We start from the raw sequence: 221,610 nt of genomic DNA on the forward strand, positions 1-221,610 counted from the left end.
TCCTCTAAAGAGCCGTTCGAGACTAGGACGTTGATAGGCAAGGTGTGTAAGCGTTGTGAGGCGTTGAGCTAACTTGTACTAATGACTCGTGAGGCTTAACCATACAACCCTGATGGGTTTTGTATGAGAGACTAATGTTTCTAAAGACAAAATTAGAATGAAGCACTTAATGTAGTGTGAACTCAAAACTTAATTTCGATTACTTGCGATAGCGAGTAACAGCTTTCTAAATTTACCGAATTTGTCTGGAAACCATAGAGTTGTGGCACCACCTGAATCCATTCCGAACTCAGAAGTGAAACGCAATATCGCCGATGGTAGTGTGGGGTCTCCCCATGTGAGAGTAGGTCATTTCCAGGCTTTAAATTAAGTGAAGAAGCCACCTTATTAAGGTGGCTTTTTTGCGTTTGGGCGTTTGTAAAATATTGAACGCTATCTTATCTGAATACAGCTACCCGTTAAGGTGGCAGCTTCACTTAAAGTAGGCATAAATGCCTACCCTCTACGTCAACCCGCCGCTGAGCGGGGCCCCCGGCTTCGAAGACAAGCTTCTCCCCGTTCAAGTCAGGCTGAATACTGTGTATTCAAAGCGCCCAACTTTCACCCCTATGTGTCCCCTTTGGGGATAATAAAGAGTAGGTCATTTCCAAGCGCCACTTTTATTTCACTTTTGTAAAAGTGAAGACAAAACAGGATTCTGGAAAGAGAAGCAAGAAAGCCCGCTACCTTGTAGCGGGCTTTCTTACGGCTGCAATTTATTGAGTGCCTCAACTATTTCGACCTGTTTCAGCTTTTTCCATGTTCAAACAAGAGCCAATATTTCTATTTTAAGGGCTTAATGTTCCTCTAATCTCGACACTTCGCGGTCGAGCCGCTGCTGAACTTGGCCAGAAAGTGCATCCCTGTGCCTTGCCCCCTGCTTGTAACAAGTTAATCCGCGTTCAAGGCTTCGTATTCAAAGCACCTCACTTCGCCCCAGGTGTTTGCTGCACGAACCTATAGTCATTTTCAGGCGTTAAATAGGAGACATGTTGTACAGCTATAGCTGAGTATCTATCCCGAACGAAACTAGAGCTTGAGTGCGCGCTATCATTACCAATGGTTCTTGTCACTTGTTATGCAGCTCAAGAGACAGTATTGGTAATGGGGTATGATTCGAGAGGAGAATGTTCTAACCCATAGATGCTTATGGCTTTTAGGGGGAAAAGGAATAAAACAAAATAGAAAGTTACTTATGTTGAGAACAAGAGTGCCTTACAGCTCACTTTTATACGCTTTATATCTTAGCGTTAGGATGTTTGAAGTGTTGTGAATTGCTTTGCTACAGAGCTTTCTATCGCTCCTAGTTAGTCCTTAGAGTTTAATATTGACGACTAGATATAAAAAAGCCAGAGAAGTTCTCCGGCTATTTCGTGTCTATATGGTGCAAGAAAAACTTATTTGTCTTCTTTTAGCCATTGAGCAGCACGTTTAGCAAAGTAAGTTAAAATACCATCTGCGCCTGCACGCTTAAAGCAAAGCAATGACTCCATAACGATAGCTTTTTCTGCTAACCAACCATTTTGAATCGCTGCCATATGCATTGCGTATTCGCCACTTACTTGGTATGCAAAAGTTGGTACTGCAAGTTCAGTTTTAACGCGATGAACGATATCTAGGTAAGGCATGCCAGGTTTAACCATGACCATGTCAGCGCCCTCTTGGATATCTAAAGCAACTTCATGTAGTGCTTCATCGCTATTTGCTGGATCCATTTGGTAGCTATGCTTGTTGCCACCTTTTAGATTGCCTGCAGAGCCAACAGCATCACGGAATGGGCCGTAGTAGTTTGAAGAGTATTTAGCTGAATAAGCCATGATCTGTGTATTCACATGACCTGCTTCTTCAAGTGCCTTACGAATAGCACCAATACGACCATCCATCATATCTGATGGAGCAACAATATCAGCTCCAGCTTCAGCGTGTGAAAGAGCCTGCTTAACAAGGATCTCTGTCGTGATGTCATTCATGATGTAGCCAGTTTCATCGATGATACCGTCTTGGCCATGAGTCGTGAATGGGTCAAGTGCTACGTCCGTCATGACGCCTAGCTGAGGGAATGCTTCTTTCAATGCGCGAACAGCACGTTGTGCTAATGCATCCGCATTGTATGCTTCCTCGGCCATCAAGGTTTTCTTCTCAGCTGGAGTTACTGGGAATAGTGCAATTAAAGGAATACCAAGCTCAACTAGCTCTTCTGCTTCTTTTAGTAGAAGATCGATTGATAAACGTTCTACACCAGGCATTGATGCCACTTGCTCTGTACGGTTATTGCCTTCAAGAACAAACATTGGGTAGATCAAGTCGTTTACGGTTAGCTGGTTTTCAGCCATTAGACGACGACTAAATTCATGTTTACGCATGCGGCGCATTCTACGTTGTGGGTAGGCACTAGTAATAATATTCACATTTGGCTCCAGACGATGGTGATATTAATTTTATATTGGGCTGTATAGTTTAGTACGATTACGCCCTTCATTTTTGGCTTGATAAAGTGCTTTATCAGCTTGTTCTAAAAGCAAGGTTGTATGCTCTTCTGAAGTGATAATCTCGCTATTCACACCGATACTTACTGTTAGCGGAAAGCTTTCTTCACCCCAGACTATAGGTTGTTCACTAATTGCTTTTCTTATAGTCTCTGCGACTTGCTGAGCACCAACTTGATCAGTGTTGGGTAATATAATAGCAAACTCCTCACCACCAAAACGTGATACTAGATCAGTTGGCCGCTTTAAGTTTTGCTTTAACATTTTAGCTACAATACGTAATGCTTGGTCGCCGGCAAGGTGCCCAAATGAATCGTTGATCGATTTAAAATGGTCCAAGTCTAGCATTAGTACTGCCATTGGAGTTTGCTGTCTACGACTTATTCTTCCTTCTGCAATTATGCGCTTATCGAATGAGCTTCTATTTTTAACTCCGGTTAAGCTATCTATTTTTGCTTGTTCGGTTAGCTTTTGGTTTGCATCATTAAGTTCGCGTAATGCAACCTCGAGCTCTAAAGTTCGCTCTTGAACCTTTTGGCTAAGTTGTTCGCTGCTACGAGCTTCAAGACGTAGCGCTTTATCTTTATGCTCTTTTGCCTTTTTCGCTTGTTCCAAAGCTTCCTGCTGTATTTTTAGTTTAGCCAAACGTTCATCGTTATAGCGTATCGCTAATAGTGCAGCCATAAATAGTACTTCAACACTAAGGCCTAACAGGAAAGGAGTTTTTGCATGCATATCCCACTCTATTAAGTCTAAGTAAAGTGCTCCAGATAACAGCGCACCTAGCATCATGCCTACCCAGCCTAAAGCAAATAGTTTTGCTAGCTTAAAACCTTTTAAAGCTTGAGTTGCAGACATATACATCAGCATGATACTCGCTATCATCACTGCATAAATTGTGATTCTTAGCGCTGCTGTGTAGCTTAGGAATAGGCCGATGATAAGAATTAGTGCTGATAATGCTGCACAAATACGACACAGCCGAAGCATCATCTGATTATGATATTTAAATAGCATCACTTTTTCTGAGAATAAAAAAGCGAACATCATTGATAAACTTAATAGTGCGGGTAAAGCGTACTGCTGAACAATAGGAAAACTTGGCCAGATAAACCTAAATGCGAGTCCGTGAAGTGTAGCGACAAAAAGCGTGATAGATAATACATAGGCAGAAAAGTAACTGTAACTATAAGAGTGCGAAGTTATCGCAATAAAGAGGCTAAAAAGGCCAATAGCAGCTAAGATCCCTAATTGAAAACCATAAAAAACTGATTGTTGCTCTGCGTTTTGATAATAGGCATCACTTGACCATAAGCTAAGAGGAATATTAGCTGCACCTGAGTTCTCTATTTTTAAATAAAAGTGATGCTCATCACCTTGGTTACTTGTAAAAGAGTATAGAAAATTAGCACTGACAATAGCCCTTTCCGTAAAAGGTAGTAGATCCCCCAAGCGTAAAGACTCGACTTTTTCGGCGTTTTTTACGTGATATAACTCTATAAAATCTAGGTGAGGGTTAGCTAGTGATAAAATTTGCTGTCTAGGCTGTTTTGCCGTTTGCGCTATGTTGAACTTAATCCAATATGTCCTTTTACTTATACTGCTACTTTGCGTTTCAATATAAGGTTGCCAGTCAATATTTGCGGTTGCTATGGTGACTAAGTCGGCGTCAATGGGCTGTTTTGTACTATAAAGTATAGATGTTAGTTGGACTTCACCAGACATTTCTTCGGTGATGATAAACTGCTCATTTGCACTAGTAAAACTAGAAAAAATAAAAGTAAATACCAGCAATAAGCGATGAAAGCTAAAGGCCATTAATTATCTAAACCAAAAAAAGTGCGACTATTAAAATAGGTTTGACCAGCAAAAAGCTCCAGTGGCTGCTGTTTAAGATCTGCAATGTATTGTGCAATGTAGGGTAGATATTTAGGTTCATTTTTACTGGATTTTGGTTTAGGTCGCATACTTCTTGGGATGAGATAAGGGCTGTCGGTTTCTATTAAAATACGCTCATTTGGAATAAGAGGTACTATTGATGCCAGCTCTTGGCCACGACGTTCATCACATACCCAACCTGTTACCCCAAGATATAGATCTTGTTCAATATATGCTTCTAAAGAAGCCTTATTGCCGGTAAAACAATGTAATAGTGCTGCAGGTAATTGTGGACGGTACTCTTTTAAAATTGCTAAAAAGTCTGCATGAGCATCACGTTCATGCATTAGTACTGGCATATTGAGCTCAACAGCTAACGCTAATTGATCTGCAAATACTTGGCGTTGAATGTCTCGTGGTGAGAAATCTCGGTTATAGTCTAATCCACATTCACCAATGGCCACAACGCAAGGTGCAGTGGCAAGTTGTCTAATAGCGTTTACGCTATCTAAGTTCCACTCGCTGGCATGGTGTGGGTGAACACCAGCGGTGCTAAACAGCTGTTCAGGGAATTGCTGGCAAAGGGTCATTGCGTGCTGGCTTTCTTCTAAGTGGCTTCCAATAACAACCATAGAAGTAACGTCATGTTGTTTGGCATCGTCAACAACACGCTGTATATCTTTTTCTAGAGAGCTGCCAATAAGATTGACAGCTATATCCATATATTGCGGCATTACTTTAAACGCTTCACTCTTATCGTGCTATTACGCCCATCGGTACCAAGGATAAAAGAACCAAGAGCAGCTTTTTCGATATAGACGATTTGATCGTCTTTTAGCTTAAACCTTGTAGTATCTGTTTGTTTCCAGACCTGTCCGTTAGTAAAAGATATTTTAAGTATCCCTCTAGGATCTTTAGTTACAGATTTTACTTGTAGCTGAACCTTTTCAATTGTCTCTTCTGTTTTATAAACACGGCCAAAATCTTCACTAGGATCGATTTTCGTTGCTGTGACTGTTGCTGAAGCAGCGGGAACAGTAAGCGTACTAGTCTGCGGTTTACTGGTTGTTTGGGGCCCGATAGACGAGGCCAGGTTGTCAAAACAAACTAGACGTTCAAGCTTATCTTGTATTGCTGCACACTGTGAAATTTGGTTTTCTAAAGAGGCATTTGCTGTAGCAGATACGAGTAGTGACGCTGTAGCGAGTAATAGAAAATGTGGCTTGATCATCAGTAACTTCCTTTTATTCTTATAAAGCAGGCTTGAGGCTGATTTTACATTGTATTGGGTCAATTGAAACCGCAAAGTTATCTAGTGTTAAATCTTATGAAAACAAAAAAGGTACTACCTATGCCAATGAAGGAGCAGGTAATACCTTTTTATAAGATGACGATTAGACTTTATTGAGACTCAGACTCTTTCTGTTCTTCTCCATCTTCACTTTCATCATCTTCGTTGTCTTTACTGTAGAAACGCGCTGCAATCAAACCGCCTTCAAACAAAATAAGCATTGGGATTGCTAACATCGTTTGAGAAATAATATCCGGTGGAGTTAGTAGCATACCGATAACGAATGCACCAACCACGATATAAGGACGCTTTGCTTTTAGGTCAGCAGGTGTTGTTACACCAGCCCAGCATAACAGTACAACTGCTACAGGGATTTCAAAAGCTAAACCAAAAGCGAAAAACAGTTTTAGAATAAAGCTTAGGTAACTACTAATGTCGGTAGCAACTTCTACTCCTTCTGGAGCAACGCTAGTAAAGAACCCAAAAACAACTGGGAACACAACATAGTAGGCAAAAGCGATACCTAGATAGAACAACAATGTACTACTGGCAAGCAGAGGCACAACCAAACGTTTTTCGTGCTTATATAGACCTGGCGCAACAAATGACCACACTTGATAAAGCACGTAAGGTACTGCAACGAAAAATGACAGCACTAACGTCAATTTAAATGGAGCAAAAAATGGCGCTGCAACATCGGTTGCAATCATACTGCTTGATTCAGGTAGGGCCTGCATCAAGGGCGTGGCCATGTAATGGTAGATATCGTTGGCCCAATACACCAAACAAATAAACACCAAAAGCACGCTACCAATTGCTCGTAATAACTTAGTACGTAACTCGAGCAAATGGCTGATTAATGGCTGCTGTTGTGACATGGACTACCCGTTAGGTTTGTCTGAATTAGCACTCGTTGTCGAGCTTTTCTCTGTAGTCGAGGTTTCTTGGGCTGGAGTTTCTTTCGCCGTAGGAACGTCTTCTACTTGATAAGGACGATTAACAGATTGAGCCGCTTCTTTTAGTTGATCGATTGAATCCTGTAACTCTGGAGAAAGGTTCTTTAAACCCTGACTCTCTGCATTTTTCAAATCAGAGTGCAGTTGCTCAATCTTAAGCTCCTGCTCTAATTCGTCTTTTACCGAGTTAGCCATTTTTTTCATGGCGCGGATCCAGCTAGAAATTGAGCGCACCGCGGTTGGGAGTCTTTCAGGGCCTAGTACGACAAGGCCCAAGATCCCAATCAGCAGCAACTCCATAAAGCCGATACCGTCGAACATAGTCGATTACGCCTGTTCTTTGCCCTTAGACTCAGCCTTTTTCTCGGCTGTCTCTGCAACTTTTGCAGTTTCTGTCACTTTTGCAGTGTCAGCAGCTGGTTTATCAGTTGCGTTATCTTCTAGTGCTTTCTTCTCTTCTTCAGAAGACATTGCGTTCTTGAAGCCTTTAACTGCACCACCTAAATCGCCGCCTAGTGAACGTAACTTCTTAGTTCCAAACAATAATACGACAATTAAAGCAATAATAAGAAGTTGCCAAATACTAATGCCACCCATGGATGAATCCTCTTAATTAGATACTGGTTCTATTATGAACCTTTGGTTATTTAGGTCTAGCTAAATTTTGCGATTCTTTGGTCTTGATCGCCATCCCAGCACCCACAGAGCGATGCCTATGCCAATACTGCCATAAGAGGGCCATAGTGTAGCGTCTTGGTTTAACAAAATAGTGCCGCAGATCACTAAAACAGCCGATGTAATCAAAAGATAGTTACTTTTATGAGCTTTTTGTTGATGTTTGAGATACCGATCTAACAAATTATTTTGATTTTTAGATAGGTTGCGGCCCATTTTAAGGTTGTCATAAATAAGTTCTGGTAGTTCAGGTAAGTGCTCCGCCCAATATGGTAACTGTTGCTTAACTTTTGCTGCCATTGCTTTAGGCCCAACTTGCTCGGCCATCCATTTTTCTAGGAATGGCTTTGCTGTTTGCCATAAATCGAGTTGTGGATATAACTGTCGGCCGAGGCCTTCGATATAGAGCAAGGTTTTCTCCAGTAGCACCAGTTGCGGCTGCACTACCATGTCAAATCGTCGAGCGGTTCTAAATAGTTCCAGTAAAACATGGCCAAAAGATATTTCGTCCAGTGGCTTATTGAACATTGGTTCGCATACAACCTTTACTGCTTGCTCAAAAGCAGCAACATCGGTATCGGGTGATACCCAACCCGACTCAATATACAACTGTGCAATACGTCGATAATCGCGATTAAAGAAAGCAAGAAAGTTCTCTGCTAAATAACGTTTATCTTCATCGGTTAACGTACCCATGATGCCGCAGTCTAACCCGATATAGAAAGGATCATTAGGGTGCTCGCGGCTAACAAAAATATTACCTGGATGCATATCTGCATGGAAAAAATTGTCACGGAAAACTTGAGTGAAAAACAGTTCTACACCGCGCTCTGCTAGCAACTTGAGGTTAGTGCCTTGGGCTTCAAGCGCAACTTTATCCGAAACCGGCACGCCGTCGATACGCTCCATTACAATTAAACGTGTGAAGCAAAGATCTTCATACATGTAAGGAATATAAAGAGAATTAGAATCGATAAAGTTATTCCGTAGCTTAATCGCGTTTAACGCTTCAAGTTTGAGATTTAACTCACCTTCAATAGTTGTTCGGTAATCTTCAATCACTTCGGCTGGACGTAGGCGATTATTAGCACCTAGTAAGCTTTCTAAAAAGTCAGCTGCCTGCGACATAAGTAAGATATCAGCATGTACTTTTTGCTCAACGTCAGGACGCAGCACTTTTAGTACAACTGCAGCACCATTAGATTTTAATGTCGCTGTGTGCACCTGGGAAATAGATGCTGAGGCTAATGGGATATCGTCAAAGTCATTAAAATAATCTTCAATAGGTGCGCCAAGCTCAGCTTCAATTGATGCTCGGGCGATGGCTGAGTCAAACGGGGGGACTCTGTCTTGAAGCATTGCCAGCTCTTCAGCCCACTCATCAGAGAGAAGATCCCGACGCGTCGATAGCATTTGACCAAACTTGATATAAACGGGGCCAAGTTCTTGCATTGCCAGCTTTAAACGCTCACCACCGACCTTATCTTTATGCTTATTACGTAGCCAGAAAAAGCAACCCCTTAACAATTTGAAGTACCAAGGCGTTAACTTAGAAGGAATTAAGTCATCCAAGCCGTAATGTAATGCAGTACGAATGACGTGATAAGCGCGCCTGATACTTTTTACTGTCATGGTTTCATTTTTACCCTGTTAATAAGCTGTTCTACTTGAGCTGTTATCACATTGACGTCTTTGACTAAGTCGTCAATATTATCGCTTAAGTGTATGTATTCGAGTTTATGGGGAGCGAGTCGATACTCTTCAGTCGTTAGCTGGCCGATATGCGAACGTGTTTTGCTAAACACTGCACTTAAATCGGTTTTGGCTTGCTTTAAGCCTTGGCTAATAAAGTGCGTAGGCACATCGCCAATATAACGTGAGAGAGGCTCAGAGAAGTCGACATCAATTTGTTGCATATAGTGGCTAAAAGTCTGTAATAGACCTAGATCACCTTCCAAGCTCAGTTTATCTTGTTTGATCAGCTCGGTTAGGTTTGCACCTTCTGTTAATTGATAAAGCGTTGTTATATCAGCGTTAATCTTAGTGGTCACTTCGCCTTCATAACGAGAGAATACTTGGATCTCATTGGCAAATAAAAAGTAAAAAGGCCAATTGAGTTGGGAAAGCTGAATGCATAACACTTTGCCATGCAGACTACGCTGTTTGGCGTAGTCTTCTGGAGATTGTGAGATCAGTTTGTTTAAACTGATCTCTATCGCGGCGCAGGCTATTAATGGCAGGTCACGAGACATAGTCAGTCCAATCAGAATTTGTAACCTTTATGAAGGGCTACGATGCCGTCAGTCATATTGGTGTAGTTGACTTGTTCAAAGCCTGCATCTTCCATCATCTGCTTTAGAGTGTCTTGATCTGGGTGCATGCGAATCGATTCAGCTAGGTATTCATAGCTGTCAGCATCTTTGGTAATTAAAGAGCCCATTTTTGGTAACACTTTAAAACTGTATAAATCGTACACTTTACGCATGATTTCATGCTGAGGCTTAGAAAACTCAAGCACAAGTAACTTTCCGCCAGGCTTTAACACTCTCAGCATTGAAGCTATTGCAGCATCTTTATTAGTTACATTTCGTAGACCAAAAGCGATGGTGATAATATCAAAGTGGTTGTCAGGAAAAGGCAGTGCTTCAGCGTTAGCCTGCACGTAATCTACATTGCCAACAATGCCTTTGTCTCTTAGCTTTTCACGGCCAACTTTAAGCATTGAATCGTTAATGTCGGCTAAGATCACTTGACCAGTGTCGCCAACAATACGAGAAAATTTTGCGGTTAAATCGCCAGTGCCGCCAGCTAAATCGAGTACTTTCATTCCTGGACGTGCACCCGCACTTTCGATAGTGAAGCGCTTCCACATGCGGTGGATACCGAAAGACATAACGTCATTCATAATGTCGTACTTAGCTGCGACAGAATGGAATACGCCAGCAACCATGTCGGCTTTCTTCTCTGCTTCAATTGTTTTGTAACCGAAGTGAGTGCTCTTTGGATTGTCGTCTGACATCTATGTGTTCCTATAACGTTAACGATTAAATTGTTGCGATTGTAAGCCATCAAAGACAATTGCTGAATCTTTCATCTATCAGTCTGTGATGAAGGTTAACTATCCGTATGAGGATAATAAAAAAATGCGTGATGGCGCAGTCTATCGCAAAATTGACAGCGCATTACACCACACTATTTACCAATGTTGAATAGTTATTACATGCTATAGAGCATTAATACGTCCGTTGATATATGAGTAGATCAATTCGCTGATACTTTGCCCTGTTTCACGGTGTCCGGCTGCGGCTCCAGCCACGTGACAGCTCGGTGCTGCTTCGGCCAAATGTAAGTATATGCTTGGGCAATGTTTCGCTATATAACTCACGTAGTGTAGGGCATCGAGCAGTGGAACTCCTGCAGCGGTTGAAGCGCTGCTAGGCATATTAGTAATGGCATCGAGATCAAGCTCTACAGCAACGGGTAATTGGGTATTATTAAGCTGTTTGCTTATCTGCTGAAGTGCGTCTTCAAGGCTGAGTTCACGGCGAGCCCAGATTTGTTGCAAGCTATGCCAATTACCACCAAAGGTTTCAAGCTGTTGCAGCGTAGTTTCACTATTCTTGAGTTCATGCAGCCCTAAGACGTGATAATAACCTAACGCACCAGACGAGGCGGCATAGCTAAAACCATTACCGCTGTGACGACCCTCTTTAGGTCTAAAGTCAGAGTGTGGATCTAGGTTGACAGCGGCAATAGGGTGCTTGAACGTAGCTTTAGCAGCCATCAGCAAACCGTACGCGTTATTGTGGCCACCGCCGATCACAATCGGTTCGAGTCCTGCGCTAAATACTGCTGATAGTACTTGGATGACGCGCTCATCGAGTTGATCAACATGGTTTCTTAATTGTGCTGTTTCGCTGTTTTCTGGCAATGCCAGATCTTCAGTTTTAATTTGGCCTAATACTAGGCACTCATTGCCGCTAAGAAAGCGATTCGATTGTAAATTCAAAAATTGAGCCATAGCACTGTCAAATGCATCCGTCGCACCGCCGCGCCCTAAATTAGCTCGTGGCCCAATATCTTCACCTATCCCTAAAATGACAAAGCGTACACCGCTTGCTTTGGCATGATTTAAGTTGCTGTCTAGCGCTAGGTTGACTTCCGGAAGCACCACGCGTTGACCAAGTTTGGTTTCGCCGTTACGGGTGTTGAGTAAGCTTTGGAGTTTATCTTGGGTGAAAGCAGTGAGATTCAGCATGATGTTATTCTTATTGTTAGCTTTGATGCGATCTAGTTTAAGCTGATAAATTTTGTCTGCAAGTCATACTAATTTTATCCAGTAAACAGATACAAAAAAGCCAGTCACTAGGACTGGCTTTAAAAGCATAATAGCAAAGGCTATATAACGAGATTTTCACTTAATCAATATCTAACGGCTCTGGCGATAGAATGATACCTGTGTTGTCAGCATATACATGGTCACCTGGTAAGAAAGTTACACCACCAAAGTTTACAGGGATCTCTAACTCACCTACCGCATTGCTGTCGGCACCTACAGGGATAGAAGCTAGCGCTTGAATACCGATGTCTAGATCTTCTAGTGCATCAACGTCGCGTACCGTACCGTATACGATAATACCTTCCCAGTTATTCTCTACTGCTTTTGCTGCAATCGTTGCATCAAGTAGCGCGCGGCGAAGTGAGCCACCGCCATCAATTAGTAGAACTTTACCTTCCCCATCTTCTTGAACAGCATCAATGATAAGACCATTGTCTTCGAAACACTTAATGGTGCTAATCGAGCCACCAAAAGAGTTACAACCACCATAATTACTGAACATGGGTTCGACAACATCAACAACATCGATATAAGTGTCACAAAGTTCTGAGGTGTTGTATTCCATAAGAACACTCCTGATAGATAGAGATGCTCAGTATTCCGAGCAAACAAGTAATTGCACTCAGTATATAAGGGATTCTTAAAAAGAAAAGCGTTATCAATCACGCAATTGTCCAATATCAAGCCGTTCGGTTGTGTTGTAGTAATATTTCTTCTTGTTGGCGAATAAGTAAGCTTAAATATGACCAAGGTCATTATATGACGTTTTTTTATTACTTTTTGTGAGTGATTTTGTTAGCATGTTGTCAGTTATTTTGATAAATACTTTAATTTGACCCGCTTTAGGGGCACGGAACCCCCAACTAGCTTAGGGAAGGCATAGGGCCTAAAAAAAGGTGCCTTATGGAAGCTGTAAACACGATTGAAATTATTGGCTATGCTGCATCAGTGATGGTTGCGATATCACTCATGATGAAAGACATTATTTGGTTGAGATGCCTTAACTTTACAGGATGTAGTCTGTTTGTTATTTATGGCGCGTCAATCGAAGCTTGGCCTGTAGCAGGTATGAATGCGTTTGTTGCGTGTATTAATATCTATCACTTATTAAAGCTGTATAGAAACCGCAATAACTCAGAGCTCGCCGCTGAATAACTAGCACAAGCTGAGGCAGCCTAGGATCTCTTGACTGGGCTGCTCAACTCTTCTATGTACATCATAACTTTACCCTACCAGTCTGTTAATGTTATCGCCTCTTAAATTTAAGTCTGTCATAAAAGTTTAGATAAGCTGTCACTTTGACGTCATGGAGTTTTCATAGCTTGCCAAGTATACCAAGCGTTGGAGAACATGATGGCTTCAATAACAGTATTAGACCAAAGGCTATACCACTACATAGTACAAACTGGCCAACAGCATGGGCTAAAACCGTTGGCGTTTACTTTGTCAGCTTCTGGAAATGGCCCTGCTTATTTATATCTGGCGGTAGCTTGTTTGTTGGTTGATAGGCAAGTTGATTCATTATTTAATGCTATGCTCGCTGCCTATTTGGTCGAGCTTCCTTTGTATTTCATCCTTAAGAATTTGATCCGTCGACCTCGCCCTTGTCATGCACTTGTTGGTGGTAGCGCAAGTTTAGAGCCTGCAGACAAGTTCAGTTTACCTTCAGGCCACACTGCAGCGGCATTTGTTATGGCAACAAGTATCTACTTTATTTATCCAGAGTTTATTTATTTTGCAGCTTTATGGGCGATTTCGGTTGGTTGTTCCCGCGTTATATTAGGCGTGCACTATCCTCTAGATATCCTAGCAGGCGCATTGCTTGGGATTGTCTCAGTCATACTCAGTCAGCCATTTCTTTAGGAGAATAACTTGCGAATTCTTTATGGAGTACAAGGTACCGGTAATGGTCATTTAAGCCGAGCTAGAGTGATGGCAAAGGCGCTACAAAAACAAGGTGCAAATGTCGATTTCTTTTTTTCCGGCCGCTCAGCAGAACAGTTTTTTGATATGCAATGTTTTGGTCACTATCAAGTTCAATCAGGTTTAACTTTTTCTACTGAAAATGGCCGAGTAAGCGTTGCTAAAACTGCAAAGCAAAATGCATGGCTAGGATTCATCAAGGATGTTAAAAGTTTAGATTTAAGCGGCTATGATTTAGTGCTTAATGACTTTGAGCCTGTTTCAGCGTGGGCTGCGAAAAATCAAGGGATCCCGTCAATTGGGATCAGTCATCAAGCTGCATTAAACTTTCCTGTACCTAAGATGGGTGATAGTTGGTTTAACGATATGATGTTGAGCTATTTTGCCCCTGTTGATATTGCGTTAGGTTGTCATTGGCACCATTTTGGTTTTCCAATTTTACCACCCTTTGTAGAAGTTGATGTTGTTGAGCAACAGCTTGCACATCAAATCTTAGTTTATCTGCCATTTGAGTCGCCAGATGAAATCGTTAAATTTCTAGCGCCTTTTAGTGATTATACTTTTTTGGTGTATCACGCAGCCAAACCAACTACCAAGCCTTCGGATCACATACGGTGGCACGGTTTTGATCGCGATGGTTTTAAAGCGGCGATGGCCAGTTGTGGTGGTGTGGTTGGCAATGCCGGATTTGAGTTGGCGAGTGAAGCTCTCACTTTAGGCAAAAAGTTGTTAATAAAGCCACTTCTAGGCCAATTTGAACAATTATCTAATGTGGCAGCATTGGAGTTACTTGGTGCTGCAGAGTGCATGAAAACTTGTCTTGACTCCAATGCTTTACGACGTTGGTTGAAAGCGCCGATGCCTGAGGCTATTGCTTACCCTGAGGTTGGCGATGCACTAGTAAACTGGCTACTAAAAGGTGACTGGAGTCAGCCAGAGCTATTATGCCAGTCGCTCTGGCAAGAGGTGAGTTTACCATTGAGCTGGCAGAAAAAAAGCCCTTAAGCCGATTGTACATAAATTGATATTCTTACCGAGTCTGCCGACTAAACAGGCTGTGGTATTAAAAGCTAGCTTTAAGGGCGTATAATTACATTATCTATCGCCTGGATCTTTATTAGATAAAACGATTATGCAGCTAAAACCACTGGCAAAGGGACGCTTTCATTCTTTATGGGAGCAAGAACATGATGCAATTGAGCTGATAATGCGCGAGTGCATAACTGAAACCAAAACCGTTGATGCGAACTACAAGTTAATGCAGCAAGGGCAGCAGGTTAATGCATTAATTTTAGTGCCTTATGGCCGGATCTCTATGGGGTATACCGCTAGAAACGGTCGTAGTTTTCAACTTGGTACCATGACTTGTGATTCGCAATTATTTGGCGAGATGGAGTTTTTCACCGACTATTTATGCCAGCTCGATATTATTGCTGAAGAGCCTATTGAGATATCCATTATTAATGGTGATAAGTTACAGCTTGCGTTAGCACGTACTCCAAAATTCGCATTGTTCTTCGCTAGTGCTATCGCCATTGATTACCAAGATACCGTCGATATTTTTACTCGTAGAATGCTGTATCCCATTGCTTACAATATTGCTTATGATCTTTATCACCAGTATCTCAAAGATCAACCTGTTGAAGGGTTTACTAAGTGTTACCTAGAAGCTGAACGCTTTGCTACAACAGATAGAGTGTACCGCAGAGCAGTGAAAAAGCTTGAAGAAATGGGGCTCATTAAGCGGGATAAAGAAGGCTTAATTATTGAAGACTTAGAAGGGCTTAAGGCGTTTATTGAATAGCTCCAAGCCTACGTGGGCTTGGAGCTATTTAGCACTTAAGCGACTTTTTGGGTTAATGAGATTTGCTGACGGCTAGAAAGAACTAGCATTGCCAGAATTAACGCGTAGATAACCGGAATGGCGTACATCACGGTCTGTAGACCTATAATGCTTTCAAATAGCGAGCTAATAGCAGGGCTAAACATAGCGCCAGCACTTCCACTAATTAAGATGTATGACACATTACGGCTGCTAGCGGTTTTCACAAACGATACACCGTAAGCGATAAAGGCGTTATACAGTGCTGCGCAGGCAAAGCCATAGCCATAAGTTAGGTAACCTATCCAGCTTAAGTTTTCAGTGGTTACGATAAGGCTAGTGATCACAAATGCTAGAGATATCACACCCACTAAAAAATGTTGGATCTTAACGCGAGTCACAATCATTGTAGAGACGAGCGCCCCCACAAGTGCCGCTGACCAATACTGAGTAATGATATTACCCGCGTCTTCGAATGGGATATCAAACTTGATTTTAACGAACATCGGTGCCCATGTTAGAAAGGTATACAAGGCAAGCATCCCAAGGAATAGACCTATACCGCCGCTAATGATACCAAAGTTCCACTCGGAGTTATCTTTACCTGAATCTTGCTGATCTTGAGCCTCACACAATTCAAAATTGGTCGCTAGCGCAATAGCCGCTGTCGCTAGTGCCACGATACCAACCGCAAGATAGCTGTAACTCCAAGATAATGCATTGCTAAGTGCATAAGTTGTGATTAGTGGAAACACCACGCCAGCGACATTAAATGTCGCATCCTGTACCACTAGCATGGTGCTTTGAATCTTGTCTTTCCAAACCGATACTACAATTGTACCTGCTATACAAAGGCCTACACCGCCACAAAGACCAATAATGGTCATTGCAATCATAACCACGCTAAGTGAACTGGTAAAATGCAAAGCTGCCGCACTAAGGGCAATACTAATATAGCTGAGTAATGTAATGCGTTTGACACCGATTTTTTCAATTAGAAAGAAGGCTGCAATCGTCCCTGCTAATGCACCACCATTTAGTAGTGAAAAGATAGAGGCGACTTCGTTAACGTTAGCCGAAAACTTTTGCGCTATAGGTTCAATCAGCATTCCGAATTGGGTTGCAAAGCCTGCCATCACGAAGTTGGCTAGAAAGCTTAGCAAGGTTAAAGAGATTTTGTTTTGCATCATTTGTTCCTATTCTTGCTATATCACAAGCTTAAATAAAAGCAAAACCGCTGGAAGCAGGGCTTGCAGCGGCTGAGTTGTCTTTACTGACAGGCTGTTTCTAATGCCAGCTCAATCATTTGGTTAAAGGTGAGTTGACGAGCCTCTGCACTGGTTTCTTCGCCCGTTAAGCAGTGGTCAGATACAGTGAGAATCGCTAAAGATTCAAAACCTTTGTGGTGGGCAAGCCCGTATAGGCCGGCGACCTCCATATCTACGCCAAGCACGCCAAAACGTTCAAGTGCTGGGATCATGTCTTCATCTGGGTCGTAGTACATATCACCGCTGAAAACGTTACCCACTTTGACGTTTATCTGTTTTTGTTGGGCAATCATGTATGCTTTGTGCAACAAGTCGAAGGTAGCTGATGTTGCCATTTGGTAGCCACTGCTGCGCTTAGTATTTGTAGGCGAATCTGTGCCGGCTGCTTGGGCTAAAATTACATCGTTTATTTTTACATTGTGCTGAGTTGCCCCAAGGCTACCGACACGAATGATGCGTTTAACACCAAAGTCTGCCACAAGTTCATGGGCATAAAGCACCATAGATGGGATCCCCATACCGTGACCCATAACCGAAATGCGCTGACCTTTATAAAAGCCGGTGTATCCAAGCATATTGCGAATATTCGTTACTTCTACCGCATCTTCTAAAAAGTTATCTGCTATGTATTTTGCGCGTAGTGGGTCACCAGGCATGATGATTGTTTCAGCGAAATCGCCAAGCTTACCGTTGATATGTGCAGTCATGAGCTATCCTCTTTTTGATTGCCGCTGATAGTAAGTCTCATTGTCACAAGGGGAGAGGACATAAGTCCGCATTGTTAGAAATTGGGGGAATTTTTTGTATTAGTTCACACTAATTGCTTAAGCGTTGTTCAGTTTGATGATAAAGGAGGTGTGCTAGGTAGCGAGATGAGATCACCTCAATAAACTTGATGATCTCATATTGAGCGGTATTGAGTATCGTTAATACTCTAGATGCGCCTATTTGTGATATTTAACTGCCATATCGATTAATGGCTCGCGGCTAGCCTTGGCTGCCCGCAGACGAGCAAGGTATTTTTCCCATAAATCGAGTTGGTGAGTGGCAAGATCGTGCAGCACCTTCCAAGAAAACAAACCTGTATTATGGCCATCATCAAAGGTGATTTTAACGGCGTAATTACCAACCGGGTCAATGGCACTGATATTGACGTTTTTCTTGTGGGTGACCAGTACTGGATTACCGTGACCATGCACTTCTGCTGATGGCGAGTATACGCGCAACATTTCACAGCTTAGCTGGTGGGTCTCACCATTATCGAAAGTCATCTCAAGTTGGCGAGATTTACGTTTTAGCTTAAGCGCTACCACATTAGGTGTGCTGTTATCTTGAGTCATCTATTAACCGACATGATTTTAACGAGTATTAGAAACAGAATAGCGGTTAAGGAGCATATTGTCCTTAACCGCTATCACTAATTTAGCCATTATTTGGCAAAGAGCTTAAGCTGAGCTTATAGGATAAAGCGGCTTAGATCTTCGTCTTGTACTAAGTTATCTAGGTGCGCTTTAACATAGTCTGCATCGATAACTGAAACAGAACCAGACTTGTCAGACGCTTCGTAAGAAAGCTCTTCCATCAAGCGTTCCATTACTGTGTGCAGGCGACGGGCACCGATGTTTTCAGTTCGCTCGTTGACCTGCCAAGCTGCTTCAGCAATGCTATCGATACCATCTTCAGTAAACTCGATGGTCACGCCTTCAGTGCCCATTAAAGCAATATATTGCTCAGTTAGTGATGCGTGTGGTTCAGTTAAGATACGCTTAAAGTCACCGGCTGTGAGTGCATCTAGCTCAACACGGATAGGCAGACGACCTTGAAGTTCAGGGATCAAGTCAGATGGCTTAGACATCTGGAACGCGCCCGATGCGATAAACAAGATATGGTCAGTTTTTACCATGCCGTGTTTAGTGTTAACCGTACAGCCTTCAACAAGAGGAAGTAGGTCACGCTGCACACCTTCACGAGATACATCAGGGCCTGACGATTCGCCACGCTTACAGATTTTATCGATCTCATCTAGGAATACGATACCGTGCTGCTCAACAAGCTCAATTGCTTGTTCTTTTAAGTCTTCTTGATTAACTAGCTTAGACGCTTCTTCTTCAATCAATAGCTTATAAGCTTCTTTGATTGGCATCTTGCGGCGCTTACTCGCACCCGGTCCCATATTTTGGAACATACTTTGTAGCTGGTTAGTCATCTCTTCCATACCAGGAGGAGACATAATCTCAATGCCGGCTTGTGGCGCGGCAATATCGATCTCAATTTCTTTGTCATCTAGCTGACCTTCGCGTAATTTCTTACGGAAGATTTGACGGGTTGCGTTGTCATCAGCTTTTTCGCTATCCCAATCTTCTTTCGGTTTAGGTAGCAATGCATCTAAAATACGCTCTTCTGCAGCTTCTTCTGCGCGGAATTTACACTTCTTAATTTGCTCTTCACGAGTCAATTTAATTGCCGAGTCGGTTAGATCGCGAATGATCTGCTCAACTTCTTTACCCACGTAGCCCACTTCAGTGAACTTGGTGGCTTCAACTTTAATGAAAGGGGCTTTTGCAAGACGTGCTAAGCGGCGAGCGATCTCAGTTTTACCTACACCAGTAGGACCAATCATAAGAATGTTCTTTGGCGTCACTTCTTGACGAAGATCTGCAGCAAGCTGCATACGGCGCCAGCGGTTACGCAGTGCAATGGCAACTGAACGCTTGGCTTTTTGTTGGCCGATAATGTGGCTATCTAGCTCGTGAACAATTTCACGTGGTGTCATTTCAGACATATTCTTTCCTCATGCTTTACAGCATTTTTTACTTAGCGCGTAGGCTTAGTACTTTAATTCTTCAATTGTCTTAAATTGGTTGGTGAATACACAGATGTCACCAGCAATTGTTAGCGATTTTTCAGCAATTTCGAGTGCACTCAAGTCAGTGTTTTCAAGTAGTGCAGTCGCAGCTGATTGGGCAAAGTTGCCACCAGAACCAATCGCGATAAGATCATTTTCAGGCTGAACCACATCACCATTACCGGTAATGATTAATGAAGATTCAGCATCGGCCACAGCAAGCAAAGCTTCAAGCTTGCGTAGCACTTTATCTGAGCGCCAGTCTTTAGCCATTTCAACGGCTGCGCGCATTAGGTGACCTTGGTGCATTTCAAGCTTAGCTTCGAAACGCTCAAATAGGGTGAATGCATCGGCTGTACCGCCAGCAAAGCCCGCAAGTACCTTGTTGTGGTACAGACGACGAACTTTTCTAGCATTGCCTTTCATAACGGTGTTACCGAGAGAAACTTGGCCATCACCGGCGATAACGACTTGGTTATTTCGGCGTACTGATACGATTGTGGTCACAATAAATCCTCTTCTCTAGCCAGCGGCATTATGCCTGCTGGTTGACGATAATAAAGATATGGGGGTGGTGAATTGAATATCAAGGGGAGCAAAGGTTTGTTGGCATAAAAAAACGCTGCACAGGGCAGCGTTTTTTCTAACAGGAATAGGCTTAACCTTCCCAGAACCAGATTTGGCAACCGTTAGTGCCAGCGTTTTGCAGCACATGGCGTTGTCTTTCAGCATCGCGCTTTTTGTCATAAGGACCTAATACGACCTTATACCAAACACCGCTACTACCTGTAGCCTTACGCACCTGCGCCTCTAAACCTTGAAAAGCGATAATCGCTTTTAGCTCATTGGCCTGTGACTCTTTTCTAAACGAACCACATTGCATTTGATAAGGACGTTTTGGCTTATTTGATACTTCAGGAAGATCGACTTCGACCTTCTTGTTTTCTAGCTCTTCAAGGTAAGTCCATTCCTCTTTAGGTACAGGAGGAAGTGCATCTGGATCTTTCTTAGCTGGCTTTTTCTTTGGTTGTTCAACCACTGCTGGAGCAGCAGTCGGTTTGTCATTGCTGCTTAATATCCACAGTAAATAACCAAAGCTAGCAATACCTACAAGCGTGATAAGCCCCAGCAAAATTGGAAAGCGTTTAGGTGCTTTTCCTTTTGAGCCCTTTTTGCGAGCGCTGTTCTTACCTTTTCGAGCAGGCTTACGGTTTGCATAATCACGATTTGTCATGAGCTGAAGGTTACATCCGTTCTAATGTTTCTAGACCAAGAAGGTTTAAGCCTTGTTTTAGTGTCTTAGCAGTAAGCTGTGACAATAATAGACGGCTCTTCTTTTGCTCTTCAGATTCAGCGGCTAACACTGGGCAAGCTTCGTAGAAACTTGAGAACGCACCGGCTAGCTCAAATAGGTAACCACAAAGGGCATGTGGTTGGCCTTTGCTAACCATACGTGCCATCACTTCGCCAAACTGAGCAAGCTTAGTGCCTAGGTCTTTCTCTTTTTCATGCTCTAGAATGATTTTCGCATCGCTTAAATCAACGTCTTGAGCACGTTTGAAGATCCCAGCAACACGCGTGTAAGCGTATAGTAGGTATGGCGCTGTGTTACCTTCAAAGCTAAGCATTTGCTCGAAGCTGAAGATGTAGTCACTTGCACGGTTTTTAGATAGATCAGCGTATTTAACTGATGCGATACCGACAACGCGAGCAATCTCAGCTAATTCAGCTTCATCCATATCTGGATTTTTGCTACGAACAAGCTCAAGAGCACGAGTATCGGCTTCCTTCAGTAGGTCAATAAGCTTAACTACGCCACCAGAACGAGTCTTAAATGGACGACCATCTTCGCCATTCATGGTGCCAAAGCCCATGTGTTCGAAGCTCATTTCTTCACGTACAAACTTAGCGGTTTTAGCTAGTTTGAATACTTGTTGAAAGTGCAGCGCCTGACGTAAATCGACAAAGTACAATGCACGGTCAGCATTAAGTACGTTTGAGCGGTAACGCATTGCCGCTAAATCGCTAGTTGCATATAGGTAACCGCCATCGGCTTTTTGGATAATAACCGGTAGTGGCTCGCCTTCTTTGTTTTTGAATTCGTCTTGGAAAACAACTTTTGCGCCGTTGCTTTCAGACAACAGACCTTGTGCATCAAGGTCGGCAACTACTTGAGCAAGATCGCTGTTGTAAGCACTTTCACCACGTACATCAGCGCGGGTTAGGCTTACACCTAAACGCTCATATAACTCATGGCAGTGACTTAGCGAGATATCGTTAAATTCACGCCATAGTTTGTTACAGTACTCGTCACCTGATTGCAGCTCAACAACCAATTTACGTGCACGAGTGGCAAATTCTTCTGACTCGTCAAAACGGACTTTAGCGGCGCGGTAGAATGTCTCTAGATCAGACAGTTCCATTTTAGCTTGCTCGCCGTTGGCAGCTTGCAGCTCTTCCATATAAGCAAGCAGCATACCGAACTGGGTACCCCAGTCGCCCACGTGGTTTTGACGAATAACTTTGTGGCCCATAAATTCTAGGGCGCGTACTACGCTGTCACCAATAATGGTTGAACGTAAGTGACCTACGTGCATCTCTTTAGCCAAGTTTGGCGAAGAGTAATCGACAACCACAGTTTGTGGCGCTGGTAGCTCAATACCAAAGGTGTCGCTGTTTAGCGCAGTCATTAACTGGTTTGCTAGCGCATTATCATCGATAAAGAAGTTAATGAAACCAGGGCCTGCAATCTCTACTTTTTCAACATGAGCTGATTCAGGCAGGTTATCGATAAGCAGTTGAGCGAGTTCACGTGGATTTTTGCCCGCAGCTTTAGTTAGCATCATTGCCAAGTTAGTTGCAAAATCACCGTGGCTTTTATCTTTCGTTCGGTCAACTTGAATACGAGCTTCGAAGTCAGCAGGAACAACCCCTTGTTGTTTAAGGGCATTTAAAGATTCAGCGAGTAAAGATTGAGTATGTGATTTCATTGGCGTTTAATCGACACTTACATAAAGAAAAATAATAGGGGGTAACCGACTATTTTAGCCGCTAGTGGCGGTGAATTACTATCCTCTAGCGAACTTTTTCTGCTTTGAAGTGAATAAAGTCGATTTAAAGCAAATCTTGTGGGTCTCTATCTATACTCCAGCGACACTTTTTAGCCAGAGGTAATTGCTCTATTTGCGGCAATGCACGTTCAAACTCTGCCTGTAATCGATTCCGGTTTTTTGTTTGAAATAATAACTGACGGCGATATTTACCGGCCTTTCTATCAAGCGGTGCTGGCATTGGGCCAATCACTTCGCACTCATCGTCTTGTGGTAGCAAAGCACCAATCTGATTTAATAGATTGTCGGCATCAATAGCTTGGTGCGCTTCGGCGCGGATTAATATCATGTGCCAAGCTGGTGGCAATAACGCTTGAGTGCGCTCAAATAGCTGATTACGAGCAAACTCACCATAACCTTTATGCATCAGCTCACGCAGCATGGCGTTATCGCTTTGATGAGTTTGCAGTAATACTGTGCCCGGTTTTGTGGCGCGGCCGGCGCGACCTGAAACTTGAGTATAAAGTTGGCCGAACCTTTCAGGCGCTCTAAAGTCTGCACTAAATAGTGCGCCATCAACATCAAGCAGGCCGACAAGCGTCACATCAGGAAAGTGGTGTCCTTTAGCCAACATTTGGGTGCCGACCAAAATCTTATACTCGCCTTTGTGAATGGCGTTGAGGTGCCCCTCAAGTGAACCTTTATTGCGAGTGGTATCTCTGTCGATACGCACCACCGGATGATTTGGAAACTCTTTCTCTAAAAATGAGGCTAATTGCTCGGTGCCGACGCCTTGACCGGCAAGCATGGTACTGCCGCAGCTGTGGCATTGTCTTGGAATGGCATATTGATTACTACAGTGGTGACAGCGAATCTCGCCCAAAGCTTGATGCACAGTAAAAAAAGCATCGCAGCGGTCACATTCATGCAGATGACCGCACTCATGGCAAATAAGCGCAGGGGCAAAGCCGCGGCGGTTCAAAAACAAAATTACCTGATTACCGGCATCAAGATGAATACGCATCTCGTTTAATAATGCGTGCGACATACCTGAGCGCAATGGCTGATTACGAATATCGACAATGCCCTGACGCACTTTTTCAGCCGCACCGGCGCGCTTGCCTAAATGTAGGTGCTGGTAACGACCATTTAGTGCATTTTGTAAGGTTTCTAGTGATGGTGTTGCGGTACCTAAAAGCACGGGGATATCTTCTAAGTGACCACGCATAACGGCTAAATCACGGGCATGATAGCCAACACCTTCTTGTTGCTTAAAGCTTGAGTCATGCTCTTCATCTAAGATGATAACGCCGGGATAAAGCATCGGGGTAAACAATGCCGAGCGGGTACCGATAATAATCGCAGCTTCGCCAGATTTTGCTTGGCGCCAAGCGTCTAATCTTTGATTGTCGGTTAGTCCTGAATGGATCACCGCCACCTTAACGTTGAACCTGCGACGAAAACGGTTAATGGTTTGCGGCGTTAGGCCAATTTCAGGCACCAATACTAAAGCTTGCTTGCCTTGCTTGAGTATTGTTTCAAGCATAGCGAGATAGACTTCGGTCTTGCCCGAACCCGTTACACCTTCTAGTAAAGTGCAGTGATAACCTGTTTGCTGGGTGAGTGTTGCAACAGCAATGGCTTGTTCAGGGTTGAGTCTATGAGGCTCTTCGGTCATCTCAAGCTCGCTACGCCAGCTTAAGTCGATATCGAGCGTACGGTTCTTCTTTTCAATCCAACCTTTATCATCTAAGGCTTTTACGGCGGCTTTACTTAACTCTAAGCTGGTTATTTCGCTCAGCTCTAGATCACGCTCTCGTAAACTATGCAGCAATTTACGCTGCGCTGGTGCGCGGTTTAACTGATTAATATCTACTTCTTTGCCCGCATCGGTTAGTGTCCAATAAGTAACGCTAGACGCTTTGACTTCGGCGCCTTTACGCAGCGCGACCGGAATAGCTTGCGACAACATTTGTCCCAAGCTGCAGAAGTAATATCGTGCGGCCCATGCGGTCAGCTTATACAGTGATTCAGGTAGCAATGGCTCATTATCTAAAATCGCCACTATCGGTTTTATTTGTTTAGGTGTGAGCGAGCAGCTGTCTGTTACAGCAGTAATTAGGCCTATGAGTTGTTGGCGACCAAAGGGCACTTGAACACGCATGCCTTTTTGAGGCGTAATAGTGATGTGTTCAGGGACTTGATAGCTAAAGTTTTGTCGCATTGGAACGGGAAGGGCGACTTCAACAAACAAAGGCATAGAGTTACAGGCTCGAAAGGATACTGTCTTTAAGTGTACCGAGGCTATTTAGTCAGAGCCAGCGACAATTGATTTAATTGCTGCTAAGCCAAGAGGTTGTTGTAAGTAAGTGAGCACTTTAACCTTAGATGTTGAAGGTTTATTTTTGCGGTATGCTCGCAAGACAACAATGGTTCATAACTTGAAATCATTAATAAAAATCTGCAGCGATAGTCTTTATATAAATGGTCTAAGATGAATAGGCAGCAGGTAAGTATCTGGTTATGTGGTTACTTGATAAAAGCTGATTTAATTGAATCAAGCCATTAAGCTGAACAAGTAAAAATAGCTTTGAATGACAAATAATAAACATCAAAAAACCGTACACAAAAATAACGATAATCTAGAAGTGAGCAAATCGGGATATATGAGATGAAGAAAACAATATTAACGCTAATTGGCTTATTAATGCTGACACCAGCTTATGCGCAGGTGTCTCATGTGAGTATTAATCAAAGTTTGTTTGAGCTTGGCGAAAATCCAAATTTGAAGCTGAATATCGTTTCATCTCATAACAATTTAAAAAAGGTCCAGTTTTCAGTTCGGCAAGCTGATGGGGAAGAGCGTCTAAGTACTCATCCGCTAAATAGCTTTAAAGTGCAAGTTGCTGGGGTGAGTAAGGTAACAGATAAAAATGCGGTACTAATTATTAAAGAGTACCGAGTCAGCCGCTGGTATCAGGTAAAGATCATTAACTTATTTAACCAAGGTTTGCCAGAGTCCGCTATGGATAGCTATTACACTGCCGACCGTTCAAAGGCGTCCGAGCAAGGTACCCAAGTATCTGAAGCTGTACTTGCTGACAATAAACTTGCTGTAGCATTAGGTTTTGGTGAAGAGCCAAGCATCCAAAAACCTCAGGTGATGGTTCCTGATAATTGTTCGATTACTTTTAATGGTAAAGAAAGCCTTTGGAGAGTTGCAAATCGTCAGGCTAAGTTGTGGGGGCTTAGCGCCTATGGCGCAATGTTAGCTATTTATGAAAGTAACCCTAATGCGTTTAACAAGCAAAGTATTCATGGGCTTAAAGCTGATGCTAAACTGAACTGCCCTTCTAAGGATATTCTAGAAAAACATCAGAATGCTAAGACCGCAGAACAAGAGTTTAGTGCCATGGAATAATGACTAAAGCTGTTTGCGCAAAAGGCGATGAGGCGGCCTTTTTAGCAAGGTTTTGGATTATTAATCTAAGGTGTATTTTGTTGCTTGAATCTAGCATTTAGATGCTGTAGTATTCGCCGCCTAAATAATTTTATTTTAACAGCATGTGGTGTCCGACTTCGGGTTGGAAGAGCGACATGGCCTTTTACTGAGGTAATTCCAATGAAACCAGGCATTCATCCTGATTATGCAGAAATCACTGCAACTTGTACTTGTGGTAACGTTATCAAGATTAACTCTACTGTAGGTAAAGATTTACACCTAGACGTATGTGGTGCATGTCACCCATTCTACACTGGTACCCAGAAAGTTATGGATACTGGCGGACGTATCGACAAGTTCAACAAGCGCTTTGGTGCACTTGGCAAGAAGTAATTATTACTTTTGCAATGAATTTAAAAAAGGCGCCTTTATGGCGCCTTTTTGCTGCCTGAAATAAAGCAAACTGGTTATTTCTTATTTATTATTCATTGTGTTAGTGTCGACATGTTCGTTTAGCCACAAGGGGCGAATAGTGAGTATTGGCTATCGACATTGAGCGGTATGAGGCGAAGCAAGGGGCGGGAAATGAAGTTAATAAAAGTATTAATGTTATTGACTGCTTTGCAGGCTTTTTCATTACAAGCTAGTCAATGTATGCCAACTCAATTTGATGAAACTGTTACCTTAGCGCACATTAATGATGGCGACACGATTACCTTAACCGATGGTCGTTTAGTTCGACTTATTGGTATAGATGCACCCGAAATCGATTTTCAATTCCCCAATCTTTCCCAACCTTATGCGAATAATGCTAAAGCGTTTTTGGCTACCACAGTAAAACCTGGTCAATTATTACAACTCGTATTTGATAAAAGACGCCTCGACCCTTATGGCCGTACTTTAGCTTACGTTTATACCGAGCAACAACAGCATCTACAAGAACTGATGCTAGCCAATGGTTATGCTAAAGCTCGGGTCTATAAAAATGATTACTTTTGGCAATGTTTGAGCACTATTGAGCAGGATGCTCGAGATAATAAAATAGGCTTATGGAGCTTAAAAGCATATCAACCGCTAGCAACTGAGCAGCTGAGCCGAAATGACATTAATCAATGGCTAGAGATCAGAGGAGTGGTCACTGGTTATGAAAGAAAAGGTCAAAATTTTGAGCTTAATATCGATAATAACTTGGTTTTGATGATATCTCAGCAAGATATTGGTAATTTTAGTAACATTCTGACGTTAAAGTTACTTGAAAGTCCGGTAATTGTGCGTGGTAGATTGTATTATTCTTACAGTAAATATCGGCTAAATGCCTCGCATCCATCGCAGATAACCTTAGAAAATCTACCTTAGGAATAATATATAGCGATAAAGTTAAAAAATGAGAGGAACTTATTTGAAATGATCTGAGATTCAAGTATCTTAGCGGCTATCAGCTAACTGTTTTTTGCTCAATTTAGAATTCTACTTAAAGGATCAGTATTGGGTATTAAGTAAACTTTTAGTTGCAGACCTTTCGCTTAGGATATTATTAGTCGCACTCAGGATTAGAAAAAATGGCAGATTTTCGTCAACAAGCCCTCGATTACCACGAATTCCCAGTACCAGGCAAAACAGCTGTTTGCCTAACTAAACCCGCTGAAACTAGCATGGATCTAGCATTAGCATACAGCCCAGGTGTTGCTGAGCCTGTGCGTGAAATTGCGGCTAATCCAGATAATGCTTATCGTTACACAGGTAAAGGTAACACTGTTGCGGTGATCTCTAACGGTACTGCCATCTTAGGCTTAGGTAACTTGGGCCCGCTGGCTTCTAAACCTGTCATGGAAGGTAAAGCTTTACTTTTCAAGCATTTTGCAAACATTGATGCAACAGATATCGAAGTCAAGCACAGAACATCAGAAGAGTTCATCAACACTGTAGAAGCGATTGCCGACACATTTGGTGGTATTAACCTTGAAGATATTAAAGCACCTGAGTGCTTTGAAATTGAAAAAGCTTTGATTGAACTTTGTAATGTTCCTGTATTCCATGACGACCAGCATGGTACTGCAATTGTTACTGCTGCCGGTATGATTAACGCCTTGGAAATTCAAGGCAAGTCTATCGAAGATGCTGTGTTTGTATGTATGGGCGCTGGTGCGGCGGCAATCGCATGTATGACAATGATTGTTAACTGTGGTGCGCAACGTGAAAACGTTTACATGCTCGACAGAAAAGGCGTTATTCATACTCGCCGTGATGATATCAATGAATACAAGGCACTCTTCGCTAACAATACTGACAAGCGTACTTTGCAAGATGTCATTAAAGGTGCAGACGTATTCCTAGGTCTTTCAGGCCCAGACGTATTAGCGGCTGAAGACGTTGCACTAATGGCTGATAAGCCTGTTATTTTTGCATGTTCAAATCCAGATCCAGAGATCAAGCCTGAGCTTGCTCACGATGTGCGCAAAGATCTGATTATGGGTACAGGACGCAGTGACTACCCGAACCAAGTTAACAACGTACTTTGCTTCCCGTTTATTTTCCGTGGCGCACTAGATGTTCGCGCTTCACAAATTAATGATGCAATGAAGATTGCCGCTGTACACGCAATTGCTGCTTTAGCAAAAGAGCCGGTACCAGCAGAAGTATTAGCAGCGTATCCAAATGTCGATTCATTAGAGTTTGGTGCAAACTACGTATTGCCAAAGCCAATTGACTCTCGTTTGCTGCCAAAAGTGGCGAAAGCGGTTGCATTAGCTGCAATTGAATCTGGCGTAGCGACAATAACTGAATTACCTGAAGGCTATATGGAGTCTTAAGGCTTATTTAGTCATAAAAAGGGGCCTAAGGCCCCTTTTTTGTTGCCGACAGTTTTTTGATTACGTATAAATGATATTAATTGAAAATCGCTTTATTGAGCTGCACTTCGCTAAAAACTAAGCAGTGCTAGCCGAATATTAATAAGATCTCGCGGGAAGCGGACAAATGAAATTGACTCGAATGCTAACTAAAAAACTTACTAGCTTTTGGCTTATGTCACTTGCTGGTGTTGCCTTTATCTGTTTTTTGACCGCTATGGTTAGCTTTGTCCAGCTCACGTATACCTTTCAACAGCAAAAAGTGACTGAATTAGAAACTTTAATAGAGCAGCAGTCGAGCCGTCCCGAACGTTGGGGGTACCAAGAATGGCTGCCACCATTATTAAATTCATATAGGGCCCATGCCTTTACGTTGTCTAAAGGTGGCCAGTTGCTCTTTGAATATAAGCCTGCGCAGCATCATAAAGGTGGCGTGAATTACAAAAGCGAATTGGCAAACGGCCAATTGGTGATGAGCCTAACCTTGCCACAGCCATTTAATAAAAGTGATATTGGCTGGTATGGCATATTGGTTATTTTTATTGGTTGCTTAGCCGTTTGTTTGTTTGTCCGTTTTGGCTTTCGCTGGTTTTCTGCAGAGTTAAATGGCATTGAACATTTAGCTCAACGTTCGAGTTTGATCTTATCTGGTCAACATGACAAAGCGCTGGCGGAAAAAGGTCAAGGCAAGCCGCGCTTGATCAACCGGGCATTAACACATTTACTATTAGAGTTAGATGATGCTCATAAAGAGCGAGCGCGCTTTGATCAGTTTATTCGCTCTAACACGTTTCTTGATGCAGAAACTGGGATCGGTAATAGCCTATTTTTAAAGAACCGTCTCGATGCGTTGAGCAGCAGTTCAGGCATGATTACCCCTGGGGTGTTATATCTGTTTGAAATGGAAGATTTTGACTTATTGGCTAAAGAACTCGCAGAGCACGAAGTTGATGAACTCTTGTTACAGCTGATTGGTGTCGTTAATCAAATCTTAGCAGATAAAGCTAACAGCATTTTTTCACGTCGCTCATACAATCAATTTGCGGTGGTAGTACCGCAAATATCCCAAGTTGAAGCAGATCAATTAGCGGCTAAGTTATTACGTCTTAGTTTAAGCCAGCTTAATTCTTTGGTGACTTTACCTGAGGACTTTCTACATTTAGGTGGCGCTTACTTTAAAGTGGGGGATGACAAAGACGCTTTGGTCGAGGAGGCTGAATTAGCGCTGCGTTCGGCGCAATTTCAGGGAGATAGCAGCTGGTTTATGTATGACAAAGGGGCAGTCGATGGTGATTTGTCAAAAGGTTCGGTGCGATGGCGCAGTTTTATCGAAAACGTATTGGTCAGCAAGCGAGTGTTTTTATTTTCTCAACCGGTTGTCGACAGTGACTTTAATGCGCATCATCAAGAAGTGACCAGTCGTCTGCGTGATACTCATGGAAACTTAGTACGTGCGACTCTATTTTTACCTATGGCGATAAAGTGCGGATTAACGCCGCAGATAGAGCGTCAAGTTGTTGAAATGGTAATGTTCGATGTACTGCCTAAGCATAAAGATAATAGCCTAAAGTTCAGCATTAATTTGAGCTTGGATACCTTAACCAGTCGTGCATTTGTTCGCTGGTTGAAAACCACATTGTTAGAATATCGTCATTTAGCGCCGAGACTAATCTTTGAGGTTAACGAAGATATTTTAGTGAATCATCAGCAGGAACTGAAAGAACCGCTTGATATGCTGACCAAAATGGGCGCAAAAATCTGTGTTGATCGGGTCGGGCAGCAGGTAGTTAGTACTGAATATATGCATCACTACCCAATCTCACTGATAAAGTTGCATCGTTCGATTGTGAATCAGATCCATCTACGCACAGAGAACCAATTATTTGTTCGCAGCTTGATAGCCGGCTTGTTTAGGACTGATGTACAGGTATGTGCTGAAGGTGTTGAACTGCTACAAGAGTGGCAAACATTGCAGATTTTAGGGGTAAGTGCAGGTCAAGGAAGCTTCTTTAGTGAGCCTATAGAAGAGGTATAGTCTGTTTCATATTTGAGTGAGTTTGTTAATTAGGATCTGTAAATTGGCATTTTATCTATAATAATCAGGGATAACTCGCTACACTAGTGGCATAATACGAGTGTTGCGCTATTTAGATAAGAACTCTTAGTGTTTTATAGATAACTTAACCGGTTCACCCTAGGGGAACGTGGGTAATTAGATTAGTTTTTGATAAATTTTAAGGCATGGATTAATGGAAGAGAGCCTACTCGGTAAACTTCAGTTTTGGCGTAAAGCTGCACCGACGCAAAACTTAGGTGTTTATATTTGCGCAGAAAAAATATCTGTCTTTCAAGCGGCTACCGGTGAGGTTGCGGCTAAATCTATGACGTTCTCTTTTAATCCCCATGACTGGGAGAATGCTTTCTCTCAGGTTTTAAAAGAGTTCGGTGTTGCCAAGCTTCAGCTAGTGTTAGCAGCTGATTTCTACCAATTGCTATTAGTCGACAAGCCTAATGTCCAAGACGAAGAACTTAACGCCGCTTTGCTTTGGTCTGTCAAAGATATTGTCACCCAGCCTGTTACTGATATCCATTTAGATTATTTCGAATCATCAAAACAAACCACTAATAAAGTGAATGTAGTTGTCACCGAGAAGCCTGTTTTACTGGCAATATTACTCGCGGCGAAAACCGCAGGTTTTGTGACGCAAGGTGTCTCTATTGAAGAGATGGCAATGAGTAATTTATTTGATGATAATCAAGCGCGATTAGTACTAAGTCATCGTGAAGGCCAAGAATTACTGTTAACCGTAGTTAGAAGCGGTGAAGTATTTATGCAGCGTCGAGTTCGTGGTTTCTTGCAAATTGATAAAGTATCAGCTGAAGATTTAGCTTATGGGGTTGCCGACAACTTAAGTTTAGAGCTGCAGCGTTCAATGGATTACTTTGAGAGCCAATTACGTGAAGCCCCGGTTTCTTCCATTGAGCTTGTAATGGATGGTGAGCGAACTCAACTAGCTAATCTGATTAGTGCGAACTTCAATCAAAAAGTTACGGCTTACAATGGGTCATCTGTTGAGGTTGCTTTTGCTCAACTGGCGCTAGCTGAAATCGCGCGAGGTGATGTGTAATGAAATTAAGAGTTAATCTCTATTCAGAGACGCTATTTCCGCCAGAGCTACGTTTATCATTTTCTAGACTCACTAAGGCTTCTGCAGCTCTAGTGGTGGGTTTATTGCTGGCGACCATGCTTGTATTTGCCCTAAACAGCAGTCTAGAGTCAGACAAAAAACAATTAATGGCTGAAAAGCAGCGCCTTGATTTACAAAAGCAAAATCTAGAGGCGGCTTTGGCGGCACGTGGCCCTAATAAAACTCTAGTTGCCGAAGTTGAATTAAAAGCGCAGCAATTGGAGCTAAAGCAGCAACTTTTTGGCAAATTGAGCCAGCAAGAAGTGCTTACAAGCTATGGCTACTCACCGTTAATGACTGATTTAGCGAGTGTAGCCAATAGTCAAATTTGGCTAAACCGAATACAAGTTAATGAAAACCGCTACATCTTTGAGGGCTTTACGGCTTCTCCTGAAAGTGTGCCACTTTGGGTGGAAAGACTTAAAACGACGACAACACTTAAAGGCCATGCGTTTGCCTCTATGACAATGAGTTTAGGTGAAGGTCAACCGTTAGGATTTAAGTTAACCAGCGATGCCAATAGCAGCGATGAGGGGCAAGCTAAATGAAGCAAAAATGGGCCCAATTAGCTGAAAAATTTGACGACTTAAGCCAACGCGAACGTGTATTGGTTGCATTTGTTGTACTGGTTATTGCAGGACTGTTGTTTTATCTACCGTTAGAGTCTGCGTTAAAAGAACACAATAAATTTACCCAGCAAAACCAAAGTATTGAAAGTGAAAATAAAATTTCGGTACAGCAAATAGATTTGTATGAGCAAAGCCTGAAACAGGATCCTGATACTGAATACAGGGAGCGGCTAGCTAATATTAATCATCAAAATGCTGAAATCGATAAGCAGTTATCTTTCCAAATGGTAGATATGGTACCGGCGGATCACATGCCAACGCTATTGGCTGGTTTGCTATCAAAAATTAAAGGCATTGAGCTCAAGTCTTTTAAATCTATAGCTCCGACTCCACTGTTAGAGGTAGGAGAAGAGAAAAAGATGAATCTTTATAGCCATGGTATTCGTTTTGAGTTTGTTGGTGACTATTTTGCTGTGTTGAGATTTGTTGAGGCGGTAGAAAATATGCCGAACAAGCTTTATTGGCGCAGTATGGATTATCGGGTTGATAGTTATCCTAAAGCGGCGGTTTCTTTAGAACTTTATACCTTGAGTATTAATAAGGACTTTATCAGTGTTGCCAAACAAGATTAGTGCGCTATTGATTGCTTTCCTCGCGAGTACTTTAGGTTTTAACCTTAATGCTGCGACGTTGCGAGATCCAACTTTGCCCGGTAACTGGTCGGCTAAAGCTGATGTTGATACAAATTCAGTCGATAACTCATTAGTGCTAAACAGTGTTGTCAAGAAAGACACTACAGCTTTTGCTGTGATAAATAATCAAATTTTCACCGTTGGTGAAAGAGTCAAAGGTGTCAAAATCGTCAAGATAGATGAAGACACTGTGTCGTTAGCTGACGGCCGTAAATTGACGATGTTTCAAGCCATTACAGATTTTAAGGGACAATAATTAAAATGCGCTCAATTACCTATATCACCCCTTTACTGTCATTGATGTTGGTGGCTTGTCAAACCGTTGACCGCCCAGATCCGGTAGAGTCAAAGCAAGCCTTGGCACAATCGCTTTCAGCGAAAGAAACAGCCTCAGCGACTCCGCCGCCAGCAGTGATGCCTGATGAAGTGCAACGTGAATTGTCATCAGATAACCTGTTAGCAGGCTACACTCCAGCACGTCCAACAGAGCGCCGCTTTGACGTATCGGCAAATGATGTTGACGCAAAAGTATTTTTCCCAAGTCTAGCTCAAGGCACGCCTTTAAGTGTTGCGGTACACCCAGATGTGACCGGTAAAATCTCATTATCACTAAAAAGCGTAACCTTGAAAGAAGCATTGCAGGTTGTAGAAGATATTTACGGGTATGAAGTCAGTCGTGAAGGCAGAATTTTAAGGATTTTCCCCGCGGGCATGCGTACTGAAACTTTCTCGCTAAATTATCTATATATGGAACGCCAAGGTTTATCGTTAACTTCGGTTAATTCAGGCCGAATTTCTGACAACAACGATTCCAATTCAAATAGTAGCAGTAACAATAATAATAGTAGCTCTAACAACTCATCTAGCAGCGACTCGAGTTCGAGTAACGGTGATAGCAATGAGCAAACTAACGGTACCTTTATTCGCTCGAAAACCAAGTCTGACTTTTGGGGCGAGCTAAAAGAAACCTTAGTATCAATTGTTGGTGATACAGGTGGTGGACGCCAAGTTGTTGTGACTCCGCAAGCAGGTTTAGTGACAATTCGCGCATACCCGAATGAAATTCGCCAAGTTCGTAATTTTATTAAGACCGCCGAAACTCATTTGCAGCGTCAAGTTATTTTAGAAGCAAAAGTGCTTGAAGTAACCTTGTCTGATGGTTATCAGCAAGGGATCCATTGGGAAAGTGTACTGGGCCACGCGGGGAGTACCGATATCTCGTTTGGTACTAGTCCGTCAGCAGGCTTAAGCGATAACATTACTAGCGTGTTAGGTGGTGTGACTTCGATTAAGTTAGCGGGTTCTGATTTTAGTACCATGATTAGTTTGCTCGACACCCAAGGTGATGTCGATGTGTTATCTAGCCCACGTGTAACGGCTTCTAATAACCAAAAAGCTGTGATTAAAGTGGGTACCGATGAATACTTTGTTACCGATGTATCTTCAACAACGGTTGCTGGTAATACGCCGGTAACGACTCCTGAAGTTGAGTTAACGCCTTTCTTCTCGGGTATTGCCTTGGATGTAACGCCACAGATTGATGAGAAAGGGGATGTTTTACTGCATATCCACCCGTCAGTTATCAATATTAAAGAGCAGACCAAGACGATTAAGATCTCTGATAGCACCCTTGAGCTGCCTCTAGCTCAAAGCGAGATCCGTGAATCTGATACTGTCATTAAAGCGGCTAGCGGTGATGTGGTTGTGATTGGTGGCTTGATGAAGAGTGAAAACATTGAGCTAGTGTCAAAAGTGCCGTTACTTGGTGATATCCCTTATCTAGGTGAAGCTTTTACCAACCGTGCAAATTCAACTGTGAAAACTGAACTAGTTATTTTGCTGAAGCCAGTCGTTGTTGGTGCAAACACTTGGGAAAGCGAATTAAAACGCTCTCAAGAGCTGCTTGAACGTTGGTACCCTGAGGAGCAATAAGCTTGTATCTGCAGCATTTTGGGTTAACAGAAACCCCGTTTTCTCTTACGCCGAATACGGGTTTTTTCTTTGGACTTGCACCACATGTCGAGGCCTTACAAGTACTGCAAACTGCGCTGCAAACAGGTGAAGGTTTTATCAAGGTAACAGGAGAGGTTGGAACAGGGAAAACGCTCATTTGCCGCAAACTAATGAACGAATTACCACAACGCTTCCATTGTGCTTACTTGCCTAACCCATACTTAACGCCAGATGAATTGCGTTGGGCTGTTGCATTGGAGCTTGGGTTAAAGCATTCAAGTAAGATTGACCAACAGCAGTTAACCAGCTTAATACAGCAACAACTACTAGCGCTTAGTGCTCATGGGCACTCTATTATTTTAGTCCTCGATGAAGCGCAGGCTCTGCCCGATGAAAGTTTGGAAGCACTGCGTTTATTTACTAACTTAGAGACTGAAAGCCGCAAGTTATTGCAAGTTGTACTATTTGCTCAGCCAGAGTTAGATGAGCGTTTGGCGCAAAATAAATTTAGACAACTAAGGCAAAGGATTACTTTTAGCTACTGCTTACGGGCACTTACCGAGAATGAGTCTGCTGCATATATCCAACATAGACTCAGTGTTGCAGGCAGTGAGAGTGGCCGGCTATTTAGCGAGGCAAATGCTAAACGCATCGCTAAAGCGGCAAGAGGTATTCCTAGATTGATTAATGTGTTGTCTCATAAAGCCTTAATGGTTAGTTTTGGTGAAGGCGCCCAGCAAGTTGAAAAACATCATATAGCTGCTTCGATTGCTGACACCAGTGATGCGCGAAGGCATCAATACGACACCGTTAAATGGCTCGTCGCTGCAGCAGTTATTGCAGTCTTTTTTAGTGGGCTTTATTGGTTTAAAGGAGGCGTTGCATGAGTGTCATCAATAAAATGCTCAAAGATTTAGACAAACGCCAGCAGCCACATGGTATTGAAAGTATGGCTGCACCACAAATGGCTGCGTCGGTTAAAACCTTCTCTAAAAAGTCTCTGTTTCTAGCGTGTTCACTGTCATTAATATTCGGTGGAGTTGCGGTCTTTTTTGTATCAAATCTAACGCAATCTAAAGATGCGGCAGGCGCTTTAGTCGCAAGCAATATTGTATCTGAATCACCAGTTGGTCCGCAGCCTGTTACCAAAGTTGATGTGCAATCAAAACCTGCAGGCGCAGAAAATCAAGCAAGTGTAGCGGCAGAAGATAAGCCCATAAAGAGTTCAAATACTGCTGAAAGAGCAGCTGAAGTTACTGTAGAACCTCAGTTAATAGCGACGAGTAACTCACTAGCGACAGAGTCAGTAAATACAGCTGATGTAGATATAGATAGTACTGCAATTGAGCAACTTGATACAAAACCTGAATCAGTGCCGCAGAAACCGGTTGTTGTAACTAATCAGGCACCAAAAGCAGAACGCACTCTAGTGGCTGAGCTGGCAGATAAAGCGCCTAGTATTAGCCGCCGTGAGTCAGAGTCTACGCTGAATATTTCTCATACGACTAAGCGTAGTAATGAATTGCATAGCAGTAGCAATATGGCTGTTACAGAAGTAAAGCTATCACCAGAACAGCTAGCGCAAAAGCAGATGCAAATGGCTATGGATGCACAGCAACAAGGATTGCATAGCGAAGCCTTGAACTACTATGAAGCGGCGCTAGCGTATTATCCTGCACAGCATAAAGCCAGAAGGCAGGCCGCTGCTTTATATTACGGACAGAACAAGTTAGCCAAAGCGGCAGATTTATTGGAACAAGGTCGATTATTGTTTCCACAGCAATATGAATTTTCGCTATTGTTAGCACGTGTTTTACAAGCAAGCGGCCAAAATGACCAAGCTTTACTTAGTTTAGATGCGATACCCGATACGAGTGATTTTGCTATTAAAAAGTGGCATCAACAAAGTGATTTAGCGCAAAAGCAAAAAGACTACCCTGTGGCAGAAAAGAGCTTTCGCCAACTAGCGCAACAAGAACCAAACCAAGGCCGTTGGTGGATGGGGTTAGGTTACGCCTTGGATGCACAGCAAAAATATGGCGATGCAAAGCTTGCTTATCATCAAGCATTGTTACAAGACAATTTATCCGCACAGGCAAAAGTATACGTCGATAATCGTTTGCTGCAGTTAGGAGCTTATTAGTGAAACCCAAGTTAAAAATGCGATTAGGTGATCTGCTAGTACAAGAGCACATCATTACTGAAGAGCAACTGCAGCAGGCATTAAGTGAGCAGCGTAACAGCGGTAAAAAGCTGGGACGCACCTTAATCGACTTATCTTGTATTACTGAGCAGCAATTACTGCAGTTTTTATCACAGCAGCTGAATATTCCGTTTCTTAATATTAGTAAGCGAGCCATCGACGCCAAAGTGGTAGGTTTGCTGCCTGAAGTTCAAGCTAGGCGTTATCGAGCCCTAGTTGTTGAAGACAATGGTGACAGCGTTCTTGTTGCTATGAGTGATCCAGCCGATCTGCAGGCGATGGATAACATCGAAATGCAGTTAGCGCCAAAGACGATTTCGATCGCTGTAGTGACCGAAGATCAGTTATTGGATGCTTTTGATAACCTTTATCGCCGTACCGACGAGATCGCACAGATCGCAGGTAAGCTTGAAGAGGAATATGCTGCTGATGAGATATTTGACCTAGGTAGCCTGACTGGCGGCGATAGCGATAACGAAACAACAGTTGTACGCCTGCTACAGTCGATTTTTGAAGACGCAGTGCAAATGCGTGCGTCGGATATTCATATTGAGCCTGGGGAAAAGTCACTACGTATTCGTCAGCGTATCGATGGCCAGCTGCATGAAAATATATTACCTGAGGTGAGTATTGCTGCGGCGCTAGTATTGCGCCTTAAGTTGATGGCAGGCCTAGATATATCAGAGAAGCGCTTACCGCAAGATGGCCGTTTCCATATGGAAATCAAAGGTCACAAGATCGACGTTCGTATGTCAACGATGCCGATTTATCACGGTGAGTCAGTGGTCATGCGTTTGCTCGATCAATCTGCAGGTCTATTAACGCTTAACGAAACCGGTATGCCTGCAGATATGTTGGCGCGGATCCGACGTCAGATCAAACGCCCTCACGGTATGCTATTGGTTACAGGTCCTACAGGTAGTGGTAAAACGACCACTCTTTACGGTGTGTTGAGCGAGCTTAATACTGCAGATCGTAAGATCATTACGGTAGAAGATCCTGTCGAATACCAGTTACCTCGTATTAACCAAGTTCAAGTTAACCATAAGATCGGTTTAGACTTTTCTCATGTTCTTCGTACTACGTTACGACAAGATCCCGACATTATCATGGTCGGTGAGATGCGTGACCAAGAAACTGTTGAAATTGGTCTTCGTGGTGCATTAACCGGTCACTTTGTATTATCGACGTTGCACACCAATGATGCCGTAACCAGTGCGCTACGTTTATTAGATATGGGCGCAGCGAGCTACCTGGTTGCTAGTGCGTTAAGAGTGATTATTGCTCAGCGACTCGTGCGTCGAGTTTGTCAAAACTGCGCTACGGATTATCACCTTAGTGCGCAAGACAAAGCTTGGTTGTCGAACGTAAGTCAACTTGATTATTCCAACGCTAGATTTAGAGTTGGCAGTGGTTGCCAAAGCTGTAATGGCAGTGGTTATCGTGGCCGTATTGGTGTTTTTGAAATCTTAGAGCTCGATGAACCAATGATTGAAGCAATGCGAACGGGGAATCCACAGGACTTTACTCGCGCAGCTTATCAAAGCCCTAATTTTACGCCATTAGCAGAATCTGCACTCAAGTATATGGCGCAGGGCATGACGACTATCGAAGAAGTAGCAAAATTAGTTGAAGATGTCAGTGAGATTACTTTAGAGAGTGAGGCTTAACCATGCCAGCTTATCAGTATCGTGGGCGTAGTGCTCAGGGTGAACAGATAAAAGGGGTACTTGATGCGAGCTCCGAGAGTGCTGCTGCGGATCAATTGATGTCTCGAGGCGTGATCCCGTTAGAGCTGACGCTGGCAAAAGAGGTTAAAGAATTTAGTTTAAAGACACTTTTTAAAGGCAAAGTAGCTTTAGATGAGTTGCAGATCTTCACTAGGCAAATGTATTCACTGACACGCTCTGGGATCCCAATATTAAGAGCGATCGCAGGGCTTTCTGAGACAACTCATTCACAGCGCATGAAAGAAGCGTTAGATGATATTTCAGAGCAGTTAACTTCCGGTCGCCCTTTGTCATCAGCGATGAACCAACATCCGGATGTGTTTGATGCCTTGTTTGTTTCTATGGTTCACGTTGGTGAGAACACGGGTAAGCTTGAAGATGCCTTTATTCAGTTATCTGGATACATAGAGCGCGAGCAGGAAACACGACGTCGTATTAAAGCTGCAATGCGTTACCCAATATTTGTATTGATCGCGATTGCTATCGCCATGGTGATCCTTAACATCATGGTGATCCCTAAATTTGCAGAAATGTTTTCAAGATTTGGTGCAGATCTACCATGGGCGACTAAGCTTTTGATTAATACATCAAATGTCTTTGTAAATTATTGGCCTGCGATGATTGTAGTATTAGTCGCGAGCTTCGTGGGTATTCGCTATTGGCACAGTACTGAAAAAGGTGAAAAACAGTGGGATAAATGGAAGTTAAATATCCCAGCTGTTGGCAGTATTATCGAGCGTTCAACGCTATCGCGCTATTGCCGCAGTTTTTCAATGATGCTCAGCGCTGGTGTCCCCATGACACAAGCATTAAGCCTCGTAGCTGATGCAGTTGATAACGCCTATATGCATGACAGTATTGTTGGTATGCGCCGCGGTATCGAGGCTGGCGAATCAATGCTAAGAGTATCGAATAACAGTAAGTTGTTTACGCCTCTGGTATTACAAATGGTGGCAGTAGGTGAAGAAACGGGTCAAATAGACCAGCTGTTAAATGACGCTGCTGACTTTTATGAGGGGGAGGTCGATTATGATCTTAAAAACCTTACAGCTAAGTTAGAGCCCATTTTAATCGGTTTTGTCGCCTGTATCGTGTTGGTTTTAGCGCTAGGTATCTATCTACCTATGTGGGACATGCTCAATGTGGTCAAAGGCGGTAGCTAATGCTTGCTGAGACTATTGATACGGCAGGTAAGTGAGATTGCTTAGTCAACAAAAGGCCGAGTCAGAGTTACTCGGTATATATGGCAAGTTGATTGCGTTGATTATTCTATTACTTGTAATGGCTTATATCAGTTTTCATTATTTCGGTAAAATTAATCAAACGGCGCAGCCAAGCATTCAAGTTGAGCATAGCCGTTTATTAAATGTACTAGGTGTAGTTCGCTCACAATGGTTGATGCGCAGTAAGCCAGATATTTTGCAATTAGATTGGTATTCAGACGATATCCATAGTGTTGCATCAACTGGTCAAGTCCGAATGTCTGCAGGCGGTTGGCCTATATTGAATGAGACAAGTGTTGCTGGCTGTCGGCAGTTATTGACTGAATTGTTGGGCCAAGGTTATATGCAACAAATTGAAACGCGATTCAACTCTGATACAGAAATTTGCCGATATATTGACGAGTCGGGCGAAAGTATTAGCTATCAGAACAGCTCTGGCCGGGTCATTTTTTTGACAGCGACGAACTGAGATAAGCTAAAGAGTGAAATTATCTGTTTTCTAATTTTAACAAACTGATAGAATAGCCACATACAACACTGGGGGTAAAATGAAACAACAGTATCAAAAGGGCTTCTCCCTTATCGAATTAGTCATCGTAATCGTTATTTTAGGCTTATTAGCTGCGACTGCTATTCCACGTTTTTTGAACGTAACAGATGATGCTGAAGACGCCAGTGTTGACGGTGTGGCTGGTGGCCTAAGCACTGCTGTGAGTTTTGTTCGCTCACAATGGGAAGTTGATGGTCGTCGTAACGATACCGTTTTACTTGATGGTACAACAGTCAGCTTAGATACCCGTTTTGGTTACCCAACTGGTGCAACTAATACTGATGCAACTTCGATGACCCAAGACTCTTGTCAGGAAGTATTTGATCTTGTTTTACAAAATCCGCCAAGAAGTGTGCTTCCTGGTGTCGATGCGCGTAAAGCGAGATATGTTGTAAGCCTTGCCGATGGTGCAGGTGGTAGCTCTAACACTATTGATGGTGTGCAAGTAGGTGGTCTAGATGTTTGTCTATATTACTTGGCGTCATCACTTAAGTTAGACGCCCAAACAGGTTTCCCTACAGAAACCTTAAATGATTTGAATAATCTTGCTGGTAAAGGGGTGACATACAACCCAGGCTCAGGCCAAGTAGCGAGCTTTATTGAATAAGCTTTATTGAAAAGTTTAGTTTAAATGTTTGGTTAAAAAATTTATTAAATTAATTGATAGCGTTTAGCTAACAACAAAGTTGTAAGTTGCCGCTGAATTCTATATGTGATCGAGGAAATTTCTATGCAAAAGCAAAATGGTTTTACCCTAATTGAATTAGTGGTTGTGATTATTATTTTGGGTATTCTTGCTGTTACTGCAGCTCCTAAGTTTATCAACCTACAAAGTGATGCTCGTGCATCTGCATTACAAGGTGTTAAAGGTGCTATTCAAGGCGCAAACGGTTTAGTTTTTGCTAAATCTGCTGTTGGTGGCGATGAGAAAAAAGCTAAAGGTTCTTGGACTAATGCGGACCCAACAAAGCCTACTGATGGCGTTGATATTGGTGCTGAATATCCAGCAGTTACAAACTTCGGTTATCTTCAAGCCACCGAAACTGAATTTAACAATGCAATCGATGCTGATTTTGGTACTACAGATACAAATGATTGGAAAGTTGATGCTTCAACAGGCCAATTAGTTATCACTCAAATTGGGGCACCAGTATCTGACTGTAAGCTAACCTATGTGGAAGCTACTGCAACTAAAGTTCCTGAATACACTATTGTTGATACTGGATGTTAATAGTACTTACTTAAGAGACATAGAAAATGCAAAAGCAAAATGGTTTTACGCTAATCGAATTAGTGGTTGTGATTATCATTCTAGGTATTTTGGCGGTAACTGCTGCACCTAAGTTTATTAACCTACAAAGTGATGCTCGTGGATCGACTCTTCAAGGTCTGAAAGGTTCTGTGCAAGGTGCTAACTCACTAGTATTCTCTAAAGCTGCTATAGCTGGTAAAGAAAAATTAGCTGATACAACTGTTCAAATTGGTGCCAATGCTGCTGATACTGTAAAAACTGCATATGGTTATCTGCAGAATGACAAGCAATCACTATTAGATGCTTTAGATATTAGTGAAGACGATTGGACTTTCGTTCCAGGCACTTTGAGTACCGCAACAGTGATTTATCAGGTTGGCTCTCCATATGATGCTTCAGCAAATTCACCTGTTGAGTGTCATTTTGAGTACACTCCTGCTCAAAGTTCTAGTGAAGCTCCAGTTTATGAAGTAAAGGATGGAGGCTGTTAATTCAGCCTAAGTTCAAAAGGCCTGCCTCGCAGGCCTTTTTTGTATCTAATGGATTAATAGCGGCTTTATTTGCCATACTTATTAAATTGTTAGACACTAACTCCAATGAGTTAGCGCTCCATCCCTTTTGTTTGATTAGCCATAGCGGCTAGTCTTAACACCGCAGTACTGTTCAGGACTGACAATGCACAGAACGCAGCGACACACAGGTTTTACCTTAGTAGAGCTTGTCACCACGATTATTCTTATCGCTATTCTAGCGGTGGTTGTCATTCCTCGGCTATTAACGACCTCAAGCTACAGCGCATTTACCTTACGTTCTGAGTTTATTAGTGAGTTACGTAAAGTGCAGATCATGGCTATGAATAACCAAGACCGCTGTTATCGTCTATCAGTGAGCGATACCGACTATCAAATCATTCGCCTTAGTGGTCGCTTCAATGGCGGTTGCTCTGGCAACATTTTACGCACGGATGCGCCGCAAGCATTTCAAGGTGGTGCAAGCTTAGCGCTAGTCAGCAATGGTAGTAATCGTTTTAATATTGAGTTTAATTTGCAGGGAGTGCCAATCGTTGCAGGCGTAAGCTGTAATGGGAATTGTATTAGCGTCATTGCTGACGAAACGTTATTTTTAGCGATAGAGTCGGAGGGGTATATCCATGAGGGCTAATCCGCTTGCTATCATGCAAATTAAAACCCAAAAAGCTTTCACCTTAGTCGAGCTAATAGTGGGAATGGTGGTTATTAGTATCGCCTTTGTACTATTAAGTACCATGTTATTTCCTCAAGCTGAACGCTCAGCTGATACCTTGCACCGAGTTCGTTCTGCAGAGCTAGCACATTCGATCTTGAATGAGATCTGGGGTAAACGATACGATCAAAATACCAATGCCAATGGTGGAGTACCGGCTTGTGGTGCTGCAGCCAAGCCTGCTTTTGGCCTACCAGCAGGAGCTAATTGCACTCCGTTGGCAGGTTTAGGCCCTGATACGATTAATGGCGTAACAGAAACGCGAAATGACTATAACGATGTTGATGACTATACCGGCTTAAATATCAATAGCGTGATGCTCAACAGTACGATGACTTACGCAGAACGCTATCGTAATTACCTATTATCAGTTTCAGTTGAATATAATAATCCCGCTAACTTAAATACTAAGCTAGTGACGATTAACGTCACCACACCTAACGGCGAAGTCATGACGTTTAACGCGATCAGGAGTAACTATTAATGCCTGCATCGGTATCTTCAACTGCTAAGTTGCAGTTAAGCACAATAAAGCAATTAAAAGGCAAGGGCTTTACCTTGGTTGAGTTGGTGACGGTTATCATTGTGCTTGGCGTGCTAGTGTTAGGTGTCAGTAGCTTTCTTATATTCGGCACTCGAATTTTTATCGATGCCACATCAGTCGATCAAGTGATGAGCCAAAGCCGTTTTGCAATAGAGCGAATGACCCGTGATATTCGCAATGCAGTGCCGAACAGTATTCGAATTAGTAATGGTGTACGCACTAACGGTACGGCCTGGCAGTGCATTGAAATGATGCCTATTCAGGCGAGTGCATCTTATATTGAATTACCAATAGTGCCAGCTGATAAATCAAGAGAGGCTAGAGTTATGCCTTCGCGTGCGACGGCTGCTTCATTAACCGCAGGGCAATTTTTACTGGTTTACCCATTGAGCCCTGCTGATGTTTATACCTCCATTGCTAACTCTAAGACAGATGGTAAGTTATTCCGTATTGATGTTGTCACCGAAAATGCAACTAATGATTTAACGGTTAACTTTGGCCGCCAAGTGCGTTTTGATGCCGCTTCACCGAGGCAGCGTTATTTTGCTGTTCAACAAGCGGTGAGTTACTGCTTTGAGCAGGTTACTGTAGAGCTGAGTTTGCTCAATCGTTATAGCGGATACAGCTTTAATAACCCTGTGAACCAACCATCACCAGATAATATGGGTGATGGGGTGTTAATGGCTGAGAATATTGTTAATACAATCGGTATTAATAGCCCGATGGCTTATACCCCCGGTACCTTACAAAATAATGCTATGGTGCATTTGAACCCATTGTTTGATGTGCAAGGTCAGAGCTTTCAATACCATCATCAAGTGCAGGTGATAAATGTTCCCTAGATTGCAAATTACCCATAATACTCGCAAGCAAGTTAGACCTGTAATGCTCAGTGGAAATTATAGGGCTAAGCAGCGCGGTAGCGCGTTGGTTATTGGCGTATTCATTATCACGGTAATGTTTTTATTAGCGGCAGCGCTGATAAATGTACTCAATGATGCTGACCAACAAATTAGTGTAGAAGTATGGGGCACAAGAGCTTTTGCTGCAGCGAATAGCGGCGCAGACCGCAGTTTGGCAACGCTATTTCCTCTAGATGGTAGTAATGGTAGCTGTGATGCTTCTGTGACTTGGGATATCGGTACAGACACTGGCTTGGTTGGTTTTCACGGCTGTACGGTTAGAATGGCATGCTCAACAGTTACCGTTAACTTGCTACCCAATAATATGACCCAATATTTGATAACTAGTACTGCGACTTGTAGTAGCGGCGAATGTAACGCTGGCGTTGAGAGTGATGCGAGTTGTATTCGGGTAAGCCGTCAGGTGGAGGTCGAAGCTCGTGATTAAATGTCGTTTATTTTTGCTTGGTTTATTCCTAAGTTTAAGTGTTCCGTTATGGCTACAGCCAGCTTTTGCTTCCGATTGGAACTCTGTCTTTCAAGAGGGAGTTAATGTTCATCATAAAAATGGCAAAATCGAATTTAAGCATGGCGCATACCTAGATAACGCACCTGTAGATGGTGTGTTACCAGCTAAAAGCGTGGATGATGCACAGGGACGGTCGTGTTATCCACGCTCGCCTAATTCGCGAGTGGAGTGTACAGCATCAGGTCAATCAGCTGATTTTCCCTCTGGCAGAGTTGGCTTTGAGCAATGTAAATCACATAGCAAAGTTGATATCAGTACTGAATACAACAATAGAGAGATAGATGTTGTAAGTGGTGAATATGGACATATTCATTTAGATGGCGGAAGTAACCGAAAAATTAGGTTTGTTACCAGCAATGGTATTTATAAAATGAAGCATTTGAAAGCAAGTAGCGGTACATTGCAATTTGCTCCAGGCCAATATTGGATAGAAGAGTTAGAAATTGAAAATGGCGTTAATGTCGTTTTTCCGCCTCTAGGGACAGGAACGGTTAGTCTATTTGTAAAGAAAGCTTATGAGCATGAAAACCAAAGCTTATCGCAAAGTGCTGAACAGTTGCTGCTATACAACTACGGCGACTTTACGTTAAATGGTTCGACTTACTTCCGCGGTTTTGTTTTTTCAGAAAAAGATATTGAACTCGAAGGCTCATCTTCTGTAGAGGGCGCTGTTTCGGGGAAAAATGAAGTTGAACTAGAAGGTACTAGTCGTGTGATTTTCACTGACACTGCAGGCTACCTAAATGTTACGCCTAATTGTGAAGTGGGTCCGCTTCCTAACCCGCCAGTGCCAACTCAATGCCCTAGTGGGCAAGATAATGTTGAAGGTCTCACATACCGTACCTACGATACTCGGACTTGGTATCCAGATAGTTATAGCCCTGCTAATTCGGCTGAATTTAGAGAGTTAGTTGAAGACTTTAGAAAAACTCGGTTTCAAATTGGTGAGTCTATTGAAAGCAACTTAGATCAAAAGGGGGACGGCATTAACCCGCACTCCAATTTGAATTCGGACCAAGACTTATATTTAGGTATTTTTGAGGGCTATATTGATGCCCCAGAAACGGGTGAGTATACATTTGCAATCGATGGTGATGATGCCATTGAATTACTGATTGATGGCGAGGTAATTACAGGATTTTATGGTACTCACTCAACCTGTGACTGTACGCGTTACCAAGGTACTGTTTCACTCGAAAAAGGTCCCCATCAAATAGAACTTAGGTTTCATGAAGCTTTTGGTTATGAGGCTTTTAGGCTCTACTGGAAGGCTCCATCAGCAAATAGTTTTACAATCGTACCAGCCGAAAAACTATTGACTTGTCCCGCGCCACAATTTGAGTTTGGTCGTGCTGAACTTGCTAATGACGGCACTGCAAATATTAAATTTAATAATAACTACTTAGCGCCTCCAGTGGTTGTAGTGATGCCAACTATTGATGGTAATGATGCCAATGCTGATCGTCCTTCAACACTACGAATTGATACTAGAACGTCTAGTGACGTAGAAGTAAAACAAATGAACTCTGGCAATAACTCTGCTTTGAACAAAAAAATGTCTGAAGTAGATTATTTTGTAATGGAGCCTGGTTATCGCTTTTTAGCAAGAGGAAAAGCTTTACAAGCAGGAACGGTTTCCACTGCTCTATATCAAGGAAAACGATTGCCTAGCGCTGGTCGAGGCTACGAAACGGTTGAGTTTGAGCATGACTTTGGTACACCTCCCGCAATTATCGGCCAAACGTTAACAAATAAAAATAGACGTTTCATTACGACTGCTATCAATAATGTCGATTCAGATGGTGAGGATTTTGATATTGCGATTGAGGCTTCAGAGATTTCAGGGGCAATTTTATTAGAGGAAACGCTTGGATATGTTGCCGGTTTAGGTAAAGGCTTTATGAATATTGGCGGTGAAAGCATTGCCTATGAATTCGCGAATGCTCTTAACCATGGTGCAGGTAACAGTACTCGGACATTAAGTCAGCAGTGTGGATTTAATAACACTTATAAACAAACATATAGCGCGCAACCGATAACCATTGCCACTAAAAACCAACGTAGAGGTGGTGATGGTGGCTGGGTTAGGCGCTGTACTAAAGATAACTTTACTAATCAAGTGAGCTTTGCTTTAGACGAAGATCGGGAACTTGATAATGACAGAAGTCACTTAGCAGAAAGCATCGGTTACTTTGCTTTTGAATATACAGCCGAGCCGCCAGCAGTGAATCATTATCGGATCCGCTTTGATTCTGGTGCGTTAAGTTGCGCAGCCAAATCCGTAACGGTACAAGCATGTGCTGATGACAATTGTAACTCGTTGCTGAGTGACCCAGCTTCTGTAACGCTAACTAAAAATAGTAGCGACTATACTAGTGCGAACTTTAATGGCAGCACAGCTCTTGAAGTGTGGCACCCACAGGGGGGCGTAGTAACCTTAGGCTTAGGTAATACAGTGCCAAGTGCTAGCTATCGTTGTTATATCGATGGTAATTTGGTGGCCAATAGTCAGTGTCAGCTTAATTTTGAAAATAGTGGCATTTACTTTGATATTGATGATTCAACCTCCTGTAAAAATACCAGTGACTTTGAGTTGTTTGCAGTTAAGAAAGATGAAACCACCCAACAGTGCGTGCCGTTATTTGCTAATCAGACTAAGCCCATTTCATTGGCATTTAATTACATCACGCCAGATGCTAGCGGGATAAATGCAGCGGCTAAACTCACTATTAATAGCCTCAACTCACCAACGGCAAGTAAAGAGATTGCTGGTGGAGCGACCCAAGAGTTGCAAGTGCACTTTGATGCTAATGGTAAGGCACTGCTCAATGTTAACTACCCAGAAGCGGGTAAAGTTGAGCTTGCTGCAACACTAACTGAAACGATTAAGTCTCCAGATGGCTCAACAAGTGAAACGTTAGTGCTTACTCATAGTGAGCAATTTGTGGCAAAGCCTGATGGCTTTCACTTCTTTAACCCATCGGGTAATAATGGCTGTACAGGAGCAAGTTGTACTAAGTTCGCTATGGCGGGTGATGATTTTGCTATGAGCGTAAAAGCGGTTTGTGGTGTTGATGATTCAACGCCTTATAAAGATCGCCAAGCGCTTAATAACTTTCAATTTACTGACTTAACAATCAAACCTGTATTGCAAGCTCCGTTAGTGAGTAATGGCGATCCCGAAGACGGCGGTCTTGGAGGCATAGGCCAGAACAAAATTAATTTTACTAAGACCAATAGTGCGCCTTTTGCAATAACTGACCAAACTTATTCAGAGGTGGGAGCGATTAGTTTTGCGCTAGATGGCGACATTAATTATCTTGGCGCAACCATTGCTGAGGCAAACTCGACCAGTGACCTATTTGGCCGGTTTACTCCTTATTTCTTAACGGTTGAAGCTAATACTCCACAGCTTCAAGCTCAGTGCTATAGCTTTACCTACATGGATCAGCCTTTTAGTTTCCAGTCAGGCTCTGAGCCTACTATCGCCGTAAAAGGCATGAACAAAGCTGGCGCTGAAACGGGTAATTATCAAATTGGTGAGTGGTGGCGTTACCGCGGTAATCAATGGACTAATCGCAGCTATAACGATACTTCCGGTGCGACCTCGGTGAATGGTGCTGCGCTTGCTGTACAAGATGTGTCGCCACTTTCAGAGCAAGTCGATTACTATCCAACTGACCCTGCGAACAGCATTCAGCGAGCTTATTTGAGTGGCACTCAACTTAGTTATCCGCGCACACAATCTTTGGCTGTTCCTTTTAACGGTAAGTTTGATTTAGAGCTGAATAAAGCAGATGTCACTGATAGCGATGGTATTTGTTACCGAGATCCTGCTACTGTTGGTAATGGTTGCAGCAATTTTTCGTTTAGTGATATCGGTGAAGCAGATATCAATAGTGGAACGAATGCGTTTGCATTACGTTATGGCCGAATGGTGTTGGCCAATGCCTATGGCCCATCGTCTGAAGAGCTGCGCCTTACGGTGAATACGCAATTTGTGAATAGCAGCGCAGAGTGGGAAAACAATAGCGCTGATAATTGCTCGGTATTTGATACCACTAGTGCGGCTGAGTCTGCAGATATTGGTTTGTACCTTAAACCAGATACAGGGCTTGAAGCGGTAGAAGGGTTTACCCAAACAGGTGGCACAAATAAGTCTGGTGCAATTGGACTTGGTAATAGCTTTATCTATTTTCCTGCGCCTAATGCTGACGGTGAAGTAGGCTTGCAGCACCATGTCGATAAATGGCTGCAATGGTATTGGCAATATGACTCTAGTAGCGTATTGCAAGACCCAAGAGCAACCGCTTATTTTGGCACCTACCGAGGCCATGACCGTATTATTTACTGGCGAGAAGTTAATTAAATGTCAGTATTTAGGGGCGAGACAAGTTATTGACTCGCTCTTTAGCGGTTATATCGCAAAAAATACAGTTTCATTAGCAATTGTTAACCTCTGCGGTCTTGTGGATTTTAAGAAGCGTGATAAAGTTACCTGATTTCTTTTTTCTACGATTCCACATAGACAGGCTGGTTACATGTTCAAGAAGCTACGCGGCATTTTTTCTAATGATCTTTCGATCGATTTGGGTACAGCAAATACGCTAATTTACGTCCGTGAAGAAGGCATTGTACTAAACGAACCATCAGTGGTTGCTATTCGTGGAGAGCGAAGCGGTTCTGGTCAGAAGTCGGTTGCGGCCGTCGGCACAGAAGCTAAGCAAATGCTTGGTCGTACACCAGGCAACATTCAAGCTATTCGTCCAATGAAAGACGGCGTTATTGCTGACTTTTATGTTACAGAAAAAATGCTACAGCATTTTATCAAGCAAGTTCACAACAACAGCGTATTCCGTCCAAGCCCACGCGTATTAGTTTGTGTGCCAGTAGGCGCAACACAAGTTGAGCGTCGTGCAATTCGCGAATCAGCAATGGGCGCAGGTGCACGTGAAGTGTACTTAATTGAAGAGCCTATGGCGGCAGCAATTGGTGCTGGCTTACCAGTATCTGAAGCAACAGGTTCTATGGTTGTTGATATCGGTGGTGGTACTACTGAAGTTGCTATCATCTCATTAAACGGTGTGGTTTATTCATCGTCAGTTCGTATCGGTGGTGACAAGTTTGATGATGCTATCATCAACTATGTGCGTCGTAACTACGGTAGCTTAATCGGTGAAGCAACAGCTGAACGTATCAAGCACACAATCGGTACAGCCTACCCAGGTGATGAAGTACTTGAAATTGAAGTACGCGGTCGTAACCTTGCAGAAGGTGTACCACGTAGCTTTACCCTAAACAGCAATGAAATTTTAGAAGCATTACAAGAGCCTCTTTCAGGTATTGTTAGTGCGGTTATGGTTGCGTTAGAGCAATCGCCTCCAGAGTTAGCGTCAGATATTTCTGAGCGCGGTATGGTACTTACTGGTGGTGGTGCATTAATTCGTGATCTAGATAGACTGTTAATGCAAGAAACTGGTATTCCAGTCATGATCGCTGAAGACCCACTAACGTGTGTGGCTCGCGGTGGTGGTAGAGCTTTAGAGATGATCGACATGCATGGCGGCGACCTGTTCTCAGAAGAAAACTAACCACGGTTAAAAAGGGCGGTTTATACCGCCCTAGTTTGTTATGAAGCCTATTTTTGCTCGCGGAATATCCAACCAATTTAGACTAACACTGGCAGTTATCATGTCAGTGATTTTGCTTGTCGCCAATGACAGGCTTGAGCCTGTGCGTAATTCCCTTTCTTCACTGTTAAGCCCGCTACAGTACGTTGCTAATATTCCCGGTGCGTTGTTGGATCTTTCTGCTGAAAGTTTAGCGACTCGCAATATGTTAGCTAAGCAAAATAAAGAGTTACTGCGTCACCAACTGTTGATGAGCGAACGTTTACAACGTTTCGAGCACCTGCGCCAAGAAAACGATCGTTTACGTGGCTTACTTGGATCGCCAGTCCATATGGACGCTAAGAAAGTCGTTGCTGAAGTCATGGAAGTGGCTAGCGATCCGTTTCGTCAATATGTTGTGCTCAACCATGGCACTCGCAGCGGTGTGTTTGTCGGCCAGCCGGTAGTTGATGCACAAGGTGTTGTAGGTCAAGTCGTGCAGGTTAGTGAGCTAACTAGCCGAGTATTGCTACTGTCAGATACGACTCATGGCATTCCGGTGAGGATTACCCGTAACGACGTGCGCTTATTAGCTGTCGGTACTGGAGTGTTGGACGAGCTAGAACTTAAACATGTGGCTAAGAGTACTGACGTACGTGTTGGTGATTTACTCGTATCATCAGGTTTAGGTAAGCGTTTTCCTGAAGGCTACCCAGTTGCACGTGTAATGAGTGTCGAGAAAGACGACGGTAAGAGTTACGCAACCGTAGTCGCTCAGCCTCTAGCGGCACTAGATAGAATTCGTTATTTATTGTTACTTTGGCCAGATATTGAGTCAGACGATGCAGAGCTCACGCCACCAGAAGGTGTTGAAGAAGCAGTGAAAGCGAGTCAAGAGGTCGCATCATGAGTTTACATGTGGCAAATGGTCGCTGGGTGGTTTGGCTAAGCCTATTAGCGGCAATGTTATTTCAAATCATGCCACTGCCAGATTTGGTAGAAGCTTGGCGTCCAGATTGGTTGTTGCTGGTTATTATTTATTGGGCGATGGCATTGCCCCATAGATACAATATTTTAACCGCCTGGGTGCTCGGGGTAATGCTCGATATATTGCTGGGAGCGACCTTAGGTATTCGTGCGTTTGCTATGTCAGTGGTGGTTTACGTTGTTGTGCTGCATTTTCAACGCCTACGTAACTTCCCTATGTGGCAACAAGCATTAGTTGTCGCCATGCAGGTTGCACTTTATAACTTGGTGGTTTTCTGGGTGCAGTTTGTTACCGACAGCGCTGTATTTGATATTAGTTTGTTCTATCCAGCGATTTCGAGCTTAGTGATGTGGCCATGGATCTTCTGGATTTTACGCAGAGTTAGACGCCTTTATAAAGTGCGATAACCAGTAATCTCAACATTTGTACAAACTTGTTTGGCTCGATGAATCAAGCCGTCAGTTAGTTTAGTTAAAATCGAAAGGTACTTATTATGAAGTTAGTCCTTGCCTCGGCTTCACCGCGCCGTAAAGAGTTATTAGGCCAGTTAGGTTTTTTAAATACCAATAGCCCTGCGCCGTTCGAGTTTGAGATTTTAGCGGCAGATATCGATGAAAGTCATCGGGCAGGTGAGTCTGCACAAGCCTTTGTAGAGCGATTAGCGCAAGAAAAGGCACTCGCTGGTTTAGCGTTATACGGCAATGATAAAAATGCTGTGGTGCTAGGTTCTGACACCATAGTCGTTCAAGGTGAGACGATTTTAGGCAAGCCAACAGATGAAGCTAATGCCGCTGAAATATTGGCAAGCTTATCAGGTAAACGTCATCAAGTGATGACAGCAGTCGCGCTAACTGATGGAACCAAAACGGTTAGTCGTTTAGTGACCACTCAAGTGCAGTTTTGCCGCTTGACTGAAGCTGATATTTTAGCCTATATCGCAACGGGCGAGCCAATGGATAAAGCCGGTGCATACGGGATCCAAGGTTTGGGTGGAAATTTTGTTGAAGCTATCGATGGCAGTTATTCCGCGGTAGTAGGGTTACCTTTGGTAGAAACCCGAGCGTTGTTGTGTGAGATGCAAGTTTTATAGCAATAAATAGAGTCATAAATAGGCCTTACCCGCCCAGCTATATAACACATTGAAAGCAGACTATTACTGATAAACGAATCAATATTGGCTCATTTATCAGATCACAATCTACGCCAAATCCTTTTTTAATTTAGTTTCCCTAAGTGGGGTGTGTTGTGAGTAGAAGTCGATTCGCGCAAAGCAGAGTGCAGAAAAAAATAGGCTCTGAACTCTTAATCAATGTAACACCTACAGAAGCTCGAGTGGCATTAGTGGAGCATGGTGTTTTACAAGAAGTCCATATTGAACGACGCATGAAGCGTGGTTTAGTGGGCAATATTTATAAAGGTAAAGTTAGCCGTGTACTGCCTGGTATGCAGGCTGCGTTTGTTGATATCGGTTTAGATAAAGCTGCATTTTTGCATGCTTCAGATATTGTGCCGCACACAGAGTGCGTTGCCGACGTAGAAAAAGGCAACTTTGTAGTGCGTGATATCGCTGAACTTGTTAGACAAGGCCAAGATATTATGGTGCAGGTGGTTAAAGACCCGCTTGGCACTAAAGGTGCGCGTTTAACCACTGACATCACTCTTCCATCTCGTTATTTAGTGTTTATGCCCGGCTCTAGCCATGTAGGTGTATCACAGCGTATTGAGTCTGAATCAGTGCGTGCTCGCTTGAAAAAAATTACCCAGCCATTTGTTGATGATGACGGCGGATTTATTATTCGCACCGCGGCAGAAAGTGCCGGTGAAGATGAACTGATCCAAGATGCTGGATTTTTAAGACGTGTATGGGCAAAAGTCAGTGAGCGCCGTAAGCGCCGTGGTGTATCTTTGTTATACCAAGACTTAGCGTTACCAGTACGAATTGTGCGTGATTTTGTTGGCACTGAGCTGGATCAAATTCAAGTTGATTCAGCGCAGACCTATGAAGAGTTGCAGCAATTTGCGCAAGAGTTTATGCCTGAGATCGCTGAAAAGCTTGAGCACTACAATGGTCCGATCCCTATTTTTGACCTATATGATGTTGAAAACGAAGTGCAACGCGCGCTTGGTCGTAAAGTTGAGCTTAAATCTGGCGGCTATTTGATCATAGATCAAACTGAAGCCATGACCACTGTTGATATCAATACTGGCGCTTTTGTTGGCCATCGTAATCTCGAAGAAACTATTTTTAACACCAACCTAGAAGCAACGCATGCGATTGCTCGTCAATTACGTTTGCGTAATTTGGGTGGCATTATCATTATCGACTTTATCGATATGCTCAATAATGATCATAAGAAACGTGTGCTTGCCAGCTTAGAAAGCGCTTTAGCTCACGATCGTGTTAAAACCAATATCAGTGGTTTCTCAGGTTTAGGTTTAGTCGAAATGACACGTAAGCGTACTCGAGAAAGCCTAGAGCATGTGCTTTGTGGCGAATGCCCTGCATGCCAAGGCACTGGCAATTTAAAGACTGTTGAAACCGTATCTTATGAGATTTTTAGAGAGATCATTCGATTAAATCGTGGCTACGATGCTGATGAGTTTCTAGTGTATTGCTCGCCAGCTGTTTACCAAAGCTTGAAAGGCGACGAAAGCCATCTATTGGGTGAGCTTGAAGTTTATATTGGTAAGCGAGTTAGGCTACAGAGTGAACCTATGTATGCGCAGAATAAATTTGATGTGGTGATAATGTAGTGCCATCGGATACCTGTGCGCCGAAAAAGCGCTCTTTTAGTTTCATACGTTTTAGCTGGCAATTTCTCGCCATTATTTTAGTGCTGTTTGCATTAATGGTGAGTTTATTCAGAGGCTTGTTGCCGCAGCTTGATCAGGTTCGTATGGAGCTGATTCATTTCGTAAAATCAGAATATAACGTAAAGGTCGAAGTCGGTCAGCTTGCGGCTGAGTGGCAGGCATATGGTCCTGCGTTAACGGTTAAACATTTTGTGTTGCCAGCGCAAGATAACCTCCCCGTGACTTTGCTGTTTAATCAAGTGCATGTGAAATTTGATTTTTGGCAGAGCATAGTCACTGCTTCACCACAAATTGAAAATGTGATTTTTGATGGTGTGAATGTGGCATTGGATTTAGATCATTTAAAAGTGATTGAGCCCTCTGCATCAAATACCGCAATGCAAACCGACTGGCTCTACAAATTGTTATTGGAGCAGCTCGATCGTTTTTCTATCACTGACGCTCGTTTTCAGTTGCTCAGTAGACAGCATGATTACCGTCCCATCTATATTAAAGATTTAAAGTGGCGAAATACTTCAGGGCTCCACCGAGCTGAAGGTAAAGTGTATCTGGATGAAGAAGCTTCAGAGGTCGAACAGCTAACTTTAAGTGTGGATATTAAGGGGAATGGTTACCGACCGGAGTCATTAAAAGGACAGTTCTATTTAGCTGCCAGTTCTCTGGATATTGGCGAATGGGCTTCAAGACAACCTAATCCTTTTGATAATAGTAAGCGACTACCACTCGAAGGGGTCGTTAATCTGCAAGCTTGGGCAGGTTTCTCAAATCGAGCTATTGATGGCGTAACGGTGCAGTTTCAGCCAAGCTGGTTAGAGTGGAGTTTAAATAAACAGCCACAGCGTTTTACGATTGAATCAGGGGCTATGGTTTGGCGTCCAAATCAACAAGGCTGGCTGCTTAATAGTCAAAACCTTGATTTTTCAACTAATGGCGAGTCTTGGCCTGCACTGCAGTTAATTGCACAAAAAAGTGATAGTGGCGTAGATGCTAATTTAAATCAATTGGCATTCGATAAACTGTTACCGTTATTGCCGTTGATCCCTGGCGTCGAACTGGCGGGATTGAAGACGTGGCAGTCATTAAATCCTAGTGGAGAAATCAGCGATGTGCGTGCGCATTGGGATAAATTATTAGCCCAACCAGAAGTGTCTTTTCACCTAGAACAAGTCGGTTGGAAACCTAACGATTCCATACTGGGAATTGCTGCGATTGATGCGCAGATTAGCCTTGTAGGCGATTCGCTAGTATTTGCTTTGCCTAAGCAAGATTACAATTTAGATTTTAATGGGGCATTTGCAGCACCTATAGCATTGCAAGCCGATGCCTTTAACGGTGAGTTCAACTTAGCCGATCAGGCTTTATCACTACCAAAAGTACATTTTAGTAATGCGGATTTAGATGTAAAAGCTGGGGTAAGGCTAGAATTTTCAGATGCGGTACACATGGCATTGCTGGCCAATGTGGAGCTGCATGATGTCGCCAATATACACGAGTATTTTCCATTAAATGGCATGAGTAGCTCTTTAGTTAGCTACTTAACTGAAGCGCTTCAAGCGGGTAACACCGATGATGCGGTAGTGTTGTGGCATGGTGCATTTACTGATTACCCCTATGCCAATCATGATGGCCTTTTTCAGGCGGGCTTCACCTTAGCGAATGCAACCTTTGAGTTTGAACCAAGTTGGCCTGCAGTTGATCAACTAAACCTTTCTGCACTATTTGAAAACGATGCAATGGATCTTTGGATCAATCAAGGTCAGCTGTTGGGGGTAAACGCTAGCGGCGCTTATATCGGCATTCCAGCTCTGGGAGAAAAGAGCTTATTGCAGGTTAAGCTAGATCTTGCAACTCAAGCTGAGGCGGCGAATGAAGTCATTCAAAAATCACCGCTAGTCGATTCCGTTGGTGCGACGTTAGATGTAGTACAGGTTTCTGGTGATATCACTGGCCAAATTGATCTGAGCATTCCACTCTATGATGGTGAGAGCGAAGTGATTAAAGGCACGGTTAATTTTAAAGATACACCTGTGTATATTACTGAACCGGGGATCCAGCTAGACAGGGTTAATGGGCAACTGCAATTTGTGAACGACGTAGTGAGTGGTTCAGGTTTTACTGCGGCAATGTACCAGCAACCGCTGCAATTTAGTTTTCACACCGAAAGTATGAATAAAAACTACGGTGTCACTGTTGAGCTAGATGGACAATGGCAATTAACAGATCTACCTGAAGAGCTGCAAAACCCCTTAAGCGATTATTATACCGGCCAAGCAGATTGGAGCGGTGATTTAAGGTTGATTTTTGATCCTATAGGCTATCGTATTCAAGCCAGAGTTGAGTCAGATCTATTAGGGGCAAACCTGCTGTTACCAGAGCCTTTTACCAAAGGCAAAGATGAGCCAAGAAAGTTAGTCGCAGAGCTTATTGGCGACAACAAACAGGCGTCGCTGGGTATAAAATTAGCTAATCAAATGGAGTTTTGGGGAGGCTTTGATGCTGACTCAGGTAACGCATTAGCCCATTATGATATTTTACTTGGGCGACTATTTAAGCCTGGTGATCAGTTACGTAAAAGCAAGGGGCACTTGCAAATCGATATTGATAATACCGAGTTTTCCCCTTGGTTACCGATAATCGAAGGCTTTGTGGCTCAGGGGAAGTCTGAGTTATCGGTATCAGATAGTGAACAGGCCAAGCCTGCGAGTTTTTTCCCAGCTCTAGCATCTATTGATGCTGACTTTAATGATCTTAATCTGATGGGGCAGCCTTTGGCTGATCTGCATTTTAGTGCTCAGCCAACAGAACATGCTTGGCGCTTTGATATTGCATCGAAAGAGTTTGATGGCCGTATTGATTTTTACCCTGACTGGGTCAATCAAGGTCTGAAAATTGTTGCATCTAAGTTCCATATGTCACCTGAGACGCGCACTGAAGAAACAGCGCATTATAAGTCTGATACGATTATGGCAAACCTGCCACCTCTGGCTGTCGACGTTGATGATTTTTCACTTTATGGTAAATCCTTAGGTCATTTAGTACTGCAAGGTACGCCGCAAGCAAGTTCGTATCAGATCCAAACGGTATCGATTACCACACCAAATGTGGTGCTAAAAGGTAAAGGCGATTGGGATATGACAGAAGGAAAGAATATGACTTCTTTCCAATTGAATCTCGACGCGACTAAGTTTGATTATCTATCACAGCAGTTAGGCATAGATCCCGGCCTAAAGGATGCGCCGACAGCAGTAAAAGCAGATATTTCATGGACGGGAGCGCCATATTCCTTCTCACTTGAGACATTAAATGGCGACGTTAGCTTTGATTTAGGTAAAGGGCATTTGTCGGAAGTGAGTGATAAAGGGGCACGAATCTTCTCATTGTTTAGTCTTGATTCTTTGTTACGTAAACTTTCGTTGGACTTCTCTGACGTATTTGGTAAAGGGCTATATTTTGACTCTTTCGGTGGTACGCTAAAGATTGATAACGGGGTAGTAAAAACCACTGATACTGAGATGAACGCGGTAGCGGGTAATATGAAAGTACGTGGTTATACTGACTTAATGAGCGAAAGCTTAAATTATGATATTCGTTTTGTACCGCAGTTGGCCTCAAGTGTACCGACAGTAGTATTACTCAGCACCGGTGGTTGGACATTTGGCTTAGGTGCGTTTGCGTTAACTAAGGTTTTGGAGCCTGTGATAGAAGTTATCTCAGAGATCCGCTTTAGATTAACTGGCACCATGTCAGAACCTAAACTCGAAGAGCTTGAGCGTAAGAGTAAAGAGATTGAAATCCCTGAATCTATCCTACCTAAAAAAGAGTTACCGCCAAACGGCCAGCCTCTGCAGACTCCAAGTGTGAAGGCGGACGATAGTGCTGGAGTTGAAGTGCAGGCCGTAACTCCGCAGTCTTCATTGCCAAAAGAGAGCCAAAAAGCCAGTATTAACGCTGATAATAAAGGTCTAAGTACTCATACCACAGACACTCAGACTGAAGATACTCGAGCATTAGCAGTTGAAATACTGGATACTCAAGTCAAAGATGTAAAAGCGGATGTAAAAACATTAGCTACGCCTGCAGCTTTGCCAAGCGTCTCGGTAGAAGATAATCATCAACAGGGAGAGTCTAATGCAAGTCAGCCTACTGCAATGTCAAAGCAGTCGCAGCGTACCCGACAATCTAGCGTTTATCGAGTCGCAGCTTAAACTGCTAACCAAAAAGGATTCAGCGCAACTTGTGGTACTGCCTGAATGCTGCCTGTTATTTGGTGGTCAAGAAAGCCAGCAGTTACAGTATGCAACTCGCGAACAAGACAGTAGCCTAAAACAAGACTTATCGCAGTTAGCGATTGAGTATCAAGTGGTTTTAGTTGCAGGCAGCATCCCTATATTGGCTGAAGATGGCCGCGTTTATAATCGCTGCTATGTTTTTGCTGCTGATGGTCGTGTTTTAGGTCAATACGATAAATTGCATCTGTTTGATGTGGAAGTGAGTGACGGCACTAAGCAGTATCGCGAAAGTGATGCATTTTGCCCAGGCGATCGTATTGTAGTTGTTGATACGCCAATGGGTAAACTGGGTCTGGCGATTTGTTATGACATTCGCTTTGCTGATCTCTTTCGCGCATTGCGCGAAGCTGGCGCTGAGATGATAGCGCTGCCGGCTGCATTTACTAAAGTCACTGGTGAAGCACACTGGCAAGTACTCTTGCAAGCGCGGGCGATTGAAAGCCAATGCTTTGTGTTTGGTGCTGCGCAATGGGGGCTGCACAATGGGGGGAGCCGTGAAACTTGGGGGCAAAGTATGGTCGTTAGTCCTTGGGGAGAAGTTGTTGCACAAAAGCGCGAAGGTACTGGCTGGCTTCAGGCTGATATTGATTTGCAAAGTGTACAAGATATTCGTGCAAGAATGCCGGTGATGACCCACAATCGATTTGTATCACCACAGCTTAAATAGACTAATAAATTTAAGGTAAATGTAAGCTCGCCCTGAGTGGGTTTAGATTTTCCAAAGTATTTTATCGAAATAATATTAAGAGAGAATAGATGTCACTTTTAACTCAAGTTGGACAAAGCCTATTACAAGATGGGCTAGCATTAGATGATCTACAGAGCTATTTAAAGCGTATCCATGAGCATCAAATTGACTTCTCTGATCTCTATTTTCAAGGCAGTCGCCATGAGTCTTGGGTATTGGAAGATGGCATTGTTAAAGACGGCAGCTTTCATATTGAACGCGGTGTTGGTGTTCGCGCTATCACTGGCGAGAAAACTGGCTTTGCTTACGCTGACGAAATTACACCAGTAGCATTAGAGGCAGCGGCGACAGCTGCACGTGGTATCGCAACTGCAGGTGGTAATGCGCAGGTTAATGCTTGGAAAAAGCAGGATAACAAGGCGCTTTACATCAGCTCGGATCCAATCGCTGCGATGGAAGAAGTGAAAAAGATTGAGCTATTGAAGCAGGCGGATGTTTATATTCGTAGCTTAGACAGCCGTATTATTCAGGTGGTTGTGAGCTTATCTGGCGTACATGAAGAAATTCTAGTAGCGGCAAGTGACGGCACATTAGCTGCCGATATTCGTCCGTTAGTGCGTTTTAACTGTAGCGTTATTCTAGAAGAAGACGGTAAGCGTGAACGTGGTGCATCAGGTGGCGGTGGTCGTCATGACTACAGTGTATTGCTTGAGGATGCCGATGATGGTCTCCCCTATTGCTTTGCCTTTGCTCGCGAAGCGGTGCGCCAAGCGCAAGTGAACTTACATGCGATTGATGCGCCAGCAGGTGAAATGCCGGTAGTACTTGGTGCGGGTTGGCCGGGCGTACTGCTACATGAAGCTGTGGGTCACGGTCTTGAGGGTGACTTTAACCGTAAGGGCAGCAGTGCATTTAGCGGTAAAGTGGGTCAAAAAGTGGCGTCAGAGTTAGTTACCGTTGTTGATGACGGCACCATGGCGAACCGCCGTGGCTCATTAACGATTGATGACGAAGGTGTACCAACGCAAAAGACGGTACTGATTGAAAACGGCATCTTAAAAGGCTACATGCAAGACAAGCTTAATGCTGGCTTGATGGGCGAGCAATCAACCGGTAATGGTCGCCGTGAGTCATATGCTCACCTGCCTATGCCGCGTATGACCAATACTTATATGGAAGCCGGTGAGTCAGATCCTGCCGAGATCATCAAGTCGGTTAAGAAAGGGATTTACGCGCCTAACTTCGGTGGTGGTCAAGTGGACATTACTTCTGGTAAGTTCGTGTTCTCTGCTTCTGAAGCTTATTTGATTGAAGATGGTGAAATTACCCAAGCGATTAAAGGTGCAACCTTAATCGGTAATGGTCCTGAGTCAATGAGTCAGATCTCAATGGTAGGTAATGATCTCGCCTTGGATAAAGGTGTTGGGGTTTGTGGTAAAGACGGTCAAAGCGTACCAGTAGGTGTCGGTCAGCCAACATTGAAGCTAGATAAGTTAACCGTTGGCGGTACCGCTTAATTTAGAGTGCTTTTTAGCAAACCCGTTCAAGTTTTATATTGAGCGGCGTAAAGCAAAAAATTCAGTGTAGTCTAGGATTTAGCGATAGGAGTTTCGCCTAAATCCTAGCTTGCTATATTTAGCAATGATAGTATTCACCAACGGAATTAGAGTAAAAACTCTAGAGGTGCTAATGAAACGTTTGCTGTGTGCGATTTTACTTACTTTGCCGTTAACTGCCCAAGCTAAGACTATGGCATTTGATGAGGCGTGGCAGCAGCTGATGAAAGTCAGCGATAAACTGCAGGCGGGGGCGCAAGAAGTTAACCGCGCAGAAGCTGAACGCGAAGCCGGTGAAGATATGAATCTACCGTCGATTAACTTGACTGGTAGCTACACTCGCTTAGAAAAACCGATTGAGTTGGATCTACGCGATCTCAATCCTTTAGCCTCACTTGATCCTGCTACATTGCCACCTGCACTTGGCGGAGCATTGGCCGGGATCCCAGGCTCCTTATTTGTTACCCCTTTCACTGAGCAAGATATTTTCCGCTCTAGCTTACAAGCTATGTGGCCGATTTATACCGGCGGCAAAATCTCTGCAGCTCAGGGGATCCATGAAGCTCACGTTGCCGAAAAAGAGCAGCAACTAAAACTCACTAGTCGTGAACTGTTTTTACAGCTTGTCGATCGCTACTACGCAGTTGCTGTAACTCAAGCACTCGCAAACACTCAAGCTGAGTTGGTTGATTCACTGACCTTACACGCATCGCATGCTCAAAAGCTGGAACAACAAGGGCAAATCGCTAAAGTTGAGCGCCTCAACGCCCAAGTCGCATTAGAAAATGCTCGCGTCAGTTACGGTAGTGCGAAACGTCAATCTGAAATGGCAATGATCGCATTATCACGCATGCTGCATGAAAGAGAAATCGACACTACATCGCCACTGTTTATGCTAAATAGCTCACCTTCGTTACCGCAGTTAGCCCAGCTAACGATGAAGCAACACCCTGCACTAAAGCTGCTTGAAGCAAAAGAAGCTCAAGCTCAAGGTCTAGTAGATGTTGAAAAGGGCAGTTATCTGCCAACAGTATTCCTCTACGGTAACTACACCTTGTATGAAGATGACAGCCTGTTTGCCCAAATTGAACCTGATTGGATGTTAGGGGTTGGCTTCACTATGCCGTTACTTAGCCGAGATGGCCGCAGTGGCAAAGTAGAAGCGGCGCAAAGTGCACTCCTACAAGCCAGATATACCAAAGCGCAGACTCAACAAGATCTGAACTTACTGCTTGATCAAAGTTATAGGCAGATGTTGCAAGCTCAAGAGGAAGTATTGTCGCTCAATACGTCTATGAGCTTAGCGGAAGAGAATAAACGTCTTAGAGATATCGCCTTTAAGCAGGGATTATCGACGTCAATTGAAAAGGTCGATGCTGAACTTAAATTGAATGCGGTAGCGACGCAGCAATTAGGCGCGCAGTATCGATATGTACAGGCATATGCAAGACTGATGGCGATTAGCGGTCAGCTAGATGAATTTATAGGTAGAAGTATCATGCAAGGGGAAGCGAATGCGTTCTAACCGTATTTTAGCCGCAGCGGCATTAATCATATTAGTTGGTGCCTTGGTATATGGATTAATCCTAGCTTACACGCCTAAGCCGCAGCTACTGCAAGGCCAAATTGAAGCGCGTGAATATAACGTCTCTTCTAAAGTACCAGGACGTGTAGAAGAAGTGCTGGTTAGACGTGGTGACAAGGTTAATGAGGGCGACCTACTTTATGCTATTTACAGCCCAGAGCTAAAAGCTAAGCTAATGCAAGCTGAAGGCGGCCGAGATGCGGCACTAGCAATGCAGCAAGAGGCAGACAACGGCGCGCGTAAGCAACAAATTGCAGCGTCTAAAGAGCAATGGCTCAAGGCGCAAGCGGCAGCAAAATTAGCGCGTACTACCTTTGACCGGGTAGAAGTCTTGTTTAACGAAGGCGTGCTAGCAAGACAGAAGCGTGATGAAGCCTTTACTCAGTGGCAAGCGGCTAAATACACCGAGCAAGCAGCACTGGCTATGTATCAAATGGCCGATGAAGGTGCACGAGTGGAAACCAAAGCCGCTGCTGCAGGTAATGCTCGCATGGCAGAAGGTGCAGTTAACGAAGTCACAGCGATTTTGGCTGATAGCCAAATGCGTTCACCTAAAACCGGTGAGATCAGCGAAGTATTGTTACAAGCTGGTGAGCTAGCACCAAGTGGTTTCCCTGTGGTGAGCTTAATTGATATGAGCGATGCTTGGGCGGTGTTCCAAGTACGTGAAGATCAATTAAAGCAGTTTAAGCAAGGTGATGTCCTCAAGCTGAATATTCCTGCACTTGAGCAGCAAGTCGAATTTACCGTAAGCCATATTTCGGTGATGGGTGATTTTGCGACTTGGCGTGCAACTGAAAGTGGTCATGACTTTGATATGCGTACTTTCCAGGTTGAGTTACGTCCTAATAAGCCTATTGCAGATTTACGTGTAGGCATGTCGGTGTTATTCACGCTTTAAGAGCTGAGAGGGCAAGGCTTTGATAAAGGCGCTCAAACGAGAGTTCACCGCCCTGCAAGACGATCCTTGGCAGCTGGCGTTAATAAGCTATATTCCGCTAATCAGCATTATTGCTCTTTGGTTACTTTTTAGTGCGGGGCTGCCGAGGCAGTTACCCGTGGCAGTGGTTGATTTAGATAACAGTCAAACCAGCCGCGCATTAGCGCGGCAGCTGCAAGCTAATCCGGTCACTAAACCAATTAGTTATACAGGGATCCCGAGCGCCGAGGCGGCAATGCAGCAAGGTGAAGTTTATGCTTTGCTAGTGCTGCCTTATGGTCTCAAACGTGATTTATTAACCTCAAAAACACCTACCATAGATATTCGATATAACAGCCAATTCTTGCTGGTGGGTAAGTTATTATCAAGCCAGTTACAGGCCAGTATGGCTGATGGCTTAAAGCCCTTAGGCGAACTTAAATTGCTTGCGGCAGGGGTGCCAATGCAAAGAGTGGCGGTTAATTTAAACCCGGTGAGCAGCCAAACCACCGCACTGTTTAACCGCAACAATAACTATGTGGGCTTTTTAGTGCCGCCGGTTCTCATTGCGCTGTTGCAGCTGGTGGCTATGATGGTGTTTGCCAATAGCCTAAACCGCGAACTTCGCTGGAACACCACTGCGCAGTGGTATGAATTAGGCGTATGGAAAGTGGTTGGCGCTAAAATATTATTTTACACGCCATTAGTCTTGCTCCATGGCGGCTTTATTCTCGCGCTTATTTACTTGTATCTTGGATTACCCATTGCTGGCAGTATCGCGGTACTTTTGATTGCTCAAACCGTCATGTTACTTGCGGTATGGTTAATGGTATTAGCCATCTTCTTTGCCCTTAAAGATAGCGCGCGAGTGATAAGTTTTTGTACTGCGATGTTTGCACCAGCCTTTGCGTTTATGGGTGTGACGTTTCCAACCCATGAAATGCCACAACTCGCCCAATGGTGGCGCGTGATTATGCCAACGAGTCATTATATTGAAACCCATATTGCGGTAGTCAGTTACGGCCAAAGCCTGATTGCTAGCCTGCCACACCTACTCAGTTATTGGGGCTTCCTGTTGTTACTAATACCTATCAGTATTTTTGCTAAAAAAGGTTTTCCAGCCGTTAATGAACAGGCTGAAATTAGCCCCATGATTAAGGGGCAATAACAATGAGCTTCTTACAACTTATTTGGGCTGAACTTAAAGCCGTATTAGCAGATAAAACAATCGTCATCACTGTATTTGGTGGCGTGTTATTTTATTCAATCTTGTATCCATTACCGTATTTGCATCAAGTTCCTACCGAGCAACAGTTAGTGGTGATTGATCATGATCACTCATCCCTTAGTCGCCAGCTGATCCGCCATGCAGATGCCAGCCCTAAGATTAAGGTGATTGCAGAGCTGGGTTCAATAGATGAAGCGAAGCGCTGGATTGAGACGGGTCGTGCTCACGGTTTGTTAGTGATCCCTGCAGACTTTAGACGCGATTTACTATTAGGTAGTGGCGTGACCTTAAGTTATGGCGGAGATGCCAGTTACTTTTTGATTTACTCGGCGGTGGCTGAAGGGCTTATTTCTGCAGGTATAGATGCGGGTAAGAATATCCAGCGGTTAGGCATGTTAGCTAAAGGCGAAAATGCAACTGCGGTAAAGCAAAGCCTTAATGTGGTTAAGCTCAATAGTATTCCAGCGTTTAACCCAAGCTTAGGCTATACACCGTATATTGTACCGGGGCTGTTTTTACTTATCCTGCACCAAACCTTGTTGATTGGTACTAGCATTCTTGGCGCAAGCCAGTGGCAGCATAAAGGCTATTGGCGTGAGGTAAGCCCGTTTAAACTAGTTTGTGGGCGTATGGCGGCGTTTATGGTGATTTATAGCCTGCTCAGCAGTTACTACGTGGGGTATTGTTACTATTGGTATGATGTTAGCTTGCAAGCAAGCATTGGCCAAGTTGCGCTATTGATGTTGCCATTCCTCTTGGCGACTACGGCAGCAGGGATCGCCTTTAGCAGCCTGTTTACCCGCCGTGATCTGCCCACCCAAGTATTACTGCTGGTATCTATGCCGATATTGTTTGTGTCGGGTTTTGTGTGGCCAACAGCGCTGATTCCTGAGGCTGTGGTGGCTGTTTCGCAAATTGTACCGGCAGTACCGGGGATTATGGCCATGTTAGAGCTAAATCAAATGGGCGCATCGTGGCAGAGCATTATGCCGCAATGGCTGCAATTGTGGGCGATGGTTATAGTGTTCTTTAGCTTGGCTTATTGGGGCACATCTAAGCGTTTAAAACCTGCAAGTTAACACTCCATTTAGCTAGCTGATACTGATGCGAATAGACAGGTATACGCTGAAGCTTGAGCTAAGGGTTTATCTGAGAATAATACTTTGATAAATCGGCAAGCTAAACCTGGTTAAATCTCGGTAGATAAACATTAAAAAGCCCGTGTTCATTATGTTGAACACGGGCTTTTTATTTTTTAGCGACTCAATCGCTTTAGCAATAGCAATTAAGGTTGTGGGGCTGATAGCTCCACGCTAAATGAAATGCCTGATTTTATCGCTTTCGGTGTTTCAACTTTTAGTGAGACTAAGCTAGTTTTAGTTGGTTCATCAGTACTGGTCGGGTCAATATCATTGGTCAATACAAAGCTTGTACTACTGCCACCATGGCTATTGCGGTTTTGCACTTCATAAGGGTCAGCATCAAGCTCACCTTTACTTGCTGTGGTGGTCAAGTTTGTGCCAGCAGGCATGATTTGGTTGGCGCTATCGAAGAAGCGCACATCAAAAATTGAAAAGCCTCCTGCTGGGATAGCTACTGTGGTGATTTCTTGCTGGCCATCGGTATAGATAAGTTTGCCATCTTGATGGATTTCAAAATGCGCAGTAGAGCCTGACATTGTCATGATAAGCGCTTTACGGATGTAGGTTTTATTGGCTTGCTCTTCCACTTTGCCACATAAACCATTTTCATAATCAGATGTTTGGCATTGAGGACCATTAAATTTGTTATCGCCACAGGTAGCATCAGTTGATTCATCTAAACAGATAAACTCAGAGCTGGAAGCTGTATTAAAGTAAGGCTCACCTTTGTCATATGTGCCACTTTCGTTGTCATCACGATAGGCATCGCTTAGATCGATAAAGCCTTCCGAATGATAAGTATCGATATCCATACCGTTACCTGAGCAGACTTTTGCTTTACCATCAGCGTCTAAACACGCTTCGACAATCTTACCTCCGTCATCAAGCTTAACTGGATCGGTGACCTTGTTATCAAAGATGTTATTACCGTTAGTATCGAAGAAGGTCTCATGGCCTAAAGCGTAAGCTAAAACAGTGATGCGGTGATCGGGTACGCGCGGATTCGCAGCTGTCCACTCAACGCTGCAAGTGCCTGCAACCGTTACACAACTAGGCTGAATTTGACCACCTTCTGAGGTGAAGTTTATGGTGGTGTCATCTGGCGCCGGGTTACCAAAACTGTCTGAAGCATAAGCCGTAATAGAGACTTTTTCACCATTGTGGTTGCCTGCTTCAGGATTAAATAAGCTGCTCGATAAGCTAAAACCTAGTTGTTGTGGTAAACCTGTATTGATTGTTAGCTGTTCAGACTGGGTGGTTACTGACTCGCCATCGCTGTTTGTCGCAGTTGCTAATACGCGCACCGGCGTTGGCATCGTGCCTGACAGTACGGTCGCGCTAACAAGACCTGCCGAGTTACTAGTATTGCTGCTAGTAATGCTGTCATTGGCGAATGTGATGCCGCCCACGGTAGTATCAAGCGAAAAATCAACCGTTTGCTGAGCAATCGGTTGACCATTGGCATCGGCCACTTTAAAGGTGATTAGAGATGACTCACTTGAACCTGTACCGCCAGCACCTTTAATGCGGATTGAAGTTGGCTCCGCTGACACAAAGCTTAAATTCGCTAAAGTTTGGCTTGCGAGTGAAAAATCTAAGGTCGCTGAAACGGTTTGGTTACCAGCAACCACAGACGCTGTAATTTGGTCATCGCGTTGACTATTACCACTGCAGCTAGTGTTTTGGAATGTCGAGCTTGCTGTACCTGAAAGGGTAGTGACTGGTGAGTCGATGCTCGCATCGTTGCTAAGCACGCAGCTAGAGCTGAAGCTCACGCTGGTTGGTGTTTGCAAGCGAGTATAGGTGCCATCATCATTCTTGGTGGCTAAGTCCGCAGTGACGCCAAATGTACCGCCTGCGCTAACGGTTTTGTCATCAGGTAAGGTGGTTGCAAGTAGGTTTTCAGTAAAGCTACCATCTGTTGAAAAGTGACCGATAACAATCACGCCATCGTCGCTAACTGCATCTTTAGCTAGTACTTCATATAAGCCAGAGCTTTGGTAGGTTTTACCATCACTTTCTAGGGTCACGGAAAAGTTTGCTGCGCCAAGTTCGGTTTCGCTAGCGGTATAGCTAACTTGAGCAATACCATTGTCTTTGGTTAGTGCTGAACTTGGATTTAAACTGGCGTTACCGGCTGTAAAGGTCGCCATTTTACCCGCGACGCCTTGGCCTTGTTCATCTAAAAAGGTTGCCTGTAGCTGTACGGTTTCTTCTGCTTTAAACTGGGTAACGACAGTTGTGCCGTTGATAATAGCGCTATTTAAAGTGAATTTAGGCTCTGACGGAGAAGTGGTCGCAGTGAATTCAAAATTGCGAGTCGCACTAGCGTTGTTTTCGCCTTCAGAAAAACTTGCGGTTAAGGTTCCTGCGCCTTCTGCACCAGAAGAGTTACTCACAATAACTTCAGCTTGGCCATTTGAATTCGTTAGTTTATCGGTGACTGATAGCTCACCAAACGTTGTTGCAAAGTTGATTATCTTGCCACTGCGATTGCTGTTGTCTTGCTTAAGGTGAGCAACAGCACAAAAAGTACCATTGGCGTCAAAGCTGAGTGAGTTAGTTGGCTCTGCACATTTTCCATCAACAACAGTTTTATAGCTTAACGACAGGCTATAAGTGCCGCCGTTGTCGGTATCACTGTTGTCATCTGATGCGCCATTACAGCCACCTAATATTGATAGACAAAATAAAAATAAAAATAAAGATAAAGGCAGGCTAGCCAATTTTGAGGGCAGGCGCATGTGCATATTCCTTGTGCTACAAATTTGTACAGGATTTGAGAAAAGAACCATAGAATGGCTGATTAATAGCCATAAAAAAGCTCCCTAAGCCTGTTAAAGACTTAGGGAGCTATTGTGTAGTTATATAGCGTTGATGTCTATATATGTAACGATTAATCTTTGATCTCGTTACGTAAATATTTACTTAATTCTTTAGCTGTCTTAGACGCTTCAATATCAGCATTTTTAGAAAGCTCTTTTTTAGTTTGACGGACTAACTGACGTAGCTTTTGTCTGTCAAATTCAGGGTGCTGCTCAATAAGCGCTTGTACAGCAGAGTCGCCTTCAGCAATTAACTGATCGCGAGTCTTATCTGCAACGTTAGTTTTAGCACTTTCATTACTGTTTTGGTTCAGTACGTTCTTAATCGCGACCTCAAGTTCTTCGAGATCTACGTAACGCATTAGCTTGCCAATGTACTGAATATGACGACGGTGCGCTTCGGTATTAATCTTGATTGTTTTAGCTTTCAAGACATTATCGTAAAGCGTTTCGTCAAGATTTAGCTTTTCTACTTGGCTCTTACTAAGTGCTACTAATCTATTGCCATATTCTTGATAGATGGCGATTTCGCGTTTAGCGTCCGCTCTACTTTCGTAGTTGTCATCTTTGTCATAAGGCTGGTGGAAGTGTTCTGAGTCACCGACAATCTTCATATCTACAATCTCTTACAAATTCTGTGCTAATAATAACATCTAAACTTGGTTATTTCCTTTCCTATTTTTGACCCTAGCACGCTTTCTTATGAGTTTTAGCGCTTGTTTAGCGGTTATTTTTCTAGCAATTGCTAAAGTCCTTATGCTTGCTATAGCGGGATTATTTAATGTGATTGGCATTTGGGTTTGTTATGCTAACGCCATTGCCGACAATTAAAGAGTAGAGCTGTGTCTTCACCTAGCATTGATATTGAATTGGATTCCTTGAAAGACGCTGTGTCAATGGCGCTGGAATACGCAAAAACATTGGGCACTTCTGGTGCCGAAGTAGCCATTAGCAAGCAGCAAGGCTTGTCAGTTTCAACTCGAATGAAAGAAGTTGAAACTGTTGAATTTAACAAAGATGGTGCCTTAGGTATTACCGTTTTCAGGGATGGCTGCAAAGGTAGTTCATCGACTTCTGATTTAAGCAAGGCCGCTATTGAACTCGCAGTTAAAGCGGCTGATGATATTGCGCGCTTTACCTCTGCCGATGAATTTAATGGTCTGGCAGACAAATCATTGATGGCGACTCAGTTTCCTGATCTTGACCTGTATCACCCACAAGACATCTCGCCAGAAGAGTTAACTCGCCTTGCTATATTAGCTGAAGAAGCGGCGCTAGATACTGACAAACGTGTACAAACCTCTGATGGTGCCAGTGCGAATGCCCACACTAGTGTTAAGGTTTATGGTAATAGCCATGGTTTCTTAAATGGTTTTTGTAGTTCTCGTTACAGCCTTAGTTGCGTCGCAATTGGTGAGCACGAAGGCGGTATGCAACGTGACTATGACTATACCGTTGCGCGTAAATTTAATGAGATGTGTGCACCAGAGTTAATTGGTCGTAAAGCGGCAGAGAAAACAGCGGGTCGACTCGGTGGACGTAAGATCGCCACAACTCAGCTACCTGTGCTGTTTTCGCCTGAAATTGCTACCGGTTTAATGGGTCATTTAGTCGGTGCGATCAGTGGTGGTAGCCTGTATCGTAAGTCGAGCTTCCTACTGGATGCGATTGACACTCAGGTTTTCCCAGACTGGTTCAGCATCCATGAAGATCCATTACTTGTAGGTGCATTGGCAAGTGCGGCTTACGACAGTGAAGGTGTCGCGACTCAAGCGCGTGACATTATCGATAATGGTCGTTTGGCGACGTATTTAACAACCAGCTATTCTGCACGTAAACTTGGCATCGCTAATACTGGTCATGCGGGCGGAATTTATAACTGGACGCTATCTACAACAGGGCAAACCTTTGATCAGTTAGTTAAAGAGATGGGCACTGGCTTGATTGTGACTGAAGTAATGGGCCAAGGCGTTAACACTGTAACTGGTGATTACTCTCGTGGTGCAGCGGGTTTCTATGTTGAAAATGGTGTGATTTTGTACCCAGTAGAAGAGATCACCATCGCCGGTAATCTTAAAGATATGTACAAGAATATCGTTGCTGTGGCTAAAGATAGAGATCTGCGTTCATCAATTCGTACTGGTGGGATCTTAATGGATAAGATGAAGATCGCTGGTAACTAAGTAGCTTCATGCTGATAGTTAAATGCAGATAAAGGCTTCCTTCGGGAAGCCTTTTTTATTGGCTAAAATTTAGGTTTGATAATTTTATTCTGATTGGCATTAAAGGCCATAAGTAATTGGATCTTAAATGTTTGGCTAGGATCCTTGTTATGAGCAATGGGATCTTTTACTTAGAAAATTAAATTAACACTTGAACATACGAAAAATCATATATATTATTTTTCGTATATACGATATTTCGTACATTTAATATATCGAGAAATTGAGATGACACCTTTAACGTTTTTTAAGGCGCTGGCCGATGACACACGACTACGCAGTTTATTGCTGATCCAGGCTGAGTCAGAACTGTGTGTTTGTGAGCTAATGACGGCCCTTGACGAGATCCAACCAAAGATCTCACGCCATTTAGCGCAATTGCGCAAACTAGGTTTGCTGGTTGATAGACGCCAGGGTCAGTGGATTTTTTACTGCATTAATCCACAGTTGCCTAGTTGGGCTAGTGAGATTATGCAAACTTTGGCTAAGGAGCAGGCCAATCTTATTAGCGAAAATTTAACTAACTTACAGCAGATGGGTGACCGTCCTGAAAGAGTTAAAAACTGCTGCTAACTGCTAAGCACTCATGTTGTAACTGAGTGCCACCATCATTGTAATAGGCCAAAGATTATGGGTATTTTCGAACGTTATTTAAGTGTGTGGGTGGGCTTAGCCATCCTCGCTGGTGTGTTTCTGGGTAATTTATCTCCAGATACGTTTGCGGTGGTTGCTGGGCTCGAATACGCCCACGTTAACCTAGTGATAGCTGTACTGATCTGGGTAATGATCTATCCAATGATGGTGCAAATTGACTTTTCAGCAGTCAAAGATGTGGGTAAAAGCCCCAAAGGCTTAGTGCTGACTTTAGTGCTTAATTGGTTAATTAAGCCTTTTACAATGGCGGCATTAGGTTGGTTATTCTTCAGGGTTTTCTTTGTTGATTTAGTTGACCCTGCCACGGCCAGTGAATATATCGCCGGTATGATCTTGCTTGGCGTTGCACCTTGTACTGCAATGGTCTTTGTCTGGAGCCAACTTACCAAGGGCGATCCGAATTACACCTTAGTGCAAGTGTCGGTCAACGACTTAATTATGGTCGTCGCTTTTGCGCCAATTACCGCTTTACTGCTAGGTGTTAGCGACATTCAGGTACCTTGGGCCACCTTGTTATCTTCTGTGGGCTTATACGTTGTTCTGCCACTGGTTGCAGGTGCGGTTACTCGCCACTTATTACAGAAAAAGGGCGATGAGACTCAGATAAATGTATTTGTTGCTAAGCTAAAGCCTTGGTCTATGGTGGGCTTATTGGCCACTGTGGTGCTGTTATTTGGCTTTCAAGCAGAAACCATTATTGCTCAGCCGCAAAATATCGCTTTGATAGCGATCCCGTTACTAATCCAGACCTACGGTATTTTCTTCATTGCATTTTATGCTGCTAAGAAAATGAAACTGACTCATAAAGTGGCTGCACCAGCTTGCATGATTGCCACATCTAACTTTTTTGAACTAGCGGTAGCAGTAGCTATTTCATTGTTTGGTCTGCACTCAGGTGCGGCGCTTGCCACTGTAGTCGGTGTGTTAGTTGAAGTACCGGTAATGTTGTCATTGGTGGCGATCGCTAACCGCAGTCGTCATCTGTTTGCCGAAGACGAAGCAAGCAGTTAATTAAGAGCTAAGCAATCAGCTCGGGTCATAACGCTGCGAGCTGGTTGAATAACAGAGTTTATTTACATCCTTTAAAATTAGGTTGAGAGATAATTATGACAATCAAAATTGGTATCAATGGCTTCGGTAGAATGGGGCGTTTAGCATTAAGATCGGCTTGGCATAATAGCGATGTTGAATTTGTACAGATCAACGATCCAGCCGGTGATGCAAATACATTAGCACACCTATTAACCTTTGACTCAGTACATGGTCGTTGGTCAGAAGAAGCAACGGCAGACGGCTCTGATATCGTAATTGGAAGTCAGCGTATTACCACTACGCGCAATAAAGCGATCGCAGAGACTGATTGGTCTAGCTGCGATGTGGTGATTGAAGCTTCTGGCGTGATGAAAACCAAAGCCTTACTGCAAGCTTACTTAGATCAAGGTGTTAAAAGAGTCGTTGTTACCGCGCCAGTAAAAGAAGACGGGGTGCTTAATGTCGTGATGGGCGTGAATCACGATCTTTATGATAAGGCGATTCACCCGATCGTGACGGCAGCTTCTTGCACCACTAACTGTTTGGCACCTGTGGTAAAAGTGATCCACGAGAAGATCGGTATCAAGCACGGTTCAATGACCACTATCCATGACATCACCAATACCCAGACGATCCTTGATGCGCCGCATAAAGATCTACGTCGTGCCCGTGCCTGTGGCTTAAGTTTGATCCCAACAACGACTGGTAGCGCAACGGCGATTACCCATATTTTTCCTGAGCTAAAAGGCAAGCTAAATGGCCATGCAGTGCGTGTGCCGCTGGCGAATGCCTCGATTACCGACTGCGTGTTTGAGCTACATCGTGATACTACGGAAGCAGAGGTGAATCAATTGCTACGTGAAGCTGCTGAGGGCGAGTTAAAAGGCATTTTAGGTTATGAAGAGCGCCCATTGGTGTCGGTTGATTATAAAACCGATCCGCGCTCCAGTATTATCGATGCACCTTCGACTATGGTTGTTAACGGCACACAAGTGAAGTTGTATGTTTGGTACGACAACGAGTGGGGCTATGCTAACCGTACTGCCGAGCTTGCCATTATGGTAGGTAAGATGGATCAGGCTTAAATAGAAGGTCCTAGGAAGAGCAGGTTCTAGATCCTAGAAAAAATAACAAAAGCCAATACGGTGCAAGCTGGGAGATAGCGTTCTAGTCGTGACTAAGCTATCTCCTCTTATCCTGTATAGCAAAATCGTAAGTAATTGGTTTAGTTGGTTTGATCGTGCTAACAAAACTTCGTTTATTGCCTGAGAGTATTAAGCAGTAGTTGATTGTTACGGGGGCCCTATTTGAGGGGGCATTGCTCTAAATGCTCTAATTTTAAAATCGTAAGTAATTGGTTTAGGTGGTTTGATCGTGCTAACAAAACTTCGTTCATTGCCTCAGAGTATTAAGCAGTAGTTGATTGTTACGGGGAGCTATTTGAGAGGGCATTGCTCTAAACGCTCTAATTTTAAAATCGTAAGTAATTGGTTTAGTTGGTTTGATCGTGCTAACAAAACTTCGTTCATTGCCGGATAGCATTAAGTAGTAGTTGATTGTTACGGGGGCCCTATTTGAGGGGGCATTGCATCCGTTATTTTAATATTTTTATATAGAGAATAAGCCGTGCTAACAAAACTTCGTTCATTGCCTGATAGTATTAAGCAGTATTTAATCGTTACAGGGAACTACTGGGCATTCACTCTTACTGACGGCGCGCTGCGCATGTTGGTAGTGCTGCACTTTTACGACTTAGGTTATCAACCGTTAGCCATTGCCATGTTGTTTTTGTTCTATGAGATCTTTGGCGTGATCACTAATTTAGTCGGCGGCTGGCTTGGAGCACGACTAGGCCTTAACCGAACCATGAACATAGGCCTAGGATTACAGATCCTTGCGCTTTCGATGCTGTTGCTACCAAGCGCGATACTTACCGTCCCTTGGGTGATGGCGGCGCAGGCACTATCAGGGATCGCTAAAGATCTTAATAAAATGAGTGCCAAAAGTGCGATTAAAACCTTAGTACCTAAAGATGCTGAAGATAAGCTTTATCGCTGGGTGGCCATGCTTACCGGCTCTAAAAATGCCTTAAAAGGTGCGGGCTTTTTCTTAGGAGGGCTATTACTATCAATTGCAGGTTTTACTGGTGCGGTTGCGATTATGGCCGCGGCTTTGTTGTTGGTGTGGATCTGCAGTATTTTTAGTTTAAAAGCCGATTTAGGCAAAGCTAAATCTAAGCCAAAATTCACTGAGATATTTTCTAAAAGCCAGAAAGTGAATATCCTTTCGGCGGCGCGATTATTCTTATTTGCAGCCAGAGATGTTTGGTTTGTGATTGCTTTGCCAGTATTTTTAGCTAGCCAGCTTGGCTGGGAGCATAGCAGTGTTGGCGCATTTTTAGCGCTATGGGTTATCGCTTACGGCATAGTGCAATCAGTGGCGCCAAAGATAACCTCGCGTAAAAGTGCTCCAGACGGCAAGGTTGCGACACTCTGGGTTGGTGTGCTTACCGCTGTTACTGCGGCGTTAGCGTTAGTCATGTTTACGGGGTGGGTTGCACCAGAGGTTGCCTTGATTGTCGGGCTAATGGTATTTGGCGCGGTGTTTGCCATTAACTCCTCGCTGCATAGCTACTTAATCGTGAGCTACGCTGGTGATGATGGTGTGTCATTAGATATTGGCTTTTACTATATGGCGAATGCCATGGGCCGATTAATTGGTACCATACTGTCAGGTTGGGTATATCAACAAGCGGGACTCGCGGCTTGTTTGTTTATATCGGCGGGCATGTTATTTCTGACCTTTATCATTTCTTTTAAACTTCCGCGCCACCCTGTTAGCTAAGTTGCGCACGCAGCAAAATTAACTTTGCTGAAAGCCTGCTGTCATAATTGTCATGGCGCTACAAACGCCATGACAACTTTTCATCTGCCTACTTTAGTTTGTTTTCTAGCCTTTCCAAAGGTTAACAATTCGTTGTACTCTGTTTGCTAAGTTTGAGTGTTTTTAGCTCGATGAGCTAACCGCTGACTTAGATAGGACCTTTTGATCTTGCAAGCCAATGACAGATCAAAAAGCCCTAAATACATGATTATAAATATAAGTATAAATATAAATAATAACGAAAAATTATCTGTATCGACGAGGTTTGAATGGAAGCTATTACGAATTTTGTAAGCATGATCAATGGGGTGGTTTGGGGAACACCTATGTTGGTTATGATCTTGGGAGTGGGCTTATTTCTCACTGTCGGATTACGTTTAATGCCAATTGTGAAATTGGGCACCGGCTTTAAATTACTATGGTCTGGCAGGATCCCTGATAAAGATAAAAACATGAAAGGGGAAATTAGCCCTTTTAATGCCTTAATGACATCACTGTCTGCCACTATTGGTACCGGTAATATTGCTGGTGTTGCTACGGCGATTTTTATTGGTGGTCCTGGTGCACTGTTTTGGATGTGGTGTACTGCGTTGGTGGGCATGGCGACTAAGTTCGCCGAGGCAGTACTTGCAGTTAAGTACCGTGAAGTTGATGACAATGGTAACCACGTTGGTGGACCAATGTATTACATTAAAAATGGTCTTGGTTCTAAGTGGGCTTGGCTCGGGACCGCATTTGCGCTATTTGGCTCTTTGGCAGGTTTTGGTATTGGTAATACCGTGCAGGCTAACTCTGTTGCTGATGCGCTTAGCAGTAATTTTGGCGTGCCCAACTGGGTTACAGGTGTAGTGTTAATGGTGCTGGTTGGTGCTGTGCTTATGGGCGGTATTAAGCGTATTGCTGATGTGGCCGGTAAGCTAGTCCCTATGATGACGGTATTTTATATTGCTGCGGGTATTGCAGTATTAGTGGTTTACGCAGCAGAAATTCCAGCAGCAATTGAGTTGATTTTGCATAGCGCATTTAACCCTGTTGCGGCGCAAGGCGGTTTTGCTGGCGCAGCGGTTTGGGCGGCAATTCGTTTTGGTGTTGCACGTGGTGTGTTCTCTAACGAAGCAGGTCTTGGTAGTGCGCCAATTGCACATGCTGCAGCGCAGACCAATAACCCTGTGGCTCAAGGTCTAGTGGCGATGCTAGGTACTTTTATCGATACCTTAATCGTTTGTAGCATTACAGGCCTAGCGATTATCGTCTCTGGTGCATGGACTTCGGGAGAAAATGGTGCGGCATTAACTTCGTTTGCTTTTTCACATGCCTTCCCGTTAGGTAATTATGTAGTGGCAATAGCGCTGACGGTATTTGCGTTTACGACGATTCTGGGCTGGAGCTTTTACTGTGAAAAGTGTGTGCAGTTCTTGTTTGGGGTTAAGGCGATTAAGCCTTTTAGAGTGATTTGGACCTTAGTGGTGCCACTCGGTGCGGTGAGCTCACTTGAGTTTATTTGGTTACTGGCTGATACGCTGAATGCCATGATGGCTATTCCAAACTTAATTGCCTTAGCACTATTAAGCCCAGTGGTGTTTGCGTTGACCCGAGAATACTTCTTAAACAAGCGTGAGGCCGATGCGAAGACGCAAAAGAGTTAAGTTCGCTTGCTGTTTATAAAACTAAAAAAGCTCCTGCATATGATGTCAGGAGCTTTTTTTATTTATCTGAGTAAGCTGATGCTTGTCAAATATTTGCTAGCACGTACTTTGGGTTATGCCCAGAAGTCATCTTCGCTTAAATCACGCTTCAATTGCGCTTGTTCAAGGTATGCTTCAAGACGTTTTTTAACGGCTTTCTTGTGTGCTAACTCGTCAGCAGCTTGCTGAGTTTTAGGCGCTGTATACGCCTCCATTTCTACATCGTTGGGCACCAAATCAAAAGTCTGAGCCATCACGAATTCCTCTTAGCTAGGTATCCATGTTCCGAATCGCTTACTTAGCGTTAAAAGGAAATACTTTGATACCATCGGTTAATAACTAAACAATGTCTGCGCCCGGTGACTTACTTAATTAAGCCTATTAGGGAGCGCTTAATTTGGAATTTAGCAGGAAGTGATTTAAAAATATGCGATCTATGTAACAAAATTACATTTATCGTTCATTTTTTATTGTTTATGATGTTTTTTAGTAATTTAGTGAAACTATGCAACAAAAAAACGTGTGGGAAGGGTTTGGCTATTTATCCTGATTCATAGGACAAATAGCCAATTTTTTAGGAACTTATAATGAAAAACTATAGCTGTAGCCGAGTAAAATCTTGGCATCATCATTTTTCAGATCTGTGTCACTGACGGTGAAAGATACGCTGCCCAAATCGGTATCTTTACTGAGTGACAAGGAGTAATCAGCATAATCATCACGACCATACCAAGCTGTCACTACATCACCGCTAGAATAGCCATAATGGGCACTAACAGAAAGCGTATCAGAGATAGGGTAAGTTAGTGTGGTTTGCAAATAACTCATATCTTTATTATCGAGTGGCTCGCTGGCGACATCACTCCCGGCATTGACTAAGTGTGAGTAACTGACTGCAATCCACTTCCAGCTGAGAGCTGCTGTGACTTCGCCTAAATCGATACTGTCGTCAGCATCTGGATAGGCGTAGTAAAGATAATAGAGATCATACTCAAAGCTATCGCCAAAGCTGCCAGCAAAACCCGCGTAGACATCAAGCTCGTAACTCGTATTGTCACCAAAATCGACATTAGAAGCCCAAGTACCCGCATAAAAGCCTGACTCGTGACTGTAGTCGATACCACCTTGTACTGCGGCCGCATCATCCGTTTGGGTCACGCCGCGCCATAGGTAGTTTGAGGTCACGCCTATATTGGCTTCAACTGCAGCATGGGCGGTACCTGCTAACATTGATGTAAGTAAAATAGCTGTGGTTTTGATTAGTTGCTTGTTCATCTCATTCCCCTTATTGCAATATTTACTGCTTTTTATAGTGACTAATTAAGTAGCAAACTCTGAGCCAAAAATAACTTTTAATTAAAACAGTTGCTTACAATGTTATTGAGCTTGAGGGGAAAGTGAATTGATTCAAACTAGGGCAATGAGCACCGAGATAGGGCAGAATTAACAGATATAAAAAAACCTCCGTATGGGAGGTTTAGTTATCAACTGTAGAAACAGTGATTTAGTTAACGCTATCTTTAAGCGTCTTACCTGCTTTAAACTTAGGTACTGTAGCCGCAGGGATCTGGATTTCTTTACCAGTCTGTGGGTTACGACCTGTACGGGCTGCGCGTTGTGTAGTTTCAAAAGAACCAAAACCAACGATAGAGATCTTGTCTCCATTCTTCATTGCTTCTGCAACAGTTTCTTCAAAAGATTTTAATGCACGCGCGGCTTCAGCTTTAGTCAGTTCTGCAGATTCAGCCATTTTTGCAACAAGTTCAGTCTTATTCATTTGAATAGTCTCTTCTTTCCGTAGATTTAATTGTTAGTAGCGTTATGTAACATGCCACAAGCTTTTGCATTTGAAAAGCGCTTTAACCCTATGAAATGGGCATTAAAGTCAAAAATAGGGGCGATTTCTCAATTTTTTACTCTTCTAACAGCTGATAAAGGATCTGTTTCACCACATTTGGCTCAAACGGCTTGTCGCATAGCGCATTGACGCCCGCTTGTGAGACATTGCTCAAATGAGTTTCATTGGCTTCTGATGACACCATTAAAATCGGAATATGCGATTGTTGACTATCGTTACGGATAAACTGAGTCAGGGCTAAGCCATCAACACTGGGCATGTTGTAGTCTGTGATCACTAAGTCGAACATCTGTTGCTGCATGAGCTCAATCGCTTGCTGGCCGTCCTGTGCCTCGGTGATCATGCGCAGTCCCAAATTAGTAATGGTGCGCTTAATAATATTACGCGCCATCTTGCTGTCATCAACCACTAAGACTCGTAGATCTTGCACATCAAAGTGGGTTAGATCCAACTCATCGTGGGTTAGCAGATCAATGGTGGCATTGAGCGCTTTCCCCAAATGTTCTGCGCTAAAAGGCTTCGGTAAAATAGCTACTACACCCGATTGTCTAAATTGTTCCAGCTGCTCACGGCGGCATTCGCTTGAAACTAGCATAAATTGGATATCGCTGAAGTGAGCTGATGACTTGATTTGCTGTAGCAACTCTAAAGCAGTGCCGTCGGCATAATGCATGGCGCTAGCAACTAAGTCTGGTTGGTGGCGATTAATTATTTGCATGGCTTCTGCAAGATTTGTCGCTGTCTGAATAAGCTTTACACCTTCTTGCTCTAGGCGTTGGCAAATAATCTTTCGTTGCGTATCTGAGGGCTCTACCAATAGGATGGACAATTCGCTGGGCTGTAAATGGCTCATAAATATATTACCGTTTTATAAGTATTGTTATGGCGCTACGGTACGTTAAGCCGTGCTGCTTATCAAGTTAGCGGCACGGACTTTAGTGGTGAGATAAATAGAGGCTATCTAGTTAATGTTACTAGTGGTTTTGCTGTTTAAGTATTCTCGAGTCTTGTGACTAAAGGCGATCCAATATTGAAAGCTCATTACAATAACCGCGGTAACGACAATGCCACTAATAGGGATATTTCGGCCTTGATAAATCACTTTTACATCTTCAGGAGTGATTTGATAGGCGATAACGGCAGCCGTTGCTAGTGCTAACAGTGCCACCGTTTGGATTGCTAAGTAGATTTTTAGTACCACTGCAGCCCAAAATTGACGAGTGATTAACCCATAAAGAACCGGAAAGACACCTAAGGTGAGTAGATCGAAGGTCTGCATGGTAAATGTGCGCCAAAGCGCGGCAACTGCTAGTAAAGCATAAATAAACATAAAGATAGCTAACAGTGGATGTGGTTTGCTCATGAGGTACTTAACGCCGCTTTATATAAAAGTGTGATGTGGAGTGTAAAAAAAACCAGTAGTTACGTCTACATCAGTATTAAGTGCTTAAACTGACTAATTGATATTGTTTAGCTATAGAGCTGACTAATACGTTAGAATAGCGCCAATAAAACCGTACGATTAGAGGATCCGATGACAGAGTCTGAGTTTTGGGAATTAGTAACCCGAACATCCCCACAACAAGATCAAACTGAACTTGCTGAAGCTTTAAAGCAAAAGCTAAGTCCGTTAAGCAATGAAGAGTTGCGCGATTTTGATAAAATATTTGGGCAGCAGATGCGTCGAACATACTCTTGGTCTGTTTGGGGCGCGGCTTATATAGTCACTGGTTGTGATTCAGAATATGCCTTTGCAGAGTTTCGCTGTTTCTTAATTTCATTAGGTCAAGACTGGTACGATAAAGTCGTCGAATCACCTGATGAGCTAGGCAAGCTTGAGCTTTGGCCTGAAAAAGATGGTTATGCGTATCCGTTTCTTGATGAGTACGATTTAATCGCTGGCCAGCTATATGAAGAGCGTGGAGACGATGAGTTACCTTATGTGCCTTCTGGTCAGGCTACACCTGCAGGCAAAAAGTTTTCTCATAAGAAGAAGCAGCTAAAAGCGACATATCCGCTACTCAGTGCAGCTTTCCCTTTCTAAAATAAAGCGTTAGACAAGAGCGAATAAAAACGAGGCATTAGCCTCGTTTTTTGTATCTTTACGGTTGTTGATATTGGCTTTATTCAAAGCACACCTCGGTAGTTTCATCAAACTCTAAGCCGTGTGCTGTACACGCAAGTTGCATAAATTCTTGCTCAGATTCTTCTATTTGTTGATCAAACTCTGACTGCAGGTCTGACTCAATAGATTGTTCAGATTTAGTAAGCTGCCTATCTATAATTTCGTGGTGTTCCGCAATCGCCGCTTTTTCTTTAGCTGTAAATTCTTCAGCATTGGCTTGGCCGATAAAAACAAAAGTACTTACAAGTAGCGCCACAATAGCCATTCGACCTGAAAATGGAATGCGGGTAATAGTTGAATTGTGCATAGTAAACTCCAAACAATTAAATCAATGACATTTTTGATGTGTTGGCTATTAGCGGACTCTTTAACGCTTGTTGAGTAGGCTAATGCACACTTCAATCAGGTGCTTGTTAACTTGGAGGCTATATTAACGGATACAACTTGTATCAAAGCTGAACAAAAAATCGACAGGGCGGGGTGGGGTTAGAGGTTAGCTTGAATCTAGCTTGTGAAGCATTAGATTAACGCTAGCGGTTAACTTATGTGATCAACCAGAATAGTTTGGCATGAGCGTTTGATATCTATGGGCTTACAGAGGCTTTAGTCATTGGCTGTAATGAACTATCAATCGTTGACCATGGTTTCGCAATGAAAACCTTGGCGCATAGAGTCGAATCGACAGTTCAGGCCACATTCCCAGGTTACACCATCAAACTTAGCTGACTCTTGTTGTGCGTACGTTTTGCAACTGGGGTAATCAGTAAAGTCATGCTTCATCTCATACTTGCCAGAGTTATAACCATTTTTATAGATAAATGCTGACCAAGTCTCTGGCCCTGAAGAGGTCTCTGACTGTTGAATACTATAAATTGCAGCGGCGAGACCGACAAAGAGTAGGCTGACAAACAGAACAGGAATGAACTTTTGCATGATAGGTAACTTTAACGACAATAGGACTATTGTTTTAGCTTAAAGCCTGAGTTTGAGAAAGCAAATCTAAAGGTGAGTACGAGATCTAGATAGAATATTGATGCAATTTGATGCAACTAGTTCGGCTATTGTATGGTCTACTTATATTAGGATTTATTGATTATTTAACGGTATAACTTGTCGAAACAAACTTTAAATTAAGCAATGATACAGGTTTAGTATTGTACAGTTTAATGAGTTAATGAGTTAATGAGTTAATGAGTTAATGAGTTAATGAGTTAATGAGTTAATGAGTTAATGACGGTGATGTTAAGCGGTGGAGGCACTGATGAAAAGAAAACATATTTTAGTTGCGAGCATATTCGCATCTAGCGCTGTTTGGGCAGCTGATGACGTAGTTGAAAACCCTGTTACCGAAAGCGGTGTTGTTAAAGTTGAGTGGCAAGATCCCAGTAGTTTTCGTGATATTCGAGCCGCCAGTGATATCCAGTCTCGCTTTGAAAAGCGCACTTTTGACCAAATAACTAAAAACTTAAATAAAGAAGCCAGTCGTATTCTTGAACCTGAGCAGAAACTTGAGTTGGTGGTGACAGACTTAGATTTGGCTGGCGATGTTAGGCCTACATTTGGTGCTACGCCAAATGATTTACGAGTAGTAAAAGATATTTATCCGCCACGTATTACCTTCAGCTATAAAGTGCTTGAAGGCGATAAGGTGATAATGGCAGGAGATGAAAAGCTGACTGATATGGGCTTTATGTATTCAATTAATAAAATGAATGATAAACCATATCGCTATGAAAACGCATTGCTGACATCTTGGCTTAAAAAGACGGTTGCACCAAAGCTATAAGTGCTGCGATTTAGGCCACATGACTAGTCTCTAGCTGAAACAGGCTAAGTGAGTTTGACGCTTGCTTAGCCTGTTTTTTTGCTTTGGCACTGTAGAGTGATAATTGGTGCTCATTACAATTTATGGTGATTTCTGGCGGCAATATGCCGGCGCTGAGAGAGATAAGCTCATGATAACAATGCACTCCCTTCCTATCTTCCGCTAGCATTTGTTTCTCTTGCCAATGTTTTTTCGAATAGAACAGTGATTTATTGGTTTCAAAATCGGCAATCACTTGCTCTGCTTGCTGGGTTATTTCCGTGCTGGTACTGATGATGACAAAATCATCTCCGCCAACATGACCAATAAAGTTGTCACTACTTTGCTGACGTTGCAGTAAACGAGAAACTTCCATTATCACTTCATCGCCACGGCAGAACCCGTAAATATCGTTATAAGGTTTAAAGTGCGACAAATCGAAATAGGCGAGGTAAAAGGGCTTTTTTTGTAGCCGTAATCGTTGTAGTTCTTCTTGAATCGGAATATTTCCTGCTAGCCCAGTTAAGGGATTTGCGTGGCGTGCGACCGCAATCTTTTGTTCGGTAATTTTTGCCAATAGATCTTTGGTGTGGCCAATGCCTAATAGTTGACCATGTTTTAAGATAATAAATTGCTGCACGACAAGGTCGGTTGAATCATCGGTGAGTCGCAGGCTCACTTGTGAAATAGGCATATCGGCTTCAATGCGAATAAGTTCAGCAGTGATGACTTCATTTACCGCTCTGTGCTCATGAAGAGCGCGGCCATAGGGTGTGCTAAATAATTCAATTACTTGGCTTCTTAATACCATACCTATCACTGCATCATTACGCATCACTACAATGGCCTGTAGATTAGGATGCTGATTAAATATGTCTCCTATCAACTTAAGCTTGCTATCAAATTGGCAAGTTATGGCTTTAGTGCATAGGCTTTCTGCTGACTCGGCAAAGCGAACTCTAGGGCTAACGGGGTCAAGGATAGGGCTAAAAGGAATATGTCGGTCAGGAGAGGTTTTTGGTCGACCCAGTAAAAAACCTTGGCAATAGATAATGCCTAATTGCTTAAGAACCGCCAATTCAGCCTGTGTTTCTATCCCTTCAGCAATGACTTTGCAGCTTAGGTTTTGGCATAGAGCAATGATTGAGCGAACAAATTCCTGCTTTACCGATGAAGTATCAATTGATTCTATAAAATGGCGGTCGATTTTTACATAATCTGGAGCGAGCTCAGACCATAAACGTAAGCCTGAATATCCTGCACCCAAGTCATCAATAGCCGTTAAGAAGCCTTGGCTTCGGTAGTGATTTAAACATGATTTTAATAGGTCAATGTCATCAGCTGGATATTGTTCAGATAGTTCAATGACCACTTGAGATGGTTGTAATCCCAGTTCTTGCACTAAGCTTAGGGTCAGCCCCTTGGCATGATTAGGTTCTAGTAATGCTTTAGGTGAAATATTTAAGAATAATTTGCCGGGTAATTGGGTATTTTTGAACTGTTGAATCGAGATCCGTCGACACAAGTTTTCTAGTTCAGATAAACGTCCTTCATAAGCGGCTGTCTTAAATAATGGAACAGGTGAAAACAGTGGACTATGCTCAGGGCCACGGCTGAGTGCTTCAAAGCCATGAATTTGATGAGTTGAGATATTACAAATGGGCTGGAAAACCGCTTTAATTCTTTCCTTATCGATGATTTTGTCGAGTTCAAGAGCAAGATTGATAGCGGGCATTATTTCCAACCAAATATGAGTGAGGCCGAAAATTCTATGACACAGGTGTGACAGTTAGATGACAGATATCAATCCGTTACACATATAACGGATTGATATATAGAATATAATATCGTTCATTACAAAACGTTGGTTTGCTCAGAGGGATTTTTACAAACTAAATTCAAGCGGAATAGCTGAAAGAATGGTTATCCCTTTGAAAAGCGTCTTCAACGATTGAAGTCGGTAGCTAAAAACACGCCGACTGGCGAGTTTTAGCGACTATGACGCCGTGTTAACGAGCTTAACCTTAGTTCAGTTATGCTCTTTGCCTTGTTTCAAAGCTGCTAAACTCTCGCTGAGGACTATATCTTTGTACTGAATTGGTATTACTTAGCGTTAGATTTAAATGCCTGCATGGTTTGCAGTAATAAACCAAGCTTAGGAATATAACTTTCTAATGCAGCAGCAAGTGACTCTGGATCTTGAGTAAAGCTTTCCATATCAATAGCAAGCTCTTGCACGTATGGCGTGAAGCGATTGCTCTTCGTGGTAAAGCCTTCAGACTCTTGAAAAATAGTATCAAATTTCACGTGACCAGCTTTTTTAAGCTCGTCGAGTCTAGTGTCTGCATCAATAGCTTGGCGGTAGGCGGTTTGCAAACTGGCTTTTAGTTGCTCAATAACCTGTGTGTGTGGCATAACAGCCTCTCAAATAGAAATTTTGCTGAATTATAAGGGGCGAGGATGATAGCAACAAGTGCCGTTAGGCGTTTATTCAGTTTAGTTTGGTTAAGCTTAATTTCAATTTCTATGGCGGTGAGTGCTGCGCCAAACGATAAACCTCCTTTTTATCAAATAGATTACCTAGGACAAACCGCATATTTGCTAGGTTCAATTCATGTTGGGGATGCCAGCTTTTATCCATTGCCTAAACCTATTGAGCGTGCTTTTACGCAATCGGCAGGTTTGGTTGTTGAAGCTGACGTAAGAGGTGCTAACGTGGCTGAGTTACTTGCCAAGTATGGTACGGGCAAACTCGCAATGGATCAGCAAACTAAAAATGTCATGACAGCTTATTGCCAAGATAAACAACGACAGTGCGCTGCATTAGAGAATTATGCGCCTTGGTTGCAGTCGATGCAGCTCAGTGTTGGGCGGTACGCTGCTCTAGGCTACAGCGGAGAATATGGTATTGACGCTGTACTGGTTAGCCAAGCAGGCTCTAAGCCAGTGTACGAACTAGAAAGCACCGAGTTTCAATTTAAACTATTGGCGTCTTTTGATACTAAGACTCAATGGCAAATGGTAACTGAAGCTATTGAAGCACCAGATTCAGATATGCTGAAGTTAATAACTGCGTGGCGCAGCGGCAATGAAGCAGAGCTTGCCGATTTAATGGAAGGTGAGATGTTGCGTAATGGCGAAACGCAAATGGTTGAGAAGATGCTGTGGGGGCGTAATGAAACCATGGCTCAAGGGATTATCGATTTAATGCAATCATCCTCTACGGCTAAGCCTCTATTTGTGGTCGTTGGCGCAGGCCATTTAGTGGGACAAAAGAGTGTGCAATATTATTTGCAACCTTTTGGAATAAAAGCTAAAAATTGCTGGAAGCAGTCTTGCCTATAGAGGTTAAAAGGTCATCTTGTGATAGTGCGATTATCGGGTTTGCGGGTTTTGATGTATAATACGCCGCTTAATTTTTGTTTCCCGTGTTATTTTGAAGGGTCTTATTGGTTTGAATAAAGAATACAGTATCGATTTAAAGGCGTTGCCGTCACTATTTACGCTTTATCGCAAAATATTTTTTGGGCGTAAGCCTGGCTGGGATGAACTGCCGCTGCCAATGATTAAGATCACCAGCCCGAATGTGACGCTAACGGCTGATAAAGTGACTCAGTACGCTAAAGTGTGTGGCTTTGAGTTTGATGGCAAAACTCTTCCGCCAACTTACTTATATGTAATGGCGTTTAGGTTGCACGCGGTGATTTTTACCCATGAGGCAATAACATTCCCATTGCTAGGAATGATCCATTTAAAGAACAGCATCACCATGTACCGTAGTTGCCAAGTGGATGAGAAGTTCGATATTCAATGTGCGTTAACCACTAGCCGTATGACAGACTCTGGCTTGGAATTTGAACTTGTTTCTAAAGCTTATGTTGAAGGTGAGTTAGTGTGGGAGTCGTTATCGACTTATCTTTACCGTATCGAAGGGAAAACTAAGCGAGTGCGCCCACCTAAAGGCACTGATATGGCATGGGAAGAGCCTGTAAGTTGGAGCTTAGCTGAAGATTTGGGGCGCCGTTATGCTAAGGCTTCTGGTGACTATAACCTGATCCATTTACATCCAGTGATGTCGAAGCGCTTTGGCTTTGATCGTGTACTTGCTCATGGCATGTGGTCGAAAGGACGCTGTATTGCACAGCTAATGCCGAGCATTAGCGACAAACCATGTAAAATTGATGTTGCTTTTAAACTGCCATTATTTATGCCAAGCAATGTGACCTTTGCTGCTGACCAACTTGAAGATAAAACCGTGTTTGAGCTGAGAGATCAAAAAGGTCGACGACCACATTTGAGTGGCGAGATCACTTATCTTTAAAGTGGCTTAGGGTCAAATGAGTTAAGGAAAGGCGCTATTAGCGCCTTTTTTGATCTAAATTTAGCAGTAAGTGTTAACTGTAATTTTAAGGGACACCGTGACCTGTCGATGCTTGCCAAATACTAAACCACTGTTGACGAGTTAAGCTAAGCTCACGTGCTTTCACCGCTGAGATGATGCGTTCAATATTACCACTCCCAATAATAGGGTGAGGCTTACTTGGTAAGGCACGAACCCAAGCATAAATGACTTGGCTTATATTCTCGGCGCCAATTTCATCGGCTATTGTAGCTAAGGTTGCGCGCAGTCTAAGTGATTGTGGATCCTTGGCTGTAAATATATTACCACCACCTAAACATGACCAAGCCATTGGTGCTAGTTGATGTTGCTGGCAATGATCGAGCGTACCGTCATGCAGTGCACTCATATTACTCGGCGATATTTCCACTTGGTTACAAACTAATTTTTGATCGACTCGTGACTGCAGCAGATCAAATTGCTGTGGTGTAAAGTTAGATACACCAAAGTGTCGTACCTTGCCATCTTGTTGCAACTGGTTAAAAGCGGCAGCAACGGCATCAGCATCCATAAGAGGATCAGGTCGGTGAATAAGCAATAAGTCTAGGTAATCAGTCTTTAGCCTTTTAAGCGATGTTTCAGCGCTCGCGACAATATGTTCTGTAGTGGTGTTGTAGTGATTAAGGTAAACATTGGGATTGTTATCTGTGGCTAAACAGATGCCACACTTACTGACTATCTGTATTTTATCGCGCAGCGCAGGAGCTAATGCCAAGGCTTCACCGAATAAGCTTTCACATTGGTAGCCACCATAAATATCGGCATGATCCATAGTGTAAACCCCAAGCTCTAAATAACCTTGGATCAATGCTAAGCGTTGCTGGGGATTCATGTCCCAATCGGCGGTTCGCCAAAAGCCCGCGATAAAATCCGATAGCGGCATTATGCTTTGTTGCATGGTGTTTCCTTACTGACTTTGTTGACGTAGATTCCAAAACGCTAAAATAGCGTTAGCTGACTATTTAACCTATGAGGGAGATCAACTATATTGCCCCCGAAAAGCCTACCCTACATAAAAACAGAACGTGGAACCATTCGAATGCTGTCAGATATTGAAATTTCGCGCCAACATGCTTGTTTACCCATAGTCCAAATTGCTACCGAGTTAGGCTTAAAGCCAGACGAACTCTCTTTACATGGCGCTAATAAAGCCAAAGTATCGTTAAATGTGGCTAAGCGGCTTGCCGATAAAAAAAATGCCAAGCTAGTGATTGTTACGGCGGTAACACCAACTCCTTTTGGTGAGGGTAAAACAGTAACCACTATCGGTTTAACACAGGCGTTAAATTATAACGGTGTTAAAGCATGTGCTTGTATTCGTCAGCCGAGTCTTGGTCCGGTTTTTGGTACTAAAGGGGGCGCTGCTGGTGGCGGTTTTGCTCAAGTAGTACCAATGGAAGAACTTAATTTACACCTCACTGGTGACATTCATGCTGTGAGCAGTGCTCATAACTTGGCAGCAGCAGCAATTGATGCTCGTTTGTTCCATGAGCATCGTTTAGGTGCCGAGACTTTCACCCAAGAGTCTGGCTTAGCAGCGTTAAATATCGACGCTAATAATATTCTTTGGCGTCGTGTAGTTGATCATAATGAGCGCAGTCTTAGAGAAATTAAAGTCGGCTATGGCGCATTTAATGGGCCGGTTCATGATTCCGGTTTTGATATTACTGCAGCATCAGAATTGATGGCGATCTTGGCGTTAAGTCGAGATCTTCACGATCTACGATTACGTATCGGCCGTTTAGTATTGGCACTTAATACACAAGGTGAGCCGATCACCGCTGAAGATCTAGGTGTCGCAGGCGCGATGACTGTGATTATGGCTGATGCGATCGAACCGACGCTAATGCAAACTCTCTCTGGTGACCCGTGCTTTATTCATGCAGGGCCTTTTGCCAACATTGCTCATGGTAACTCGTCAATAATTGCCGATACCATCGCTGCCAAATTGGCTGATGTTGTAGTTACAGAAGCTGGGTTTGGCTCTGATATGGGCTTTGAGAAGTTCAGTAATATCAAAGTTAGAGAATCGGGTTATTCCCCTAGTGCGGCAGTTGTGGTTGTAACGTTAAAGGCGCTAAAAGCCAATAGCGGCATTGAGTCTACAAATGACATTAACCAAGCAGATAGTGCAAGACTAGAGGCTGGTTTTGCGAATTTAGAGTGGCATATTAACAATGTCAGCCAGTATGGCGCACCTGTTGTTGTGGCGATTAACCGCTTCCCAACAGATACCGATGCCGAACTTGAGTGGCTAACTCAGCGTATAGGGCAAACAAAGGCGTTTGGCTGTGAAGTCAGTGAAGCGTTTGCTAAAGGTGCTGAAGGTGCTGCTAAGCTGGCTGATTTGGTTTACCGAGCTACCGAAACCGCATCTGACTTTAAATTGCTTTATAACAATGAGTCGAGCTTAGAAGCTAAGCTTATGACATTAGCCGAAGTCGGTTATGGTGCATCAGGTGTGACATTGTCTGATAAAGCTAAGTCACAGCTAGCTTGGTTAACTGAGCATAACTATAGTGCTCTACCAATTTGTGTTGCTAAAACCCCGATGTCGATTAGTCATGATCCTGATATTAAAGGGATCCCTACAGACTTTGAATTACCGATCACCGAGCTAAGATTAAACGCTGGTGCGGGTTTTGTTACTGCTTTAGTCGGGCAGGTGATGACTATGCCGGGATTGGGAATCAAGCCTGGTTATTTAAACATTGATATTAACGATAACGGCGATATTGTTGGCCTAGCTTAGCTGGGATAGACACTGATACAAAAAAGCCCCGACAACCTAAGTTTTCGGGGCTTTTTTGTTAGCCTAGAATTACTTTTCTAGTGCTGTTTGGTAAATATGTACATCGCGCTGTGGGAACGGAATACTAATACCTTCAGCGTCAAAGCGCATTTTAACGGTACGAGTAATATCCCAGTAAACATCCCAATAATCTTCAGGCTTAGTCCAAGGGCGAACGATAAAGTCGACAGAAGATTCACCAAGCGTGTGAAGCTTGATAGTTGGCTCCGGATCTTTTAGCACTAATGGATGCGCCATTACGATATCACGTAACACTTTTTCAGCGTGCTCGATATCATCGCCATAACCAATACCAAAAGTCAGATCCACACGACGTTGATGCTCAACAGTGATGTTGTTGATTGTATCGCCCCAAATCTTGTTGTTTGGCACAATCAGTCTTTGGTTATCCAGAGTCTTAATTGTGGTTGAAACTAAGCTCATGTGGCTTACACGCCCTGTAACACCACCTGCATTGATCAGATCGCCAACGTCGAATGGACGGTAGACTAAAATCATCATGCCAGATGCGAAGTTAGATAGTGTATCTTGCAATGCAAAACCAATGATCACACCGGCAATACCGAAACCGGCTAGTAACGGTGCAAGTTCAAAACCAAGCTGCGATAAGGCAATCAACAGACCAAGTGCGAATACCACTTTGCCAGATAGCGAGATAAAGAAGTCTTGTAACAGCATGCTAAATTTAAGCTTAGAGTTACTTACAGCCTTTTGAACTACGCGCTTGGCGACTTTACCAATCAAGCTTGAAAGGAATAAGATCAAGCAGAAAATGATCAGCTTGAACATAATACCTGCGCCATTTTCCATAGCCTGCGTTTTAGCAATCGTCATCCATTCAGTCAGCAAGTTACTTGCAACGTCAAAGTTTAATACGTCTTGGGTGATATCACCTGACACACTAAACAATGTTTGCTTGTAAAGGGCTGTGTTTTGACCGTAAGCGTCTAAGATCTCAATAGTTGAGTTTAGGCTGCTTGAGCTTTGATCTAAACGCTCTTTAAGTTCAACAACTAAAGACTTTTGATCTGCGCTAACATCAGCGCCAGCAATTTGCACATCGGCCACAGCTTGGCTTAGACGTTCTTGGTTATAGTAAACAAAGCTATTTAAGTCATCTGCACGAGAAGTTAGTGCCGCAATAAAAGCTTGGGTTTCAGCGTCTACATTGATCCCAGCAGTTTTTGCCCAGGTTAGTAGTTCGTGTTCTGAAGTGAATAATTTGTCTTGCTCACGCTGGATCTGCATTAAACCAAGCATGATCTTGCGATCGCTACCTGGTCCCGCTTCACCCATTAACTCTGCTTTTTGCTTGGCAAAATAAGCTTCTACAGCATTAGTAAAGGCAAGTTGTTTAACAATGTATGGCTTTAAAAAAGCAATATCTGGATTTGTTGTATCCATTTGCTCTTTTAGGGTTTCTTGCAGCAAGCTCGCATTGCGACCAATACGGTACTCAAGAAAGTTCTTAATTTCGCCTTTTGTGCTAGGCAGCGCTTTAACGTCATTATCAATTAATGACTGTATTTTATTCAGGTTATTCGCTAACTCAGTATTCTCTGCTGATGATGCAAAAGAGCAAAAGCACAAAATAATAAGTAAAAGTTTGGGGAGCAAATTTTGCATTTGGTGTTTCCGTTAGTTCCCAGGATCTAGTAATAATATTACGGCTTTTGAAAACTGTCGATTTGTTATTGCTAAACCGAGAAACAAAAGCGTGAATAGCCTGCTAAATCTGCTAAACTTTTGCGCCCCGCTATTGGGTCCCAACATTTTTATAAAGCTGAAAAGAGAGATCTCTAGTGATATGTGCCCATTGTTCTAAATCATTTGCGATAGATAAAATTGAAAACCAAAGAGGCAAAGGCTTGAGTACTGAGATTGAATGTCCTTTTTGTCAGGCGTGGTTAGGCAAAAGTGTCATGTTATCTTGGGTTAAAATTATCAGCTTTTATGCCGCGGTGATTTTATTTGCGTGGAGCTACTTTGATGAGGGTGCTAGAACTGTTGGTGTGCCAGTCGCTATCTTCTCTTCTATGTTGATGCTGGTTGTTCACTTAGTGGATAACTTGAAAGTGACCCAAGCACCAGAAGTTGAAATTGTCGATAATAGCGAGCATTTAAAAAAATACCGCGACTAAAGCTTATTGGTTAGTGTTTTTGGCTGGTAGTTCTGGTGAGTTAAGTTTTGAAATGCAGTAAAGCCTGCAAGTTAGCGTTTAGCATGGCTTAGATTTATGTAAGCAAGCTTAGTCTGTGAGTGGTACTCAGATAACTTTCAGGTAATACAATCTCTGATGGCATAGGGCCATCAGAGAATTAAACTATTAGCTTAATCAATAACTTGAACTTGGGCTTCAAGTGCTGCTTCTACGTAATAAATTCCACCCAGTATTGCAACAAAAAACAGCGTAGTCATGATGATAAGCTTTAGGTTTGAGCGAATAAATTCAAGCATGATAATTGCGCCTTTTAATAGATAAACTCTTGTCAAATATCGCTATGATACCTGTTCATGCTAGCAATATTAGTGTTTAGAGCTTAAGTCAGTATTAAATGCCATTCAAGTTTCAGTGATCCTAATCACAAACACTTTGTAACGCTTTGAGTCGATGCTTTAACACGATCAGGACTTGACTTCATTTGTCAGCCCAATACACTTGTCGACGTTTTAACACATAAGGTTAACACTGTGATTCGAATGAGTAGCGTAAAGCAGAAACTGGTAATGGGGCTTCTAGCCGTATTCCTGTGCCTGTCATTTGCAGCGTCCGCTCATAGTCTGAGTCATTTGGACGATGGCGCTAAAAACCATTGTACTCTGTGTTATCACCAACACCAGGTCAATAACCTGTTGCCTAGTTGTGATTTAACCATTGCTATTGAGCGTCAGGAAGTTGAGAGACAAGAGTACATCCTCCCAACGTCTTACTCACGTCATGTGAGTTTTTTCAATAGCCGCGCCCCTCCAGCATCAGCGTAACTCTTCATACCAAACAATAATTAAGAATTTTTTAAAGTATTCCCATGGGGAAGGCTTAGCTGTATTTCGGAGAAAAAAATGACTATTTCAACTATGCGTCTTTCTGGCGTAGCAGCGGCGTGCGCACTTATTTCAACTCAGGCGTTAGCGAGTGATCCTACATTAACTAACCCGGCAATTAGTGCGGTGTTAGATGGCTACTATCAAAGTGGTGAACGACCGATGTCAGAACGAGTTGAAGGATTTGGTCTAGGCCATACTGAACTTGCGTTAAGTGCCAATATTGATGACATGTTTTACGGTAAGTTAACTGCTGTTGTGGAGATGCATGATGGTGAAACTGAGATTGGATTAGAAGAAGCCTTTATTCAAACTTTAGCCATGCCTGGTGGGTTGTCTATACGTGCCGGTCGTTTCTTGTCAGATATTGGTTACCTAAATAACCAACATGTACATACAGACTCATTTTCAGACCGCCCTGCAGCATACCGTGCCTTTTTAGGTAGCCATTACTTTGATGATGGTGTGCGTTTTAGCTATGTCGCACCAACGGATCTATATTGGACCATGGGTGTAGAAGCCTTTAAAGGTGACAACATGCGTGCAGCAGATGAGCACGGTGAGCGCGATTATGAAAATATTGGCGTGTATACCGCATTTACTAAGCTAGGTGGTGATGTAGGTGATAATGGTTCATGGCAGGCAGGCTTAAGTTACTTGCGTAACGAAAATGGCCGAATGACTGCAGATGAGCACGATCATTCTGAGCCAGAAGGCCATGAAGATCATGGTCACGACCATAGTCACAGTGCACAGTACACAGGTGAAAATACCTATGTAGCTGACTTTGTTTATAAGTGGGCACCTAATGGTAATTACAAATACCAACACCTAACCTTAAGCGGTGAATATTTTCGTGTGACAGACTTTCAGCCACTGGAAGAGCACCATGATGAACATGAAGAACATGGCCATGATGAAGAGGGTAAAGATTACCAAGACGGTTGGTACTTAAGCAGTGTTTATCAGTTCTCACCACATTGGTCTGCAGGTGTTCGCTATGGTCAAGTTGATACCCAAATGATGCATGGCGATCATTTTGATCCACAAAAGTTGAAAGAGACTGAAGTGAGTCTTGCTTGGCACCACAGTCACTTTTCTACTGTGCGTCTGCAATACACCAATCAGCAGGGTACGAACTTTGATGGCTTCGAAGATGACAACATCATCACTCTACAATATGTCATGACTCTGGGGGCTCACGGTGCGCATCAATTCTAAGCAGTTTTTATCAAAAGGCGTTAAGGCGTTAACATTAGCGTTAACCATGGGCGTGGCTAATAACGCCGCAGCCGAGTTAAACATTTTTGCTTGTGAACCGGAATATGCGGCATTGGCAAAAGAGTTGGCTCCTGATGCGAAGATCTATTCGGCTACTACTGCGATGCAAGATCCGCATCAAGTCCAGGCTCGTCCGAGTCTTATTGCTAAGATGCGCCAAGCGGATCTAGCTATTTGTGCGGGTGCAGACTTAGAGGTGGGTTGGTTGCCAATGTTACAGATGAAGTCTGCTAACGCTAAAGTGCGCTCAACCGACCAAGGTTTATTTTTTGCAGCAGAGCAAATTGAAACGTTAGATCAATTAACTTCAGTTGACCGCTCTATGGGTGATGTACACGCAAAGGGTAACCCGCATCTACACTTCGATCCGGTTCGCATGTTAGATGTTGCTAAGGCGCTAACAAATAAGATGATCCAGTTAGATCCACAAGCTGAATCTGAATATGAAGCGGCTTTGGTAAGCTTTAGTCAGCGTTGGCAAGCAGCGATCCCTAACTGGGAAGCGAAAGCTAAGCCGCTACAAGGTAGCAAGGTGATTGCGTATCATTCTAGCTTTAAATATCTCTTTAATTGGATAGGCATAGAGCAAGTTGCTGATCTAGAGCCAAAGCCTGGGATCCCACCAAGCAGCTCACATTTAGCCAGCTTATTGAGCCGGACTAAGCAAGGAGATATTTTAGCGATTGTCATCGCCTCGTATCAAAGTGAACGTGGTGCAGAGTGGCTAGCTGAGCGCTCAGATCTACCTGTGTTGGTATTGCCAATGTCTGTAGGAGGAAACGATCAGAGCGTTGATCTATTTAGCCTATATGATAGTGCAATCGATATGCTGTTGAGCGCTAAAAACTAGCTTTTGCTACTCATGTAATCTGGCCTTAAATGTCAGATTACATGCCCCTAGGACGGAGCCAATGGACGGGCTTCGTCCTGGTTTTCTTCATTTTGATAAGAGTCTAGTTATGTTTGATCTCGATCTGCTGTCTATCTTGTTTCCTGCTTTTGTAGCGGGCGTCCTAGTGCTATCGACTCATGTGGTTCTTGGGCAACAGGTATTAAAGCGCGGTATTATTTTTATCGATTTAGCCATTGCGCAAGTTGCTGCATTGGGCGCCATCGTTGGTCATTTGAATCATGATATTGAAGCTTTGCCATTTTCAAATGTGTGGATGCCTGCAATATTTGCTATAGCAGGTGCTGGTTTTATTGCTTGGTTATCCAAACGTATGGCTGATGAGTTAGAGGCGATCATTGGTTGCTTCTATGTACTTGCTGCTGTGGCCGCTATGTTATTACTGTCTAATGATCCCCATGGCGCAGAAATGCTCAAAGAGCTGATGTCTGGGCAAATCTTATGGGTGAGTTGGAGCCAGTTAATTTTACCTGCTTGTCTTTATATCGCGATTTTGGCGGCATTGATTTATAAGCCTGAGCTACTTAGCGGTCGCGCTTTTTATCTGATCTTTGCCATTGTCATTACCTTATCGGTAGAGCTCGTAGGTGTGTATTTAGTATTTAGTAGCTTGATTCTCCCAGCATTGGCCGTAAATCATTTTTATGGACGCTATAAATTGTTTTGGGCCTATGCAGTTGGTTTGGTTGGTTATATTGCAGGTTTGGTGTTGTCGGCGAGTTTAGATTTGCCAAGCGGAGCCGCAATTGTGTCGACTTTAGCTTTAAGTGCCATCGGCTTTAGGTTTATTTTGAGTCTAAATAAGCAATCAGTGAAGACTCATGGCGCTATAAGTAAGCAAAGTCCGCCGCAGGTCTGACCTTGCGTCGATAGGAACTACGCTAAAATCTCCCAAAATTTGTAAGTGTTTAAAGTTCATTTAAGTCACTTGGGCTAAAGTTGCGCGGAATTAGGTTTGTTTGGCTTATATTCAGGCTACACGTGTAAACTAATGTTCATTGACATAAGTCGTATTTATATTGAGTCGCACTTACTTGGTGGCTATACTGGCGCCAATTAAATCGCGGGAGATTATTGTGCTGTTAATCCTTAGATGTTTGATCCTGTCAGTTATGCTGATATTAGCCTTTTTTATTGGTGGCTTAGCTTGTATTTTACGTCCTCGTCATCGCGATAACGTACATATGTTCGCCAAAGTATTTTCTTGGGCGGCGCCAGTGTTAGGCATAAAAGTTATTGTGCGTAACTCGGAAAAGCAAACGGGTAAACCTTGTGTGTTTTTGGCTAATCACCAAAACAACTTTGATATGTTTACTCATACTGCTGCAGTGCCAAAAGGAACCGTTAGTTTAGGTAAAAAGAGCCTAGCGTGGATGCCTTTATTTGGGCAGATTTATTGGTTGTCGGGTAACATCCTGATTGATCGTAAAAATCGTAGCAAAGCTTTTGATACCATGGCCGCTACGGCGCGCAAGATTAAAGATAAATGCCTGTCAGTGTGGATTTTCCCAGAGGGAACGCGTTCACGCGGTAAAGGTTTATTACCGTTTAAAGCGGGTGCCTTCTATACTGCGATAGCAGCTGGAGTTCCTATGGTGCCAGTGCTTGCTTCAAATCAAGGTCATATTAAGCTAAACCGTTGGAACAACGGAGTAGTGATTATTGAAATGATGGAGCCAATTGACACAACGGGTATCGATAAAACGCAGGTGAAAGAGCTTTCTAAGCGAATTCATAGCATGATGTCGGAAAAATTATCTCAGTTGAACCAAGAAGCTTCTGCATTAATGACTAAAGCGGTATAATCGGTCGCGAAATTTTTGAGGAGTCATCGATGTCTATTGAACGTCAGTTAAACGAACAGAAACAAGAAAACAGTGAAATCGTTGAAGCGATTCTTGCGGATGGTTCATTACCAGATGCCGAGTATACGATTGAGCATCACTTTTCATCGACCAACTTTGATCGTTTAGAAAAGGCGGCTGTAGATGCATTTAAGCTTGGCTATGAAGTCAATGATGCAGAAGAGATGGAGCTAGAAGATGGCTCAGTGATCTACTGTTTTGATGCTGTTGCAAGCCATCAGCTAGATACAGCTTTGCTAGATGAAGCGTGTGAAAAAATGATCACACTTGCTGCTAAGCAAAAGATTGATTACGACGGTTGGGGCACATATTTCATCGACGAAAATGGCGAAGAAGTCAGAGATGACGATGAATATGATGACGAAGAGCCGCTACACTAATACTAATTGCTAGTGTCTGATATTCATAAAAATGCCCATCAATAGATGGGCATTTTTATATGGATTATACTGTTGGCTACTGTTGAGTCACACTGCAGTTACGGCCAGATTCTTTAGCTTGGTATAGCGCCTGGTCGGCTTGAGCTAACCAAATATCACTATCTGTCATATCAGGTTTTATATCGCAGATCCCCAAACTGATAGTCACTTTAATCAACTGCTCTTCATACATAATCTCAGATTGTTCAATCTTCTTACGTAAGCGCTCAGCAAAGAACAAGGCATTAGCTGCAGGCGTATTCGCGAGTATCACTCCAAACTCTTCACCGCCATAACGTCCAGCACAATCGGTTTCACGCAGTGACTTTTTAATAATGTGTGATACATTTTGAATGACCCTGTCACCAGCCTGATGACCATAGGTGTCGTTTATTGCTTTAAAGTGATCGATATCGAGCATAACTAAGCTGGTTTCACTGCCATAGCGGGCATAGCGGTCAAACTCTTTTTGTAAGCAGTGTTCCCAGTGGCGGCGATTATAGAGCTGACTTAATCCATCGACTTGGCTCAGGTATTCTAAGCGTTCGTTTGCTGATTTTAGTTGGAGCTTATTGATAGCTACATCAGTTACATCATACACAATCATGCTGATATGAGTGATCTCACCCGTTAGCGATGATAACGGCAATAAGGTGACATTTTGGTACATGAAGTCCGCTCTACCGGTTATTGGACGGTAGTTTTTAAACTGGAAAATAAAAGGTCGTTGTTCCCAGCTAATAAAAGCACGGTTTTCCAGTAGGTAGACCGACTCCATTTTTTGTTTTAGCCATTTAGCAGGTAGATAATCAAACTGTTCAAACAGATTTTTACCCTTAATTGAATTTGGGCTTACACCACTGTGGTTTTCCATAAAACCATTCCACAGCTGAATGTTAAAGTCACGATCGAGTACCACTAAACCTACTTCTATGGTCTGTACCATATCGATTAGCCAGTGGAGTTCGTTCATCGCACTGTTGTCTGCTGCTTTCTGATCTGTTGCCATCCTAATATCCATTTTAATCTAGCAAGTAGCCGAGTTTGTTGTTGAGTGTAGGCAAAGAATCTTCTGTAAATAGCAGCAAAAGATCGCACTGAATATCGTGATCCTCAATGCTGTAGTTGATCTCCATCGCCAGTGTACGACTCCATTTATCAGAGTTCTCGCTGATCAGGTGATTGACACTGCAGTGCCTACCTAAAATCACTGGATGGCTCTGGCTAAACTTCATATGAAGTTGTTCAGAGATCCCATTGAGAAAGGCGCCAATAAGCACATTGGCTGTATCGATCATCACTTCTAGTTCAGTTTCTTCATCTTCAGGGTTTTCAAGCTTCATCAGCTTAGCCATATCCTGAAATGATGAGTCATGGAACAAGAGTAGCGCTTCACCAGCAACGCCTGCACCAATAAAGCCTTGGCAAAGTGCCGATACGGTACCGTAATCCTCGGTGGCTTTAAGGGTCATCGTTAGCTCGCTGACTTCGAGCACATTGACGTTAGGAATAGGAAGTTTAACAAAAACGTTTAAGAGTTTAGCTAGCAGGTCTGCAGCGCGACCCATGGCAACGTTAGCCACTTCTTGGCAAGCATCACGTAGGTCGACTTCAATCATAGGTGCTTGTTGCTCTAAGCCACCAAGCGCTAATTCTAAGATGCCGTATTCTTGTAAAATGTGACTAATGGCGTCGGCACTGACAGGCTTTTGAATAAAGTCGAGTGCACCTAGGCCTTTTACTCGCTCATGAGCTTTAATTTGAATATCGCCAGACACCACAATAACCAGAGCGGGAAGATCTTCTCTTTGAATGGCTTCAAGAACTTGGTAACCGTCCATAACTGGCATATTTAGGTCCAGAAACACCACTTCGCCTTTACCTTCGCGAATTGCTTCTATTCCTTCGAGGCCATTGGTAGCGTATGTGATCTCAACATCCCAATCTTTAGGGAGCGTGCGCGCCATCTGTTTTCTGGCTAGCGCCGAATCATCACAAATTAATATCGGGAGCGGCATTATTGTTGTTCTTTCCTATTATCCATCAATTTCTTTATTTTCAGGACCATATAATTAGCGCTTAATTACATGGTCATTGAAGTCCTTATCACCATTTTTAACCAGCAGCTCGCCGCTGCAATACATTAAGATGAATTGCAGTCGAGAATCCTTGGCTAATGCCTTCGAAAAGAGATCGTTCTAGGTAGCTTCCATGACGTCATCCTTATGAGAAGGTGACGCGCTACGGCCCGATTATTAATTATCATCTAACTAATAGAAAGGCATATTTTGTGACAGTAAAATGACGATCGTCATTAATCCCGCACATGTTATAGGTATTAACCAAATATTCCAAATGTGTTAACTTGCAATCTGGACAGACCACTTGGCAAGAAAGGATGCGAAAATGACTGATGATTTAGTTGCTGTAACCCAAAAAAATGGTATTGCTTATGTAAGTCTAAATCGACCTAAAAAGTATAATGCACTGAATTATAAACTTTTTAAGAAGATCGACCTTTGCATAAAAAACTTGGCCAAAGATAAATCTTTGACTGCAGTGGTGCTTTTCGGTGCAGGCGGTAATTTTAGCTCAGGTTTAGACGTAAAAAGTGTGATGAGTTCGCCATTAGACGCAGTCAATCTATTATTTAAGTGGCTGCCGGGCAACGCAAATCTTGCACAGCGTGTGTCTATTGGTTGGCGACGATTACCTGTTCCAGTTATCGCTGTAATGGAAGGGATTTGTTATGGCGGTGGCATGCAGATTGTTTTGGGAGCCGACTTTAGAATCGCCTCCCCAGATTGCAAAATGTCGATTATGGAAGCCAAATGGGGGCTGGTACCTGATATGGCAGGTTTAGCCGGATTAAGGGAGTTAATGCCAAAGGATCAGGCGCTTATGCTAACTATGTCTGCAGATATTTTATCTGCAGATCAAGCTTTAAGACTTAATTTAATCACGGCTATCGAGCAAGATCCGATGGCAGCAGCAACGGCTCTCGCGACTAAGTTATCGCAAACATCCCCAGATGCTAATGCAGCAATTAAAGCGAGCATTAACAAAAACTGGTCCGCATCTATTAGGCAGTTACTCAGGCGTGAGTCTTGGTATCAAGTGCGTTTATTACTTGGAAAAAATCGTGTTATCGCGGCTATACGCCAAGCTAAAAATGCTGAAAAATCTTATAAAAAAAGACAATCTGGTTGGTAATTTAAGCGAAACGGTTAAAGTGTGAGCTGCGTCACAAAGGCTTGTTATTTATATGTGGTTGGGCAGCGCTTCTTTTACACTCCGCTCCATTCTAAAAAATCGGTAGCAGCACTCTGATCTTGCTAGCGATTATTACTATATCAACTAAAACTTAATTAATGGGACCCCTGATACTCATGCGTGAACTTTTTGAACGTTTTCTCTGGAGCAGCCGTTTATCGGTAATGTTTGGTGTGTTGTCTTGCATCGTTGCCGCTTTTGTTGTCTTTGCTATGGGGCTCAGAGATGTCGTGCATATGATTGAGTTGATCATGGGCTATATATTCAGCGGCAGCCATGCTGTACGTAATGATCTGGTTATGGTAGTGGTTGAGATCTTAGATACCTTTTTATTAGGTGCTGTATTACTTATTTTTGCATTTGGTTTATATGAACTGTTTATTAATAATCTGAAAGGCGCGAGTAAGAGCGATGCTGGCGGTAAGATTTTGATTATTAGTAGTATTGACTCGCTAAAGAGTAAGCTTGGTAAAGTGATTCTAATGATGCTGATCATCAAGGTGTTTTCTTTCTTCACTGAAATGAAGCCTACTTCGATGTTAGAGCTGCTTTATATGGGGATTACTGTTGTGCTCATTGCTGGTGCGTTGAAGCTTAGTAAAGATTAGTCTGTAGTTGCTGAACTGACTTAGCTGCATGCTCGTAATATGAAGCCTATCCATTCGGATAGGCTTTATTGATCCTAGCGGCAAAGCCTTTAATTAGATAAAGCGTGTTATCCCAAGACATCGGCTGTGATAGGTCTAGTGCTAAAATCTGCTGGCTATAGCGGTTAGGAGCATTTTTAGGCGCTAAGTTCAACCTTTGAGGTTGAGTTGCAAGTGACTCACTGCTGCCATCACTTGATTGTAGATCCAGCACTGGCATGGTTAAGCTGGTTAGTTTCTTAGCCAGTTGTTTATTGATTGTGTCGATATCACTGTAAGGATTGATGACCACAAATACGTTAGGCGAGGGAAGGCGGTTTTCCTTAAGTAATCCGGCAACTAAATTAGCGCTCTCCCCAAAGGCGATAATCATTCGTTTACCACTATAGTCTTTGCCCAAACTGTCTAGTTGCATCATGGAGTTGAGCATAAAATCGTGCTGCTTTTGCTGGATTTTAGCCAGTTCTTCATCACTATAATCTGGTGTTTCTTGGTCAGCCAACAGAGTGTGCTCTTGCTCACCGGCTTTAGTTATTTCATCAGCTTTAGTCGCAAAATAAGCGGGCTGACTTAAACTCGCAGGAGTTAATGCTAGCGTTGCCCAACCGGAATGGTTGAGTTGATGGCGTAGATAGTTTGCTGCGCCTGGCGCATCGGCGCGCTGAGAGAAGTCAGGAACGATGATCGCTAACCCATGTTTGGCTTTGCCTAGCCATGGTCTGAGTAAAGCAGGGATCTCTTGGCCATTAACTTGTAGTTGTTTGATTTCGTTTGCTGGTAAATAGTGGTAATTATCCGTGGTCAGCTCTGCAGTGAAAGCGCTCGTGGAGTAGAAGATAGCCCCTGCAAATGCACTCATACTTAATGTCATTAAAGCAAAGCGCTGGAATAAAAAAATAGAAAACTTCATCTTGGCAAACAACCTTTTATACCTACGACATAGATGACGGTAAGCGCAACAGTATATACGTTTAGCAGGTATAAAAAAGCCCTGACAAGTCAGGGCTTTTCGATTTGTATCAGCTTAATTAAGCGTGGCTAACTAATACCAATCTAATTGCATCAAGCTGTAGCTTGCTGCTGTCTAAATAACGGTTTAGCTCACCCATCTGCTCGCTTAAGTGACTAAGTTCTTCCTCACGAATGTTAGGGTTAACCGCTTTAAGTGCTTTTAAGCGCTCAAGCTCGCCTGACAGCTGGCTAGTCATCTTTTCACGTGCGCATTCAGTAAGCGTATGTAGCTCTGCATTGGCAAAGGCTTCAGCTTTAGAGAATAACGGATGCAAGATTGCTTGCGAGGCATTAACTAGCTTACTCGCGATATGACGGTTCACCGCACTCAACTGCTTGTTAAAGCTCTCGTAAGTCACGTTGTCAGATAGGTTATTACCGTTCTTATCTAGCAACACACGAATAGGTGTTGGTGGTAAGTAGCGGTATAGCTGACTTGACTTAGGTGCAGATGCATCGGCTAGGTAAATAAGCTCTAAGAACACAGTACCAGCAGGTAATGCCTTATTCTTCAGTACCGCAACGCTTGTCGTACCGGTTTCAGATGAGGTGATTAAGTCTAGACCCGTTTGTACCAATGGATGCTCTTGGGTGATCAACGCGATATCATCACGAGACAATGCCATGTCACGGTCAAATGTTACGGTAATACCGTCTTCTGGTAACCCTGGGTATGTTGGGAACATCATGTGTTCGCTTGGATGCAAGACAATCGCGTTTTCGCCGCTATCTTCTTGCTCAACACCAATAATGTCCCATAGGCGAATCACCGAGCCAATTAGCTGAGTATCTTCATCTTTTTCCGCCAGGCTTTGTACTAGCTTGTTAGCACGCTCACCACCGTGAGAATTGATCTCAAGCAGTTTGTCACGGCCTTGCTCCATCGCCAGTTTAAGCTCTTGATAACGGGTCTTAGTATTATCAAGTAAGCTCGCTAGGGTCTCTTCATCATTATTCAACAAGGTTTCTAGTAATTCACCAGAAAACTCGTTAAATAGAATGTGACCACTTGGGCAAGTACATTCAAAGGCGTTTAAGCCTTGGTGATACCACTCAGTTAATCTTTCTTGTGCGGTATTAGCCAAGTAAGGCAGGTGGATCTCAACATCGTTCTTCTGACCGATACGATCCAAACGACCAATACGTTGCTCTAGAAGATCTGGGTTTAACGGTAGATCGAACAATACTAGGTTACTAGCAAACTGGAAGTTACGACCTTCTGAGCCGATTTCACTACAGATCAGCGCCTGTGCTCCACCGGTTTCTTGAGCAAAGTAAGCGCCAGCTTTATCGCGCTCGATAATCGACATGCCTTCGTGGAAAACAGTCGCTTGAATACCTTCACGGGTGCGTAGTGCTTCTTCTAGGCTTAGAGCCGTTTCAGCTTGGCTCGCAATAATCAGCACTTTCTTGCTGCGGTTGTTCTTTAGGAAATCAATTAGCCAGTCAACACGTGGATCGAACTTCCACCATGCAGCACTGCCGCTATCGAAATCTTGGTAGATCTTCTCTGGGCTAAGCACTTGGCGAACTTTAGCATTAGTATCTAAATGCTTGTTCATCATCGAGCTAACGCGGTAAGCAGTCACATACTGCTCAGGCATTTTTTGCGGATGTGTGTGCAAAATACGCTGCGGGAAGCCTTTTACAGATGCACGACTATTACGGTATAGCACGCGGCCAGTACCATGGCGATCAAGCAAGTCTTGCAATAAGCCATCGCGGGCTTGGAAGCGGCTGTCGGCATCCGCAGACTCATCTTGAATTAATTCAATGTTAGCGCTGATGTCTTTTTCAGATAAAAGACCCGTTAAGCTAGCAATTGCTTCAGCAGATAACTGCTCACCTGAGGCTAGGGCGTCCGCAGCAGTTGCAACGTCTTTGTAGCTGTCTTCTTCTTTTAAGAAAGCTTCATAGTCGTAGAAACGATCTGGATCCAGTAGTCGCAGACGCGCAAAGTGGCTCTGGTGACCTAATTGATCTGGGGTTGCAGTAAGCAATAGTACGCCAGGGATCTCTTCACTCAATGCTTCAACAATTTGGTAAGCACGGCTTGGCGCTTCTTCAGACCATTCTAAGTGGTGCGCTTCATCAACAACCATTAGATCCCAATCAGCATCTAAGGCTTGATCTAAACGGCGTTTTTTACGCAGTAGATCTAATGAACAAATCACTAGCTGCTCAGTATAGAATGGGTTGTCATGATCAGCATAAGCTTCAACACAACGGTCTTCATCGAATACTGAGAAGCGCAGGTTAAAGCGGCGTAGCATTTCGACTAACCACTGGTGGCGAAGTGTGTCTGGCACGATAACCAAAATACGCTCAGCACGGCCCGTTAGTAGCTGCTGGTGGATAATCAAACCGGCTTCGATAGTTTTACCTAAACCCACTTCATCGGCTAGCAATACGCGCGGTGCAAAACGCTGACCTACTTCGTGAGCAATCCACTGCTGATGCGGGATCAGTCCTACTCGTGGCCCTTGCAGTCCTAACAAGTCTGATGTGGCTAGCTTATTGCGAAGCTGCTGACATTGGTAACGCACATTAAATCTATCTAGACGATCGATTTGACCGGCAAATAAACGGTCTTGTGGTTTATTGAAACGAATGTTGTGATTAAGCAAAGTTTCGCGCAGGCTAACTTGCTCACCGGTTTCGTTATGAGTGCCGTGGTAAATAATCAGTGAATCTTTTTCTTCAACTTCAGTGACTGTAAGACTCCACTCTTCGTGGCTCTCGATACTGTCGCCTGGATTGTAGATAACACGTGTAAGCGGGGCTTCGGTGCGAGAAAACAATCTATTTTCGCCAGTGGCTGGGAAAAGTACGGTCACCATGCGACCTTCAACTCCAACAACGGTACCTAAACCTAATTCTGATTCAGTGTCACTGATCCAACGTTGACCTAAGGAAAACGGCATTTAAAACTCTCATATACTGGGTGAATCACAAGGGGCGCGTATGTTATACCAATCGCGAGCATATTGAAAATTGAACCCGCTAATATTCGCCTTAATCTGAAATAATAGTGTACTAAATAATCAGTTGCTCTGAAGTATTTTTTTGTGTCATGCCTTTGTCATATCGCCGCTATATCAATGGTTGTCTGTTGAAGATACAAAAACAGGTTTAAAAAATTACATAGAACATTGAAGCGTACGGTTATTGGTGGCAGTATAAAGTTAACGTTAACAAATTTATAACCAATAAAAGGAGCTGGGCATATCTTGTAATTGACTACTAATGCACAATTGGAGGCGCCATGGAACAAAACGACAGAAAGTTGTTTGTACTGGATACCAACGTATTACTGCATGAACCTTTAGCGATTTATTCCTTTAAGGAACATGACGTAGTCGTACCAATGACAGTTCTTGAAGAACTGGACCTGATTAAAGATAGAAAACGAGACGTCAGCCGTGATGCTCGAGTCGCGATTAGAGCATTAGAAGATATATTGGGTGGCCAAACTACCCCTGAGCAAATTGTCCAAGGCGTGCCACTACCGAGTCGAGAAGGTCAAGGCGAGGTATCGGGTTCACTCTCTATTTTCCCCGACCATCAAATCGAATTCACCATCGGCAGCATGCCTGGTGACAATAACGATAACCGCATTATTAACACCGCGTTACACCTGCAGCAATTGCACCAACCTCGTAGAGTCGTACTTGTTACTAAAGATATTAATATGCGCCTAAAAGCTAAAGGTGCGGGTATCGAGCAAGTTGAAGACTATCGAACCGATCAGTTAATCGATGATATTCGCTTTCTGACCAAAGGTTTTCATCGTATCGAAGGTGACTTTTGGGCACATACCGATGACGTAACGACTGAAAGTGATGGTCGTCATACAGTGCATAGTGTGCCACTCGAAAAGCTTGGCGATGATATGTTCTACACCAATCAATACCTGTTGGATGAAGGTAGTGAGTTCTGTGGTCGTATTATTGAAAAAACGCCGACAGAGCTTAAGTTTCTAGATTTAGGCCAAGAACGATTGCTCAATCTTGAGGCTTGGGGGATTAGGCCAAAGAATATTTATCAGGGTATGGCAATGCAAGCGCTGTTGGATCCAGACATTGATCTGGTTATTTTAACTGGCCCCGCAGGTTGTGGTAAAACTTTGCTCGCGATGGCCGCGGCGCTTGAATTGGTGGTTGAGCAAGGTAAGTATGAAAAAGTCATCGTTACCCGTAATACCCCTGAGATTGCCGAGTCGATTGGTTTCTTGCCGGGTACCGAAGAGGAGAAGATGGCACCTTGGTTAGCAGCGATTACCGATACCCTTGAAGTGCTGCATAAGAATGACGTCAATCCTAGTGGTAGCATGAACTACATTATGGATAAGGCTAACATTCAGTTTAAGTCGATTAACTTTATGCGTGGTCGTTCGATTCAAAACTCAGTTGTATTGCTCGATGAGTGCCAAAACTTAACCGCGTCACAGATCAAAACCATGATCACGCGTATGGGTGAGGGCACTAAGTTGATTTGTAGTGGTAACTTGGCGCAAATTGACTCCAACTACCTCACCGCAGTGACCTCTGGATTGACCTATATTGTCGAACGTTTTAAAGATTTTGATGGCAGTGCAAATGTCTATTTAAATGGAGTTGTACGTTCACGTTTAGCTGAGTTTGCAGAAGAAAACCTTTAAGCCATTCTGTTTAAATTAACAAAATATTTAGGCCTCACTTAGTATGAGGCCTTTTTTAACTTTTAAGTTACATTTTTAAGCTATTATTGAAAGCTATCTTACTGATATTATTAACTCCAAAGGCCTGCTTTAAGGCGTTGCGCATTTGAATAATCTCAAAAGAGTATTACCAAGGGTTGTAAATGAAACGGATTGAACCGACGCTTCAGTTAAAGTCAACGATTCAAAAAAACTATAATCGAGCCGTTTTTTACACCTACATTGGCGTAATCATCATGGCGTCGCTTACCGCATGGATGTCATTTGACCGACAAAAAGCGCAGCTGATCCAGCAAACTGAAGAGTTAGTTGAACGTCATGTGCTGCAGGTCGATTTACTACTTGAGTCGAGTATTCGCGCGGTTAAAAGTCTGCGTAACGTGGCGGTTGATCATCTGCGTTTAGGTGAATTAGTCCGTAAAGAACGTTTACCCCAGTATGAAAAGTTTAACGAAAGCGGCCAGTTTTTTACCTTAGAGCCGAGCTATGCGAAAAGTGGCGAGCCATTTACCAATATGGGACGTATCACGGGTGCGGGCTCACTTAATGGCCGTAGCGACAAGTTTTATCAAGAACTAGAGATGCTATTTGAGCTGTCTCTATCTTTTCCTGTCGCCAATGAAGCGGCGCCTAAAGCCTCGTCTATCTACTACATCTCTAAACGCCGCATCATGTCGTATTATCCGTGGCCGTCTGATGAGCAACGATTTCGTGATGAACTGCTTAATAAGAAGCAGTTTCAACTAGTAACACCATCAAATAATCCGCAGCGCAGTATTGCCTGGAGCCCTGCATACGTAGAAGCCACAGGTAAAGGTTTGCTGACTACCTTAGGTGTGCCTATCTATTTAGAAGATGAGTTTATTGGCTCGATCAATTTAGATATGACACTTGCATCGCTGCGTAAGCAAATCCGCTTGTATTTTAAAATGCCGGGTACGGTTATTTTGCTGGATCAAAATAACAATATTTTGACCCACAGCGATATCGACACTTCTGATGTAAACCGGGTTTATCACATCAGCCAGAAGATCCCGTCTGAGCTGCACTCAATTCCTGAATCAGAGTTGTTTGATGCCCATGAAGGCATTATTCGTAATGGTTACTACATTCACTCGGTGGCTCTGCACAATGCACCGTGGCGTCTATTGTATCTACAAGATGTTGACGACCTATTTAAAGATTCGTGGGAAAAACTTGAGCTTACATTCCTATTAGTGGTGTTGGCGCTATCGATTTTGGTGACAATTGTTCACTGGCAAACACGTCGCTCGTTCGTTAATCCAGCATCGCGTTTATTGACTCATTTAGAAGAGTGTTCGGCTGAGCCAATCAAGCCTCCAGAAAAGATCACCGTAGGCTGGGCTCCATGGTTCCAGCTAGTGAGCCGAATTTTTGAAGAAAACAAACAGTACACACGGCATTTGGCTGAGCAAAACCGCCGGCTCGATAAGCTGGTGGCACAACGTACTGAAAGGCTAAAAGACACCACAGAGCGTCGCGAGCAAGAGTATGCACTATTGCGATCGCTACTCGACTCAATCCCTGAAGCGATTGTGTTTAAAGACAAAGAAGGCCGTTATTTAGGTTGTAATAAGTCGGCAGAGCGCATGTTAGGTTTCAGTGAGAGCGAAATGATCGGCCAGTTCTCAGATGCCTTAACGCCAGATGAGCAGGCGATACGTATTCGCGCTGAAGATGAACGCGTTTTAACGGATAGAACACCACTGCGTTATCAAGAAAAAGTCGATATTGCCGGTAAACCAGTATTGCTCGATGCACTTAAAATCCCATTTTATAACCGCCGTGGTGAACTACTCGGTTTGATTGCCGTATGGCGTGACGTAACCCGAGAATATGAATCAGCTGAGCAGCTACGTCTGTCTGAAGAACGTTATCACTTAGCCATGGATGCGGTAGAAGATGGTCTTTGGGATTGGTATTTAGATTCAGAGCAGATTATCTGTAACCCTGCGTATTACTCAATGTTGGGGTATAAGGTTAACGAATTCCCGGCACTCGTTTCGACTATAGACGAGCTTATTCACCCAGACGATCTGATTCGAGTACAAGAGTACCGCGAGCAATACCTAAGCGATCCTATTGGTGCTTACGACATCGAGTTTAGAATGTTAGGTAAGAGCGGTGAGTATCATTGGTTGCTATCTCGTGGGCGTATGGTGGAGTTTACTCCGAGCAATCAGCCAAAGCGTATGGTGGGTACCCATAAAGATATTACTCGTCATAAGCGTAACGAAGTGGCTATGCTGGAAGCCAAGCAAGATGCGGAAATGGCTAACCTGTACAAGAGTGAGTTCTTGGCCAATATGAGTCATGAAATCCGTACACCAATGAATGCCATTATCGGCATGTTACAGCTGGCGCAGCGCACCTCACTCACAGCACAGCAAAAAGATTACCTTGAAAAAGCTGGATTCTCGGCGCATTCATTACTACGAATTATCAACGATATTCTTGATTTTTCTAAAATTGAAGCCGGTAAACTGGAGCTTGAACGCGTGGGATTCCCACTGGATAAAGTACTAGAACATGCGCTAGATCTAAACGCACTTAAAGCACAAGAAAAAGGCGTTGAGTTACTGTTGTATGCACCGGTTACTGCTGGTTTGATCTTAGAAGGCGATCCGCTGCGTTTAGGTCAAGTACTGATTAACTTACTATCAAATGCCGTTAAATTTACTCAGTCGGGTGAAATCGAGCTCGGTTGTGAAGATGTTGGTGAGCGCGATCATCGCATCACGCTTAAGTTCTGGATCCGCGACACCGGTATCGGTATCACTAAAGAGCAGCAGGCGACTTTGTTTGATGCCTTTGCTCAAGCTGATGGTTCTACTACCCGTAAATATGGCGGCACCGGCTTAGGTTTGTCTATCAGTAAGCACTTAGTGTCAATGATGGGCGGCAAAATGCAGGTTGAAAGTGAAGTTGGTGAGGGAAGTACCTTTAGCTTCACCATTAGCTTTGAGATTGCCGAAGAAGCTGAGGTATTGCCATTAATCGTACCTGAAACCTTAGGTAACCTGAGAACGCTGGTTATTGACGACAATCCTACGGCATTACAGATCTATTCGAGTGTGATGCGAGACTTCCATTTCCATGTTGATACAGCGGCAAGTGGCCCTGAAGGCCTTTATAAGCTTGAGAATAATCCGGTCGATCTGATCTTGTTGGACTGGATGATGCCTGAAATGGATGGTATTGAAGTCATTAATAAGATCGATGAAATGGTTGCAGACGGTCGTTTAGCAAAAAGACCCGTTATTATGATGATGACGGCATATGCCGCTGAGCCGATGCAAAAAGATGTTGCTGAAGCTAATGTCTATGCTTTGCTGCAAAAGCCGTTTAAGGCTTCATCTTTGTTTGATGAGATTATTTCAGCCTTTGCCGACGAGCCAAGTTTGAACCCTCTGCCAGAGGTGATGGAAGAAGTCGAAGATAAAGATGCGGGTTATATCTTGCTTGTAGAAGATAACTTTATTAACCAGCAAGTGGCGACCGAGCTTCTTAAGAGCGCGGGTTACACCGTCGACGTGGCTGAAAATGGTCAAATTGCTCTTGATATGATTGATAAAGCAACTTATGACGCCGTATTAATGGATATTCAAATGCCAGTAATGGATGGTCTTACGGCTGCTAAAGAGCTACGTAAGCGCTATTCAACTGAACAACTTCCAGTTATTGCGATGACGGCTCATGCTATGTCAGGCGATAGAGAAAAGAGTTTAGCTGCAGGCATGAACGCGCATATCACTAAGCCGATTGTACTGACTGAGCTGTTTGACACCTTAAGTCACTGGATCACTAAATGCGGTAGAAAGTCTTAAGTAAACATTTGATCGCGATAGTTGTTCAAATAGACCAAGATAGGCTTGCTAAAGTGCAAGCCTATTTATTAAGCTGATCCAATGACTGATTAATAATAAAGACAATCGAGCTAAATACGATTGCGACCAACAAGATCAAGGAGATTGAATGAGACCCTACAAGCTCGCGCTGGCAATAGCACTTGCGGTTGTGCCCATGACCAGCGCCGTGGCTGCCACCACAAACACAGCAACGATTATAAAGAAAAGTCAGGCAGCAACAGGTTTCATTAATCTGTTTTATGAACAAGCTTCTGGTGAGTTATATCTTGAAGCCAATAAGCTTAACCAACCTTTTTTAATGCTCACCAGCCTGCCTCATGGCGTGGGATCCAATGATATTGGCTTAGACCGTGGCCAACTTGGCCGTACTCGAATGGTGCAATTTGAACGTCACGGTCCTTACCTTATTTTAAAACAGCTCAATACCGACTATCGCGCTAATACTGAAAATGCAGCAGAGCAGCGTGCAGTTAAAGAGGCGTTTGCTGAATCAGTATTATGGCGTGGCAAGTTGGTCACAGGTAAGCGCAACCTTGTAGCGATCAACGATCTAGTGGTGAATGATTTTCACGGGATCAGCGATGCTCTAGAGCGAAGTAAGCAAGGGAGTTATCACCTCGATAAGAGCAAGTCACTGATTTTGCCTGAAGGAGTAAAATCGTTTGAGCGCAATAGCGATATCGATGTGTTATTGACCTTTGACGCAGCTAAAGCCGGTAACTATGTGGCTCAGGTCACGCCAGATGCTAAACACTTGTCGGTTCGTTTACGCTATTCATTTATTGCCTTACCAGAAGAGGGCTATCAAGCTCGTGCTTATCACCCATTAAGCGGCTACCTGTCGGATGAATATCTAGATTATGGTACTCGCGTTGATGAAGATATTCGTCAGCGTTTTTTATTGCGCCACCGTTTAGAAAAAGTTACTCCGGGTAGCGCATCTAGCCAAGTGGTTAAACCTATTACTTACTATCTCGATCCGGGTGTACCAGAGCCTATCCGCAGTGCACTCCTAGAAGGTGCTAGCTGGTGGGAAGATGCCTTTACTGATGCGGGTTTTATTAACGGTTTTAAAGTTGAGTTATTACCAGAAGATGCCGATCCTCAGGATGTACGCTACAACGTGATCCAATGGGTACATCGCGCCACTCGTGGTTGGTCATATGGTGCAGCGGTTACCGATCCACGTACCGGTGAGATTATTAAAGGCCATGTGACGCTCGGTAGTCAGCGAGTGCGCCAAGATCATTTGATCGCCCGTGGCTTAACCGCAGGTTGGCAAGATCGCGCTGCTGCCGATGAAGCTTCTATGCAGTTAGCGTTAGCACGTATTCGTCAGTTATCTGCCCATGAGATTGGCCACACCTTAGGCCTAGATCATAATTTTGCCGCATCGAGCAATAACAATGCTTCAGTGATGGATTACCCACACCCAATGGTAAGTATTAATGGCGATAAAATTGATATCAGTAAGCCCTACGATGAAGGCATTGGTGCTTGGGACAAATACACTGTGGCTTATGGTTACGGTGAATACGCTGATCCACAGGCTGAGGCTGCAGGTTTAGCTCAATTGCGTGATGATGTAGCAAAGCAAGGGCTGCGCTATATCGGTGAGGCTGATTCTCGTTCGGCAGCAGCGAGTAATGCCTATGCTAGCCTTTGGGATAATGGCAATGATCCCGTTGCAGAGCTGACTCGCTTAGCTGAAGTTAGAGCTAAGGCAATCAATGACTTTTCTGCAGACGCTTTATTGGCAGAGCAACCTCAAGGTGAGCTACAAGACGCTTTTGTGCCAATTTACCTGCTCACACGTTTTCAAATAGCAGCTGCGGCCAAAATGATAGGTGGCACTACTTATAGCTACAGTGATGGTGTTGACGGTAAAACTTGGCACTATGTAGCGCCAGCGATTCAACAACAAGCGCTTGAAACGTTACTCACTACACTATCGGCAGAGCAGTTAGTTGTGCCAGAAAAGCTACAAGAGATCTTAGTGCCCAAAGCGGGGAATTATTACAAAACACGTGAAAGCTTTGATTCGGCACTTGGCGTCGTAACAGATCCTTTAGCAATGGCAGAAGGGTTAAGTCGTCTCACCTTGTCACAAATCTATGCACCAGCGCGGATCAATCGTGTCAATCAAGCATACCTAAGTGATAAAGAGCAGTTATCTGTGGCAAAGCTGACCGATAAGGTGTTTGCCCATACCGTATTTAGCGATATTCCTACTGGACATGAGTTGGGCGTGTGGATGCGAGTTAATGCGGTAACCCTTGATAGCATATTAGCGAGTTTCCATAACGAGCAAACACGTCCTGAAGTTAAAGCGCAGTTAGCGGAGCGTCTACATTATTTGGTTAAACAGCTAAAACGCAAAGTGAAGCGCGTCAGTGCATATGAAGCTGCGCACTTTGCTTGGTTGCAGCAGGGGGTCGAAAAAGGCCTAAAGGACGCAGACGCTAAGTTAATCGCTAAGCCTTTGGCATTGCCACCAGGTTCACCGATTTAACCTTTAGCTAATGAGCTGCTCACTAAAAGGCATGATGTATTCATGCCTTTTTTATTGCACAAAATCTCCCTACATGACGAGAAGTACTTCGACAATAGTTAATAATATTCACATAATTTGTGACCTTATGAGGTGATTTTTACCACTTGTCACTTGCAACAAACGTGGCAGTTGCAGTGATAATTTGGATTCATTTGTTATTTTGTTGCTACAAACAGACATTATTTCTTATGTTATAAAACAACTTTCAATTAACAATAAAAGCACCTTAACTCAGTTGCTTACAGCATCTCTCTAGCACGTAAATTACAAATTGCACTTAGTTTTTTGTGTTTTAAATTGTATCAAAATGCAATATTTGCCTCTTTTTTATTCTCTAAAACGAACAAATAACTTATGCTGTTTGTTAAGCGAATGTAGGCAAATAAGATTGGAGTTGTATATGAATAAGTTAACCAGCGTAGCCTTAACACTAGCGATTGGCTGTATCTCTACTTCAGCAATGGCAGAACGACCTGATTTTTCGAAGACTGCTGCAGCACATGCAGATTATGATTTTTCTAAAAATGTCTCGGCTGCTGACCAGCCAAATCAAATTCAGCGCGTGTCGACACGCCATGATTTTTCAAAAACATTAGCAGCAACTAGCGACTATGATTTTGTAAAAAATCCACAGGCGCAAATGAGCGTCTATAATAAGCCAGCTAGCCAACATGATTTCTCTAAGACAGAGGCGTTGCGTAATAGCGGTATGTAAAGTTCGAGCGAGTTTAATAAAAAGGGCTACTGACGAGTAGCCCTTTTTTATGGCTGGTTATTTAATTCGCTCATCGACTCGCTTGCCTAGACGGTAGGCATCGATAGCTGCAATTGCCCAAGATAACACAAACCCTGCAGTGGCAAGATTGACATAAAGCGCCTCGTTGCCAACAGGCGCTTGGGTCACTGCGCTGTAGATCGCATTGAGCTCTAACGGGATCTGACCATTCAATATTTGCTGTGAAATAAGCTGCGCACGCTCATAAGCATGCCACAGCAGATAAGAGAGTCCGCCCAATGAGCTGATTAAAAATACAGTCCCCATAAGTGGTTTTTTTAGATAAAAATGACCAGCGCCCGGACAAGCAAGGGCTGATAACAGTAAAGCTTTCATTGATGTTTTCATGGATTGTGGCTTTTAATAAAGGCTGTGATCATTCGAGATCGATACGGCGGATCGCTTGTGTGAGAAAGTCACTCTTAGCTTGAAGGCGAGCTTTTATCTCATCATCACTTCGGTAGGTATTTAGTTGGCTGTTTACGCCTTGGAGCTCTTGTACTAACCAGCCACGGATCATCACGTAGTAGCGCGAATCCGTGCCATAATGGCTAATCAATTCTAGCGAATTTTTAGAGGGTTTCTTTATGGCGTTATCAAGCGCTTTCACCATCACGCCAATAGTATATTCTTCAGATTGCTCAGCTGTATTAGCTTGAGCAGGCAGGGTAAACATCGCGCTTAGTAGTCCCGCGCTTAAAAGCACTGTACTTAAAAGAAGTGCGCTAGTGGTCAGTTTGTTGCGGTAGTTAAACTTCATTTACGCCCCCAATCTACAAATTGATTAGGCTAGATTAGCAGCCATACAGGGCAAATACTCTTTAATTTTTGTTTATCTAATATCAAGCTGTAAACAAAAGTTCGCTACTGAAAGTAGAACCTAGAAATGAAAAACCCTGATTAAGCGAACTTAATCAGGGGCGCCGGGAAGCAAATTTTCGGGGTTGACGATTACTTGGCTGAAGACCTCCTTAATGACAATTCATTATGCAAATACCTTATCGACAGTAGGTTGCGATCCGCTTAAGCGCTCTGCTTATGTGGATAAGCAATTCTGAACGCTAAGGTGTAGGTCACCGGCAAAACAATTAATGTAAGTACTGACGCAAAGCCCAGACCAAAAATGATGGTGATAGCCATTGAGCCAAAGAAAGCGTCTGACAATAACGGGATCATACCTAGCATAGTGGTGATCGCCGCCATCAATACCGGTCTAACGCGACTCACCGCCGAGTCAACCACGGCTTGATAAGCTTCTTTTCCTTGAGATAACTCAAGGTTGATCTGATCCACTAATACAATGCCATTCTTGATGATCATACCGGTCAAGCTGAGTAAGCCTAACAGCGCCATAAAGCTAAAGGGGGCATCAAATAACAGTAAGCCCGATACCACACCAATTAACGATAAAGGCACGGTGAACCAAATCACCAATGGCTGCCTGACGGAGTTAAACAGCAGCACAGTGATTAAAAACATTGCTAGATAACCCAGTGGAATAGAACTAAATACCGATTCCTGTGCCTCCATTGAGGTTTCATACTCGCCGCCCCATTCAAGCTCGTAACCAGCAGGTAGTGAGATCGCTTCAATATCGGTTTTGATCTTTCTAAATACCGAGTCAGCGGTTTCACCTGTGCCGTTAACGGGATCGGCGAGTACTGAGATCACTCGTTTACGATCGCGGCGCATGATCAAAGGATCTTCCCACTCAGTGGTAAAGTCTGAGACCACTTGGGTTACCGGTACAAAGGTATTGTTCTCACTGCTCCAGATTTGCAGTTTCCAAATACTTTCAGCATCGAGTCGCTCTTGCGCTGGTGCACGAGCAATAATCGGCAGTAGATGACTGTTCTCGCGATAGGTACCCACTTGCTGGCCACTAAAGTTCGTCAGCAGGGCATTGTCGAGATCTTGCTTGCTGATCCCGGTTTCTCTTGCCTGTGCCAGTGCCAATTGTGGGCGCACTAAAGTCACTTGGTTACGCCAGTTATGACGCACGCCTACCGCAGTTGGTTCGTCTTTTAATATGGTTTCGGCCTGGGCCGCGAGTTGGCGCAGTACTTGTGGATCTTCACCATAAAAACGCGCTTCGATTTTTGCCGCAGGGCTAGGGCCATTTTCCATATACTTAAAACGGTACTGGGCTTCTGGATACTTAAGGCTTAGCTCGCGTTCCAGTACGCGCATATATTTATTTAGCGTCTCAAGATCGGTCATTTCCAATAAGATCTGACCATAGGCCTTGTAGCCTTTTTCTGGCACATAAGACAACACAAAACGCTGGGCACCTTGGCCGATCACTGTGGTTAAGTTAACCAAACCGGTATCTTGGATCTTTTGCTGCTCAAGCAGATCGGTTTCGATACGGCTAATCAAACGTTCGGTGGCTTTAATATCTGAGCCTTCAGGCATCCACACATCGACAAAGAACATTGGTGTGTTAGAAGCAGGGAAGAACACGTTCTTCACATGGCCAAAACCCACTACCGATGAGATCAATGCGGCAATCACCAGCAGTAAAGTCACCGCCCTAAAGCGCATTGCGAGGTTTAGCGTTTGACGGTAAAGCTGGAATAACCAACCCTTGTACGGATCGTCATTTTCATCTTCAGAGATCACCCCATCTTTAAACATTAAGTTGCAGAAGAAAGGCGTAAGTGTCATGGCGGTGATCCAGCTGATAAACAGTGAGATCAACAACACTTGGAACAAGGAAATACAGAACTCACCAGTGGCATTGTCTGACAGTCCAATAGGCGCAAAGGCGATAATCGCAATAATGGTTGCGCCTAGCAGCGGCCACTGGGTTTGCGAGATCACTTGTTTGGCAGTTTCTAAGCGGCTTTGCCCGCGCTTAATGCCAATCAAAATGCCTTCGGTAACCACAATGGCGTTATCAACCAACATACCGAGTGCGATGATCAGTGCGCCCAAAGAGATGATCTGCAACTCAATGTTGAGTATGTTCATCACCACAAAGGTGCCCAAAATCGTCAGCAGCAGTACTAAGCCCATTAGTAGGCCAGAACGAACACCCATAAAGATAAGTAGTACGCCAATAACGATCGCAATTGACTCGGCCAAGTTAACCAGAAAGCCATTGACCGTCTGGTCCACCATCTTACTTTGATCGTAAACCGTATCGAGTGACATGCCGATAGGCAGTTCACTGTTAAGCTCAAGCATGCGCTCATTCACGGCTTCGCCGACTTTAACTACGTTGACGCCACTTGAAAACGAGATCCCGATAGACAAGGCCTTGTTGCCATCTGCATGGTAAATACTATCTGGGGTCTCTTCGGTATCTTTATAGATCTTAGCAATGTCACCTAAGTAAATTAATTTGGCGCTGCCCGGTGTGCTAATCACCAGGCGTTCCATCTGGCTGACATTATTAAACTCGCCCGTAGGGTGGATACGAATACGGTTATCACCCACCAAAATACTGCCGGCGTTAGATACTACGTTTTGGCTGTTAACCAATGAATAGATGTAGTTCTGATCTAAGCCTAACCCGTTAAGCTTTTGCTGTGAGATCTCAACCACCACTTGTTCGTTAACAATACCGGCAATAGTGACTTTCTTAATACCGTCAACCAGCACCAATTCACGGCGTAAAAAGTCGGCATAGTTTTGTAATTCACGATCGGTATAACCTTCACCGGAGACATTTAATAAAATGCCGTACACATCACCAAAGTCATCGATTACCGATGGCGTCATCACCCCTGGTGGTAGCTCTACCGCTTTATCATTTATTTTGCGGCGTACTTCGTCCCACATTTGGGGTAATTCACTGGCGTCATAGTTTTCTTTAACTTCAATTTCAATCTGCGACAGGCCTGCACTGTTTACTGAAATGATATGTTTAATACCATCAAGTTGCTGCAAGGCATCTTCGAGCGGCAGGGTCACTTCTTCTTCAACCTGCTCAGGTGACGCGCCGGGGTAGGCGGTAACCACTAAGGCTTGCTTGATAGTAAACTCAGGAAACTCCAACTGGCCTAAGCTTAGGAATGAAATACTACCGCCAACCAGTAGCAGTAAAGCAAACATCCAGCTTATGACTTTATGGGTTATGGAATATTCAGCAAAATTCATGTGCTAATCTCTTGTAAAGCGTGCTCGAAATCGTCCCAGCTTTGATAACTGAGAAAGCTTAGATAACTAAAATTGTCGAGAACTAAAAATTGTCGATAAGTGAAAGTATCTATATTAGAGGGGGGCGTTTACACGCCACGTTGCCAGCGTAGTGGCTTAACTTGTAGATCTTCAGACAGATACTGTACGCCCGCCACCACGATTTGGTCGCCTACGCTAATACCATCAACAATCTCAATGCCATCAGTGGTGACTTTACCTAAAGTCACAATATGTTGGTTCACTTTGCCAAGCTCTGAGTTGTAGGCCCAAACGACATGTTGACCGTCCAGATCGCGTTTGCTGATAGCCGCAGCTGGTAAAACAGCATTGACGCTTTTAGCGCTATGGTTAGCAATATCAACAGTGAGTTCAGCGCTCATGCCCGGCAGTACCGTCATGTTGCTAGGGCGAGGCAGAGTAAATACCACCTCATAACTCTGAGTACCTGGGGTGACTTGGGTCGCGTGCTCTTTCAATGACGCGTTAAAAGTAAGGCTCGGATTATTAGCAAAGCGCACCACAGGTTGAGTCACGGCATTAGGGTTAAATTGCGTCACGCTGCTGGTTAGCGATTCAGGTACTTGAATAACAACATCAATATTGCTGTCCTTTTGCAATACCAATACTGACTGATTAGCTTGGATCATCTGGTAGTTATCAATCGCAATCTTAGCAACAGTGCCATTGTAAGGAGCGGTAAGCTCGGTGTAACTTAGCTGATCTTGCGCGCTAGCAAGATTGGCTTTAGATGACTTTAACTGCGCCGAGGCCAAGTCATAGTCTGCTTGAGAGATAAGCTCACGGCGCAGTAGTTCGCCCTTACGCTTAAAGTCCGCTTTAGCCAGTTCATAGTCAGCTTCACGGTTAAGCAAGGTGTTACGGGCATCACGGCTATCGAGACGCGCAAGAACATCGCCTTTTTCAACCTGTTGACCTTCAACCAAGTCAAAATCGACTAAGTGGCCAGACAGTCTAAACGACAGTTCTGCTTGCTTAGTGGCGGCCACTTTAGCCGGAAAAGCACGCATTGAGCCTGCATTAACATCGGTAACCTCAAAAAGTTTTACTGGTCGAATGCTGCTAGGCACGACTTCAGTCGATTCTGCACTGCAGCCAGAAATAACGGCAGCCAAAATGAGGAGAGAAAGAGAAGTCGTTAACTTATTCATAACGCGAATTCCATTGATTGTGACAAAATGTAATTTAGAGGTTGGTAAAGATAACAGGGCTTATCGTTGAGTAAAATGGAATTATATGGAATCATGGGTTCCGAAAAATGAAACCGTTAAAGCTTGATTTGACGTGGCGACTGTGAACAAAGTAATAGTGAAAAACGATGTGTAGTTAGCATTTAGTTTGCAACTCGATACCAATATGGCGATTGGTGCAGAGCTTTTAGCCGTGATTAACCTCGTAAGCAGAGTAGAACCTTGTTATGAAAACCGAAGATATTGCCTTATTCCACCGGATCGTTGAAACCGGTAGCTTAGTTGAGGCCGCAGATATATTAAACCTGCCTAAATCAACCTTAAGCCGCCGCTTACATGCGCTTGAAGAGGAGCTGAATGTAAAACTGTTTCATCGCCAGAGTAGGGCGATGACACTGACGGCGTCGGGCAGCCATTTCTACGATAAAACCACAGGCATGCTAGCCACGCTTGAGCAAACCTTATCTGAGCTTAATGGCCAAGATGCTGAGGTGTCTGGTCATCTGCGTATTTTGATCTTCCCGATCCCTGAGCTGATGCATATTACCCATGCCATTTTTGAGTTTATGGATCTGCATCCAGAGCTAACGGTAGAAATTATTGTTAGCACTGAGCCGCAAGATATGATTCGCAATAACATTGACTTAGCGTTTATGCTCGAAGATGCCTTTAACGAAAATGAGATGGTCGCGCGGCATATCATTAGCGAAACCGTGCACTTTTTTGCAAGCCCTGACTACTTAGCTAAAGCTGGTCATCCACGAAGCCCAGAAGAGCTACCCCAGCATAATTCAATTTTATTCCGTTACCCTAATGGGCGTATTTTTAACGATGTGCCTTTTGGTAAAGACCGTACTCTGTCGGTAAAAGGTAACTTGTGTGTCAACAGTTTAGCGACCTGCTTAGAAGCCACCTTAATGGGGCGGGGGATCTCTATGATGCCACTGCCTTTTGCTAAAGAGCACATTGAAAGTGGCGAGTTAGTGATGCTGTTTGAAGATGTCGAACCTTATGAGGGCAAGTGCTTTTTGGTGTATCCATCGAGACGCTTTATTAGCTTGGCGAGTCAACGTTTTATCGATTTTATGATGTTAGCTATGGAAGAGTGTATGCAAAATGGCAGCGGCCGCTGTGACCGCGAGATCAGACTCAGAGGTGCAATCAAGTCGATGATCTAATTTGCTCTAAAGTCGTTTTAACTTGTTTAGGCAGCTTGTTAATACAGATTAATCTGGCGTGACGATTAGCCCGAGCGGCGCCAGCAGTTGCTCTTGCTGCCACTGGTTAATCATTACTCCTTCAAGACTGACCACTCTCGGATCGAGCCCATCAAGCTCAATTCGAGTGATATTGGCTCCTTGTAACTCAAAGGTGCCCCATTGCTCTGCTGAAAACTCACCACCACTTAAATCGCTGCCTTTGAGAGAGCTAGCGGTTAAGTTGGCGCCGCGCCAACGGTTGTCGAACAGCTCGCATTCTTCAAGCAACAGACCACCTAAATCGGCATAAGCTAAGTTACAAGCCGTGATATAAGCTGAGCAAAAGTAGCTTTTAGCGGTAATGTAATTAGCAAAGCTAGCGCGGCTAAAGTCGCTGCCTTGCAAGTTGCTATCTCGCAGTTCAAGGCCATAACAGCGTGCGCCTTTAAATAGCGCCATGCTCAAGTTACAGTGCTTAAAACTAGCGCTGGTGAGTGTGGTGTAGCTGAAGTCACAGCCTTCATCTTCGCCAGGCACAATAAATTTGCAGCGAATAAACTGGGCATCGGTTAAATCACTGTGGTTAAAGCGGCAATGGTAAAAACTGCAGTTTTCAAAGCGGGCATCTTGCAAGTCTTGATCGCTAAAATCTTCATCATTAAAGATCTGGTCAATTGCGTGCATAGTGCCGCTCCTTGGAGAAATGTTTGGCAAGGGGATTATGTTTGGCTGACAACAATGGCGGTTTTATCAGGTTCAGAGATCCGTGTCGCCAAAATATAACAAGCAATACCCATAATGGCGTTAGTGATTGGCAGCGCAAGCAGTAAGCCCTTAACTCCACCAAGATATGAACCTAACGCAGCCAGTGGCAGCATGATTAAAAACAAGCGGCACACATTCAAGATGAGTGAGCTCATTGGTCTGTGATAGGCATTGAGTGACGTCGCTACTAAGATCACAATCCCCAGCGGGCCGTAGGCTGCAGGCAGCACTAGAATGTAAAAGGTCAGCCACTCAATCACTTGTGGATCGCTACTAAATAGCTCAGCCAGAGGCTGGGCTAAAAACAGCAGTGGCAAATACAATAAGGTTTGAAACACCAGTACAAACTTAAGTGACAGCATGAGTGCGCCGCGAGCACGAGCTTTTTGACCCGCACCTAAATTTTGCGCCACAAACGGCACTAAGCTCGATGACAATGCCATGACCGCAATCAACATCACCGACTCCAGTCGAGTGCCCGCACCAAAGGCCGCCACTGCGCTGTGATCAATTCGCGCCAGCATCGCCATAATAATCGCGTTAGCCAACGGGTTAAGTAGATTCATTACTGCGGCAGGCTGAGCAATATGCGCCAGTTGCTTCCAATTACACTTTAAGCGCTCAATATTAGGCTCAACAAACTCAACCAGATGACGCTTAAATATCAAAAGATGAGTCGATAAAGAGAGTGCTACCACCCAAGAGATAACGGTCGCAATAGCAGCGCCTTCAATTTCTAAGCGCGGGAATGGCCCGATACCAAAGATAAGCAGTGGGTCGAGAATAAGGTTAATCAATGCGGCCAGCATCATGATTTTAGCCGGTGATTTAGTATCGCCAGTCGCGCGTAGACCTTGGTTACCCACCATTAATAACACCAATAACGGTGCACCTAAGTACCAGATAAACATGTACTCATGGATCAGCGGTAAGCTTGAATCGTTGGCCCCAAGTAGGCTAAATAACGGGTCGATGCACAAGCTGCCGAGCAGGGCTATTGCCGCAATAAGCAAGAAGGTCAGCATTAAGGCGTCGTGTAAAAACACTTTGGCTTTATCGGCATGACCGCCGCCAATTAAACGCCCAAGATTGGTCGATACTCCAGCGCCAATGCCGATGGCAATGCTAGAGATAATCAGGGTCACCGGAAAGGTAAAGCTAATCGCAGCTAAGGCTTCAGTGCCTAACTGGCTGATAAAAAAAGTGTCAACGAGGCTGAACCCGAGAATGGTTAGAATACCAATCAGGTTTGGAAGGCTCATATTTAGCAGTACACGACCAATTGGCTGAGTAAGCAGCCCGTGTCTGTCTCGCATAGGGAAGTCTTGCCTCGTCTTTACTCGGAGGGCGATTCTATCAGGATTGCCGCAAATTTTATCCGCGTGAGTTAAAAAAAACGGATTTATTTTGTAAATAGGCCTTGGATCTAACGACATTAACCCCCATGTATCGAACATCAAGCGACAGTTTTGATTTTACTTAAGTGAAATCGAGTAAAGTCGTTACTAACTTTAAAAGCCTGCAGATAAGTTTAGGCATAAATACAATTGGAGCATCCATCGATGAATATTCGTCCATTACATGATCGTGTCATTGTTAAGCGTTCAGAAGTTGAATCAAAGTCAGCGGGTGGCATCGTGCTAACAGGTAGTGCTGCTGAGCAGTCTAGCCGCGGTGAAGTTCTTGCTGTAGGCAACGGACGTATTCTTGAAAACGGTACTGTACAGCCACTAGACGTTAAAGTTGGCGACATCGTTATTTTCAACGAAGGTTACGGCGTAAAGAAAGAAAAAATCGATGGTGAAGAAGTACTAATCCTGTCTGAATCAGATCTAATGGCTGTAGTGAGCTAATTCACTCCATTTAGAACATTTTCCAATACTGACGAGCGAGCCCAAACGGCAGCTCGTCAGGCATTTCAAAAGAATTTAAAGGACATAAAAATGGCAGCTAAAGAAGTATTATTCGGCAATGACGCTCGCGTAAAAATGCTAGCAGGCGTAAACGTTCTAGCTAACGCAGTTAAAGTAACGCTAGGCCCTAAAGGTCGTAACGTAGTACTAGACAAGAGCTTCGGTGCTCCACTAATCACTAAAGATGGTGTGTCGGTAGCGAAAGAGATCGAACTAGAAGACAAGTTCGAAAACATGGGCGCACAAATGGTGAAAGAAGTTGCTTCTAAAGCCAACGATGCAGCCGGTGACGGTACTACTACAGCAACAGTTCTTGCACAAGCAATCGTAACTGAAGGCCTAAAAGCCGTTGCTGCTGGCATGAACCCAATGGATCTTAAGCGCGGTATCGACAAAGCCGTTGTTGCTGCAGTTGCTGAACTTAAAAACCTTTCTCAAGAATGTGCTGACACTAAAGCTATTGCTCAAGTAGGTACCATCTCTGCTAACTCTGACGAGTCAATTGGTGAAATCATCGCGACTGCGATGGAGCGCGTGGGTAAAGAAGGCGTTATCACAGTTGAAGAAGGTCAAGCACTAGAAAACGAGCTAGACGTAGTTGAAGGTATGCAGTTCGACCGCGGTTACCTATCTCCATACTTCATCAACAAGCCAGAAACTGGCAGCGTTGAACTAGAAAGCCCATTCATCCTTCTAGTAGACAAGAAAGTATCAAACATCCGTGAATTGCTACCAATCCTTGAAGGTCTAGCTAAAACCGGTAAGCCATTGCTTATCGTTGCAGAAGACGTTGAAGGTGAAGCACTAGCAACACTAGTCGTGAACAACATGCGCGGTATCGTTAAAGTTGCTGCTGTTAAGGCGCCAGGCTTTGGTGACCGTCGTAAGGCAATGCTACAAGATATCGCTATCCTAACTGGCGGTACTGTTATTGCTGAAGAGATTGGTCTAGAGCTAGAAAAAGCGACCCTAGAAGATCTAGGTACTGCTAAGCGCGTTGTTATCACTAAAGATGACACGACTATCATCGACGGTACTGGTGAAGAGACTCAGATCAAAGCACGCGTTGCCCAGATCAAGATCCAAGCTGAAGAATCAACTTCAGACTACGACAAAGAGAAGCTTCAAGAGCGTATGGCTAAACTTGCCGGCGGCGTAGCCGTAATCAAGGTTGGCGCAGCGACTGAAATCGAAATGAAAGAGAAAAAGTTACGCGTAGAAGACGCACTACACGCAACTCGCGCAGCGGTTGAAGAAGGTGTGGTTGCTGGTGGTGGTGTTGCACTAGTACGCGTAGCAAGCAAAATTGGCGAAGTTGAAGTGATCAACGAAGATCAAAAGCACGGTGTTGTAATTGCACTACGTGCAATGGAAGCGCCACTACGTCAAATCGCGACTAACGCCGGTGAAGAAGGTTCAGTTGTTGCTAACAACGTTAAGAACGGCACTGGTAACTACGGTTACAACGCTGGTAACGATACATACGGCGACATGCTAGAGATGGGTATCCTAGACCCAACTAAAGTAACGCGTAGCGCACTACAGTTCGCAGCATCAGTAGCAGGTCTAATGATCACTACAGAATGTATGGTTGGCGAAGTGAAGGAAGATGCTCCTGATATGGGTGGCATGGGCGGTATGGGTGGTATGGGCGGTATGGGCGGTATGATGTAATTTTTACTTTTTTGCTGGTCTAAATCGGTGATTACGGCGTTGCGGCTCGCTCGTGTAGGTGAACTACACGTCGCTCACAGCGCCTTGTACTAACCCGATTTATCCGGCGCAAAAATAGCAAAAATACTCTGCTGGTCTATAGCTCAAAAGCTTAAAACCACTTCTTGTAGAAGAATAGAAAAACCCGAGACTGGAAACAGTGTCGGGTTTTTTAATGAGAAAAATTAGTAAAAATATTCTGTAGGTTTAAAGCTGAGCTTCTTGTACAAAGAGGAAAAAGTCTCAGTATCTGATGATGTAGGGGGCTTCTTCATTTGAGTGGAGCAAGTTACCTTAGTTAAACTTACTCCGAAACAATTATTGATTACGCAGCAGCATTTTGTTCTTCTGTCATTTTAACTTGAGTTTCTTCTATACCCATCATCATATTGTAATGAGCAATATGACCTGAATGTTTAAATACATCTTTAAAAACATTACGATAAATATCAACAGTATCATTTTGGCTTTGAATGAATAGATCATCAGGTAGGCAATGTGAACCATCATTGATCCAGTACAATAATGAACGGCAAACTTGTTGTTCTTGTTGATTTTGAAACTTTGCCTCAAAGTCATCATCACTAAACTTGCCTAAAATCTTAAAGTAGTTCTCTAGGATTCTTCGCATGGTATTTTGAATAGTGATACACGAGTTATTGCCTTGCTCTTTGATCTCACGCCAAAGTAATTCGTAGGATGATTCAATAGGATTATTCTGATTATAAGGCTGTATGGTGGTGATATTATTTGCCTTACGTAAAATCCAAAAGTGGGTCTGATTACAGCCGTTGGATCTACCACCTTGGAATGAGGCTTCTTTATGGAAGTAAACATTATGTGTGAACAATAATAGTTGTTTTATAGAAGAGCCATCTTTAACTTCTTTAATCAATTGTTTAACAATAGCACTGACGATATAAAGCACATTGCTATCTAAGCTTGAAATTGGATCATCGATTACAACTACACGGTTTTCTGTTACAGCGTCCTGAGTTAATGCACCATTAGCCAGTTGTACAAAATATAAAAAGGTAATAAATGTAACTTCGCCTTCACTCAAGGTATCTAAGGCAAGTGTTCCATCTTGTCGTTGTATAACATAGTGGTTTGCTAACTGCTTAGAAGGCACTATTTCAAAATTTAAGAAACCGTATGCCTTTAATAAGCGGTTAATTTCATCTACCGCTGGTTGAACACTGGTATTATTTTTACTTAACACTGCTAATTCGGCTTTTAAACTTGTAGCTTTTTCAGTTCGTTCTACTACAGTTTTACCAAGCCCCGAAACTGCTTTTTCTAAACCCCTAGCTTTTTTGAAGTATCGCTTGAAATCATCGTTTATTTCATCAGCCAAAAACTGCCACACTTGAGCTTTAAACTTCGAAGTTTCATTATCAAAGTCTGTCGCTAGTTGATTGTGTTTCTGAATTTCACTGTTGGCCTTATCTATTAAAGATTTCAATTCGCTTAAGGCATCAATCGTATAGGATACCTCAAGCTGTAAACTGGCCTTTTCAGCTTTATCAGCAAACCCAAGGTTATTTGACTTAATTGCACTTTCTAATGAGTAAAAATAAGGAATAAAAGCTTCGAGATCCAATTTGCTATTTGGATTATGCTTTTCATTTTCTATTAGTTTAGAGAGTGAACTTATAACTTCTTTAGAGTTAAAACTATAAGTTTGCTTCAAAGACGACACTCTTTCTGTTTGTACTAAAAAGTCGTCGTCAAAATAACCTTCTAGCTGCGCTTTGAAAGCATCATTAATTGTGTCTTGTTGGCAGAAAGGGCAAGAATCATTACTAATATACTTTCTCCCTTGGTTAACCCAATCATGTGAGCCCAAAGCGTCCATCATAGCAGCTATATTTACATCACTTTTACCAACAATAACCTTTTGCCATATCTCATCTTGCTCGATAATTGACAGTGAATGGGTAATATTAAATGATATTTCAGGATAAACTTCTGGTCGCTCGCCAAGTAAAGTTTTCCCCTTTTCGATTAATAGTTCATATTCTAGTACTTGTTCTTTGTCAGTCGCAGATACTGAGAATTGGAGAATTTTGTCCTTAAATAGCTTTTTCTTCAATGAGCCTTGTAAAGCCTCTTTAAAGTCACTTTCATACTTTTTATACTGAGACCAGCACTGCTCAGTAAACTCATTTTCAGCTGTATTTAACTCACCATTTTTTTGCGTTAGAATTTTCTGATAGCTCTTAAGCTGAGATTCTTCGTTATCATACTCTGCTTTTTTTAAACGAATCTGCTCGACTTGTTCGGTAGTTGCTTCTCCAATTGTAAAGACTCCAGCAATATCACTACCACCAAAGTTCTTTTCCCGAAACGCTTTGTTATACACTAAGGTTTTTAATGGTTGTCCGCCTTGCCATTGAACTGCACATTCATTGAATTTTTCAATACTCGTGTCAGTTAAATAGTTTGTAGCTGTAGTTTTTCCGCAGCCGTTTGCGCCGTAGAAGAAGTTAATTTTTTTAAGGTCATTAACTTCTATGCCATCAGGTTTGTAGGTTGCAACACCTTTAAGCTTAAATGATTCGATCATTTAGTATTCCTTGTTTTTATTCTTACGGAATAAGTGGGGTCTTACGGAATAAGTGGGATCAGAGTAAACTTTCTCTCCTCACTCAAACCACTCGCTGTCCACAACCACAGTCTTGGCAGTTCAAGCTGTAGGTTTCTTGTCGTTTTTGAATTCTTGTATTCTTGCTGCTGCACTGAGGGCAGGCTTGTTTCATTGGCGTGTTTTTAGTGCACTTTTGGCAGTTAATGTAATAGCCAAATTTGCCATACATTGGGCTGTAATTTGTTGATTCTCCGCAATGTTTGCAGCGTAAAACTATCTGAATTATTTGGCTTTTCTCTGTTTCTGTTTCTGTAAGTGGTGCGGATTCTGTTGCTATTGCTTGAGCGGGTATGCGTTGTACCGGCACTGTGCTAGCTGCTGGTATTGGTGTGTTTGTTAGTGGTGCAGTGCTTTGCTCTGTTACTGCTTGGCTTGCACCTGTTGCTGTGTCTGCTGTCGTATTCGGTGCGATATGTTGCTTGATAAGAAATGAAGCGACAGATTCAAGCTCTTGTTGGTTGAAGTCTGGGCGTGTATCGCTTGCATGCATAAATCTGGCAAACTTAGTTTTTAGGTTCATCACCTTGTCTAGCTTTTCTACCAGAAATTCAGATTTTATCAGCTTGTCTGATACGACCTTGGGCATCGACTTTCTATCAATAATGGCGTCACTGGATACTGCACACAAAATAAGTGGGGTAAATAAGTGGGGTCAGAGTAAACTTTTCTCTCCTCACTCAAACCACTCGCTGTCCACAAGCACACTCTTGGCAGTTTAGTGTGTAAGTCTCTTTGCTTTTCTTAACTCTTGTATTCTTGCTGCTGCACTGAGGGCAGGCTTGTTTCATTGGCGTGTTTTTAGTGCACTTTTGGCAGTTAATGTAATAGCCGAATTTGCCATATATTGGGGTGTAATTCGTTGATTCTCCACAATGTTTGCAGCGTAAAACTATCTGAATTGTTTGGGTCTTCTCTATTTCTGTATGTAATGCGGGTTCTGCTGGTATTGGTTGAGCTGGCATTTGTTGAACAGGTGCTGTGCTAGCGGCTGCAGTTACTGGTGTTGCTAGCGGCACGCTGTTTTGCTCGGTCGCTATTTGGCTTGTTTCTGCTGCCGCCGTCTTCGGTGCGATATGTTGTTTGATAAGAAATGAGCCGATTGATTCGAGTTCTTCTTGGTTGAAGAAAGGGCGAGTGTCAGTAATGTAGGCTAGGCGTAAATATTTGCCTCTTAAGTTCATAATTTTATCGAGCTTTTCTACCAGAAACTCAGACTTTATTAACTTGTCTGATACGGTTTGAGGCATAGAGTCTCTGTCGATTATTGCGTCACTGGATACTGCACATAGATGATCCCAGCATCGACCGCCAAAGGCTTGTTTGATTCCAAACATCTTATCTAAAATATCAGCGCGATTATGGTCTAGCACCCCGTGTAACAAGTCCTGTTGTAGCTCTACTTGCTTGATGGGCGAGGGCATACCTTGCCATTTTGCACCAACACTGCGCGTCCATTCCTGTTGCTGGTTGACCTTTATCTGACCTCTGATGCTCTTCGATTCAATGAGAATAAAACCGTAGCTATACACGATGAGGTGGTCTATTTGCGCGACTTCGTCGTTAAAGCGGAATTTGAAGTCGTTGATCACCAGCACTTGTGGGTGGTCTTTGTAAGCGCGGCGCAGAAAAAATGCCACGTTTTGCTCTTGTTGCTGGCCTGCAATCGCTTGCGCTGATTGCACATTTTGCGGGGATTTTGTTTTCAGAATCATTTATCAATAGCGTCCGTTCTACTACCTAGCTATAAACGATTAGCTAGCTGTTTGATAATAAAAGTTGTGCAGTTTGCTGTTAGTTACTCATCACTACCAGTTGCAATGTTGTCTCTCACAAGGAATGCCATCTCCATCACCGTCCATTTTTGTGCCGGGGCAGTTTTTAATATAAAACTTAGCTTCATCGCATGAGCTCATTTGGCTGCAATGGGTTTTGCCGGTTTCACATTGAAACTCTGGCTGGCTGACACTCGTTGTTGATGATTTTGGCGGTAAGTCAAAGCGCATGTTTGCAATATCGTCGTTAGCTAGCACTATGGTTTTATTGATTTGTTGGTACTTGCCGTAACCAACGACAGCCATAACGATAATTAATGGGATAGCGAGCTTAGCCAAAAAGCTGGATTTAACTGGGCGTTGATTGTGGTGTGTCGAATGATTTTTGCGTGGCTTATTGATTCGTTTAGTTGTTGATTGAATAGCTACAACTGCCACACCTTCAATACTGGCTTTGCTGGCTCTGAGTTTGCCATCGGTTTGGCGCTCGGTAACAAACAGAATTTGGTCGCCAACAATGGGCTTTCGAGCCATCTGTTTAAGTGTCGAGATATGAATAAACACATCTTGAGTATTGGCGGCCTCAGGCTTAATAAAACCGAAGCCTTTGTCTGCGTTCCAACGAACAAGGGTGCCTCTTTCCATGAGCATCTTGTGTGACTTCCTGTTTACATCAAGTTAATAGCTACCAAGATACTACCAGTTATTCTATTTGTCAGCTCTGATCATGTTCAAATTAATAGGTTAATTTTCAAGCTAATCAATTGCTAAGCTTTATTTTACGCTTTACTTAGCTTTAGCTAAATGCAATATACATATCAGCCTGCCCACGACTCGTTAAAAGTTTCAATTGGCACGAATTCTATGCCTGTTGGTGAGTGGCGCATGATCTGATCGACAATATCTTTATGAAAAAACGTATGAAAGCCCCATGAGCTATCGCGAAACACCTGTCTTTTGTATAGCGGGATCTGCGCCAGTTTATCGGAGTCGATAACCAGTGTTTTCATGCCACTAATGTAGCCACGTTTAAAGCGTTTAAATTCGCTTTTTTCATGGCAAATGACATCGATTTCATGGGCGAGTTGCAGCATCATGAAATCATGTTCGCCTTGATCAAGTAACTTGAGTGGGATCCAGTTACTGCCATATAGCGACTCGATTTTTAGTGAATCGAATAGATGTTGAGATAACGCGAATTCTGGCTCAAGCAGAATATCGGCAATTGCATACTCTTGTTCTGGTTTATGGGTGGCGATAACTGGCACTGGCGCACTTGGGTTGGTAAATGGAGTGCGCAGCGCTGCCTCTTCAAACTCTTCTGCGACTTCATAGATTGGCGTCGGCTGGTTCTCTCTTATAAAAAAATAGTCACTCATGTTGTTGCCTTTAACCTCCAAAATCCGAATAGCCTTCAGCTGGGATAAACTCCACGCCAGTTAACTTGAGCTTAGTTAGTTGCTCGACCACTGATTTGTGGAAAAACACCTGTTTGTACCAAGCTGGATCAATAAATATCAGTCGTTGTGCTAATTCGACTTCTGCCAATACTTTAGGGTCAATGCGTAACTGGCGGATACCGCTCATCATCTCATCGCCATCGTCGTCCTTTCGGTAGCGCTTTATATTACTATTCACTCTATCGATCGCTTTGATTTGATTGGTAACTTGCAGCATGACAAACTCATGATGGCCGTTATGGACTAAATCAATATCAACCCAGTTAGTGCCTGCGATAGCTTGCAGGTCGATCGTGTTAAAAATGCTTTTTCGTATTGAAAATGCAGGCATCTCAAATATGTCGGGCACGCTACAGCCTACTTCAGAATCATATTGGATGACTAAAGGGACTGGTGCGGTAGGATAAGTAAACGAGTAGCCTGGTACGGTATCGATGTGCTCATCAGGAAAAACATAACAGGCAATGTCGACGTTCTCTCTGGCAAAGAAGTATTCGCTCAAGGTTAACTCCATGTTTTAAATATTTAAGCGGTTATGGATCTTTGGAAGAATATCTTACTACGGCTAATAAGCTCACTCTAAATAAATCTCTCAACTCTGCTGTTTGAGGTTGTTTGGCAGCTAATGCAAAAAATCCCTACTTATTGCTAAGTAGGGATTTTTGTTTGCGCTGTAACTGACTTAGTTTAAGCGCTTTAACTCATTTAGTTTGAGTTACTTAGCTTTAGCCGCACAGTTGAACTCACCGTCGTAGTCAAAGTTAAAGTGGAACTTTGTAAAGCCTTCAGTTCCAGCTTTAGTTTCTTCTTCTTGAGTCGTAGAAAGACCTGTGATGCCACTATCAACACAGCGGAATGCTTCATCAAGCGTTGCTGATGCAAACCAAACGCTATCTGTGTTTGGCGCTACAAGCTGGAACACTTCAGCATTCGGGAATGCCAATGATGCCTCACCTTCGTTCTCTGCTAGCGAGTCTTCTAGGTAGTATTGTACTAATTCGCGGTTGTTAAATGCGGCTTCTTCTTTAACAAGCACGGCTTTATCAACACCAGGCATTTTCACGTTAGATGCGCGGTAGTTGTTAGTAATAACATAGATTTCTGCGTCATTAGCAATTTCAACGCCGTTATAAGTTAGGCTGTCGATCTGCTTATTTTCAGTCTCTGTGTATTCAAAACCGTTAATGTCGATGTACTTTGACTCATTCTCAACGTTCACAGTGTACTTAAGTAAGCCTTCACCAGCTTGGTTGAAACCACCAAAGAATACATCGAAGTTGTAACCTGGGAATGATTCATTTAGGAAGCGCTCACCAGCCGCTAAAGGTAGGCTGTTGTATGCATTTGAGTTAACCCACTCAATCCAGTTCTTCATATCTGAACCAGTCATCTTCAATACTGCTGGTGTATTGTTATCAAATACATAGATATCAGCAACAGAAGCGTTAGTTAGCTCGCCTTCTTGGATGTTGGTAAAGTCTTGTGGACCGTTACGGCCAGACTTGAATGGTGCTGAAACTGACAAGAAGATTGCGTCGTCAGCAGCATCTTTAAATTCACCGGCTTCTTTCCACTTCATTAACTGGTGCAGTTGCGCTTCGTTAACCACCTGAATAGATAAATCAGGTACTACTTGTGGGAAGAAACTGTTCATGTTCACATCGATTGCTGCAATAGTTGTAGACATGTAATCAATCGTGCCTTGATGCTCATCTGCAACTAAGTCTTCGATGATTGGGTCTGAGCTATTTGGCACTAATGAACGTAGCTCTGAAGTTGACTGAGTATGGTCAACACTCCAGCTTTCGCCGTTATCTTTAGTTGTTAGGGTTAAGTCAATAACACCTAGCTTAGCGCCCCAGAAACCAGGCATAACAGCTGGTACACCATTAATTAGACCCAGTTCTGCATCAACACCTTCGATTTCGCCGTACTCACCCGTAGTATTTGGGAATTCACGATGATCGTGACCAAACATGATGGCATCGATGTCATCAACATAAGCAAGGTGCAATGTTGCGTTCTCTGCAAACTCATTATCGTTGTCATTTAGACCTGAGTGAGGAATAGCAACAATAATGTCTGCGCCTTCTGCTTTCATCTTCGGAACATAATGTTCAGCAGTTTTCTTGATGTCAGACACCATCACATTACATTTTAGTAATGATGCATCCCAGCCCATAATATTTGGTGGGGTAAAGCCGATTACACCGACTTTAACTAAGTAAGACTCACCTGTGCTGCTCTTAAATTCACGATCTAAGATCACGTATGGCTGATATTGATGTTCAGCTGTCTCATAGAACTCTTCAGTAATGCGAACTTCACACTCTTCAGCGGCGTTGCTTACTTTTTCTAGTGAGTTATCAAACTTCCAAACGTTAGCGCTTACGTATGGGAACTTAGAGCCTTTAAGAGACTCTTCTAGGTAATCTAAACCGTAGTTAAACTCATGGTTACCTAAGTTAGCCGCATCGTACTGCAATTCGTTCATTGCTTTATAAACAGGGTGAGTATTGTCTTTAACGTGGTCAGTACCCAGTGACGCCATATAGTCGCCCATTGGGCTGCCTTGGATTAAGTCACCGTTATCAAACAGCATGCTGTTTTGGACTTCGTCACGTGTTGCAGCGATAACCAAAGAGGTACGTGCTAAGCCCCATTCAGGTAACTTAGTTTCGTTTACTTCTTGGCTAACAAAGTAGTTGTATGGCATTACGTTGGTGTGGATGTCTGTGGTTTCCATCAGGCGAACGCTGATGGTGCTATCGTTCACGTTTTTATTGTCGTCATCTGAACTGTTACAACCCACTAATGCTGCTGCAATGCTTGAAACAAGCAGAAGCTTTTTAGTACTTAATTTCATGTTCACTCCAAAAACTATTATATTATTTTTAATTAAACTAATAACCACCACTCAATAATTGCTTTATGAATTATAAAATGGGGTAGAAACATCAACCGATAACACTAAATTCGGAGTGAAATTAAATAAAAAATGTGGCTAAGTAAAGTAAATAATAGAGTTGTTAAATCAAGATCTTATAATTAATAAGAACAAGTGTTCATCCTGGTTCTTAAATTGAGTAATAAAATTAAAAATGTAAAAAATAGAACAATACAGTAAATAATAAAGCGCGCTATTTAGGTATTTAAATCAGTGTTTGATTGATTACAAATTGATTCGTTTTTCGCTGTGCAGTTGCGCTGTTGTTTGAAATTTGTTGGTTGCAGACTATTGGTGTACAAATTATTGTTCAAATATAATCCTTAAAATAAAACAGTGGATTTTAACTGGCATTTAAGTTTTTTATAAACAACACTCTAGCTTGTAACGATATTTTGGCTTTGGTGAGGAAAGACTCTTTGGTCCAATTAACAAGTTTGGCCAGTCATTTTTTTGTGCGACTTTGCTTAGTGAGAAAATAATCATTTTCTCTGTCGATGTGTAATGATCAAAAAAGAACAGCTTTGATTAATATCTAAAATTTTATTGATATTTTATACCTAAAAAAAATTTGCACTAAAAAGGGTTAAAACACTAAAAGTTAATGTGATTAAAACAAATAAAATAAAAATAAATCATCTGTAACTGCTAGTGATACATTGCTTGTAATAAGTCAATTTAATCAGGCGCTTAACCCTTGGTGTTGTTGCTTTCATCTTGTTTTCGATATTCTGAATTTCTTCGCTTTGGTCATATTTTATAATTGCTATGCTTTGGCAGATTAAATGCTTGAAATTACTTTTAAATTGAAATGATTCACTAGTTTCTAATATAGACTGCAACTTTCCTGTTAATTGCGTTGATTTTATTCCTACTTTCGTATGTGTTAAAATATCGCCCCTTTTACAGCCTCAACCTTTACAAAGTCGTTATAAGTCTTTGCAATAGCCGAGGAAAATTCACCGAATCAGCTTAAAATTAGTCGCTCTAAACTGACTTATTTAATGGCTGACGATGACAAAAGCGAATATTTAATGTCGAATTTGACACAATCTGTTGAGCGTAAATCAACTGATGAAAATTACCTTGCGGCGCATCCGCCAGAGCGAAGTAATACCTCAACCACTAACGCCTTTGCCAGTCCTGTACTCTGGTTAAGTGGCGGTTTTCTCGTTCTCTTTGTACTGCTTGCTGTTTTCGATACTTCCGCTTTATCCAACGTTATTCAGGTTGGATTCTCTAAAGTGACCCTATGGTTTGGCCCTTTTTGGCAGGTTTTGCTGCTGGCTAACTTTATTATTGGTCTCTACTTAGCCTTTGCCAGAACGGGTGACGTTATCTTGGGTAACCTTAAAGCACCGGAAATGGATACCTTTAAATGGTTGGCTATCATTCTCTGTACCTTATTAGCAGGTGGTGGCGTATTTTGGGCCGCTGCTGAACCGATTGCTCACTTTGTTTCTTCGCCACCATTTTATGGTGAAGCCGAAGGTCGCCGCTTGGCAATTAATGCATTATCGCAGTCATTCCTGCATTGGGGCTTTTTAGCTTGGGCGATACTCGGTACCTTAGCTGCTATCGTATTGATGCACTTACACTATGACAAAGGCTTGCCATTACAGCCACGCACTTTGTTATATCCTGTGTTTGGCGATAAAGCACTAACTGGCTGGATTGGTACCTTAACGGATACTTTTTGTATTATTGCTGTTGCCGCCGGTACCATTGGGCCTATTGGCTTCCTTGGTCTGCAGATTAGCTACGCGCTCAATGCTTTATTTGGTGTGCAAGATACCTTGATGACCCAGAGTTTAGTGGTGCTGTTTGCTATTGCTATGTATACCTTGTCGGCACTAAGTGGTTTGAGTCGCGGCATTCAGTTGGTGAGCCGTTACAACATTATTTTAGCGGCAGCGTTAATTATCTTTATTCTACTGTTTGGCCCAACAAGTTTTATTGTTGATGGCTATTTGCAGGGGATGGCGAGAATGGTGAATAACTTTGTGCCTATGTCGTTATACCGTGGCGATGCTGACTGGTTAAGTTGGTGGACAGTATTCTTCTGGGGCTGGTTCCTCGGTTATGGCCCGATGATGGCTATCTTCATTGCGCGTATTTCGCGTGGCCGTAGTATTCGTCAATTGATCTTGTCGATTTCAATCATTGCTCCGTTGATCACCTGCTTCTGGTTTAGTGTTGTTGGTGGTTCTGGCCTTGCGTTTGAACTTGCTAACCCTGGTGTTATGGCTAATGCATTTGAAGGCTTTAACTTACCAGGCGTATTGCTAGCGATTACTTCACAGCTGCCAATGCCGACACTGATTGCGATACTGTTTTTGATCTTAACCACCACCTTTATTGTCACTACGGGTGATTCGATGACCTATACCATTAGTGTGGTGGTGTCGGGGTCTACTGAGCCGAGTGGTGCGATGCGTGCGTTTTGGGGGGTATTAATGGGCTTAGTTGCTATCGCGTTGATAGCAATGGGGTCTGGTGGTATTTCAGCTTTGCAGTCGTTTATTGTGATCACCGCTGTGCCAGTATCATTTGTGTTGCTGCCGTCACTTTGGCAAGCGCCGAAAATCGCTAAGGCGATGGCTGATAAACAGTTTGGTAAAGCTTCGCTGCAACAGGTTAAGCAACAAAAAGATAGTTTATAAATAGCATAGCCCTATCGGCTCTCTATTTAGCTTGTATTTAAGCCTCGTTACTGCAAAGTCGCGGGGCTTTTTATTGTCTACGGTTATTAAATGCTTGGCTGTATTTGAACAGGCAACACTTGCAGCCATCTTGCGTGGCTTTTTAAGTGCGCGAGTAGAGCTAATTAAGCTGCTAGGGCCGAGATGTAACAGTTTGCACGGTTTACATCTCTTCGGTGACAGTGCACATGCCGGTAAATGCCGGCTGGTCGGCAACTTGTACAGTAGCAAGTAACTCGTGATCAGCTAGTGGGTATTGGGTGTAAGCAATGTAAGTCGGGGTTTCACTAATATCTTGGCCATCAACGCCGTCGATTCTGTAAATGTTTCCCATTACTGGCGATCTATAGCTACCGTCGATGCTGACGATTGACTGATTAGAGCGCAAAATTTCGATGTTCTTCATAATGACATCGTCACTGCCTTTGACCTTACAAATAAGATCGCTAGCTTGTGCCGCGCCGCCTAGTGCTGCGATGCTGATGGTTGAGCTGATTAATAGTTTACTCATTGTATTCATTCAATCTTGCCTCATTAGTTTGTTCATTGTCTGCACTCACACTTTTTGGGAATCGATATTGCTAAGTTGAGCGCCTAGATTGTTTTGGTTAATAACTGCATTTAAAATACTTCTTTAGGCAGGGTAACTAATATGAGCGCCCTATGGCAATAATAGTTCGCACTTATGTGCTGTCAATTTGGCTTGTTCACGAGCAAAGTTAAAAAATGAGACTTGAGTGCGTTTTTTGTCAGTAAACAAAGAGGGTCAATGAGCATTCGCTATTTATTATGAGTTGTTTTGCCTTGCCATTATCGGTTGTGTCGAACATTCAGTTGAGTTTCTTTGTTGCGAAATGAATTGAGTTTTTTTATTTGTTGGTTTTTGAATAGGTTAGAAGGTGCTACTATTTTCAGCGCTCAAAATGAGTAGAGCATGGATGTAAAGGGACTGGATCACTATGGCTGTAATTTCAAATATCAAATCAATGGTAATCAATCCGGATGCGCATATTCAGGTATTACACTTGCCTGACTCTGAGCATTTAATTTGGGTTATTGATGACTTTATTGCAGATTTTGAATCTTTAGTTGATTACAGCAATACCAAAGCTTATTTCAATCCGCAGGGCTCTGACGGCACGCTGTTTCCTGGTGTTCGTGATGAAATGCCCGATAGCTATTATCAAACCTTATCTGCTTTGATTGAGCTATTAGGATTACAGCCGCAAGGCAAATGCTTTAAGCATCACAGGATTGCTAAATGCTGGTTATCTAAAGTGACTTTAGCCCCTGGAGACTTATCGCCAAAGCAAAAGATGCCGCATTTTGATTCGTTGGCAGACCACTCTATGGCGGCGGTTCACTACCTTAATGGTGAGCGCTTAGGTGGCACTAGCTTTTATCGCTATAAGCATGCCGAAAAGTTAGCCCTCTCATTTGATGATAAAGAGATGATTTTAGATATGGTTGATAAGGTGGAGCAATCGGCGACTTCACGTTCGGGTTATATCAATGATAGTGATGAACTGTTTGAAAAGGTTTTTTCAGTTGAAGCAAAACCGAACCGAGTAGTGATCTACTCTGGCAATATCCTTCATAGCGCCAACATTACCTCTCAAGTTGATTTTGATAAAAACTCGTGCAATAGCCGTACTTCTGTTAATTCATTTTTTAGTGTGCAATAGCATAGTTCTTGGTTATTGCTGGCTTTAATTGAGGTTAGCAATATAGACATTGGGCTAGTGTTTTTGGTTATCTTATAAAAACGCTATACGTTATTAGCTGAGTATATTTATGCGTACATTGTTACCTATTTTTATTCCCATTATCACTTTATTAGGCTGCAGTAGCCAACTACTTGAGAATGAGGTTTCCTCTCAGATATTTGACTCATGGTGTGACTATGCGGTGGCTGGGCAAGCCGACAATGTGACTCAAGATTGTATCGACAACGCTAACCAGGGCGACGAGGATGCAGCCACTAATTTGGCTTACTTGTACGCCAAAGGCATGCTGGTTGAGCAAGATATTCACCGTGCCATGGATTTGTACCGAGTCGCGGCTGAAAAAGGTATGCCGGAAGCGCAATACTCATTAGCTGAGATGTATCGCAGCGGCAAAGTGGGTAAGGCTAACCCGAAATTAGCTCGCTATTGGTATCAACAGTTGGCGAGTCAGCCTATTGATATGCAATTCTCAAGGTATCAAGTTGATGCGCAGTTTATGTTGGGGCTGATGTATTTCGAGGGGCAAGGTGGTGCTGTGGACTTGAACAGTGCTGAGCATTGGTTAAAGCAAAGCAGTGATAACGGCCACAAAGAGGCACCGTACATATTAGGTCAGCTCTATTTAGAGCAGTACCATAATCCACAGCAAGCCCTTGATTGGTACAAAGTGAGTGCCGACCGCAAGTTTGCTCCAGCAATGCATCAAATTGGCATGATCTATGTGAATGGACAGCTTGGTGAAGTTGAGGTTGTAAAAGCTGACTTTTGGCTTCAACAAGCGGCAGCACTTGGTTTGGCTGAAGCCCAAGTTGATCTAGCAACCCTTGAATATAATCATCGAGATGACGAAGCTGATTTGATCAAAATCTATATTTGGCTCGCCGCAGCTAAACATCAGGGTAATGAGATCGCTGCGAATCGACTCCAAATGATTAGCCAAAAACTCAGTCAACCACAGCTAAACCAAGCGCAAGCGTTAAGTTTGCATTGTATTCAAAGCCTGTTTCAACAGTGCCAAGCTGCTACTTTGTTACCATAGCGGCCAATTTTAACTTTTAAATTTTAATCTAGGCCTCAGGTTCACTAAGTAGTATGGGGCGATTTGCTATCTATTTTTGTTATTTAAGAGGGTATGACACCTTGGATACACATAATTCAAACTCATCTCGCCGTAAGCCGTTGATTGCTCTTGGAGTCGTGGCAGCTATTGTGGCGTTATTCGCAGCTTTAGTGATGGTAATGCCTAAAGGTTTTAAGGCGACTCATGAAGAGATTGGTACGGGTAAGCCCGCGATTGTTTTTGTCTATGATAATGGCTTAGCTATGAGTAATAGCCAGACTGAGCAGATGAATGAAGCGCGCGATTATCTTGGTGATGCAGTCCATTTTCTTATTGCCACAACGGGCACGCCAGAGGGTGATAAGCTGATCCGCCAACATCGTGCAGATTCTGCTGAGCTATTGTTGTTTGATGCGTCAGGTACATTGACTAAAAGACAATATGGCTTAAAAACAGCGGGTGAGTTAGTGATGTGGGTTGATCAGTAAGTAATCACTAGCCAAAAAGCTAATCATTGAAAACCATCCACTTAGAGTCTACTTTCGGCTGTTAGTGGATGGTTCACTTGTTTTACATCTAAGGCATCTAAGTGCTTATTAGCCGTAAATGCAAAGGTAAGCGGTTTGAGTCGCTACTTTTACTTGAAACTTTGCATCGCCGATAACGTTAAACTGTTCACCTGCGTTAAAGGTTTGCCACTCAGTTTGGCCTGGTAATAGTACCGTAAGTGCGCCAGAGATCACTTGCATCACTTCTGGTGCTGCTGTACCAAACTCATAATCACCTGCTTCCATTACGCCTACTGATGCTGGTTTGTCTGCACCCTCAAAAGAAATAGACTTAACCTGACCTTCAAAATATTCATTAACAGCTAACATTATAATTCCTCGTGATAAGAGTGTTGAGCATGGCAAAACAGACTTAGTTTAGGGCTCATGAATCAACGCCGCGATATTATCACTAAACAATAAAATACGCTGGCTCTATTCATCTCAATAGTCGTGATTAATTGCACAAAAAAGACGTTATCTAGAGCGTTATAACCTTAGTCTTATTCTACAAATATAAAGATATAAATAATTAAAAAATGGCTGTGGATAAGGGGAAGGTAAGCCGCAACTACTTATAGCGCTAACAAACGATTTTATTTGAGGTTAAAACGCTTATTTTACTGGAAAATTCAACGACTAATGCTATTGGGTTTGGTTGACATGTTATGACCTTGTTATAAGATGAGTCTTTCAAGGATGGAATGATCAATTAGGGGTTTTATGAGTGGCCTAGTCAGGTTGAGCAACAAGCGGTATACCATTCGGGTAACTGTTGTCGGGATCTTTATTCTAGCTACCGTATTAACCGCGGCAATCGCAATTGGCTTGCAATACTATTTCAGTAAAGCCATGGCAACAGATGCAGCGGTAACGCTCTACAGCCATACGGCAAAAAATACCAGTAATTATCTGACTCAAGTCGATAGTCAAGCTGTGAATGCTGTTCAGCTACTTTCGCACTTTGACGAGTTGATGATTGGTGGAACGGTGAATGTTGAAACTCGGCAAGCCTTTGCTGAAATCATGCGCAATAATTCGCTGTTTTATGCTATTTATATTGGCATGCCTAACGGCGACTTTTATGAGCTTATCAACCTCGATGCTCACCCTATTGTACGAGAACAACTTAATGCTTCTCATCTAGATCGATGGGTGATTATTGCTATTACAGGGAACGGCTCGTTACGCCAACGGCAACAATCTTATCTAGATGATCAATTTAACCTACGTGTTAGCCAGTCAGAACCAAGCGAATACGATGCTCGTATTAGGCCTTGGTTTGTCAACGCAGATTATAAAAACGTATCAAAAACTGAACCATATTTATTTCAACATTTGCAGTCACCAGGGCAAACTTATTCGATAAAACTGCCTGATTCTGGTGCCGTACTAGCCTTAGATATCGCACTTTCTACCTTATCTGATTACCTTGTGATGCAAGACGAAGAAGATGCGAGCAGTGACAAGAAAATTTACCTTTATAAGAAAAGTGGTGAATTGATTGCGTCGAATCAAGATAAACAAGTGGGCGTGCAAATCCCCCTGTCTAACCCGCTTACCCTGACAGCTAAACAGCGCAACCTAGTGGCTGCAACTGAGCCATTGAAAGTCTCTAACGAGACTGATTGGGCGCCGATTGATTTTGCCATATCGGGTATGCCCCAAGGCTATAGTGTCGATTTGCTTAACCTAATTGCGGATATGACAGGCTTACAACTGAGGTACATCAATGGTTTTAGCTGGTTTGAACTAACCGAAAAGTTTAAAAAACAAGAGCTTGCAATGTTGCATTCAGTGATTAAAACTGATGAAACACAACTGCTTGGTGAGTTTAGCGAGCCTTTTCTGGAGCTGCCTTATGCCTTGGTAACTCAGCAAGGTATTGACCCTATTACCCATATCAAGCAGTTGTTTGGTAAACAGTTAGCCATTCCTACTGGCTGGTCAATAGTCGATGTGGTTAAACGAAATTACCCCGAGATTGAGATTATTGAAATGCCTTCTACTCACGCTATATTGCATGCCGTAGAGGAAGGAGAGGTGTTTGCCGCACTCGATAGCAGCATCATATTGCATTACACGGCGAATCAGTTTTTTGTAGATAAAATTCAGTACCATGAGCAATTGGATTTCTCACCATTAAAGGTCGATACCGGCCTGCACATTATACTTTCTAAGAAAAATGCCGACTTAATTGAGATTATCAATTTAGCTTTAGCTAATATCACGCCAGAGCAAAAGCAGGCTTTGCAAGCCAAATGGTTTGGTGAAGGAGAAAAGCAGAACTTAACGACGAAAGGCACCGTTCCTTTCGCTGAGCTTATCGATTTAGCTAAAAACCCCAGTGACCAACAGCGCCTAGTACAGCGTGAATTTAATGGTGTTACAGAGTTTATTTACGTCACGCCTTTTGGCGATACTTCCGCTGGTGATGAAGAATATTTTGCCATTGTGGTACCAGCTAAAGAGTTGTTGGCGAGTAGCGTTGAAAGAGTGCAGCAGTCTATCTTACTGACGTGTATGTGCTTATTGTTAATCTTGCCTGTGTCGTGGATCTTCTCTTCACCGATTATTAGGCCGATTAAGTTATTAGCTAAAGAAAACGAAAAGATAAAAAATCGCCAATATGATGATGTTATAAAAGTTGAGACCAATATTACTGAACTAGATGAACTGGCACACTCGATGATGGATATGTCTTGCTCAATTAAAGAGTATGAAGAAAACCAAAAAGAGTTAATGGAGTCGTTTATCAAGCTTATTGCACAAGCAATTGATGATAAGTCGCCGTATACCGCTGGGCATTGTAATCGTGTACCTGAGCTTGGCTTGATGTTGGCAGAGGCGGCTGAAAAGTCACAGCTTGCTCCCTTTAAAGACTTTAAGTTTGAATCACTAGATGCACACCGAGAGTTTAGGATCGCCGCTTGGCTGCATGATTGCGGAAAAATCACCACTCCAGAATATATTGTCGATAAAGGCACAAAACTCGAAGCGGTTTATAACCGGATCCATGAGATTAGAATGCGCTTTGAGGTGCTGTGGCGTGATGCAGAGATCCATTATCTGAAGCAGGTTGCGTTAGACGAAAGCGCTAAAGAGCTTTACCTTAAAGAATTGACTCAACAACAAAAGCAGCTATCAGAGGATTTTAGCTTTATCGCGACGGCTAATATTGGTGGCGAGTTTATGGGGCAAGAATCTAAAGATCGTTTAGCACAGCTAGCGAATACTACTTGGCAGCGCCACTTTGACGATCGAATTGGTTTATCGCCTATTGAGGAACTCAATCTAAGCCAAAGAGACACTAAAGAAAGTTACCCCGTAACAGAGCCATTGCTGCGTGATAAACCTGAGCATATTATCAAGCGGATCAATAAGGTGGAGTTTGATCCTAAGTTTGGCATTAAAATGGCGATCCCAGAAGATCAATATAACCTTGGCGAGCTATATAACTTATCGATCTCACGAGGCACGTTAACCACCGAGGACAGGTTTAAAATTAATGAGCACGTGACGAGTACGATTAAGATGTTGGAGAATCTGCCGTTCCCACCAGAACTTGCTCGGGTACCGCGTTATGCATCAACTCACCATGAAACTCTAAAAGGCACCGGTTACCCGCGAAAACTTAGCGCTGAAGACTTATCGATCCCCGAGCGGATCTTAGTGGTAGCCGATATTTTTGAAGCGTTAACCGCAGCCGATAGACCCTATAAAAAGGCTAAGCCATTAAGCGTTGCGATTGATATCTTGTATAAGATGGCGCTTGATGAACACTTGGATATGGATATCTTTAAGCTATTTTTATCGAGCGGTATTTACTTGGAGTATGCCAACAAATTCCTCGATAAAGAGCAGATAAATGAAGTAGATACTGCTAAGTATTTGGACGATGCACAGCAAAGTAAAAACACATAATCACTTCATAGCAGCTATTATGACTATTTGCTAAATAACCTAATGACTGCTTGCTCTTGAGTTTGGATGACGGCGACTGCTTTTTTGGTACAAACAAAGGCCGAATGTGGCGGCTAACAAATAGAACTGTTGTAAGCGCTCTACAATGGGGAACTGTGCAAACTCGGTGGTACTAGTGATGCTTAATATGGCTAAAAGTACTAGCAGGGTGGTTAGGATAATCAGTTGTAGCTGTTTGTCTAACAACGATGGCTTGCAAAGTATTGATGCGAGATAAATACTGCCCCACCCAATTATTGCGCCTAGGGCGATATCAATAGGCCAGTGTGCGCCAACGGCAATACGTGAGAGGCCGACAATGACTGCGAGTGAGACAAGAACAATACGACTCAACAGTCGTGTCGACGATAAAAAAGCTGTTCCTGCTAGCAAGAAGATTGTTGCAGTATGTCCTGAGGGGAAGCTTTTGCTATAGCGTGCATCACCAATAATATTGATCTGCTCTAAAATGGCTGCAGGGCGTAGCTCTGCAAAATAGCTTTTTAATAAATGGGTTGAGATTAAGCAAATTACTGCAGCTAAAAGGACTCGTAATATCCAAGTCGGTTTAAAACATAAAATCAGTACCATAATACTGCCAGTTACTATGCCATTTCCCATATCTGTAATACTGGCTAAAAGCTCTGGGTTAAAATAGTCGCTAGTTTGGTTGATATACCAAAAATAAGCGTTATTGACGCTGGGTTTCATCATTAGTAAAAAGACACTAATTAATACAAATAGTACCCATAGAAATGCTGTGTTATGGCTTAAGGGTGAGCTAACAGGCTTAACTTTATGGAACGGTTGTAGAGTAAAATCTTGGTTTAGCTTATTCATCGTTTGTCACGCATCAGCAAATTTTTAGCAAGTCTATTAATGCTGAAGTGAAAGAAATGTCATCGACATTGCCACAGTCAAATGTGATTAATTCTTAATCGAAAAAAGTCATTGTTGAATATTTTTGTGATGGTAGAATGCGCGCTCGGCGAAATTTATTGCTGTGTTTATTTTGAGCTAAATGATTGCTGTTATTTTTATAATCTGTATTTCAATAGCGATAAATTAGCAATTTAGCACTAAAAATCAGGCATGGCATTTCTTCACTATTAATTCGAGTACTTATGAAACGGATTTTGTTGTTAACTCTATTGGCTTTATCCAACCAAGCTGCGGCTGTTGAACCACTTTTTGAAACTCCTAAAGATATGCAGCCGACATGGGTTGATGACATCTTGTCTGTATTTGGTGCTGATGGTGAGTTTGATGAAACTAAGCCTATCGATATGAGCTACCTGCCAACGGCGTATTACACACCGGAAAAAAAATTTGGTGTGGGGCTACTTATGGTTGGTCTATATAAAACCGATGGTTCATCGAGTGATGAACAGCCATCATCGCTGGTATTAAATTCGTTTGTATCAATGAACAACTCTTACGGTGTTGAAGTCGAAAACATGACTTTCTTCAACGGCGGTAAGCAGCGCTTACAGCTTGGTCTCGAGCTACATAACGAAGCGGCCGTTTATTATGGGCAAGGTATAGAACAAGGCAATATTGACGCTAATCATCATGAGTTTGAAGAGCAGGTTTATAGCTTTAAGCCACGCTTTATGACTGAAGTTGCCGATAACTATTTTCTAGGTATCGGTGCTGATTTTACTTATGCTAGTGCCGATAAGTTAGAGCTAGTTGAAACCGGTGTGCCAGTGGATACTGATACAGTATTGCCAAACAACTTTAGCTCTGGTTTGGTAGTGACTAGTATCTATGATTCTCGTGATTACCGCTTAAATGCCACCAAAGGTTGGTTATTTCAAATTGATGCTGGCTTGTATCAAAATGACGAGTACTCATCGTTCTCGACTTATGATCTTGAGTTAGCAAATTATATCGACCTGAGCTCAACGTCTTTATTAAGTCATGCGCCGGGCCTTATTGCTTGGCAAGTTCAAGGCCATTTTACCGATGGCGATGTGCCATGGAATATGTTGCCTGATCTAGGCGGTTCAGGTGCAATGCGTGGTTACATTAAAGGTCGCTACCGTGACAAGCAGATGATGATGGGCCAAGTGGAGTATCGACTACCTATCTTCCAGCGTTACGGCATGGTTTTTTGGGGCGGAGTGGGCAGTGTAGCCTCTAAAGTGAGCGATCTTAACGAAGAGCTGTTAACCTCTTACGGTACTGGGTTCCGCTTTAAAATCAAAGATAACATTAACTTACGTCTAGATATCGGTGTGGGTGAAAATGAGACTAACTTCTACCTTAACGTGAACGAAGTCTTCTAATCATGACTGCTATGTACGTTGTTAATGTGAGCCTAATGGGGCTGGCGCTAGCCTTTAGTTTTACTAGTTTGGCATCGACGGATCCAGTAATGTCACAGGCTGTGGTGTCTAAATCTATAACGTCTAAAACTTTAACGTCTAAATCTGTAACGTCTAAGCATATAACATCAAAGCCAAGCGTCGATCAGTGTCGTCGTAATGGCAAATACGATATTTATTTAAGTGGGATCCATACCGGCACTATGGATCGCACCGAGATCTGGCAAGGCCAATCTGCAGTTGTGACCACCAAGAGCGAAGCCAGCATTTTGGGGATTGGCACTCAATATCATCAAACAGCTACGCTTGCTTGGTCAGATGATAGCAATCAGTGGCTAACTAACCACTTTCACCAAGAAGTAACTGGGTTTCGAGCGCGCGATATGCATGCTAGTTTTAGTGCTAATGGCCTTGAGTCTGAGGTCGAGATTGATGGTGATCTCGAGCACTATCGCTCTGATGATATCCCGCTGCGTGATGTGGATACCTTGGCGATTCAAATGCGTGAGTTTTTAATGCAAGGGCGGCAGCAATTTCGCTTAATTAGGCAAGCGTCAGATGCTATTGAACCTTACCAGTATTATGTAAAACAACCGATTAGCAAGAACATTGCCCCTTGGGGAGAGTTAACTCTTATTCCTGTTGAGCAAAGCGGCGCTGAAGAGGTGACCTATTATTTTGCTGCTGAAATGGATTACCAGCTGATCCAAGCACGTTATCACGGCATTATTATACGCGGACTCATAGAGTTAAATGACTACAGTTCATCTTGTGGTTAAAAGCTGAGTTATTTCTGTAAAAAATAATGCTGCTTAATCCATAGCAGTAAGTCGCAACTTCGTAGAGTTAGTGCTTATCTAATATTTTGTTAGTGATCACTTACTCTGTGTGTCATTGTTTATTTGATTATTCCTGTTAAATTCTAGATTACCTTCACTTATACCACTCAACCGTTATTGCTCTCTTTCTCTATTAAACGATGGATTAAAATAGCGGTAAATTCATCGCTTTGGCGTAATTTTTTCAAAGTTAAAATTTAATTAATTATGGCTTTTATGAATTCTCCAATATAAATGCGTTTAACTTTTATTAATGCGTTATATTTTGGAGCTATTGACCAAGCTGATATTAACAATATCGGTATTTGGAAAATGAAAAAATACGATGGAATTTCTGCTTGAACCCCAAATATGGATTGGTTTAATTACCTTAATTATTATTGAGATCGTACTGGGTATCGATAATTTAGTCTTTATTGCAATTTTAGTTAAAAAACTCCCACCAGAGCAGCGAGACAAAGCTAGAACCATCGGATTGTCGCTCGCACTTATTATGCGATTAGGCTTGCTGAGTATTGTGTCTTGGTTAGTCACCTTGACTCAGCCTTTATTCAGTATTTATGACCTTAGTTTCTCTACTCGCGACCTGATTCTAATTACTGGCGGTTTATTCTTACTATTTAAAGCGACTCATGAATTGCATGAGCGATTTGAAGGCGATCTGAATCAACAGCAAGGCACTAACGTTTATGCCAGTTTTGGCGTGATCATCGCGCAGATCTTAGCGCTTGATGCAGTATTCTCACTCGATTCAATTATTACCGCTGTGGGTATGGTCGATAGTTTAACTGTGATGATGATTGCGGTTATCGTGTCTATGATTGTGATGCTATTAGCGTCGAAGGCGATCACTAACTTCGTTAACGCGCACCCAACGGTTATCGTATTGTGCTTAAGCTTCTTGTTGATGATCGGCTTTATTTTGGTGGCAGAAGGCTTTGGTGTACATATCCCTAAAGGCTACTTGTACGCTGCTATTGGTTTCTCTATTTTGATTGAAATGTTTAACCAAATGATTAGCTCAAGCCATGCTAAGCATGCAGAGCGAGTGCCACTGCGTCAGCGCACGACAGAAGCCATCTTCCGCTTGATGGGCAATAAACATTACAACGTCCATGATGACGAAGACACTGAGCCAGCGCCAGTCAGTTTTGGTGATGTTGAGCGTGAGATGGTCACTGGTGTTCTATCATTGTCAGAACGTAATGTGCGCACAGTAATGACCCAAAGAAGTGAAACCGTTTGGCTTAATACTGAAGACAGTAACGACAAGGTTAAGCAGACAATTAAAAATAGCTGTCACCAGCTGTTCCCTGTGTGTAGTGGCTCACTTGATAATTTAGTCGGCATTGTTCGCAGTAAAGATTTGTTGTTAGGTATCGAAATGGGCGAAAAGTTAGCGGATATCGCTGCGGCTTTCCCTGCCTACATAGTACCAGATAGCATTAATGTGATTCGTTTGCTTGATGGTTTTAGAGAGTCGAGAGCCGGCATGGCAGTACTTGCCGATGAGTTTGGTAGCATTCAAGGTATCGTGACCTTACACGACTTGCTTGAGTCTATTGTCGGTGAGTTCCCTGATATTGGTGAAGTACCTGAGATCAGCATATGTAACGACGGCTGGTTAGTAAAAGGTTCCACTTCACTGCATGATCTGGAATCGCGTTTAGAAACGATAGGTTTGATTGATAAGCAACAAGAATACATTACCGTAGCGGGTCTATTGTTAGCGGTGAACTCTACCATTCCTAAGGTGAGTGATGTGGTTGAATTTGCCAAGCTTAAATTTGAAATTGTCGAAGCAGATGATTTTAAAGTGTCGCTAGTTAAGGTAAGCCACATAGCAAGCTAAGTGGTTTTATCGACAGAAAGGGTCTGCATTGCAGACCCTTTTTATTAATACTTTAAGTCGTAATTACAGCATCAGTAAGTAAGCGATAAAAATCAGTGATAACGCGTAGATAATCGGGTGCACTTCACGCCCTTTACCGGCAACAACCATAGCAAACGCGTAGCTAATAAAGCCCATTGCCATACCGTTAGCAGGTGAGAAGCTTAAAATGGTGAACATCACGGTAAAGAAGGCGGCAATACATGAAGGCTTATGATCCCAGTTGATATGACCTAAGCGGCCAACCATATAAATGCCGACAACTATCATTGCAGGTGCAACGATGGCGGTAGAGAACATCGAAAATACGGGATAGCAAAACAGTGCCAGCAGGAATAAACACGCTGTTGCTACTGCTGCAAGACCAGTTTTAGCGCCTTGGGCTGACGCAATACCTGATTCAGAAAAAGCGGTAATCGAGGTGGTGCCCAATACGCTACCAATAACCGTACCGCCTGCATCAGCGACTAACGCTGAGCGTGCGTTTGGTACCTTGCCATCTTTATCGATGATCCCAGCATCTTTACCTACACCAACAATAGTTGATAAGCCGTCGAAGAAGTCGACGATAAAGAAAATGATCACGATAAACAGCAGGTCAAATAGCTTATCGACGGTGAGAAACTCAAAGTTAAATACCTTACCAAAACTTGGCTCAATACTTGGTGGCACACTAAACCAATTTTCAGGGATAGGTGCGTATTGAGTTCCCAGTACTGCATCGCTTATTAACGTTAAGGTAATCGAAGTCATAAAGGCGATAAAAGTGGCCAGCTTAATATTACGCACCATGCAACCTACCGCGACAAATAGACTGATAAAGGCAATGGCAACTTGCGGTTGGCTAATATCGCCCATGCTAACCAGCACCACTGGGTTAGCCACAATAATCCCTGCATTTTTTAAACCTAGAAAGGCGATAAACAAGCCTAAAGACACTGTGATAGCGAGTTTAAGATCTTCTGGGATCGACTCAATCATCTGCTTGCGAATTTTGGTCATTGAAAAAATTAAATACACGATACCCGACAAGAAGATGCCGAATAGTGCCTCGTGCCAAATCAGCGCCACAGAGCTTGATGCTAGCATGCCTTTAAAAAAGCCATTCATGCTCATGCCTGGGGCTAACATCACTGGGTAGTTGCCAAAAAAGCCCATAATCAAGGTGGCGAGTGCGGCGGCTAATGCTGTGGCGGTAAAGATAGCGCCTTTATCCATGCCATCAATGCTACCTAAAATCGCCGGGTTCACGGCCAAAATATAACTCATGGCTAAAAAAGTAATAAAGCCTGCGTAAAGCTCGGTGCCAACATTGGCATTGCGCTTAGAAAGTTGGAAAGTGTTTTCCATAAAGCGGGACTGTCCCGCACGTCGAAGTAAGCTAGAGATTGCCACAGTGATGCCTTATTAATGTTTATTGATGCGCTTATTTTAAGCGCAGAGAATTCAATAAATTTATTGGCAGATACCACTGGGAGGCCAAGTGCTGTAGACGTTTGGCGACGGACGGTGATTGGGCTGTAGTCACAAGATTAGGTCTTGTGGTAGAGACTTCTGGACCAAATTTCCAGCGATATACAGCACAATAAATTGTTGGCGCGGATTGTACGCAAGCAGAGACGTTGCGCAAACAATTACAAGCAAAGTGTGCGATTGATCAATTTTTTCAGCATATAGAAAGTCGCTAAAAATTAGCTCAGTATTAGGTTTTAGTACTCACTGGTTTTGCCAGCTTTTGCCTTAGCATTTGAATTAACGCAGGTGACACTGAGGCTAGGATCATACTGACCATTAAGATGTATTGCGCTGGAGTATAAGATTCTCCCACCAGTAACATACCGCTAAGGATCCCCGCTATAGGGTTAGCAATACTTCCGAAAGTAAAATCAACTACGCTCATTCTTTGCAGCAGCCATACATACAAACCATAGCCTAGCACTGTATTGAGGATCACTATCCAGCCTATGCCGAATGTGTTCATTAGGCTAAGTTCTGTCGCAAGATGGATATACTTTTCTGGCGCATATAAGGCTTGCCCTAGCGCAATAAACAGCAAAATACTGCCGCCAATAATTAATTGCCAAGTGAGCACCGTCCACCAATGTATACGCGAACCTAGCTCTTTAGTTATTGTGCTACCGACAATAATACAGCTAATGGCAGCCAGCATAGCGATCAAACCCACAGGATTTAAACTGATAGAGCTGGGATCAAATAACTGCCAAGCGAGTATGACTATGATTGCGCCGGATATCGCTTGGATTGGATTAGGTAATTTGCGGTTCATTAGCCAATGGAAAAGCATGGCAAAGACTGGAACCGATACCATCCCCACACCCGATATGGCAGAGGGTAACGTCAGCGCCATGACAAAGATAAGACTGAAGAAGATCGCGATGTTGATTGCACCGAGTTTAATTAAAATTGGCCAGTCGGCTTTATTCGGTAAGCTAGGCTTGATCGCCAGTAAGATTAACCCTGCAGGTAAAGCCCTAATCGCACCCAATAATAACGGTGGCCAGTCAGGTAAACTGAACTGAGTCATGGCATAGGTGGTGCCCCAAAAAAAGGCTGGGATCATAGCAAGGAAAATATTCATCAACTACCTTTGTGTTAAGTATCTTTACGTGAAGATATTATTTATTGTGTGCCGATAACTTAGTTTTGTAAAGTATCTTTTTATAAAGTATCTTTGCGTGAAGATTTAAATGTGCCGTATGAAGTGCTGAGTTAAAGGTGATAAATGGAAGATATCGATAAGGTCCGCGCGCAGTGGGAGCAAGAAAAGCCTCATTTAGATACGCTGCCAATGGCTATTTTTGGACGCATTATGCGTTTGCAGAAACATATCGAGGCTGAAGTTGCCGCTTGTCATAAGCAATATGGGCTGACGATGGGTGAGTTTGATGTTCTCGCTACGCTTAGGCGGTCAGGTGAGCCATTTAACCTGACACCATCTGCTTTGTTGTCATCTATGATGCTAACTTCTGGTGCCATGACTAATCGCTTAGACAAACTTGAATCTAAAGGTTTGATTGAGCGCGTGCACAGTAAAGAAGACCGCCGTAGTGTATCGGTAGGTCTAACTGCAAAAGGTTTCGACACCATAGACAAGGCGATTGAAGATCATGTTGCTGTTCAGCATCAGTTAGTCGAGCGGTTATCTGATGCACAAAAGCCTGAGCTCAACCAGTTACTCAAGACTTGGTTAACGGGTTTTGAAGGCACTAACGATAGTAACGTCTAACCGTATAAAGTGAATTGAACCAAAGCCAGCATAACTGCTGGCTTTTTTATTGGTTTAACTAAGTGGTTCTAATTAGCGGATTGGGCCTAACGCGAGCTAATTAACTGTTGCAGTCAATATCACTACTGATTTTGCGATAAGCTAGTTCAGTAATCTTAAATGTGTCACATTTTTAGCGTCTTAGTGGTTCTTTCTCCTGCCTTCAGCTGTTTCTGTGCTAAGTCAATCACGGTTTGGAATGTATTCCAGGTGTATAACCGTCGCCATAAACTCATCCTCATTGAATTGATACAGAATGTTCGCAGAGGATCGCTGCACCATTAAAATAAGGATATTCCCAAGCCATGAAAGCTATTGGATTTAAACAAACCATGACATTTGCCATTATGTTACTGGTTTCTTGCTGTTTATTAGTGGCTAATTGGATTTCATACCAAGCCTTAAAACAAGACACTATCCAATATGTAGAAAATAGTTCGCAAGCGATGACCCATTATGAAGCTGATGCGATCTCTCAATGGTTTAAGCGTAAAGCTACCGCCATTATAGCCATGGCAGATCAATATAAACGGGGAGATATACAGCAATATGTCGACTTTGCCCGTCTTGGTAAAACGTCAAATAGCCTATATTCGGTTTTTTGGGGTTTTGATGATGGTAGCTCTTACGCCAGTGTTGCGGATAATGCTATTTGGCGTGATGGCGTTGCCGATCCCAGTCAATATGATCCGCGCCCTCGTGGTTGGTATCAGCTAGCAAAAGCTAATCAGGCACCTGTGTTGACCGATATCTATACCGATATGGTAACTAAACAACCTGTTATCTCTATTGTCACGAATCTAGGCGATGGTGTGCTTTCTGGGGATATTGGTTTAGAAATTTTAGCTAACACCGTAAAAGATATTGATTTTCCTGGTGCGCAAACCACGATTATTGATAGTAATGGTAAGGTATTAGCTACGTCATCGGACGATCTGAAGGTAGGTCAATCTTTGGCTGATGCAGGGCTTGGTCTGTTAAGCCGTGCGATTACATCTCAAGACTCTTATAGCGGCGATTACATTCAGAATAAGGATCTGAAATTAGTTTTTAGTGAGTCAATCAGTCTACTAGCAGATCAAAATTGGTATCTATTCATTAGCGTTGATGAATCAGTTGCCTATGTGGGCTTAAACCAAAGCTTACGCAACTCTATGTTTATGTCCGCGATTATGTTGCTGATCAGTATTGGCTTAGTGCTGGCTATTTTAAACTGGTTGTATCGGCCAATTTTAAATTTGAAAGAGATGGTGATTGCCCTGTCTCATGGTCATGCTGATTTGACTCGCCGTTTACCTGTGACACGTGAAGATGATCTAGGAGAGATCGCTTCGGGAATTAATCGTTTCGTTGCTAACCTACAAAGTTTGCTTAAAGAGGTGGCGTCAGGCTCAAAAGAGATAGGTTCTAGTATTAGTAAGCTCAATCAGCAAACAAATGAAAATACTCAGGTGCTACAAAAGCATGTATTGGAAACTGAGCAAGTGGTTACCGCAGTAGAAGAAATGAGCGCGACTGCTATGGATGTGGCTAACAATACTTCTCAGGCGTCTAATGCTGCAGTAGTCACTAGCGATCAAGTTAGTAATACCAATCGTATCGTGGCAAATACAAAGCAAACTGTCGATCGCCTAATTCAAGATGTCGAAGATAGTGAAACGAATATTGCTCATGTGGCACAAGATGCCGTCAGCATTACAAAGGTGTTGCAAGTGATAGGTGATATCGCAGAGCAGACAAATTTGTTGGCGTTAAATGCTGCTATTGAAGCCGCAAGAGCCGGCGAGCAAGGCCGAGGTTTTGCCGTGGTTGCCGATGAGGTTAGGGCGCTCGCAGCGAGAACCCAAGTAAGTACCACTGAGATTGAGCAAACTTTAGATAAGCTACAACAAGGGATTAATAATGCCGTTGGTGCAATGAAGCAGACAAAGCTAACTTGCGAGCAGGCTAGTGAAGCAACCTTAGATGTCAGCGACAATCTTGAGAAAGTGGTGCGTTCAATTGCCGATGTAAATGACTTAAACACCCAAATTGCCACAGCAGCTGAAGAGCAAAGTGCTGTGTCTGATGAGATAAGCCGCAACATGAATGCGATCCGCGATATGGTGGTAGTACTTGATGATAATGGTCAGTCTACAGATCTTGAAACCAACAAGCTTACTGCAGCTAATGACAAGCTAATTGCAGTAGTGGACAAGTTTACCATCGAATAATAGGTGAATAACGGACCTCGACTAATCTGCTTTATAATCGAGGTCATTTGCTTTAGCATGCCTAACACTTAGCCAGCCATCTTGCTTAATCTAATGAAAAAAATACTAATTGCCGCCAGTGTAATAGCTGCTTTCACTCTATCTGCTTGCAGCAAAAAAACGGCTCAGATTGAATGTGAGACGTTCGAGCGTTGCTATGTATTGAGTTTGATAGCAGGGCAAAAAGCGCTGCAAAGCCATACTGAATTTAGCCAATTAAAAGTCGTTATTGGCATAGACTATGACGCTAAAAAAAGTACTGAAGTGCAAACTAAGGTTAAAGAGTCGAGCGGCTCTGCAGAGTTTGATGTACTTGCTAAGCAGGCATTACAAGATTCAATGGAAGCATTACTACCTGTTTTGGCGACATTGTCAGAAGAGGAGCAAGACAAAGGCGAGTCATTCAGTACAGACTTGATTATGAAAACGGCTGATTTCCCCATTGAGCCAAAAGTCGAACGAGAGCCTGAGTTAGTTGAACAATTTCATGATAATGGTCAATTGAAAGTTCGCGGCTACGAGCTAGGATTTGATAGAGTAGGTCATTGGCAGACCTTTTATGCGGACGGCACGCTGCGTTATGACGAGCACTATCCTGCAGGAATAAGAAAGCGTTTCTATGAAAATGGTCAACTCGCACAAGAGGGCTATTTTGACGAAGGTATAGAGCAGGGCGAGTTTACAGATTATCACGACAACGGCAGTCTAAGAGCAAAGCGTCACTTTCAAGATGGCCAGATAGTTGGTTTCGCTGAATCCTATTCAGAAGATGGCACGCTGGAGCAGCAGGCCAATTTCGATGCTGAAGGTAACGGCACATTGCGAGAGTTTTGGCCTAACGGACAATTGAAGTGGGACACTGCAGTTATTAGCGGCCAGCCAACTGGTCAGCAGGAATATTACGACCAGCAAGGTCAGCGGCTCGTTGAAAAGGCGCTTGCAGCCGCCAAGGTGTTTCAGCAAAGTATTGCTGATAATGATATTGATACCTTTATGCACTTTATTGTTGATGAAGAAATCCTGTTTGAAGGCACTAGAGTTAGTTATCAACGCATCATTTGGCAGTTCACCGAAAAGATGAAAGCGGGCGTTTTTAGTCAAGACTCGGTGGCATTTACCGAGGCCACACAAATGTTTATTGATGCTGATGAGTTTTATGCTTACTTGCCAATGACAATTAGCACTCCAAGCAAACAAGGTATGCAGACTCGAGATTCAGCCTTAGTCGGTTACTCTACCGATATTGGTAAAACATGGAAGTTTGTCGATGCTAGCGATGGATACAATGTGGTTGATGCTGTGTTACTGAGTTTACCTAATGAGCTGAAGATCCCTAAGTTTGCAGAGCCTAAGATAATGGCGCGTGACTAAAGCTAGGGGGTTAAAAGCTTTGGGAAAACAGAGGATTACAATTGGTTTGATATAAGCATTTTCATCTGTATCTGATTGTAGAAACGCCTATATACCGTTGCTATAAAGAGGCCTTATAGTTATCTGTAAGACCTTGTTACTTATACTAGGTTTAGCACCCAGCCCATAATGGTGAATGACACCAGCAGTAAGCTAAATAGAATCGCCAGTAAGCGCCATTGCATCACTTGTTTTAGCATCACAAACTCAGGAAAGCTTGCGGCTACTGTACTCATACAAAATGCTAGCGTGGTGCCGAGTGGTACACCTTGCAAGAGTAAGCTTTCCATTACAGGGATCACGCCTGTTGCGTTAGCATATAAAGGGATCCCCATTAACACGGCTAGCGGCACAGACCACCACTGACCGTCACCTAGGTTAGCTTCGAGCCAGCCAGCAGGCACAAAGCCATGTAACGAGGCGCCTAAACCCACACCAATAATGACCCACTTCCACACTCTGCCAAAAATCTCAGTGGTTTCAGATTTGGCAAACTGGTGGCGTTGCAGCCAACTAATCGCTGTGGCTTCTGGCATTGCTTGGTTGGCTTGTTGTGATGATTCACGCCCCATCGCATAAGCTTTAGCTGCTAACGGTTGCAGCCAGCGTTCGGCTTTTAGAAGATCCAGTAAAGCGCCGCCAATGATGCCAATACCAATACCGGTAACGACATAAAGCAAGGTGATCTCAAAGCCCAATAAGCTAAACAGCAGCAAGATGGCTACTTCATTGATAAGCGGCGAAGTGAGTAAAAATGCCATTGTGATGCCGATCGGGATCCCAGCTGAAGTAAAGCCCAAAAACACCGGAATACTCGAGCATGAGCAAAACGGTGTGATCGCACCAAAGCCCGATCCTAGGCCGTAGCCAACCAGTTTTGGTTTGCCGGCCAAATAGCCGCGAACTCGCTCAATATTAAGTGACGCTCTAAGCCAGGCAATGCTGTAGATCATCACGATCAGTAGTGCAAAGATCTTACTGACGTCTTCAACAAAAAAGTGAATTGCTTGTCCAACTTGGGTTTGACTAGACAAGCCGAAGCAATCGTAAACTAGCCAATCAGCCAATTGCGTAAACCATGCAAACATTGACCTACTCCAGAAGTGGAATTAAATAAAACCAGCAATAATAAATACCTGCGGCAATAAAGATCACGCCAGAGAGTATTCGTGCAAATCGTTCGATCGCTGTGATCTTGTTGAACACATTGCCGATTTGCACAGTGCCGACAGCTAATAGCAGACTTAAGATCAATACTGGCATTGCGGTGCCGATCCCATAAGCCGCTGGGATCCAAAAGCTAGATTGCTGCGCGACCGCCAGTGGCAGCAATGAAGCGAAAAACAGCGCCGCGGAGGTTGGGCAAAACGACAGGGCAAACAAAGCACCTAACGAAAATGCACCTAGCTGGCCTTTTTTAGCTAACTTTTGTTGCAGCTGGTTTGAGATAGACCATTTGCTGCTAGGCAAGCGGATCCAGCCCAGCAAACAAGCACCAACGAACAATAAAACAGGCCCAAGAAACATATTCATTTGGGTCTGCAAAAAGTTTGATAACTTAGGTGCAGACATGGCGCTATGTAGTAAAATTGCCGCCAGTAAAATGTAACTCAGCATACGACCAACGCTGTATGCAGCGCCCATCATCATCGACTTCGATGGCCTATCGACTTGTTTACTAAGAAAAGATACTGCCGCCACATTGGTTGCCAAGGGGCAGGGTGAAATGGAGGTGAGTACCCCAAACCATAACGCGCTAGAGAGAATAAGCAGCCATTCAACCATGGTAAACAGGCTCGCGCGCTGCTTGCATTGCGACTTTGTTGTTAGTGATTAAGCCAATTTCACGATAGATGTAATTAGTGAATTTTTGCTCGTCAGTAAACAGTTGCCAAACACCGTCTAAGCGGCGGTACTCAATGACTTTGCCATTTTGCTCTACCGCCAATACTACTGAGCGTGTAATTAGTTGAAAATCATCAATATAGTGATCGTTACCTTTAGACTCTAAGTTGACCATTTGTAGGTCGACTAAGCCTTGTTGCAGTGGTTGCTGGTAACCTTGCTCAATGGCGGCCTTAGTGTACTTTTCTATCAGCTTGCAAGAAGTGCAGCGAGCATTACCATGGAAGTAGTACACTTTTAGCACTTGGTTATCGCTGAGCTTTACCGCTGGTGGCGGCACAGCAAGTTCGCTTTTGGCCTGTGATGGAGCTGACGCTAAACAGAGTAATATGGCAAGTGGCATCAACCACTTAGAAACACTATTAACGATATTCACTGGAAATTCCTTCTCTTGAGTACGCTTAATTAAGTTTGGACTTTTAGGTCATGATTACTTGTCGCTTAGTAGCTGTTGGATCTCGGTTTTAGAAGGCACGTTACCTGCTGTGATCACAGCGCCATTAATTACGATCGCAGGAGTCGACATCACGCCATAGTCTAAGATTGCCGCCATATCGGTGACTTTCTCAACGCTAAATTCAAGTGCCATTTCAGTTGCCACTTGTTCTACCTCTGCGGCTAGATTGGTGCATTTTTTACAGCCGCTACCTAGAATTTCAATTTTCATCTTGTTACCTCATTAATTGCTCTATTGTTTAACACGTTTTGTGGATCATACTAGCGCTGCATGTTTGGCGGCGTTTTTTTCAATGACGCTTTCAAGGCAGCTTAATGTTTTTAATAAACAAGGGGTTTCTAAGCGATAGAAGATCTGTTTTCCGTCACGGCGGCTGCTCACGATGCCAGCTTGGCGTAGCAGTGATAAGTGCTTAGAAACAGTGGAAATGTCGGCATTGACGCCATCGGTGAGTTCGCAAACACAACGTTCTTGTTGCTGTAATTGCTCAACTAGCCACAAACGAGTTGGGTGGGCTAGTGCTTTGAGTATGGCGGCGCGAGCATTGAATTTTTGTTGTTCTTGTTCAGTCATGGCAGTGTCGTTTTCCGTGCGTATATATGAAATATCATATTTGTATATTTGGCAAAGTAACCAAATGTTTTTTGTGGAACAAGAAATTTGCTCAAATGCTGTTCAGAATCGTGATCTATGAGTCATTTCGGTTGGCTTTGTGAACAAGGGGCGAGTTGTAGCGTAGGGTTGAGTGTTAGCAACAAAAAACGCCTTGTAGCAAGACAGCACAAGGCGTTTAGAGTGATTTTGGTTGCCGCTGTTTAGCTATGAGCTAGAAGGCTATTTACAACCAGAGCGATTACTTTTGCAGCTGGGCTTTTGCCGCTTCAACTTTTGCAAAGTCTAAACCTAGCTCTTCAACCGCTTCTTTAATCAAAGCCGGGTTTTGCATAACAAGACCCATAAGTTGCTGTAGCTTTTCTGGTGGAATACCTAGCTGACCAATCACTGCCATGGCCATCATTGGGTTTTCAGTTAGTGTTTGGAACAGCTCTTTAGCTTGCTCATCACTGACGTTATGTTCTTTTAAGATCGCAAGAATCGGGTTCATTGCCTTACCTTTATGTTGGCTAAAATCAATAGGCCTAGATTTTAACACTCATCGGGGTTTTTATACCAAGCTAAATCGACAGTATGCCAAGTTTTACCTATTTCGATTTTGGTAAAGCGCCCTGTAGCAGCGCTGAAGCATTAACAGCGCTGGTGATAATCATGCTTATAAAGCCTGAAATTGCGCCTTGGTGATGCCGTAATGCACGCGATCGTCAAAGCCATTCGCTAGCTTGTAGTAATCTTTTTGGCGGCCTTCATGGACAAAGCCGCACTTTTGCATGGTTTTATATGAGCCGGTGTTACTAATGTGGCAATCGGCAGTCACTTTATGGGCATCGAGCTCACTAAAGGCAAGATGAGTTAAAAACTGACACGCCGCAGTGGCAATACCTTGACCCCAAGCGTGCACTGGCAGCTGGTAGCCAACTTCAAAGTTACCCAGCATAAACATCACCGCAGGCAAGCCAGCCATTCCCATATATTGACCATTAAGATCGCGAATAACGACAGTGATGTTTTCTGGCCATTGGCCTTTGCTAATCGCTTCGGCGGTGTTTGCAATAATCGGGTTAAAGAAGCCCTGGTAAACCTCAACTGGCGATGGCGCGAAAAACAAATACTCTGCGACCTCAGGATCGTCCAGCATGGTGATGATCTCACTCAGATCTCTCGCCTTAATTAACTCAATCGTTAGTGAGTCTGTTAATGGGATTGCTTGGCCTAATTTAAACTGTGTAATCGACAATGTTGCTTACCTAAATAATGAATATGCGCCCATCATAGCGTGGCCAATAAGCTAGCGATTGAACATTTGCGACAAGTTTCAGCTAACGTTTGCTCAAACCAATTGCTGCAAACAGCTTTAGCGGAACAGCCTTATTATTCAAAGTCGCCATAAATATCGATAACGAGATCCCGTGCGCTGATGTATCCGGCTGGGGTTACGCCTAAGATCTTTTTCATCTGGCGGATCAAATGTGGCTGATCGCTAAAGCCATACTGATCGGCTAGAGCAGCCCAGTCAGGATTTAACGGATGCTGGTATAGATGGGTAAACAATGCCTCAAACTTCACTATGGTTTGATATTGCTTAATGCTCAAGCCAACCACTTTGCTAAAGGCACGCTCTAAGGTGCGTTTGGTACAAAAACACTGCTTGGCTAAATGCTCGCTGCTGAGCATGCCATTGCTTTGCTCGATAAGCAGTAAGGATTTTTCAACCAAGGCCACTGTTAGATCTGGCTTAACCAGTGTTAGAAGCGGCGTAAGATCATGCTCGACTTGCTCAAGCAGACTCGCCCTATCAGCTTGCACTATTAAGGATTGATAACGCTCAGGCTGCAATAAGTCATCTAACCAATCAATTTTAATGCATTGATCAATAACTCCAGCTTGCTGCTGTTTGAGTTGATACAGCGCCGTTGGGGTAAAGCGAAAACCTAAACGGGTCAGTGGCGGTTTATCATCAAGGATCAAAGTCTGAGTATTGGCGGTGAGTAAGTAACTGCCATGGCCTGAAAACTGAGCTTTAGCACTGGTGTATTGATAGGGCTGTTGGCTAGGGGAGATTATATAGTGGGCATTTACATTAGGCACCAACTGCGGCATGGCATCGATGTTGTCGTCTGCAGAAACATCGAGGTACCACACCCAATCAATTAGGTGCTTTAGTGAGTCAATTTGATGTTTCCAAGTGATCATAGCGAGCTCGATAAAAGGCCGTATATGAATAATAACAGGCTTTAGAGATTAGCCTAGGAGGATTCGAGGTGAAGAATGATGATTTTTGTATATGTCTTATACAGTTAAGGTTTTGTTTGTTGATATATTCTGCAAAAGTTACTCGCCGCTATATAGCTATGCTGCCGCCTTGGTTAAGCTACGCCAAATTTATAAGGTTCTCTTGGTGTTAGTTAAAAGGTAGTCGGCATGCAAAGGTCAGAAGTCAATATGAATCGGTATTTATCAGGCGTTTTTTTAGAAGATAGGCCTGTCAGCAAGCGAGTATTTAACTTAGTGATTGGCTTAGTGCTAATTTGGGGTTTTAGCATTAACTATCTTGCTGTTGCGTATTTTCCGGTTGAAATACTGCAATGGATAAATCCTTGGGTGTTACTGGTAGTTGTGTTTGTTTCATTAATGGCAGGCTGCTTGATTATGCTCAAGTATCCGGTGCCCTTGGTTAGTTTTTTAGGCTACAACCTGATGACTTTGAGTATCAGTATTACCTTGAGCCTATTTTTACAAGGATTTACTGCTGCAGAGGTCGCGTTAGCTGTCGAGTATACTGCAGGTATTACCTTGCTAATGATCATTACCGCAACGATTGCACCTAAGCTCTTTGTTAGTTTTGGTAAAGTATTGTGCGTGGTAGGTGGTTGGATAGTGTCAGTCGAGCTGACTTGGTTGCTTTTCTTTGGTCACAGTCACGATATGATCCATTTGATCGCTGCACTGAGCATGTGTGGTTACATTGGCTACACTTGGGCTGTAGCTTGCGAGTGTGGTGAAACCTTAGATGAAGCGATAGATTTTGGTGGCATGCTGTATGTGCACATTATTAATTTATTTATGCGTATTTTGCATCTGATTTCCTCGTTGCGACCTTAATCTATACGCTAAATAAGTTGTACAAAGAAACACAGCCTAGGCTGTGTTTCTTTCGTTTAAGTATTCGCACTTAGTTATTAGGACTCAGTTATTAGCATTTAGCTGTTAACTAAAACGCTACCCCTAAAAAGTTATAGCGGATTAAGGTAGGCTTTCACTGCGGTCAATCGTACTGTTGCGCCGCCAATAATGTCGAGAAAGCCTAATATCGACAGTGGTTTATCGGCACTTATCCAAGCAGAACCTGTTGCACCAATAGGTAACATAGCCATAGTGGCCTCATCAATCTCTAACACGACAGTGCGCCCAACAGGCATAGAACCTAAGTTGATATGACGCGACACCATTTGCTCGCGGGGTAAGATATCGCCCTGAGCTTCACCTGTAGCTTCGACTTTACTGTGCACTCTGGCTCTAAAAATCTGCCCGGGGTAAGCATCAATATAAAACTCGGCAAATTGACCCGGTTGAATATAGGCAAATGACTGATCAGGAATACGCATCTCGACAAATTTGCGCTTGATATCCCATAGGTGCATGGCACCGACACGTGAGCCATCGGCGATATAAACATGGGTTACCATGCCGTCAAACGGGGCACGCACTTCAAGGCGCTTGAGTTCAAATTGTTGCTTACGTAGTTGGGCATATTGCACCTCAAGTTGTGCATGTTGCACCTTGAGTTCGGCTTTGATTATCTCAACATTGTCCTCGGCATTTTCTAAGTCACGTTCACTGACGTGTTGGCCAAGCTCGGCTTTACGTTTATGGGTGCGCTTAGCTTGGGCGAGCTTAACTTCAGTTGCCTCGATGCTGCGCTCAACCTCGTTGATCCGCGCGTTGATTTCATCAATGGCACTACTGACCTTGTCATCTACTAAGGTGTAGATCAATTCCCCTTTTTTGACTCGTTGATTGTGATCGACTTCGATCGATTCTATCTGCTGACCAATGGCAGGGGACAAAATCGCATGGGGAGCTCTAACTGTCGTTGAGTTGGTTAAATCGGCTGGTGAATAAAAGCGGTGAGCCAAAAATAGCGCACTAGCAATTAAACAACCGACAAATACGCTAATAAAATAATTGCGCGGTCTGGTTTTTATCACTTTGAATTTAAACAGTAACCAAACGATAAAAATGTACGGCAGCATGATCTCTTTCATTAGCGTGTCCCCCTAATCCATTCTTGTGCTCTGTCCCAGTCGGTGACGATGGCGATAACGGCCAGCACCCATAAAGGTTTCCATAATAGGCCTAGCATACATAGCCAAAACACCAGTTTTGCTTGCTGCATGCCTTGTTCTTTAGCGAGGTACTTAGGCAAAGAGTGCAGGTGCCAAAGTTTTAGAGCGACCCAACTGAAGATGCCGATAGTGATTAAGGTGACGACCCACATAAAGGCCACGGAATCGAGCAGTACCATCACACTAGGTAAGTGTTCATAAACTAGGTCTGTATTGTGGATTTTCATTCAACTCTCTTAATCAATGTTTGATCGGTTAAGGCTTAATACGCATGCAATATTAGCGTTTGCTAGCTGAACCAAAGTTGAACTCCTTATCCAGTTATTTGTTAGATAGCGTCAATAAACTGAGTTTTGAGACAAGCACTGCAAAAAGTCGACGAATTTGATTTTATGTAAGTTTTTTGGCATTTCTTTTTAAAAATATATTTTGTTGGTTATTTTTATTGGTTAGAACAGGGTTTTATTGGTCTTGGTGCTAGTTAGATTTTAATTTTGTTTATTTTTATCTGTTTTTTATCAATATGTTGGTTGTCAATATTTTGTCTTTGATGGTTTTATGGTTTTTATAGTTATAAGTTGGTGATTAATCGATATATTTCGATTTACAATATTAGGGTTAAAGATAATAATCCGCCAGATCTTACAAGTTGCACTATGTGCACTTGATGATAAAGGCAAAGCCTGTGAAAGCAGGTGACGCAAAGCATCCAGTCTAAGGGGCAACCTATGGCAGTGGCGCTACCACAAGTGACACAGGCGGCATTGGATGCCTGTTTGTTGCTTTTCTATATCTAATGAAAAGGGATAAATACATGAAATCACTAAAAATCAACCTATTAGGTGCTAGTGTTGCGTTAGCTATGGGGGCGTTATCTACTCCAGCTATGGCTAACGGTAGCGATATGGTTAATCCACAAGCGGGTGTTGTTGTGGGCTATTGGCATAACTGGTGTGCTGGTGGTGGTTACAAAGGTGGCATAGCGCCATGTGTGACATTAGAAGAAGTTGATCCGCAATATAACGTTGTTGATGTGTCATTTATGAAGGTTTATGGCGCTGTAGGCACAATTCCTACCTTTAAATTAGATCCTGCAGTGGGCTTGTCGGAAGCACAGTTTATTGAGCAAATCAGTGAGCTAAACCGTCAAGGACGTTCTGTATTAATCGCATTGGGCGGCGCAGATGCGCACATTGAGCTGCGTAATGGTCAAGAGCAAGCATTGGCTGATGAAATCATTCGTTTAGTCGAAATATATGGCTTTGATGGTTTGGATATCGACCTTGAGCAAGCGGCTGTTACCGCTGCAGACAACCAAACCGTTATTCCTGCTGCGCTGCGTATTGTTAAAGATTACTACCGTGAGCAAGGTAAAAACTTCTTGATCACTATGGCGCCTGAATTCCCATACCTAACAACCGGTGGCAAGTACGTGCCTTATATCACGGCACTAGAAGGCTACTACGATTGGATTAACCCACAGTTTTATAACCAAGGCGGTGACGGTATTTATATCGAAGGCCTAGGTTGGATTGCCCAAAACAACGATAACTTAAAGCAAGAGTTTATTTATCATATCGCTGACGCACTAGCGAACGGCAACAATGGTTTTACTAAGATCCCCCACGATAAACTTGTGTTTGGTATTCCTACTAACATCGATGCCGCAGCAACGGGCTATGTTAAAGACCCACAAAAACTGTACGCTGCTTTTGAACAATTAAAAGCACAAGGTCAGCCACTACGTGGTGTGATGACTTGGTCAGTTAACTGGGATATGGGGAAAAACTCAGCGGGTCAGGCGTACAATGAGTCATTCATTAAGGCATATGGTCCGTTTATTCATGGCCAAGATATTTTGCCGCCAGAGCCTGATAACGGTAAACCTATTTTTAGTGGGATCAGTAATACTCGCGTTAAGTTAGGCGGCGACTTTAACTCACTAGCTGGCGTAACCGCCAACGATATGGAAGATGGTGACTTAACATCGTCAATTGAAGTCGAAGGTAACGTAAACACTGACGCACTAGGTTTGTATGCACTAACCTACCGCGTGTCTGATAGCGATGATAATCTGACTGAACAAGTGCGTAGTGTTGAAGTGTATAACACTAAACCAGAAATCAAAGGCGTAACTAATGCCAGTGTATTCGTTGGTAGTGAGTTTTACCCTATGGCAGGTGTTAGCGCACTTGATGCCGAAGACGGTGACTTAACTGACCATATCGTTATTGAAGGTGATGTTGATACGGATACATTAGGTCAGTATTCACTCACTTACCGCGTAACAGACAGTGCGGGACAACAAACTGTTGTATTGCGTACTGTTACAGTGAAAGAGCAAGGCGCTGTGTGTGAAAACGCATGGGATAAAGCCAAGGTTTACCTTGGCGGTGACACAGTTAGCCATTCTAGTAAGAGCTGGTTAGCTGGCTGGTGGACTCAAGGTGATGAGCCGGGTACTACTGGCGAGTGGGGCGTTTGGAAAGCACAAGGCGATAGCGACTGTGACGGTGGCTTGCCACCAGTGGTTAAACCTACTCTTGATGTAACAGGTATTGCACCACGTTATGTGCTTGATCAAGGTAGTGTCACTATCGAATTTAGCGCTAGCGTTAACCAAACTATGGTGATTAAAGCTAGCTTAGTGCAAGGCAATAACGTATTTGCTAGCACTGAAGTTAATAGCGCAAGCACTGCAGCTCTGACTCTGTCTGCGACAGATTTAGCCGCGGGTAGCTATGAAGTTGTGGTTAGCGCTCCAGAGCAAGAGCTAACTCGCCGTACTAGCGTGAGCTTAGTTGAAGAAGACGAAGGTGGTGACTACCCAGCGTACGCTGCAGGCACTCAGTACCAAGCTGGTGATGTTGTGACTAACGCCGGCGGTGTTTATGAGTGTCTACCATGGCCAAACAGCGGCTGGTGTAGCGGTTCAGCAAGTCATTATGCTCCAGGTGTGGGCAGCGCTTGGGCTGATGCTTGGTTCGCTCGTTAATGTTCTCGATACAGTAAGCTAATCGGCTAACCTTATATCGACAAGCTTTAAAGCCCTATCAATTTGATAGGGCTTTTTTGTATCTGTTGTCTGGTGTTTGAGCTCAATTGCCTCTAGGCTAATTTATACTTTATTTATATACGCTTACGGCTAGATTTAAATGTGATCTAGCTAGCAAATTACTCTTGAATCACTAGCGGGAATGAGTAATTAATATGAATATCGCTATATATATTAATTCAATAATAATAACTAACTATGCACGCATCTACTTTCAAGTTAAGCCGTCGTCAGTTTCTATATGCAGGCGCAGCCGCATCGAGTTTAGCCACTCTAGGTTGTAGCTCAAGCTCTGTTTCTACGCAAACTCCTTCTACTGCAACAGTGAATACTGCTGAAGCGATACCGCTTAACTTTAACGAAAATCCATTAGGGCTAGCGCCTAAGGCACAGCAAGCGGTACTTGAAGCATTGCCTAATGCATGGCGTTATCCAGATGCTGCGCGCAGTGATTTGATGGCAACGATTGCCAGCAATTTGTCACTTGAAACCTCGCAGCTTATCTACGGCAATGGTTCATCTGAAGTGTTGAAGATGGCATTGGATGCACTGGTGCAAACTAATACCCAGTTAGTGATGCCAGATCCAAGCTACGGTGTGATTATTGATTACGCTATGGCGCGTGGTGTACCCGTGGTGAAGGTAAAGCTTGATGGCGATTGGCAAACTGATCTTGGCGCGATGAAAGCCAAAGTGGCAGCGCATAATGGTCCGTCGATTGTGTATTTATGCAATCCCAATAACCCAACAGGCTTGTTATTACCCCAAAGCGAACTTAATCAATGGTTAGATCAAGCATCGAGCCAATTAAGCTTTATTGTTGATGAGGCGTACGTGGAATATGTAGCACAGCCGGGATTTGTCTCTGCTATTGAGCGAGTTAAACAAGGGCAAAAGCATATTGTTGTGTGCCGTACTTTCTCAAAGATCTATGCCCTAGCGGGTTTACGTGTCGGCTATGGTGTTGCTCATGGCGAGTTGATTAAAGCGATGCAAGCTCAGGCGAGTATTGATAACGCCAACTTAATTGGTTGTGTTGCGGCAAAAGCTAGTCTTAGAAGTCAGCAATGGCTGGAGCTGAGTCTTAAATCAAACAGCCAAGCTAAAGAGTTAGTCTATAAACAGCTCGAAGCGCTAGGTTTAGATTATCTACCAAGTGAAACCAACTTTATCTTCCATAAAGTGAATGGCGATAGTGAGCTGTATATGCAACGTATGAGCAAGGCTGGGATTTTGGTTGGTCGTCCGTTCAATCACGGCGAAGGTTGGAACCGTCTTTCAATCGGCACGCCAGCACAGATGCAATACTTCTGCAAGACTTTGGCAAAGTTCCGCGAGCTAGGCTGGGTGTAATCTTAGTTTATATGGCCAAGTTCAGCAGTTTGATGAACTTGGCTTTAGGCATTTCTATGGCTAGTATGGTAATAACTCATATTGTAAAAATTAAGACCATAAAGAGTCCTTCTTATGCCTACTGCATCTAAATCCGATTCAAGCGTTTCAACAACCCCTCCGGTTATTTCTAACAATATCACCGATCTTATTGGTAACACGGATCTACTTAGGATCAATAGCCTAAGTGAGCTCACAGGCTGTGAGATTTTGCTTAAGTGCGAGCAACAAAATCCAGGTGGTTCAATTAAAGATCGTGCAGCGCTGCAGATGGTGAAAGATGCGATCGCCAGCGGAAAATTAAAGGCAGGCATGACGATCGTTGAGGGGACTGCAGGTAATACCGGCATAGGTTTAGCCTTAGTGGCTAAAGCATTAGGTTTTAAGATGCTGGTGGTGATGCCTAAAGGCCAAGCGCCAGAGAAAGAGCAGATGATCAGCTTGTTTGATGCCGAGCTTAAGTTGGTCGATGCCTGCCCGTTTGCTAACCCAGATCATTTCTATCACACCGCTAAACGATTAGGTGAGGCCAACAGCGATTATTGGTGGGCCGATCAATTTGAAAATACCAGTAATTTTAGGGCCCATTATCTCAATACCGCTCCTGAGATCTGGCAGCAAACTAAAGGAATGATCGATGCGCTAGTCTCTGTCGCTGGTACTGGCGGCACTATTGCCGGTAACTCGCGTTATTTATCTGAGCAAAATCCACAGTTACAAACTTGGTTGGTGGATCCGGATGGCTCTGGGATCTATTCATATTTGAAAGACGGTGAATATCAATCAACTGGCAGTTCATTCACTGAAGGTATTGGAATCATGCGCTTAGTTGAGAACTTCCGCCAAGCTAACATCAACAAAGCCATTACTTTGTCGGATGTTGATTTGATTGCCATTGCACGTCATGTCAGAGAGTATGACGGTATTACACTTGGCAGTAGCGCGGCACTCAATGTTGCTGGGGCGCTTTATGCCGCAGCTAAAATGGGCCAGGGTAAAACCATAGTGACCTTTTGGTGTGATATTGCCGAGCGCTCTTCATCAAAGCTTTATAATGAACAATTTCTTAGCGATAAAGGTTTTAGTGGCAGCAGTGAGGCCGTCGCAGATATGTTTGCTCGTTATCAAGCTGAAGCTGATAGCGCTGTGGTTACTCTAGAGTAGATTGGGAGCTGGGTTTAGTTTTTACTGCACATTTATTGATAATTAGTTTTTGGTGTTAGATAGTCCGCTAAAGTAGTTATCCGTATAGCCCTAAGCCTAAATTTTATTGGGTTTAGGGAATGTGGCAGGGTAGGAATTAAGTTGATGCACAGTGTTCCCAATGTTGAATTTAGAGCGCCTCATATTAATAAATCTGGCGTCGAAATATTAGATTTAGACCTTTTTTATAGCAAATTGGCTAAGTGTAAATTTTGCCCATCTCAACCTCATCGGATTAATTACTTCTGTTTTATTTATATCACTGATGGACAAGGTGGTCATTTTGTTGATTTTAAATATCATCCATTTAAAAGCGGCAGTTTTATATTTATCAATAAACATCAAGTGCATGCTTTTGATTTAGAGAGTCGGCCTAAAGGTAAGATGATTAATATTACCGAAGACTTTTTAAATACGATTTTAACCAATATCCGTATTCCATTTTTTACTCCTACTCATCTGGTGAGCTCACAGCAACCGCTTTTAAGTTTAAGCCAATCTTTGATAGAAACTTGTGAACATTTATTGTACGAAATTAATAAGGTTCAAGAAGGCACTGCAGACTCTAAATTGCTGGTGCAACTTTTATTCTCGTCATTACTCGTAGCTTTAGCGGCGGAGAGGAAGACTGAAGCCTTGCATTTAAATGAGGCGCAAGCATATCGTTTTCAGCAATTTTTACTGCTAATAGAGAGCAAGGCTGCAAGCACCCGTGAGGCATCGGAGTATGCGCAGATGCTGCATGTATCCTATAAGTCACTTAATTTACTGTGTAAGCAAGCTTGTGGCCAAACAGCAAAGCAGTTGATTGATGCGCATGCGATTCTTGAAATCAAACGCAGACTCATTATTGGTAGCGCCAAAATACAAGAAATTGCTTATCAGCTAGGCTTTGACGATGTGACTTATTTTGTGAAGTTCTTTAAACGCCATACTCAGCTTACACCATCCCAATTCAAAGATACTCACCCAATATCTTAACCACTAAATAAGCAGATGGTTTTATGCCATCATTTTGCTTATTAAATACCTGCGAAGTTCACATAGTTGCTACTAGGTACGAAAAACACCATTTTCGGGATGATAAGTCCATTACTGATTATCGCTTAATTGACTATTTTCATATTTGTAGAATATAGAAGATTAAGTAAATCTTTAGCCTATTAATTACTCGAGAACTTAAATTTTTATGCAGTATTGATCCTAATTAAATTAAACATGCTTAAGAGCTTGTTAATTTAATCTAGTCATATTTTCTCATCTTTATTCTATATAAAAGTCATTTCTGTTTCGTTAAGCGGTGATGGTTTTTAACCGTAGCTAGATAAAAATCAAATAAAAATAGTGATACTTTTGCAGGGAATATCATGATGAACAATGTAAATGCTTCATATAGAAAAGTGTTGATAGCAAGTATGGCAACATTACTCGTTGCTTGTGGCTCTGACAGCGATGATGTTATGCCGCCTCCACCTCCAAGTGATAATAACCCACCTATAGCCATGGCAACTACAGCGACGGCGATTATTGGTACGCCAGTGATGATTGATGCGTTAGCTAATGATAGCGATCCTGATGGTGATGAACTCACACTTAGCCAGATTGCTCTTATTGAAGGAAGTGGCGAAGGTCTGATTAAGGATAATCAACTATTATTTACCCCGACTCACGTTGGTACAGTAGTGTTTAGTTACACGATTGCTGATCCTGAAGGGGCTACCGATAGTGCTACAGTGACAATTATAGTGAGCGAAAGTCTTGAAACTCGGAGCTATGTGGGCAGCCAAACTTGCTTAAGCTGCCATACCGATAAGGATAGTTTCCTAGAAACAGGTCATAACTTTAAGTTGAGCAAAATTGAAAGTGGCGCAGCACCGCAGTTTCCATTTAGTTCGTTAGAAGGCTCGGTTGAATTACTATACGGAGCAGATAATACAGCGGGTACACCAAATAGTTGGGAAGAAGTGAGCTACGTAATTGGTGGATACTACCGTACTGCAATGTACCTAGATAAAAATGGCTATATCCTTTCAGGTACTGGTGTCCGTGCCATTCTGCCTGAAAATGGCGAAGACTTTACGATTGATCATATTTCAGCTTATGCCCCGGGCGGTGAAGCTGATTCCCATTCATTTGATTGTGGTCATTGTCACACTACTGGCTGGAAAGATCATACTCCTGGTTCTGACTTAAATCCAAATCATCAAGATGGCCTTGTTGGTATAGAAGGGACTTTTGAGATGACGGGAATTCAATGTGAAGCGTGTCATGGTGCCGGTGATAAGCATGTTAAAACCCAGTCAGCAGACGATATTGATCGTATTGCAAAGGGGCGTTATACCTCTGATCTAATGCAAGAGGATATGGGCTTTGGTAAGGCTGTAACTTGTTCTGAATGTCATAGTAAAAAGACTAATCGTAAGTTTCCAAGTTTTGTCAGTGAACATAACCAAGATTTTGGCGGCGATAGCATAGGCGGCCGTACTATTCCTTACGACTTAGGTGGTCGAGTGGCTGGTGATGCGCTACTGGGAATGGACGCTAATACTGGTAAAATTACCGGTAAGAAAGCGGATATGGCTTGTCATACATGTCATAACCCGCATCAGTCTAAGGTGAATGAGGACCAGCCTGGTCATGAAAATGCAATGCTGAAACAGTGTATCGATTGTCATTACGACAAGCCGTTTACTCCAGAACTTGAGGTACATAGTTTTGTCGCTAAATGTGAAAGCTGCCATATGCCTAACGAAAAGCATTTCTTCAGAATTAACTTAGATTACCCTGCGGATAGCACCGAGAACTTTTCTAAAGACGGCAAGTATGTACAGCCTTGGAATACGTCAAAAGACAGTTGTTCAAGCTGCCATAAAGACGATTACGATGTACGTGCAGCTTTGATTAAAAATATGCACCTGTAAACTTGCTCTAGCTGAATAAGTTCAACGAGTTCCACCTTTGATTAGACTTAGCCTTAAGTATTTTACTTGAGGCTTTTTTATGGGTTAACGATTGTCGCTGTCGTAGCTACAAGCTGTGGGATCTTGGCTGAAAAGGCTGTGGTAAGTCGCTATGGATTTATTTTCTCGGTTATGGCTTAGGCTACATATATTGCAGCCTGAAATTTTGCAGCATTAAGTTTGTAGATCTTAACTATAAGAGTTCAATGCAATATGTTATCGGTGGTGTCATATCGACAATTAATTATCATTTTGACACTTAATCATGATATCAAAAAGACACTCTTAAATTGAGTTTATCCCTGTTAAATCTTTAAAATCAATGAAATAAAATGTTGGCACGTTCGCTGCTATTACAGCTTCAGGTTTAGTGTTAATGCACTATTTGAATTTTAGTAATAGGTGGCAATATGACAATCCATGTCAAAAACAACATTCATTGGGTAGGACAACGCGACTGGGAAGTACAGGACTTCCATGGTACCGAGTATAAAATGACTAAAGGGACGAGCTACAACAGTTACCTTATTCGTGAGCAAAAGACGGTATTGATCGATACCGTTGATCATCGTTTTAGTCAGCAGTTTATCCAAAATCTTGAGATGGAGATCGACCTTAATGAGATCGACTACATCGTTATAAATCATGCCGAAGAAGATCATTCTGGCGCCTTAGTTGCGCTAATGGCCAAGATCCCCAATACCCCAATCTACTGCACTGAAAATGCAGTTGATTCGATCGTTGGTCACCACCATCACCCTGAATGGAACTTCAATGTGGTAAAAACCGGTGACACGCTAGACATTGGTAACGGCAAGCAATTGATCTTTATCGAAGCGCCTATGCTGCATTGGCCAGATAGCATGATGACTTATCAGACTGGTGACGCTGTACTGTATAGCAACGACGCCTTTGGTCAGCATTATTGCGATGAACGCCTATTTAACGATGAAGTCGATCAAACTGAATTGATGGATCAATGCCTGCGCTACTACTCGAATATTTTAACGCCTTTTAGTGCTTTGGTGACCGCTAAGATCCATGAAGTACTTAGCTTTAATGTTCCGGTTGATATGATCGCAACGTCACACGGTATTGTATGGCGCGATAATCCCACGCAGATCATCCACCAATATCTTGAGTGGGCTAATGATTACCAAGAAGATCGCATTACTCTATTTTATGATTCGATGTCGAATAACACCCGTATGATGGCCGATGCGATTGCTCAGGGGATCCATGATGTCGATCCAGCCGTTGCAGTGAAAGTCTTTAACGTATCGCGCCAGGATAAGAATGACATTCTTGCCAGTATCTTTAGATCGAAAGGGATCTTAGTCGGTTCATCAACCATGAACAATGTGATGATGCCTAAAGTGGCTGGTATGCTAGAAGAGATCACCGGTCTGCGCTTTAAGAATAAGAAAGCGGCAGCTTTTGGTAGCTTTGGCTGGAATGGCGGCGCGGTCGATCGCATTCATACTCGCTTAACCGATGCTGGCTTTGAAACAACTTATGGGATGAAAACTAAGTGGCGCCCAGACGGTAAAGCCATGCGTGAATGCCGTGAGTATGGCCAACATGTAGCTAAGCAGTGGGCGCTTAAGGACTTGTCTGAACCATTAAAGCAAAACATAGTTAACCGTGAGCCAGCTACAACAGATAGCAGTGTTGAGTCGTTTACGCCTGTGGCTCAAAGTGATGCAAGCGTTGCTATGGTTGATAGCCAAAAGATGCTATGCACCGTATGTAATTGGGTTTATGACCCCGCTATTGGTGAGCCGAATCAAGATGTCGCCCCAGGTACTACTTGGTCTGATGTGGCTGAAGATTTTCTTTGCCCTGAATGCGGTATTGGTAAAGAAGTGTTTCAACCAATAGCTGGAGCATAACTTGATGAGCGAACAACTTGATGCGCCAATCGTCATTATTGGTAGTGGCTTTGCCGCCTATCAGCTTATTAAGGCTATTCGCCGCAGCGATCAAACGGTAACGATCCAGGTTTTTACTGCTGATAATGGCGATGATTACAATAAGCCAGATCTAAGCCATGTGATGTCTAAGCAGCAGTTAGCAAGCGATCTTGTGCGTGCATCTGGGATGGAGATCGCGCGCGAGCTTAACTTTGAACTGCACGCTAATAGTTATGTGGACTCGATTGATCCGGAGCAACATAAGATCAAAGTTGTAGGTAAGGCGTACCCATACGCAAAGTTAGTTGTTGCCACCGGATCTAAGGCCTTTGTGCCGCCGATGTCAGGTAAGGCCATAGATCGCATTGTGACGCTCAATAGTTTGCAAGAGTACCAAGCTGCTGAACAAGAGTTGGCGTTGGCCAAACGTGTGTTAGTGATAGGTGGCGGTTTGATCGGCACCGAGTTATCTATGGATCTCGCAACAGCGGGTAAGCAAGTAATTACAGTTGATCCTTGTGATCAACTGATGGCCAATTTATTACCCGAATACATAGCGACTCAGCTACGTAAGCAGATGCAGCAATTAGGCGTGCAATTTGCGATGAGTAATAAAGTGAGTAGCATTAACTCCAGTGAAGATTGCCGCGCTTTGCAGGTAGAGTTAGCAAATGGTGAGTCGCTTATTGTTGATACTGTTATTTCTGCTGCAGGACTTCTGGCTAATACGCAGTTAGCGCAGCAAGCGGGTTTAGCGGTCAATCGAGGCATAGTGGTGGATAACCAGCTGCAAACCTCGGTAACGGATGTATATGCCTTGGGCGACTGCGCCGAGATTGGTGGCAAGGTGTCAGCGTATTTGCAGCCAGCTTTAGTTTGCGCCAATGCATTAGCTAAAACCTTATTAGGCCATGAGACGGCCGTAGTATTGCCCGCCATGTTGGTGAAGGTTAAAACGCCGCATTATCCCATTCAGTTGGCAGGGCAAGCAGTGCATCAGGTTAATCGTTGGCAATTAGATATCGATGCTGATGGGATGAGTGTGCAAGCTTTTGATAGTCGTGATGATCTACAAGGTTTTGTGGTGGCTGAGCAGCATATGAATAAGGCTTTTGGCTTGCTTAAGCGTTTAGGCAAAGCGGCAGTCTAGGAGTAAAAGAGACAATCGGTACAGTAGTTTAGTTTTGCTATAAATAGTGGTGAGATAGCGACAAGTATTTTACTCGATAGCGTAAAAATGGTCGAATTAGGCAAGTGTTAATCTGTCATTATAGAACAATAAAAAAGCCAGCTCTGCTGGTTTTTTTATTGTCTTTTTTAGCCGATATTTTTTACTGACACTAGCCATTTATTTGACAGTAATTTACGCTATTTAGTTGTAATTAATTAGTTGTTAAATAGTATTTATGTGCTTGTTTTAATGTGCTAATTTTATACTTTGTCGTGATAAGTAAATAAATGCCATCGCGATTGCTAAAATTGCTGCCTATGTCGCGAATTTTACATCGACTATAGGTATACTCCGTGAACTCAAATTTTACCTAAACGATCCTTAAGTGGTCAGGCTTTTATGAAGGTGTTTCAAATGCAATCAAGATTCATCATTCAGTTAGTCGTAATGTTAGTTTTAGGCTTATCTAGCCTGCAAGTTTTAGCAAGAGATTTAGCCGAGATTAAAGCTGAAGGCGTACTTCGTCATTTAGGCGTACCCTATGCAAACTTTGTTTCTCAATTTGAAGAGGGTAATAAAGTAAACCATAGCGGTCTTGATATTGAATTGATGCAAAACTTTGCCAAGCATCTAGGTGTGGAATATCAATTTGTTCCTGCTCAGTGGGCGACTGTATTTGGCAAGTTAACCGGTCGCAATGGCCAGTTTGTTAATAATAAAGTGGTCTATAGCCCAGAACAACCTATCGTTGGCGACGTTATTGCTAATGGCTTAACTGTACTCGATTGGCGCCGAGAGATAGTCGACTTTTCAGATGATTATTTTCCATCGGCTGTGTGGCTAGTGGCACGCACGACTTCAGAACTTAACCCTATAAAACCTAGCGGTTCAATTTTTGACGACATTACCATGGTGAGAAGTTTGCTCAAGGAGCGCGATATTCTGGCGATGAAACAATCTTGCTTGGATCCCGATCTTTATAACTTATACGCCACTGAAGCCAATGTTATTTTGCCGACTAAAGAATTACAACTTAATGAAATGGTGCCTTTTCTATTGAGTATCGATGCGGAAGCGACATTGCTGGATGTAGCCGACTCGCTCATTGCCATCGATAAGTGGCCTAATTCTATTAAGATTATTGGCCCAATTTCTGAAGAGCAAAGAATGGCGATGGGTTTCCGTAAAGACTCTCCTGAGCTCAGAGAAGCATTTAATCAATATCTTAAACAGATCCGTGCTGATGGTAGTTACCGAAAATTGGTTAAAAAGTACTACCCAACAGTATTCCATTATTACCAAGATTATTTTGATCAAGCGGTAGCTGATACTCATAAGTAACATGAAACACTTTAAATGGTTTAATAGCAAAACGACGATTATCATCGCCGGTATTTTATTGAGTGGCTATCTGATCCTCATTCTAACGGTAACCAATTTGGGACAAAGCCGTTTAAAGGAGTCACAAAATAGTGCACTTAATTTAAGAGTGAGTAATTACGTTGAAAACCTTAGTTTTTTCTTCGATGCTAGTGAAAAAAACATCGCTAACTTAAGTGAAAAGCGCGACGTTAATACTTACTTCTCCAACTTAGCTGCTGGCATGTCGATGCAGTATGGTTTGAGTTCAAGCTTGTTCAGCCTTAGTAGAACCATAGAGCATTTTACTCAATCAAATAAAATGGATAGCCAGTTTATTTACTCTAGGGTCACGATTGTAGGGCTTGGCGGTACTGTTATTGCGGACTCTGAATCTGAATCGGAATTTGATATTAGCAAATTGCCATTCAAGCTTATGGAGCAAGTTAGCCATAAGGTGCATTTGGTTGATACGGCAGACGGCTTACAGATCTTGTTACTGCAGACGATTTACCATCAGAATAAACCTGTGGCGATTTTGGTTGCGAGCCTAAATACTGAGTTGATTATCGGCATGTTATCGACTCAGGAGCATGTTGATAGTGGCAGTTGTTTAACCTTGGTCTCTCCAGCAGGAAATGTCTTGGTATGGAACTCTTTGACCGACTGTGGAACCAACATTCAGCAGCAAGGATCTAAATACTCGGCCAATAGTCCTGGGATTATCTATTTCAACAAGGACGTAAAGTCCACGCCGTTTATACTTGAAAGCTGGTTTGAGCCGGTGAGTGAAGAAGACATTTTTACGTCAGGTTGGTTTATTGCTGCCATTTCACTCTTAGCTTTACCTGTCTTTTTAGGTCTGATCTATTTAATGCGAGTGAATAACACTAATTTAGTGCTGCAGACTCAAGTTGAATTGTCATCGGAGCAACAGCAAAAGTTAGCCAAACAAAACACGTTACTGCATGAAGAGATCTCTAAACGGAAAAACTCAGAGAGCAAGCTTGCTTACCAAGCGAGCCACGATGAGCTGACCAATCTTGCTAACCGAAACTATGGTATGACAAGTTTAGAGCGAGCTATTTGCACCGCTCATGCTCGAAAGACTCAAATATTATTGCTATTTATCGATCTCGATAACTTTAAGCAGATTAACGACACTATTGGCCATCACGCTGGCGATGAGTTATTGAAGCAAACCAGTGCGCGTTTGCTTCAATCGGTACGCAGCACTGACACTGTCGCGCGTTTAGGTGGTGATGAGTTTTTAGTGATTGTGCCGGATATTAAACACCAAGATGCGGCAAAGTTGGTTGCGAGCAGTATTTTATCGATATTTGAAAAGCCGTTTCATATTGAGCAACAAGAGTTTTTTGTTTCGACTAGCATTGGTATGTCGACTTACCCGAAAGATGGCAATACTGCAGCGACACTGCTGAAAAGAGCTGATACGGCACTGTATCGAGTTAAAGATATGGGGCGTAATGGCTTTAGTTTTTATGATGCCAGCATGAACTTAGATGTGCAACGAAATCTAATGCTTAACATGCGCTTACATCAAGCGATTCAGCAAGGCGATATTGAGATTTACTATCAACCCATTTTGGATTTAAGCACTCGTAAGATTGTTGCTGCAGAGGCGTTAATGCGTTGGAATGACAGTGAACTCGGCTTTGTATCACCTGAAGACTTTATTCCGTTGGCTGAGAAAAATGGCTTGATCCACAAGCTTGGCGGGATGGTATTGTCTGAAGCATGTAGTAAAGCTGCCGGCTGGCAAGCTATTTGCCCGATCACGATTGCGATTAACTTCTCGAGTGTACAGTTCCGTTATTGTGAGCAGCTACAAGCAAAGATTGTAGATGTATTACAAGAAACGGGCTTACCCGCGAATAAGCTCGATATGGAAGTGACTGAAAGCTTGCTTATTGATCAAGGCCATAGTTTGATGAAGATGTTGTCGTACCTTAAACAGCTTGGGGTTGGGCTTTCAATTGATGATTTTGGTACTGGGTATTCAGCATTAAGTTATTTGCAAAAATTTCCATTTACCAAGCTTAAAATCGATCGGGCTTTTATTAATAAAATGACCACTAGTTCGTCTGATGAATCATTGGTATCGGCAATTTTAGCAATGGCAAAATCGTTAAAACTAGCTGTAGTGGCTGAAGGTATTGAAGATGAGCAGCAAGCAAATTTCTTGCAGCAACATAACTGTGAATATGGCCAAGGATACCTATTCAGTAGACCTATTCCCGCAGCAGAGTTTACTCGGTTATTACTTGATGAACAGGGCAAACTATCCGCTAACGTTCAGCAGCAAGCGTGACGTATTTTAAAGACTAATAAAAAGGCCGCTCACTTGTTTTAAAGGAGCGGCTTTTTTGTGAGTTAGCGCTATATCTAGCGGTAACTCACCTATTAAGTCAGGTAGTATTTAGCTTGTGTGCTTACTTCATCTCGCGATAAAGCTGTTTCATTGCCTTCACTAAGCCCTTTACGTCATCATGGTCATGGAATAAGTGAGTTGAGATACGTAGCGTGTAGGTCTTAAACATATCATTTGGGTCAATCTTGAAAGAGGTGGTTCTTACAATATAACCGTACTCTTCATGCAAACGGTCACGGAACTGGGTAAGTAGTTCAATATCATGTAGATCTTCAAATGGATTAAAGGTTGTTAGACCACTAGAAAGCTGACGAACATTAGGGGCAAAGATCATTGCATTAGGGAACTTTTTAGCCAGTTCACGCTTACATAGAGCGCTTAAGTCAAGAATACGTTCTTCAATAGCATCACGACCAATCTCATCCCACAGGGTACAAGCATCTGCTAATGCACGTTTTGCAGGGTAGTTATCTTGGCCAACAGATTGCAGTCTAGACTGTATGGCTGTAGCTGAAGAAGAACTATTGATAAACCAAAGCGGAGTTGCTCTGTCACTCCAAAATTCATATAAACGGCTGGCGTTGTCTCGAACATATAAGAAGCCAGTTGCTCCTGGACCACACTGCCATTTATGACCCGCACCAGAGTAAAAGTCACAGTCGATATCGTGGAAGTCTAAATTGAACATACCTGGGGTATGGGCACCATCAATTAAGGTCACAATACCGTTTGGAATCGCGACTTTCTTACAAATTTTCTTAGCAGGTAATGTGGTGCCGGTTGTGTAAGTTACATGTGAGAAAGCGATTAAACGTACACGATTACCATAGAGGTTTACCGCATCGTTGAACACTTTTACAAAATCATCAGCACAGACTTCATTATCAGGTGTATAAACAGGAAGAGTTAACTCTATGACTTCTGCACCATAACGTTCGGCAACATGCTTTAACGGCACGGTGATCGCTGGGTGCTCGTGGTTGGTTGTTAAGATGACATCGCCGTATTCAAACTGTAGGCCATTAATAATGGTACAAACACCATCAGTAGTGTTGCGTGACAAGACTAATTCGTGTTCGTCAGCACCAAAGCTTGGTGCTATTTGTCTAGCATAATCTAATGTTGGAACGTTGCTGTTCCAAGGGTTGATAGAAATTTGCTCATTAGCTTTATTATATTCTTTAAGTACTCTTTTTGGCATGCTACCAGAGGTACCGATATTCATATAGGTGGTGCGCTTGTTTAATACAAACTCTTTACGCACTTTATTCCAAAAGCCATGATCAGAATGATTACCGTGAAAAGCTTCAGTAAACTCGGCATTACCCGCCTGGGCACTGGCTGGTAATAGGCTGGCACCAGCAGCTGTAATAGCAAGACCTGTAGTAGTTTTTAGAAAGCGGCGACGATCGTTATTTTGTAAATTGTTATTGTGTTGATTGGTCATGGTTCGTTCTCTAATTAAGACTAAAAATAGTCAAAGTTGTTGTTTTTGTTTCTTTGTTGATAAAAGCCTGTTCTATAACTTATTTTATAAGCTAAAGAAGCCATATAACGTGACTAATAGCTCATAAGTTTATTGTGTGTAGTGACATAAAAACTTTAAAATCAATGGTTAAGTCATTTATTTGACGATATTTGTTATCAGTTGGTTTTTTGTTGATTAACAGCTGTCATATTCAGTTATATTGCGAATTTTAGGCGCTTGTTCGCCTGCTGACTGAATATTGGCGTTTATTAGCTCAACTCAACTAGACTGAATATGAACAGAGAGTCGTGAGGCCGGGTAAAGTTGAATGACCTGCTCAGATTGATTTAGCCTCGGACACTGATTTTTACAGTCAACAGCGGCTAAAGGTGGTACCTTCGCGATAAATTTTGATAAGGGTTATTCGGCCATGATTATATTTACCACTAATCTAGGTGACATTGAGATCACACTGGATTTTGATAAGGCGCCAGTTAGTGCCAAGAATTTTCTGAAGTACTGCCAAGATGGTTTTTTTGAAGGCACTATTTTTCACCGCGTGATTAAAGGTTTTATGATCCAAGGCGGTGGTTTTACAGCTGAGATGGAAGAGAAGCCGACACGAGCAGCGATTGTTAACGAAGCCAATCGTGGCCTTAAGAATGTGCGTGGCAGTATTGCTATGGCACGCACTGATGCGCCGCATTCTGCGACGGGTCAGTTCTTTATCAACTTGGCTGATAATAGTTTTTTAGATCATACAGCAACAACTAATGCTGGTTGGGGTTATGCTGTATTTGGCCAAGTGACTAGCGGTATGGATGTGGTGACTAAAATTGGCCGTGCTAAAACAGCATCTCAAGGCGATCATGATGATGTGCCAAGAGAGGCTATCGTGATTGAGAAAGTGACGATTAATTTATAATGCAGTAGCCAAAATAGATAAGTGATCAAATCACTTATCTATATACCAAATCACTCATTTTAGGCTTTCTTTTTGGCGTGTGTGGATTTTGTAGAAGCGATAGCTCATGGCGAGCGCGATACAAATAGCCGCAGGTGCTAATAGCGCGAAAAATGCCAATTTGGCAAAAAGAACAGCGCCTAAGGCACCGCCAGAGATAAAACCTGCAATGATAAGCAAAAATAGTATGGCTTTACGCTTATCAAATTTTTCACCTTTAAAAGTGCCACCGAGCATGATGCCTAAATCTGTAAATATGCCGGTAACGTGTGTGGTGCGAACAATTGCACCACTATAGGTGGTTGCTAAGGCATTTTGCAGTCCGCAAGCCGCAGAGGCCATGTAATGCCCGTAATAAGTCCCATCTTGCAGAAGATATATTGCCACTAGCAGAAAGCCTGCTTCAATTAACAATAAGGTGTCGTAATGGCGGCCAAGCTTAACGCTACTCCCCGACAAGAATGCCCCTGAAAGTGTCGCGCCAAACATAAAGCTAATTAAAATACCCAGCAGATGAAACAGTGCAGTTGGCGACGAGCTTAATAATTGAGTCCCCACAAGGGTGGCTGTTCCTGATAGATGAGAAACAGATTGATGCTCAAATCCGAGTAGTCCAATCGCATTAACACTACCGGCAGTGAAAGCCAGAATGAAAGCCCCGTATTCTACCCATTTTGGAAGTTTAGAGATCACTGTAAAGCCTTAGTTGTGCCCAATAGATAGTACGTCTTAGAAGACGTAAAGTTGGTCATCTATTGAGCCATTGAGTTATGGGTAATTTGGAAGCTTAAACCGCTTGCTGAATGCATTTGGCTTAAGCGGTATATTTTGCCTTTGTTCAACATACTAAAATGCCATGTTGATCGCAAAAGTACTGCGATGTTGTTTATCTGCATAGCCACTGGCAAGGTTAGCCGCAACGAGTCATATCCAGTAGAATAGGTTTATCGCTTTTTGAGACCAAGCACAGTGCAAACTAGTGCACTAATCAATAAGAGTAAGGCGAGGTTATGACTGATTGCAGCTAAGGCTAAGCCAGCTCCCAGTAACAGATAGTAAGTTAATCCAAATAGCGCGCCTGCAGTACCTGCCGCTTCTTTATAGTTAAGTAGCGCTTGACTTAAAATATTGGGAATAGCGATACCAAACCCGAATACTATTAAGCTCATTGGCAGCAAGAATAGTAAGCTAGATTGAGTTAGATATACGCCTATAGCCCCCACAAGTGCTGTAATACCAGCTAAAGAAATCAAGGTTTCAATTTGCCAGTTCCTGCTGAGTAAATACTTATTACAGACACTTCCCATTAATACGCCAGTTGCGAGTATGATCCCGCTCGCGCCAAACTGTTTCTGGCTCAATCCTAGCTGGCTGAATACAAAAGGTGCGAGTGAGTAATAGCCAAATAGCATTAAGTTAAAGCTCGCAACCAAAACAGCGTCGCGCCAAAGCATAATATCTCGGCACATTCTTAGTGCTAAAGGTTTTATCGCTGTCGCTTTTTGGCTTGTGGTCTGGGTTTCTGGTAGTCGCCAAATGCATAAGGTTATTAAGGTAGCCGCAAGCGCCCCGAGTGCCAAAAATACACCCTTATGGCCAGACTCACTGGCGAGAATACTGCCTAAGAGTAGTCCCAAGGCCGGGCTAACGCCTATTCCCATGCCCATAATTGAGAAGACTTTACTGAGCTCTCGCCCCTGAAAGCTGTCGCGCAGCATAGTTTGAGTGACAATTGAGCCTACGGCTGCGCCAAATGCGCTTAAACTGCGTGCCAGTAGCAGGTATTCAAATGCAGTGCTCTGTATCGCAATAATTGAGCCTAGAGCGTAACTCAACAGGCCAAGTAACATTGCAGGTCTGCGGCCCATAACATCGGCTAGGCGGCCCCAAACGATGACACCTAGCGCAAATGCAATAAAGTAAATTGATAGCGTTTGTGAGGCCGCATGTGGGCTAACATCAAAAGCTTTAGCTATGTTAGGTAGTACAGGGCTGTATACGGTCTCCACGATTTGTGGAAACATCATTAGGCTGGTGATTAGCCAGATCTCAGGTCTGTTTTTCATGGTTATTCCATTATATTTATTGCTGGAAACAGTGATGCGGTTGATGGTGCGGGAGAGAGTGTAGTGATTTAGCTTGCTGTCTATTACAATAATAAAGACTAAAAACAGCTGAAATCGGACAAACTAGTTAATGGCAATAATTGAGCATGACGCAAGATTTGATGCTGATAGCATAGAGGTAAATGTGCTTGGTATTGCTGCAGATGTCGGGCAGCATGATTCGGGAATGCATACCCATCAAAAAGCACAGCTGTTGTATGCACCGCGTGGATGCATGTCGATCACCTTAAGTGACACTCAGTTTGGTAAACGCGAGTGCGTGTTGCCTCCGACAAAGGCTGCATGGATCCCTGCTGGAGTCGAGCACTGCGCTAAAATGCGCAATGTAGTGGCTTACCGTTCAATTTACTTTGATATTCAATTTTTCAATGATTTACCTAGTTCAGTTAAGATTCTCGGAGTTAATTCGTTACTTGGTGCCTTGATAGAGCGAATGGCAATGTGGGCTTGGGATATGCCGAGTGAGCAACAAACTGCATTGGTGGCACTATTCATTGAAGAGCTTAAGCTCGCTGAAGAGTTAAAGTTATCATTGCCAATTCCTAGCGATAAGCGTTTACAAGCTTGGCTGCAAGGTCTGCGAAGCGGCAAATATCAAGCGGAGCAACTTAACAAAATAGTTGGTGAAATCGGCGCTAGCGACAAGACAATTTCGCGGATTTTTAGTCAACAAACCGGTATGAGCTATCAAGCTTGGCGGCAACAGTGGCGCATACATGCAGCAATAGAGCGGCTAGCTGAAGGGGCAAGTGTATCTGCAGTGGCATTTTCATTAGGTTTTGCCAGTGACAGCGCTTTTATTAGTTTTTTTAAGCAGCATATCGGTAATACACCTAGCCAGTATTTCAAAGTACGTTTGTAAGATTTGTATCCAGCAGAATTCAATTAATGCTTCTTTATGCTTTATAAGCGTCTTTTCTGCTATATAGAGATTTATCTGACCTTAGGATAATCGTCTTGCTATTAATACCAATCAGTATAAACATTTAGTCACTCAGCGAGAGTTTAGCGGTTTTGAGGCAAGGCAACGAGTGAAGAGCATAGTTGCTCTACGTTCAAGCTCGTTAACACAGCATCAGAATCGCTAAAACTCGCCATTCTGGAGCGTTTTTAGCTGCCTACTTCTACGTTGAATAGCTTGATAAGGGAATAACCATTATTGCAGCTATTCGTCTTGAATTAGTTTGCCAAAAACCGCTCTGAGTAGATCAAATTCTTATACTGATTGGTATACCCCCTATGAGCAAACCATATTTATACAGATTGCTATTACTGTAGTTGGCGATTATTTAGGCTTTGCGAATATTTTTCAGTGTGATTTTTCTCCCAGTTTACCCGTTGAGCATACTTAATAATGGTAGTTATTGGCGTAAGCCAATAACTTGCTAGCAGCCTAATCGTTGCAAATGCTTGTTGATACACCATTAAGTAACTAAGGGCTATTAACATGTCTAGACCTAAAAAGTGTCGCCATTTATCCAGCTGTGTGCCGTGCAGCTTATTCAAACCTAATGGCATTCCATCTCATCTGTTAGAAAAGATCCAGTTAGATGCGGATGAATTTGAAGCGTTAAATTTAGGTGATGTAAAAAAAATGAGTCAGTTAGATGCAGCGGCATCGATGGGGATTTCAAGACAAACTTTTGGTTACTTATTAGCGAGCGCCCGTAAAAAAGTGGCCACTGCGGTGACGCAAGGCCAGGCACTTTTACTACCTCAAAATATGAATAAGGAATGATGATGATTATTGCTATCCCTATGAGCCGTGACCGTTTGGCGACTCACTTTACCAAGGCGCCTGAAATTGCTTTTTATGATGAGCATCAGCAATTAATCAGCCGAGTAGCCAATCCTGCACAGGATGGTGGCTGTAGCGCAAAAAAAGCCATGCTAAACCTGATCACTGAGCATAATGCTAACATCGTAATCGTGCAGTTTATTGGTGAGCGTATGCTAGGTAAATTACTTGATGCCGGAGTGAGTGTTAGTCAGGCTGATAACTCTTTAACTATTGCTGAGTTAATGACAAATGCGAAAGATTTAAGTTGTCGTTTAGTTGACGCTAGCCAAGGCCGTAGATCAATTAATCATGAGAAAAAGGGGGGATGTTGCGGTGGCTCTAGTGGCGGCTGTGGCTGCAGCGGTAAAAAGCAAACATCGAGTGTATTAGAGCCGAGGTTACTGCATGTACCTCAGCAAGCATTATCGAATGATGCACCAATACAATATGCAGGGTTTAGAAGCCTTAAGTAAGCGGACTAGCTTAAGCTTTATAATTGAGGGTGAGGCTTTACATTTTTTGCTAAATATTTCATGTTAGTACATGAGTGTATAAAAAAACGTCAACGGAGGACGTCGTGGCAGTATTAGCAATGGGAGCTGGATTGATACTTTTAGGTTTAGCCTTTATGGGGCTGCCAAAGCTTAATAATACGCTAAAACAACATGATAGAGCACAATGGGAAGTGCTAGCTAGGCAAAGAGGACGTTTAACACTACCTTTTGAACGAATGAGTTTATTTGCTTGGACCTTGAACAGAGGCTTCGAGAACTCTGAGAACATTGATATCCAATACGCAGGCCTGATTGCTTACAAGCATGCAACGCGGGTTAAGTACCTTATCCTGTTAGGCGTATCTTTGGTTATTATTGGTTCGGTTATGTTCTTAGTTAAGGGTTGAACCTTTACCTCGACATATGAAAACAAAAAAGCCGCAAGCACTTAAGTGTTTGCGGCTTTTTTATTAAGCATATGCTTAGTCTACAGCAACCATAACGTTGCTTGCTTTGATGATCGCGTAAGCTTGACCACCAACAACTAGACCTAGTTGCTCGCAAGATTTTTTAGTTACAACAGAAGTGATTTCAACACCAGGTGCTAGTTCGATAACAACTTCGTTGTTTACTGAACCTTCGTCGATTGACTTGATAGTACCGTTTAGAGTGTTGCGTGCGCTGATTTTCATAAGTATATCCTTAATAGTTAAGTCATTATTATAATTGGCTTATTTATATAATGATATCTACTGAAGGACAATGTGTCGCATTATTTTGGTTGTGATCACATTTGCTTATCCCAAGACTATGTTTTTGTGACTTTAATCGCAATTTAATGACTGGTTATTCATATGTTACTAATTTAAAAGGTGTTAATGATACTGAATTTTAAGCTTATTGAGCAGTATGTGAGCAGATGAATCGCGTGGAGTTAAGTTAGGTTGCTACGGAGGGGGCTAAATTGGTACTTAGGCTTAGCTTCAAAGTTGAAGTAAGCCTGTAGGATTGATGATTACGAATGGCCAGTTATTGTTTAATTAGCATCACTAACACTTCAAAATGATCGGTATGCGGGAACATATCAAATAGCTGTACTTTTTGGATTCGATAGCCCTGAATATTAGCTAAATCTTTAGCCAATGTGTATGGGTTACAGCTTGAATACAAAATGGCTTTAGGGGCAAATGCTGCTAGCGACTCACAAAGCTCTTTGCCTATGCCGCGACGAGGTGGATTAACAATCACTACATCTGGTTTATTGGTTGCGTCACAGCCTTGGGCAAATCCCGTCGAATCAAGCGCAGTAAAATCAACCTGAGTCAGCCCCATAGTCTCTGCCGAGATCTTAGCGCAGGCAATTGCTTCGCTTGAAATTTCTATTCCAGTTAATGGAATGGATTTAGAGGCACAATGAAGGCCAAAACCACCCACACCACAGAAAAGATCCCATAAGGAGCTTGGCTTTAGCTCAGCCACCCATTCGCGAGCCGTTTGGTAAAGTTTAGCTGCGATCTCTGGGTGAGTTTGAAAGAAGCTCTTGGGGCGAATAAACAGTGGCACATCGTTAAACTGCTCTGATAAGCGTGTTTCTTCACTTAAGAACAACTCTTCTTCACCTTCTAGAATTGCCATATGCACGGGCTGGATGTTGACCGACACTACTTTGATTTTTGGGTATTCGCTTAACAGCTGTGGTAACTCGCGCTCAATGCGTGCAATCGACTTATGCGACTTGAGTACAAAGCGTAATAGATATTCCCCTTTAATCTGACTGCGGGTTAACAGGATAAATTTAAGTTCACCTTTAGCCTTCTCGACATTGTATGGCGGGATACCAGCTTGACGTACAAACAATTCTAATCGATGCAATAGTTGCTGCATATCAGCTGGGTATAGCTGGCAATCACATAAGCTTACTGGCTCACCAGTGGGCGATACTATGCCTAAAGTCGGTTGATGTGCTGCACCAAGTACTACCATTTTTGCTTTGTTTCTAAAGCCGCTATTAGGGCCAAAAACCGGCGAATGCCATTGCTCAACGCTGAATTCACTAAGCAGTTGGGTTAATACTTGTGACTTGGTATCGACTTGTTCAGGCATGGGTTGCTGGATATGACGACAAGAAAGACATTGCTGCTGATCAAAGTAGGCACATTTCACGAATTGGGTTCTCTAAAGCGTTGGCTGGATAATTGTTGGCGACCATTTCTACTAACTTATTATTTTAGAAGTGGTGCTGATTGGCGTTAAAGCAAATCACCTTGGTATATTTTAGTGGTTTTTTTATAAAAAATCGCCTTTAAAAGGCGTTATGGTTATTTTACTGTCGTGCAAAAAATAAAAGCGCAGCTATTGCTGCGCTTTTATTGTATGAATTCTGCAGAATTGATTAACCAATCGCTGGTGTGTGGCCACTGCGAGTGTTTTGTAGACTTTTAATCAACATATAAATAGATGTTGTGGTTAATACTACTGCTAAGTAGGTGATAAGAGAATGTGCAGATGTACTGCTATGCTCAGCTATCACCGGGCCAAATACGGATCCAACGCTATAGCTAAGTAGCATAAGCTCTGTAGCGGCTACAATCTTCTCTAGTGCCATGGTCTCGCAAGCCAGAGTAATGGCAATAGGATAAAGCGCAAAGCAACTCGCACCTAATAAGAAATAGCAAGTCGTTACAAAAGGTACAGAAGTACCATCAGCAATACCTACGATACCAATTGTGCCTAACAAGCAAAATAGTGCCATAAGTAAGCTTTTGCTAATGCGAGTCGATAAATAGCTCACTAAAGGCTGCACTAGCATACCGCCTAGAATAATAATCGCCATTAAAAATGCTGTACGCTCATTACTGGCAAATTGTCCATTAATATAGCTCGGCATTAGGCCATAAATGGGGCCCAGTAACATACCTGACACAAGGCAGCCAATCACGGCTGGTAAGCTAATCTTCTTAACTTCTTTCAAGCTAATCTTTTGGTGTGCTAATGCTTCCGGCTGACCTTTCTTCACTAATAATGGTGGTAAGATGGCTAACATTAACAAGCCAATTACCCAGTAAAATGGGCCATTACCGTCAACACCTAACGGGCCAATAGCTAATTGGCCTAATGCACTGCCACCATAAAGCGACGTCATGTATAGGCCTAAACGTTTCGCTCTTTGCTTAGCGTTGTCAGCCATGAGAAGCCATGACTCAACCACAACGAATACACCTGCAACCGCAAAGCCTGCCATAAAACGGGCAATAAGCCAGACCGTGGCTGTTGGTACAGCAAGCATTGCCACAATCGTCAGGGCTAGCATGCCTAAAAACAGCATCAAAGAGAATCGGTGACCAACTCTGGTCACAATTGATTGAATACAGGTGGTACCAACTAAAATGCCTAAATAGAAGATGCTAGCTAACCATGCTACTAATGAACTATCCATGCCAAATGATGCCAATGACAATGGAATTAGACTCATTAAAAAGCCTGATGCAATTGCAAAAAACGATAAACCAGCCACAGGTACGAACGTACTGTTTTTGTGTGGTTTGCAGGCAGAAATGTCCACCTTTATCTCCTATAGATTGATACTTATTAAAGTTTGAGTGTTAACTTGAGGAGGCGGATTTTATGCTTTTAATATAGAAAGTAAAGCTTAATTTATGTACGCAGAAATAAAAATCTATTTTTTAGAATTTTTTGTTTTTATCTTGCTGATTTTAATGCTTAAAACTTTTATTCTTCTTTGCTTATTTTTATTTGTTTTTAGTGTTTTTTATAGGGTTTTCTGGAAAGGGGGTTAGCGCTGGTAGCTTCTGATTTTATTTGTTTGTTAATGCTTATTATGGTTGCTTGGTTTGGTATGGGTTAATAGATGGTTAAAAATGCAAGTTTTCCTTATGCATTTTTAACCATATATAAGAAGCTATTAGCTAAGCTGTAGCGCTACAATCTTTAGCGGATGGTTACCGTCAAATGATGGGAAATCATCGTGGCAATCTAACCAGGTGTGTTGAGTCACCTCACGACCTTGCTTTTCAACACAACGCACTAAACTGTTAAACCATTCATCGCGATCGACTTTAGCTACGTTATTACAGCAAACAATAGTGCCGCCAGCTTTTGTGGTTAATAACGCGGGCTTAAATAGGCTTTGATAGTCGTTAATTAAGTCGACAATACCAAATGGGCTCTTGGCATATCTTGGTGGGTCTAGAAACACCATATCAAACTGGGTTGCTGCTAGTTTTGGATAAGCCGGTAGCTTTTGGTTACGACGGCCGCCAACTTTTAGTCCTGCCAATTGCCGCAAGGCTGGGAAAGCGTCACTTTGAATAAACTCACAGATATTCTCTGCTTGGTTAAGTGCGGCATTCTTACGCCCAGCTGCTAAAGCAAACGAAGAAAAATCGACATTCACCACACGCGTTGCACCGCCAACCGCTGCAGCAGTACCAATACCACAAGTATAAGAGAACAGATTGAGTACGCTTTTGCCTTGGCTATTAGCTGCTACATATTCACGGCCAATGCGCATATCTAAAAATAATAGTGGGTCTTGACCTTCATGGCGCAGTTTACTGGTGAAGTTAATGCCATTCTCCTGCATCAACTGCTCGCTAGTCGCAAAGGCTTGTAACTCTTCAGTAAGCTGATTGAGGACTCGTGAGTTTTTGTCTGAGCGGTCGTTATAGATCACTGGTAGTTCGGCAAGTTGATTTAGTTGCTCAGTGATATCTTTTAACTCTGTTTCAGTTAACGATTGGTGAAAGCTTTGGATAAGCCAAGCATTTCCGTAACGATCTATATTGAGCCCATTGCAGCCTTCAACAGTGCCATGGAATATACGGTAGCAATCTGTTTGCTGTATTTTTGCTTGTTGCAGAAACTCTGCACGCTTGGCAATAGCTTGGCTTAATGCTTCTGAAACAGCTAAAGCAGTTGGGTTCGATGGTAAGGTCGACATAAATATGGGCTCATTTGAAAGATTGTCAGAGGTGACGGGCTAATGATAGCAAAAAAGGCTAAATAAATACCTTCATTCTTACTGCAAACAGTCTGTCTATGCGAACCCTGTTAGCCTCTGTTTTGGTGAGCCGGAGCATAAATGATTTGCTTTGCAGGCAATAATCATTGGGGGGAAGACTAAAGCTGTGTATTGTTAATTAAAAGATTATCTGAGGGAGCAGGCGTATGAAAGTGGTGTTAGTTCATGGCATATTTAACACAGGCCATGTCATGGGCATATTGAAAAGGCGACTGCAACGAGCGGGCCATCAATGTTTTTCACCCACAGTCGCTCCTTTCGATGGTCGTCATGGTATTGAGGTTGCGGCCAAAAGTTTGCGTGAGCAGATTGATGCAGAATTTGGAGCTGACGATGATATTGTATTGGTGGGTTTTAGCATGGGCGGCATTGTTGGCCGTTACTATTTACAATACTTAGGTGGTGCTGAGCGGGTGAGCCAATTTTTTAGTTTGTCTGCACCGCATAACGGAAGTTATTGGGCTTACTTACCTTATCCCTCAAAAGGCGTTAGACAATTAAGACCTAATAGTGAGTTTCTGCTTGAACTTGCCCAATCAGAAGCCGTTTTAGACAAGGTAAAACTGTATTCTTTTTGGACTCCTTTTGATTTTACTATTGTGCCGAGTTCTAGCTCAGTATGGCAGATTGCCGAAAATCGGCGTTTTATGGTTTTCCTACATTTATCGATAATATTTAGCCGTCGTATCGCAAACGAAATTAGCCATAGATTAGATTTAGCTGTTTAAACATTCTGGTTCAGCTGTTGTTGTAGCTTTTTAAACTCTGACTTAGCATCATCAAGTCGTTGTAACAACTCTTTGTTTTCGCTAACTAGCTGAGCTTGCTGATAGACTTTATTGAGGTCAGTTTCTATGATGTTGTGGAATCGCCTTAGTAGTTGTTTAGTTGGATTATCAAATTGCTGCGGCTGATTATCTAGCATACAGATGGTGCCAAATATATCGCCATTGGGCCAATGCAAAGGCATACCGAAATACGCCACCATTCCAAGCTTAATGTCGGGGTTATTACACCATTGTGGATCACTAAGTGCATTGTTGATGATGAGCTCTTTTTTACCGTTGATCACTGCCTCACAGTATAAGCCGAACCCTAACAGCTCACGCTCTTTTGCGGTGTAAGGGTTATTTGGGCAATGGCAACGGGTAAAAACTTCAAGCTCTTGCTTATGCAGGCGCATGATTAATGTTGCTGGGATCGCTGATATTTCAGATATGAGGTTGACGATCTCTTGCCAACTTTGGCCAATATCGTCTTGGATATTAATATTTCCAGTGTCTATGTTATCCATTGTGGCTTCCTTATCTTGTTTCTCTTGCCTAAAGCTGCAAATGAACACTCCCTGATTTCTTAAAACTTAATAGGTTTTTGTTATTAACGCTAACTTTCAATTGAAAATACTTAGTTAAGCTTAATTGAATCAATATTTTATACAATTTCAGCTGTCTTGTTGTTAGCAGGTGTTCTCTTTAATGGTGCAAGATAACGGATAATAGCCAGAATGAAGCATAGTTTTAGTTATCTTGAGTAAGGCCAATCCCATGAGCAGTTTTAGCCTTAGAGTGGCCAAAACATAATAGTTAAAGCTTCTCAGCGGGAAAGGTTAGGAGTGCACAACATCCCCGCGGCTCAATATCTGTCAGGCTAAACTGCCATTGGTAGCGCTGGCATAAGCTATCGACGATTAAAAGCCCTAAGCCGTGGCCATTATCATTACTGTTTTCGGACGAATTGAGCCCACGGCCTTTATCGGTTATCGATATTTGGCTTTGCTCAACATTGACAACGATTTCGCCTGAGTCGCTGGCATTGATGGCGTTAGTAATGATGTTACTCAGCAGCATTCTTAATACTGCGGGGCTAGGCTTGATAACCGGAGCTTGGTTAAAGTTAACTATAAGCTTGATTTTTTTAGACTGCGCCAGTAAAGACAGCGGCGTAGTAGTTTGTTCAAGCTCACTTTTCGATAAGGTTCTAAACTCTTGGCTATCAGTGCCTTTTTCCTGCTTTACTATGCTGAGTAATGCATCGACTGTGTGCTGCATTTCATGGGCGGCGCGTTGAATTCTGTCACGTTGTCGAGCTTGAAATTCAGCACTATCGTTTTGTTCTTGCAGCTTAGCTGCGCCGCTAATAACGGTAATGGGGGTACGTAACTCGTGGCTAGCGTAACGGGCAAAGGCTTGCTCTTGCTTTATCATACGTTCATTTTGCTGGCGATAGTCATTAAGACTGTTAGCTAGAGCGCTAAACTCTGCCGCAGATTGAGGAGGCACGTTAAAAATTTTGTGTTCATTTGGCGTTTGTAACTGTTTTCCGAGTTGTAAAACGGGCTCAACGAGACGGCGGCTAAGTTTGTTAATCGCAAAACCAAATAACAGAAATAGTAAGCCAATAAAGCTCATTACAAATAGATTAATTGATTGCCACTCTTGATCGCTTAGCTCAACATTTTCCGCTGGCATAATTAGGTATAACGACTCCATGTTGCCATCAAGCTCAAACTCTTTACGGTATAAAAAGATCTCTTTTTGTTCACTTAAAGAGTCATCTTCAAATAGTTTAAAACTGACGATTTCGTGCAACATACCACTTGAACCACGATCAACGACTTCGCCAGAAAAACCCACTGGAAACTTGGTTAAGTCGCCATATTTTTCTGGGATAAGTTCATGGGAGTAAAAAGCTTGGACGTGCAGACCTATTTGCAGCGGCTGCCTTGCTCCTTGCTGAAACAGACTGATTGCAAAGGGAGCACTTGCCTCGAGTTCGTGCTTGTTAACTTCATCTTCAATCCACTGCATTAAGCTTAGCGTGATAATATAAATGGTTAAGCCAATCATGAGCGCAATAATACTAAAATAGAGAAGTAGTTTGTGCGGCAGGCTCGAAACGGAAGAGCGTTTGCTTATTAAGCGCTTTAGCAACAGTCTTCTCCTAGTTGAAGCCTAAAGCCAACTTTTGGAACCGTTGCTAGCATTGGCTGCTTAAAAGGCTTATCGAGCTGATTACGTAATTGGTACATATGGCTGCGCAGAATATCGCTGCTCGGTGGAGATTGTCCCCAGATCTCGTCAATAATGTGTTCGCGCTTAACAATGTTAGGGGCATTTTTAATTAACAGTAGCAAGATCTGATAAGTGATTGGCGTGAGTGCTAGTTGCATATTTTGTCTTGATGCCTGATGCCTAGCGATATTAATTTCGATATCACCAAACTTTAGCGTACCTTGGGCGACTTGACCCCTATGGCGCTTTATCAGTGCTTGAATGCGAGCGTCTACAACATCTAAGTCAAAGGGTTTGCCAAGATAGTCGTCAGCTCCGCTATCAAAACCCGTTAGCAAGTCGGTTTTATTATCGAGAGCCGTTAGCATTAAGATCGGCGTACTACAGCCGAGTGAGCGCAGGGTTTTGCATAAGCTTAAGCCGTCTAATTTTGGCAGCATTAAGTCTAAAATGATGGCATCAAAATCAAATGCCTGTGCTAGTGACAATCCTAATTCGCCATTATCGGCAAAATCGAGCTCCATACCTTTGGCCTCAAAATAATCACCAAGGATCCCAGCAACATCGATGTTATCTTCAATAATCAGTAATTTAATTGTCATTACGTCGGCACCGCCAGTCAATTTTATTGGATTATTTTAGCATTTTTTTTGTGGAAAAAATGTCAATGACATTTTGTTCACTTCGGCAAGAGCATGCTAGTTGTAATTCAGTCGTAGTGGGACAAACATATGCCTTATTCTTCGTTCAGTCAAAGCGCTAATCATACAGAGATCTGCTTGTCAGTTGTGGTGCCGTTATTCAATGAATCACTGATGATTAAACCACTAATTGAGCGGCTAACCAAAGTGCTATCTCAGCTTGATGAGCGCTGTGAAATTGTGTTTGTTGATGATGGCAGTAGTGATGACTCATGGCTGCAAGTAAGTCAGTTGCCTCTGGTTGATAATGAGTACCAATGCATCAAGCTCAGCCGTAATTTTGGTAAAGAAGCGGCTATGTCTGCGGGGCTTGAACATGCTCGAGGGTTAGCCGTTATTATGTTGGACGCTGATTTACAAGATCCGCCAGAGTTAATCCCAGATATGCTGGCACAGTGGCGTGCAGGCTACGATATCGTCAATATGAAGCGTAAAAAGCGCTTAGGTGAGACTTGGTTTAAACGTTTTTCCGCAAGTTGTTTTTATAAGTTGATGAATTGGGTATCTGACTCTCCCGTACCTGAAAACGTGGGAGATTTTCGTCTAATGAGCCGGCAGGTTGTCGACAGTATTAAAGCCTTACCAGAGCGTAATCGCTTTATGAAAGGCCTATTTAGCTGGCCAGGTTTTTCACAGAAAACCCTTGAATTCGATAGGGACCCACGCTTTGTTGGTGAAACTAAGTGGAACTACGGCAAACTATTTGGCTTAGCAATGGACGGTATCACTTCCTTTAGCTTTAAACCCTTAAGATTGGCGACTTGGTGTGGTGTTATCACGGCCATGAGCGCATTTGCTTACGGTGGTTGGATTGTTGCTAACACCCTCATTTTTGGTGGCAGTGTTGCTGGTTACCCTTCCTTGATGGTAGTGCAACTGGCGTTGGCTGGCATTCAGTTACTAGCCTTAGGTTTAATTGGCGAATATTTAGGTCGTGTTTTTGTCGAGGTAAAACAGCGTCCAATCTATTTGATTGAAGAAGTTGCCTATAGGGAATCTTTAGCTCAGGTACAAAAACGAACCAGTAGTACAGTTGATTTCGCTGAAGCGACTCAAGGTAATGTTAGTTACTTGGGGGCGAAATAATGCTCCAAGCTGTAAATAGACCAAAAGGATTAGTGGTTCTGTTAGTCGTAGTATTGGTTAGAGCACTGCTTTTACCTTGGTACCCGTTGATGGATACCACAGAGGCGCGTTATGGAGAAATGGCGCGTTTAATGGTTGAAACGGGTAATTGGGTTACGCCATTGTTTGATTATGGGGTGCCGTTTTGGGGTAAGCCACCACTTCATACATGGATGAGTGCGAGTTCTATTTTAGCATTTGGCAGCAATGAATTTGCGGTGCGCCTCCCTCATTGGCTGGCGGCAGTCTTAGTGCTCGCTTGTGTTGGATATTTTGCGAAGCGTTTACGTTTACCGATTGTACCGATATTGATTATCTTAGCTTCGACCGTGGTATTTACTATTAGTGCTGGTGCAGTAATGACTGATATGGCTTTAACGCTGGGCCTGACTCTGGCCATGGTCGGTTTTTATTTATGTTGGCAAGGCGACAAACCATGGGGGTATGCCGGATTTGTCGGCCTTGCGATAGGCCTGTTAGCTAAAGGGCCGGTTGCTTTGGTGTTATTTGGTATAGGCTCTGGGTTATGGCTTTTATGGCAGTACGGTCCAATTAAAGTGTGGCGGCAATTATGGCAACGAGTGCCATTACTCGGCGGCGTAGGATTAATGTTAGCTATTGCATTACCTTGGTATGCCATTGCTGAACGAGCAACTCCAGGGTTTATAAATTATTTTATTGTTGGAGAGCATTGGTCACGATTTGTTGATAGTGGCTGGCAGGGTGATTTGTATGGCTCTGCCCATGATGAAGTTAGGGGCACTATTTGGTGGTATTTTGTTATTGCGGCTTTGCCTTGGTCGTTGTTTTTGCCTCGCGCCCTATACAAGATAATTAACGAACCAAAGCAAGCTGAAGCGATAGAGGAGCTGCCTAAAGGCTTAGCGAGTTACTTAGTGTGTTGGATGATAGCACCAATGGTGCTGTTTACTTTTGCAGGTAATATATTGCCTGCTTACGTGTTACCGGGGATCCCAGGGGTTGCGCTTTTGTTAGGTTTTGCATGGCGTAATAGTCGGTTACCTGGGCTACACGCTATCGCTTTAAGCATACCGCTATTGTTAATCGCGACCGTTATTGTGCTGAACTTTGGCCCAGACAAAGATAAAAGTGAGCGCTGGTTATTAGCGCAGCGAAGTGAATCGTTACCAACCTATTACTGGCAACATCAGCCATTTTCAGCGCGATTTTATAGTGCTGGTCAGGCTGATAAGATTCAGAGCCTGACTGAAGTGAAGTCCGGAGATTTCTATTTAGTTGCCAATAACAGGCTTGTGAAAACTGAGTTTGCTGATTGCGAAGCTTTAGCTAACAACAAATATCGAGGTTTGCTCAAGTGTCGTCGCAACTAGGTATTGTCCAAAAGCGCGCTTGTGAGTTAAAGGCTAAAACATTAAAGCGTTTTTCTCTGCAGCAGTTCAAAAATAAATTTACTGCTGAAATTCGATTCTTAACAGTAGGGGCGGGCGTCTTTGTGTTTGATGCAGGCGTGTTTTATTTACTGCTTAGCTTAACCCCTTTGACATTGATGTCGGCTAGAGTGCTCGCTTTTGCTGCGGCGGTAGTGTTGTCTTGGTATGTGAATCGCCATTGGACTTTTAAAGGCCGTAAACACCGCGCTAAAGCAAAGCAATTTAGTATGTCTTTAGTGGTTGCGAGTATTGCCGCTATAATGAATCTGTCAGTATTTTACGTCGTTAATCATTTGCTTAAAGAGCAACTTGTTAATCAGCCTATATTAGCAAGCCTTGGCTTTGCACTAGGAGTATTAGCCGGATTGATAGTGAATTGGTTAGGTGCCAATTATTGGACCTTTTCTAATAAACACGCCATATAAAATATGTTCAAAAGCTTTGTTTGAGAGGCCCCTTAAAGTCGTTATCGTAGCAGTGGAGTATCACTCATAGCGCATCCTTGTGTTACAAACTGTTAACGAATGGTTTCGTTCACAGTTAAAAACCGTTAGTTTCAATACCTCTGCTGATATTAGGCAAAGTTAGGATTGATGGGTGACACAAGGAGTATATTGATGAAATTGACACTTAAAGGCTTGATAGGTACTTGCGCGATTGTGGCTAGTGGCGTGTCATTATCTGCCCAGGCAAAATCTGACTCGGGATTAAACTTTACCGAATCTGTTATTAATGCACCTTTTGAATTAACTCACCCAATTATTGCGGCAGATCTATTATCGCAGCCAGGAAAGGAGCTTATCGCTTTTGGTATTGATGACTTAAACCAACGCTGGATGGCAATCTACCTACTTCAGCAAGGCCAGTATCAATTGTCTCATAAGCAAGCGTTACCTCAAGAGTTACACAGTTTTGATATTACGGAACCCACAGATACAGAACTGCAAAAGTTGTACTTTTTATCACAAGACAAATTACAACTGTTGGTTAATCCCGCGAATACTCAAGAGTGGCAGATTGAAACTGTTGCTAAGATAAACTCATTATCTTTTAAAGATCGCCCGGATTTTATTAGTCGCGGTGAATTCATTCAAGATCTTAATGGCGACAAACGTGATGATATTTTGATTCATGACTTCTACCAAGTGCATCTGCTATTAGCGACAGACCAAGGTTTTCAACCTCAAGAGCTGCCGATAAAACCACAGTCTAGATTATTTGAAGATGGTGCTACTTACACCCAGTCTAAACTTTACATTAGCGACGTTAACCTTGATGGCTTGATGGACATTGTTAAGATTGGTGAGGGCGAGCTTGAAGTTTATAAACAGAATAAACCTGAACTTGCGTTAGCTAATATTGAGCAAGCTGAAGCAAATACTGATAAAGATAGTCATAAGGAGACGCTTACCTTTAACCCTATCGCCGAGTTTATCTCAGTGCGCCAGCCTATAAGCGGCATTGATTGGTGGAATAAGCGTGATGCTTATGGTGAGCAATTAGATCAAAGCAAGCTGGTGTATCGCAAGGTTGAGGAGCTTAAAGATCTCAATAATGATGGCATTACCGATATGGTGATCCGTTATACCAAAAGTTCCGGCGTTTTCGATAGAGTTAACGATTACGAAATTTACTTAGGTGAGAGTCAACAAGGGAAATTGCATTTTCCTAAACAGGCGAGCAGCGTGGTTAGAGCGGAAGGGACGTTAACGGGTTTAGAGTTTGTTGATATCGATAACGACAATAAAGATGAAGTTTTAGTCGCAGGTTTTGATATTGGTGTGTCGCAAATTATCGGTGCGTTGCTATCTGGCAGCATTGATCAAGATGTACATCTATTTAAGATGGACGCTAACGGACGCTTTAGTGAAGACTCGAATGTTAGTAAAGAAGTTGAACTTAATTTTAGCCTGAGCTCGGGGCAAGCTGGCAGCCCAGTGGTAAAGCTTGCAGATCTTAATGGTGATGGTTTTAAAGACCTTATTTTGTCGGATGATGAGTCGAGTCTGAAAATTTATTTAGGCCAAGATGGTGACGATCTATTTAGCCGAGATGCACAAAAGCATGAGCTGCAGTTACCTATTGAAGGTGGCATGCTAAAGACTGAAGATCTCAATGGTGATGGACGTGAAGACTTACTGATTAAGTATGGCCGCCAAGATGATGATGATTTATCGAATCAATTTAGAGTATTGCTTGCTAGTTAGTTACTAGCCTTGATTGACGCCAATATGATGATTAACTGCTAATAGAAATGGAGCCTAAGGCTTCATTTTTTTATTGATTTATTTGGTCTATTAACACCAGAACGAGGACTTGGAGCGGTAAATCGGCTGTTATTAATTAAATACGATTTTGGGGTAGCAGAGGCGAAAACCACATTAAGCGTTATATTATTTTATTGAGTTAGCGCGTTAATTTTGATTTCGTTGCGGCGAAAGTCATGCTTCTTCGCCTCTGCTTAACAGGGTACAGCCTGTTATTTAGCGTTGACGCAATAACTGTTTTATACGTACTGCTAGCAGCTTAGTCTGCTGCATAATTGGCAGTGAACCTCTAGTCGATTTTTGCTCACTTTCATGCACTATTTGATAAACCTTTTTTGTCGAGAGTCCGTAGTCTTTGGCTACGTCTGACAATAAGCGGCCTTTATTTTTAACTTCATTGATAACGTTAAGGTTTAAGTTGATAGCGTCCATGGGCATTCTCTTTTAAATTCTAATGATTAATACGGCTAAACATCAGTGGTTTGTACGTCTTTGAGCGTGGTGACGGAGATCCCTAGGCAAGGCTGTTGTGCTAGGCTTTGCCGTTATTCTCTGAGCATTGTTATTATTTATTTTTGTTGTCAGTGAGTACTCAATAATGAGTATGCTTAAGCTGTGCCAATACTGAATTTTATTTTAATTCATTACAATTCATATGGTTAAAATTTAATGCACAAGACTAGGTCATCTGTTTTAGTTATTTTTGCACTTTACTGGTGCATTGCTGCATGATTTTGGTGCAACCCTGAAGGTTGGATAAAAAACCGAGTTGTTCACTTTTAACCCACTTAATTGCCTAGCCATTGTCTAATCAATTCTGTTTTATATACTGCTAAAAATAATACATCTTATAAGCGGTCGTTTTTGCATAACAGCAAAAGCAGTTAGGAGTGGTAAAAATGAACATAAAACGCAGTTCAATTATTGTGGGTGGCTTAGTGGCTGCGATGATGGTCTCTGGTTGCCAAACAACTAATCCATACACTAATGAATCTCAAAATGGCAAAGCGACAAATGGCGCATTGATTGGAGCTATTGCGGGGGCTGCAATTGGCGTAGCGTCTTCAAGTAAAAGTGATCGCGGTAAAGGCGCATTGATTGGTGCTGCATCGGGTGCAGCGTTAGGTGGTGGTATTGGCTACTACATGGATGTGCAAGAAGCTGAGTTACGTAAGCAATTACAGTCATCAGGTGTGAGTGTTACTCGCAGCGGCGATAATATTATTCTTAATATGCCTAATGATGTCACTTTCGGAGTTGACCAAACAGATTTGAGCCAGCGAGCGCAGCAAGTGCTTAATAGTGTTGTGCTTGTAGCACTAGAATACGACGAAACTAAGCTAAATGTGATGGGGCATACAGATAGTTCTGGTGCGGAATCATATAACTTAAGATTATCGCAAGTGCGTGCGAGTGAAGTGGCAAATTACTTAACTCAGCATAAGGTGCCAGCAGTACGTGTTGCGTCTCATGGTATGGGGGAGTCAAAACCGATTGCAGACAATAAGACTAAACAAGGCCGTGCTGAAAACCGTCGAGTTGAGATTATCTTAAGCCCAATGCCAAAGGCATAAACTTAATTTTAGTCGATTAAGTTATTTGAATTAAGCCACCGTTAGGTGGCTTTTTTGATCATAGCTACAGATAGCAAAGCCTTTTAAATATTGATAGTCTGCTGGGACTTTTTGTCTGCTGTTAGCTTAAAGGCTGTGACGATACTCGCGTGGTTAAATACTTAAGCAGTGCTAGACGGCTCAGGCATTGTGATTTGATATTAGATGTTTTCTCATTAGCTTAATGCAATGTGTTTGCACATAAATCAACGTTAAAAAAGACAAAATGAACGGAAAGAAATGATGAGAAAATGGATCTTAGTTTCACTGTTAAGCCTACCTTTTGCTGTTAATGCTAATCCTATTGAATTACGAGCTGCGGGCAGTTTAAAAAATGCCATGAAGGACATTGTGATGGCGTACCAGCAAACAGATGATCAAAAGGTTGCTACTGATTTCGGTCCATCAGGGCTGCTGAGAAAGCGCATTGAAAATGGCGAACAGGTGGATCTATTTGCTTCTGCAAATATGAAGCACCCACAGACATTGGAAGCGGCCGGTAAAGGTGGCAATGTGGTAATGTTTGCCCGTAACCAGATGTGTGCATTGGCTCAGCCCAACGTTAACATTAATAGCGAAGGCTTATTAGCTGTCATGCTTGATCCGAAAGTTCGAGTGGGCACTTCAACACCTAAAGCCGATCCATCAGGTGACTACGCGTGGAAAATTTTTGCTAAAGCGGACGATGTAAAAGCAGGGGCAAAGACCAAGCTTGAACAAAAAGCACTGCAGCTTACCGGTGGTGAGAACAGCGCGAAGGCACCTAAAGGCCGTAATACTTATGGTTGGGTAATGGAAAATAAGCGCGCGGATGTGTTTTTAACTTATTGTACGAATGCAGTATTGGCGCAAAAAGAAGTGAATGATTTACAAATCGTGCAGATGCCAGCACCACTAGCTGTTGGTGCAAATTATGGTTTGATTGTGCTTGATGATGCACAAAAGGATACTTGGAAATTAGCGATGTTTATCCTGTCTGAGCCCGGACAAACGATTCTTGCTGACTACGGTTTCGATGCGCCGTTAAAGCAGTAATAGCCATTAAGCTTAAACCCAAAAGGCCGCAATTGCGGCCTTTTTGTTAAATCGGCTCTAACTCATCAAGAATAGCGTTGCCAAACCCAGGAAGGCAAAGAGGCCAATAACGTCAGTTACTGTGGTTAACACCATACCGCCGGCTAGAGCCGGATCAATGTTCATTCGTTTCAACATTAACGGAATAGTCGCTCCTGCAAGGCCCGCTACCGTCATATTGATAAGCATAGCGCCCGCTATTAAGCCACCTAAGGCGATATCACCTTTCCAGACCCACACAGCCGCAAAAACCAAAATAGACCACAGCAAGCCGTTCAGGAAGCCAATGGCAAGCTCTTTACCAATTAACCAACGTGAGTTACTTTGACCAATTTGTCCTAAGGCAATACCACGAATAACCAAAGCTAAGGTTTGGTTACCAGCAACACCGCCCATACTCGGGACGATGGTCATTAAAATCGCAATCGTTGCGAACTGTTCAATCGTGCCTTCAAACATGTTGCTGACTGACGCTGCCAGCAGCGCGGCAAACAAATTAACAGTTAGCCAGAGTGAGCGACGGAAAGTACTCTTAAGCACGGGGCCAAAGGTATCTGTATCGTCATCCATACCTGCCATACCCATCATTGAGTGTTCGGCATCTTCACGAATAACATCGACTACATCATCAATGGTGATACGACCCAGTAGCTTGTCGTTCTCATCGATAACGGGGGCTGACATCCAGTCATGTCGTTCAAAAAGTTGTGCGACTTCGCTATCTGACATACCGACAGGGATCGCTTCGAGATCTGACATCATGATTTCACGCACAGATGCATTCGGATCGCAGGTCAGAAGATCTGCAATTCTTACACCACCTAAAACACGATCATGTTTATCGACCACATAAAGCATGTCTGTGGCATCAGGCAGTTCACCGCGAATTCTTAAGTAACGCAAAATCACGTCAATGTTGACGTCGGGTCTTAAGGTGACGGTGTCGGTATTCATTAAGCTACCGGCTGTATCATCAGGGTAAGACAGCGCTTGTTCGACACGAACCCGGTCTTGCTTACTCATCGATTGCAGTACTTGCTTAAAGACGCTGTCTGGCAAGCTACGTAGGATGTAAGCCAAGTCATCGGTGTCCATATTCTCGGCCGCTTTAGCAACGCGTTCAGGACTCATCTGAGTGATCAGACTATCTTTAAGCTCTTCACCAAGCTCATCGAGGATTTCACCGGTATGCTCTTGATCAATTAATTGCCACAGTACTTGGCGTGTTCGTGGCGGGGACGATTCGAGAATAAAAGCGATGTCTGATGCTGCCATGTCTTGCAACATATTCCGCACATGGACAAACATACCGCTGCCCAAGGCTTTTGTTAGCTGATTGAGGCGTTGATCTGTTGTTTCATTGTCTAAGACTTCAATCGGCATGATTCCCTCACAGGGTCTTTAAAAAGGCGCTTATGTTAACTTAAGTGCTGGTGGATCGGGTGATAATTAAGACGGTCGAGCCAATATCGGTAGTTAACTATCTTCGTCAAACTTGGCATCGATGAGCTGACAAACAGCATCGAGTGCTGTTTGAGCATCTGGGCCCGTTGCCAGTAGTTGAACGGTTTTCCCCATACCCGTCTCTAACATCAATAAGCCTAGTACACTGGTAGCAGAAGCTTGTTTTTCGCCTTGAATGATAGTGATTTTGGCATCGAATTTCGACGCCAAAACTACCAACTTAGTGGCCGCTCTTGCATGAAGTCCCAATTTATTACATAGGGTGATTTCACGCTCAATGGTCGGCATTTTTTAACTCGCGGTGACGGGCTTGTACCTTGTGTTTGCCATGTTTGAAGTGTGCAGCAAGACGCTCAGTAATATACACAGAGCGATGTTGTCCACCAGTACAGCCAATAGCAATTGTTAAATAGCTACGGTTGTTACGCTCAAGGTCAGGTAGACAGTTTTCAAGTAGATCTTCTATCTGCTTGATAAACTCATTAACTCGTGGACGCTCGTTCAAGAAGTCTTGAACGGGTTTATCGAGTCCAGTCATTGGACGTAAATCAGGCTCCCAATGAGGGTTTGGTAAAAAGCGTACATCAAACATAAAGTCTGCTTCGGTCGGCATACCATGCTTGAAACCAAATGATTCAAAATTGATCATCAACTGTTTATCAACATTGCCTATTAATATTTCACGCACTTGATCGTTTAGATCGTAAATATTAAGACTTGAAGTATCAATGTAGTGATCAACGATATTAGCCAAAGGCTCAAGTAAACGCGCTTCTAATGCAATCGCTTCTTTCAAAGATACATTGTCGTGAGAGAGCGGGTGAAGGCGTCGTGTTTCATTGTAGCGCTTGAGCAGTACTTCATCGCTAGAGTTTAAGAAAAAGCTCAGTAACTCTATGCCTTTAGGCAAAAAGGTAAGATGTTTGACGAGTTCGTCTTTGCTTTCTGGCAAGTTACGGATGTCGACACTGATAGCAACAAACTTAGTATTACCTGATAGTTCGTTAAGTAGTGTGCCCATCATAGGCAATGGGAGATTGTCGACACAGTAGTAGCCGAGATCTTCGAGCATTCTTAGTAAAACAGATTTGCCTGAACCTGAACGACCAGAGACTAAAACAAGCTTCATCGTATGGGTACCTGATTGAAAATTAACTAAATGTTTGAATATGGTAATAATCTTGTATCTATGGATATAGATTAACTTTTTTAAGCTTTAAAGCAAGAAATTAAGCAGATGATGAAGAAGAATAATATAACTGTAATAATTACTTAGGTCTTTAAATTACTGCTGCAAGCTTACGCTATGCGACGAATTTAAAGACCCCAGTAAGATATTATTGGGTAATGACTTGATATAGTTCTGATTCGTTACTGGTTTTTCTCAACTGTTTTAACACTGCTTTGTCATTAAGCTTTTCTGCCATTGAAGACAAAGTTGCTAAATGCTGTTCACACTGGTCAGATGGCACCAATAGGGCAAATAGAATATCAACGGGCTTTTTATCGATTGAGTCAAATGCAATTGGATCTTCGCATTTGACTAAGACCGCCACAGGTCGCTCGATATTAGCCAGCCTTCCGTGAGGGATCGCTATACCGTTACCTATACCCGTGCTACCCATTTTCTCTCTCGCCAATAGACTTTCAAAGATCTCTTGTGAAGACAGGGTAGGGTACTGGACAGCGGCAATATCACTGATTAACTCCAGTACCTTTTTCTTACTGCCCGGAGTGGCGCAGGTAGTGCACTCCGGCTGCAGGATGGTACTTAGTTCCATCGTTAGTGTTTAGTTAGCTTCTCTTTGTGTTTAAGAACCTGACGATCTAGCTTATCTATCAGGGAGTCTATTGCAGCATACATATCTGCATGCTCCGAAGTGGCAAATACTTCCCCTTTTTTCAGGTGGATTTTTGCTTCGGCAATCTGCTGCATTTTTTGTACATTCAAAATAACGTGCACATTATTGATCTGATCGAAATGTCGTTCAAGCTTTGTGAATTTTTCTTGCACGTAGCCGCGCAAAGATTCAGTAATTTCGATGTGATGTCCTGTCAGGTTGATTTGCATATATCGATCCTCCAAGTGCCTAATTTGAGTTATAAACTCTTACGTTGGTTTGAGGGGGGGATCAGCATCGCTTCTCGATATTTTGCGATCGTACGTCTAGCAACTTTAATCCCTTGTTCTGCCAAAAGTTGTGCCATTTTGCTGTCGCTTAATGGTTTCTTTTGGTTTTCAGCTGCGACTAACTTCTTAATAAACGCTCTAATTGCTGTCGATGAACATTCTCCGCCATCGTCAGTACCGACGTGGCTAGAGAAGAAATATTTCAGTTCAAAGATACCTCGTGGGGTATGCATATATTTCTGTGTGGTTACTCGTGAAATGGTTGATTCATGCATTTCAACCGCTTCCGCGATATCATTTAACACCATGGGTTTCATGGCTTCTTCGCCGTATTCGAAAAATCCTTGCTGGAACTTAACGATACAGTTAGTCACTTTTAATAAAGTGTCGTTACGGCTTTCAAGGCTTTTGATAAACCACTTTGCTTCTTGCAGATGTCCTCGAATAAACTGTCCGTCTGCCTGATTAGTCGTACTACGCGCCATCGAGGCATAATGTTGGTTTACGTTAATTTTAGGCATGTAATCAGGGTTTAGCTCAACAACCCAGCGACCTTTTTTCTTGCTAACCGAGACATCAGGAATAACATATTCGTCTTTACTGCGCGCAATCGCCAGCCCAGGCCTTGGGTTTAGGGTTTGGATCAGTGTAATTGCTTCGCGAAGATCATCTTCTTTAAGCTTTGTTTTGCGCATTAATTGCCTGAAATCTCTACCAGCAATTAAGTCTAAATAGTCTTTGATAAGTAATCTTGCGTTGTCGATATGCGGGGTATCTGCCGCATATTGCGCTAATTGGATCAGTAAACACTCACTCAGATTACGCGCTGCAACTCCAATAGGATCAAAGTGTTGTACTCGTTTTAATACGGCTTCAACTTCATCTAGTTCAGTTTCTGGGTCGCCCATCGCCTCTAAGATATCTTCACAGCTTTGGGTTAAGTAGCCGCGCTCATCAATAGCGTCGATAATAGCGGTGGCGATTGCAAGATCGTTATCTGAAAATGGGGTGAGGTTTTTTTGCCATTCAAGGTGTTCGTACAAGCCTTCGCTGGTTTCACCTTGAAAGGGCATATCATCTTCGCGACTAACGCCTGAGCTGGAGTTAGACGATACTGTGTAGACTTCGTCCCATGTTGTATCCATTGGCAGGTCATCTGGCATGGAATCTTGGGTTAATGCATCAGAGGTTTCAACCGTAGCGCTGTCGCGCTCTAGGCTATTAGAATCGTTTGAAGATGGGTCGTCACTATTATCCATGTCGCCATCTGATTGCTCTTCGTCTAACTCGAGTAGTGGGTTAGATTCTAATGCTTGTTGGATCTCTTGTTGCAGCTCTAAAGAAGATAGTTGCAATAGGCGAATAGCCTGTTGCAATTGAGGAGTCATGGTGAGCTGTTGACCCATTTTGAGCTGGAGTGACGCTTTCATCGTACCGCTATTCCCTACACTGTAGTTAAACGTTAAAGCTCGCTGATTGGCGAAGAAAGCTTAAAAACTCAATACATTGATTTTATTTGGAATTGTATTCCGTATTAAGTTTTTAACTTCCAAATGGTGAATTAACTATAGCCTGAATTGTTCACCTAAGTACACTGCTCGAACTTGCTGGTTGTCTAAGATTTCAGCAGGTGTACCTTCGGCAATAAGATTTCCGTGACTCACGATATACGCATGCTCACAAACATCGAGTGTTTCACGCACATTGTGGTCGGTAATTAGTACGCCTAAACCGCGGTTTTTGAGCTGTTCAATAATCTTTTTAATATCAATTACAGAAATAGGGTCAACACCGGCAAAAGGTTCATCTAATAGGATGAATTTGGGGTTGGCTGCTAATGCTCTGGCAATTTCAACACGGCGTCGTTCACCGCCTGATAGTGCCATACCTTGGCTATCGCGAATGTGAGTAATATGGAACTCTTCTAACAGATGTTCGAGTTGTTCTTCACGTTGTTCATTATTGATGTCACTGCGGGTTTGTAGCACCGCCATAATGTTGTCACGTACAGACAGTTTTCTGAAAATACTCGCTTCTTGCGGTAAGTAGCCAATACCTTTACGAGCACGTAAGTGCATCGGGTCTAAAGTAAGATCGTCATCGTCGATAAAAATCTTACCTTTATCGCTTTGAACCAGACCAACAACCATATAGAAAGTGGTTGTTTTACCCGCACCATTTGGTCCAAGCAAGCCAACAATTTGGCCCGTTTTTACGGTTAAGCTAACATCCTGCACAACAGCACGGCTCTTATAGCTTTTAGCAAGATTGGCTGCTTTTAAGGTGATTTGGCTCATTATTGTTCCTGCTGTTGTACTGGTGCTTCAGGCTTTTCTTCCTGATAGGTTTCAGGCTGAATAATGGTGATAACTCTGTCATCTCCTTGGCCAGTACTTTCTGCGATTAGTTGCTGCTTACTGATATTATACTTGATGCGGTTACCTGTAACTTGGCTACCGTCTTGCTCAAGTGTTGCCTCACCCACTAAAGTCAGTGTGCGTGTGGCTAATTCATAACGGATCTCTTTGGCGCTAGCTGTTGCAGGACGGCCATCATCCATAGTTTGGGTATAGGTTGCTGGCGCGCCTGTAGCGACTAATGTTTTACCGCTTTTATCTTCTTTCGAGAATACACGCAGCTCGTCGGCTTTCATCTTAATAGAGCCTTGCGTAACTTCTACTGGACCGAAGAAAATAACTTGGTTATTTTTTATATCAGCTTCTTGGCTCGCCGCGGCGATTTTTACTTCTTGCTGCAGATCATCGACCTTAGCAATAGTGTTAAAACTTAACAGACAAAATAGGCCTGCAAGGATAGATTGATTGTATTTCATAATGTCCTTCATACTCGGCTATAGCGTATTGCTGATGCAGCCCAAGTGTTGTTCAATATTGGCGTATTACTTAGCTTCGTAGATCCCTTCTACTTGGCTAACAAGTTTTACGCTCTGGGCATTCAAGTCGGCATATAGCCCCATTCCTTGAATAACAAATTCGTTGCCAGTGACGTGGATCATATCGTCAGAGGTCATGATCATCGTATTGAGATCAAGCTCTAGATAATCAGTTGTTAACGTCTGGATAGGCTCTTCTGGACTAATAGAGTCGATAATAACATTGTTTTCTAAAGTTACCTTACCAGTCACTTTATTTAGACTACCTTGAGTACCTTTGAGCTGCCATTGAGCTTGGCCATCGTCAGGATAAATAAGATAAACAGGTTCGGTAAAATAAGTCATGCTGACACTATCGAAATGCTCCATATGCTTGGCGGTTACTTCGCTATTGATCAGTCCTAATTCGTTGTATTCGATACTACGAAGATCATCAATAATGTAGTCAGGACGTTGACTGACATCAATATCTAGCTGTTGCTCGCTTTTTTTAGACTGCACTTGCCAGTAAAGCAGTAGTGCTGTGCCAAAAAACAAGATAATCGCTAGGGTAACGCGGTTCATATACTCATCCCGTGGGCCGATTCAAACTTGTCTTGGCTTAAGAGTAGTAAGTCTGTGAGTTCACGTAATGCGCCATGTCCGCCTTTAATTTGAGTGGTCATTTTGGCATGTTGCTTTACATACGGATGGCCGTCTGCAACACATACAGATAAACCTACTTGTTGCATTACAGGAAGATCTACCATGTCGTCGCCAATGTAAGCCACTTCTTCAGGGCTTACGTTATAAAGCGATAGTAATTCATGATAAGGGCTTAACTTATCATCCACGCCTTGATATATGTGTGTTACGCCAAGAGCGGTAAATCTATCTTCAACAATTTGTGATTTACGGCCAGTGATGATGGCAACTTGAATGCCGCTGGACAGCACAGATCGCACGCCATAGCCGTCACGAGTGTGAAAGGTTTTAAGCTCTTCGCCACTGTTGCTCATATAGACTAAGCCATCAGAAAACACACCATCAACATCACAGATGAGTAGTTTGACTTTGCTTGCCGCAAGCCAGATATCATCGCTGACAGGACCATAAAAACCTTGTTTTGCCATCTTTAGATAACTCCTGCTTTAACCATATCTAGCATGTTTAATGCGCCGACAGGTTGTTGTTTTTCGTTGATCACAACAAGGCCATTGATGCTTTTAGTATCCATCACTTTCAGTGCTTCTGCGGCCAATACATTGTCAGTAATTGTTACGCAGCCTTTTGTCATCACATCTGCAATGGACGTGGTTCTTAAGTTGACATCGGCATCGATAACACGGCGTAAATCGCCATCGGTAAATATACCCACTAAGGTATTGTTGTTATCGACAACAGCAGTCATACCTAAGCCTTTTTTAGATATTTCGTATAGAGCATCTGTAATACAGATATCATCTCTAACGCTTGGTAGCTCGTCACCTTTGTGCATTACGTCGCTAACCTTTAACAGCAGTTTACGACCTAAGCTTCCACCCGGATGAGATAGCGCAAAATCATCTTGGGTAAAGCCGCGAGCTTGCAACAATGCCACTGCTAGAGCGTCACCCATCACTAGCGTTGCTGTTGTGCTAGATGTTGGCGCAAGTCCAAGGGGGCAAGCTTCTTCTGGTACTTCAATACAAAGGTGTAATTGTGCCAATTTTGCCATATTCGAATCTGGCTTGCCGGTTACCGAAATCATCGGTAATCCCATACGCTTAATAACAGGCATTAGGGTTAGGATTTCACTCGATTCGCCCGAATTAGATATTGCGAGAACGATATCGTTTTCACTTAATACGCCTAAATCACCGTGGCTAGCTTCACCAGGGTGAACGAAAAATGCAGGCGTACCTGTACTCGCAAGAGTGGCTGAAATCTTATTACCAATATGGCCTGATTTACCCATGCCCATCACGATAACTTTGCCTGTGCATTGCAATATTAATTGGCAAGCTTGGGCAAATTCAGAAGAGTCTACGTACTGATAAAGGTTATCAAGAGCTTGTTTCTCGATATCGATAACCTTAGTACCCCATTGGCGTAGTTGATTTTCATCTACCATTTCTTAGTCTCTCTTTAAATTTCAGCTTAACGTACCGCACCCATGGCTAAGATAGGAAAAGTAATGCTTGGTATGCGATAAACGTTATAAGTAATACTACGCCGTGCCAAGGCTTTAATTGTCTAGCACGGCCAGATAATAAGATCAGTATTGCCAGCGCACTACTTGTGGCTAGCACCATGTAAAAATCTCGAGTACTCGCAGCGGCGTCTACTGCGCCAGGGGCGATTATGCCAGGTATAGCAAGTACAGCTAAAATATTGAATAAGTTTGAACCAACTATGTTACCTATAGCAAGGTCGTCTTCTTTTTTTAAGACTCCGGCAACACAGGCTGCAAGTTCGGGGAGACTGGTTCCCACAGCGATAATGGTTAAACCAATCACTAAGTCTGATAGGTGATAAGCTTTAGCGATACCCACTGCGCCTTGCACCATCCAGTCTGCCGATAATGGCAACAATACCATGCCAACAACTAGCCATAAAATTGCTTTTGCCGTTGGCACATCTGCTGGTATTTCGCTTTCAGCTTCCTCAGCAAGAGCGTCACGGTTTTTGCTGTGTAGGCCATGCCAAATAAGGTAACCCATTAAGCCAATAAATAGCACCAATAAGCTAATACCTTCAATACGCGTTAAGAAACCATCGTAAAGGAAGTAACCTACAATTAAGGTGGCAATTAGCATCATTGGGATTTCACGTTTCAGCGTTTGCGAGCTCACTGAAATAGCACCAAGTAATGCAGTAATACCCAAAATCAAGGTAATGTTGGCGATGTTAGAGCCAAGGACATTTCCAATCGCAGTGTCAGTCATGCCTTCAAGTGATGCGGTTGCAGCAACAAACATTTCAGGGGCAGAGCTGCCCATAGCGACAATCGTCAAACCAATTAACATTGGCGGCAACCCTAGGTTGCGAGCAAAAGCAGCTGCGCCAAAAACAAACTTATCAGCACTCCAGACTAAGGCGCCTAAGCCTGCGATCAGCATGAAAATATTAAATAACATCGATTCTTAGTATTTGTGGGTATAACGGCGTATTTTCGCTGGAATTGAACAAAAATGAAAGTATTGCGGTGAGATAGTCGTGATTTGGTTGTACCTGTTAGGCCAATTACGTACAATTTCTCCCTTTCCGGTACGGAAAATGGAAGTTTCGATTACTAGTAGCAGGGTGCTTGTATGACTCAAAACCAAAAAACATTGGTTGAAATCCATAACATGGCTTTTAGCCGCGGCAAGCATGTCATCTACGAAGATGTCAGTCTGTCGATACCTCAGGGTAAAGTGACGGCGATTATGGGGCCCAGTGGTATCGGAAAAACTACGCTGTTGAAGTTAATTGGTGGCCAATTGACGCCCGATAGCGGCTCAGTGCTATTTGATGGCGTTGATGTGCATAAGTGTAATCGCAGTGAGCTTTATGCCTTACGTAAACGTATGAGTATGTTGTTTCAAAGTGGTGCGCTTTTTACCGATATGAACGTATTCGATAATGTCGCTTTTGCACTAAGAGAGCACTCTGGATTGCCCGAAGAAATTATTGGTAAAATTGTGTTGATGAAGCTTGAGGCTGTTGGCTTAAGGGGAGCAGCACAATTGATGCCAACTGAGTTGTCTGGCGGTATGCAGCGCAGAGCCGCGCTAGCACGAGCGATTGCATTAGAACCTGAAATGATTCTTTATGATGAGCCGTTTACTGGTCAGGACCCTATTTCTATGGGGGTGCTAGTTAAGCTTATTCGTGAGCTTTCTGATGCATTAAACCTCACATCAGTCGTAGTATCTCATGATGTAACAGAGGTGCTTGGAATTGCGGACTATGTTTATGTACTGGCTGATAAACGTATTATTGCTCATGGCACCCCAAAAGATCTGCGCCTAGCGGATAACCCGCAGTTAAAACAGTTTATCGGCGGAGAGCCTGACGGCCCCGTGCCGTTTCATTACCCTGCAGACGATTATAAAAAGGAATTACTTCGTGAGCTTGATTGATCAGGTTGCTCGACTTGGCAGCGCGGCTATTGATTTAGTCACGGGTCTCGGTAAAGCGGGTTTAATGTTATGGGGCGCCATCGCCCATCGTCCACGCATACGTAAAGGCACCCCGCTGTTAATAAAGCAGCTTTATGTCGTCGGCGTACAGTCGATGGTGATTATCTTAGTCTCAGGCTTGTTTATCGGCATGGTACTGGCCCTCCAAGGCTACAATATTTTAGTCGGCTTTGGCACAGAAGAAAGCTTGGGGCCTATGGTTGCACTTAGCTTACTGCGCGAACTGGGCCCTGTAGTGACGGCACTATTATTTGCTGGACGCGCAGGGTCTGCGTTGACGGCAGAGCTTGGATTGATGAAAAGTACCGAGCAGCTTTCTAGTCTTGAAATGATGGCTATTGATCCGTTGAGACAAATTATTGCGCCACGTTTTTGGGCTGGCGTTATTAGCTTGCCCTTATTGGCGTTAATGTTCACGGCGGTGGGGATTTACGGCGGACACCTCGTGGGTGTTGAATGGAAAGGTATTGATAGCGGTAGTTTTTGGTCTATTTTGCAAGCTTCTGTTGAGTGGCGCCAAGATATCGTTAATTGCATGATTAAGAGTTTCTTATTCGCCATAGTGGTAACTTGGATTGCTCTTTATCGTGGTTATCATGTGACCCCAAATCCAGAAGGGATTAGCCGAGCAACAACGCAGACTGTGGTGCAGTCGAGCTTAGCTGTTTTGGCGCTGGATTTCTTACTGACAGCAATGATGTTTGGTCAGTAATTGTAATAATGCCGCAAACAAGAATTGCGGGTTAATTATTGTTTAGATTTATTGAATAGAGTGGTAAATGAGTTATGTTGACAAGGAAAATTGAGATTCTAGTCGGTCTATTTTTATTGTCCGGATTGGCAGCCTTTTTAGTGTTAGTGTTTAACGTTGCCAATGTAGAGGTCAAGTCAGGTGATAGCAGTTATACGCTATATGCTAAATTTAGTAATATTGGTGGCCTTAAAGTTCGCTCGCCTGTAAAAGTTGGCGGTGTAGTTGTTGGTCGCGTTAGTGCAATTAATTTAGACCCTGAAAAACTAGTGCCAGTCGTCACCATAGCGATGGATAAGCGTTACCATTACTTTCCTGAAACCAGTACTTTGTCTATTTTGACGTCGGGCTTGTTAGGGGAGCAGTTTTTAGGTTTAACGCCAGGCTTTATGGACGATGATATCGAAATCTTAGCTGATGGCGACAGTATTCATGATACTCATTCAGCTTTGGTATTAGAGGAGTTGATAGGGCAGTTCTTGTATAGCATGGGTTCAAAGGATTAACCTTTTAGAACAAGTAGTTGGAGTATAGAGATATGTTTAAAGGTTTTTATCGTAGTGCCGTTTTGGCAATCATGGCGTTTGTCAGCATAGGTGTACAAGCTGCTGATACTGCTTCGAGTGCGGAAATCGACCAGACCAATCCGTTTACACTTGTTGAGCAAGTCGCGAACCAAACATTTGCTCGTTTTCATCAAGATGAAAAGTTGATTGCAGCTGACCCTGATCATTTAAAAGTGATTGTGACGGAAGAGCTGATGCCTTATGTCGACTATAAATATGCATCTTATAAAGTATTAGGCCAATACTTACGTGATACAACCAAAGATCAGCGTAAGCGGTTCGTTGAAGCATTTAAAGGTTACTTGATCTCTACCTATGCTCAAGCCTTTACTGAATACACAGATCAAACTGTTGAATATGCCAAACCTGAAAATTTTGCTGGCGAAAAGTTTGTCAACGTAAATGTGCAGATTGTTGAGCAAGGACGGCCAGCAATTAAATTGCAGTTTAAGGCACGTCGTCTAAAAGACGGCACTTGGAAAGCGTTTGACTTAATTGCAGAAGGCGTTAGCTTGTTATCTTCCAAGCAGTCTGAAATTACTAACCTTGTGCGTCAACAAGGTATTGAGTCTGTGATTAACATGCTTAATGAACGCACACAAAAACACATTGATCTGCAAGCGAAAGAGAAGCAGAGCTAGTGATCGAATTTAATCAACAAGGGATTAATTGTGCTGTGCTAGGTCGTCTAGACCAACAAGCAGTGCGCAGTCTATGGAATGGCCGAAGCAGTATTTTGCATCCTGAAACTCAGCTATTACAGTTGTCGGGGATTGAATATTGTGACAGTGCTGGTGTGGCATTTTTGCTTGAGTTAGTCAGCATGTTTGCCGCCAAGGGCGTTAGCCTTAAGTTAGTCTCACCTTCAGAGCAGCTTAAGAAATTTATAATATTATATGATTTAAATGACTTCTTCGTTGAAGAAGCTAAGTAAGGTGAATAGTTCCATGGAATGTAAAGAAATTGAAACCATCCTTTTAGAAGCTCTTTCTTTAGAGGAAGTTAAAGTAACTCAAGAAGGAACTCACTATAAAATTATTGCTGTAGGTGACTGTTTTGACGGTATGGGACGCGTTAAGCAACAACAGACCATCTATGGCCCATTAATGGCTCACATTACCAGTGGCGAGCTACACGCTATTACGATTAATGCATTTACGCCTACACAATGGAAGCGTGAAAAAGTCTTTAATATGTAATCGCGGATTTAGAGAGCTAAAGTGGATAAATTAAAAATTGAAGCAAGTGGTGCACTTGCTGGAAACGTGGTTATCTCTGGCGCTAAGAATGCTGCTTTGCCTATATTAATGGCAGGTGTGTTAGCCGAGACTGACTTCAATGTTTCGAACGTACCAAACCTAAGAGATGTAAACACTAGCTGTGAGCTGCTGCGTTGCCTAGGTGCAGAAGTTACTCGTTCAGGCACAGATAAAGTGTGTATCTCAACAACCAATCTTAATGAGTTTTGTGCGCCGTATGAGTTAGTTAAAACTATGCGTGCCTCGATCCTTATTTTAGGCCCGTTATTGGCTCGTTACGGTAAGGCTGATGTGTCTTTACCAGGCGGTTGTGCTATCGGTGCGCGTCCAGTGAACTTGCATTTGCAAGGTCTTGAACAAATGGGCGCTAAGATTGAAGTTAAAGAAGGTTACATTAAAGCGCGAGTTGACGGCCGTTTGAAAGGCGCGCATATCTTTATGGATATGATTAGCGTAGGTGCAACTGAAAACTTGCTGATGGCTGCAGCGCTTGCTGATGGCGAAACAGTTATTGAAAACGCCGCTCGTGAACCTGAAGTGGTTGATTTAGCAAACTGCTTAATTGCAATGGGCGCTAAAATTGAAGGTGCCGGTACTGATACCGTGCGCATTCAAGGTGTTGAATCACTTCAAGGCTGTGATTATCAAGTTATGCCAGATCGCATTGAGACCGGTAGTTTCTTAGTTGCAGCTGCAGTGACTCGCGGTAAAATTCGCTGTACTAAAGCCGATCCAAAATCGCTTGAAGCGGTATTGGCGAAACTTGAAGATGCGGGTGCAAACATCACGACTGGTGATGATTGGATTGAGCTTGATATGCAAGGCAACCGCCCTAAAGCCGTTAATATCAAGACGGTAGCATACCCAGGTTTTCCAACAGATATGCAGGCACAGTTCTGCGTGCTAAATGCGTTGGCAGAAGGGACAGCGACCATTACAGAAACGATTTTTGAAAATCGTTTTATGCATGTACCAGAGTTAAGCCGTATGGGCGCAACTATGGAGCTTGAAGGTAATACTTGTATTATTCACGGTATTGAAAAGCTAAATGGCGCACAGGTGATGGCAACTGATCTTCGCGCTTCAGCGAGCCTTGTGATTGCAGGTCTTGTAGCTGATGGTACAACTACTGTTGACCGCATTTATCACTTAGACCGTGGTTACGAACACATTGAAGACAAGTTTAAAGGTTTGGGTGGACACGTAGTACGTGTGAAGTCTTAATCTTTAAGTTAGTCGTAAAGAGCCATTTAAGTTAACACTTAAGTGGCTTTTTTGTTTTATGAGCTAGCGCAACTTCTTCCCTGGTGTAATTAGAAGTAGATCAAGTCATACACAATAGGTAAATGTTAACGTTTACCCATGCCTGTTTTTGTTACATTTAATATTTATCTTTTTTATGGCCTAGTGTTTTTCTCTATGGGCTGTGCGGTGCTGTTTCGAAATTTCCGTTATAGTCAGTTAAAGATAGCTCCCACCTTATGGGCACTGGCTATTTTTGGTTTTTCCCACGCCTTCCATGAATGGTCTGAGTTATACGTACTGATTTTTACTGAGCATATCTCCGCTGAATATAAGCTACTGACGCAATGGTTGTGCCTAGTGAAATTATTCTTGTCTTACGCGGCATTGATGGTTTTTGCTTGGCAAATTCTGACAATAAACCATAAGCGGATTGCTTATATCGGGCACAGTCTAATTATTGCTTTGGTGTTCGTTTATTTTTATTTAATTATTCCTGATCTGCATCACTTAGCTATTAACCGCAGTGGTTTTGTTGAAGCTAGTCAGTACACGCGCATTTTGATCGGATTTGGTAGCGCACTTTTAGCCGGATTAGGCATGGTTATCTATGGCGTTAACCTCAGACAAGAGCAGCATAGTTATGGAAATTACTTTGCACTTTGTGGTGTAGGCTTAGTGCTCTATGGTGGGCTTTCAGGCCTTGTGCCTACTGAATACCACTACAGTGTACCCATTTATCGTACTCTGGCTGGTGCATTGATCTTAATAGCATTATTTAAAGCGCTCAAAATCTTTGATTTAGAAAAAGAACAAGCAACTGCTGCCAAGCTGAAGCGGGCTATTGAGGCTGATAAATATAAAGCGATAGGCCAGCTTGCGATGGGCGTTGCCCACGAGATAAACAACCCTTTAGCATCCTCGATGCTGGCGCTTGATTTATTAGAGCGTAAGCATGCCAATTTATGTGATTCGCAAAGCAATTATTTAGCACGGATACGCTTAGGCATAGAACGTGCTTCCTCCATTAGTAAGGAGCTACTTAGCTATGCAAGACCCGCGACGGGTAAGCGAAGCTTTGTTGCAGTTAAAGACATACTTAGCTCTGCCGTAAAGCTATTGTCGCATCGTACTAAGCTGCACCAAATTGAACTCAACTGCAGAGACAGTATCGTTTTATATGCAGAAAAAATTAAGCTAGAAGAACTGTTTATTAACTTGCTGTGTAATGCTATTGATGCCTGCGAACCAAGCGATAAGATTAGAGTTAACGCGCAGCAAGACGAAAAAATGGTACGTATAACGGTAGTTGATTCAGGCTCAGGTATGACAAGCACACAACTAGAACGTGCCACAGAATTGTTTTATTCAACCAAGGCTGTAGGACAAGGTACGGGTCTAGGCTTAGCGATTTGCGAGCAAATAGTCGCTTTGCATAATGGCAAGATGCATATTGCAAGCAGTGAAGGGCAGGGTACCTGCATTACGCTGACATTTTATCGAGGGTACGACTAATGATACGGGTATTATTGGCTGAAGATGATGTAGAGCTCAGTATGAACATAGTCGAAATACTTGAGCTAGAAGGTTTTGATGTCACTGCGGTTAGTAGTGCAGAACAGGCTATTGAGGCTAGTGGACGTGAGCACTTCGATATTGCTTTACTCGACTTACTGATGTCGGGAATGACTGGTGTTGAGGCCATTTCTAACCTAAGGCAGAATCAACCTTTCCTTGCTGTAGTCATTATAACGGCTTATGCCACTGTGGATACAGCGGTAGATGCAATGAAAAAAGGTGCTGACAGTGTAATGACCAAGCCATTTAAAGGCGATGAGTTAATTGTGACTGTTAAACGTAGCTTGGCCGAAAAGCAGTTGTTAAAGAGCCGAGCAGATCTAGATCCTGACCTAGTCTATAGTGCTTTGGCTAATCCGTATCGACGTAAAGCGCTGAGGATTCTCGCTGGCCACAAATCGCTTAAGTTTATGGATCTATGCCGTTTAGTTGAAATTGATGATCACACTAAGTTTAATTTTCATATTCGGCAGTTAAAGAAAGCAGGTCTTGTTATGCAAAATGAGAACAAGCTCTACATTTTGACAAATACTGGTCAATTCGTATTAACAAATCACAATCTTTCTGGTGATTAAATATTCTATAAAAACATGGGTTTAAAGTTTTTTTGATAACTAAAGTTCACAACTTAGTGAGCGCTGTGAATTCTAGTCATCTATCCCTTAAGTAGTAAGTTGCTGATACTTGTTTCATGCCCAAAGAGGCATATCAGTCGCCATTCCCTGCAATGTTGGCGATATGAAAAGCAATGTTGAGGATGAACTTATGAACGCAAAAATTCCATATAAAAAGCTTCTTCTTGCCAGCATGATAACCATGCTGGTTGCGTGCGGAAGCGACAATGATAACGATGATAATGGAGGTATTACCCCACCTCCAGCCAATACTCCTCCTGTCGCAGCAGATACTGCCCGAGTAGCAGACAGTAATCAGGTGATAATAATTAATCCTATGCTACATGCTAGCGATGAAGATGAAGGCGACGAACTTCGACTTGTAGCAGCAACATCTGAGCAAGGTTCGGTTCTGCTACTAAGTGAGAATCGAATTGAATTTGATCCCGATGGCTTTGTCGGCAGCGCTGAGATTAACTATACAGTGAGTGACGGTATTGACGAAGCAAGCGCAAAAATTACAGTTACAACATCAGAAGCAATCTACGCTGGAACTCAAGCTTGTTTACAATGCCATAATGATGAGACGAGTAGTATAGGTGGTGCACCAAGCCACCAGTTTCATGGGCATAACTTTAAAATTAGTAAGGTTGGTAACGATGAAACGCCTAGCTTTCCCTATAGCAGCGTAGACGGTGCTATAGCACTAATTGATAACGACGGTAACCCAACAGATAACGCTTTAGGTGCACCGCAAAGCTATGCTGATGTGTCATACACTTCTGGTGGGTTTGCATGGAAATATCGCTGGTTAGATAAAGACGGCTATATCGTTACGGGTAAGCAAGCGCAGCACAATATTAACGCCATTATGGAAGGGCGTGATGACCAACATATGAGCAATTACAATGCGGGTTCTGTGAACAAGCCTTATAACTGTGGTAATTGTCATAACACAGGCTGGAAGCCGACAAGTGAAGATTTCCACCCGCAGCATCAAGATGATCTTCCAGGTATCGAGGGTACATTTATCGCTGCAGGCGTTCAATGTGAGGCTTGTCATGGTGCGGGGCTAGCGCATGTGAAGTCACCAAGTAACACTAATATTGTTAAGAAGGCAACGCCGCGTCTAACTGCATCTTTACAGAGCGAAACCATGGGATACGGTGAAGCTATGCATTGTGCAGAATGTCATACACGAGATGGTGACCGTAATGTGCGTAATGATTATGTCAGTAGCTTTAATAAGGCTTACCCAGATGGGCCTGAATATGGAGCGCGTGTTGCTGTAAGAAGTGGTTTACCGCGTCATCATCAAAGCCATGATGAATTTATAGGAGTCGATCCAGACTCTGGCGAGATTATGGGTAAACACTATCTTGCTGGCATGACTTGCTCTAATTGTCATGATAGCCACAAGTCAGCTGTTTATATGGATCAGCCTGAACATGTTGGGGCATTCAAAAAACAATGTACTACTTGTCACGCGGATAAAGTTAACTTAAACGCTGGCCATGGGTCTGGTGACGACGGTTTCTATGCTAAAGAGTGTGTTGATTGTCATATGCCTGATGTTGTAAAAAATGCGACTTCAGCGACCAACGAACACGGCAATAAGGTCGGGGATATCCGCATTCATACTTTTGCGATTGATCTCTACAATGAAAAAGGCCAGTTCCAAGACTCTGAGGCTAAAGATACCTTTATGTATCCTTACCTGACTGATGAATTTGCATGTGGAGAGTGCCACAGTAAAGGCGAGAAATTGTTTATCTTAAAAGACAGATACAACGGAAAAATGCATAAATAAGAATAGAATTATCATTATTTAGTCCCTCCCGACAAGCCACGCTAAGCATATTTAGCGTGGCTTTTTTTGTGGGCGAAGCACTGAAAACTCATAGCGAAAGTGAATAAATTTTAATCTTAAATAGATGAGTGATTTCCTACAGTTTGTTAGGTTTAGGCTTAAGTTTAAACCTTGGTTTTATGGAAAGTAGAAAAGGAAAGCATTATGCCATTATGGATAAGAGGGGTTATTTTAGTCGCCTTGATTAGCGCTGCGATAGGGTGTTATGCGGCAGGAATAGTACAAGGGGCGACGGGATTAGTTGTGATAGGCGTAATATTTGAGTTGGCATTTTGGGTCGGCCTGTTCAAGCAAGATCGCAGGTGTTAGGTAAGGCTAAGACGGTGAAGCGGGTAACAGAGGCCGTCGTTTTAGCAAGAAAGTCGAATGAAATGGAAAAGGCAAAACAACTGATACTGATACTGTTTCGCCTTTTCGCCTTTTCGCGTTTTATGTTGTGCTAGAACCTAGAACCTAGAACCTAGAACCTAGAACCTAGAACCTAGAACCTAGAACCTAGAACCTAGAACCTAGAACCTAGAACCTAGAACCTAGAACCTAGAACCTAG

Annotated in this window: 198 protein-coding genes, 2 rRNA genes, 1 pseudogene and 2 riboswitches; of the genes and pseudogenes, 112 read left to right on the top strand and 89 right to left on the bottom strand. The window is 43.0% G+C overall.

Annotated features, from left to right (window positions below; translation table 11 throughout):
• Both L2747_RS10470 and rrf read left to right on the top strand, forming a co-directional pair.
• Positions 1-103: ribosomal RNA gene (locus tag L2747_RS10470) — 23S ribosomal RNA — on the top strand; the annotation flags it as partial.
• 141 nt (positions 104-244) lie between these two features.
• A 5S ribosomal RNA gene (rrf, locus tag L2747_RS10475) occupies positions 245-360 on the top strand.
• A gap of 1,076 nt (positions 361-1,436) precedes the next feature.
• On the opposite strand, the gene hemB is transcribed toward rrf, so the two are convergent.
• The 12 genes from hemB to rraA all read right to left on the bottom strand — a co-directional run bounded on the left by hemB (position 1,437) and on the right by rraA (position 12,229).
• Positions 1,437-2,447: a porphobilinogen synthase gene (gene hemB, locus L2747_RS10480; RefSeq protein WP_028766639.1), complete on the bottom strand. Its 1,011-nt coding sequence runs from the start codon at positions 2,445-2,447 to the stop codon at positions 1,437-1,439.
• Between the two features lie 30 nt (positions 2,448-2,477).
• Positions 2,478-4,343: a sensor domain-containing diguanylate cyclase gene (locus tag L2747_RS10485; protein WP_248998988.1), complete on the bottom strand. Its 1,866-nt coding sequence runs from the start codon at positions 4,341-4,343 to the stop codon at positions 2,478-2,480.
• The gene (locus L2747_RS10490; protein ID WP_248998989.1) at positions 4,343-5,137 is read right to left on the bottom strand and encodes a TatD family hydrolase; all 795 of its coding nucleotides are present in this window, start codon (positions 5,135-5,137) and stop codon (positions 4,343-4,345) included. The genes L2747_RS10485 and L2747_RS10490 overlap by 1 nt, the downstream gene beginning before the upstream one ends.
• Entirely contained in the window at positions 5,137-5,634 is a 498-nt protein-coding gene (locus L2747_RS10495; RefSeq protein WP_248998990.1) for a type VI secretion protein, read from the bottom strand. The genes L2747_RS10490 and L2747_RS10495 overlap by 1 nt, the downstream gene beginning before the upstream one ends.
• A 170-nt stretch (positions 5,635-5,804) precedes the next feature.
• Positions 5,805-6,572, bottom strand: a complete 768-nt coding sequence (gene tatC, locus L2747_RS10500) for a twin-arginine translocase subunit TatC (RefSeq protein ID WP_248998991.1) — start codon at positions 6,570-6,572, stop codon at positions 5,805-5,807.
• A gap of 3 nt (positions 6,573-6,575) precedes the next feature.
• Entirely contained in the window at positions 6,576-6,971 is a 396-nt protein-coding gene (gene tatB / locus L2747_RS10505) for a Sec-independent protein translocase protein TatB (protein ID WP_248998992.1), read from the bottom strand.
• A gap of 6 nt (positions 6,972-6,977) precedes the next feature.
• Positions 6,978-7,247 (bottom strand): Sec-independent protein translocase subunit TatA, encoded by a 270-nt coding sequence (tatA, locus tag L2747_RS10510; RefSeq protein WP_248998993.1) that lies wholly within the window; start codon positions 7,245-7,247, stop codon positions 6,978-6,980.
• Between the two features lie 60 nt (positions 7,248-7,307).
• Positions 7,308-8,957, bottom strand: coding sequence for a ubiquinone biosynthesis regulatory protein kinase UbiB (ubiB, locus tag L2747_RS10515; RefSeq protein ID WP_248998994.1), 1,650 nt, complete (start codon positions 8,955-8,957; stop codon positions 7,308-7,310).
• On the bottom strand, positions 8,954-9,577 hold the full coding sequence (locus L2747_RS10520; RefSeq protein WP_248998995.1) for a ubiquinone biosynthesis accessory factor UbiJ: 624 nt from the start codon (positions 9,575-9,577) through the stop codon (positions 8,954-8,956). The genes ubiB and L2747_RS10520 overlap by 4 nt, the downstream gene beginning before the upstream one ends.
• An 11-nt stretch (positions 9,578-9,588) precedes the next feature.
• Positions 9,589-10,344 (bottom strand): bifunctional demethylmenaquinone methyltransferase/2-methoxy-6-polyprenyl-1,4-benzoquinol methylase UbiE, encoded by a 756-nt coding sequence (gene ubiE / locus L2747_RS10525; protein ID WP_248998996.1) that lies wholly within the window; start codon positions 10,342-10,344, stop codon positions 9,589-9,591.
• A 204-nt stretch (positions 10,345-10,548) separates the two neighbouring features.
• Positions 10,549-11,583, bottom strand: coding sequence for a formimidoylglutamase (locus L2747_RS10530; RefSeq protein ID WP_248998997.1), 1,035 nt, complete (start codon positions 11,581-11,583; stop codon positions 10,549-10,551).
• Positions 11,584-11,743: 160 nt separating this feature from the next.
• Positions 11,744-12,229 carry a ribonuclease E activity regulator RraA gene (rraA, locus tag L2747_RS10535; RefSeq protein ID WP_248471076.1) on the bottom strand — a complete coding sequence of 162 codons (486 nt, stop codon included), beginning with the start codon at positions 12,227-12,229 and terminating at the stop codon, positions 11,744-11,746.
• A 338-nt stretch (positions 12,230-12,567) separates the two neighbouring features.
• Here rraA and L2747_RS10540 point away from each other — a divergent pair, with 338 nt between their 5' ends.
• From L2747_RS10540 to L2747_RS10555, 4 genes are all read left to right on the top strand, one after another.
• Entirely contained in the window at positions 12,568-12,819 is a 252-nt protein-coding gene (locus tag L2747_RS10540; RefSeq protein ID WP_248998998.1) for a YgjV family protein, read from the top strand.
• 195 nt (positions 12,820-13,014) lie between these two features.
• Positions 13,015-13,527, top strand: coding sequence for a phosphatase PAP2 family protein (locus L2747_RS10545; RefSeq protein ID WP_248998999.1), 513 nt, complete (start codon positions 13,015-13,017; stop codon positions 13,525-13,527).
• A 9-nt stretch (positions 13,528-13,536) separates the two neighbouring features.
• On the top strand, positions 13,537-14,592 hold the full coding sequence (locus L2747_RS10550) for an MJ1255/VC2487 family glycosyltransferase (protein WP_248999000.1): 1,056 nt from the start codon (positions 13,537-13,539) through the stop codon (positions 14,590-14,592).
• A gap of 127 nt (positions 14,593-14,719) precedes the next feature.
• The gene (locus L2747_RS10555; protein WP_248999001.1) at positions 14,720-15,391 is read left to right on the top strand and encodes a Crp/Fnr family transcriptional regulator; all 672 of its coding nucleotides are present in this window, start codon (positions 14,720-14,722) and stop codon (positions 15,389-15,391) included.
• A 35-nt stretch (positions 15,392-15,426) separates the two neighbouring features.
• Here the strand turns inward: L2747_RS10555 and tsgA are convergent, their stop codons facing one another.
• From tsgA to priA, 8 genes are all read right to left on the bottom strand, one after another.
• On the bottom strand, positions 15,427-16,596 hold the full coding sequence (tsgA, locus tag L2747_RS10560) for an MFS transporter TsgA (protein ID WP_248999002.1): 1,170 nt from the start codon (positions 16,594-16,596) through the stop codon (positions 15,427-15,429).
• Between the two features lie 83 nt (positions 16,597-16,679).
• Positions 16,680-17,384: a purine-nucleoside phosphorylase gene (deoD, locus tag L2747_RS10565; RefSeq protein ID WP_248999003.1), complete on the bottom strand. Its 705-nt coding sequence runs from the start codon at positions 17,382-17,384 to the stop codon at positions 16,680-16,682.
• Positions 17,385-17,621: 237 nt separating this feature from the next.
• Complete coding sequence (locus L2747_RS10570) at positions 17,622-18,017, bottom strand: gamma-butyrobetaine hydroxylase family protein (protein ID WP_248999004.1); 396 nt, start codon at positions 18,015-18,017, stop codon at positions 17,622-17,624.
• A 116-nt stretch (positions 18,018-18,133) separates the two neighbouring features.
• Positions 18,134-19,459 (bottom strand): ATP-dependent protease ATPase subunit HslU, encoded by a 1,326-nt coding sequence (gene hslU, locus L2747_RS10575; protein WP_248999005.1) that lies wholly within the window; start codon positions 19,457-19,459, stop codon positions 18,134-18,136.
• 45 nt (positions 19,460-19,504) lie between these two features.
• Positions 19,505-20,029, bottom strand: a complete 525-nt coding sequence (gene hslV / locus L2747_RS10580) for an ATP-dependent protease subunit HslV (protein ID WP_220767023.1) — start codon at positions 20,027-20,029, stop codon at positions 19,505-19,507.
• A gap of 151 nt (positions 20,030-20,180) precedes the next feature.
• On the bottom strand, positions 20,181-20,756 hold the full coding sequence (locus L2747_RS10585) for an SPOR domain-containing protein (protein ID WP_248999006.1): 576 nt from the start codon (positions 20,754-20,756) through the stop codon (positions 20,181-20,183).
• Between the two features lie 10 nt (positions 20,757-20,766).
• A complete protein-coding gene (gene argS, locus L2747_RS10590; RefSeq protein ID WP_248999007.1) occupies positions 20,767-22,512 on the bottom strand; it encodes an arginine--tRNA ligase in 1,746 nt (581 codons plus the stop codon).
• A 124-nt stretch (positions 22,513-22,636) separates the two neighbouring features.
• Positions 22,637-24,832 carry a primosomal protein N' gene (gene priA, locus L2747_RS10595; RefSeq protein WP_248999008.1) on the bottom strand — a complete coding sequence of 732 codons (2,196 nt, stop codon included), beginning with the start codon at positions 24,830-24,832 and terminating at the stop codon, positions 22,637-22,639.
• 411 nt (positions 24,833-25,243) lie between these two features.
• Between priA and L2747_RS10600 the strand changes: the two genes are divergently transcribed.
• The 35 genes from L2747_RS10600 (at position 25,244) to L2747_RS10770 (ending at position 66,195) form a co-directional block, all read left to right on the top strand.
• Positions 25,244-25,993: a FimV/HubP family polar landmark protein gene (locus L2747_RS10600; protein WP_248999009.1), complete on the top strand. Its 750-nt coding sequence runs from the start codon at positions 25,244-25,246 to the stop codon at positions 25,991-25,993.
• A 201-nt stretch (positions 25,994-26,194) separates the two neighbouring features.
• The gene (gene rpmE / locus L2747_RS10605) at positions 26,195-26,407 is read left to right on the top strand and encodes a 50S ribosomal protein L31 (protein ID WP_220762057.1); all 213 of its coding nucleotides are present in this window, start codon (positions 26,195-26,197) and stop codon (positions 26,405-26,407) included.
• A gap of 192 nt (positions 26,408-26,599) precedes the next feature.
• On the top strand, positions 26,600-27,370 hold the full coding sequence (locus L2747_RS10610) for a thermonuclease family protein (protein WP_248999010.1): 771 nt from the start codon (positions 26,600-26,602) through the stop codon (positions 27,368-27,370).
• 203 nt (positions 27,371-27,573) lie between these two features.
• Positions 27,574-28,824, top strand: a complete 1,251-nt coding sequence (locus L2747_RS10615; RefSeq protein WP_248999011.1) for a malic enzyme-like NAD(P)-binding protein — start codon at positions 27,574-27,576, stop codon at positions 28,822-28,824.
• A 166-nt stretch (positions 28,825-28,990) separates the two neighbouring features.
• On the top strand, positions 28,991-30,898 hold the full coding sequence (gene csrD / locus L2747_RS10620; RefSeq protein WP_248999012.1) for an RNase E specificity factor CsrD: 1,908 nt from the start codon (positions 28,991-28,993) through the stop codon (positions 30,896-30,898).
• Positions 30,899-31,112: 214 nt separating this feature from the next.
• Entirely contained in the window at positions 31,113-31,991 is an 879-nt protein-coding gene (locus tag L2747_RS10625) for an MSHA biogenesis protein MshI (protein ID WP_248999013.1), read from the top strand.
• On the top strand, positions 31,991-32,599 hold the full coding sequence (locus L2747_RS10630; protein ID WP_248999014.1) for a PilN domain-containing protein: 609 nt from the start codon (positions 31,991-31,993) through the stop codon (positions 32,597-32,599). The genes L2747_RS10625 and L2747_RS10630 overlap by 1 nt, the downstream gene beginning before the upstream one ends.
• A complete protein-coding gene (locus L2747_RS10635; protein ID WP_248999015.1) occupies positions 32,596-33,252 on the top strand; it encodes an MSHA biogenesis protein MshJ in 657 nt (218 codons plus the stop codon). The genes L2747_RS10630 and L2747_RS10635 overlap by 4 nt, the downstream gene beginning before the upstream one ends.
• A complete protein-coding gene (locus L2747_RS10640; protein WP_248999016.1) occupies positions 33,233-33,568 on the top strand; it encodes an MSHA biogenesis protein MshK in 336 nt (111 codons plus the stop codon). Before L2747_RS10635 ends, L2747_RS10640 begins: the two co-directional genes overlap by 20 nt.
• 5 nt (positions 33,569-33,573) lie before the next feature.
• Complete coding sequence (gene mshL, locus L2747_RS10645) at positions 33,574-35,244, top strand: pilus (MSHA type) biogenesis protein MshL (RefSeq protein WP_248999017.1); 1,671 nt, start codon at positions 33,574-33,576, stop codon at positions 35,242-35,244.
• Positions 35,245-35,246: 2 nt separating this feature from the next.
• Positions 35,247-36,152 (top strand): ExeA family protein, encoded by a 906-nt coding sequence (locus L2747_RS10650; RefSeq protein ID WP_248999018.1) that lies wholly within the window; start codon positions 35,247-35,249, stop codon positions 36,150-36,152.
• Positions 36,149-37,408: a tetratricopeptide repeat protein gene (locus tag L2747_RS10655; protein ID WP_248999019.1), complete on the top strand. Its 1,260-nt coding sequence runs from the start codon at positions 36,149-36,151 to the stop codon at positions 37,406-37,408. Before L2747_RS10650 ends, L2747_RS10655 begins: the two co-directional genes overlap by 4 nt.
• Entirely contained in the window at positions 37,408-39,138 is a 1,731-nt protein-coding gene (locus L2747_RS10660; protein WP_248999020.1) for a GspE/PulE family protein, read from the top strand. Before L2747_RS10655 ends, L2747_RS10660 begins: the two co-directional genes overlap by 1 nt.
• A 2-nt stretch (positions 39,139-39,140) precedes the next feature.
• Entirely contained in the window at positions 39,141-40,361 is a 1,221-nt protein-coding gene (locus L2747_RS10665; RefSeq protein WP_248999021.1) for a type II secretion system F family protein, read from the top strand.
• A gap of 31 nt (positions 40,362-40,392) precedes the next feature.
• The gene (locus L2747_RS10670) at positions 40,393-40,890 is read left to right on the top strand and encodes a hypothetical protein (RefSeq protein ID WP_248999022.1); all 498 of its coding nucleotides are present in this window, start codon (positions 40,393-40,395) and stop codon (positions 40,888-40,890) included.
• Between the two features lie 79 nt (positions 40,891-40,969).
• Positions 40,970-41,578 carry a type II secretion system protein gene (locus L2747_RS10675; RefSeq protein ID WP_248999023.1) on the top strand — a complete coding sequence of 203 codons (609 nt, stop codon included), beginning with the start codon at positions 40,970-40,972 and terminating at the stop codon, positions 41,576-41,578.
• Between the two features lie 123 nt (positions 41,579-41,701).
• On the top strand, positions 41,702-42,202 hold the full coding sequence (locus L2747_RS10680) for a type II secretion system protein (RefSeq protein ID WP_248999024.1): 501 nt from the start codon (positions 41,702-41,704) through the stop codon (positions 42,200-42,202).
• A gap of 26 nt (positions 42,203-42,228) precedes the next feature.
• Positions 42,229-42,714 carry a type II secretion system protein gene (locus L2747_RS10685; protein ID WP_248999025.1) on the top strand — a complete coding sequence of 162 codons (486 nt, stop codon included), beginning with the start codon at positions 42,229-42,231 and terminating at the stop codon, positions 42,712-42,714.
• A 184-nt stretch (positions 42,715-42,898) separates the two neighbouring features.
• Complete coding sequence (locus tag L2747_RS10690; RefSeq protein WP_248999026.1) at positions 42,899-43,384, top strand: pilus assembly FimT family protein; 486 nt, start codon at positions 42,899-42,901, stop codon at positions 43,382-43,384.
• Positions 43,374-43,949: a type IV pilus modification PilV family protein gene (locus tag L2747_RS10695; RefSeq protein WP_248999027.1), complete on the top strand. Its 576-nt coding sequence runs from the start codon at positions 43,374-43,376 to the stop codon at positions 43,947-43,949. Before L2747_RS10690 ends, L2747_RS10695 begins: the two co-directional genes overlap by 11 nt.
• Positions 43,949-44,851, top strand: a complete 903-nt coding sequence (locus L2747_RS10700) for a PilW family protein (RefSeq protein WP_248999028.1) — start codon at positions 43,949-43,951, stop codon at positions 44,849-44,851. The genes L2747_RS10695 and L2747_RS10700 overlap by 1 nt, the downstream gene beginning before the upstream one ends.
• 43 nt (positions 44,852-44,894) lie before the next feature.
• The gene (locus L2747_RS10705; protein WP_248999163.1) at positions 44,895-45,359 is read left to right on the top strand and encodes an MSHA biogenesis protein MshP; all 465 of its coding nucleotides are present in this window, start codon (positions 44,895-44,897) and stop codon (positions 45,357-45,359) included.
• Positions 45,352-49,809, top strand: a complete 4,458-nt coding sequence (locus tag L2747_RS10710; RefSeq protein ID WP_248999029.1) for a DUF6701 domain-containing protein — start codon at positions 45,352-45,354, stop codon at positions 49,807-49,809. The genes L2747_RS10705 and L2747_RS10710 overlap by 8 nt, the downstream gene beginning before the upstream one ends.
• A 172-nt stretch (positions 49,810-49,981) precedes the next feature.
• Positions 49,982-51,031 (top strand): rod shape-determining protein, encoded by a 1,050-nt coding sequence (locus L2747_RS10715; protein WP_012156947.1) that lies wholly within the window; start codon positions 49,982-49,984, stop codon positions 51,029-51,031.
• 40 nt (positions 51,032-51,071) lie between these two features.
• Positions 51,072-51,959 (top strand): rod shape-determining protein MreC, encoded by an 888-nt coding sequence (mreC, locus tag L2747_RS10720; RefSeq protein WP_248999030.1) that lies wholly within the window; start codon positions 51,072-51,074, stop codon positions 51,957-51,959.
• Positions 51,956-52,444: a rod shape-determining protein MreD gene (gene mreD, locus L2747_RS10725; RefSeq protein ID WP_248999031.1), complete on the top strand. Its 489-nt coding sequence runs from the start codon at positions 51,956-51,958 to the stop codon at positions 52,442-52,444. The genes mreC and mreD overlap by 4 nt, the downstream gene beginning before the upstream one ends.
• 86 nt (positions 52,445-52,530) lie before the next feature.
• Positions 52,531-53,127, top strand: a complete 597-nt coding sequence (locus L2747_RS10730) for a Maf family protein (RefSeq protein WP_283107259.1) — start codon at positions 52,531-52,533, stop codon at positions 53,125-53,127.
• 197 nt (positions 53,128-53,324) lie between these two features.
• On the top strand, positions 53,325-54,791 hold the full coding sequence (gene rng, locus L2747_RS10735; RefSeq protein WP_371987964.1) for a ribonuclease G: 1,467 nt from the start codon (positions 53,325-53,327) through the stop codon (positions 54,789-54,791).
• Positions 54,791-59,056, top strand: a complete 4,266-nt coding sequence (locus tag L2747_RS10740; protein ID WP_248999033.1) for a YhdP family protein — start codon at positions 54,791-54,793, stop codon at positions 59,054-59,056. Before rng ends, L2747_RS10740 begins: the two co-directional genes overlap by 1 nt.
• Positions 58,980-59,807, top strand: coding sequence for a carbon-nitrogen hydrolase family protein (locus L2747_RS10745; protein WP_248999034.1), 828 nt, complete (start codon positions 58,980-58,982; stop codon positions 59,805-59,807). Before L2747_RS10740 ends, L2747_RS10745 begins: the two co-directional genes overlap by 77 nt.
• Positions 59,808-59,896: 89 nt before the next feature.
• Positions 59,897-61,345 (top strand): metalloprotease TldD, encoded by a 1,449-nt coding sequence (gene tldD / locus L2747_RS10750; RefSeq protein ID WP_248999035.1) that lies wholly within the window; start codon positions 59,897-59,899, stop codon positions 61,343-61,345.
• A 172-nt stretch (positions 61,346-61,517) separates the two neighbouring features.
• On the top strand, positions 61,518-62,909 hold the full coding sequence (locus L2747_RS10755; RefSeq protein ID WP_248999036.1) for a TolC family protein: 1,392 nt from the start codon (positions 61,518-61,520) through the stop codon (positions 62,907-62,909).
• On the top strand, positions 62,899-63,870 hold the full coding sequence (locus tag L2747_RS10760) for an HlyD family secretion protein (RefSeq protein WP_248999037.1): 972 nt from the start codon (positions 62,899-62,901) through the stop codon (positions 63,868-63,870). The genes L2747_RS10755 and L2747_RS10760 overlap by 11 nt, the downstream gene beginning before the upstream one ends.
• A gap of 19 nt (positions 63,871-63,889) precedes the next feature.
• Positions 63,890-65,056 (top strand): ABC transporter permease, encoded by a 1,167-nt coding sequence (locus L2747_RS10765; protein ID WP_248999038.1) that lies wholly within the window; start codon positions 63,890-63,892, stop codon positions 65,054-65,056.
• Positions 65,057-65,058: 2 nt separating this feature from the next.
• Positions 65,059-66,195, top strand: coding sequence for an ABC transporter permease (locus L2747_RS10770; protein WP_248999039.1), 1,137 nt, complete (start codon positions 65,059-65,061; stop codon positions 66,193-66,195).
• 206 nt (positions 66,196-66,401) lie between these two features.
• Here the strand turns inward: L2747_RS10770 and L2747_RS10775 are convergent, their stop codons facing one another.
• Together L2747_RS10775 and yjgA are read right to left on the bottom strand one after the other, a co-directional pair.
• Positions 66,402-69,002 (bottom strand): Ig-like domain-containing protein, encoded by a 2,601-nt coding sequence (locus tag L2747_RS10775; protein WP_248999040.1) that lies wholly within the window; start codon positions 69,000-69,002, stop codon positions 66,402-66,404.
• Positions 69,003-69,154: 152 nt separating this feature from the next.
• Positions 69,155-69,697 (bottom strand): ribosome biogenesis factor YjgA, encoded by a 543-nt coding sequence (gene yjgA / locus L2747_RS10780; RefSeq protein ID WP_248999041.1) that lies wholly within the window; start codon positions 69,695-69,697, stop codon positions 69,155-69,157.
• 228 nt (positions 69,698-69,925) lie between these two features.
• Between yjgA and pmbA the strand changes: the two genes are divergently transcribed.
• The 6 genes from pmbA (at position 69,926) to L2747_RS10810 (ending at position 77,520) form a co-directional block, all read left to right on the top strand.
• On the top strand, positions 69,926-71,266 hold the full coding sequence (gene pmbA / locus L2747_RS10785; RefSeq protein WP_248999042.1) for a metalloprotease PmbA: 1,341 nt from the start codon (positions 69,926-69,928) through the stop codon (positions 71,264-71,266).
• A gap of 267 nt (positions 71,267-71,533) precedes the next feature.
• Positions 71,534-71,878, top strand: a complete 345-nt coding sequence (locus tag L2747_RS10790; RefSeq protein ID WP_248999043.1) for a metalloregulator ArsR/SmtB family transcription factor — start codon at positions 71,534-71,536, stop codon at positions 71,876-71,878.
• A gap of 57 nt (positions 71,879-71,935) precedes the next feature.
• Positions 71,936-72,970, top strand: a complete 1,035-nt coding sequence (arsB, locus tag L2747_RS10795; protein WP_248999044.1) for an ACR3 family arsenite efflux transporter — start codon at positions 71,936-71,938, stop codon at positions 72,968-72,970.
• 95 nt (positions 72,971-73,065) lie between these two features.
• Entirely contained in the window at positions 73,066-74,076 is a 1,011-nt protein-coding gene (locus L2747_RS10800) for an ArsJ-associated glyceraldehyde-3-phosphate dehydrogenase (protein WP_248999045.1), read from the top strand.
• Positions 74,077-74,617: 541 nt separating this feature from the next.
• On the top strand, positions 74,618-75,835 hold the full coding sequence (gene arsJ, locus L2747_RS10805; RefSeq protein ID WP_248999046.1) for an organoarsenical effux MFS transporter ArsJ: 1,218 nt from the start codon (positions 74,618-74,620) through the stop codon (positions 75,833-75,835).
• Positions 75,836-76,143: 308 nt separating this feature from the next.
• The gene (locus L2747_RS10810) at positions 76,144-77,520 is read left to right on the top strand and encodes an alanine/glycine:cation symporter family protein (protein ID WP_220778772.1); all 1,377 of its coding nucleotides are present in this window, start codon (positions 76,144-76,146) and stop codon (positions 77,518-77,520) included.
• A 113-nt stretch (positions 77,521-77,633) separates the two neighbouring features.
• Here the strand turns inward: L2747_RS10810 and L2747_RS10815 are convergent, their stop codons facing one another.
• The 5 genes from L2747_RS10815 to L2747_RS10835 form a co-directional block, all read right to left on the bottom strand.
• On the bottom strand, positions 77,634-77,813 hold the full coding sequence (locus tag L2747_RS10815) for a PA3496 family putative envelope integrity protein (RefSeq protein WP_220778764.1): 180 nt from the start codon (positions 77,811-77,813) through the stop codon (positions 77,634-77,636).
• A gap of 328 nt (positions 77,814-78,141) precedes the next feature.
• Positions 78,142-78,834, bottom strand: coding sequence for a TorF family putative porin (locus tag L2747_RS10820; protein WP_283107260.1), 693 nt, complete (start codon positions 78,832-78,834; stop codon positions 78,142-78,144).
• A gap of 229 nt (positions 78,835-79,063) precedes the next feature.
• Entirely contained in the window at positions 79,064-79,336 is a 273-nt protein-coding gene (locus tag L2747_RS10825) for an HU family DNA-binding protein (RefSeq protein ID WP_012156924.1), read from the bottom strand.
• A gap of 136 nt (positions 79,337-79,472) precedes the next feature.
• On the bottom strand, positions 79,473-80,270 hold the full coding sequence (locus L2747_RS10830) for a response regulator (RefSeq protein ID WP_248999047.1): 798 nt from the start codon (positions 80,268-80,270) through the stop codon (positions 79,473-79,475).
• 108 nt (positions 80,271-80,378) lie between these two features.
• Positions 80,379-80,780 carry a hypothetical protein gene (locus tag L2747_RS10835; protein WP_248999048.1) on the bottom strand — a complete coding sequence of 134 codons (402 nt, stop codon included), beginning with the start codon at positions 80,778-80,780 and terminating at the stop codon, positions 80,379-80,381.
• Between the two features lie 171 nt (positions 80,781-80,951).
• Between L2747_RS10835 and L2747_RS10840 the strand changes: the two genes are divergently transcribed.
• On the top strand, positions 80,952-81,461 hold the full coding sequence (locus L2747_RS10840; RefSeq protein ID WP_248999049.1) for a DUF4240 domain-containing protein: 510 nt from the start codon (positions 80,952-80,954) through the stop codon (positions 81,459-81,461).
• Positions 81,462-81,540: 79 nt separating this feature from the next.
• On the opposite strand, the gene L2747_RS10845 is transcribed toward L2747_RS10840, so the two are convergent.
• Both L2747_RS10845 and L2747_RS10850 read right to left on the bottom strand, forming a co-directional pair.
• Positions 81,541-81,849: a hypothetical protein gene (locus L2747_RS10845; protein ID WP_248999050.1), complete on the bottom strand. Its 309-nt coding sequence runs from the start codon at positions 81,847-81,849 to the stop codon at positions 81,541-81,543.
• Between the two features lie 320 nt (positions 81,850-82,169).
• The gene (locus L2747_RS10850) at positions 82,170-82,475 is read right to left on the bottom strand and encodes a hypothetical protein (RefSeq protein WP_248999051.1); all 306 of its coding nucleotides are present in this window, start codon (positions 82,473-82,475) and stop codon (positions 82,170-82,172) included.
• A gap of 328 nt (positions 82,476-82,803) precedes the next feature.
• Between L2747_RS10850 and L2747_RS10855 the strand changes: the two genes are divergently transcribed.
• Complete coding sequence (locus L2747_RS10855; RefSeq protein ID WP_248999052.1) at positions 82,804-83,328, top strand: DUF3016 domain-containing protein; 525 nt, start codon at positions 82,804-82,806, stop codon at positions 83,326-83,328.
• A gap of 10 nt (positions 83,329-83,338) precedes the next feature.
• On the opposite strand, the gene L2747_RS10860 is transcribed toward L2747_RS10855, so the two are convergent.
• Together L2747_RS10860 and L2747_RS10865 are read right to left on the bottom strand one after the other, a co-directional pair.
• A complete protein-coding gene (locus L2747_RS10860; RefSeq protein ID WP_248999053.1) occupies positions 83,339-85,081 on the bottom strand; it encodes a bifunctional diguanylate cyclase/phosphodiesterase in 1,743 nt (580 codons plus the stop codon).
• Between the two features lie 368 nt (positions 85,082-85,449).
• A complete protein-coding gene (locus L2747_RS10865) occupies positions 85,450-85,761 on the bottom strand; it encodes a prephenate dehydrogenase (RefSeq protein ID WP_248999054.1) in 312 nt (103 codons plus the stop codon).
• 45 nt (positions 85,762-85,806) lie between these two features.
• Here L2747_RS10865 and L2747_RS10870 point away from each other — a divergent pair, with 45 nt between their 5' ends.
• Positions 85,807-86,691, top strand: coding sequence for a TraB/GumN family protein (locus tag L2747_RS10870; protein ID WP_248999055.1), 885 nt, complete (start codon positions 85,807-85,809; stop codon positions 86,689-86,691).
• Between the two features lie 142 nt (positions 86,692-86,833).
• Positions 86,834-87,667: a MaoC family dehydratase gene (locus L2747_RS10875; RefSeq protein ID WP_428848518.1), complete on the top strand. Its 834-nt coding sequence runs from the start codon at positions 86,834-86,836 to the stop codon at positions 87,665-87,667.
• Positions 87,668-87,752: 85 nt separating this feature from the next.
• Here L2747_RS10875 and L2747_RS10880 read toward each other — a convergent pair whose 3' ends face one another.
• Positions 87,753-88,643: an aldo/keto reductase gene (locus L2747_RS10880; protein ID WP_248999057.1), complete on the bottom strand. Its 891-nt coding sequence runs from the start codon at positions 88,641-88,643 to the stop codon at positions 87,753-87,755.
• A 141-nt stretch (positions 88,644-88,784) separates the two neighbouring features.
• Between L2747_RS10880 and L2747_RS10885 the strand changes: the two genes are divergently transcribed.
• Positions 88,785-90,497: a formate--tetrahydrofolate ligase gene (locus L2747_RS10885; RefSeq protein ID WP_248999058.1), complete on the top strand. Its 1,713-nt coding sequence runs from the start codon at positions 88,785-88,787 to the stop codon at positions 90,495-90,497.
• 69 nt (positions 90,498-90,566) lie between these two features.
• Here the strand turns inward: L2747_RS10885 and L2747_RS10890 are convergent, their stop codons facing one another.
• Complete coding sequence (locus L2747_RS10890) at positions 90,567-92,183, bottom strand: mechanosensitive ion channel family protein (RefSeq protein ID WP_248999059.1); 1,617 nt, start codon at positions 92,181-92,183, stop codon at positions 90,567-90,569.
• A 242-nt stretch (positions 92,184-92,425) separates the two neighbouring features.
• Here L2747_RS10890 and L2747_RS10895 point away from each other — a divergent pair, with 242 nt between their 5' ends.
• Complete coding sequence (locus tag L2747_RS10895) at positions 92,426-92,698, top strand: hypothetical protein (RefSeq protein ID WP_248999060.1); 273 nt, start codon at positions 92,426-92,428, stop codon at positions 92,696-92,698.
• Positions 92,699-92,889: 191 nt separating this feature from the next.
• Here L2747_RS10895 and L2747_RS21420 read toward each other — a convergent pair whose 3' ends face one another.
• Positions 92,890-93,015, bottom strand: coding sequence for a hypothetical protein (locus L2747_RS21420; RefSeq protein ID WP_283107261.1), 126 nt, complete (start codon positions 93,013-93,015; stop codon positions 92,890-92,892).
• A gap of 243 nt (positions 93,016-93,258) precedes the next feature.
• Between L2747_RS21420 and L2747_RS10900 the strand changes: the two genes are divergently transcribed.
• The 6 genes from L2747_RS10900 (at position 93,259) to rraB (ending at position 98,036) form a co-directional block, all read left to right on the top strand.
• On the top strand, positions 93,259-93,540 hold the full coding sequence (locus tag L2747_RS10900) for an ABC-type zinc uptake system zinc chaperone (RefSeq protein ID WP_248999061.1): 282 nt from the start codon (positions 93,259-93,261) through the stop codon (positions 93,538-93,540).
• 78 nt (positions 93,541-93,618) lie between these two features.
• On the top strand, positions 93,619-94,821 hold the full coding sequence (locus L2747_RS10905; RefSeq protein ID WP_248999062.1) for a hypothetical protein: 1,203 nt from the start codon (positions 93,619-93,621) through the stop codon (positions 94,819-94,821).
• A complete protein-coding gene (locus L2747_RS10910) occupies positions 94,805-95,731 on the top strand; it encodes a metal ABC transporter solute-binding protein, Zn/Mn family (RefSeq protein ID WP_428848515.1) in 927 nt (308 codons plus the stop codon). The genes L2747_RS10905 and L2747_RS10910 overlap by 17 nt, the downstream gene beginning before the upstream one ends.
• A gap of 109 nt (positions 95,732-95,840) precedes the next feature.
• A complete protein-coding gene (locus tag L2747_RS10915; protein ID WP_248999167.1) occupies positions 95,841-96,650 on the top strand; it encodes a metal ABC transporter permease in 810 nt (269 codons plus the stop codon).
• Between the two features lie 217 nt (positions 96,651-96,867).
• Positions 96,868-97,596: a 1-acylglycerol-3-phosphate O-acyltransferase gene (locus tag L2747_RS10920; protein WP_248999063.1), complete on the top strand. Its 729-nt coding sequence runs from the start codon at positions 96,868-96,870 to the stop codon at positions 97,594-97,596.
• A gap of 29 nt (positions 97,597-97,625) precedes the next feature.
• On the top strand, positions 97,626-98,036 hold the full coding sequence (gene rraB / locus L2747_RS10925) for a ribonuclease E inhibitor RraB (RefSeq protein ID WP_248999064.1): 411 nt from the start codon (positions 97,626-97,628) through the stop codon (positions 98,034-98,036).
• A 76-nt stretch (positions 98,037-98,112) separates the two neighbouring features.
• Here rraB and L2747_RS10930 read toward each other — a convergent pair whose 3' ends face one another.
• Entirely contained in the window at positions 98,113-99,084 is a 972-nt protein-coding gene (locus L2747_RS10930) for a sensor domain-containing diguanylate cyclase (protein WP_246616068.1), read from the bottom strand.
• Positions 99,085-99,097: 13 nt separating this feature from the next.
• A complete protein-coding gene (locus tag L2747_RS10935; RefSeq protein ID WP_248999065.1) occupies positions 99,098-100,093 on the bottom strand; it encodes a response regulator in 996 nt (331 codons plus the stop codon).
• A 388-nt stretch (positions 100,094-100,481) separates the two neighbouring features.
• Between L2747_RS10935 and L2747_RS10940 the strand changes: the two genes are divergently transcribed.
• Positions 100,482-101,288: a crotonase/enoyl-CoA hydratase family protein gene (locus tag L2747_RS10940; RefSeq protein ID WP_248999066.1), complete on the top strand. Its 807-nt coding sequence runs from the start codon at positions 100,482-100,484 to the stop codon at positions 101,286-101,288.
• A 176-nt stretch (positions 101,289-101,464) separates the two neighbouring features.
• Entirely contained in the window at positions 101,465-101,956 is a 492-nt protein-coding gene (locus L2747_RS10945; RefSeq protein WP_248999067.1) for a YqhA family protein, read from the top strand.
• 46 nt (positions 101,957-102,002) lie between these two features.
• Here the strand turns inward: L2747_RS10945 and L2747_RS10950 are convergent, their stop codons facing one another.
• Positions 102,003-102,905: a DUF3530 family protein gene (locus L2747_RS10950; RefSeq protein ID WP_248999068.1), complete on the bottom strand. Its 903-nt coding sequence runs from the start codon at positions 102,903-102,905 to the stop codon at positions 102,003-102,005.
• Positions 102,906-103,023: 118 nt separating this feature from the next.
• Positions 103,024-105,930: an RNA polymerase-associated protein RapA gene (rapA, locus tag L2747_RS10955; RefSeq protein ID WP_248999069.1), complete on the bottom strand. Its 2,907-nt coding sequence runs from the start codon at positions 105,928-105,930 to the stop codon at positions 103,024-103,026.
• Positions 105,931-106,271: 341 nt separating this feature from the next.
• Here rapA and L2747_RS10960 point away from each other — a divergent pair, with 341 nt between their 5' ends.
• The 4 genes from L2747_RS10960 to L2747_RS10975 all read left to right on the top strand — a co-directional run bounded on the left by L2747_RS10960 (position 106,272) and on the right by L2747_RS10975 (position 114,864).
• Entirely contained in the window at positions 106,272-107,666 is a 1,395-nt protein-coding gene (locus L2747_RS10960; RefSeq protein ID WP_248999070.1) for a PhoH family protein, read from the top strand.
• Positions 107,667-107,848: 182 nt separating this feature from the next.
• A complete protein-coding gene (locus L2747_RS10965; protein WP_248999071.1) occupies positions 107,849-111,553 on the top strand; it encodes a response regulator in 3,705 nt (1,234 codons plus the stop codon).
• Between the two features lie 148 nt (positions 111,554-111,701).
• Positions 111,702-114,107, top strand: coding sequence for a zinc-dependent metalloprotease (locus tag L2747_RS10970; RefSeq protein ID WP_248999072.1), 2,406 nt, complete (start codon positions 111,702-111,704; stop codon positions 114,105-114,107).
• 442 nt (positions 114,108-114,549) lie between these two features.
• Positions 114,550-114,864, top strand: a complete 315-nt coding sequence (locus L2747_RS10975; RefSeq protein WP_248999073.1) for a hypothetical protein — start codon at positions 114,550-114,552, stop codon at positions 114,862-114,864.
• Between the two features lie 57 nt (positions 114,865-114,921).
• Here the strand turns inward: L2747_RS10975 and L2747_RS10980 are convergent, their stop codons facing one another.
• The 4 genes from L2747_RS10980 to L2747_RS10995 form a co-directional block, all read right to left on the bottom strand.
• The gene (locus tag L2747_RS10980; RefSeq protein ID WP_248999074.1) at positions 114,922-115,272 is read right to left on the bottom strand and encodes a hypothetical protein; all 351 of its coding nucleotides are present in this window, start codon (positions 115,270-115,272) and stop codon (positions 114,922-114,924) included.
• A 28-nt stretch (positions 115,273-115,300) separates the two neighbouring features.
• Positions 115,301-115,684, bottom strand: a complete 384-nt coding sequence (locus tag L2747_RS10985) for a hypothetical protein (RefSeq protein ID WP_248999075.1) — start codon at positions 115,682-115,684, stop codon at positions 115,301-115,303.
• 263 nt (positions 115,685-115,947) lie between these two features.
• A complete protein-coding gene (locus L2747_RS10990; RefSeq protein WP_248999076.1) occupies positions 115,948-119,028 on the bottom strand; it encodes an efflux RND transporter permease subunit in 3,081 nt (1,026 codons plus the stop codon).
• Positions 119,029-119,156: 128 nt separating this feature from the next.
• The gene (locus L2747_RS10995) at positions 119,157-120,239 is read right to left on the bottom strand and encodes an efflux RND transporter periplasmic adaptor subunit (RefSeq protein ID WP_248999077.1); all 1,083 of its coding nucleotides are present in this window, start codon (positions 120,237-120,239) and stop codon (positions 119,157-119,159) included.
• Between the two features lie 266 nt (positions 120,240-120,505).
• Between L2747_RS10995 and L2747_RS11000 the strand changes: the two genes are divergently transcribed.
• The gene (locus tag L2747_RS11000) at positions 120,506-121,456 is read left to right on the top strand and encodes a LysR family transcriptional regulator (protein ID WP_248999078.1); all 951 of its coding nucleotides are present in this window, start codon (positions 120,506-120,508) and stop codon (positions 121,454-121,456) included.
• 48 nt (positions 121,457-121,504) lie between these two features.
• On the opposite strand, the gene L2747_RS11005 is transcribed toward L2747_RS11000, so the two are convergent.
• Together L2747_RS11005 and L2747_RS11010 are read right to left on the bottom strand one after the other, a co-directional pair.
• The gene (locus L2747_RS11005) at positions 121,505-122,161 is read right to left on the bottom strand and encodes a Qnr family pentapeptide repeat protein (protein ID WP_248999079.1); all 657 of its coding nucleotides are present in this window, start codon (positions 122,159-122,161) and stop codon (positions 121,505-121,507) included.
• A gap of 35 nt (positions 122,162-122,196) precedes the next feature.
• Positions 122,197-123,558: an MATE family efflux transporter gene (locus L2747_RS11010; RefSeq protein WP_248999080.1), complete on the bottom strand. Its 1,362-nt coding sequence runs from the start codon at positions 123,556-123,558 to the stop codon at positions 122,197-122,199.
• 246 nt (positions 123,559-123,804) lie between these two features.
• Here L2747_RS11010 and L2747_RS11015 point away from each other — a divergent pair, with 246 nt between their 5' ends.
• Together L2747_RS11015 and groL are read left to right on the top strand one after the other, a co-directional pair.
• Positions 123,805-124,095, top strand: coding sequence for a co-chaperone GroES (locus L2747_RS11015; RefSeq protein ID WP_220782516.1), 291 nt, complete (start codon positions 123,805-123,807; stop codon positions 124,093-124,095).
• Positions 124,096-124,185: 90 nt separating this feature from the next.
• Entirely contained in the window at positions 124,186-125,829 is a 1,644-nt protein-coding gene (gene groL, locus L2747_RS11020; RefSeq protein WP_248999081.1) for a chaperonin GroEL, read from the top strand.
• A 364-nt stretch (positions 125,830-126,193) separates the two neighbouring features.
• Here groL and L2747_RS11025 read toward each other — a convergent pair whose 3' ends face one another.
• The 7 genes and pseudogenes from L2747_RS11025 to L2747_RS11055 all read right to left on the bottom strand — a co-directional run bounded on the left by L2747_RS11025 (position 126,194) and on the right by L2747_RS11055 (position 134,616).
• The gene (locus L2747_RS11025) at positions 126,194-128,437 is read right to left on the bottom strand and encodes an AAA family ATPase (RefSeq protein ID WP_248999082.1); all 2,244 of its coding nucleotides are present in this window, start codon (positions 128,435-128,437) and stop codon (positions 126,194-126,196) included.
• Positions 128,438-128,519: 82 nt separating this feature from the next.
• Positions 128,520-129,146 (bottom strand): annotated as a pseudogene (locus tag L2747_RS11030) (nuclease); the annotation flags it as partial.
• Between the two features lie 49 nt (positions 129,147-129,195).
• Positions 129,196-130,230: a nuclease-related domain-containing protein gene (locus tag L2747_RS11035; protein WP_248999084.1), complete on the bottom strand. Its 1,035-nt coding sequence runs from the start codon at positions 130,228-130,230 to the stop codon at positions 129,196-129,198.
• A 93-nt stretch (positions 130,231-130,323) separates the two neighbouring features.
• On the bottom strand, positions 130,324-130,941 hold the full coding sequence (locus tag L2747_RS11040) for an excalibur calcium-binding domain-containing protein (RefSeq protein ID WP_220782523.1): 618 nt from the start codon (positions 130,939-130,941) through the stop codon (positions 130,324-130,326).
• Positions 130,942-131,108: 167 nt separating this feature from the next.
• Entirely contained in the window at positions 131,109-131,669 is a 561-nt protein-coding gene (locus L2747_RS11045) for a hypothetical protein (protein WP_248999085.1), read from the bottom strand.
• Positions 131,670-131,679: 10 nt separating this feature from the next.
• Positions 131,680-132,252 (bottom strand): imm11 family protein, encoded by a 573-nt coding sequence (locus L2747_RS11050; RefSeq protein ID WP_248999086.1) that lies wholly within the window; start codon positions 132,250-132,252, stop codon positions 131,680-131,682.
• Between the two features lie 213 nt (positions 132,253-132,465).
• Positions 132,466-134,616 (bottom strand): bifunctional 2',3'-cyclic-nucleotide 2'-phosphodiesterase/3'-nucleotidase, encoded by a 2,151-nt coding sequence (locus L2747_RS11055; protein WP_248999087.1) that lies wholly within the window; start codon positions 134,614-134,616, stop codon positions 132,466-132,468.
• 1,115 nt (positions 134,617-135,731) lie between these two features.
• Here L2747_RS11055 and L2747_RS11060 point away from each other — a divergent pair.
• Entirely contained in the window at positions 135,732-137,360 is a 1,629-nt protein-coding gene (locus L2747_RS11060) for a BCCT family transporter (protein ID WP_248999088.1), read from the top strand.
• A gap of 202 nt (positions 137,361-137,562) precedes the next feature.
• Here L2747_RS11060 and L2747_RS11065 read toward each other — a convergent pair whose 3' ends face one another.
• Positions 137,563-137,910 (bottom strand): hypothetical protein, encoded by a 348-nt coding sequence (locus tag L2747_RS11065; RefSeq protein WP_248999089.1) that lies wholly within the window; start codon positions 137,908-137,910, stop codon positions 137,563-137,565.
• Positions 137,911-138,358: 448 nt separating this feature from the next.
• Between L2747_RS11065 and L2747_RS11070 the strand changes: the two genes are divergently transcribed.
• The 3 genes from L2747_RS11070 to L2747_RS11080 all read left to right on the top strand — a co-directional run bounded on the left by L2747_RS11070 (position 138,359) and on the right by L2747_RS11080 (position 140,674).
• Complete coding sequence (locus tag L2747_RS11070) at positions 138,359-139,084, top strand: DUF6445 family protein (protein ID WP_248999090.1); 726 nt, start codon at positions 138,359-138,361, stop codon at positions 139,082-139,084.
• Between the two features lie 109 nt (positions 139,085-139,193).
• On the top strand, positions 139,194-140,165 hold the full coding sequence (locus L2747_RS11075; protein WP_248999091.1) for a tetratricopeptide repeat protein: 972 nt from the start codon (positions 139,194-139,196) through the stop codon (positions 140,163-140,165).
• 101 nt (positions 140,166-140,266) lie between these two features.
• Positions 140,267-140,674, top strand: a complete 408-nt coding sequence (locus L2747_RS11080) for a hypothetical protein (RefSeq protein ID WP_248999092.1) — start codon at positions 140,267-140,269, stop codon at positions 140,672-140,674.
• 108 nt (positions 140,675-140,782) lie between these two features.
• Here L2747_RS11080 and ppnP read toward each other — a convergent pair whose 3' ends face one another.
• The gene (gene ppnP / locus L2747_RS11085; protein ID WP_248999093.1) at positions 140,783-141,064 is read right to left on the bottom strand and encodes a pyrimidine/purine nucleoside phosphorylase; all 282 of its coding nucleotides are present in this window, start codon (positions 141,062-141,064) and stop codon (positions 140,783-140,785) included.
• Between the two features lie 393 nt (positions 141,065-141,457).
• On the opposite strand from ppnP, the gene L2747_RS11090 reads away from it, so the two are divergent.
• Positions 141,458-144,658 (top strand): HD domain-containing phosphohydrolase, encoded by a 3,201-nt coding sequence (locus L2747_RS11090; RefSeq protein WP_248999094.1) that lies wholly within the window; start codon positions 141,458-141,460, stop codon positions 144,656-144,658.
• Between the two features lie 39 nt (positions 144,659-144,697).
• Here L2747_RS11090 and L2747_RS11095 read toward each other — a convergent pair whose 3' ends face one another.
• The gene (locus tag L2747_RS11095; RefSeq protein WP_248999095.1) at positions 144,698-145,537 is read right to left on the bottom strand and encodes a phosphatase PAP2 family protein; all 840 of its coding nucleotides are present in this window, start codon (positions 145,535-145,537) and stop codon (positions 144,698-144,700) included.
• A 284-nt stretch (positions 145,538-145,821) separates the two neighbouring features.
• Between L2747_RS11095 and L2747_RS11100 the strand changes: the two genes are divergently transcribed.
• The 3 genes from L2747_RS11100 (at position 145,822) to L2747_RS11110 (ending at position 149,718) form a co-directional block, all read left to right on the top strand.
• Positions 145,822-146,988 carry a BamA/TamA family outer membrane protein gene (locus L2747_RS11100; protein WP_248999096.1) on the top strand — a complete coding sequence of 389 codons (1,167 nt, stop codon included), beginning with the start codon at positions 145,822-145,824 and terminating at the stop codon, positions 146,986-146,988.
• An 11-nt stretch (positions 146,989-146,999) separates the two neighbouring features.
• Positions 147,000-147,806 (top strand): hypothetical protein, encoded by an 807-nt coding sequence (locus tag L2747_RS11105; RefSeq protein ID WP_428848519.1) that lies wholly within the window; start codon positions 147,000-147,002, stop codon positions 147,804-147,806.
• Between the two features lie 385 nt (positions 147,807-148,191).
• Entirely contained in the window at positions 148,192-149,718 is a 1,527-nt protein-coding gene (locus L2747_RS11110) for a TerC family protein (protein ID WP_248999098.1), read from the top strand.
• 63 nt (positions 149,719-149,781) lie between these two features.
• On the opposite strand, the gene L2747_RS11115 is transcribed toward L2747_RS11110, so the two are convergent.
• Positions 149,782-151,107, bottom strand: coding sequence for an NCS2 family permease (locus tag L2747_RS11115; protein ID WP_248999099.1), 1,326 nt, complete (start codon positions 151,105-151,107; stop codon positions 149,782-149,784).
• Between the two features lie 151 nt (positions 151,108-151,258).
• Positions 151,259-151,358, bottom strand: a riboswitch (purine riboswitch).
• Between the two features lie 101 nt (positions 151,359-151,459).
• Positions 151,460-152,356, bottom strand: coding sequence for a DMT family transporter (locus L2747_RS11120; RefSeq protein ID WP_248999100.1), 897 nt, complete (start codon positions 152,354-152,356; stop codon positions 151,460-151,462).
• Positions 152,357-152,500: 144 nt separating this feature from the next.
• On the opposite strand from L2747_RS11120, the gene L2747_RS11125 reads away from it, so the two are divergent.
• The 3 genes from L2747_RS11125 (at position 152,501) to L2747_RS11135 (ending at position 156,666) form a co-directional block, all read left to right on the top strand.
• Positions 152,501-153,004 (top strand): MarR family winged helix-turn-helix transcriptional regulator, encoded by a 504-nt coding sequence (locus tag L2747_RS11125; RefSeq protein WP_248999101.1) that lies wholly within the window; start codon positions 152,501-152,503, stop codon positions 153,002-153,004.
• 344 nt (positions 153,005-153,348) lie between these two features.
• Positions 153,349-155,256 carry a methyl-accepting chemotaxis protein gene (locus tag L2747_RS11130; RefSeq protein WP_248999102.1) on the top strand — a complete coding sequence of 636 codons (1,908 nt, stop codon included), beginning with the start codon at positions 153,349-153,351 and terminating at the stop codon, positions 155,254-155,256.
• Between the two features lie 93 nt (positions 155,257-155,349).
• On the top strand, positions 155,350-156,666 hold the full coding sequence (locus tag L2747_RS11135; protein WP_248999103.1) for a toxin-antitoxin system YwqK family antitoxin: 1,317 nt from the start codon (positions 155,350-155,352) through the stop codon (positions 156,664-156,666).
• A gap of 140 nt (positions 156,667-156,806) precedes the next feature.
• Here L2747_RS11135 and L2747_RS11140 read toward each other — a convergent pair whose 3' ends face one another.
• From L2747_RS11140 to L2747_RS11175, 8 genes are all read right to left on the bottom strand, one after another.
• A complete protein-coding gene (locus tag L2747_RS11140) occupies positions 156,807-157,793 on the bottom strand; it encodes a permease (protein WP_248999104.1) in 987 nt (328 codons plus the stop codon).
• Positions 157,794-157,797: 4 nt separating this feature from the next.
• Entirely contained in the window at positions 157,798-158,490 is a 693-nt protein-coding gene (locus L2747_RS11145) for an aromatic aminobenezylarsenical efflux permease ArsG family transporter (RefSeq protein ID WP_248999105.1), read from the bottom strand.
• Positions 158,483-158,986, bottom strand: coding sequence for a nitrophenyl compound nitroreductase subunit ArsF family protein (locus L2747_RS11150; RefSeq protein WP_248999106.1), 504 nt, complete (start codon positions 158,984-158,986; stop codon positions 158,483-158,485). Before L2747_RS11150 ends, L2747_RS11145 begins: the two co-directional genes overlap by 8 nt.
• A 54-nt stretch (positions 158,987-159,040) precedes the next feature.
• Positions 159,041-159,277, bottom strand: a complete 237-nt coding sequence (locus L2747_RS11155; RefSeq protein WP_248999107.1) for a thioredoxin family protein — start codon at positions 159,275-159,277, stop codon at positions 159,041-159,043.
• 45 nt (positions 159,278-159,322) lie between these two features.
• Positions 159,323-159,640: an ArsR/SmtB family transcription factor gene (locus tag L2747_RS11160; RefSeq protein WP_248999108.1), complete on the bottom strand. Its 318-nt coding sequence runs from the start codon at positions 159,638-159,640 to the stop codon at positions 159,323-159,325.
• Positions 159,641-159,920: 280 nt separating this feature from the next.
• Positions 159,921-160,172 (bottom strand): DUF2999 family protein, encoded by a 252-nt coding sequence (locus tag L2747_RS11165; RefSeq protein ID WP_248471200.1) that lies wholly within the window; start codon positions 160,170-160,172, stop codon positions 159,921-159,923.
• Between the two features lie 165 nt (positions 160,173-160,337).
• A complete protein-coding gene (locus tag L2747_RS11170; RefSeq protein WP_248999109.1) occupies positions 160,338-160,919 on the bottom strand; it encodes a GNAT family N-acetyltransferase in 582 nt (193 codons plus the stop codon).
• Between the two features lie 134 nt (positions 160,920-161,053).
• Positions 161,054-161,875: a helix-turn-helix domain-containing protein gene (locus tag L2747_RS11175; RefSeq protein WP_248999110.1), complete on the bottom strand. Its 822-nt coding sequence runs from the start codon at positions 161,873-161,875 to the stop codon at positions 161,054-161,056.
• A 228-nt stretch (positions 161,876-162,103) separates the two neighbouring features.
• Between L2747_RS11175 and L2747_RS11180 the strand changes: the two genes are divergently transcribed.
• Complete coding sequence (locus tag L2747_RS11180; RefSeq protein ID WP_248999111.1) at positions 162,104-162,784, top strand: Bax inhibitor-1 family protein; 681 nt, start codon at positions 162,104-162,106, stop codon at positions 162,782-162,784.
• Between the two features lie 131 nt (positions 162,785-162,915).
• On the opposite strand, the gene L2747_RS11185 is transcribed toward L2747_RS11180, so the two are convergent.
• Positions 162,916-163,947 (bottom strand): HlyD family secretion protein, encoded by a 1,032-nt coding sequence (locus L2747_RS11185; protein WP_248999112.1) that lies wholly within the window; start codon positions 163,945-163,947, stop codon positions 162,916-162,918.
• Entirely contained in the window at positions 163,947-164,255 is a 309-nt protein-coding gene (locus L2747_RS11190) for an Mg2+ and Co2+ transporter (protein WP_248999113.1), read from the bottom strand. The genes L2747_RS11185 and L2747_RS11190 overlap by 1 nt, the downstream gene beginning before the upstream one ends.
• Positions 164,256-164,693: 438 nt before the next feature.
• A riboswitch (cyclic di-GMP riboswitch) is annotated at positions 164,694-164,776 on the top strand.
• Between the two features lie 66 nt (positions 164,777-164,842).
• Here L2747_RS11190 and L2747_RS21425 point away from each other — a divergent pair.
• The 9 genes from L2747_RS21425 to L2747_RS11235 all read left to right on the top strand — a co-directional run bounded on the left by L2747_RS21425 (position 164,843) and on the right by L2747_RS11235 (position 179,413).
• Positions 164,843-167,023, top strand: coding sequence for an immunoglobulin-like domain-containing protein (locus L2747_RS21425; RefSeq protein ID WP_283107262.1), 2,181 nt, complete (start codon positions 164,843-164,845; stop codon positions 167,021-167,023).
• 258 nt (positions 167,024-167,281) lie between these two features.
• Positions 167,282-168,436: a pyridoxal phosphate-dependent aminotransferase gene (locus tag L2747_RS11200; protein WP_248999114.1), complete on the top strand. Its 1,155-nt coding sequence runs from the start codon at positions 167,282-167,284 to the stop codon at positions 168,434-168,436.
• Positions 168,437-168,550: 114 nt separating this feature from the next.
• The gene (locus L2747_RS11205; protein ID WP_248999115.1) at positions 168,551-169,639 is read left to right on the top strand and encodes a cysteine synthase A; all 1,089 of its coding nucleotides are present in this window, start codon (positions 168,551-168,553) and stop codon (positions 169,637-169,639) included.
• 144 nt (positions 169,640-169,783) lie between these two features.
• Positions 169,784-170,659 carry an AraC family transcriptional regulator gene (locus L2747_RS11210; RefSeq protein WP_248999116.1) on the top strand — a complete coding sequence of 292 codons (876 nt, stop codon included), beginning with the start codon at positions 169,784-169,786 and terminating at the stop codon, positions 170,657-170,659.
• A 386-nt stretch (positions 170,660-171,045) separates the two neighbouring features.
• Complete coding sequence (locus L2747_RS11215; RefSeq protein WP_248999117.1) at positions 171,046-172,599, top strand: Ig-like domain-containing protein; 1,554 nt, start codon at positions 171,046-171,048, stop codon at positions 172,597-172,599.
• Positions 172,600-173,048: 449 nt separating this feature from the next.
• Entirely contained in the window at positions 173,049-174,530 is a 1,482-nt protein-coding gene (gene norV, locus L2747_RS11220; RefSeq protein ID WP_248999118.1) for an anaerobic nitric oxide reductase flavorubredoxin, read from the top strand.
• 4 nt (positions 174,531-174,534) lie between these two features.
• Positions 174,535-175,701, top strand: a complete 1,167-nt coding sequence (gene norW / locus L2747_RS11225) for an NADH:flavorubredoxin reductase NorW (protein ID WP_248999119.1) — start codon at positions 174,535-174,537, stop codon at positions 175,699-175,701.
• A gap of 435 nt (positions 175,702-176,136) precedes the next feature.
• On the top strand, positions 176,137-177,063 hold the full coding sequence (locus tag L2747_RS11230) for a transporter substrate-binding domain-containing protein (protein WP_248999120.1): 927 nt from the start codon (positions 176,137-176,139) through the stop codon (positions 177,061-177,063).
• 1 nt (position 177,064) lies between these two features.
• Entirely contained in the window at positions 177,065-179,413 is a 2,349-nt protein-coding gene (locus tag L2747_RS11235) for a putative bifunctional diguanylate cyclase/phosphodiesterase (RefSeq protein WP_248999121.1), read from the top strand.
• Positions 179,414-179,534: 121 nt separating this feature from the next.
• On the opposite strand, the gene L2747_RS11240 is transcribed toward L2747_RS11235, so the two are convergent.
• Positions 179,535-180,920 carry an aminotransferase class V-fold PLP-dependent enzyme gene (locus L2747_RS11240; RefSeq protein ID WP_248999122.1) on the bottom strand — a complete coding sequence of 462 codons (1,386 nt, stop codon included), beginning with the start codon at positions 180,918-180,920 and terminating at the stop codon, positions 179,535-179,537.
• A gap of 451 nt (positions 180,921-181,371) precedes the next feature.
• On the opposite strand from L2747_RS11240, the gene L2747_RS11245 reads away from it, so the two are divergent.
• Positions 181,372-181,866, top strand: coding sequence for a peptidylprolyl isomerase (locus tag L2747_RS11245; RefSeq protein ID WP_248999123.1), 495 nt, complete (start codon positions 181,372-181,374; stop codon positions 181,864-181,866).
• A 54-nt stretch (positions 181,867-181,920) separates the two neighbouring features.
• Here the strand turns inward: L2747_RS11245 and L2747_RS11250 are convergent, their stop codons facing one another.
• Together L2747_RS11250 and L2747_RS11255 are read right to left on the bottom strand one after the other, a co-directional pair.
• Positions 181,921-182,598, bottom strand: coding sequence for a YoaK family protein (locus L2747_RS11250; protein WP_248999124.1), 678 nt, complete (start codon positions 182,596-182,598; stop codon positions 181,921-181,923).
• A 251-nt stretch (positions 182,599-182,849) separates the two neighbouring features.
• Positions 182,850-183,971, bottom strand: a complete 1,122-nt coding sequence (locus L2747_RS11255; RefSeq protein WP_248999125.1) for a multidrug effflux MFS transporter — start codon at positions 183,969-183,971, stop codon at positions 182,850-182,852.
• Positions 183,972-184,101: 130 nt separating this feature from the next.
• Between L2747_RS11255 and L2747_RS11260 the strand changes: the two genes are divergently transcribed.
• From L2747_RS11260 to L2747_RS11275, 4 genes are all read left to right on the top strand, one after another.
• Positions 184,102-184,893 carry an AraC family transcriptional regulator gene (locus L2747_RS11260; RefSeq protein WP_248999126.1) on the top strand — a complete coding sequence of 264 codons (792 nt, stop codon included), beginning with the start codon at positions 184,102-184,104 and terminating at the stop codon, positions 184,891-184,893.
• A 585-nt stretch (positions 184,894-185,478) separates the two neighbouring features.
• A complete protein-coding gene (locus L2747_RS11265; protein WP_248999127.1) occupies positions 185,479-185,769 on the top strand; it encodes a DUF134 domain-containing protein in 291 nt (96 codons plus the stop codon).
• Positions 185,770-185,771: 2 nt separating this feature from the next.
• Positions 185,772-186,284, top strand: a complete 513-nt coding sequence (locus tag L2747_RS11270) for a NifB/NifX family molybdenum-iron cluster-binding protein (protein ID WP_248999168.1) — start codon at positions 185,772-185,774, stop codon at positions 186,282-186,284.
• Positions 186,285-186,388: 104 nt separating this feature from the next.
• Positions 186,389-186,712 (top strand): hypothetical protein, encoded by a 324-nt coding sequence (locus L2747_RS11275; protein ID WP_248999128.1) that lies wholly within the window; start codon positions 186,389-186,391, stop codon positions 186,710-186,712.
• Between the two features lie 75 nt (positions 186,713-186,787).
• Here L2747_RS11275 and L2747_RS11280 read toward each other — a convergent pair whose 3' ends face one another.
• The 4 genes from L2747_RS11280 to L2747_RS11295 form a co-directional block, all read right to left on the bottom strand.
• On the bottom strand, positions 186,788-186,997 hold the full coding sequence (locus L2747_RS11280) for a TOBE domain-containing protein (RefSeq protein WP_012278778.1): 210 nt from the start codon (positions 186,995-186,997) through the stop codon (positions 186,788-186,790).
• A 337-nt stretch (positions 186,998-187,334) separates the two neighbouring features.
• On the bottom strand, positions 187,335-188,468 hold the full coding sequence (rlmC, locus tag L2747_RS11285; protein WP_346347783.1) for a 23S rRNA (uracil(747)-C(5))-methyltransferase RlmC: 1,134 nt from the start codon (positions 188,466-188,468) through the stop codon (positions 187,335-187,337).
• A 229-nt stretch (positions 188,469-188,697) separates the two neighbouring features.
• On the bottom strand, positions 188,698-189,867 hold the full coding sequence (locus tag L2747_RS11290; protein ID WP_248999129.1) for an MFS transporter: 1,170 nt from the start codon (positions 189,865-189,867) through the stop codon (positions 188,698-188,700).
• Positions 189,868-190,227: 360 nt separating this feature from the next.
• On the bottom strand, positions 190,228-191,265 hold the full coding sequence (locus L2747_RS11295) for a class I SAM-dependent rRNA methyltransferase (protein ID WP_248999130.1): 1,038 nt from the start codon (positions 191,263-191,265) through the stop codon (positions 190,228-190,230).
• 227 nt (positions 191,266-191,492) lie between these two features.
• On the opposite strand from L2747_RS11295, the gene L2747_RS11300 reads away from it, so the two are divergent.
• Complete coding sequence (locus tag L2747_RS11300) at positions 191,493-192,074, top strand: lipase family alpha/beta hydrolase (protein WP_248999131.1); 582 nt, start codon at positions 191,493-191,495, stop codon at positions 192,072-192,074.
• Here L2747_RS11300 and L2747_RS11305 read toward each other — a convergent pair.
• The 3 genes from L2747_RS11305 to L2747_RS11315 all read right to left on the bottom strand — a co-directional run bounded on the left by L2747_RS11305 (position 192,071) and on the right by L2747_RS11315 (position 194,959).
• Positions 192,071-192,640: a GAF domain-containing protein gene (locus L2747_RS11305; protein WP_248999132.1), complete on the bottom strand. Its 570-nt coding sequence runs from the start codon at positions 192,638-192,640 to the stop codon at positions 192,071-192,073. The two genes, L2747_RS11300 and L2747_RS11305, sit on opposite strands and share 4 nt — an antisense overlap.
• A gap of 289 nt (positions 192,641-192,929) precedes the next feature.
• Positions 192,930-194,276, bottom strand: a complete 1,347-nt coding sequence (locus L2747_RS11310) for a sensor histidine kinase (RefSeq protein ID WP_248999133.1) — start codon at positions 194,274-194,276, stop codon at positions 192,930-192,932.
• Complete coding sequence (locus L2747_RS11315) at positions 194,270-194,959, bottom strand: response regulator transcription factor (RefSeq protein ID WP_248999134.1); 690 nt, start codon at positions 194,957-194,959, stop codon at positions 194,270-194,272. The genes L2747_RS11310 and L2747_RS11315 overlap by 7 nt, the downstream gene beginning before the upstream one ends.
• A 129-nt stretch (positions 194,960-195,088) precedes the next feature.
• On the opposite strand from L2747_RS11315, the gene L2747_RS11320 reads away from it, so the two are divergent.
• The 4 genes from L2747_RS11320 (at position 195,089) to L2747_RS11335 (ending at position 199,802) form a co-directional block, all read left to right on the top strand.
• Positions 195,089-196,144 carry a glycosyltransferase family 2 protein gene (locus L2747_RS11320; protein ID WP_248999135.1) on the top strand — a complete coding sequence of 352 codons (1,056 nt, stop codon included), beginning with the start codon at positions 195,089-195,091 and terminating at the stop codon, positions 196,142-196,144.
• Positions 196,144-197,535, top strand: a complete 1,392-nt coding sequence (locus tag L2747_RS11325; protein ID WP_248999136.1) for an ArnT family glycosyltransferase — start codon at positions 196,144-196,146, stop codon at positions 197,533-197,535. The genes L2747_RS11320 and L2747_RS11325 overlap by 1 nt, the downstream gene beginning before the upstream one ends.
• Positions 197,520-198,020 (top strand): GtrA family protein, encoded by a 501-nt coding sequence (locus L2747_RS11330; RefSeq protein WP_248999137.1) that lies wholly within the window; start codon positions 197,520-197,522, stop codon positions 198,018-198,020. The genes L2747_RS11325 and L2747_RS11330 overlap by 16 nt, the downstream gene beginning before the upstream one ends.
• A 192-nt stretch (positions 198,021-198,212) precedes the next feature.
• A complete protein-coding gene (locus L2747_RS11335) occupies positions 198,213-199,802 on the top strand; it encodes an FG-GAP repeat domain-containing protein (RefSeq protein WP_248999138.1) in 1,590 nt (529 codons plus the stop codon).
• 276 nt (positions 199,803-200,078) lie between these two features.
• Here L2747_RS11335 and L2747_RS11340 read toward each other — a convergent pair whose 3' ends face one another.
• The gene (locus L2747_RS11340; protein ID WP_248999139.1) at positions 200,079-200,294 is read right to left on the bottom strand and encodes a transposase; all 216 of its coding nucleotides are present in this window, start codon (positions 200,292-200,294) and stop codon (positions 200,079-200,081) included.
• Positions 200,295-200,761: 467 nt separating this feature from the next.
• Between L2747_RS11340 and L2747_RS11345 the strand changes: the two genes are divergently transcribed.
• A complete protein-coding gene (locus tag L2747_RS11345; protein ID WP_248999140.1) occupies positions 200,762-201,436 on the top strand; it encodes a YiaD family glycine zipper/OmpA-like lipoprotein in 675 nt (224 codons plus the stop codon).
• A 279-nt stretch (positions 201,437-201,715) separates the two neighbouring features.
• Positions 201,716-202,510 carry a molybdate ABC transporter substrate-binding protein gene (locus tag L2747_RS11350; RefSeq protein WP_428848516.1) on the top strand — a complete coding sequence of 265 codons (795 nt, stop codon included), beginning with the start codon at positions 201,716-201,718 and terminating at the stop codon, positions 202,508-202,510.
• 57 nt (positions 202,511-202,567) lie between these two features.
• On the opposite strand, the gene mgtE is transcribed toward L2747_RS11350, so the two are convergent.
• The 12 genes from mgtE to L2747_RS11410 form a co-directional block, all read right to left on the bottom strand.
• The gene (gene mgtE, locus L2747_RS11355) at positions 202,568-203,932 is read right to left on the bottom strand and encodes a magnesium transporter (protein WP_248999142.1); all 1,365 of its coding nucleotides are present in this window, start codon (positions 203,930-203,932) and stop codon (positions 202,568-202,570) included.
• A gap of 93 nt (positions 203,933-204,025) precedes the next feature.
• Positions 204,026-204,301, bottom strand: coding sequence for an HPr family phosphocarrier protein (locus tag L2747_RS11360; RefSeq protein WP_248999143.1), 276 nt, complete (start codon positions 204,299-204,301; stop codon positions 204,026-204,028).
• Positions 204,288-205,142 carry an RNase adapter RapZ gene (gene rapZ, locus L2747_RS11365; RefSeq protein ID WP_248999144.1) on the bottom strand — a complete coding sequence of 285 codons (855 nt, stop codon included), beginning with the start codon at positions 205,140-205,142 and terminating at the stop codon, positions 204,288-204,290. The genes L2747_RS11360 and rapZ overlap by 14 nt, the downstream gene beginning before the upstream one ends.
• A gap of 208 nt (positions 205,143-205,350) precedes the next feature.
• Positions 205,351-205,794: a PTS IIA-like nitrogen regulatory protein PtsN gene (ptsN, locus tag L2747_RS11370; RefSeq protein WP_248999145.1), complete on the bottom strand. Its 444-nt coding sequence runs from the start codon at positions 205,792-205,794 to the stop codon at positions 205,351-205,353.
• Between the two features lie 2 nt (positions 205,795-205,796).
• Positions 205,797-206,084 (bottom strand): ribosome hibernation promoting factor, encoded by a 288-nt coding sequence (hpf, locus tag L2747_RS11375; RefSeq protein ID WP_248999146.1) that lies wholly within the window; start codon positions 206,082-206,084, stop codon positions 205,797-205,799.
• Positions 206,085-206,113: 29 nt separating this feature from the next.
• Positions 206,114-207,574: an RNA polymerase factor sigma-54 gene (locus L2747_RS11380; protein WP_248999147.1), complete on the bottom strand. Its 1,461-nt coding sequence runs from the start codon at positions 207,572-207,574 to the stop codon at positions 206,114-206,116.
• A gap of 135 nt (positions 207,575-207,709) precedes the next feature.
• Complete coding sequence (lptB, locus tag L2747_RS11385) at positions 207,710-208,441, bottom strand: LPS export ABC transporter ATP-binding protein (protein WP_248999148.1); 732 nt, start codon at positions 208,439-208,441, stop codon at positions 207,710-207,712.
• Positions 208,441-208,977, bottom strand: a complete 537-nt coding sequence (lptA, locus tag L2747_RS11390; RefSeq protein ID WP_248999149.1) for a lipopolysaccharide transport periplasmic protein LptA — start codon at positions 208,975-208,977, stop codon at positions 208,441-208,443. The genes lptB and lptA overlap by 1 nt, the downstream gene beginning before the upstream one ends.
• A gap of 66 nt (positions 208,978-209,043) precedes the next feature.
• Entirely contained in the window at positions 209,044-209,601 is a 558-nt protein-coding gene (lptC, locus tag L2747_RS11395; RefSeq protein ID WP_248999150.1) for an LPS export ABC transporter periplasmic protein LptC, read from the bottom strand.
• Positions 209,598-210,149 carry a 3-deoxy-manno-octulosonate-8-phosphatase KdsC gene (gene kdsC, locus L2747_RS11400; protein ID WP_248999151.1) on the bottom strand — a complete coding sequence of 184 codons (552 nt, stop codon included), beginning with the start codon at positions 210,147-210,149 and terminating at the stop codon, positions 209,598-209,600. The genes lptC and kdsC overlap by 4 nt, the downstream gene beginning before the upstream one ends.
• Before the next feature lie 2 nt (positions 210,150-210,151).
• Positions 210,152-211,129, bottom strand: a complete 978-nt coding sequence (locus tag L2747_RS11405) for a KpsF/GutQ family sugar-phosphate isomerase (RefSeq protein WP_248999152.1) — start codon at positions 211,127-211,129, stop codon at positions 210,152-210,154.
• Positions 211,130-211,175: 46 nt separating this feature from the next.
• The gene (locus L2747_RS11410; RefSeq protein ID WP_248999153.1) at positions 211,176-212,135 is read right to left on the bottom strand and encodes a calcium/sodium antiporter; all 960 of its coding nucleotides are present in this window, start codon (positions 212,133-212,135) and stop codon (positions 211,176-211,178) included.
• Between the two features lie 174 nt (positions 212,136-212,309).
• On the opposite strand from L2747_RS11410, the gene mlaF reads away from it, so the two are divergent.
• The 11 genes from mlaF to L2747_RS11465 all read left to right on the top strand — a co-directional run bounded on the left by mlaF (position 212,310) and on the right by L2747_RS11465 (position 221,371).
• Positions 212,310-213,122: a phospholipid ABC transporter ATP-binding protein MlaF gene (gene mlaF, locus L2747_RS11415; RefSeq protein ID WP_248999154.1), complete on the top strand. Its 813-nt coding sequence runs from the start codon at positions 212,310-212,312 to the stop codon at positions 213,120-213,122.
• Complete coding sequence (gene mlaE, locus L2747_RS11420; RefSeq protein ID WP_248999155.1) at positions 213,109-213,894, top strand: lipid asymmetry maintenance ABC transporter permease subunit MlaE; 786 nt, start codon at positions 213,109-213,111, stop codon at positions 213,892-213,894. Before mlaF ends, mlaE begins: the two co-directional genes overlap by 14 nt.
• A 74-nt stretch (positions 213,895-213,968) precedes the next feature.
• Positions 213,969-214,439 (top strand): outer membrane lipid asymmetry maintenance protein MlaD, encoded by a 471-nt coding sequence (gene mlaD / locus L2747_RS11425; RefSeq protein WP_248999156.1) that lies wholly within the window; start codon positions 213,969-213,971, stop codon positions 214,437-214,439.
• Positions 214,440-214,471: 32 nt separating this feature from the next.
• Positions 214,472-215,140, top strand: coding sequence for an MlaC/ttg2D family ABC transporter substrate-binding protein (locus L2747_RS11430; protein WP_428848517.1), 669 nt, complete (start codon positions 214,472-214,474; stop codon positions 215,138-215,140).
• Positions 215,140-215,433 carry an STAS domain-containing protein gene (locus tag L2747_RS11435; RefSeq protein WP_248999157.1) on the top strand — a complete coding sequence of 98 codons (294 nt, stop codon included), beginning with the start codon at positions 215,140-215,142 and terminating at the stop codon, positions 215,431-215,433. Before L2747_RS11430 ends, L2747_RS11435 begins: the two co-directional genes overlap by 1 nt.
• A 13-nt stretch (positions 215,434-215,446) precedes the next feature.
• Positions 215,447-215,698, top strand: coding sequence for a BolA family protein (locus L2747_RS11440; RefSeq protein ID WP_220779009.1), 252 nt, complete (start codon positions 215,447-215,449; stop codon positions 215,696-215,698).
• A gap of 21 nt (positions 215,699-215,719) precedes the next feature.
• Entirely contained in the window at positions 215,720-216,982 is a 1,263-nt protein-coding gene (gene murA, locus L2747_RS11445) for a UDP-N-acetylglucosamine 1-carboxyvinyltransferase (protein ID WP_248999158.1), read from the top strand.
• A 138-nt stretch (positions 216,983-217,120) separates the two neighbouring features.
• Complete coding sequence (locus L2747_RS11450; protein WP_248999159.1) at positions 217,121-218,515, top strand: sensor histidine kinase; 1,395 nt, start codon at positions 217,121-217,123, stop codon at positions 218,513-218,515.
• Positions 218,515-219,153: a response regulator gene (locus L2747_RS11455; protein ID WP_248999160.1), complete on the top strand. Its 639-nt coding sequence runs from the start codon at positions 218,515-218,517 to the stop codon at positions 219,151-219,153. Before L2747_RS11450 ends, L2747_RS11455 begins: the two co-directional genes overlap by 1 nt.
• A gap of 190 nt (positions 219,154-219,343) precedes the next feature.
• A complete protein-coding gene (locus tag L2747_RS11460) occupies positions 219,344-221,002 on the top strand; it encodes an Ig-like domain-containing protein (RefSeq protein ID WP_248999161.1) in 1,659 nt (552 codons plus the stop codon).
• A 204-nt stretch (positions 221,003-221,206) separates the two neighbouring features.
• Positions 221,207-221,371 (top strand): hypothetical protein, encoded by a 165-nt coding sequence (locus L2747_RS11465; RefSeq protein WP_248999162.1) that lies wholly within the window; start codon positions 221,207-221,209, stop codon positions 221,369-221,371.
• The last annotated feature ends 239 nt before the right edge of the window (positions 221,372-221,610 follow it).

The sequence above is a fragment of the Shewanella marinintestina genome (assembly GCF_023283845.1).
Lineage (GTDB): Bacteria > Pseudomonadota > Gammaproteobacteria > Enterobacterales > Shewanellaceae > Shewanella > Shewanella marinintestina.

Bases quoted from the DNA above. Each gene is read 5' to 3' on its own strand.
- L2747_RS11005 (WP_248999079.1), bottom strand. From the start codon at position 122,161: ATGCACGCAATTGACCAGATCTTTAATGATGAAGATTTTAGCGATCAA.
- L2747_RS11270 (WP_248999168.1), top strand. From the start codon at position 185,772: ATGATTATTGCTATCCCTATGAGCCGTGACCGTTTGGCGACTCACTTT.
- deoD (WP_248999003.1), bottom strand. From the start codon at position 17,384: ATGACTGCACATATCAACGGTAAGCTTGGCGATTTCGCTGAAACAATC.
- L2747_RS10885 (WP_248999058.1), top strand. From the start codon at position 88,785: ATGCTGTCAGATATTGAAATTTCGCGCCAACATGCTTGTTTACCCATA.
- L2747_RS11440 (WP_220779009.1), top strand. From the start codon at position 215,447: ATGGAATGTAAAGAAATTGAAACCATCCTTTTAGAAGCTCTTTCTTTA.
- L2747_RS10965 (WP_248999071.1), top strand. From the start codon at position 107,849: ATGAAACGGATTGAACCGACGCTTCAGTTAAAGTCAACGATTCAAAAA.
- L2747_RS10570 (WP_248999004.1), bottom strand. From the start codon at position 18,017: ATGACTCAAGATAACAGCACACCTAATGTGGTAGCGCTTAAGCTAAAA.
- L2747_RS11265 (WP_248999127.1), top strand. From the start codon at position 185,479: ATGTCTAGACCTAAAAAGTGTCGCCATTTATCCAGCTGTGTGCCGTGC.
- L2747_RS11255 (WP_248999125.1), bottom strand. From the start codon at position 183,971: ATGAAAAACAGACCTGAGATCTGGCTAATCACCAGCCTAATGATGTTT.
- L2747_RS10905 (WP_248999062.1), top strand. From the start codon at position 93,619: ATGACTATTTCAACTATGCGTCTTTCTGGCGTAGCAGCGGCGTGCGCA.
- L2747_RS11060 (WP_248999088.1), top strand. From the start codon at position 135,732: ATGTCGAATTTGACACAATCTGTTGAGCGTAAATCAACTGATGAAAAT.
- ptsN (WP_248999145.1), bottom strand. From the start codon at position 205,794: ATGGAACTAAGTACCATCCTGCAGCCGGAGTGCACTACCTGCGCCACT.
- L2747_RS10915 (WP_248999167.1), top strand. From the start codon at position 95,841: ATGTTTGATCTCGATCTGCTGTCTATCTTGTTTCCTGCTTTTGTAGCG.
- L2747_RS10800 (WP_248999045.1), top strand. From the start codon at position 73,066: ATGACAATCAAAATTGGTATCAATGGCTTCGGTAGAATGGGGCGTTTA.
- L2747_RS10935 (WP_248999065.1), bottom strand. From the start codon at position 100,093: ATGCCGCTCCCGATATTAATTTGTGATGATTCGGCGCTAGCCAGAAAA.
- tatA (WP_248998993.1), bottom strand. From the start codon at position 7,247: ATGGGTGGCATTAGTATTTGGCAACTTCTTATTATTGCTTTAATTGTC.
- L2747_RS11140 (WP_248999104.1), bottom strand. From the start codon at position 157,793: ATGTTTGCATGGTTTACGCAATTGGCTGATTGGCTAGTTTACGATTGC.
- L2747_RS10680 (WP_248999024.1), top strand. From the start codon at position 41,702: ATGCAAAAGCAAAATGGTTTTACCCTAATTGAATTAGTGGTTGTGATT.
- L2747_RS10665 (WP_248999021.1), top strand. From the start codon at position 39,141: ATGCCAGCTTATCAGTATCGTGGGCGTAGTGCTCAGGGTGAACAGATA.
- L2747_RS10615 (WP_248999011.1), top strand. From the start codon at position 27,574: ATGGCAGATTTTCGTCAACAAGCCCTCGATTACCACGAATTCCCAGTA.
- arsB (WP_248999044.1), top strand. From the start codon at position 71,936: ATGGGTATTTTCGAACGTTATTTAAGTGTGTGGGTGGGCTTAGCCATC.
- kdsC (WP_248999151.1), bottom strand. From the start codon at position 210,149: ATGGCAAAACAAGGTTTTTATGGTCCTGTCAGCGATGATATCTGGCTT.
- yjgA (WP_248999041.1), bottom strand. From the start codon at position 69,697: ATGAAGATTGTCGGTGACTCAGAACACTTCCACCAGCCTTATGACAAA.
- csrD (WP_248999012.1), top strand. From the start codon at position 28,991: ATGAAATTGACTCGAATGCTAACTAAAAAACTTACTAGCTTTTGGCTT.
- L2747_RS11120 (WP_248999100.1), bottom strand. From the start codon at position 152,356: ATGAATATTTTCCTTGCTATGATCCCAGCCTTTTTTTGGGGCACCACC.
- L2747_RS11110 (WP_248999098.1), top strand. From the start codon at position 148,192: ATGGAATTTCTGCTTGAACCCCAAATATGGATTGGTTTAATTACCTTA.
- mreD (WP_248999031.1), top strand. From the start codon at position 51,956: ATGAGTTTACATGTGGCAAATGGTCGCTGGGTGGTTTGGCTAAGCCTA.
- L2747_RS10870 (WP_248999055.1), top strand. From the start codon at position 85,807: ATGATAGCAACAAGTGCCGTTAGGCGTTTATTCAGTTTAGTTTGGTTA.
- L2747_RS11315 (WP_248999134.1), bottom strand. From the start codon at position 194,959: ATGACAATTAAATTACTGATTATTGAAGATAACATCGATGTTGCTGGG.
- L2747_RS10945 (WP_248999067.1), top strand. From the start codon at position 101,465: ATGCGTGAACTTTTTGAACGTTTTCTCTGGAGCAGCCGTTTATCGGTA.
- L2747_RS11065 (WP_248999089.1), bottom strand. From the start codon at position 137,910: ATGAGTAAACTATTAATCAGCTCAACCATCAGCATCGCAGCACTAGGC.
- L2747_RS10715 (WP_012156947.1), top strand. From the start codon at position 49,982: ATGTTCAAGAAGCTACGCGGCATTTTTTCTAATGATCTTTCGATCGAT.
- L2747_RS10815 (WP_220778764.1), bottom strand. From the start codon at position 77,813: ATGGCTCAGACTTTTGATTTGGTGCCCAACGATGTAGAAATGGAGGCG.
- L2747_RS11410 (WP_248999153.1), bottom strand. From the start codon at position 212,135: ATGTTATTTAATATTTTCATGCTGATCGCAGGCTTAGGCGCCTTAGTC.
- rapZ (WP_248999144.1), bottom strand. From the start codon at position 205,142: ATGAAGCTTGTTTTAGTCTCTGGTCGTTCAGGTTCAGGCAAATCTGTT.
- L2747_RS11345 (WP_248999140.1), top strand. From the start codon at position 200,762: ATGAACATAAAACGCAGTTCAATTATTGTGGGTGGCTTAGTGGCTGCG.
- L2747_RS11210 (WP_248999116.1), top strand. From the start codon at position 169,784: ATGCACAGTGTTCCCAATGTTGAATTTAGAGCGCCTCATATTAATAAA.
- L2747_RS11175 (WP_248999110.1), bottom strand. From the start codon at position 161,875: ATGATCACTTGGAAACATCAAATTGACTCACTAAAGCACCTAATTGAT.
- L2747_RS11230 (WP_248999120.1), top strand. From the start codon at position 176,137: ATGCAATCAAGATTCATCATTCAGTTAGTCGTAATGTTAGTTTTAGGC.
- L2747_RS11090 (WP_248999094.1), top strand. From the start codon at position 141,458: ATGAGTGGCCTAGTCAGGTTGAGCAACAAGCGGTATACCATTCGGGTA.
- L2747_RS10830 (WP_248999047.1), bottom strand. From the start codon at position 80,270: ATGAGCCATTTACAGCCCAGCGAATTGTCCATCCTATTGGTAGAGCCC.
- L2747_RS10980 (WP_248999074.1), bottom strand. From the start codon at position 115,272: ATGAAAACATCAATGAAAGCTTTACTGTTATCAGCCCTTGCTTGTCCG.
- L2747_RS11320 (WP_248999135.1), top strand. From the start codon at position 195,089: ATGCCTTATTCTTCGTTCAGTCAAAGCGCTAATCATACAGAGATCTGC.
- L2747_RS11025 (WP_248999082.1), bottom strand. From the start codon at position 128,437: ATGATCGAATCATTTAAGCTTAAAGGTGTTGCAACCTACAAACCTGAT.
- L2747_RS11070 (WP_248999090.1), top strand. From the start codon at position 138,359: ATGGCTGTAATTTCAAATATCAAATCAATGGTAATCAATCCGGATGCG.
- L2747_RS10625 (WP_248999013.1), top strand. From the start codon at position 31,113: ATGGAAGAGAGCCTACTCGGTAAACTTCAGTTTTGGCGTAAAGCTGCA.
- L2747_RS10810 (WP_220778772.1), top strand. From the start codon at position 76,144: ATGGAAGCTATTACGAATTTTGTAAGCATGATCAATGGGGTGGTTTGG.
- L2747_RS11280 (WP_012278778.1), bottom strand. From the start codon at position 186,997: ATGAAAATCAGCGCACGCAACACTCTAAACGGTACTATCAAGTCAATC.
- L2747_RS10485 (WP_248998988.1), bottom strand. From the start codon at position 4,343: ATGGCCTTTAGCTTTCATCGCTTATTGCTGGTATTTACTTTTATTTTT.
- L2747_RS21425 (WP_283107262.1), top strand. From the start codon at position 164,843: ATGAAATCACTAAAAATCAACCTATTAGGTGCTAGTGTTGCGTTAGCT.
- L2747_RS11305 (WP_248999132.1), bottom strand. From the start codon at position 192,640: ATGGATAACATAGACACTGGAAATATTAATATCCAAGACGATATTGGC.
- L2747_RS10820 (WP_283107260.1), bottom strand. From the start codon at position 78,834: ATGAACAAGCAACTAATCAAAACCACAGCTATTTTACTTACATCAATG.
- L2747_RS11300 (WP_248999131.1), top strand. From the start codon at position 191,493: ATGAAAGTGGTGTTAGTTCATGGCATATTTAACACAGGCCATGTCATG.
- L2747_RS10555 (WP_248999001.1), top strand. From the start codon at position 14,720: ATGCAGCTAAAACCACTGGCAAAGGGACGCTTTCATTCTTTATGGGAG.
- L2747_RS11040 (WP_220782523.1), bottom strand. From the start codon at position 130,941: ATGCTCATGGAAAGAGGCACCCTTGTTCGTTGGAACGCAGACAAAGGC.
- L2747_RS10530 (WP_248998997.1), bottom strand. From the start codon at position 11,583: ATGCTGAATCTCACTGCTTTCACCCAAGATAAACTCCAAAGCTTACTC.
- tsgA (WP_248999002.1), bottom strand. From the start codon at position 16,596: ATGCAAAACAAAATCTCTTTAACCTTGCTAAGCTTTCTAGCCAACTTC.
- L2747_RS11380 (WP_248999147.1), bottom strand. From the start codon at position 207,574: ATGAAAGCGTCACTCCAGCTCAAAATGGGTCAACAGCTCACCATGACT.
- L2747_RS10730 (WP_283107259.1), top strand. From the start codon at position 52,531: ATGAAGTTAGTCCTTGCCTCGGCTTCACCGCGCCGTAAAGAGTTATTA.
- L2747_RS10825 (WP_012156924.1), bottom strand. From the start codon at position 79,336: ATGAATAAGACTGAACTTGTTGCAAAAATGGCTGAATCTGCAGAACTG.
- L2747_RS11135 (WP_248999103.1), top strand. From the start codon at position 155,350: ATGAAAAAAATACTAATTGCCGCCAGTGTAATAGCTGCTTTCACTCTA.
- L2747_RS11105 (WP_428848519.1), top strand. From the start codon at position 147,000: ATGTACGTTGTTAATGTGAGCCTAATGGGGCTGGCGCTAGCCTTTAGT.
- L2747_RS10630 (WP_248999014.1), top strand. From the start codon at position 31,991: ATGAAATTAAGAGTTAATCTCTATTCAGAGACGCTATTTCCGCCAGAG.
- L2747_RS10845 (WP_248999050.1), bottom strand. From the start codon at position 81,849: ATGCACAATTCAACTATTACCCGCATTCCATTTTCAGGTCGAATGGCT.
- priA (WP_248999008.1), bottom strand. From the start codon at position 24,832: ATGCCTTTGTTTGTTGAAGTCGCCCTTCCCGTTCCAATGCGACAAAAC.
- mgtE (WP_248999142.1), bottom strand. From the start codon at position 203,932: ATGCCGATTGAAGTCTTAGACAATGAAACAACAGATCAACGCCTCAAT.
- L2747_RS10840 (WP_248999049.1), top strand. From the start codon at position 80,952: ATGACAGAGTCTGAGTTTTGGGAATTAGTAACCCGAACATCCCCACAA.
- L2747_RS10655 (WP_248999019.1), top strand. From the start codon at position 36,149: ATGAGTGTCATCAATAAAATGCTCAAAGATTTAGACAAACGCCAGCAG.
- norV (WP_248999118.1), top strand. From the start codon at position 173,049: ATGACAATCCATGTCAAAAACAACATTCATTGGGTAGGACAACGCGAC.
- L2747_RS10970 (WP_248999072.1), top strand. From the start codon at position 111,702: ATGAGACCCTACAAGCTCGCGCTGGCAATAGCACTTGCGGTTGTGCCC.
- L2747_RS11295 (WP_248999130.1), bottom strand. From the start codon at position 191,265: ATGTCGACCTTACCATCGAACCCAACTGCTTTAGCTGTTTCAGAAGCA.
- L2747_RS10690 (WP_248999026.1), top strand. From the start codon at position 42,899: ATGCACAGAACGCAGCGACACACAGGTTTTACCTTAGTAGAGCTTGTC.
- norW (WP_248999119.1), top strand. From the start codon at position 174,535: ATGAGCGAACAACTTGATGCGCCAATCGTCATTATTGGTAGTGGCTTT.
- L2747_RS11465 (WP_248999162.1), top strand. From the start codon at position 221,207: ATGCCATTATGGATAAGAGGGGTTATTTTAGTCGCCTTGATTAGCGCT.
- L2747_RS11405 (WP_248999152.1), bottom strand. From the start codon at position 211,129: ATGGTAGATGAAAATCAACTACGCCAATGGGGTACTAAGGTTATCGAT.
- L2747_RS11340 (WP_248999139.1), bottom strand. From the start codon at position 200,294: ATGGACGCTATCAACTTAAACCTTAACGTTATCAATGAAGTTAAAAAT.
- hpf (WP_248999146.1), bottom strand. From the start codon at position 206,084: ATGCAAATCAACCTGACAGGACATCACATCGAAATTACTGAATCTTTG.
- L2747_RS10995 (WP_248999077.1), bottom strand. From the start codon at position 120,239: ATGAATAAGTTAACGACTTCTCTTTCTCTCCTCATTTTGGCTGCCGTT.
- L2747_RS10930 (WP_246616068.1), bottom strand. From the start codon at position 99,084: ATGGCAACAGATCAGAAAGCAGCAGACAACAGTGCGATGAACGAACTC.
- L2747_RS10495 (WP_248998990.1), bottom strand. From the start codon at position 5,634: ATGATCAAGCCACATTTTCTATTACTCGCTACAGCGTCACTACTCGTA.
- L2747_RS10540 (WP_248998998.1), top strand. From the start codon at position 12,568: ATGGAAGCTGTAAACACGATTGAAATTATTGGCTATGCTGCATCAGTG.
- L2747_RS11205 (WP_248999115.1), top strand. From the start codon at position 168,551: ATGCCTACTGCATCTAAATCCGATTCAAGCGTTTCAACAACCCCTCCG.
- L2747_RS10760 (WP_248999037.1), top strand. From the start codon at position 62,899: ATGCGTTCTAACCGTATTTTAGCCGCAGCGGCATTAATCATATTAGTT.
- L2747_RS10775 (WP_248999040.1), bottom strand. From the start codon at position 69,002: ATGCGCCTGCCCTCAAAATTGGCTAGCCTGCCTTTATCTTTATTTTTA.
- L2747_RS11130 (WP_248999102.1), top strand. From the start codon at position 153,349: ATGAAAGCTATTGGATTTAAACAAACCATGACATTTGCCATTATGTTA.
- ubiB (WP_248998994.1), bottom strand. From the start codon at position 8,957: ATGACAGTAAAAAGTATCAGGCGCGCTTATCACGTCATTCGTACTGCA.
- L2747_RS10600 (WP_248999009.1), top strand. From the start codon at position 25,244: ATGAAGAAAACAATATTAACGCTAATTGGCTTATTAATGCTGACACCA.
- mlaF (WP_248999154.1), top strand. From the start codon at position 212,310: ATGACTCAAAACCAAAAAACATTGGTTGAAATCCATAACATGGCTTTT.
- L2747_RS10990 (WP_248999076.1), bottom strand. From the start codon at position 119,028: ATGAATTTTGCTGAATATTCCATAACCCATAAAGTCATAAGCTGGATG.
- L2747_RS10835 (WP_248999048.1), bottom strand. From the start codon at position 80,780: ATGAGCAAACCACATCCACTGTTAGCTATCTTTATGTTTATTTATGCT.
- tldD (WP_248999035.1), top strand. From the start codon at position 59,897: ATGTCACTTTTAACTCAAGTTGGACAAAGCCTATTACAAGATGGGCTA.
- L2747_RS11200 (WP_248999114.1), top strand. From the start codon at position 167,282: ATGCACGCATCTACTTTCAAGTTAAGCCGTCGTCAGTTTCTATATGCA.
- L2747_RS10890 (WP_248999059.1), bottom strand. From the start codon at position 92,183: ATGCAAAATTTGCTCCCCAAACTTTTACTTATTATTTTGTGCTTTTGC.
- tatB (WP_248998992.1), bottom strand. From the start codon at position 6,971: ATGTTCGACGGTATCGGCTTTATGGAGTTGCTGCTGATTGGGATCTTG.
- hslU (WP_248999005.1), bottom strand. From the start codon at position 19,459: ATGTCTGAAATGACACCACGTGAAATTGTTCACGAGCTAGATAGCCAC.
- L2747_RS11430 (WP_428848517.1), top strand. From the start codon at position 214,472: ATGTTTAAAGGTTTTTATCGTAGTGCCGTTTTGGCAATCATGGCGTTT.
- L2747_RS10695 (WP_248999027.1), top strand. From the start codon at position 43,374: ATGAGGGCTAATCCGCTTGCTATCATGCAAATTAAAACCCAAAAAGCT.
- L2747_RS10700 (WP_248999028.1), top strand. From the start codon at position 43,949: ATGCCTGCATCGGTATCTTCAACTGCTAAGTTGCAGTTAAGCACAATA.
- L2747_RS11215 (WP_248999117.1), top strand. From the start codon at position 171,046: ATGATGAACAATGTAAATGCTTCATATAGAAAAGTGTTGATAGCAAGT.
- L2747_RS11165 (WP_248471200.1), bottom strand. From the start codon at position 160,172: ATGAACCCGATTCTTGCGATCTTAAAAGAACATAACGTCAGTGATGAG.
- L2747_RS11335 (WP_248999138.1), top strand. From the start codon at position 198,213: ATGAAATTGACACTTAAAGGCTTGATAGGTACTTGCGCGATTGTGGCT.
- L2747_RS11240 (WP_248999122.1), bottom strand. From the start codon at position 180,920: ATGACCAATCAACACAATAACAATTTACAAAATAACGATCGTCGCCGC.
- L2747_RS10880 (WP_248999057.1), bottom strand. From the start codon at position 88,643: ATGCAACAAAGCATAATGCCGCTATCGGATTTTATCGCGGGCTTTTGG.
- L2747_RS10745 (WP_248999034.1), top strand. From the start codon at position 58,980: ATGCAAGTCAGCCTACTGCAATGTCAAAGCAGTCGCAGCGTACCCGAC.
- ppnP (WP_248999093.1), bottom strand. From the start codon at position 141,064: ATGTTAGCTGTTAATGAATATTTTGAAGGTCAGGTTAAGTCTATTTCT.
- L2747_RS10635 (WP_248999015.1), top strand. From the start codon at position 32,596: ATGAAGCAAAAATGGGCCCAATTAGCTGAAAAATTTGACGACTTAAGC.
- rpmE (WP_220762057.1), top strand. From the start codon at position 26,195: ATGAAACCAGGCATTCATCCTGATTATGCAGAAATCACTGCAACTTGT.
- L2747_RS10960 (WP_248999070.1), top strand. From the start codon at position 106,272: ATGGAACAAAACGACAGAAAGTTGTTTGTACTGGATACCAACGTATTA.
- L2747_RS11360 (WP_248999143.1), bottom strand. From the start codon at position 204,301: ATGCCGACCATTGAGCGTGAAATCACCCTATGTAATAAATTGGGACTT.
- L2747_RS10685 (WP_248999025.1), top strand. From the start codon at position 42,229: ATGCAAAAGCAAAATGGTTTTACGCTAATCGAATTAGTGGTTGTGATT.
- L2747_RS11010 (WP_248999080.1), bottom strand. From the start codon at position 123,558: ATGCGAGACAGACACGGGCTGCTTACTCAGCCAATTGGTCGTGTACTG.
- L2747_RS21420 (WP_283107261.1), bottom strand. From the start codon at position 93,015: ATGCTTGAATTTATTCGCTCAAACCTAAAGCTTATCATCATGACTACG.
- mshL (WP_248999017.1), top strand. From the start codon at position 33,574: ATGCGCTCAATTACCTATATCACCCCTTTACTGTCATTGATGTTGGTG.
- ubiE (WP_248998996.1), bottom strand. From the start codon at position 10,344: ATGTCAGACGACAATCCAAAGAGCACTCACTTCGGTTACAAAACAATT.
- L2747_RS11055 (WP_248999087.1), bottom strand. From the start codon at position 134,616: ATGAAATTAAGTACTAAAAAGCTTCTGCTTGTTTCAAGCATTGCAGCA.
- L2747_RS11185 (WP_248999112.1), bottom strand. From the start codon at position 163,947: ATGAAAGAGATCATGCTGCCGTACATTTTTATCGTTTGGTTACTGTTT.
- L2747_RS10865 (WP_248999054.1), bottom strand. From the start codon at position 85,761: ATGCCACACACACAGGTTATTGAGCAACTAAAAGCCAGTTTGCAAACC.
- L2747_RS10755 (WP_248999036.1), top strand. From the start codon at position 61,518: ATGAAACGTTTGCTGTGTGCGATTTTACTTACTTTGCCGTTAACTGCC.
- L2747_RS10940 (WP_248999066.1), top strand. From the start codon at position 100,482: ATGACTGATGATTTAGTTGCTGTAACCCAAAAAAATGGTATTGCTTAT.
- L2747_RS11180 (WP_248999111.1), top strand. From the start codon at position 162,104: ATGCAAAGGTCAGAAGTCAATATGAATCGGTATTTATCAGGCGTTTTT.
- L2747_RS11115 (WP_248999099.1), bottom strand. From the start codon at position 151,107: ATGGAAAACACTTTCCAACTTTCTAAGCGCAATGCCAATGTTGGCACC.
- L2747_RS11245 (WP_248999123.1), top strand. From the start codon at position 181,372: ATGATTATATTTACCACTAATCTAGGTGACATTGAGATCACACTGGAT.
- L2747_RS10705 (WP_248999163.1), top strand. From the start codon at position 44,895: ATGCTCAGTGGAAATTATAGGGCTAAGCAGCGCGGTAGCGCGTTGGTT.
- L2747_RS11450 (WP_248999159.1), top strand. From the start codon at position 217,121: ATGCCTGTTTTTGTTACATTTAATATTTATCTTTTTTATGGCCTAGTG.
- L2747_RS10790 (WP_248999043.1), top strand. From the start codon at position 71,534: ATGACACCTTTAACGTTTTTTAAGGCGCTGGCCGATGACACACGACTA.
- L2747_RS11455 (WP_248999160.1), top strand. From the start codon at position 218,515: ATGATACGGGTATTATTGGCTGAAGATGATGTAGAGCTCAGTATGAAC.
- L2747_RS10850 (WP_248999051.1), bottom strand. From the start codon at position 82,475: ATGCAAAAGTTCATTCCTGTTCTGTTTGTCAGCCTACTCTTTGTCGGT.
- L2747_RS11460 (WP_248999161.1), top strand. From the start codon at position 219,344: ATGAACGCAAAAATTCCATATAAAAAGCTTCTTCTTGCCAGCATGATA.
- L2747_RS11160 (WP_248999108.1), bottom strand. From the start codon at position 159,640: ATGACTGAACAAGAACAACAAAAATTCAATGCTCGCGCCGCCATACTC.
- L2747_RS11100 (WP_248999096.1), top strand. From the start codon at position 145,822: ATGAAACGGATTTTGTTGTTAACTCTATTGGCTTTATCCAACCAAGCT.
- L2747_RS11145 (WP_248999105.1), bottom strand. From the start codon at position 158,490: ATGGTTGAATGGCTGCTTATTCTCTCTAGCGCGTTATGGTTTGGGGTA.
- rraA (WP_248471076.1), bottom strand. From the start codon at position 12,229: ATGGAATACAACACCTCAGAACTTTGTGACACTTATATCGATGTTGTT.
- L2747_RS11095 (WP_248999095.1), bottom strand. From the start codon at position 145,537: ATGAATAAGCTAAACCAAGATTTTACTCTACAACCGTTCCATAAAGTT.
- lptA (WP_248999149.1), bottom strand. From the start codon at position 208,977: ATGAAATACAATCAATCTATCCTTGCAGGCCTATTTTGTCTGTTAAGT.
- L2747_RS11155 (WP_248999107.1), bottom strand. From the start codon at position 159,277: ATGAAAATTGAAATTCTAGGTAGCGGCTGTAAAAAATGCACCAATCTA.
- L2747_RS10855 (WP_248999052.1), top strand. From the start codon at position 82,804: ATGAAAAGAAAACATATTTTAGTTGCGAGCATATTCGCATCTAGCGCT.
- rapA (WP_248999069.1), bottom strand. From the start codon at position 105,930: ATGCCGTTTTCCTTAGGTCAACGTTGGATCAGTGACACTGAATCAGAA.
- L2747_RS10520 (WP_248998995.1), bottom strand. From the start codon at position 9,577: ATGTCTCGTGACCTGCCATTAATAGCCTGCGCCGCGATAGAGATCAGT.
- L2747_RS10950 (WP_248999068.1), bottom strand. From the start codon at position 102,905: ATGAAGTTTTCTATTTTTTTATTCCAGCGCTTTGCTTTAATGACATTA.
- L2747_RS11190 (WP_248999113.1), bottom strand. From the start codon at position 164,255: ATGAAAATCCACAATACAGACCTAGTTTATGAACACTTACCTAGTGTG.
- L2747_RS11235 (WP_248999121.1), top strand. From the start codon at position 177,065: ATGAAACACTTTAAATGGTTTAATAGCAAAACGACGATTATCATCGCC.
- L2747_RS11260 (WP_248999126.1), top strand. From the start codon at position 184,102: ATGGCAATAATTGAGCATGACGCAAGATTTGATGCTGATAGCATAGAG.
- L2747_RS10975 (WP_248999073.1), top strand. From the start codon at position 114,550: ATGAATAAGTTAACCAGCGTAGCCTTAACACTAGCGATTGGCTGTATC.
- L2747_RS10900 (WP_248999061.1), top strand. From the start codon at position 93,259: ATGAGTAGCGTAAAGCAGAAACTGGTAATGGGGCTTCTAGCCGTATTC.
- L2747_RS10610 (WP_248999010.1), top strand. From the start codon at position 26,600: ATGAAGTTAATAAAAGTATTAATGTTATTGACTGCTTTGCAGGCTTTT.
- lptB (WP_248999148.1), bottom strand. From the start codon at position 208,441: ATGAGCCAAATCACCTTAAAAGCAGCCAATCTTGCTAAAAGCTATAAG.
- groL (WP_248999081.1), top strand. From the start codon at position 124,186: ATGGCAGCTAAAGAAGTATTATTCGGCAATGACGCTCGCGTAAAAATG.
- lptC (WP_248999150.1), bottom strand. From the start codon at position 209,601: ATGAACCGCGTTACCCTAGCGATTATCTTGTTTTTTGGCACAGCACTA.
- argS (WP_248999007.1), bottom strand. From the start codon at position 22,512: ATGAAATCACATACTCAATCTTTACTCGCTGAATCTTTAAATGCCCTT.
- mlaD (WP_248999156.1), top strand. From the start codon at position 213,969: ATGTTGACAAGGAAAATTGAGATTCTAGTCGGTCTATTTTTATTGTCC.
- L2747_RS10545 (WP_248998999.1), top strand. From the start codon at position 13,015: ATGATGGCTTCAATAACAGTATTAGACCAAAGGCTATACCACTACATA.
- L2747_RS10985 (WP_248999075.1), bottom strand. From the start codon at position 115,684: ATGAAGTTTAACTACCGCAACAAACTGACCACTAGCGCACTTCTTTTA.
- L2747_RS10770 (WP_248999039.1), top strand. From the start codon at position 65,059: ATGAGCTTCTTACAACTTATTTGGGCTGAACTTAAAGCCGTATTAGCA.
- L2747_RS10675 (WP_248999023.1), top strand. From the start codon at position 40,970: ATGAAACAACAGTATCAAAAGGGCTTCTCCCTTATCGAATTAGTCATC.
- L2747_RS10490 (WP_248998989.1), bottom strand. From the start codon at position 5,137: ATGCCGCAATATATGGATATAGCTGTCAATCTTATTGGCAGCTCTCTA.
- L2747_RS11000 (WP_248999078.1), top strand. From the start codon at position 120,506: ATGAAAACCGAAGATATTGCCTTATTCCACCGGATCGTTGAAACCGGT.
- L2747_RS11125 (WP_248999101.1), top strand. From the start codon at position 152,501: ATGGAAGATATCGATAAGGTCCGCGCGCAGTGGGAGCAAGAAAAGCCT.
- tatC (WP_248998991.1), bottom strand. From the start codon at position 6,572: ATGTCACAACAGCAGCCATTAATCAGCCATTTGCTCGAGTTACGTACT.
- L2747_RS11075 (WP_248999091.1), top strand. From the start codon at position 139,194: ATGCGTACATTGTTACCTATTTTTATTCCCATTATCACTTTATTAGGC.
- rraB (WP_248999064.1), top strand. From the start codon at position 97,626: ATGTCTATTGAACGTCAGTTAAACGAACAGAAACAAGAAAACAGTGAA.
- L2747_RS11325 (WP_248999136.1), top strand. From the start codon at position 196,144: ATGCTCCAAGCTGTAAATAGACCAAAAGGATTAGTGGTTCTGTTAGTC.
- L2747_RS11045 (WP_248999085.1), bottom strand. From the start codon at position 131,669: ATGAGTGACTATTTTTTTATAAGAGAGAACCAGCCGACGCCAATCTAT.
- L2747_RS11350 (WP_428848516.1), top strand. From the start codon at position 201,716: ATGATGAGAAAATGGATCTTAGTTTCACTGTTAAGCCTACCTTTTGCT.
- L2747_RS11035 (WP_248999084.1), bottom strand. From the start codon at position 130,230: ATGATTCTGAAAACAAAATCCCCGCAAAATGTGCAATCAGCGCAAGCG.
- L2747_RS10860 (WP_248999053.1), bottom strand. From the start codon at position 85,081: ATGCCCGCTATCAATCTTGCTCTTGAACTCGACAAAATCATCGATAAG.
- L2747_RS11015 (WP_220782516.1), top strand. From the start codon at position 123,805: ATGAATATTCGTCCATTACATGATCGTGTCATTGTTAAGCGTTCAGAA.
- L2747_RS10585 (WP_248999006.1), bottom strand. From the start codon at position 20,756: ATGACAAATCGTGATTATGCAAACCGTAAGCCTGCTCGAAAAGGTAAG.
- mreC (WP_248999030.1), top strand. From the start codon at position 51,072: ATGAAGCCTATTTTTGCTCGCGGAATATCCAACCAATTTAGACTAACA.